The sequence below is a fragment of the Paenibacillus sp. ALE3 genome (assembly GCF_054113405.1).
In genome coordinates, this window is the sequence record NZ_CM134214.1 from 2429321 (window position 1) to 2660006 (window position 230686).

General features: G+C 43.2%; 190 protein-coding genes, 3 rRNA genes, 6 pseudogenes and 1 riboswitch (2 of these 200 cut by a window edge). Of the genes and pseudogenes, 56 read left to right on the forward strand and 143 right to left on the reverse strand.

The annotated features are described in order from the left end of the window. The 5 genes and pseudogenes from ACXHJ2_RS10675 to ACXHJ2_RS10695 all read right to left on the reverse strand — a co-directional run. Positions 1 to 10910: the beginning of a non-ribosomal peptide synthase/polyketide synthase gene (locus ACXHJ2_RS10675; protein WP_457874883.1), read on the reverse strand. Its footprint begins 31366 nt before the window's first position; 10910 of the gene's 42276 nt are visible here — the first part of the coding sequence; its start codon is at positions 10908 to 10910; its stop codon lies beyond the left edge, outside the window. 2316 nt (positions 10911 to 13226) lie between these two features. Continuing rightward, on the reverse strand, positions 13227 to 14147 hold the full coding sequence (locus tag ACXHJ2_RS10680; RefSeq protein ID WP_238791137.1) for a hypothetical protein: 921 nt from the start codon (positions 14145 to 14147) through the stop codon (positions 13227 to 13229). 529 nt (positions 14148 to 14676) lie between these two features. Further along, a pseudogene (locus ACXHJ2_RS10685) lies at positions 14677 to 15872 on the reverse strand (MFS transporter). A 104-nt stretch (positions 15873 to 15976) separates the two neighbouring features. Further along, positions 15977 to 16423: an OsmC family protein gene (locus ACXHJ2_RS10690; protein ID WP_040101327.1), complete on the reverse strand. Its 447-nt coding sequence runs from the start codon at positions 16421 to 16423 to the stop codon at positions 15977 to 15979. Positions 16424 to 16609: 186 nt separating this feature from the next. Then, positions 16610 to 16897 carry a hypothetical protein gene (locus tag ACXHJ2_RS10695; protein ID WP_013371204.1) on the reverse strand — a complete coding sequence of 96 codons (288 nt, stop codon included), beginning with the start codon at positions 16895 to 16897 and terminating at the stop codon, positions 16610 to 16612. Between the two features lie 242 nt (positions 16898 to 17139). Between ACXHJ2_RS10695 and ACXHJ2_RS10700 the strand changes: the two genes are divergently transcribed. Further along, positions 17140 to 17808, forward strand: coding sequence for an ArsR/SmtB family transcription factor (locus ACXHJ2_RS10700; protein WP_040101328.1), 669 nt, complete (start codon positions 17140 to 17142; stop codon positions 17806 to 17808). A 193-nt stretch (positions 17809 to 18001) separates the two neighbouring features. Here the strand turns inward: ACXHJ2_RS10700 and ACXHJ2_RS10705 are convergent, their stop codons facing one another. The 16 genes and pseudogenes from ACXHJ2_RS10705 to ACXHJ2_RS10780 form a co-directional block, all read right to left on the reverse strand. Beyond that, the gene (locus ACXHJ2_RS10705; protein ID WP_165083982.1) at positions 18002 to 18577 is read right to left on the reverse strand and encodes a TetR/AcrR family transcriptional regulator; all 576 of its coding nucleotides are present in this window, start codon (positions 18575 to 18577) and stop codon (positions 18002 to 18004) included. 196 nt (positions 18578 to 18773) lie between these two features. Then, positions 18774 to 19118: a thioredoxin family protein gene (locus ACXHJ2_RS10710; protein WP_013371200.1), complete on the reverse strand. Its 345-nt coding sequence runs from the start codon at positions 19116 to 19118 to the stop codon at positions 18774 to 18776. Between the two features lie 91 nt (positions 19119 to 19209). After that, on the reverse strand, positions 19210 to 20313 hold the full coding sequence (locus ACXHJ2_RS10715; protein WP_165083984.1) for a flavin monoamine oxidase family protein: 1104 nt from the start codon (positions 20311 to 20313) through the stop codon (positions 19210 to 19212). Between the two features lie 99 nt (positions 20314 to 20412). Beyond that, complete coding sequence (locus tag ACXHJ2_RS10720) at positions 20413 to 21183, reverse strand: SDR family NAD(P)-dependent oxidoreductase (RefSeq protein ID WP_165083986.1); 771 nt, start codon at positions 21181 to 21183, stop codon at positions 20413 to 20415. A 121-nt stretch (positions 21184 to 21304) separates the two neighbouring features. Beyond that, on the reverse strand, positions 21305 to 21622 hold the full coding sequence (gene trxA, locus ACXHJ2_RS10725; RefSeq protein ID WP_013371197.1) for a thioredoxin: 318 nt from the start codon (positions 21620 to 21622) through the stop codon (positions 21305 to 21307). Positions 21623 to 21741: 119 nt separating this feature from the next. Further along, positions 21742 to 22710 carry a zinc-binding dehydrogenase gene (locus ACXHJ2_RS10730; protein ID WP_238791138.1) on the reverse strand — a complete coding sequence of 323 codons (969 nt, stop codon included), beginning with the start codon at positions 22708 to 22710 and terminating at the stop codon, positions 21742 to 21744. 923 nt (positions 22711 to 23633) lie between these two features. Beyond that, a complete protein-coding gene (locus ACXHJ2_RS10735; protein ID WP_165083990.1) occupies positions 23634 to 25484 on the reverse strand; it encodes an ABC transporter ATP-binding protein in 1851 nt (616 codons plus the stop codon). Then, positions 25471 to 27240 carry an ABC transporter ATP-binding protein gene (locus ACXHJ2_RS10740; protein WP_165083992.1) on the reverse strand — a complete coding sequence of 590 codons (1770 nt, stop codon included), beginning with the start codon at positions 27238 to 27240 and terminating at the stop codon, positions 25471 to 25473. The genes ACXHJ2_RS10735 and ACXHJ2_RS10740 overlap by 14 nt, the downstream gene beginning before the upstream one ends. 79 nt (positions 27241 to 27319) lie before the next feature. Next, positions 27320 to 27727, reverse strand: coding sequence for a MarR family winged helix-turn-helix transcriptional regulator (locus ACXHJ2_RS10745; protein ID WP_013371190.1), 408 nt, complete (start codon positions 27725 to 27727; stop codon positions 27320 to 27322). A gap of 230 nt (positions 27728 to 27957) precedes the next feature. Further along, positions 27958 to 28562 (reverse strand): annotated as a pseudogene (locus ACXHJ2_RS10750) (GTP cyclohydrolase, FolE2/MptA family). 126 nt (positions 28563 to 28688) lie between these two features. Continuing rightward, positions 28689 to 29699, reverse strand: coding sequence for a CobW family GTP-binding protein (locus ACXHJ2_RS10755; RefSeq protein ID WP_165083996.1), 1011 nt, complete (start codon positions 29697 to 29699; stop codon positions 28689 to 28691). A 272-nt stretch (positions 29700 to 29971) separates the two neighbouring features. Beyond that, entirely contained in the window at positions 29972 to 30145 is a 174-nt protein-coding gene (locus ACXHJ2_RS10760; protein ID WP_457874794.1) for a hypothetical protein, read from the reverse strand. After that, a complete protein-coding gene (gene rpsN / locus ACXHJ2_RS10765; protein WP_025678316.1) occupies positions 30142 to 30411 on the reverse strand; it encodes a 30S ribosomal protein S14 in 270 nt (89 codons plus the stop codon). Before rpsN ends, ACXHJ2_RS10760 begins: the two co-directional genes overlap by 4 nt. Before the next feature lie 29 nt (positions 30412 to 30440). Next, positions 30441 to 30725 carry a dCTP deaminase domain-containing protein gene (locus ACXHJ2_RS10770; RefSeq protein WP_230493859.1) on the reverse strand — a complete coding sequence of 95 codons (285 nt, stop codon included), beginning with the start codon at positions 30723 to 30725 and terminating at the stop codon, positions 30441 to 30443. A gap of 332 nt (positions 30726 to 31057) precedes the next feature. Next, complete coding sequence (locus tag ACXHJ2_RS10775) at positions 31058 to 31861, reverse strand: AAA family ATPase (RefSeq protein ID WP_165083998.1); 804 nt, start codon at positions 31859 to 31861, stop codon at positions 31058 to 31060. Positions 31862 to 32233: 372 nt separating this feature from the next. After that, positions 32234 to 33298, reverse strand: coding sequence for an NAD(P)H-dependent flavin oxidoreductase (locus tag ACXHJ2_RS10780; protein WP_165084000.1), 1065 nt, complete (start codon positions 33296 to 33298; stop codon positions 32234 to 32236). A gap of 250 nt (positions 33299 to 33548) precedes the next feature. Between ACXHJ2_RS10780 and ACXHJ2_RS10785 the strand changes: the two genes are divergently transcribed. After that, positions 33549 to 33692 (forward strand): hypothetical protein, encoded by a 144-nt coding sequence (locus tag ACXHJ2_RS10785; RefSeq protein WP_013371184.1) that lies wholly within the window; start codon positions 33549 to 33551, stop codon positions 33690 to 33692. 42 nt (positions 33693 to 33734) lie between these two features. On the opposite strand, the gene ACXHJ2_RS10790 is transcribed toward ACXHJ2_RS10785, so the two are convergent. Continuing rightward, on the reverse strand, positions 33735 to 35408 hold the full coding sequence (locus ACXHJ2_RS10790; protein WP_165084002.1) for an RICIN domain-containing protein: 1674 nt from the start codon (positions 35406 to 35408) through the stop codon (positions 33735 to 33737). Between the two features lie 209 nt (positions 35409 to 35617). On the opposite strand from ACXHJ2_RS10790, the pseudogene ACXHJ2_RS10795 reads away from it, so the two are divergent. Both ACXHJ2_RS10795 and ACXHJ2_RS10800 read left to right on the forward strand, forming a co-directional pair. Next, positions 35618 to 35846, forward strand: a pseudogene (locus tag ACXHJ2_RS10795) (LysR substrate-binding domain-containing protein); the annotation flags it as partial. Positions 35847 to 36321: 475 nt separating this feature from the next. Beyond that, on the forward strand, positions 36322 to 38490 hold the full coding sequence (locus ACXHJ2_RS10800; protein WP_165084004.1) for an amidase: 2169 nt from the start codon (positions 36322 to 36324) through the stop codon (positions 38488 to 38490). 67 nt (positions 38491 to 38557) lie between these two features. Here the strand turns inward: ACXHJ2_RS10800 and ACXHJ2_RS10805 are convergent, their stop codons facing one another. The 3 genes from ACXHJ2_RS10805 to ACXHJ2_RS10815 all read right to left on the reverse strand — a co-directional run bounded on the left by ACXHJ2_RS10805 (position 38558) and on the right by ACXHJ2_RS10815 (position 39940). Beyond that, a complete protein-coding gene (locus ACXHJ2_RS10805) occupies positions 38558 to 38734 on the reverse strand; it encodes an SMR family transporter (protein WP_274597500.1) in 177 nt (58 codons plus the stop codon). A 94-nt stretch (positions 38735 to 38828) separates the two neighbouring features. After that, a riboswitch (guanidine-I (ykkC/yxkD leader) is annotated at positions 38829 to 38927 on the reverse strand. A gap of 8 nt (positions 38928 to 38935) precedes the next feature. Continuing rightward, a complete protein-coding gene (locus ACXHJ2_RS10810) occupies positions 38936 to 39457 on the reverse strand; it encodes a GNAT family N-acetyltransferase (RefSeq protein ID WP_165084006.1) in 522 nt (173 codons plus the stop codon). Between the two features lie 30 nt (positions 39458 to 39487). Beyond that, complete coding sequence (locus tag ACXHJ2_RS10815; RefSeq protein ID WP_165084008.1) at positions 39488 to 39940, reverse strand: MarR family winged helix-turn-helix transcriptional regulator; 453 nt, start codon at positions 39938 to 39940, stop codon at positions 39488 to 39490. A gap of 114 nt (positions 39941 to 40054) precedes the next feature. Between ACXHJ2_RS10815 and ACXHJ2_RS10820 the strand changes: the two genes are divergently transcribed. Beyond that, positions 40055 to 40699 (forward strand): YczE/YyaS/YitT family protein, encoded by a 645-nt coding sequence (locus ACXHJ2_RS10820; RefSeq protein WP_165084010.1) that lies wholly within the window; start codon positions 40055 to 40057, stop codon positions 40697 to 40699. A 211-nt stretch (positions 40700 to 40910) separates the two neighbouring features. Then, positions 40911 to 41798, forward strand: coding sequence for a dihydrodipicolinate synthase family protein (locus ACXHJ2_RS10825; RefSeq protein WP_090739207.1), 888 nt, complete (start codon positions 40911 to 40913; stop codon positions 41796 to 41798). Between the two features lie 88 nt (positions 41799 to 41886). Here ACXHJ2_RS10825 and ACXHJ2_RS10830 read toward each other — a convergent pair whose 3' ends face one another. Continuing rightward, positions 41887 to 45534, reverse strand: a complete 3648-nt coding sequence (locus ACXHJ2_RS10830; RefSeq protein ID WP_165084012.1) for a glycosyl hydrolase 115 family protein — start codon at positions 45532 to 45534, stop codon at positions 41887 to 41889. Positions 45535 to 45673: 139 nt separating this feature from the next. Here ACXHJ2_RS10830 and ACXHJ2_RS10835 point away from each other — a divergent pair, with 139 nt between their 5' ends. Next, positions 45674 to 46489 carry a helix-turn-helix transcriptional regulator gene (locus tag ACXHJ2_RS10835; protein ID WP_165084014.1) on the forward strand — a complete coding sequence of 272 codons (816 nt, stop codon included), beginning with the start codon at positions 45674 to 45676 and terminating at the stop codon, positions 46487 to 46489. Positions 46490 to 46587: 98 nt separating this feature from the next. Further along, entirely contained in the window at positions 46588 to 47442 is an 855-nt protein-coding gene (locus ACXHJ2_RS10840; protein WP_165084016.1) for an SDR family oxidoreductase, read from the forward strand. A 186-nt stretch (positions 47443 to 47628) separates the two neighbouring features. On the opposite strand, the gene ACXHJ2_RS10845 is transcribed toward ACXHJ2_RS10840, so the two are convergent. Then, positions 47629 to 48282, reverse strand: coding sequence for a GntR family transcriptional regulator (locus tag ACXHJ2_RS10845; RefSeq protein ID WP_013371163.1), 654 nt, complete (start codon positions 48280 to 48282; stop codon positions 47629 to 47631). A 158-nt stretch (positions 48283 to 48440) separates the two neighbouring features. On the opposite strand from ACXHJ2_RS10845, the gene uxuA reads away from it, so the two are divergent. From uxuA to ACXHJ2_RS10875, 6 genes are all read left to right on the forward strand, one after another. Beyond that, on the forward strand, positions 48441 to 49520 hold the full coding sequence (gene uxuA, locus ACXHJ2_RS10850; protein WP_165084018.1) for a mannonate dehydratase: 1080 nt from the start codon (positions 48441 to 48443) through the stop codon (positions 49518 to 49520). Continuing rightward, positions 49521 to 51128, forward strand: coding sequence for a mannitol dehydrogenase family protein (locus ACXHJ2_RS10855; protein ID WP_165084019.1), 1608 nt, complete (start codon positions 49521 to 49523; stop codon positions 51126 to 51128). 362 nt (positions 51129 to 51490) lie between these two features. Next, positions 51491 to 52699: an MFS transporter gene (locus ACXHJ2_RS10860; RefSeq protein WP_025678347.1), complete on the forward strand. Its 1209-nt coding sequence runs from the start codon at positions 51491 to 51493 to the stop codon at positions 52697 to 52699. 222 nt (positions 52700 to 52921) lie between these two features. Then, positions 52922 to 54190, forward strand: a complete 1269-nt coding sequence (locus ACXHJ2_RS10865; protein ID WP_446724847.1) for an aspartate aminotransferase family protein — start codon at positions 52922 to 52924, stop codon at positions 54188 to 54190. Between the two features lie 34 nt (positions 54191 to 54224). Continuing rightward, positions 54225 to 55274 (forward strand): 2-amino-2-deoxy-D-mannitol dehydrogenase GutB1, encoded by a 1050-nt coding sequence (gutB1, locus tag ACXHJ2_RS10870; RefSeq protein WP_165084023.1) that lies wholly within the window; start codon positions 54225 to 54227, stop codon positions 55272 to 55274. Between the two features lie 29 nt (positions 55275 to 55303). Then, the gene (locus ACXHJ2_RS10875) at positions 55304 to 56032 is read left to right on the forward strand and encodes an HAD family hydrolase (RefSeq protein WP_165084025.1); all 729 of its coding nucleotides are present in this window, start codon (positions 55304 to 55306) and stop codon (positions 56030 to 56032) included. A gap of 455 nt (positions 56033 to 56487) precedes the next feature. On the opposite strand, the gene ACXHJ2_RS10880 is transcribed toward ACXHJ2_RS10875, so the two are convergent. The 5 genes from ACXHJ2_RS10880 to ACXHJ2_RS10900 form a co-directional block, all read right to left on the reverse strand. Then, positions 56488 to 57099: a DUF1349 domain-containing protein gene (locus tag ACXHJ2_RS10880; protein WP_013371156.1), complete on the reverse strand. Its 612-nt coding sequence runs from the start codon at positions 57097 to 57099 to the stop codon at positions 56488 to 56490. Positions 57100 to 57135: 36 nt separating this feature from the next. Further along, the gene (locus ACXHJ2_RS10885; RefSeq protein WP_165084026.1) at positions 57136 to 57690 is read right to left on the reverse strand and encodes a GNAT family N-acetyltransferase; all 555 of its coding nucleotides are present in this window, start codon (positions 57688 to 57690) and stop codon (positions 57136 to 57138) included. 302 nt (positions 57691 to 57992) lie between these two features. Next, positions 57993 to 58910 (reverse strand): D-alanine--D-alanine ligase, encoded by a 918-nt coding sequence (locus ACXHJ2_RS10890; RefSeq protein WP_165084050.1) that lies wholly within the window; start codon positions 58908 to 58910, stop codon positions 57993 to 57995. Positions 58911 to 58946: 36 nt separating this feature from the next. Next, positions 58947 to 60458: an aminotransferase-like domain-containing protein gene (locus ACXHJ2_RS10895; protein WP_165084027.1), complete on the reverse strand. Its 1512-nt coding sequence runs from the start codon at positions 60456 to 60458 to the stop codon at positions 58947 to 58949. A gap of 158 nt (positions 60459 to 60616) precedes the next feature. Continuing rightward, complete coding sequence (locus ACXHJ2_RS10900; protein WP_165084028.1) at positions 60617 to 60904, reverse strand: oxidoreductase; 288 nt, start codon at positions 60902 to 60904, stop codon at positions 60617 to 60619. An 87-nt stretch (positions 60905 to 60991) separates the two neighbouring features. On the opposite strand from ACXHJ2_RS10900, the gene ACXHJ2_RS10905 reads away from it, so the two are divergent. Beyond that, positions 60992 to 61813, forward strand: coding sequence for a helix-turn-helix domain-containing protein (locus ACXHJ2_RS10905; protein WP_013371151.1), 822 nt, complete (start codon positions 60992 to 60994; stop codon positions 61811 to 61813). A gap of 36 nt (positions 61814 to 61849) precedes the next feature. Here the strand turns inward: ACXHJ2_RS10905 and ACXHJ2_RS10910 are convergent, their stop codons facing one another. The 6 genes from ACXHJ2_RS10910 to ACXHJ2_RS10935 all read right to left on the reverse strand — a co-directional run bounded on the left by ACXHJ2_RS10910 (position 61850) and on the right by ACXHJ2_RS10935 (position 69391). Then, entirely contained in the window at positions 61850 to 62854 is a 1005-nt protein-coding gene (locus ACXHJ2_RS10910) for an aldo/keto reductase (protein WP_165084029.1), read from the reverse strand. A 783-nt stretch (positions 62855 to 63637) separates the two neighbouring features. Next, positions 63638 to 64975 carry a glycoside hydrolase family 5 protein gene (locus ACXHJ2_RS10915; protein WP_457874798.1) on the reverse strand — a complete coding sequence of 446 codons (1338 nt, stop codon included), beginning with the start codon at positions 64973 to 64975 and terminating at the stop codon, positions 63638 to 63640. Positions 64976 to 65090: 115 nt separating this feature from the next. Then, positions 65091 to 65222, reverse strand: a complete 132-nt coding sequence (locus ACXHJ2_RS10920) for a hypothetical protein (RefSeq protein ID WP_457874799.1) — start codon at positions 65220 to 65222, stop codon at positions 65091 to 65093. Positions 65223 to 65554: 332 nt separating this feature from the next. Beyond that, positions 65555 to 66559, reverse strand: coding sequence for a LacI family DNA-binding transcriptional regulator (locus ACXHJ2_RS10925; RefSeq protein ID WP_025678368.1), 1005 nt, complete (start codon positions 66557 to 66559; stop codon positions 65555 to 65557). A 229-nt stretch (positions 66560 to 66788) separates the two neighbouring features. Continuing rightward, positions 66789 to 68162 carry an MFS transporter gene (locus ACXHJ2_RS10930; RefSeq protein WP_165084031.1) on the reverse strand — a complete coding sequence of 458 codons (1374 nt, stop codon included), beginning with the start codon at positions 68160 to 68162 and terminating at the stop codon, positions 66789 to 66791. A gap of 350 nt (positions 68163 to 68512) precedes the next feature. Next, positions 68513 to 69391, reverse strand: a complete 879-nt coding sequence (locus tag ACXHJ2_RS10935; RefSeq protein ID WP_013371145.1) for a LysR family transcriptional regulator — start codon at positions 69389 to 69391, stop codon at positions 68513 to 68515. A 114-nt stretch (positions 69392 to 69505) separates the two neighbouring features. Between ACXHJ2_RS10935 and ACXHJ2_RS10940 the strand changes: the two genes are divergently transcribed. Then, positions 69506 to 70891: an MFS transporter gene (locus tag ACXHJ2_RS10940; protein ID WP_165084032.1), complete on the forward strand. Its 1386-nt coding sequence runs from the start codon at positions 69506 to 69508 to the stop codon at positions 70889 to 70891. A 276-nt stretch (positions 70892 to 71167) separates the two neighbouring features. On the opposite strand, the gene ACXHJ2_RS10945 is transcribed toward ACXHJ2_RS10940, so the two are convergent. The 5 genes from ACXHJ2_RS10945 to ACXHJ2_RS10965 all read right to left on the reverse strand — a co-directional run bounded on the left by ACXHJ2_RS10945 (position 71168) and on the right by ACXHJ2_RS10965 (position 75513). After that, entirely contained in the window at positions 71168 to 71962 is a 795-nt protein-coding gene (locus ACXHJ2_RS10945) for an SDR family NAD(P)-dependent oxidoreductase (protein WP_040103728.1), read from the reverse strand. Positions 71963 to 72148: 186 nt separating this feature from the next. Next, complete coding sequence (locus tag ACXHJ2_RS10950) at positions 72149 to 73201, reverse strand: helix-turn-helix transcriptional regulator (RefSeq protein WP_165084034.1); 1053 nt, start codon at positions 73199 to 73201, stop codon at positions 72149 to 72151. A 193-nt stretch (positions 73202 to 73394) separates the two neighbouring features. Beyond that, complete coding sequence (locus tag ACXHJ2_RS10955) at positions 73395 to 74417, reverse strand: NADH:flavin oxidoreductase/NADH oxidase (protein ID WP_165084036.1); 1023 nt, start codon at positions 74415 to 74417, stop codon at positions 73395 to 73397. 213 nt (positions 74418 to 74630) lie between these two features. Continuing rightward, positions 74631 to 75059 (reverse strand): MarR family winged helix-turn-helix transcriptional regulator, encoded by a 429-nt coding sequence (locus ACXHJ2_RS10960; protein ID WP_040101355.1) that lies wholly within the window; start codon positions 75057 to 75059, stop codon positions 74631 to 74633. Positions 75060 to 75249: 190 nt separating this feature from the next. Next, the gene (locus tag ACXHJ2_RS10965) at positions 75250 to 75513 is read right to left on the reverse strand and encodes a WGxxGxxG family protein (protein ID WP_013371139.1); all 264 of its coding nucleotides are present in this window, start codon (positions 75511 to 75513) and stop codon (positions 75250 to 75252) included. A gap of 151 nt (positions 75514 to 75664) precedes the next feature. Between ACXHJ2_RS10965 and ACXHJ2_RS10970 the strand changes: the two genes are divergently transcribed. After that, positions 75665 to 76183: a DUF3231 family protein gene (locus tag ACXHJ2_RS10970; protein WP_165084052.1), complete on the forward strand. Its 519-nt coding sequence runs from the start codon at positions 75665 to 75667 to the stop codon at positions 76181 to 76183. Positions 76184 to 76344: 161 nt separating this feature from the next. On the opposite strand, the gene ACXHJ2_RS10975 is transcribed toward ACXHJ2_RS10970, so the two are convergent. From ACXHJ2_RS10975 to ACXHJ2_RS11005, 7 genes are all read right to left on the reverse strand, one after another. Continuing rightward, positions 76345 to 77409: a Gfo/Idh/MocA family oxidoreductase gene (locus ACXHJ2_RS10975; RefSeq protein ID WP_165084038.1), complete on the reverse strand. Its 1065-nt coding sequence runs from the start codon at positions 77407 to 77409 to the stop codon at positions 76345 to 76347. Between the two features lie 473 nt (positions 77410 to 77882). Further along, positions 77883 to 79484, reverse strand: a complete 1602-nt coding sequence (locus tag ACXHJ2_RS10980) for an alpha-amylase family glycosyl hydrolase (RefSeq protein ID WP_165084039.1) — start codon at positions 79482 to 79484, stop codon at positions 77883 to 77885. 194 nt (positions 79485 to 79678) lie between these two features. Further along, positions 79679 to 80521 carry a carbohydrate ABC transporter permease gene (locus tag ACXHJ2_RS10985; protein ID WP_013371135.1) on the reverse strand — a complete coding sequence of 281 codons (843 nt, stop codon included), beginning with the start codon at positions 80519 to 80521 and terminating at the stop codon, positions 79679 to 79681. Between the two features lie 28 nt (positions 80522 to 80549). Further along, positions 80550 to 81428 carry a carbohydrate ABC transporter permease gene (locus ACXHJ2_RS10990; RefSeq protein WP_025678388.1) on the reverse strand — a complete coding sequence of 293 codons (879 nt, stop codon included), beginning with the start codon at positions 81426 to 81428 and terminating at the stop codon, positions 80550 to 80552. Between the two features lie 77 nt (positions 81429 to 81505). Next, positions 81506 to 82807, reverse strand: coding sequence for an ABC transporter substrate-binding protein (locus ACXHJ2_RS10995; protein ID WP_025678389.1), 1302 nt, complete (start codon positions 82805 to 82807; stop codon positions 81506 to 81508). 195 nt (positions 82808 to 83002) lie between these two features. Further along, complete coding sequence (locus ACXHJ2_RS11000; protein WP_165084041.1) at positions 83003 to 84109, reverse strand: response regulator transcription factor; 1107 nt, start codon at positions 84107 to 84109, stop codon at positions 83003 to 83005. Further along, positions 84102 to 85910: a sensor histidine kinase gene (locus ACXHJ2_RS11005; RefSeq protein ID WP_014599749.1), complete on the reverse strand. Its 1809-nt coding sequence runs from the start codon at positions 85908 to 85910 to the stop codon at positions 84102 to 84104. The genes ACXHJ2_RS11000 and ACXHJ2_RS11005 overlap by 8 nt, the downstream gene beginning before the upstream one ends. A gap of 175 nt (positions 85911 to 86085) precedes the next feature. Between ACXHJ2_RS11005 and ACXHJ2_RS11010 the strand changes: the two genes are divergently transcribed. Together ACXHJ2_RS11010 and ACXHJ2_RS11015 are read left to right on the forward strand one after the other, a co-directional pair. Further along, positions 86086 to 87084 carry a LacI family DNA-binding transcriptional regulator gene (locus tag ACXHJ2_RS11010; protein ID WP_058831411.1) on the forward strand — a complete coding sequence of 333 codons (999 nt, stop codon included), beginning with the start codon at positions 86086 to 86088 and terminating at the stop codon, positions 87082 to 87084. A 70-nt stretch (positions 87085 to 87154) separates the two neighbouring features. Next, entirely contained in the window at positions 87155 to 89428 is a 2274-nt protein-coding gene (locus tag ACXHJ2_RS11015; protein ID WP_165084043.1) for an alpha-galactosidase, read from the forward strand. 182 nt (positions 89429 to 89610) lie between these two features. Here the strand turns inward: ACXHJ2_RS11015 and ACXHJ2_RS11020 are convergent, their stop codons facing one another. From ACXHJ2_RS11020 to ACXHJ2_RS11045, 6 genes are all read right to left on the reverse strand, one after another. Further along, a complete protein-coding gene (locus ACXHJ2_RS11020) occupies positions 89611 to 90333 on the reverse strand; it encodes a YjjG family noncanonical pyrimidine nucleotidase (protein WP_165084045.1) in 723 nt (240 codons plus the stop codon). Positions 90334 to 90590: 257 nt separating this feature from the next. Beyond that, the gene (locus ACXHJ2_RS11025; RefSeq protein WP_165084046.1) at positions 90591 to 91442 is read right to left on the reverse strand and encodes an alpha/beta fold hydrolase; all 852 of its coding nucleotides are present in this window, start codon (positions 91440 to 91442) and stop codon (positions 90591 to 90593) included. A gap of 382 nt (positions 91443 to 91824) precedes the next feature. Further along, positions 91825 to 91941 (reverse strand): 5S ribosomal RNA (gene rrf, locus ACXHJ2_RS11030). 144 nt (positions 91942 to 92085) lie between these two features. Beyond that, positions 92086 to 95013: ribosomal RNA gene (locus ACXHJ2_RS11035) — 23S ribosomal RNA — on the reverse strand. Positions 95014 to 95423: 410 nt separating this feature from the next. Further along, a 16S ribosomal RNA gene (locus ACXHJ2_RS11040) occupies positions 95424 to 96977 on the reverse strand. Together the 16S, 23S and 5S rRNA genes form the textbook arrangement of a ribosomal RNA operon. Positions 96978 to 97396: 419 nt before the next feature. Continuing rightward, positions 97397 to 98557 carry a trans-sulfuration enzyme family protein gene (locus ACXHJ2_RS11045; RefSeq protein ID WP_165083549.1) on the reverse strand — a complete coding sequence of 387 codons (1161 nt, stop codon included), beginning with the start codon at positions 98555 to 98557 and terminating at the stop codon, positions 97397 to 97399. A gap of 225 nt (positions 98558 to 98782) precedes the next feature. On the opposite strand from ACXHJ2_RS11045, the gene ACXHJ2_RS11050 reads away from it, so the two are divergent. Genes ACXHJ2_RS11050 through ACXHJ2_RS11060 form a run of 3 tightly spaced genes read left to right on the forward strand, consistent with a single transcriptional unit; the run spans position 98783 to position 102755 of the window. Beyond that, positions 98783 to 100402, forward strand: a complete 1620-nt coding sequence (locus ACXHJ2_RS11050; protein WP_137078481.1) for a spore germination protein — start codon at positions 98783 to 98785, stop codon at positions 100400 to 100402. A gap of 9 nt (positions 100403 to 100411) precedes the next feature. After that, positions 100412 to 101611 (forward strand): Ger(x)C family spore germination protein, encoded by a 1200-nt coding sequence (locus ACXHJ2_RS11055; RefSeq protein ID WP_165083551.1) that lies wholly within the window; start codon positions 100412 to 100414, stop codon positions 101609 to 101611. A 28-nt stretch (positions 101612 to 101639) separates the two neighbouring features. After that, positions 101640 to 102755, forward strand: coding sequence for a GerAB/ArcD/ProY family transporter (locus ACXHJ2_RS11060; RefSeq protein ID WP_457874806.1), 1116 nt, complete (start codon positions 101640 to 101642; stop codon positions 102753 to 102755). A gap of 16 nt (positions 102756 to 102771) precedes the next feature. Here ACXHJ2_RS11060 and ACXHJ2_RS11065 read toward each other — a convergent pair whose 3' ends face one another. From ACXHJ2_RS11065 to ACXHJ2_RS11135, 15 genes are all read right to left on the reverse strand, one after another. Continuing rightward, positions 102772 to 103485 carry a YetF domain-containing protein gene (locus ACXHJ2_RS11065; RefSeq protein WP_165083555.1) on the reverse strand — a complete coding sequence of 238 codons (714 nt, stop codon included), beginning with the start codon at positions 103483 to 103485 and terminating at the stop codon, positions 102772 to 102774. A 181-nt stretch (positions 103486 to 103666) separates the two neighbouring features. Further along, a complete protein-coding gene (locus ACXHJ2_RS11070; protein WP_013310304.1) occupies positions 103667 to 103933 on the reverse strand; it encodes a metal-sensitive transcriptional regulator in 267 nt (88 codons plus the stop codon). A gap of 76 nt (positions 103934 to 104009) precedes the next feature. Then, positions 104010 to 104486, reverse strand: a complete 477-nt coding sequence (locus ACXHJ2_RS11075) for a DsrE/DsrF/DrsH-like family protein (protein WP_165083557.1) — start codon at positions 104484 to 104486, stop codon at positions 104010 to 104012. Beyond that, the gene (locus tag ACXHJ2_RS11080; RefSeq protein WP_165083559.1) at positions 104483 to 105073 is read right to left on the reverse strand and encodes a sulfurtransferase TusA family protein; all 591 of its coding nucleotides are present in this window, start codon (positions 105071 to 105073) and stop codon (positions 104483 to 104485) included. The genes ACXHJ2_RS11075 and ACXHJ2_RS11080 overlap by 4 nt, the downstream gene beginning before the upstream one ends. Positions 105074 to 105280: 207 nt before the next feature. Beyond that, positions 105281 to 105808 carry a TetR/AcrR family transcriptional regulator gene (locus ACXHJ2_RS11085; protein ID WP_058712072.1) on the reverse strand — a complete coding sequence of 176 codons (528 nt, stop codon included), beginning with the start codon at positions 105806 to 105808 and terminating at the stop codon, positions 105281 to 105283. Positions 105809 to 105956: 148 nt separating this feature from the next. Beyond that, a complete protein-coding gene (locus tag ACXHJ2_RS11090) occupies positions 105957 to 106745 on the reverse strand; it encodes a DUF4309 domain-containing protein (RefSeq protein WP_165083561.1) in 789 nt (262 codons plus the stop codon). 120 nt (positions 106746 to 106865) lie between these two features. Then, a complete protein-coding gene (locus tag ACXHJ2_RS11095) occupies positions 106866 to 107492 on the reverse strand; it encodes an HXXEE domain-containing protein (protein ID WP_165083563.1) in 627 nt (208 codons plus the stop codon). Between the two features lie 18 nt (positions 107493 to 107510). Continuing rightward, positions 107511 to 108101 carry a TetR/AcrR family transcriptional regulator gene (locus ACXHJ2_RS11100; RefSeq protein WP_165083565.1) on the reverse strand — a complete coding sequence of 197 codons (591 nt, stop codon included), beginning with the start codon at positions 108099 to 108101 and terminating at the stop codon, positions 107511 to 107513. 245 nt (positions 108102 to 108346) lie between these two features. After that, on the reverse strand, positions 108347 to 109579 hold the full coding sequence (locus ACXHJ2_RS11105; RefSeq protein WP_165083567.1) for an aminopeptidase: 1233 nt from the start codon (positions 109577 to 109579) through the stop codon (positions 108347 to 108349). A 47-nt stretch (positions 109580 to 109626) separates the two neighbouring features. Next, positions 109627 to 111216 (reverse strand): acyl-CoA synthetase, encoded by a 1590-nt coding sequence (locus tag ACXHJ2_RS11110; RefSeq protein WP_165083569.1) that lies wholly within the window; start codon positions 111214 to 111216, stop codon positions 109627 to 109629. Between the two features lie 175 nt (positions 111217 to 111391). Next, positions 111392 to 112495 (reverse strand): DNA alkylation repair protein, encoded by a 1104-nt coding sequence (locus ACXHJ2_RS11115; RefSeq protein ID WP_165083571.1) that lies wholly within the window; start codon positions 112493 to 112495, stop codon positions 111392 to 111394. 197 nt (positions 112496 to 112692) lie between these two features. Continuing rightward, on the reverse strand, positions 112693 to 114720 hold the full coding sequence (locus ACXHJ2_RS11120) for a S9 family peptidase (RefSeq protein ID WP_165083573.1): 2028 nt from the start codon (positions 114718 to 114720) through the stop codon (positions 112693 to 112695). Positions 114721 to 115042: 322 nt separating this feature from the next. After that, a complete protein-coding gene (locus tag ACXHJ2_RS11125; protein ID WP_025675225.1) occupies positions 115043 to 115591 on the reverse strand; it encodes a GNAT family N-acetyltransferase in 549 nt (182 codons plus the stop codon). A 288-nt stretch (positions 115592 to 115879) separates the two neighbouring features. Continuing rightward, complete coding sequence (locus ACXHJ2_RS11130) at positions 115880 to 116383, reverse strand: ferritin (RefSeq protein WP_013371107.1); 504 nt, start codon at positions 116381 to 116383, stop codon at positions 115880 to 115882. 136 nt (positions 116384 to 116519) lie between these two features. Continuing rightward, positions 116520 to 119507, reverse strand: coding sequence for a glycoside hydrolase family 48 protein (locus ACXHJ2_RS11135; RefSeq protein WP_165083575.1), 2988 nt, complete (start codon positions 119505 to 119507; stop codon positions 116520 to 116522). Positions 119508 to 119783: 276 nt separating this feature from the next. Here ACXHJ2_RS11135 and ACXHJ2_RS11140 point away from each other — a divergent pair, with 276 nt between their 5' ends. Further along, positions 119784 to 120152, forward strand: a complete 369-nt coding sequence (locus ACXHJ2_RS11140; RefSeq protein WP_025675219.1) for a DUF423 domain-containing protein — start codon at positions 119784 to 119786, stop codon at positions 120150 to 120152. Positions 120153 to 120233: 81 nt separating this feature from the next. On the opposite strand, the gene ACXHJ2_RS11145 is transcribed toward ACXHJ2_RS11140, so the two are convergent. Both ACXHJ2_RS11145 and ACXHJ2_RS11150 read right to left on the reverse strand, forming a co-directional pair. Next, the gene (locus ACXHJ2_RS11145) at positions 120234 to 121091 is read right to left on the reverse strand and encodes a sugar phosphate isomerase/epimerase family protein (protein ID WP_013371104.1); all 858 of its coding nucleotides are present in this window, start codon (positions 121089 to 121091) and stop codon (positions 120234 to 120236) included. 19 nt (positions 121092 to 121110) lie between these two features. Continuing rightward, positions 121111 to 121845 (reverse strand): thioesterase II family protein, encoded by a 735-nt coding sequence (locus tag ACXHJ2_RS11150; RefSeq protein ID WP_165083577.1) that lies wholly within the window; start codon positions 121843 to 121845, stop codon positions 121111 to 121113. Between the two features lie 223 nt (positions 121846 to 122068). Here ACXHJ2_RS11150 and ACXHJ2_RS11155 point away from each other — a divergent pair, with 223 nt between their 5' ends. The 3 genes from ACXHJ2_RS11155 (at position 122069) to ACXHJ2_RS11165 (ending at position 126409) form a co-directional block, all read left to right on the forward strand. After that, positions 122069 to 124504, forward strand: coding sequence for a GH36-type glycosyl hydrolase domain-containing protein (locus ACXHJ2_RS11155; RefSeq protein WP_165083578.1), 2436 nt, complete (start codon positions 122069 to 122071; stop codon positions 124502 to 124504). A gap of 96 nt (positions 124505 to 124600) precedes the next feature. Beyond that, on the forward strand, positions 124601 to 125725 hold the full coding sequence (locus ACXHJ2_RS11160; protein ID WP_090739243.1) for a GGDEF domain-containing protein: 1125 nt from the start codon (positions 124601 to 124603) through the stop codon (positions 125723 to 125725). A 165-nt stretch (positions 125726 to 125890) separates the two neighbouring features. Continuing rightward, positions 125891 to 126409: an NAD(P)H-dependent oxidoreductase gene (locus ACXHJ2_RS11165; RefSeq protein ID WP_013371098.1), complete on the forward strand. Its 519-nt coding sequence runs from the start codon at positions 125891 to 125893 to the stop codon at positions 126407 to 126409. Between the two features lie 94 nt (positions 126410 to 126503). Here ACXHJ2_RS11165 and ectB read toward each other — a convergent pair whose 3' ends face one another. Then, a complete protein-coding gene (gene ectB, locus ACXHJ2_RS11170) occupies positions 126504 to 127766 on the reverse strand; it encodes a diaminobutyrate--2-oxoglutarate transaminase (RefSeq protein WP_058712083.1) in 1263 nt (420 codons plus the stop codon). A gap of 545 nt (positions 127767 to 128311) precedes the next feature. On the opposite strand from ectB, the gene ACXHJ2_RS11175 reads away from it, so the two are divergent. Beyond that, entirely contained in the window at positions 128312 to 129004 is a 693-nt protein-coding gene (locus ACXHJ2_RS11175) for a response regulator transcription factor (RefSeq protein ID WP_013371096.1), read from the forward strand. 5 nt (positions 129005 to 129009) lie between these two features. Here the strand turns inward: ACXHJ2_RS11175 and ACXHJ2_RS11180 are convergent, their stop codons facing one another. From ACXHJ2_RS11180 to ACXHJ2_RS11200, 5 genes are all read right to left on the reverse strand, one after another. Continuing rightward, complete coding sequence (locus ACXHJ2_RS11180) at positions 129010 to 131574, reverse strand: hybrid sensor histidine kinase/response regulator (RefSeq protein WP_165083580.1); 2565 nt, start codon at positions 131572 to 131574, stop codon at positions 129010 to 129012. 145 nt (positions 131575 to 131719) lie between these two features. Then, positions 131720 to 133720 carry a methyl-accepting chemotaxis protein gene (locus ACXHJ2_RS11185; RefSeq protein ID WP_165083582.1) on the reverse strand — a complete coding sequence of 667 codons (2001 nt, stop codon included), beginning with the start codon at positions 133718 to 133720 and terminating at the stop codon, positions 131720 to 131722. Between the two features lie 386 nt (positions 133721 to 134106). Beyond that, positions 134107 to 136182 (reverse strand): thioredoxin domain-containing protein, encoded by a 2076-nt coding sequence (locus ACXHJ2_RS11190; protein WP_058831307.1) that lies wholly within the window; start codon positions 136180 to 136182, stop codon positions 134107 to 134109. 202 nt (positions 136183 to 136384) lie between these two features. Further along, positions 136385 to 137389, reverse strand: a complete 1005-nt coding sequence (locus ACXHJ2_RS11195; protein ID WP_165083584.1) for an alpha/beta hydrolase fold domain-containing protein — start codon at positions 137387 to 137389, stop codon at positions 136385 to 136387. Positions 137390 to 137748: 359 nt separating this feature from the next. Continuing rightward, the gene (locus ACXHJ2_RS11200; RefSeq protein WP_013371091.1) at positions 137749 to 138018 is read right to left on the reverse strand and encodes a CD3324 family protein; all 270 of its coding nucleotides are present in this window, start codon (positions 138016 to 138018) and stop codon (positions 137749 to 137751) included. A gap of 342 nt (positions 138019 to 138360) precedes the next feature. Here ACXHJ2_RS11200 and ACXHJ2_RS11205 point away from each other — a divergent pair, with 342 nt between their 5' ends. The 3 genes from ACXHJ2_RS11205 (at position 138361) to ACXHJ2_RS11215 (ending at position 140819) form a co-directional block, all read left to right on the forward strand. Beyond that, entirely contained in the window at positions 138361 to 139107 is a 747-nt protein-coding gene (locus ACXHJ2_RS11205) for a TetR/AcrR family transcriptional regulator (RefSeq protein WP_165083586.1), read from the forward strand. A gap of 26 nt (positions 139108 to 139133) precedes the next feature. Next, positions 139134 to 139880, forward strand: a complete 747-nt coding sequence (gene map, locus ACXHJ2_RS11210) for a type I methionyl aminopeptidase (protein WP_013371089.1) — start codon at positions 139134 to 139136, stop codon at positions 139878 to 139880. Positions 139881 to 140288: 408 nt separating this feature from the next. Continuing rightward, complete coding sequence (locus tag ACXHJ2_RS11215; protein ID WP_165083588.1) at positions 140289 to 140819, forward strand: DUF4303 domain-containing protein; 531 nt, start codon at positions 140289 to 140291, stop codon at positions 140817 to 140819. A gap of 153 nt (positions 140820 to 140972) precedes the next feature. Here the strand turns inward: ACXHJ2_RS11215 and ACXHJ2_RS11220 are convergent, their stop codons facing one another. Beyond that, a complete protein-coding gene (locus ACXHJ2_RS11220; RefSeq protein ID WP_165083590.1) occupies positions 140973 to 141683 on the reverse strand; it encodes an alpha/beta hydrolase in 711 nt (236 codons plus the stop codon). A 93-nt stretch (positions 141684 to 141776) separates the two neighbouring features. After that, on the reverse strand, positions 141777 to 142502 hold the full coding sequence (locus ACXHJ2_RS11225; RefSeq protein ID WP_165083592.1) for an RNA polymerase sigma factor: 726 nt from the start codon (positions 142500 to 142502) through the stop codon (positions 141777 to 141779). 199 nt (positions 142503 to 142701) lie between these two features. Here ACXHJ2_RS11225 and clpP point away from each other — a divergent pair, with 199 nt between their 5' ends. The 3 genes and pseudogenes from clpP to ACXHJ2_RS11240 form a co-directional block, all read left to right on the forward strand. Then, positions 142702 to 143286, forward strand: a complete 585-nt coding sequence (gene clpP, locus ACXHJ2_RS11230) for an ATP-dependent Clp endopeptidase proteolytic subunit ClpP (RefSeq protein ID WP_013371085.1) — start codon at positions 142702 to 142704, stop codon at positions 143284 to 143286. Between the two features lie 67 nt (positions 143287 to 143353). Then, entirely contained in the window at positions 143354 to 143560 is a 207-nt protein-coding gene (locus tag ACXHJ2_RS11235; protein WP_137078462.1) for a hypothetical protein, read from the forward strand. Between the two features lie 75 nt (positions 143561 to 143635). Then, positions 143636 to 144145, forward strand: a pseudogene (locus tag ACXHJ2_RS11240) (MBL fold metallo-hydrolase); the annotation flags it as partial. 352 nt (positions 144146 to 144497) lie between these two features. On the opposite strand, the gene ACXHJ2_RS11245 reads toward ACXHJ2_RS11240, so the two are convergent. Beyond that, positions 144498 to 144788: a hypothetical protein gene (locus tag ACXHJ2_RS11245; protein WP_165083596.1), complete on the reverse strand. Its 291-nt coding sequence runs from the start codon at positions 144786 to 144788 to the stop codon at positions 144498 to 144500. Between the two features lie 500 nt (positions 144789 to 145288). Between ACXHJ2_RS11245 and ACXHJ2_RS11250 the strand changes: the two genes are divergently transcribed. Both ACXHJ2_RS11250 and ACXHJ2_RS11255 read left to right on the forward strand, forming a co-directional pair. Then, positions 145289 to 145768: a class I SAM-dependent DNA methyltransferase gene (locus ACXHJ2_RS11250; protein ID WP_238791712.1), complete on the forward strand. Its 480-nt coding sequence runs from the start codon at positions 145289 to 145291 to the stop codon at positions 145766 to 145768. 144 nt (positions 145769 to 145912) lie between these two features. Then, positions 145913 to 146062, forward strand: coding sequence for a hypothetical protein (locus ACXHJ2_RS11255; protein WP_457874815.1), 150 nt, complete (start codon positions 145913 to 145915; stop codon positions 146060 to 146062). A 58-nt stretch (positions 146063 to 146120) separates the two neighbouring features. On the opposite strand, the gene ACXHJ2_RS11260 is transcribed toward ACXHJ2_RS11255, so the two are convergent. The 5 genes from ACXHJ2_RS11260 to ACXHJ2_RS11280 all read right to left on the reverse strand — a co-directional run bounded on the left by ACXHJ2_RS11260 (position 146121) and on the right by ACXHJ2_RS11280 (position 150045). After that, positions 146121 to 147395, reverse strand: coding sequence for an acyl-CoA thioesterase/bile acid-CoA:amino acid N-acyltransferase family protein (locus tag ACXHJ2_RS11260; protein ID WP_165083598.1), 1275 nt, complete (start codon positions 147393 to 147395; stop codon positions 146121 to 146123). A gap of 64 nt (positions 147396 to 147459) precedes the next feature. Beyond that, a complete protein-coding gene (locus tag ACXHJ2_RS11265) occupies positions 147460 to 148020 on the reverse strand; it encodes a MarR family winged helix-turn-helix transcriptional regulator (protein WP_165083600.1) in 561 nt (186 codons plus the stop codon). Positions 148021 to 148373: 353 nt separating this feature from the next. Beyond that, positions 148374 to 148706 carry a hypothetical protein gene (locus ACXHJ2_RS11270; protein ID WP_058831317.1) on the reverse strand — a complete coding sequence of 111 codons (333 nt, stop codon included), beginning with the start codon at positions 148704 to 148706 and terminating at the stop codon, positions 148374 to 148376. 61 nt (positions 148707 to 148767) lie between these two features. Next, positions 148768 to 148932 (reverse strand): DUF6809 family protein, encoded by a 165-nt coding sequence (locus tag ACXHJ2_RS11275; RefSeq protein WP_165083547.1) that lies wholly within the window; start codon positions 148930 to 148932, stop codon positions 148768 to 148770. A gap of 270 nt (positions 148933 to 149202) precedes the next feature. Beyond that, the gene (locus ACXHJ2_RS11280) at positions 149203 to 150045 is read right to left on the reverse strand and encodes an alpha/beta fold hydrolase (RefSeq protein ID WP_165083602.1); all 843 of its coding nucleotides are present in this window, start codon (positions 150043 to 150045) and stop codon (positions 149203 to 149205) included. Between the two features lie 686 nt (positions 150046 to 150731). On the opposite strand from ACXHJ2_RS11280, the gene ACXHJ2_RS11285 reads away from it, so the two are divergent. Genes ACXHJ2_RS11285 through ACXHJ2_RS11300 form a run of 4 tightly spaced genes read left to right on the forward strand, consistent with a single transcriptional unit; the run spans position 150732 to position 154726 of the window. Then, the gene (locus tag ACXHJ2_RS11285; protein WP_165083604.1) at positions 150732 to 152156 is read left to right on the forward strand and encodes a spore germination protein; all 1425 of its coding nucleotides are present in this window, start codon (positions 150732 to 150734) and stop codon (positions 152154 to 152156) included. Positions 152157 to 152170: 14 nt separating this feature from the next. Further along, positions 152171 to 153379 (forward strand): Ger(x)C family spore germination protein, encoded by a 1209-nt coding sequence (locus tag ACXHJ2_RS11290; protein ID WP_165083606.1) that lies wholly within the window; start codon positions 152171 to 152173, stop codon positions 153377 to 153379. 6 nt (positions 153380 to 153385) lie between these two features. Further along, the gene (locus ACXHJ2_RS11295; RefSeq protein WP_013371060.1) at positions 153386 to 153613 is read left to right on the forward strand and encodes a hypothetical protein; all 228 of its coding nucleotides are present in this window, start codon (positions 153386 to 153388) and stop codon (positions 153611 to 153613) included. 12 nt (positions 153614 to 153625) lie between these two features. Further along, a complete protein-coding gene (locus tag ACXHJ2_RS11300) occupies positions 153626 to 154726 on the forward strand; it encodes a GerAB/ArcD/ProY family transporter (protein ID WP_165083608.1) in 1101 nt (366 codons plus the stop codon). A gap of 53 nt (positions 154727 to 154779) precedes the next feature. Here ACXHJ2_RS11300 and ACXHJ2_RS11305 read toward each other — a convergent pair whose 3' ends face one another. Both ACXHJ2_RS11305 and ACXHJ2_RS11310 read right to left on the reverse strand, forming a co-directional pair. Next, positions 154780 to 155472 (reverse strand): pseudouridine synthase, encoded by a 693-nt coding sequence (locus tag ACXHJ2_RS11305; protein ID WP_013371058.1) that lies wholly within the window; start codon positions 155470 to 155472, stop codon positions 154780 to 154782. A 137-nt stretch (positions 155473 to 155609) separates the two neighbouring features. Further along, positions 155610 to 155801: a DUF3934 family protein gene (locus tag ACXHJ2_RS11310; protein ID WP_014599732.1), complete on the reverse strand. Its 192-nt coding sequence runs from the start codon at positions 155799 to 155801 to the stop codon at positions 155610 to 155612. 211 nt (positions 155802 to 156012) lie between these two features. Between ACXHJ2_RS11310 and ACXHJ2_RS11315 the strand changes: the two genes are divergently transcribed. After that, positions 156013 to 156441: a VOC family protein gene (locus ACXHJ2_RS11315; protein WP_013371055.1), complete on the forward strand. Its 429-nt coding sequence runs from the start codon at positions 156013 to 156015 to the stop codon at positions 156439 to 156441. Positions 156442 to 156513: 72 nt separating this feature from the next. Here ACXHJ2_RS11315 and ACXHJ2_RS11320 read toward each other — a convergent pair whose 3' ends face one another. After that, on the reverse strand, positions 156514 to 156897 hold the full coding sequence (locus ACXHJ2_RS11320) for a winged helix-turn-helix transcriptional regulator (protein ID WP_013371054.1): 384 nt from the start codon (positions 156895 to 156897) through the stop codon (positions 156514 to 156516). A gap of 233 nt (positions 156898 to 157130) precedes the next feature. On the opposite strand from ACXHJ2_RS11320, the gene ACXHJ2_RS11325 reads away from it, so the two are divergent. Next, positions 157131 to 157706, forward strand: a complete 576-nt coding sequence (locus ACXHJ2_RS11325; protein WP_025677828.1) for an NAD(P)H oxidoreductase — start codon at positions 157131 to 157133, stop codon at positions 157704 to 157706. A gap of 71 nt (positions 157707 to 157777) precedes the next feature. Here ACXHJ2_RS11325 and ACXHJ2_RS11330 read toward each other — a convergent pair whose 3' ends face one another. From ACXHJ2_RS11330 to ACXHJ2_RS11395, 14 genes are all read right to left on the reverse strand, one after another. Further along, positions 157778 to 158785 (reverse strand): FecCD family ABC transporter permease, encoded by a 1008-nt coding sequence (locus ACXHJ2_RS11330; protein ID WP_165083610.1) that lies wholly within the window; start codon positions 158783 to 158785, stop codon positions 157778 to 157780. Beyond that, positions 158782 to 158973 carry an iron chelate uptake ABC transporter family permease subunit gene (locus tag ACXHJ2_RS11335; RefSeq protein WP_342366154.1) on the reverse strand — a complete coding sequence of 64 codons (192 nt, stop codon included), beginning with the start codon at positions 158971 to 158973 and terminating at the stop codon, positions 158782 to 158784. The genes ACXHJ2_RS11330 and ACXHJ2_RS11335 overlap by 4 nt, the downstream gene beginning before the upstream one ends. Continuing rightward, positions 158883 to 159800 (reverse strand): FecCD family ABC transporter permease, encoded by a 918-nt coding sequence (locus tag ACXHJ2_RS11340; RefSeq protein ID WP_274597494.1) that lies wholly within the window; start codon positions 159798 to 159800, stop codon positions 158883 to 158885. Before ACXHJ2_RS11340 ends, ACXHJ2_RS11335 begins: the two co-directional genes overlap by 91 nt. Positions 159801 to 159833: 33 nt before the next feature. Continuing rightward, positions 159834 to 160817, reverse strand: coding sequence for an ABC transporter substrate-binding protein (locus ACXHJ2_RS11345; RefSeq protein ID WP_165083612.1), 984 nt, complete (start codon positions 160815 to 160817; stop codon positions 159834 to 159836). A 132-nt stretch (positions 160818 to 160949) separates the two neighbouring features. Continuing rightward, positions 160950 to 161399: an immunity 63 family protein gene (locus ACXHJ2_RS11350; protein ID WP_165083614.1), complete on the reverse strand. Its 450-nt coding sequence runs from the start codon at positions 161397 to 161399 to the stop codon at positions 160950 to 160952. Between the two features lie 255 nt (positions 161400 to 161654). Then, positions 161655 to 162572, reverse strand: coding sequence for an aminoglycoside phosphotransferase family protein (locus ACXHJ2_RS11355; protein WP_165083616.1), 918 nt, complete (start codon positions 162570 to 162572; stop codon positions 161655 to 161657). Positions 162573 to 162758: 186 nt separating this feature from the next. Further along, a complete protein-coding gene (locus tag ACXHJ2_RS11360; RefSeq protein ID WP_165083620.1) occupies positions 162759 to 164780 on the reverse strand; it encodes an NAD(P)/FAD-dependent oxidoreductase in 2022 nt (673 codons plus the stop codon). 285 nt (positions 164781 to 165065) lie between these two features. Beyond that, entirely contained in the window at positions 165066 to 165596 is a 531-nt protein-coding gene (locus ACXHJ2_RS11365) for a hypothetical protein (RefSeq protein WP_165083622.1), read from the reverse strand. Positions 165597 to 165734: 138 nt separating this feature from the next. Next, positions 165735 to 166610, reverse strand: a complete 876-nt coding sequence (aguB, locus tag ACXHJ2_RS11370) for an N-carbamoylputrescine amidase (protein WP_165083624.1) — start codon at positions 166608 to 166610, stop codon at positions 165735 to 165737. A gap of 28 nt (positions 166611 to 166638) precedes the next feature. Beyond that, on the reverse strand, positions 166639 to 167670 hold the full coding sequence (locus ACXHJ2_RS11375) for an agmatine deiminase family protein (protein WP_165083626.1): 1032 nt from the start codon (positions 167668 to 167670) through the stop codon (positions 166639 to 166641). Between the two features lie 118 nt (positions 167671 to 167788). Continuing rightward, on the reverse strand, positions 167789 to 168340 hold the full coding sequence (yfcE, locus tag ACXHJ2_RS11380; protein WP_165083628.1) for a phosphodiesterase: 552 nt from the start codon (positions 168338 to 168340) through the stop codon (positions 167789 to 167791). 166 nt (positions 168341 to 168506) lie between these two features. After that, positions 168507 to 168635 carry a hypothetical protein gene (locus ACXHJ2_RS11385; RefSeq protein ID WP_013371041.1) on the reverse strand — a complete coding sequence of 43 codons (129 nt, stop codon included), beginning with the start codon at positions 168633 to 168635 and terminating at the stop codon, positions 168507 to 168509. Between the two features lie 168 nt (positions 168636 to 168803). Beyond that, positions 168804 to 170219, reverse strand: coding sequence for a glycoside hydrolase family 1 protein (locus tag ACXHJ2_RS11390; protein ID WP_165083630.1), 1416 nt, complete (start codon positions 170217 to 170219; stop codon positions 168804 to 168806). A 258-nt stretch (positions 170220 to 170477) separates the two neighbouring features. Further along, positions 170478 to 171386 (reverse strand): ROK family protein, encoded by a 909-nt coding sequence (locus ACXHJ2_RS11395; RefSeq protein ID WP_080771851.1) that lies wholly within the window; start codon positions 171384 to 171386, stop codon positions 170478 to 170480. 320 nt (positions 171387 to 171706) lie between these two features. On the opposite strand from ACXHJ2_RS11395, the gene ACXHJ2_RS11400 reads away from it, so the two are divergent. The 3 genes from ACXHJ2_RS11400 to ACXHJ2_RS11410 all read left to right on the forward strand — a co-directional run bounded on the left by ACXHJ2_RS11400 (position 171707) and on the right by ACXHJ2_RS11410 (position 173818). Then, on the forward strand, positions 171707 to 172042 hold the full coding sequence (locus tag ACXHJ2_RS11400; protein WP_165083632.1) for a ribosomal protein L7/L12: 336 nt from the start codon (positions 171707 to 171709) through the stop codon (positions 172040 to 172042). 16 nt (positions 172043 to 172058) lie between these two features. Beyond that, the gene (gene ybaK / locus ACXHJ2_RS11405; RefSeq protein WP_025677847.1) at positions 172059 to 172538 is read left to right on the forward strand and encodes a Cys-tRNA(Pro) deacylase; all 480 of its coding nucleotides are present in this window, start codon (positions 172059 to 172061) and stop codon (positions 172536 to 172538) included. Between the two features lie 89 nt (positions 172539 to 172627). Next, a complete protein-coding gene (locus ACXHJ2_RS11410; RefSeq protein ID WP_040101399.1) occupies positions 172628 to 173818 on the forward strand; it encodes an oxalate decarboxylase family bicupin in 1191 nt (396 codons plus the stop codon). 13 nt (positions 173819 to 173831) lie between these two features. Here ACXHJ2_RS11410 and ACXHJ2_RS11415 read toward each other — a convergent pair whose 3' ends face one another. The 16 genes and pseudogenes from ACXHJ2_RS11415 to ACXHJ2_RS11490 form a co-directional block, all read right to left on the reverse strand. Further along, positions 173832 to 174692 carry an NmrA family NAD(P)-binding protein gene (locus ACXHJ2_RS11415; protein WP_013371035.1) on the reverse strand — a complete coding sequence of 287 codons (861 nt, stop codon included), beginning with the start codon at positions 174690 to 174692 and terminating at the stop codon, positions 173832 to 173834. A gap of 72 nt (positions 174693 to 174764) precedes the next feature. After that, complete coding sequence (locus tag ACXHJ2_RS11420; RefSeq protein WP_013371034.1) at positions 174765 to 175193, reverse strand: nuclear transport factor 2 family protein; 429 nt, start codon at positions 175191 to 175193, stop codon at positions 174765 to 174767. Positions 175194 to 175357: 164 nt separating this feature from the next. After that, positions 175358 to 175942: a TetR/AcrR family transcriptional regulator gene (locus tag ACXHJ2_RS11425; protein ID WP_013371033.1), complete on the reverse strand. Its 585-nt coding sequence runs from the start codon at positions 175940 to 175942 to the stop codon at positions 175358 to 175360. Between the two features lie 170 nt (positions 175943 to 176112). Further along, positions 176113 to 176328, reverse strand: a pseudogene (locus ACXHJ2_RS11430) (YebC/PmpR family DNA-binding transcriptional regulator); the annotation flags it as partial. A 198-nt stretch (positions 176329 to 176526) separates the two neighbouring features. Continuing rightward, the gene (locus ACXHJ2_RS11435; RefSeq protein ID WP_165083634.1) at positions 176527 to 178272 is read right to left on the reverse strand and encodes a DUF2326 domain-containing protein; all 1746 of its coding nucleotides are present in this window, start codon (positions 178270 to 178272) and stop codon (positions 176527 to 176529) included. Next, on the reverse strand, positions 178269 to 178514 hold the full coding sequence (locus ACXHJ2_RS11440) for an ABC-three component system middle component 6 (protein WP_165083636.1): 246 nt from the start codon (positions 178512 to 178514) through the stop codon (positions 178269 to 178271). The genes ACXHJ2_RS11435 and ACXHJ2_RS11440 overlap by 4 nt, the downstream gene beginning before the upstream one ends. Before the next feature lie 86 nt (positions 178515 to 178600). Continuing rightward, a complete protein-coding gene (locus ACXHJ2_RS11445; protein WP_165083638.1) occupies positions 178601 to 180058 on the reverse strand; it encodes a metallophosphoesterase family protein in 1458 nt (485 codons plus the stop codon). Between the two features lie 518 nt (positions 180059 to 180576). After that, positions 180577 to 181101, reverse strand: a complete 525-nt coding sequence (locus ACXHJ2_RS11450) for a hypothetical protein (RefSeq protein WP_165083640.1) — start codon at positions 181099 to 181101, stop codon at positions 180577 to 180579. Between the two features lie 3 nt (positions 181102 to 181104). Further along, the gene (locus ACXHJ2_RS11455; protein ID WP_165083642.1) at positions 181105 to 182262 is read right to left on the reverse strand and encodes a helix-turn-helix domain-containing protein; all 1158 of its coding nucleotides are present in this window, start codon (positions 182260 to 182262) and stop codon (positions 181105 to 181107) included. Between the two features lie 168 nt (positions 182263 to 182430). Further along, positions 182431 to 183003: a hypothetical protein gene (locus tag ACXHJ2_RS11460; protein ID WP_165083644.1), complete on the reverse strand. Its 573-nt coding sequence runs from the start codon at positions 183001 to 183003 to the stop codon at positions 182431 to 182433. A gap of 49 nt (positions 183004 to 183052) precedes the next feature. Further along, complete coding sequence (locus ACXHJ2_RS11465; protein ID WP_165083645.1) at positions 183053 to 183385, reverse strand: hypothetical protein; 333 nt, start codon at positions 183383 to 183385, stop codon at positions 183053 to 183055. A gap of 530 nt (positions 183386 to 183915) precedes the next feature. Then, positions 183916 to 185211, reverse strand: coding sequence for a DEAD/DEAH box helicase family protein (locus ACXHJ2_RS11470; RefSeq protein WP_165083647.1), 1296 nt, complete (start codon positions 185209 to 185211; stop codon positions 183916 to 183918). Position 185212: 1 nt separating this feature from the next. Continuing rightward, entirely contained in the window at positions 185213 to 185467 is a 255-nt protein-coding gene (locus ACXHJ2_RS11475) for a hypothetical protein (protein ID WP_238791710.1), read from the reverse strand. A 286-nt stretch (positions 185468 to 185753) separates the two neighbouring features. Beyond that, positions 185754 to 188801, reverse strand: coding sequence for a hypothetical protein (locus tag ACXHJ2_RS11480; protein WP_185156549.1), 3048 nt, complete (start codon positions 188799 to 188801; stop codon positions 185754 to 185756). 138 nt (positions 188802 to 188939) lie between these two features. Next, the gene (locus ACXHJ2_RS11485; RefSeq protein WP_165083651.1) at positions 188940 to 189131 is read right to left on the reverse strand and encodes a LacI family DNA-binding transcriptional regulator; all 192 of its coding nucleotides are present in this window, start codon (positions 189129 to 189131) and stop codon (positions 188940 to 188942) included. Positions 189132 to 189770: 639 nt separating this feature from the next. Beyond that, positions 189771 to 190532 carry a hypothetical protein gene (locus tag ACXHJ2_RS11490; protein WP_238791124.1) on the reverse strand — a complete coding sequence of 254 codons (762 nt, stop codon included), beginning with the start codon at positions 190530 to 190532 and terminating at the stop codon, positions 189771 to 189773. 888 nt (positions 190533 to 191420) lie between these two features. Between ACXHJ2_RS11490 and ACXHJ2_RS11495 the strand changes: the two genes are divergently transcribed. Beyond that, on the forward strand, positions 191421 to 191969 hold the full coding sequence (locus tag ACXHJ2_RS11495) for an NUMOD4 domain-containing protein (protein WP_165083653.1): 549 nt from the start codon (positions 191421 to 191423) through the stop codon (positions 191967 to 191969). Between the two features lie 306 nt (positions 191970 to 192275). Here the strand turns inward: ACXHJ2_RS11495 and ACXHJ2_RS11500 are convergent, their stop codons facing one another. Then, positions 192276 to 193187 (reverse strand): tyrosine-type recombinase/integrase, encoded by a 912-nt coding sequence (locus ACXHJ2_RS11500; protein ID WP_165083655.1) that lies wholly within the window; start codon positions 193185 to 193187, stop codon positions 192276 to 192278. 224 nt (positions 193188 to 193411) lie between these two features. Further along, on the reverse strand, positions 193412 to 194128 hold the full coding sequence (locus ACXHJ2_RS11505; protein ID WP_165083656.1) for a YebC/PmpR family DNA-binding transcriptional regulator: 717 nt from the start codon (positions 194126 to 194128) through the stop codon (positions 193412 to 193414). 218 nt (positions 194129 to 194346) lie between these two features. On the opposite strand from ACXHJ2_RS11505, the gene ACXHJ2_RS11510 reads away from it, so the two are divergent. Further along, positions 194347 to 195111: a spermidine synthase gene (locus ACXHJ2_RS11510; RefSeq protein WP_165083657.1), complete on the forward strand. Its 765-nt coding sequence runs from the start codon at positions 194347 to 194349 to the stop codon at positions 195109 to 195111. Here ACXHJ2_RS11510 and ACXHJ2_RS11515 read toward each other — a convergent pair. Then, positions 195108 to 196853, reverse strand: coding sequence for a proline--tRNA ligase (locus ACXHJ2_RS11515; RefSeq protein WP_165083658.1), 1746 nt, complete (start codon positions 196851 to 196853; stop codon positions 195108 to 195110). The genes ACXHJ2_RS11510 and ACXHJ2_RS11515 overlap by 4 nt on opposite strands. Before the next feature lie 29 nt (positions 196854 to 196882). On the opposite strand from ACXHJ2_RS11515, the gene ACXHJ2_RS11520 reads away from it, so the two are divergent. Continuing rightward, the gene (locus ACXHJ2_RS11520) at positions 196883 to 197098 is read left to right on the forward strand and encodes a hypothetical protein (protein WP_137078448.1); all 216 of its coding nucleotides are present in this window, start codon (positions 196883 to 196885) and stop codon (positions 197096 to 197098) included. Between the two features lie 77 nt (positions 197099 to 197175). Here the strand turns inward: ACXHJ2_RS11520 and ACXHJ2_RS11525 are convergent, their stop codons facing one another. From ACXHJ2_RS11525 to ACXHJ2_RS11535, 3 genes are all read right to left on the reverse strand, one after another. Continuing rightward, a complete protein-coding gene (locus ACXHJ2_RS11525) occupies positions 197176 to 197871 on the reverse strand; it encodes a P-loop NTPase family protein (RefSeq protein ID WP_165083659.1) in 696 nt (231 codons plus the stop codon). Positions 197872 to 197968: 97 nt separating this feature from the next. Then, positions 197969 to 199012, reverse strand: coding sequence for a carbohydrate kinase family protein (locus tag ACXHJ2_RS11530; RefSeq protein ID WP_165083681.1), 1044 nt, complete (start codon positions 199010 to 199012; stop codon positions 197969 to 197971). A 234-nt stretch (positions 199013 to 199246) separates the two neighbouring features. Continuing rightward, positions 199247 to 200536: a glycoside hydrolase family 27 protein gene (locus ACXHJ2_RS11535; protein WP_165083660.1), complete on the reverse strand. Its 1290-nt coding sequence runs from the start codon at positions 200534 to 200536 to the stop codon at positions 199247 to 199249. A 210-nt stretch (positions 200537 to 200746) separates the two neighbouring features. Between ACXHJ2_RS11535 and trhO the strand changes: the two genes are divergently transcribed. Next, the gene (gene trhO, locus ACXHJ2_RS11540) at positions 200747 to 201640 is read left to right on the forward strand and encodes an oxygen-dependent tRNA uridine(34) hydroxylase TrhO (RefSeq protein WP_165083661.1); all 894 of its coding nucleotides are present in this window, start codon (positions 200747 to 200749) and stop codon (positions 201638 to 201640) included. A gap of 207 nt (positions 201641 to 201847) precedes the next feature. Continuing rightward, positions 201848 to 202774: an AEC family transporter gene (locus ACXHJ2_RS11545; RefSeq protein WP_129549220.1), complete on the forward strand. Its 927-nt coding sequence runs from the start codon at positions 201848 to 201850 to the stop codon at positions 202772 to 202774. A gap of 16 nt (positions 202775 to 202790) precedes the next feature. Here the strand turns inward: ACXHJ2_RS11545 and ACXHJ2_RS11550 are convergent, their stop codons facing one another. The 4 genes and pseudogenes from ACXHJ2_RS11550 to ACXHJ2_RS11565 all read right to left on the reverse strand — a co-directional run bounded on the left by ACXHJ2_RS11550 (position 202791) and on the right by ACXHJ2_RS11565 (position 205454). Further along, entirely contained in the window at positions 202791 to 203570 is a 780-nt protein-coding gene (locus ACXHJ2_RS11550; protein ID WP_058711079.1) for an ABC transporter ATP-binding protein, read from the reverse strand. A 391-nt stretch (positions 203571 to 203961) separates the two neighbouring features. Then, the gene (locus ACXHJ2_RS11555; protein WP_238791126.1) at positions 203962 to 204312 is read right to left on the reverse strand and encodes a cupin domain-containing protein; all 351 of its coding nucleotides are present in this window, start codon (positions 204310 to 204312) and stop codon (positions 203962 to 203964) included. Between the two features lie 33 nt (positions 204313 to 204345). Next, positions 204346 to 204507, reverse strand: a pseudogene (locus ACXHJ2_RS11560) (cupin domain-containing protein); the annotation flags it as partial. A 71-nt stretch (positions 204508 to 204578) separates the two neighbouring features. Then, positions 204579 to 205454, reverse strand: coding sequence for a YheC/YheD family protein (locus ACXHJ2_RS11565; protein ID WP_165083662.1), 876 nt, complete (start codon positions 205452 to 205454; stop codon positions 204579 to 204581). A gap of 209 nt (positions 205455 to 205663) precedes the next feature. Here ACXHJ2_RS11565 and ACXHJ2_RS11570 point away from each other — a divergent pair, with 209 nt between their 5' ends. Together ACXHJ2_RS11570 and ACXHJ2_RS11575 are read left to right on the forward strand one after the other, a co-directional pair. Then, positions 205664 to 206500, forward strand: coding sequence for a DUF6492 family protein (locus tag ACXHJ2_RS11570; RefSeq protein WP_102163776.1), 837 nt, complete (start codon positions 205664 to 205666; stop codon positions 206498 to 206500). A gap of 71 nt (positions 206501 to 206571) precedes the next feature. Next, on the forward strand, positions 206572 to 207915 hold the full coding sequence (locus ACXHJ2_RS11575; protein ID WP_058831343.1) for a sugar phosphate nucleotidyltransferase: 1344 nt from the start codon (positions 206572 to 206574) through the stop codon (positions 207913 to 207915). A 128-nt stretch (positions 207916 to 208043) separates the two neighbouring features. Here the strand turns inward: ACXHJ2_RS11575 and ACXHJ2_RS11580 are convergent, their stop codons facing one another. Continuing rightward, the gene (locus tag ACXHJ2_RS11580; protein ID WP_165083663.1) at positions 208044 to 208769 is read right to left on the reverse strand and encodes a succinylglutamate desuccinylase/aspartoacylase family protein; all 726 of its coding nucleotides are present in this window, start codon (positions 208767 to 208769) and stop codon (positions 208044 to 208046) included. 23 nt (positions 208770 to 208792) lie between these two features. Then, positions 208793 to 209809: a glycosyltransferase family 4 protein gene (locus ACXHJ2_RS11585; protein WP_058711075.1), complete on the reverse strand. Its 1017-nt coding sequence runs from the start codon at positions 209807 to 209809 to the stop codon at positions 208793 to 208795. A gap of 353 nt (positions 209810 to 210162) precedes the next feature. On the opposite strand from ACXHJ2_RS11585, the gene ACXHJ2_RS11590 reads away from it, so the two are divergent. Continuing rightward, a complete protein-coding gene (locus ACXHJ2_RS11590) occupies positions 210163 to 210636 on the forward strand; it encodes a C40 family peptidase (RefSeq protein WP_058711074.1) in 474 nt (157 codons plus the stop codon). Between the two features lie 81 nt (positions 210637 to 210717). Here ACXHJ2_RS11590 and ACXHJ2_RS11595 read toward each other — a convergent pair whose 3' ends face one another. Together ACXHJ2_RS11595 and ACXHJ2_RS11600 are read right to left on the reverse strand one after the other, a co-directional pair. Further along, positions 210718 to 212094: a sensor histidine kinase gene (locus ACXHJ2_RS11595; RefSeq protein WP_165083664.1), complete on the reverse strand. Its 1377-nt coding sequence runs from the start codon at positions 212092 to 212094 to the stop codon at positions 210718 to 210720. Then, positions 212091 to 212804 carry a response regulator transcription factor gene (locus ACXHJ2_RS11600; protein ID WP_165083665.1) on the reverse strand — a complete coding sequence of 238 codons (714 nt, stop codon included), beginning with the start codon at positions 212802 to 212804 and terminating at the stop codon, positions 212091 to 212093. The genes ACXHJ2_RS11595 and ACXHJ2_RS11600 overlap by 4 nt, the downstream gene beginning before the upstream one ends. Positions 212805 to 212951: 147 nt before the next feature. Between ACXHJ2_RS11600 and ACXHJ2_RS11605 the strand changes: the two genes are divergently transcribed. Beyond that, complete coding sequence (locus ACXHJ2_RS11605) at positions 212952 to 213551, forward strand: undecaprenyl-diphosphatase (RefSeq protein ID WP_165083666.1); 600 nt, start codon at positions 212952 to 212954, stop codon at positions 213549 to 213551. Positions 213552 to 213640: 89 nt separating this feature from the next. Here ACXHJ2_RS11605 and ACXHJ2_RS11610 read toward each other — a convergent pair whose 3' ends face one another. From ACXHJ2_RS11610 to nadA, 5 genes are all read right to left on the reverse strand, one after another. Beyond that, on the reverse strand, positions 213641 to 214312 hold the full coding sequence (locus ACXHJ2_RS11610; protein WP_165083667.1) for a phosphatase PAP2 family protein: 672 nt from the start codon (positions 214310 to 214312) through the stop codon (positions 213641 to 213643). Positions 214313 to 214420: 108 nt separating this feature from the next. After that, positions 214421 to 215197, reverse strand: coding sequence for a GNAT family N-acetyltransferase (locus tag ACXHJ2_RS11615; RefSeq protein ID WP_165083668.1), 777 nt, complete (start codon positions 215195 to 215197; stop codon positions 214421 to 214423). A gap of 195 nt (positions 215198 to 215392) precedes the next feature. After that, positions 215393 to 216226, reverse strand: coding sequence for a membrane protein insertase YidC (gene yidC / locus ACXHJ2_RS11620; RefSeq protein ID WP_165083669.1), 834 nt, complete (start codon positions 216224 to 216226; stop codon positions 215393 to 215395). Further along, on the reverse strand, positions 216192 to 216512 hold the full coding sequence (locus ACXHJ2_RS11625; protein WP_165083670.1) for a hypothetical protein: 321 nt from the start codon (positions 216510 to 216512) through the stop codon (positions 216192 to 216194). Before ACXHJ2_RS11625 ends, yidC begins: the two co-directional genes overlap by 35 nt. 123 nt (positions 216513 to 216635) lie before the next feature. Continuing rightward, positions 216636 to 217742, reverse strand: coding sequence for a quinolinate synthase NadA (gene nadA / locus ACXHJ2_RS11630; RefSeq protein ID WP_165083671.1), 1107 nt, complete (start codon positions 217740 to 217742; stop codon positions 216636 to 216638). Positions 217743 to 217908: 166 nt separating this feature from the next. Between nadA and ACXHJ2_RS11635 the strand changes: the two genes are divergently transcribed. Further along, positions 217909 to 219063, forward strand: a complete 1155-nt coding sequence (locus tag ACXHJ2_RS11635; RefSeq protein ID WP_165083672.1) for an IscS subfamily cysteine desulfurase — start codon at positions 217909 to 217911, stop codon at positions 219061 to 219063. Continuing rightward, positions 219060 to 219599 (forward strand): transcription repressor NadR, encoded by a 540-nt coding sequence (locus ACXHJ2_RS11640; RefSeq protein ID WP_013371006.1) that lies wholly within the window; start codon positions 219060 to 219062, stop codon positions 219597 to 219599. The genes ACXHJ2_RS11635 and ACXHJ2_RS11640 overlap by 4 nt, the downstream gene beginning before the upstream one ends. A 128-nt stretch (positions 219600 to 219727) precedes the next feature. On the opposite strand, the gene greA is transcribed toward ACXHJ2_RS11640, so the two are convergent. Next, positions 219728 to 220207 carry a transcription elongation factor GreA gene (greA, locus tag ACXHJ2_RS11645; RefSeq protein WP_013371005.1) on the reverse strand — a complete coding sequence of 160 codons (480 nt, stop codon included), beginning with the start codon at positions 220205 to 220207 and terminating at the stop codon, positions 219728 to 219730. Between the two features lie 369 nt (positions 220208 to 220576). Between greA and ACXHJ2_RS11650 the strand changes: the two genes are divergently transcribed. After that, positions 220577 to 220924 carry a hypothetical protein gene (locus tag ACXHJ2_RS11650; RefSeq protein WP_013371003.1) on the forward strand — a complete coding sequence of 116 codons (348 nt, stop codon included), beginning with the start codon at positions 220577 to 220579 and terminating at the stop codon, positions 220922 to 220924. 242 nt (positions 220925 to 221166) lie between these two features. Here ACXHJ2_RS11650 and ACXHJ2_RS11655 read toward each other — a convergent pair whose 3' ends face one another. The 3 genes from ACXHJ2_RS11655 to ACXHJ2_RS11665 all read right to left on the reverse strand — a co-directional run. Further along, complete coding sequence (locus ACXHJ2_RS11655) at positions 221167 to 224202, reverse strand: chitinase N-terminal domain-containing protein (protein ID WP_165083673.1); 3036 nt, start codon at positions 224200 to 224202, stop codon at positions 221167 to 221169. 101 nt (positions 224203 to 224303) lie between these two features. Beyond that, on the reverse strand, positions 224304 to 226205 hold the full coding sequence (locus ACXHJ2_RS11660) for a serine hydrolase domain-containing protein (RefSeq protein ID WP_165083674.1): 1902 nt from the start codon (positions 226203 to 226205) through the stop codon (positions 224304 to 224306). A gap of 265 nt (positions 226206 to 226470) precedes the next feature. Continuing rightward, on the reverse strand, positions 226471 to 230686 hold the 3' end of the coding sequence (locus ACXHJ2_RS11665; RefSeq protein ID WP_165083676.1) for a non-ribosomal peptide synthetase. Its footprint extends 7031 nt past the window's final position; the window shows 4216 of its 11247 coding nt (coding positions 7032–11247); the start codon falls outside the window, past its right edge; the stop codon is at positions 226471 to 226473.

Below are 230686 nucleotides of genomic sequence, written 5' to 3' on the forward strand. Positions count from 1 at the left end.
TGCACCATCAGGCCGACCAGTTTGTCAGGTCCTACTCCCTGTGCTTGAAGTATGCGTGCCAATGAGTTGGCCCGTTCATTCAGTTCCCGATAAGTCAGACTCTGATGTCCAAACACCAATGCCACCTGGTCTGGCGTATATTCTACCTGCTCCTCGAACAGCTGATGGATCGTCTGTTTGCATGGGAATGCACAAGCGGTGTCATTAAATGCCGCTGTAATCTGTTGTTTTTCCGCTGCTGTGAGTAGTTCCAGCTCTTCAACCCGAACATGCGGGTTGAGCGAAATTTGCTCCAGCAGACGTGCGAAATGCTCATATAGACGCTCAATACCTGCTTGATCAAAGCTGAGCGTGTTATACATAAAACGAATTTTAATGCCTTCTCCCGGCATAACGACGACGTTCAGATCGTAGTTGGTTTCCTCTGTAGACACCACATTCGAAATTGTGAAGGGCTCCTGTCCTTCACTGCCCAACTGCTCTACCTGTTGCTCCACCGGATAATTTTCAAAAATCATAATATGATTGATTAAATCCTGTTTCTGCTCGGTCAGCGCCTGAATTTCATACAGCGGGAACGCATCGTAGGCATTGGAAGCCAGCGCCTGCTGCTGGGTTCGTTTCATCAGCTCGACAAGGGTTTCGCCTTGTTCAGACTGCACACGCACTGGAATCGTATTAATGAACAGCCCGATCATGTGCTCTACACCTGGAATATCCCCTGGGCGACCAGACACAACGCTGCCGAACACGACATCCGAACTATTGTTATATTTTTGCAACAAGACGCCCCATACGGTCTGAATCAGCGTATTGATCGTGACCTGATTTTGCTTCGCCACCCGTTCAATCTGGGCAGCCAGCTCTGGCTGGAATTCGCAATCCAGATCTTCAGCGATATATTCCCCGACGTGCATCGATTTAGGCTGTGTTTTTTGCTGAGGAAGCGTAATTTGCTGCTCATAGTCCGCCAAATACCCACTCCAGTATTGCAAGGCTGCCTCACGGTCCTGACGTTCCAGCCATTCAATAAATCGACTGAACGGCGTGACTGGCTCCAGTACTGGCTCCCCTCCCGCACGCAGTGCCAGATAGCTACCGAATACCTCCTGTGTCATAAAGGACAAGCACCAGCCATCCATCAAAATGTGATGGAAGCTCCAGATAAAGTGATACGTTTCATCCCCGGTTTGCAGGATGGAGATACGAATGAGTGCGCCCTCTGCGAGATTGAATCCTTTTGCTTTATCTTCGATGACAAAAGCTTCAACACGAGCTGCTCGTTCCTCTTTTTCCAGTCCGCGCAGGTCTTCATAATATAATTGTCCGCTACGGTTGCGGAAAACGACCTGTACAGGCTCATCCTTCCAGGAGTTGATAAAGTTCGTCCGCAATGCCTCATGACGCTGCACGAGCAGATCAAAGCTTTTACCGAAAGTAACTACATCGAAGCGGCCATTCAACTCAAAGGTGGCCTGCTCAAAATAAGCTGCCGAATCCTCATCCATCAAGCTGTAAAAGAGCATCCCCTTTTGCATCGGCGTCAAGGCATATACATTTTCCAGCTCGCCCAGATCTCGCGTATCCTCCACCAATTGCTCCAGCTCATCCAGCGTTACATGGTTTAACAGGACATCACTTGGGGTTAGCATCGTTCTTTCTTGGGCAACACAGTGATGAATCACCTCACGCAAGCTGGATGCCAGCAGCTCTCCAAGCCGTTCAATCGTTTCATGACGGAACTGCGTTGTGCCGTAGCGAATCGTGAACATCAACTCGCCATCTTCGATTACTCCATTGATATCCAGCGCAAAATCCATAGTCGCGTTCGTGCTGACAGGCACACCGATAGAATAGGCGGAAGGCTGTAGATCATTGCCTTTATAATCCTGATCGAATTGGCCCAAATAGTTAAAACTGATCTCAGGCTGAGCCTGTAACCGCACGCCTGCTTTCTCCAGCATATTCATATCTGACAGGTATCGTAAAATACCGTAGCCGATGCCTTTTTGCGGAATATGACGCAGCCCTTCCTTGATCCTTTTGATCAGACGAGCGGTATGTCCCCCTTGTCCCAAACTTCCATCCAGTACAACCGGGAACTGGCTCGTAAACCAGCCGACCGTGCGCGTAATATCCACATCCGATACAATGGCTTCCCGTCCATGGCCCTCCAGATTGACCAGCACCCGTTCGGAACCAGACCAGTCATAGACTGCTTTTCCGAGCGCAGCCAGCAACAGGTCATTCATTTCCGTGTTGTACGCGCGATGAGCTTGTTTGAGCAGCTGCTCGGTTTCCTGCTTCGTCCAGCGGACCGTCACAACCTCACTGTCTCCAAGCCGTGCATTGTCATTTGCAAAATCCTTCGGCAAAGGCTTCGCAAGGCTAGCTTCTGCTTGTTCGATATGCTGCCAGTAAGCAAGCTCCCGCTCCATCGTCGCACTGCTGGCATAGGCTGACAGCTGTTTGGCCCATACCTGGAATGAATCTGTTTTATGCGGCAGTCGGATCGCTGTGCCGGTTTGACCTGCAACAGCCTGCTCATAACCGGATGCCAAATCTTCCAGTAGAATACGCCACGATACACCGTCCACAACCAAATGATGAATGACGATTAGCAAATGGTCGCCCTCAGCGCAGTGGAACAGACCAAGCTTCACAAGTGGACCCTCACTCAAATGAATGCTGGCTTGAATTTCACTCGCCTTGGCTTCAACAGCGGTGGATTCGTCTTCCACTGCGCTGAAATCTACAATGTCCAGCGTGTATAGCTCGCCTTCCGCTACACTGCGGTTCCAAGCGACATAGCCCTGCTCCGTCTCACGGAATACCGTGCGCAATGCGTCATGATGCTGGACCATACGGTCCATCGTACGGCGCAGCGCGTCGACGTCAAAGCGCCCAGCTCGATACAGCATCATCGCCTGGTTGCTGTGGTGCAGGTCAGCCGGCTGCTGCTCGAAGAACCATCGCTGAATAGGTGTCAGTTCCACCGGGCCTACTGCCTCTTCCTGACTGGCCATCTTGCCATCTGTACGAAGCAAAGGACTGAGTGCTGCTACTGTCGGATTACTAAAGAGGTCTTTCATGTTCAATCGATAGCCTGCTTGCAGCAAGCGAGACGATACTTGCAGTGCTTTGATCGAATCGCCGCCTAGCTCAAAGAAGTTATCCTGCGTGCCTACGGCATCCACGCCCAGCACTCCGGCCCATACCGCAGCCAGTACCTGCTCCACCTGGGTACGCGGGGCTACATAGGAGGCTCCCGTATAGATGCTGCCTTCCGGCTCCGGCAAGGCCTTGCGGTCGATTTTGCCGTTGCTGGTCAGCGGGATGGTCTCCAGTCGCATCAGACGTGCAGGCACCATGTGTGCTGGCAGTCCGGCTTCCAGCTTGGTCTGTACTTCCTCCATCCGCAGCTCGGCTTCTCCCGTGATGTATCCACACAAATACTTGTGTCCACGCTCGTCCGTCCGGTCGATGACTACGGCTTGACGCACACCTGGCACCCGCTGGATCGCCGTTTCAATCTCGCCCAGCTCAATCCGGTATCCCCGGATTTTGACCTGGTAGTCCATCCGGCCGATAAAGTCCACATTGCCGTCCGGCATCCACCGCGCCAAATCGCCTGTGCGATACAAACGTTCCCCCGGTACGTAAGGGTTCGCTACGAATTTCTCGGCGGTCAGGTCCGCACGGTTCAGGTACCCCCGTGCCACGCCAGCACCGCCAATGCACAGCTCACCCAGTACGCCTATCGGCACCGGATTCAGCTGGCTGTCCACGATGTAGAAGCGTGCGTTCAGCCACGCTTGACCAATCGGCACATGGCCGCTGCTTGGCAGCTTCGACAGCTCTTCGTCGTAGAAGCTGGAGTCAATCGCCGCTTCCGTGACGCCGTAGCTGTTGATCATGCGGATATCTGCGCCAAACCGTTCTTGCAGCACCCGGTAGTCCGTCACGCTGCAGCTATCCGAGCTGGTGATTAGCAGTTCCATGCTGCTCATGTCCAGCCCCTGTTCATGCACATGCTGCATAAACGGTACGATCAAGGCCGGAGTCGATTCGAACACCGTGATTTGGTAATCGCGAATCCATCCGTACAGACGGCTTGGATCAATGCGATCATCTTTTGGACAGATGACCATCGTGCCCCCGTTATAAAGCGTCCGTGCAATATCACCGACGAACACGTCGAAGGAGAAGCTGGCCAGTTGCAACAGTCGCACCGGGAACTGGTTCAGACGGTAATCCCGGCGATACGCCGCAGCCGTATTCACCAAGCTGCGATGCTCAATCATGACGCCTTTCGGACGTCCGGTTGTACCGGACGTATAGATCACATATGCCAAATCGTGTGGTTCATTGATAGGTTCAACATCCGTGGCATCCTCGGTGTACAGCGACTCATCGTCCAATGCCAATACGGTATGCAGACGCAGCCCTGTTGCTGGTTTGGATGCTTCTTCGCTGTCAGCCTTCGAATCTAATTTCAAGCTTATGCCTTCACTCAGGCTGTCTCTTTCCATCGTTTCAGCGCCAGCCGCTGTTTTCAATTCACCCTCAGTCTGCCCTCCGACCAAGGCCTGCCGACTTGCCTCCAGCCAAACCTGTGCACACTCTTGCAAACCAGTTTGCGTTAGCAGCACCGTCGCACCACTGTCCTCGAGCATAAAGCGAATCCGTTCGGACGGATAATCCGCATCCAGCGGCACATATGCGCCTCCTGCTTTCCAGACCGCCAATACACCGACCAGCATGTCTACCGAGCGTTCGCTCAAAATACCCACAATGGACTCGCGTCCAATGCCCTCATTCCGCAATCTGCGAGCAAGCTGGTTTCCACGCTCGTTCAGCTCGCGGTACGTAAACTGCCGTTCCTCGTATACAACGGCCACGTGATCCGGCACAAGCTGTGCCTGTTCTTCCACATAGGCGTGGAACAACAAATTAGATTCTTTTTCATCAGTCCACGCAGCTACGCCTACTGATCCAAAACCATCGATGATTTTTGCTTTTTCCGCAGCAGTCACCAATTGAAGCTCATCTACCCGTGCATCTGGCCTGTGAATCGCTTCTTCAATCATATGCAGCAAATGCTCACGGATTTGCTCTACAGCTGCACGTTCCAACACCTTCGCGTTGTACTCCAAATGGAAATGAATTTCATCACCCGGCACAACCGTAATGTTGAAATCATAGTTCGTTTGCTCTGACATGGAAGCATTGGCAATCGTAAAGCCATTCGCCCCACGGCTACCCATCTGCTCCATGCGCTGTTCCACCGGGTAGTTTTCAAACACCATAATATGGTTTACCAAGTCCTGTTTCTGCTCGGTCAGGGCCTGAATGTCATACAACGGATAGGTTTCATAGGCACGGGAAGCCAGTGCCTGCTCCTGGATCTGCTTCATCAGCCCAGCAAATGTCATATCTTTCTCACTGTGAATCCGTACAGGAACCGTATTAATGAACAACCCAATCATTTTGTCTATGCCCGGAATATCGGCTGATCTACCAGATACGACACTGCCAAATACCACATCCCGGCTGTTGTTATACCGCTGCAGCACAACGCCCCACGCTGCTTGCAGAAGTGTGTTGACCGTCACTTGCTTCTGCTTAACCAGCTTGTTCATTCGTTCCGTCACTTCACGGCTCAGTGTAAACGAAAGCTTGTCCGCTTCATATGCTTTAGCGTGACCTTCCAGCTGTTTGACCTGCGGCAATACCGTCTGCTGCTCAAAGCCCGCAAAATAATCGCGCCAGAACCGTTCAGCCTCCGTCTTGTCCTGCCGATCCAGCCATTCAATATATTCGCTGTATGGTGTTACCGGGGCAAGCTCCGGCTTGCGGTCTTCGAGGATGGCAAAGTACGTATTAAATGCTTCCCCTACAACCAGGAACAAGCACCAGCCGTCCATCAAAATATGATGGAAGCTCCACACAAAACGGTACGACTCCTCGCCTGTACGTAAAATAGACACCCGCATCAGCTCGCCGGAGCTGAAATGAAAGCCTTCGGCTTTGTCGCGCTCAGCAAAATCAGCAATGTATGCGTCCTGCTCTTTTTGTCCCATCAAGCGTATATCTTCAAAACGGAACCCCGCATGTTTGTGTCGATACACCACCTGTAAAGGCTGTTCATTCCAGCCGCTATAAAAATTCGTTCTGAATATTTGATGGCGATCCACCAGTTGATTGAGGCTTTCGGCAAAAGTCTCCACTTGAAAGCTGCCATGTAGATCAAATGTCGCCTGCTCAAAATATGCCCCGGATTGCGGCTCCATGAAGCCGTGGAACAGAATGCCTTTTTGCATGGGTGTTAACGAATAAATGTTTTCCAGTTCTCCCGCAGCAGCCGTCTGCTCTACAATATGATCCAGCTCTCCGGCCGTCAGTCCTCGGAAGGACAAGTCACTTGGGGTCAGCTCCGGCAACTCTTTGGCCACACAGTGAGCCAATACCTCACGTAAACTCTCCTGAAGTAAATCAGCCAGCTTTTTGATTGATTTTTTCATGAACATTTTGTTGCTGTAGCTGATCGTCAGTTCCAGTGCGCCGTCTGTGATCATGCCGTTGATATCCAGCGCATACCGCTTGGTCAATGTGTCACTCATGGAAGCCCCGATGGAATAAGGAGACATGCGGAATGCATTATTTTTCAAATCCTGATCGAATTGTCCGAGATAGTTAAAGCTGATTTCCGGCTCGGCAACAAAACTTGCTTTCCCTTCTCCGTCAGCAAGATATCTCAAAAGCCCGTATCCAATCCCTTTATGCGGCAGACGGCGTAGCCCTTCCTTGACGTTCTTGACACGCTGTCCCACATTCCAGTCCTCGCCCATATCCAGTACAACTGGGAATTGGCTGGTAAACCAACCGACTGTGCGCGTAATATCCATATCTGGCAAAATGGCTTCCCGTCCGTGACCCTCCAGATTTACAAGCACCTGACGGATGCCTGCCCACTCCTGAATGGCAATGCCCAAAGCTGTCAGCAGCAGGTCGTTTGCTTCTGTATTGTAGGCCCGATGAGCTTGTTTCAAGAATTGTTCCGTTTCTTCGACCGTCCACGCTACGGTCAGTGTTCGATCATCACGAAGCTGTGGCTTGGCCTGAGATTTACGAGTGTAATCCTTAGGCAATGCCTCTTGAGCAGCACCAGCTCGCTCCACCTGCTCCCAATACGCACGTTCCTTCTCCAACGCGGCGCTGTTCGCATAAGCTGACAGCTGATCAGCCCACAGGCGGAAAGAATCCGTCTTATTCGGCAAGCGGACAGACTCGCCCCGTAAAGCCTGCTCATAGCCGGATGCCAGATCCTCCAGCAAAATACGCCATGATACGCTGTCGACCACCAAATGGTGGATTGTCACCAACAAATGGTCTCCATAAGTACAACGGAACAGAGCGAGCTTTACCAGCGGTCCTTCAGACAAGTTTATGTTGTTTTGAATTTCAGTTGCTTTCGTTTCAATCTTCGTGCTCAGGGTGACTTCATCCGTCAAATCCCTAAAGTCCAGCACGTCCAGATGATACAGCTCGCCTTCCTGTATTCCGCGATTCCACGCTTGGTAGCCTTGCTCGGTCTTCCTGAACACCATCCGCAGTGCATCGTGGTGCTCCGTCAACTGGATAAGCGCTTGATGCAAAGCAGCTTCGTCAAAGCCCTGCTCCCGGTGCAGCATAACCGCCTGATTAAAGTGATGCGCGTCCACTTGCTCCTGTTCAAAGAACCAATGATGGATCGGAAGCAATGCCGTTTCCCCGCTCACTTCTCCCTGATCTGCCATACGACTTGTCATAAGTGGTGCCAATGCTGCGATGGTTGGACACCGAAGCAGATCCTTCATATCCAGCTTGTAGCCTGCCTGGAACGCACGGGATACGATTTGAATCGCCTTGATCGAATCGCCGCCCAGGTCAAAGAAATTGTCCAAAATACCGACGGTTGGCACGCCCAGAACGGACTGCCAGATCGTTACGAGTGCCTGTTCCGGCGGGGTATGGGGCGCTTCATAATCCGCTCCGCTTTGCTGACTGCCTTCCGGTGCTGGCAGAGATTTGCGGTCGATTTTACCGTTCGGTGTCAGCGGCATCTGCTCCAACTGAATGAAATACGACGGCACCATATAGCTTGGTAGCTCCCGCCCCAGCTCATTTCTCAGTTTACTGGCTTCCATTGCTTGACTGGCCACATAGTACGCCACCATTTGTTTTTGGCCCGTTGTTTCGTCCACACGAGCCACGACGGCCGCTTCTCGTACCGACTCCACCTGCATTAGCTGCGATTCGATCTCGCCCAATTCGATCCGGTAGCCCCGGATTTTCACCTGGTGATCCATCCGTCCCAAATATTCAATATTGCCGTCCAGTGTCCATCTCGCCAAATCGCCCGTACGGTACATCCGTTCATAACCTGCTTTATCTCCGGCAAACGGATTATTTACAAATTTCTCTGCCGTCAGATCTTCCAGATTCCAATACCCACGGGCCAATCCTTCTCCTGCAATACATAACTCACCCGGTATACCAATTGGCTGTAATTCCCCATTCGCATTCATGATAAATATTTGGGTATTCGCAATAGGACGTCCGATATTAATTTCCTGAGCATGAGTCAGTTCCTTTACAGTCGACCAAACCGTCGTTTCTGTAGGTCCGTACATGTTATAAATACGGGGGCCATTTATTTCTTGCAGTGCTGCGAGCAGCTTGGAAGGAAGGGCTTCACCTCCCACCATGATTTCCTTTACGCCCCGCAGCGCGCGGGAACCAGCTTCATGATCCAGCAACATCTGCAGCCGGGATGGTGTCATTTGCAACATCTCAATAGAATGATGGGTAATCAACTCACCAAGCGCCTGAGGATCCACTTGATGCTGGTGATCGCCAAGCACAACCGTCATTCCAGCCAATAGCGGTAAGATAGTTTCCAAGACGAAAATATCGAATGAAATGGTCGTGAGTGACAAAATGGTTTTACCAGCTTCAAAGTCAATGATTTCACGCATCCCGGTAATAAAGTTGAGTACCGAACGATGCTGGAGCATAACTCCTTTCGGATTACCAGTCGAACCAGAGGTATAGATGACATAAGCCAACTGCTCTGGGTGAGAAATCACCTCCAGGTTGCTGCTGTCTCCCTGATACAATTCTGCATCCTCAAGAAACATGGTATTGGCCTGACAATGGTGCTCTTCTGCCAAATCACGACTGGTGAGAAGCACTGCAGCCTTGCTGTCTTCCAGCATGTATTCAATACGAGATGACGGAAATTCGGGATCAATCGGCACATAAGCACCGCCTGCTTTTAGAACAGCCAGCAGGCCTACGATCATTTCCACTGAGCGCTGCATCATCAGGCCGACCAGCTTGTCAGGTCCTACTCCCTGTGCTTGAAGCATTCGTGCCAATGAATTCGACCGTTCATTCAGTTCCCGATAAGTCAGACTCTGACTTCCAAACATAACCGCTGTCTGATCTGGTGTACATTCTGCCTGTTTCTTGAATAGCTCATGAATCCCCACATCGTCTGGAAAGGGAACTGTGGTCGCATTAAATACATTCATAATTTGTGCCCGCTCTTTGTCACTCATCAGTGACAACTCCTGAATCCGCTGCTGTGGCCCTTTCACCATATGCTCTACCACACTCAAAAATTGGTGAATCATTCGGGCGATTTCCTGCTCGCTGAACAGCTCGGTCCGATAATCCAGTTGCAATACAAGTTTATCGTCATCCAGCATGTCAATCATGGCAATATCAAAGTCACTCACCGTATCTCCGCAGAAATCGGTATGCACCTGCTGAACAGCTTCATCAAAACGAGAGAAGCTCAGCGTACGGTACTGAATGGTAACGCCAAACAGGCGGCCAATATCCGTGCCGCTTTGTTGTTCACGCAAATCCTGTATGATTTTGTTATACGGATAACGCTGATGCCGCAAAATGGACGACTGCTCCTTGCCAACACCCTGTAGGAAAGTAAGCAGCTCGGATTCCGGCTCAACTTGCAAACGTGTAGCCACAGTGCTGACGAACATGCCCATTGTATTTTTTTCCTTCTTCAACGTACGGTTAGCATACAATGTACCAACCGTTAAATCTTGTTCACCTGTCGTTTTATGTAAATAAATATACAGAGCAGCTAGAAAAAATGTAAAAATACTGATGTTATGCGCTTCGCAAAAAGCCGTGACACCACGATATAATTCGTGCTCCAGTGTATAGGTCTCCCGGCGTGCAGCCGTGCTTACTGTGAGCGGATTGTACGATTTTAAACCTGTAACCTCCGGCAAATTGGCAAATTTCTCCGTCCAGTACATCTTATCCTTTTGATAGCGTTCTGATTGCTCATAGCTTTGCTCTGTCTGAATAAAATCGAGATATGAGTTCGCTGGGACCGGCGCATCTGAACCTGTACCATGCACAATATTCATATAATTTCCCGTAATTTCATTAATGGCCTGCTCCATGGTAACGCCGTCAGAAATAATATGATGCATCTTGAAACTAAACCAGGTATCTTCTGCCCCCAGCTGCAAAATAACAAACCGATACAGCTGCGAATCCAGTAAGGAGAACGGCTGTGCGTTATGATGACTCACCCATAGCTCAGCTTCCTCCTGGGTTACCTGAAGGGTTTCTATGCTTTGAGTAGCAAACGGCTCAACATATTGATAGGGAATGCCGTCCCGAATCGTGATTTTGATACGAAAAGAATCATTTCGTGCAATAACCCGGTTCATTGCCTGCTGCAATGCATCTATGCGAACCGTTCCCTTGATTTTAACAGTAGTAATAATCGTAGACGTGTTGCGATTGGGATACACAAGCTCCGTGTACCAAATACGTTGCTGTGGCTGGCTTAATGCAAACAATTGAACATCGTGCTGAGTCATACGTACCTCTCCTCGCAAAATAGATATGTGTAAAAGTAACTCTGCTAAAATGACCGCCCTTGGCAAGAAACGGTCATGCGATCCTTTTTTCCGGCATTGAATTACCAATGGAAGTCGGCAAAAGCGACCACTCCTGATATACCATTGAGGTCTGAGTTCGCATACTTGTTGTAGCAGTTTGATGATCGTGCTTTTGCCGCCACGGCACGCGACGACAATCGTTACCGTTTCTCCTTCTCCTATCTGAAAGCTGGTTTCCTTCAGCCCCCCGGAGCTTCGAAGAGCTGATTTTAATCGAAATAAGCCCATCTTCTTTTTCATCGCTCACACTTTCGCAGTGCAAGCTTTTTTTAGTTGGGCGGTCATGGTGAAAAAACTCTGACTCTGGATATATGAATATGTGCATGGAATGGGAACATTTTCGAATTATGCTGTGAGTGCATCTTGGTGGTGGGTTGTAGAATGGTTGCCGCAATGTTAACAACGTAGTGTGTCGTGATGTGTGCTGTCTGAATCTTGGCTTGAGGGTATCGATGCTACGAGACGCATGAACTGCTGCAGCGTGATTAGGAGCGTAATTCTAGGCTGAAAGGAACTAAAAATACTCACGACTGCGCTTATGACTTCCTGATTTTGTACATGGATGAATTACAGTACTTCTTCCGGTGTTCTCTGCATCAAACGAAGCTCTTTGGTGAAAGATTAATCTGAATAAAATTGGAGTTGTCCTTGGAATACGGAAGACGTTGACGGATTTACCGGAAATTTTTAAAAACCAAACAAGAGACGACCGAGTTGCCATACAAATTTCTCACATCCTCTTTCCGTCCACAATATAACAATAAATCCTTATATATCTTCTTTTCTCCCAATACTTTCTAGCTATTTTAAATATACAAACTTTAAAACCGATTAACATGGGACATAAGTTCTAATTTGATAGATTTCATAAAATTAATAAAAAGCCCATATTATTCTATTATTTTTATATCTTTAAATACAAGAATTCCGCTTTTTTATTAAATTGAATACTAACTACGACAAGTTAATATGATTTAGAACAAAATTTTTGATTTTATAATCGATAAAATAAAAATGCTGTGTGCTTGCATGAAGTCCAAAACCCTTGTACCAAAACACATTTTACGTTACATATCATTAACACAAATATAACAAGCCGATCCTGACACCATCCGACAAATTTCAACTTTTTCAGCAATATTCTTTAACTACCTAAATCATGGGATTTATTTGCTCAAACTGAATTAATTCGAAATTAATAACTCTTCACTTTTTAAATAGATAGTGATTTTTTTAGATCTTTTGAACTGATTACCGAGCAAAATTTTCTTTCAGAATTTCAATTTAGGTTAAATATTCTCTCATTTGAGCTATAAACTTTATTTTTTTATTAATAGAAACGTTTGGATTTTTCATTAAAAGTTTAGATTTTCAGAAAATTTATAACTTTTGGACCATTTCTTTTGTGAAACTTATTGACCCAAAAACATAAAATAGCAAGTCTCCATGTGGCAAGAAACTTGCTATTTTTTAAGTTTTGACGAGTTAATCCTTTAATAATGAAGTGAAGATTGACATAGCAAAAGTACTGAACATATTTGTCGTTGTGATGATTACTTTATACAAATCGAATCGTTTTTGTGATGAGCGCATCACGACCGAGTAAACCTTCTGCGCTGTGATCAGAAGGGATAAAACCTGCATACGCGTGATTTTGTGGAAATCAACTATATGTATACAGGCAGCTGTACCCAGTATATTAATAATGAAAAATCGAACTAAAAAAAGACCACATTATCATAATGGATAAGGATGTGGTCCAAAAGATTGACTATATTGGTGAAGAAGACATTTTGATAAAGATTTTAGTGCATGATAAATTTTAGAAAGTTACATCTACATCCAAATGTCCTTTTTTTCTTAAAGTTAAGTGCACAGATTTTCATAAAAAAGCAGTCTTGTTCACAACCCCCGAAGCCCTTATATTGATCAGAACAATCGCTATATGGGATTAGCAAATAAATTATATACCCTCTCTGGGAAGGAATTAATGGAGACACCCATGATGAGGAATATGGAAGATTTGGATCCATTGGGTATTGAAGATTTAAGTAGTTCGTTTATTCTATTTTCCTAGCAATACTGACCAGTTAGGGTCTTTGTATCGTTTATCCACTACTTCCCTTACCAGGGTAAGCTCCTCTGGAATCTGATCTAGCTTCATAATCTGGAATTCGTAAGGCTGCTTTGCCCTACGATCCCCCATACTAATATATCCCTCTCTCCAATGATCAGTCAGTTATTTTCAAACGATGATCCCCCCACCGCACTTACGTCATACTGCTTACCTGCTGAATCAAATGCTCTCCACTCCTCATGCATTATTTCATTATTCATTTTCCCGTAGAATGAGATGACAGTTTCATATGCGCCTTTGTTAACTTGCGATTTCTCAAGTGAAGCCCTAACCAACTCCAGTCTATCATTCATTATTTTAAAAGTTTTGGGCTTAGTCAGCTCCGATGGTCTAAAGGACATCTTGTTTCCGTCCATTTCTGCAACCGAGTATGCATCCAGAACAAAGCGGTATGGTTTATCCTCAGGCAGGTACTTGAAGGTATAACTCCAATGCATTTTTCCGTTTCCAATAACTCTATGATCAGATGTCATTAAGCTGTCCCTGTAATTCTTTTTTCTTGGATTCACCGAGTGAATCTCTTGCCCATCTGTTGTCTCGAAATGAAAGCTTAACATCTGCTTTCTCCATAAATCACCGGGGGATCTTGCCATTGCCGCATCTTCAAGTTCCGTCTCCAGTTCGAAACGCACTCCTTGCACCATTCTCGTTAGTCTTTTTAATGTAATCGCCATTCCGTGCGGCGTTGTGTAACTACCTGCCAACTCCTCTATATTGTTCTGCTTGTTTGCCTCTTTCATATCAATATCAAAGCTAAAGTTCCAATTTCCTTTTATTAAGGTTTCGCTCCTTTGTCCAAGCGATCCAATACTCCCTTCTATCGTGATCTTATCTGTTTTCAGCGGCTCACTAAAGAAATCAACCATATAATAAAAATCACTCGTGTACCCCATGTCGTACATGCTGCCCACTACGTTTCCTTTATCATCTTTGATCGTAATCTTATTCGCTTCGCCAAAGGCCAGTTTGTGGCGATCATGCTTCCCATTTTCATCAAAAAGTTGAAGTGCAATTGTCACTCAGGTAGGATCAGCAACAGCTTCATTAATCACCAGCGTGTAACTATACTTGGTTGAATTATCAACTAGAGAAGTATGGATAAATGTATCTATTTAAGTGTATACAGCCCGAAAATTTTTTTATTTTATATGGACTAATATATGAAACTACCGTAGTGGAATGAATCTCATATGTGATTTCGTAGAAGAAGATGGTGTTGGGGTTGTGTTACGGCTTTTTCATTCAAATATTTCACAGTAAGAATGCAAGCATCTCTATAACAAATAGCCGCCAGTGCAAACCAAGTAGTTTGATTAGCGAGGTAAGTATGATATCGGCTATGCCAGCAATAAATCTACGCAAAATTGAAAGCCCAATATCCTTCCTCTTCCAAATCATCGTGTTTGATAAAATATCCAGCTCGTTCGTACTCCCGTGGTGCTAAGAAACCGTTCTTCTAGTTCGTAGCGAGCCACACTATGAACTAGAAGAACGGTTTTTTGTTGATTGTATTACTGAATATTATGTGAAAGATTGCTTGTTACGAAATCAAACCACAACAGGAATAAGGAACAGTGACAAAACTGATCCAATTAAAGACAGTATATGATAACTGGAGTGTGCCACAAAACATACCAGATAGTGCTCCTCCAGATGCTCTTGATAATGCAATCAGTACATCCACTGTTCCTTGAGTTTTTGCACGAACATTGGATGGAGGTGCCTCAACAATCGCCGCAGTCCCACTAATCAAACCAAAGTTCCAACCTAATCCCAGAAGAGCCAGCGCAAGAGTAAGTAAACCCATCGAATCACCAGGTACGAAGGCAGCCAACAAACCAGACAACATCAAGGTAAAGCCAGAAGCATAAGCCATAAAAATGTATCCAAAATTATCAACGAGTACTCCTGTGATTACAGACGGTAAATACATAGAAGCCACGCGGATTCCAATAACAAGGCCGATTTTACTTAAATCATGACCATGATGTTGCATATGAACGGGAGCCATTGTCATGATCGCAATCATAACAATTTGTGTTAGCACCATAACTGAGGCACCGATCATAATTCCTTTTTTTTAATACTGGTTCCTTCTTCATTTGAGTTGCTACTGCTTGCTCCTTAGCCTTGGCCACAATCAAAGGACCTGGTTTCAAGAAAACAAACAAGAAGTATAACGCCAGCTAAAATATATGCTATAGAAGTAAGTATGAAGGGGTCTGTTAATGCAGGAGCACCAAGTGAAATAGCTAGTTTCCCGGTGAGTTCTATAAGATTAGGGTCTGCAACAGTACCAAAGGCTGTGAATACCATTGCCATACTTATTGTTTTTGCACGTTGCGTGGGTAAAGCAAGATCCGTACCTGCGTAGCGTGCCTGCAAATTGGTTGCCGTACCCGCTCCATAAACCAACATCAAAGGAATGCTGTTGATTAATGCTGCGAGGACAACACCAATAGCCCCAAAACCTCCTGTTAAGAATCCGGCAGTAAGTCCAGTCCGCCTCCCCAATCGTTGCGACAGTCGTCCTACCATGAGCGCTGCACCAGCAGAACCTAATGTAAAAAGGCCTGTGGGAACTCCCGAGAAACTGTCAATCCCTAGCATATCTTGTGCAAGCAACGATCTACGGGATGCCTGCAGCTAGGCCAGCTCCACCGCAAATTTGTGAAGCAACTACAACTTTCATTGTTCTGGCATGCAACTGAAGTTGCTTCAAGCGGTGATTCCATATACTCCATAATTGAAGGTGGAATTTGTACAGATGTTTGCTTGTTTTCTGGAATCGTTTCTACCATTATTTTTTCCTAAATTACGAAAAGCCACTTTGTATACAGTTGAAACCCTATTCAGCTTCGAAGGAAACATGACCTTCAATTGTTATTTGAACATCTGCTTTTACTAGAAGTTGGCCAATTTGGCAATTTTCTTCGGCGTTTCGCATTAGAGTTTCTGCCATGCTAACATCTTGATTGGTTGCTTCTGATTTCTTTAAAACAATATGTGGACGATGAGTAATGCTCAATTGACCATTTGGAGCAGTGTTTCCTTCTGTATCCATGGATAATCCTGATACGGGAATACGATTTTGTTCCAACATATATGTCAAAGTCATTAGATAACAGGCTGCTGCAGAAGACATAAGAAGCTTTTTAGGTTCAACACCTTCCCCACTTCCTCCTTTTGAGACTGGGATAGCAATTTGAGTTTGGAAGTTTTCGCTTTTAATGATGCCATTACCTTTTGCATTTCCGTACCAAACTGTATTCAAACTAAGTTTTTGATTTGCCATATTGATGTTCTCCTTTAAGTTTATATATGCTACTCCTCAACATAGTAAACTGATCACTTGATCTGAACAGTTTTAATCTGATGATTGATTAAAATAAACCGACATAGCGAGACTGCAATGTCGGTTTACAATTTTTAAGTATTAGCTTTTATTTCTTCAAAAGAGTTAGTTCGCACAACTGGGTTTCTAGAATGTACTATAAATGCGGATTTCCGGTTCAGCTTGAAGCAAGTCTTTGAGTCCAACGACAACGTCATTCGTGAAAAGATCACTTTCTAGGTAGGCCTTAGCATCTGCCTCGCTAGTAAAGCCATGCAGAACCTGAACATCCTCGTCACGCACTAACAATTCTTTAGACACAGCACCAGAGATGCCTGAAAGAAAAGGCTCCTTATATGCTGTATAAACCTTTGTAGCCGCCTCGCGTTCCGGTGCATTAATTTTTAGTGTAATTTGAAGATATGCCTTTGCCATGATTTCGAACCTCCATTGATAAATGTATCGATTATTAAATAAACAATTATTCAATCGATCAATTGAATTATATGTCATGCTTATTTCTTTCGTCAAGTAAACATTCCCTACCTAGACTTTGATTACATTTAAGAACATGATACAATTTGAGTATTTAATTGATTCATTTTTGTAATAAATGATTGAGGATAGTTGTAGTCGTATGATAACGCTAAAAAAGCTCAGAATAGAGGTTGACCATCATGAAAGAACCATTGAGTTCAGCAAATGTATTAAAAGAAGATCTGTATAAACAACTTGCAAGAATCGGAAAATGTCTTTCGAGTGACAAGCGACTGGAGATTTTAAATGTATTGTCCCAAAGTCCAAAAACTGTAGAGAAATTGGCGGCATGTACAGGTATGAATATGGCCAATGTATCACGTCATCTTCAAATTTTACTTGATGCAAAACTTGTTAAATTCGCTAAAAGAGGGACTTATGCCATTTACTCACTAGCAGATCCGGAGATTATTGATTTCATGGCATCCCTTTGGCGCATAAGCGAAAAACAACTTCCTGATATCGCAAAATTGAAAGAGGATTTTCTGAACAACCTTGACGGCATTCAAACCTTGACTATGGATGAGGTTATGGAGAAAGTGAATAACGATTCCATACTATTGGTGGATCTACGTTCTAAAGAAGACTTTGAAATGGGTCATATATCCGGAGCAATTTCAATGCCAATGACCGAGCTTGATACATTGATGCAAGAACTCCCCAAAGATGCAGAAGTCATCGCTTACTGTCAGGGACCACTTTGTGTATACTCCGCACTGGCAGTTCAAAAATTGCAACAAGAAGGTTATAAAGCGTACCGCATGGATGAAGGGATCAATGAATGGCAAGGACATTTTCTGACCCACTAATCCTGCTTCCTATGTTTTAACTATAGATCTCCAAGCCATCACTTGGCTTGAGATCTTTTTTTATGAGCAAAATAGATGGAACGGTTTTGAATACAATACCTTGTCATAAAGATATTCAACATAGCAAAAACCACCTATCCATCTTTTAATGAATAAGTGGTTTTGCAACGGTAGATTCACATCTTAAACTTTTTTATTGAGTCAAAGTCGCCATGTAGTTTAAGACAAGCGAATCAAAATATCCTTTTTCACTTGAAGTTCTGGATAACAACTGGGCACCTTGTACAAATGCAATTAGGATCTTCGCTTGTTCCAAAGCAGCGTTAGAAAATGTAAATTCGCCAGCCGATTTGCCTTGATCAAGCACATTCTTAACCCATAGTGTGTTGGCGTCAAAAAATAAGTTTAACTCATCTCGAATTTCAATTGGAAAAGAGTTCAACTCAGCAGCCATCATTGAACATAAACAAAGCTTGGTATTGTTTTCCAAAGGTTCACGATATAACAAAAAAAAAGATTGTATCTTTTGTCGCCAACTCAGAGGTTGATCGTTAATTTGTTGAAGCTTGTCCATGAACTCTCGACGGTATCGATTCAGAACAGCTTGCACCAGATCCTGTTTAGACGGAAAGTGGTAATGTATACTTGCTTTCCGAATACCTATCGCTTCAGCAATGTCAGCATAGCTAAAGCCATTGTATCCTCGCTCTTGAACCAAGGTGAGGCCTATGTCCATAATTTCTTGTACAGTGTTTTTCTTGATATTCATAAATGAAATCTACCATTCAGTAAGTATACTGTCAAGGTATCCTCCTCCCCTTACAATAAAAGAAAAGGCTACTCACTTTTTGCGATCGGACCTAAGAATTATCAAAGAATCACCTCGACGGTCATGTATGACTAGGTTCGCTCCTTTTTCAAAAAACGTTATGCGCTAGTCTTTCCACTCCCTGTTCCTCTCCCTATTACAACCCCGAGTTGCTCTTCAACCAAAAATCGTTTAATTGTTGTAAACGAGCTGCAAGAGGTCCCAACTGAACAAATCTACCTTCACGGAACGACTCTCTTTGATCAATGAACATAATTATTGTAGGTACTGAGAAGATTAAAAATTTGCCTACAACCTCTTCTACATTACTTGTGTCAACATGAGCAAGTTTTATAGAAGGAAATTTAGTAAGCAAATCTTTTAATTTGGGATAAACAGAGTGACATACATTGCAATTCTCCTGAGAAAAATACAACATACTTAGTCGGTTGTTTTGAATAAAAGCATCTATCTCTTCTATTGATAATAATTCTTTATTCATTTATTAAATTGTCCTTTCAGGTTGTTCTTTTATACCAAACCCTTTTTTCAATAAAATTCAATTTATAACCCCTTTCAATCGAATATTTTTCTTAGGATAAATGTTTGATGACTTCATTGACAACTCTTTCAGCTGATCGAAGGGCACCTTCAAGATGACCGCCTTGCCTATAAGCTGTTTCAGTTCCAGCAAAATAAATATTTTGCCTTGAGCCCTTTCCGTCGATGATAGGTCCGTAACTCGGATAATCAAGAAGTGGATCTGTATCTTCCTCTACGGCTGTATGTTCATCAAAAGACCAATCTTTAAATAAAGTCCCTTTTACATGTTTTGCTGCTGGACCGAAAAGTCGTGTCAATTGTTCCAACACAAGCTCAAGTAATTGTTCATTCCCCATATTCAAGCGAGCTTTTGCAGGAAGACCAAAGAAACCAAAAAGTGCGCCAGAACCTGTAGAAGGCGAGGCATCATGAATTTCCCTCAAAGGGCCAACCCAACTCGATACGAATCCAGAGAGACCTTGGTCACGCCAGAAGGGGGTGTCATAAACAGCAATAATCTTAGCTTGACTGGCCATCCAAGTTGGCTTATTCATTAAATTCGATTTTAGTTCAGCAGAAAGTTTGGGGAAGAACGTAATATTTCGTTCAACGATCCGTGGGGGTAGAGCAACTATAACCGAACTTGCATGAAAGTTCCCTGCATCAGTTTGAATCTTCACCCTGCTATCGTCCTCCTGATGAATAGAAGTTACTTTGGTATTCAGATAGATTGCTTCTGATGGTATTTGGGCAGCCAGTGCATCAATTAGAGACTGAACTCCGCCTATAAACCGAAGTGAATATTCCATCGCTTCTGCGGACAAATCATGCTGTTGCGGTGGTGTGTTTCTGGATCGTTCTACTAGCATTCTTCCTTCATAATACTGCTCAAACGTCTGCAAGCTGAGTTCCTCGACTAGTTGGTTCATTGCTATCTCATAACGAGGCCAGTACCATGTTGGCCCAAGATCGAATTTCCCAAGCTCAGGCTTACCCTCAACCTCTACACTCAAGCCTCTTCCTCCAATACGATTTCGTGCTTCCAAGATGAGGTATCTTATTCCATGTGTATTGAGCAAGGCAGCTGCACGAAGTCCACATAAACCTGCACCAACTATTATTACAGGGGCATCCCTATTCAATTGAGTTTCCATACTTTGCTCCTTTAGATAGATAAAAGTTCTTCTTTCGAAGGTCTAACTCTAATAGTGAATGAGAGAAGGGCTAACCTAATTAAGGCCAGCCCCAAAGAATTATCGAAGACGTGCAGTAACACCGCCATCCAAAGGCATGACTACACCAGTAATCCAAGATGCCGAATCACTAGCCAAAAACAAGATCACTTCTGCGACATCCTTCGTTGTGCCATTTCGTCCGATGGGGTGAAAGGCATTAAAACTTGGTAGTACTTCTGCCACTTGTTCTTCACTCATAAATGTATTGTAAATCGGAGTTTCGACGACAGCGGGAGCCACTGCATTCACTCGAATGTGATCCCCAGCCAATTCCACAGCTAAATTTCTGGTCAGTGCGTGTCTTCCTGCCATGGCTGCTGAATATGCAGACGATGGCGTCGATTCAACCGCTTGAATCGCCCACATTGATCCGGTATTCACAATCGCTCCCCCGCCTCTTTTTTTCATTTCCGGAATCACAGCTTGCGAAGGATAAAACGTCCCTTTAACGATGGTATCCAGATATGATTGCAGATCATCCGCAGTGTGGTCCATGAAAGGGGTTGGATTGAATTTTCCTGTGTTATTCACCAGTAGATCTACTCCACCAAACGCTTCTACAGCAGCTTGGACCAGTTTTTTCGACGTTTCTGGCAAACTAATATCACCTGATACAACAATCACTTTTTTACCGGATGGGTCAATTTCCAAAGCGGTCTTCTTTAATACATCCTCTCGACGGCCATTTATGACTACGTTCGCTCCTTCTTCATAAAAACGTTGTGCTGTAGTCTTTCCAATTCCTGTTCCTCCGCCAGTTACAATCACTGTTTTGTTTTCAAATTCCATTTTAACATCTCCTTATTTTTTACCTACTAGTTGGTAGTTAATTGACAAAAATATTGATTTTTCTACATCGTTTAAAAATAATCGGCAACATGTTTAGAGTTGTTACCGATTATCTGATTCGTTAATTCATAAGTTTAAGGATTTTTGCCTCGAGAACATCTCTTTGGTTAATCCCAATCATTGTATCCATCAGTTTACCATCTTGGAACAAAAGCAACGCCGGAATGCTTCTAATTCCAAAACGCGTGGCTAACTCCGTCTGTTCATCCACATTAATAGTAGCAATAGTCGCTTTTTCCTTCAGATCATCGGCTAATTGATGAATGATAGGAAGTTGAATTTGACAAGGACCACACCAAGGTGCCCAAAAATCAACCAGGGTTATTCCAGACTGAATTTGGTTGTTGAAAGTCTGATTAGTTAATGCAGTTGCACTCATAAGGATTCCCTCCAATATATATTCCAACCAATAAATTGTTCAATTGAATAATTGAATTATAAATTGAACAATAATTACTGTCAAGTAAAGACTCAAGTTCATTTTTTCTTGGCGAGCTTTTATTTGGCTTTGTTTTCAGCAGACATACTTAAAACTGCCCGAAACCGTGTTTTTGCTGCCATCATTTTTTCATACGCTTCGCTTGCCCGTTCTAAAGGAAAAACTTCAATTATAGGTCGGACATCAGTCAAGACGCTAAACCGGACCGCAACTTCAATTTCTTTGGCTTTCCCAGTAAATGATCCCTTCACTGTATGGGGACCTTTCAAGAAATCCATAGCTGACAATTCTAAACGTTCTCTGGATCCAGCTACGATAATAAGCTCACCTTCTGTCGCTAGTCCATTAACCAAAGAAGATATCACTTCGGCGTTTGGCGCTGTGGCAAGAATGACTTTAGCTCCACCTAACGCCTTCAAAGCTTTAGCAGGATCCTCCTTTTCGGAATCGATGTAAAAATGTGCCCCGAGTTCTTTTGCTAGATTTTCTTTCTGCACTCCTCGGGATATAGCAACTGTCTGATATCCAGCTTTCTTGGCGTATTGCACAGCAAGATGGCCCAATCCACCAATGCCGGAAATGGCAACCAAGTCGCCTGGACGTGCAGAGCTGTTTCGCAGCGCACTAAATGTTGTTTCACCAGCACACATTAAAGGTGCTGCTTCTTCAGAAGAAACTTCATCGGGAATAAGAATCAGGGCTTCTTCAAAAGCGACCATATACTCCGCGTAACCACCATCCATAGTCAAGCCCGTTACATGGTCGTCTCCACTATGATATCCCATTCCTACACGTTGCCCGATCTCCCATTTTGTGAATTCATCTCCTAGTTGTTCAACTATTCCAATTACTTCATGACCGGGTATTCTTGGATACTCTGGGGCAGCTCCACTAATCGTGCTTGCGTCCCCACTACACACCCCGCATGCTTCAATCCGAAGAAGTACTTGCCCTTGGGCTGGAACAGGTATAGGGATTTCAACTAATTTCATCGGTTCACCTTTAGCAGGAACTTGAATTGCTTTCATATATTTCACCTCTTTATCCCCTGAGATTCAGTTTTCGAGCTTATTTTAGTATAAACAAGTACATTTTATTATTCAATTAAAAAATTGAATAATAAAATACCAGGGGACATTACCGTTACATTGTTTACCGATAGGCTGCCTAATTGATTTCTTTCTCTACCGGGATACTAGTAAATCTTATTTAAGTACTTCCAACTGTACAGGACAAGAATATTGTTCCTTTGATACGAATCAATTTTTTATATATGCTTCAACCGACTTTTGAAGTATCTTATATTCATCAGTTTGGTTACTCATGAGCGTCATCGCCAGGTTTCCATGTAATAAATAATCCCTTTTAGGCTCAGATGTAGTTTTGGGTCGTCTTCTTCTAATTTAAAATCATTGAAGTTGTGTAGGAACTTCGTAATGATGGGAATCCGTATGATCTTCTGAAAAAAATTTTTTTACCCCTGCTAAAACGTCCCTTTTGAGTTGAGGCAAATAAGTTTTCAGCATAAGCTCCATGTCTTTTTTTGTTACTGGCTTTGCTTCGGTATGGAAAGAAGTCTACAAGGTCTCGATTAAGAGAATTTTCGTTATAGATTATCAATAGTCGCCTCATCTGCATAGATGTTTATGAACTTTATAAACCATCCTCACCTCTGGTTCCTTTGAAGCTTCCAACAAGTGCAAGTATTTTCTTCATGATGAGAGGAAAGTTATTCAAAATTGAAACTACGAATACCCACAAAAAATAGAATAATCAACGAGTTTCCTTTGTCCTTTCAGGACATGTTAAGTAAGACCATTAATGCATAAGAACTTGTTCAATAAAACAAAAAAGCCGCTATGTAGCGACTTTTTATTGGTTCAGTGTTCTTGCCTTAAACACTTGTCCAGTTTCATGTGTTCCTATCGTTTTTCCCCTAAAATTGTATTTTTCAGGATGCATGTTCAAACTGGCTGTTATATAAATCGGCATAGAATCCGCCTTTACCCAGCAATTCCTCATGATTACCCGTTTCGATAATGTTACCGTCCTTCATGACCAGAATCAGATCGGCGTTCTTAATCGTTGAGAGACGGTGGGCAATCACAAAAGAGGTTTTCCCTACAGTAAGTCGGTCCATCGCTTGTTGAATCAGCAACTCCGTACGCGTATCGACCGAACTTGTGGCCTCGTCCAATATGAGCATAGGCGCATCTTCAATCATGGCTCTTGCAATGGTAATCAATTGCTTTTGGCCAGCAGAGAGATTGGCTTTGTCGTCTAGTACTGTATCATAGCCCTGCGGCAGAGTTTTAAGGAAGCTGTGCAGACCCACTGCTCTACATGCGGCTTCTACCTGTTCATCGGTAACATGGTCTTGGGAAAAGACGATATTCTCACGAATCGTTCCTTCAAACAGCCATGTATCCTGCAGTACCATACAGAATAATTTATGAACATTCTCACGTGTTAATTGGCTGATCGGAGTTCCATCAATATAAATTTCCCCTCCGTTCAGCTCATAGAACCGCATGAGCAAATTCACGAGCGTCGTCTTACCAGCACCTGTCGGGCCAACAATGGCGACTTTCTGACCAGCTTCAGCTTTCATAGAGAAGTCTTTGATAATCATATGGTCTTCGTTATAACCGAAACGAACATGTTTGAATTCAACATCCCCTTTGGCGTTATCTAGCTTCATGGTCTTGTCACTTTCATCTTTCAATTCTTCTTCATCCAGAAATTCGAATACACGTTCACTGGCAGCAGCCGCCGATTGCAAATTGGTTGCAGCCTGCGCCAACTGTGACAAGGGCTGTGTAAATAGACGAATATACACCATAAAGGCCACAATAGTTCCGATCGTTATAACATGTTGGTTCACCAGCAAAGCGCCTACGATACAGACCGCTACATAACCGAAATTCCCGATGAACATCATAACCGGCATCATCAGGCCAGACATGAACTGGGATTTCCATGCATTTGTATACAAGTGGCCATTAATGCCATGGAACACTTCCTTGGCTGCTTTTTCTCCGTTATATACCTTGACTACGTTATGACCAGCATAGGTTTCTTCAATATGACCGTTGATTTGGCCAAGCTCCGCTTGCTGTGCTACAAAATATTTTTGTGAATGCTTCATAATTACGGTCATCAGTGAAAAACCAATCAGGGTAGCTACAATCCCGGTAATGGTCATGATCCAGTTCGTATACAGCATCATAATCAATGCACCCACAAAGGTTGCCAGTGCGCTGACAAGTGTGCCGAGACTGTTGTTTAATGTTTGTCCGATGGTATCGACATCGTTAGTCACACGGCTGAGCACATTACCATAGCTCGTAGCATCAAAATACTTCAAAGGCATATGATTGATTTTTTGGGACAGTTCTGTCCGCATCTTCTTTGTAAGGCGCTGTGACACGGTTACCGTAATGAATCCTTGGAAATAATTAAAGATAAGGCCGAGACCATACAAAACTACCAGTACAAGAACAATCTTCTGAATAGCATTTATATCAATCCCTGTTACAATTCCTTCCTGGATCAGGTTGGCAATATCGCTGAGCTTATCCGGACCAATCACATTGAAGACGGAACCGGCCAGTGCCAGCACCATAGAGAGGATAATCATAGGCGCATAGGCCTTGATGTAGGATAAGAGCTGGCGTAAGTTTTTTCTAAAATCATTCGCTTTTTTACCAGTCCCCCTCCCCTCCGTAGGACCTCTACCCATGGGACCTTGCTGTTTCATTTTGATATGCTTACTGCCGACGGTGTGTTCATTCTTGTCCATGTACGAGTTCCTCCTTCGAAAGCTGCGAATAAGCGATTTCCTGATAGGTGCTGCAATTCGCCATCAGCTCTTCATGTGTGCCGTTCCCTACAATCTCGCCCTGGTCGAGAACAATAATCCGGTCAGCGTCCTTAATGGTGCCTATGCGCTGAGCCACAATGAGTGTCGTAGCATGGCCGGTTTCTTGTTTAAGCGCAGAGCGCAGGACCCGGTCTGTTCTGTAGTCGAGTGCCGAGAAGGAATCATCGAAGATGTAAATCTCTGGCTGACGGTAGATGGCACGCGCAATGGACAGACGCTGCTTTTGACCACCCGACACGTTCGCTCCACCTTGTGAAATCCGTCCTTGATATTGATCGTCCATTTTTTCGACAAACTCCGTACCCTGAGCAATCTCCACAGCGGCTTTGACGAGTTTCTCCGAAACTTCTGCTCTTCCGTTATCGCCATACGAAACGTTGGAAGCCACTGTACCGCTGAAAAGTACGGCTCTCTGTGGGACATACCCGATTTTGTTATGGAGTGTCTGCTGCTTATAGTTTCTGACATTCACGCCATCCACAAGTACCTCACCCTCAGTCACATCGTAGAAACGGGAAATCAGATTGATCACACTGGTTTTGCCGCTGCCTGTTGCACCAATAAAGGCAACCGTCTCGCCCTGTTTTGCCGTAAAGCTAATGTTGCGAAGCACAGGCTCCTCGGCATCCGGATATTTGAAGCTGACATTACGAAATTCCACCTGACCCATAACGCCCTCTTCTCCAGCTGTCTCATGTCCGTCGATGATGCGAGATTCGGTATTCAATACCTCCATAATCCGTTTGGCAGAAATCGAAGCTCGAGGCATCAGGAAGAATATCATACTTACCATCATAAAGGCCATGACCACCTGCACCGCATATGAGGAGAATACGACCATATTAGAGAATAGCGTAATGCGGTCCGGCACGGCCGCTCCGTTAATCAGGTATGTGCCAATCCAATAGATCGAGACACTCAGACCCGACATAATAAAGGTCATCCCCGGACCAACCATTGCCATTAACCGGTTCGCAAACAGGTTTGTATTTGTCAATTCTGCATTGGCCTGTCCGAACTTCTCCTCCTGATACTGATCTGCATTATAAGCGCGCACCACCCGAAGCCCGGTCAGATGCTCACGTGTTACCCTGTTCAGATTATCGGTGAGACGTTGGATTTTTTGGAAACTCGGAAGAGCGAAAATAACAATGACACTCAGCATCAGGATCAGGACAGCCACAGCCACTCCTGTAGAGGCGGTCCACTGCCAGTTTTTATCCGCAATCTTTGCAATGGCCCACACGGCCAGAATCGGCGCCTTGATGATCACCTGCAGCCCCAGCGCAACCACCGTTTGAATTTGGGTAACATCGTTCGTGGAGCGGGTGATAAGGCTGGCTGTTGAAAAGCTATTCATCTCTTCCATGGAAAAAGATAAGGCCTTGTCAAAGACCATCGCACGCAGACGCATGGCCAGCCCTGCCGCGACCTTTGCCGCAAAATAGCCGACAATAATAGATGCAATCATACTGCCGACAGCACATAACAGCATATAAATACCGGGAATCAGCAGTTCCGACATCGGCGTTCCTGCGGTTTGCAGCTTGGTTGTAATCTCGGCCATATAATCAGGCAGCTTCAAATCCAGCCACACCTGCACAACGATGAAGGCCAAGCTGCAAAGCACGAACATCCATTCATTTTTCTTGAGATATTTGAATATCTTCAGCATTCTGTTCTTCTCCTTTATCTGAAAATCTTAGGTGTTTGGTGCAATTAACGTATCCTGCATACGTTCTCTACATAGGAATTCAGCTTTTAGAGACAATAAGCTTGATGAGTCGGATAAACTCTTTGGCATCCTGTTCGTCCAGCTTTCGAAGAATTTTCTCGCTCCATGCGACTCCTTCGTTATACCTGTCCATCATAAATTGCTTGCCTGAATCCGTAATGAATACAATCACCTTACGTTTGTCGTTGGCATCCGTACGTCGTACAACCAACCCTTTCTTCTCCAAACTTTTCAGTGCCGTTGCGATCCGTCCCGTACTGACGGACAAGTATTCGCTCAAATGACCCGAAGTAACCCCATCCTGATGACTCAAAGCGATGAGAATCCCCATTTCACCACGAGAGAAATGTGCTCGTTCCTCTAACACCGGTTTGCGCGATTTGACGATACACTCGAATAGTTCTGTTGCTGACGCTTTATAGTCCATTGGCAGTACCACCTTCTGCATTTATCTTATACTGTAAGATAATAATGATATCCGGACATAAAGTCAATTCGGGAAAATATGTAATGGTTGAAGTTTCATGACCACTCACGACCTGAATGCGAAGAGGAATACTTCATTGCAACTTGACACAAAAAACTGCACCTCCAAAGTTAGATCGCGTCTAAAAATTGGGATGCAGTTCACTCTGATGTTTATCATCTTCTGATGATCTAGATTAAAGTAAAGTAATCATCAACTTTCCTTATCCAGTGCTTTTCATACAAATCAGCAGCCACCAACCGCACTACGTCTTCAACAAATCGAGGATTCTCGTACGCACGTTCTGTAACCTGTTTCTCGTCAGGCCTTTTTAATACGGGATGAAGGCAACTGCTTGCATTGGATTCAGCGGCATCCAACAGATTTTCCTTCCAATCACTTGGCAATAATTCTCCAGGGTTGCCCTGTACCTGAATTCGTAGCATACCACGCTGATTGTGTGCACTATATTCACTTATTTCTTTAGAACAAGGACATAACGTTGTGATTTCTGTTGATTCATCTGTTCGGCAATTCGCTGCGTCAGTCTAAGTAAATCTGTAATTTGGTCACTCAGTCCCTCATTGCGACTATGCTGAAGCTGTTCTGCCAATCGGCTCATATTAATGCCTTTAAATTCCCGCTCCAGTGAGGTAGTCAGTCGAAAATTGCTAATGCTGGACACCTTTACAGGACTTTTTACCGAAATAACATCGATAGGATACTTCAAATTTTCGATGCCTACTTGCTGTAACTTAAACAGAAAATCATTTTTGCTATTTTGCAAATCTTGCATCTCTTCTTTGAGAACAGGTTTGTCTCCCTGTATTAGATCAACTGAACCGAATAGCCGAAGCTTTCAGCCTTGTCAGGCAGTACAAATGAATGTGTCACACTCTTACTCATGTTATCCTGCTCCTTGTCAGACGCTTGCTTCGGCAACCGCACATTCGCTAAATCGTGCTCTGAACCAGTCCTCATCCAAATCTTTTCCAATTACAACGATGCGGCTTGTTCTGTCTTCATCCACATTCCATTCCCTGTCAGTATCCACCCCAAATATCATGTGAACTCCCTGAAATACGACCCTTTTATTTGTTTTCTGTACATTAAGAATTCCTTTGTATCGATACGTATCAGCTGAATGCTCCACCAACCAATCGTTTATAAACTTATTCACTTTATCTAGATCCAAAGGTCTCGTTTCAGTGAGAACAATGGAGAAAATATCGTCATCATGATGATGGTGATGATGTTCTTCCAGAAAATGTGGATCGACTTCGAGTTTGTGATCAAGATCAAATGTATTAACTCCAAGAATCTGATCCAAATCAATTAAGGATTGATGTGTATGCGTCAATCGGGCATGTGAGTTCATCTTTTTCAACCGGGATTCCAAACGAGCAATATCTTCCTTTTCGACAAGATCTATTTTGTTTAATAATATGACATCGGCAAAAGCGACTTGTTCCTTTGCCTCATATCCGTTATCTAGATGATGTTCAGCATGTTTAGCGTCTACTACGGTTATAACAGCATCAATTTTGAAAAAGTTTGAAATCAGTGGCTCCGCAAGAAAAGTCTGAATGACCGGTCCCGGATCAGCCAAACCCGTAGTTTCAACAACAATCCGATCATATTCGACATGTGTAGGAGTCTCTGCAAATTTGCGATGCAACAAACTTTTCATAATATCCACCAGATCACTTCGTACTGTGCAGCAGATGCAGCCATTGTTCATTTCAATAATTTCTTCGCCAGATTCCACAATTAGTTCATTATCGATGCCCACTTCTCCAAATTCATTCACAATAACAGCAATTTTATAACCGTGATCTGCCTTCAATATATGATTAAGCAGCGTCGTTTTACCAGCTCCCAAAAATCCTGTAATTATCGTTACCGGAATGCGTGGATCTTGTTCCGTTTCCATGTAAGTCCCCCCCTTAAGGTCCTAATTCTAAATTGTACATTCCTTGCAAACTCCCAATCAGACTTTTCACATGTTTATTCCATGCTCAAACCCCTTCACTGCTCGTCTCTGGCATAAAATATTCCATAGATTCTCTTCCCAGTGAAATCGCGCAATATCCACCTTGTCCCATTGATGCCGTTTCTCCAACGGTTCTTCTTCATTCCGTAACAATTACGATTAATAAAAAGCAAAAATACCCCTCACTGGATAAAACCCTTCAATGCAGATTTTTATACATCTTCTATGAAGCAGGCCATGAGAAATCCCCCCCCACAGAGGTTAGCAGTTGTCTGCTCGTGAGCTGTGCGGCGAATGTTCCCCATTTCCTTATGCACGGTAGGTAATGCAACAAGACATGCGGTCAAAATAGCAATTGCTTCATCTTGGACTTCTGTTCTGTTCACCAACTCGACTTGGTAACACCAGGAATTTGTCCTTTATGAGCCAGTTCACGGAAAACAATCCGTGATACTTTAAACTTACGCAAATATCCTCTCGGGCGCCCCGTCAGTTCACAACGGTTTTTCAGTCTAGTAGGGGATGCATTACGTGGTAACTTCTGCAATGCTTCATAGTCCCCTCTTTCTTTCAGCTGACGGCGCAGCTCTGCATATTTGGCTACGGTCTCCTGACGTTTCTTCTCACGTACTACTTTTGATTTTTTGGCCATTGATTTTTCTAGCTCCTTTTAGTATTAGATTAAATGCATGTCAGATCGGACCGCTTCATAAATAAGCCCATACGTCCAATTGAAATCCGCCCTTCGACAAAAGTCGTAATATAACCCGGCAGCCGAATTGTTTCAATCGTGGTTGCGAGCATAAAGGATAACGGTGGAATCAAGGTCTCTTCACTATCAATGGAAGCAGGCTGAATCTGTTCCTCTGTCAGCGGAGATACGGTCATCCTTTTTTGCCTGATCAGCGTTCGCAGCGTGCGGTCAGATAAAATAACTTCATGCACTCCTTCTAGAATAAGTTTCACAGATCAAGATATAGGGTGTCATTTCTCATGAACCTTTTTTACATCGTTGTATTCACCCTGCATGATTGTAGGATGAATTATTTAAATAGTAATAATTACGATTAATAAAAAACTATAATCCTGTTTTGTCCACATGTCAATACAACATGTCGTTTATAAATCTACTTCCCACATTTGTTTCACACTAAACAATTATCGACGCCCAAGATTATTTACATAGCATATACATAAATACATATGAGAACCAATCAAAAATTAGCTCCATAATGACAATACCCAGTGAGTACCCAAATCAGCTAATAGGCGTCTGGGTATTTTTGAATTTTCTCTTTCTATACCTTCATGCGAGGATTATACTCCGACAGTGCATTTTCTATGTTTTCAAAATTAAGTGCTCGGTTCTCTATAATCGCTTTTCGTTTTGCTTTTAACACAATCTGCTCAATATCAGCAAAGCTGCATCCGGCAAGCAAATCTGCAGCCTGTCCAGCAAGGCTCTCCCCGATCAGCAGTTCAATGTATTGAATCCGATCCGCATGCGTTGGCAATGTATACGTCATTTTCGTGTCAAAACGGCGCCATATCGCTGTATCCAGTTCTTCCTCAAGGTTGGTGGCTGCGACAAAAACACTCTCTCCGCCGAACTCGTCTAGACATTGTAGCAGCGTGTTCACCACTCGTGCCATCTCTTTCACCTCATCATTTGACTCCCTCATACGCCCCAGAGCATCAAATTCATCAAGAAACAGAACACAAGGCGTCCCATTTGCATAGTCAAAGATCTTGCGCACATTGCTCGCTGTTTCCCCCAAATGACTATGGATAATCGCGTCAAGCCTCACTAATATAAGCGGCAGATCCAAGCGCTGCGCCAAATAAAAAGCCGTTAGTGTTTTTCCAGTTCCTGGTGGACCAAACATTACGATCTTGTTAGGCATGGGCACATCCTGCTCCTCAAACTTTTCTTTCATTCCCAAAATCGTAATAAACTCATCCACAATTGTCTGGTTTTTCTCGGCTAGTACGATTCGTTTGACCTTGCGGGCGCACTCCTTTGGTGTATATACGGTCGCCATATCAATGCCTTTGGCACGCGGGAGCCGCACAGCAGCATTGCTTTTGCTTTTATTGTTCACGGTCTTTACCTGCCTCTTTAAATAGTAATATTTACGATTAGAAGTGTATCAAAATCAGGTTATGATTTCCACCAAACAGCTCAAATAGTTTGCTGGCATGTTTATCCTTTCATTATCTAGAATTTTTTTCTATTATTCAATAAAAAAAAACCCAGCCAAGTGACTAGGTACCATCTATTTCGTACTCATGGGAGAGTAAATTATAAGTGTGATGTACATCTCCAGAGAAGACCACTGCTTCTCTCTCCAGAAGTCCATAGACTTTGTCTTCACGCATTTATTTTCTCAAGTATGCTGGTATCTAAAATTATCTCGACACCAAACCTCAGGGAAATCGCCCTTCAAATAAGATCAAAACGGAATAATGGCCTTTTAACTTTGGACAAGAATACTGGCTTCATCAATGGTTTGTTTTACAATTGAAGCAGCAGGTTGGTCGTTGGCTAACCGAAGCCCCTGGCCAGCCCAAAGTGACATATACTCGGGGTTGTTTGCTTTTGCAGCCGCCTGACGAATGTCCCGGGTCATCGCGTTTTGAATAGGGTAAGCAGGGATTGTACCGGAGTACTGATGCATGTCAATCATAAATTTTGTTTGAATGCCTCTTGCAGCTTTGCCGGAGTAAGCACGTGTAATTTGAGTGGAGTCTTCATTTGTCGAGAGGATTTTCTGCTTGTACTTTTCGTGGGCACCGCTCTCAGGACAGGCTAAAAACGCAGTGCCCATCTGTACTGCAGAAGCTCCTAATAAAAGGCTTGCTGCAAGTCCCCGCCCATCCATGATTCCCCCCGCTGCGATGACCGGGATCGACACATGGTCAACGACCTGCGGAACAATAGCCATGGTGCCTATCAAAGCATCATGGGAGGCGTCTTTCAGAAAGGTCCCTCTATGCCCGCCTGCTTCGCTCCCCTGAGCCACAATAGCATCTACACCCCCTGCTTCCAATTGCTTGGCTTCATCAACGGTTGTTGCAGTTCCAATGACGAATATTCCATGCTGTTTCATGGTTTGAATCACGTTTGGAGATGGTATGCCAAACGTGAAACTAAATATGGGCACACGTTCCTCCAATAATACCTGTACCTGTTCCTCAAACGATTCTGCAGACTTCAAAATCAATGGATTTTGAGCAGTGCCAAGTTCGATACGATATTTATTGAGATAATCTGTCATCCGGTAGATAGCTTCTTCCGACTCTTCAAATTGCTCAGGCACAAACAAGTTTACTCCGAATGGCTGATCCGTTAGTTGCTTGATTTTTTGGATCTCGCTGCGGAGTTGTTCCGGCGTTAAGTATCCGCCTCCTAGGTTGCCTAGCCCACCAGCGTTTGAAACAGCCGCTACTAATTCAGACGTCGAAACGCCACCTGCCATCGGCGCTTGAAAAAGCGGGTATCGAATTTTTAGAGTACGCGTCAATTCAGTCTCAAACACTTTTAAATCCTCCTTTTAGTTGAAAATTTGAAGATCTATTGGTAGTTCAACAAGCAACAAAGTGGCAAGAAGACGCGATAGGCTGCTCTCCTTATTTTCAACATTTTTTTATACATGTTGTCTAGGCAAAAATGAAGCACTATTGCCGATTAAATAATACTCGAGTTTCATTCAAAATCAACTATACAACTTATGTTGTTTACAATAAAGAGGTTGGTTAAAGAGGAGGCGCTTATGACCAGACGGACTATTGTCTTGGAGTAATATATCCTTCAAGTACCAAAATAAAAAACTGGCGCCGACGGAATATCGACACCAGTTTTTGCCGCACAGCTTTTCCCAATATAGTGGCTTGACTAAGGAAATGCTGAATGAGATTCAACCGATTGAATAAACGATGTTAGATTGATGCTTTTAGGCAAATTACTGATCAGCGCTATTCAATAGATTCAAGCTTCCATTGTTGATTATAATTGGATGTATACCGCCATTGCTGGATAGGAACTCCCTCTGCAGTTGATAGACCTGTGACATCAGCTGGCTTATTGGAAATTACAGGAGTGATGCGATAGTAACCATCTCCTGTAGAGATAAAAGCAAATTTTTGTTGATCTTGGTCAGTACTAGCAGCCAGTTGGAATTTAGCGCCATGATCCAGAGAGCCATTTGTTACCTCGAGTGAACGTCCACTCTGCACATTCTTGATACTGTATTGACCGCCACCTAGATGCGTAACACTCCATTGCTGATTTTCTTTACCTGCATAGGTTGATTTAATTACATTTGCCCCTTCTATCGTATTATCGGCTTCCATGACCTTGCCGTCCAAACGCACGTTGAAACGATAAATACCATTAGAAACATTTCCATCAGGAATGCTTGCTTTATCTCCGCTGCCAGCAGGCCGGGTGTAGAGAAGAGTTCCGAAACCAAGTTGGTCAAACGTTGATGGATATTTTAAATTCGGACCACCTTCGGTACCTTCCAGAGCCATTCGGGCAGCAATATTGGGTGCAGACAGACCTTTTCGATTGACATAGTGGTTATAAATCATTGCCCAGATGGGCCGCATTTCATTACGATTGGCAGGCGATATTCCGGATTGACTATTTATCGCGCCGTTTCTACCTGATCCCCATTCATAAGTTGTAAATGGCACATCCTCGCCATTGTTGTACTTGGCAACATATTCAGCAGCACGCAGGAAACGATTGTCCGCCCATCCATAAAGGTCATCTCCCTGATTCCACGCCATTTCAGCAATTGTGGCCATTAAACCAATACCTAATTGAGTATGCGCTTGGTCCCTTCCAGACTCTTGCCATTGGGCAAGACCATCAGGATGAAGGAATGGGATCGCATTATAAATGGACCCATTTCCTGCACCATTTTTAAAATATTCAACACCGATATCATAAATATCCCGGCGGTCACAGAATATTCCGATTGCAATGGTGGCAGCCATATTGCTTAGATCCCAGTTCGCCCAGTAATTCTGTATATATGAATCATTATGACTATTCCCATATTCATTGCCAATAAGGAATCTCTCGTTTAATGGTTTGTAAAATACGGTAAGAAGCATGTTCTGCATTTGTTCCACATTAAACCCCGGATAATCTCTCATAAGTTCTGCTGCATTAGCCAACTCATATCCATAAATTCCCGCCGCTAAGTAGCGATCAGCATTGCCGGAAATCGTTTTAAGATTAGAGGACCAGGCATTCAAAATATCACGAGCTGTATCTCCATTTGCGGTGTCCCCTGTAATTTTCCAACGAAGTGCATTCTGATAAGCACGAGCTATATCATTGTAAAACACAGCTACATTTTGCCCACTTCCTCCCCTGATAATGGTAGAAATAGCGCGTGGTTTCCATCCAGCCTGTGATAGTGGACTGGACAGCAATTGATTCCAACCATCCAAATAGGGTTGTCTGCCTTCATTAATCATTTGCTTAATTCGGTCAAAATCTTCTTTCGTATGTAATAGGCCAGGATGAGCAAATCCAGTGGATGCTGCAGCTTTAGGCAATGTTATCTCAGTGAATTCAAACGTACTTATTACTAGGCAAAAAATAATGGATACTAATAGTATTCTTTTCAACATTTACATTCCCCTTATATTAGTGTGTTTAAAATAAATCCTCCGCTATTTTATCCTCGATCCCTCCTTTATGTAATTCTCCTTTGAGTTGGTATATATACCTGTTTTTTCTGCGCTATTATGTTTATCGGCACTTCAATGTTTGATAATAGTAATATCTTGAAAAATAGGTCTTTTTGCTCAACATTTTTCTTCATTTTCATTTCAAGTTTCATTTTCAAACCATGGAGTTATGGAGTGTAGAGGCGATTACACAAACCGTTATGAGTGGGCTCGGATTTTCTTTTTTGCCTTATATTACAGTTAAAGAAACGTAAATAGAGGAAAACTTAAATTGTAAATCATTCCAAAAAGCTCGATCCTATATACTCCCATACGCTGATTAAAAAGAAAAAGTGGCTATCTCCAACAGTGAAAGCTTTCTCTGAACTTGTTATAAATCGATCCGTAAAACGGATAACGAGATCGAAAATTCAAGATGACCACTTGTTGGATAACTGGTATTATTGCCCTCTAGGAGCACCGATTATAATTGTGAAAAACAGGCGTAATTAAGTTGTCTTTTTTCTTTTAACGCTTCATAGTGGATCTCTTTCAATTTATCTTTTATTTAATATACTGACCCGCCTCCTGTAGAAATCTGATTACTGAGTTGTTTATTCTTCATATTAATTTGTTCTCATAGATTACTTGATTGGAACCAAAATATATCAGTCATGAAAGTATCTTTACGTATCAAGGATTGTAATGCAACTTATTAGCTGTACTTTCTGGCTCCCAACATTACAAAAATTGACACTTCTAATGAAAATAAGTAGTATAAATAGAAAGATTTATACAAAAAAGAGTCCTTTCCTCATTCCCCTCTATTCAAATTCTTGATCCTACCTATCTTATTTTAAGGAGTGAAAATGCTATGCGCGCACGAACGTTAAAAGCAAGTACAAGGAATGTAATCGGTAGCTATTACAAATGGATCGCAGCTGGTATGATTGTAACTCTCACGGGATGCTCGCTTGCATCCGCCGCTCCTTCACCCTCACTCTCATCCTCAAGTAAAACTAGTGAACCTACCTCCTCCCTGGTTACATTTCAATTGCAAGAGGCTACGATTGCTCAGATGCAGGACGCGATGAAGTCAGGAGCACTATCGAGTGTCGAGCTCACAGCCATGTACCTTAACCGGGTATATGCCTATGATTCTAGTGGCATTCAGCTGAATTCCATCCCTGTTCTGAATCCTGACGTACTAAAAGAAGCCGCTCAGGCTGATCAGCAAAGGGCACAGGGGATTAATACCGGGCCTCTGCAAGGCATCCCCTACACGGTTAAAGACAGTTACAAGGTTAAGGGACTCACTGTTGCTTCTGGATCTCCGGCTTTCAAAAACCTGATGGCAAAAGATGATGCCTTTACAGTAGAGAAGATACGCAAATCCGGTGGGGTGCTCATTGGCAAAACCAATATGCCGCCAATGGCAGCTGGTGGAATGCAAAGAGGCGTTTATGGTCGTGCCGAAAGTCCGTACAATCCAGATTATTTGGCTGCAGCCTGGTACTCTGGCTCCTCTAACGGATCTGGCGTGTCAACAGCCGCCAACCTCGCTGCCTTCGGTATGGGGGAAGAAACGGTATCCTCTGGAAGATCACCAGCATCGAACAATGGTTTAATTGCCTACACCCCATCGCGGGGCCTAATCTCCATTCGGGGGAATTGGCCGCTCTTCCCTATACGGGATGTCGTCGTTCCACATACGAGAACTATCGAGGACATGCTCCGCCTGCTTGACGTGATTGTTGTTGAGGATAAGATCACCAAGGGCGATTTTTGGCGAGAACAGAAAGCCGTTCGGCTCCCTTCTGTCAACAGTGTCCGTCCCAATTCCTATCTGGAGTTGCGAGATACGCAAGCTTTGAAAGGCAAACGTATTGGTGTTCCGAAAATCTATATCGGTAAGGACCCTGAAACCACAACTCCGATTAAATTCAGACCTTCAATACAGGCATTATGGGAAAAAGCTGTAAAGGATTTAACTGCTCTTGGAGCTGAAGTTGTGGAAGTTGACTTCCCTTTGCAAGTGAACAGCGAGAAGGACCGACCTACAGCGAAAACACCTGAAGAACGCGGTTTGATGCCGGCAAAGTGGGCTGAAAAGGAATTCGGACTGCTTAATCCTTATGTAGCTGAGGAATTCCTTAAAAGTGTGGGCGATCCGAATTTCCCCTCATGGGCTAATATCGACCCTGCAACCGTCTTTCCAAATCCGCCCGGTTCGGTTGATGCCAAACGTGGCAGAGACCTTGGTCACTATGACGTATTCATTGACACCATAAAGAAAGGCGTCACCCCTTACGAACAAATTCCTCAGTTTCAAGAAGGGCTGCGGGGGCTTGAAAATGTACGAAAAATTGATTTTGAAAATTGGATGAAGCAAAATAACCTTGATTTTATAGTTTTCCCGGCCAATTCGAATATCGGCAAAGCGGACTCCGATGTAAATGAAACATCCTATGAGGAGGCTTGGGAGAATGGCAACTATTTCTCCAATACGAATTTCCTTCTACGCGAGTACGGAATCCCGAGTGTGTCTGTGAGTATGGGTGCTATGAAAGATACCGGTATGCCCGTCAACCTGACGATGGCAGGTGCCGCATATAGCGATAACGACCTGCTTCGATACGCTTATTCCTATGAGCAAGCAACCAAAAACCGTCCTATTGCAACACGCACGCCAGCGCTTGAGGATGAAACCTTTTCCTATAACCCACAAACTGCTCTCCCACCCTCTAAACGCAAGGAAACAGAAGCTCCTGCACTTAAGTTGAATGCTTCGCTCAAGGGCGATATTCTCGCTTTGAAAGGTTCAGTCACAGATCAAAGTGAAATCGCTCAGCTCAAAGTTTATGTCAATGGCATGCGTGTCGCTATTACAGAAGATAAAGCTAATTGGTCAGCAACACTTCCAACTACGATATACAAACAGAGTGGTGCCTCCCAAGCCGATACACTGCATATTCTTGTGCTGGCGAAGGATATTTACGGAAATACCTCTGCTCAAATCAAATCTGTCACATTACCCCAATGACGAAGGACATCATAGAACATAAATTAGCAAACTCCCTAGCTGCTTTCCCAGTATAGGGAGTTTGTCTTCAAATCCCATCATTGTTCAGCCTACAAGCTTTAGTCCAAATCATGAGTATGAAACTTACAAAAATAGCAACCAAAGTCCCTCCCCACTCTAACCATCCACTGGAATGTTTCAGCCCGATAACCCATGCAACTTCAAATAATGCCGCAATTACAACAGATAACCATGTCTTGTTCATTTTGTACTTCCTCCTTTTTGATAACGCTGCAAATGTAATATGGATCTAAGCAGCAATTAAAAAAAGCCTGAGATCATACTGCATACAGCAGTTTTTCTCCCAGGCTTTTATCCTTCCGTGACACAGTGCAACGACTGTGAGTTTTCTCTCGGACCAGCCGATATGACATCGCGGAACCCTAGAAAACATTTTTAAATTCAATTACAGTATCATTGATTTGGTCATTATGAAATCAATTTGTTCTTCAGCCCCCATATAAAAAGAGTGTGCACCCGTTTGAACAAACCCCATTTTCTTATAAAAAGCAATGGCATTTTCATTTTTTTCCCATACCCCGAGCCAGACCTTCTTTTTATTATGTCCCAGTGCAATTTCCATAGCTTTATTTAACATATATTTACCAAGCCCATGTTTTTGAAATTTGTTTTTGATATAAATCCTCTCAACTTCGAGTGACTCATCACCCATTTTTTCGGATTGGGCATCATTTATATTTACTTTTAAAAATCCAGCAAGTTCTTCATTAAAATAAACGAAAAAGAATTCTGAAGAGACATTGGACAATTCCTTCTCTAACTGTTTCGAGTTAAATGCTCTTTCCAGATAGGCTTGCATATTTTCAGGTGAATTTTGTTCTTTAAAAGTATCGTTGAATGTTTCAATGCTTATTTCTTGGAGTGTTTGTAAATCTGCACGGCTGCATTTGATAATTTTCGCATTCATTATAAATTTATGCTCCTTCATATAAATCAATTAGTAATTTCGTTTGTTCCCTTTTTTCACAAATTCCCATTCATCGCTTATATTTTTTCTTACTCTTTGAAGTAGATTAAAAATGGTGTTTACTTCACTTTCCGAAAATCCCGCTAAGGCAACATTATCCGAATAATCATGTTCTCTTTTTATGAAAGGATAGACATTGTTCCCTTTTTCTGTTGGAAAGAGTTTGTTAATTTTTTTGTTATGCTGATCCTCTTTCTTTTCAATAAACCCATTCATTACAAGTTTTTGGATAGCACGAGATGCGGTTGTTCGATCTACTTTTATCATCTCAGCTAACTTTTCTTGAAAGATTCCTGGGTTTTCACATATTCGTACAAGGTATAAATACTGTCCTTTTGTAAGGTCATATTCTTTAAATTCAATATTACTTATCGAATCTAATGCTCTGGCTATCATCCCAATTTCACGAAGTACTTCCTTCATAATGAACTCCTTTGCTCCTATTTTGTTGCAAATGCAATAAACATGGTATATATTTAATCTACCCTAACTTTGTTGCATTTGCAATATAAAATTATATTAAAGAGGTCGAGTAAAGTGAAATATGTTTTTTTTGTAATAGGTATTTTTATATTATCCCTTGGTATTTCTTTCACTATACAATCAGACCTTGGGACATCACCTTTTGATGCGCTTTTGGTAGGACTATCCACAAATGTGGGGCTTACTGTAGGAAGTTGGGAAATCATAATGGCTTTGATTTTGATCTGTTGTAATTCACTTTTAAATAGACAAAGACCAGAAGTTTTGGGGTTGTTAACAGCATTTATAACGGGGATTGGTATTGATATGTGGCTTTTTTTATTGCAGGATGTGTTAACGCCTGAACTATGGTACAGCAAAGTTGTTTGTTTTGGAATTGGTTTAATTGTTGTTGGATTAGGAACTGCAACATATTTACAGACAAACTTTGCGCCCATTCCAGTTGACCGATTAACAATAATCGTACAGGAATTAACTAGAACAAATCTATTTTTTTCAAGAACATTCATTTACCTCATATTCTTGGTCATAGCGTCAATTTTAAATGGACCCATTGGCATCGGAACTTTGTTAACTGTTTGTCTAGGGGGGCTAATACTCAATTATTTCATGCCCCTCACTGGAAAAGTATTAGATCGCATCTTAACACACTCTGGTACATCACCAAATCATGATAAAGACAAAAAGCATTCAATATAGTATGCTTTTTGTCTTTCTAATTCAACTAACCTGATCTGAAGGCGTAATATCATTACATTAATTTCGATACAGAATCTTTATTTTCAATTTTAAGTTTCTCTAGAAGAATTGGTACAGTTATTTGTCTCTTAATTGGTACTTTAATTGCGTCTTATTCATTTTTATAATGTGTTTGTATTTTGAAGGTCAATTCATAAAGGAGTGTAACTTTATGTTCCACGGATTATCTGCTTTTCCACTCACACCGGTTAATGAGACAGGCATTGACGAAAAAGCATTTGTGACGCTGATTCAACGATTAGTTGCAGCTGGTGTAGACTCAATTGGTACATTAGGATCAACTGGAAATTATGCATATCTTAATCGAGAAGAACGTTTACGTGTTCTTCAACTTGCTGTCCACTCAGCCGAGGGGATTCCCGTGATGACAAGTATAAGTGCGATTCGTACCTTAGAAGTACTTCGATTAGCGGAAGATGCACAAAGAGCAGGAGCAAGTGCAGTGCTGCTAGCCCCCATCTCCTATCAAGCACTAACGAATGAAGAAGTATTTTCACTTTATGAACAGGTAACCAGTTCACTCTCCATTCCACTTTGTGTCTATGATAATCCGGGTACCTCCCATTTTCATTTCAGTGATGAATTGCACGGCCGAATTGCTGAGTTACCTAATGTGGGTTCGATTAAGATTCCCGGAGTACCTACTGATCCCGAAGCAGCCAAGACACGCATCAAAAAACTACGAGGGTCGATTCCTCCCCACGTAACTATAGGAGTAAGTGGAGATTCATTTGCAGTCACCGGCTTGAATGCAGGTTGTGAAGCATGGTTCTCAGTTCTTGGTGGATTGTTCCCAAAAGCGTGTCTAAATATGACCCGATTGGCCCAGGACGGTTTTGCTGACGAAGCAGAACGACTCTCGGCACTACTTGAACCTATTTGGACGTTATTTCATCAATATGGTAGCCTTCGTGTTGTTTCAGCAGCAGCAGAAATAAGTGGCTTGATCTCAAGTCCCAGTCTTCCTTTACCCTTACAACCATTGAATCCATCAGCTAGAGAATACTTGAAACTCATATTAAACAATCTTCAGGAATGAATTGTTTCTTTTACTATTATCGAAAAAAGAGCGGAATCTCAACATGTATCTAAATTCCGCTCTTTCAGCATGGAGGCGCTACTTTAACTTAGGGCTGTTTTCTTATCGAATCCGTCCAGAGTGCATCCACAGGCGGTAATTCGTTCCCTTGTGTCATATATATCCGGTCGACTCTGAGTTGCGACTTTCGAGCTAAGATCGAAAACAGATGATCACCACGGGTCAATTCCAAATCCGACAGTAAACACCAATAGTACACTTGAGCTGTGTTATACGTATGCAGTGTGCCCTGGCCCAGTTGTTCGGATAAAGGTCTCACTACGCCGTCCAGCGATAAGTAGCATGAATCGGATTGACCGTTATGATGTCGAACCAAAATCCAAATATGGTAATTACCTGAATTCGTGATGTTTATTTTGTAATGCATCGCTGGAGCAATCTCCGGGTTCTCCCACTGCCTTCCAGGCTCAGAGACATGCATGGCGAAACCTGTTCTTCCATTGGTTTCGGCCTGTACGTGGCTCCAATCAATAGCATTACCGTCTTTACTGGACGTGAGATACGCATTTTCAGAGTCTTCCAACGCATATTCGGCTTCGATCGCAACGATGCTGTTTGATTCGATAAACATACCCGCACCAAATTCTTTTATAACATCCTTTGTACCGTCAGCATCACAGATGTCCACATAGCGTTTGTCCCCCAACGTGGTCTGCGGAACATCAAAACATTTCAAGAAGATCTCATCGATGGTGGCGTAAAAATCTCTTGTGGCATAAAGAACGACGGGGAGAGGTACTTCTTGCTCTCCAGTTTCGTAAAATTGATTACATAATTGTTCGACTTCATTCCAATTCACAGTAGGACTTTCCAGACCGTGATCGGTAACCAACTTATGATGATGCTGACTGGCAATCGGTCCTAAATTGCACGTTTTTTGCTCATTCGTATATATCACTAACTTGTTAATCGTGACATAAGGATCTACCATATAAATTCTTAAGGCATGTATACCGGAAGCTAGGTAGGGCAGCTCCACTCTTATCTTCTCACCGTTATTAAAAACGGATTCCTGCCAGGTGCCCAGCCACTCGTCACGAGTCTCTGATTCTACCAGAATAGGTGCTGTATCATCAACTCCGATACCGAAACGAATGTTGCCTGTCGAATTTAAAGTAAGAAAACGGTGAATCTCTAAGGTAAACTGCCCAGCCTCTTTCAAAAAAATATCGTATCCTAAATATGGATGATTCTTAAGCTCTCCTCCAAGGGGTCGTAGTTCACCGTTCCAGGCCATCATCGCGGCTCCCTCATATCTTCCCATCCCCGGTATGACTACCCAACCAGACTTATCGGTCGAATCTGCACCGGGAACATTATGGTCGTAGGAGGCTGCTGGGATAGACACATATCCGTCTGCCTCTATATGTCCGTAAAACGTTTCAGGAACATTTACACCTTCCTCAACTTGCACCTTTATTGGAACAGAAGTCATATCTTTATGGTTTCGGACGGTCAGTTGTCCAGTCTTTCCAGCATGCTGATGCGTATCGATGACCGAGACAAGAATTCTTTTCTCCGTTTGGATCAATCCTTCACTTTCCGAAAGAATGATCCAATCTTCGCCTTCCATTACCTCAATCGTGAATGGAATAGTCCCGTTCCCCTGGTTTCCAATCTCAAACCATTTTTGTTTTTGACCATGGATGGAAAAGCGCAGTGTGGTTTCTTCATTCCAAAGGTCGATTCTCATGCCACCCTGAGCAATTTTCAATGCGGGCTTTCGCGCAGGATACAAGACGGTAGGCGGTGGTGGAAAGCTTTCCGGTGTGAGGACTCCATTCCACTTGCCTTCACTCATTTTTGCATTATAGAAATGAAGCATTCTTCGTTTGTAGTCCGCCATTTTTATCGAAAGCTCCACATATTGGTCAGCAGCCTGCATGTTTCCGCGCTCGTAAGAAAGCGTACTTCTGTCGGCAAAATAAAACTCATGGTTGGTATAATATGACGCGTGAATTTTCATGAGAAACATCTGGAAAAATGCAGCCCGCTCCTGGAGCGGAAGGCTGTACATTATGGCATTGCCTCGACGAAAAATATCCTCCAGCCGCATTAATCTACGCCCTGCTTCATCACCTAATACAGTTTGTGAAAACACATTGGATTGCATATGTTCGATCTTTCGTACGTTAGTGACCTGTGCAAATGTCTCATATAATTCCGCAACTTCAGGTCCGTGGTTGCCGGAAAAATTGGCGTTTATCCAAGATTCAACGAATTGGGATGCATTCTTGGTCATTCCTTCCTCTTTGCCGGCTTCCCAGCCAGATCGCAAAAAGAATTCCATATCCTGTTCAAGGGGCTTCAACCCGCCAACATTCAGAATCCACAATTTTCGAATTCCCGATTCATACGATTTTTTCAATTCATTCTCTGTATGGGCCAATGGAATTGAATTGATAAAGAGATAGCTCATCCCCGTTCCTGGAGCTGCCCAGTAAGAGTTGTGATAATACAAACCGTTGCCTCCACTGCGTTGACGTTCCTTCTCATTCGGGTATCGGCGCATATGCCCAAAGTTATCGTTTGCCCAAATAAGAGTCACACATTCAGGTATATCAAGACCTCGGTCATATAGCTCTAGTACTTCTTTGTACGGGATAAATGTCTGTAATGAAGCATTTTCTTTTGATTCGCCGATCACGTCCTTGAGAATTTGCTTTTGATCTTGTATGACCTTTCCTAGCAGAGAACACTTGGCTTCTGCCCGTTCTTCCCTAGTCATGGAATTGTCCTCTTCAATGGCCTGCGTATGAAATCCCGAATCATGGATTCCACGCATGCCAACCGTATAACACACTTCGTAATTTTTATTCTTCTCGACACTTTCCCGCCAATACTCCTGTAGAATCTCGCGATTTCGGCCTTCGATGGAATAATCGTATGAGGCGTCGTCATAACCCTTGGCTGCAAGCCATGGCTCCCATTCATTCTGGTTGCTGCGAAGCAACATATCGCAATGCGACGTGCCTACAACAATCCCCATTTTTTCAGCGAGCCCTCCATTTTCGGGATTCTCATTAAAATAATTCACATGCATGGCAGGCCAGATGAAATTGGCCTTCAGTCGAAGTAAAAGTTCGAAAATGGATTGATACGCGGCAGGCCCGATGGTGCCATCTTGCGTATGAATCTTGGCCCAGTCATCAAGCTCTTCCTCGTCATTCAGGAAAATTCCCCGGTACTGAACCGCTGGCCAATCTGCTTTGGAGTAGTCCAAAGGCAGACAAAGTACATCGTAGGTTTTCACCGGTACATCCGCCCAGTAATACCACGGAGACACACCCATTGCCTCGCACAAGTCATAGATTCCGAAGATGGTACCGCGCCTGTCGGTTCCTATGATATATAAGACACCGTCAATGACTTCCTGAAGAAACGCTTCCCACCGATATGAGCCATCCTCCAGCGCTAGTTTTTTCAGCGATACCCCTTTTTCTTGCAGATAAGCGAGTAACGGCTCATTGTCTGTGATCGTGCCGATCACGATGCTGCTTTGATCCATTTCTTTTGCTCGCAATAGCTTACAACCGCAAACCCAATCAATATCTCGCATAAGATTGCAAAAGGCAAGATGCACCGCGCTGTTTTCCGTTTCGGAAACAAAAACAGGCACCGTGTGATTTCTTTTCAACAGTTCAAATTCATTCTGGGTTCCTTGGTGTGATTTCAAGTGTCTAACCTCCTCATGTGGTCCATTCGGAAGAAAATCTGGTAGCTAAACTATACCTGAATACCAAGCAATAATCTTTTAATATGTTGCCGAATTATCGATTTGTTATATTATATTGCTATAGGATGGAGGTTGAGCGATGATTGCTGATGTAAGTCATATGCATCCCCTATTTTCAATCGAGTATGTCGTCCATGATGCAGACCACAACATGACCAATTTTCATTATCACGATGCATATGAACTTTATTTTCTAGAAAAAGGGTACCATCAGATTTTGATCCAGGACTCCATCTATGACATTGAGCTGCATGATGTTGCACTGTTCAAACCAAATTTGTTCCATAGAAGCTACCAAAATCAAGGCTGTGCCAGAACATGTGTCTATTTCACGGAGCGTTTCTTGCGATTATATTTTACGGAGCGGGCGATAAAATCTTTATTAGGCTGCTTTGATACAGAAATCATCATCTCTTTGAACCAAGAAGTGTTTGCGAAAGTGAAAAGGCTATTGAAATCCCTGGAGAAAGAAAACGTCTCGGGTGAGAGTGATCGTATTTTTATATTTTTAGCTGAACTGTTATCTCTATTAAATAATAATAAGGATTCCCAAATAGTGGAGCAGCAGTCTTCCAAGTATGCTAACTTTGGACCTATTCTGTCGTACATCAACCAAAACTATAACAAAATCACCAAAATCGAAGAAATCGCAAAGTCGTTTTACATGTCCAAATATTATTTGTGTCATCGTTTTAAAGAAGTCACGGGACTTACGGTTATTCAATATTTAAATAATATTAAGATTCAACATGCTTGCAACTTGCTGATCAATACAAAGTTAACGATACTCGAGATTGGTAACGAATGTGGCTTCAACTCGTCCATGTATTTTTGTAAGATCTTTAAACAAACGATATTCATGACACCTAGCGAATTTAGAAAGAAAGCTAGATAAGATCATCTGTTATCGTCTTAGACTAAAATTCATGACAGCTTGTAGGACGCGTATAAGCGTAATACGGGCTTATCTTCCAACGAAAAGAGGAATGTAAATTGACTAGTCTTCCCCTGCATCCGGCTTTGTCCGGAAAAACAGTTGTGGTAACTGGCGGTTCCGGCGTGTTGTGCAGCTCCATGGCCAAGGAGCTTGCCCGCCAGGGGGCCAAGGTCGCCATTTTGAACCGTACTGCTGATAAGGGCGAATTGATAGCAAAGGAAATTTGTGAAAGCGGCGGAGAATCCATTGCGGTTGCCTGCGATGTAACCGATGTCGAAAGCGTGAAGCAGGCTGAGGAGACGGTCCGCCGCCTGCTCGGTCCGTGCGATATTCTAATCAATGGAGCAGGCGGCAACCACCCCAGTGCGAATACGAGTCTGGAGACGTTTCATCCTGAAGATCTGAACCAGCCGGGAATCACTACCTTTTTCGATCTCAGTGTGCCTGGCTTCCGCAATGTACTTAATTTAAATTTTATCGGGACTTTAATCCCAACACAGATTTTTTCCAAAAGCATGATCGGGCGACCCGGCGCTGTGGTCCTTAACATATCCTCCATGAGCGCTCCCAGCCCGATGACCAAGGTTCCCGCCTACAGCGCTGCCAAAGCCGCCATCAACAACTTCACCCAGTGGCTGGCCGTACATCTAGCCGAATCCGGCATTCGGGTGAATGCCATTGCCCCCGGATTTTTCCTGACAGAGCAGAACCGACAATTGCTCACCAACGAGGACGGCTCGCTTACCGAGCGCTCGGCCAAGATTATTGCCCACACCCCAATGCGCCGTTTCGGTGAACCTGAAGACCTCCTCGGAACGCTGCTTTGGCTGGTCGATGAAACCGCTTCCGGTTTTGTGACCGGTGCAGTCATTCCTATCGATGGTGGTTTCATGGCCTATTCGGGGGTATAGAATCTTCATTTTCCAGCCCTTGCCCTTCTATTTTACAATTGCGAAGCGGCAAGGGGCTTAGTGTGTCAACAATGCCTTATCTTGTATACAAGATCTCGAATTCCTTTGAAAACCCTTTAATTCCAACCACCACTTGACGGCAAACAACTAAACTCATAAACAAAAAATGAATAACACACACCAGCATTATTTCTTGATATAGTCAGCGAACTGCCGGAGAAATTCGAGAGAATGTATATCCTTTCTGAGATGATGGTGAACCAGATCATCCATTTTGCTCGTTTCCTGATTCAACATATATTCAAGCATGGTTTGGTGCTCATGCCAGATTTCCATCAGCTTCCCTGCTTGCAGCATATGCAGCTTGCGATATCTGATATAGTGAACATTTGATTGCTGAATTAGCTGCCAAAGAAATTCTCGGCCTACCAATTGGAACATAGTTTGGTGGAACTGATCGTCTAAAATGAGAAATTGATCCGTAGCATGATCTTCATCAATGACAGCCCTCTGTCTGTCCAGAATTTCGCTCAGCTTCTGTATATCGCTTAATGCAAATTGCGTAGAAAGCTCCTTCATAATCTCTTTTTCCACTGCGCTTCTCAAGTAGCTCATTTGTTCTACGGACTCCAGATCGATATAAGAGACAACGTTCCCCTTTTTGGGATAAATATCGATATAAGATTCTAGTGCAAGCTGCTTCAATACATCGCGCAGCGGAGTTCTGGACAACTGGAAGCGTTCTGACAAGGTCGTCTCGCTGAGCAGAGTACCAGGCTTTAAGATCATCGACAAAATATCATTTTTCAAAAGCTGCTTGATTTCTTCCTTTGTAAACATATCATTCCTGCCTTCACTTTATAAATCTAGACTTATTATAAAACATTTTGATGTGTTGAACCCCTCTAAAATTGTCATTGACAAGGGCAAACTTTGTACTTTATGATCAAACCGATCTTGTATACAAGATTGCCAATAAAATCAGGGAGGGTATCTTTATGAACATGACCTGGAGATGGTATGGGAAAGGCAACGACAATATTACACTGGATCATATCCGGCAAATTCCGGGAGTTATGGGTATTGTCTGGTCTTTACATGATAAGGTAGCTGGTGAAGTATGGGAAATGGAACGAATTGAGAAGGTAGCTGAGCAGATCACAAGCAAGGGCTTTAGTACGGCGGTCGTAGAAAGTGTAAATGTCCACGATGATATCAAAATCGGCCTCCCATCCCGCGATCAATACATTGACATTTATATTGACACCATTCGCAAATTAGCCAAGGTGGGAGTCAAGGTGATTTGCTATAACTTTATGCCTATCTTTGACTGGACCAGAACAGAGTTGTATAAAGAACTACCTGATGGTTCTAACGCTCTGTTTTATGAGAAGGCTGCCATTACCGATAATCCCCGCCAAATGGTGGATCGGATTCTCAAGGGAGCAGGGAAGTTTACGATGCCAGGCTGGGAACCTGAGCGGTTGGCGAGACTGGATGAACTGTTTGCTGCTTATGCGGAAGTCACTGAAGACAAGCTGTTTGACAATCTAAAGTATTTTCTTGAGCGCATTATCCCCGTCTGCGAGGAGGTTGACATCAAGATGGCCATTCATCCTGATGATCCGGCATGGCCCATCTTCGGATTACCGAGAATTGTTCGGAGTCGTGAGACCATCCGGCGTATCTTAAATGCAGTGAACAGTTCTTATAACGGTCTAACCTTTTGCACAGGCTCACTGGGGACCAATCCTGAGAATGATTTGCCAGCTATGATTCGGGAGTTCCATGATCGTATTCATTTTGCGCATATTCGTAATGTTAAGGTGTTCGAAAATGGCGACTTTATTGAAGTGTCACACCGTGGAAAGGACGGAAGCGTCGATGTACCGGAAGTAGTTAGAGCTTATCACGAGAACGGCTATCAGGGATATGTGCGCCCAGACCATGGCAGACATCTATGGGGAGAAGAAAAGAATTGTCGGCCAGGCTACGGTTTGTATGACCGTGCACTGGGAGTTATGTACTTGCTTGGTGTCTGGGATAGTCTGGCTCAAAACAACAAGGGAGTGAAATAGATGCTCCAGCTTAACCGGAAAAGCCTTTTAGACAGGACGGCCTGGGAAGCAGCAGGTATTGAACTGCCAAAATATGATTTGGAGCTTGTAGCCCATAATACCCGAGTTAGACCGCAATGGGTGCATTTCGGCGCAGGCAATATTTTTCGTGGGTTCGTGGCCAATGCACAGCAACAGTTGCTGAATATTCTGAAAGCGGATACAGGTATAATTGCGGCCGAAGCCTTTGATTTTGAAATGATCGACAAAGCCTATAAGCCTTACGACAATCTAACCTTACTGGTGTCGATGAGTGCAGACGGAAGATTTTGCAAGAGTGTGGTCGCAAGCATCGTTGAAGGTCTCGCAGCAGAGCAGAATCGTCCAGACGATTACCTCCGTCTGATTGAAATATTTGAAAATCCGACTCTGCAGATGGCCAGCTTCACTGTCACGGAAAAAGGATACGTCCTCACCGGGCCTGACGGTAAGTATCTGGCTGTTGTAGAGAGGGATTTAGCGAATGGTCCTGAACAGCCGGTGCATGTGATGAGCATAGCTACTTCGCTTGTCTATCAGCGTTACCTGAAGGGGCAGCTTCCAATGACCTTTGTAAGCATGGATAATTGCTCCCATAACGGCGATCTGTTAAAGGATAGTATGATTACTATCGCCAAGGAGTGGACACGCAGAAGCCTGGTAGAGAAAGGATTTGTAGACTATCTGCAGAATGAGGAGAAAATAACCTTCCCGCTGACTATGATTGATAAAATCACCCCCCGCCCTTCCTTACAGGTACAGTCTGCTCTTCGGGAACTTGGGTTGGCCGACATGGAGATGATCGTTACCACCAGGCATACGTATACGGCCCCCTTTGTTAATGCTGAGGTTAGCGAGTATTTGGTCATTGAAGACAAGTTTACAAACGGGAGACCTGCCCTAGAGGAAGCTGGCATCATCTTCACGGATCGGGATACGGTGGACAAAGTGGAGAAGATGAAAGTGACTACCTGTCTCAATCCGCTACATACAGCGCTGGCCCTCTCCGGGTGTCTACTCGGGTATCAACTCATTGCAGATGAAATGAAGGATCACACCTTGCGTCGTCTGGTGGAAATCATCGGCTACAAGGAAGGCTTGCCTGTTGTGGTTGATCCCGGAATTATCCAACCGAAAGCATTCATTGACGAGGTATTGCAGGAACGCTTCGCCAATCCCTATATTCCGGATGCACCACAGCGGATTGCAACAGATACCTCTCAAAAGATGAGCATCCGTTTTGGTGAAACCATAAAGTCTTATGTTAGCACAGCAGGTCTTGATCCTGCGAACTTGACTGCCATCCCCCTGACCATTGCGATTTGGTGTCGCTATTTGCTGGGGCTGGATGATCAAGGTGCTCCCTTCTCACTCAGTCCGGACCCGTTACTGGATACATTGCAGGGGTATTTGCAGAATACGAAGCTAGGCGATCAGACCTCCGAAATTCGCTACCTCCTTGAGGATGAAAAACTGTTCGGCGTCCGATTATATGAGATTGGTCTGGGCGACAAGATTGAAGCCATGTTTCATGAAATGCTGGCAGGTCCCGGAGCAGTCCGAAGTACGATAGAGAAGTATATGAATTAGAACTTATATTAAAGCAATCCCCCTGCTACGAAACTTTGGTCAGGGGGATTTGTAATTCTCATAACGACCGCAACTTTTCCTGCCAAACGTATGAAAGATCCCTCCAATGTTTTTAATCAACCGTTCATCTGAAGGATGGACCAACCTCTAAATCAAAGTCAATTGAACGAAAGTATATAGTGCCTTCAAGATAAAACTGATGTGTATCACGTTGATAAGGAGCATGACGCATATTATTAAGAGTCTATCGATTTATTTTTACAATTTCTGTGGAATTATATATATACATTTCCAGAGTGATGGTATATTCTAGTAAAAACAATGCTCATATAAAAAAATATGACCTTATGGAGGGACAGGCCTTGAAGAGACTTTTTGCTTTAAGTTGTGCTTTCTATCTGTTAATCGGCGTCACCAGCGTCGTGCTTGGGGCATTACTGCCGACTTTGCTGCCTCACTATGGACGGGGATACAGCGATGGTGGATTACTGCTGTTCTTGCAGTTTTTCGGCTTTCTTGTCGGCGTTCTACTCACTCCCTTCATGGCTCTACATATGGGCCGCAAGTCCATGCTTGCTATTGCCTTGGGGAGTATTGTCATCGCATGTACTATCTTGGGTGTACTGCCCTCATGGAATTGGGTCATCGTAATGGCAATCTGCATTGGCTTCGGCTCAGGCATTATTGAATCATCCATCGGAGCGTTTACAATTGAGTTTACGGAGGAGCAAAAAGCCGTGGCCATGTCCAAGCTGGATGTCTATTTTGCACTTGGTGCACTGCTTATGCCTGCGATCGTTAGCCTATATATCTGGTTTGGAATATGGAATCTAACTTTTTACACCATCTCCTTTCTTACTTTTATCCTGTTGCTATTTTGGCTTACCATGCCTGTTTCCGCCTCCACTCACCTCACACAAGCAGACATCCGCACTACTGAGCGTTCAGTTGAACAAGCTCGTTACTCAGGACAGCACCGTGTATTGCTAGGAATCTTCATTATTTTCTTCTTTGTTTATATGGGTCTTGAACTGGGGCTCATGAACTTCCTACCTTCTATTCTGACAGAAACGCTACAACTTCAGGGATCTGTTGCCTCGCTAGGTGTCAGCGTGCTTTGGATTGCAATGATCATTGGTCGTATGTTCTCAGGAAAGATTGCAGAATCAGCAGGATATATTCCTTATCTGTTATGGAGTGCAATTGGAACTTTCTGTTTTCTGGTTGCCATGGTGTTTATATCCAGCCAATGGGTTACATACCTTCTCATTTTTGGTGCAGGCATATTCATGTCTGGCCTCTTCTGTATCGCGCTTGTCTACGCCAACGTAATGATTCCAGGAATGACCGAACGGACGACCAGCATTCTGATTGCGTCGGGCGGAATTGGCGGATCGGTGCTTCAATATGTTATAGGCTGGAGCATGAGCGAATGGCCGGTGGCGGCTAGCCTCTGGATTTTAGGAGGGTTTACTCTGATTTTGCTGCTGGCACTTATTCTCACGCATCTGTGGAACAATCGGGGTAGCCGAGTAGTTGATTCACTTGCCCATCAGAGCAAGGAAGGATGACATCGCTTAGTTCTTAGGGGAGGTGAGGCCTATCGCATTTTTGCTTTTCGGGCTGATTCTGTTACTGCGGTTATCTCTCATATCTGTGAAATCGCAGAAGCACCAGATTGTGCTCCCTTGCCCATGAGGGCAAGGAAGATAAACTTCTTATTTTGGGGAGGTGAGTTCAGCCGCGTGATGCTCTAATAGGGTGGTACACTTTTATAAGATGACTTAATAAGAATGTATATTCTGATATGGAGGGGAAATATCGTGCATACGTTAACCAAAGAACGTTTCAGATATGGTAAAGGCATTACTCTGATTGACGATTCGGGCAAGGAGTATTTGGATGGCGTATCCGGCACCTTCAACTTGTCGCTCGGTTATAATCACCCTCATGTCGTTACCAAAGTACAGGAGCAGGTCGCCAATCTTGCTCACATGTCTTCGTCTTTTACAGAGCCTTATGTCGAAGAAGTCCTAGATCATCTAATCCAGTACGCCCCGAACGGTATCGACGCTGGGTGGATGAGAGATATTACCGGCTCCACAGCGAACGAATGTGCTGTGAAACTGGCCCAGAAATATACCGGAGCAACTGATATCATCAGCTTGCATCTGTCACATCATGGACAAACCCAATTCGCAACAGGCATTTCCGGCAATGCCTTCCGCCGCAAGAATTTTCCCAATTCAACTGCAGCAAACTCTCTGCATGTGCCTGCCCCCTACTGCTATCGCTGTCCCTTTAATTCTTCACCAGACAAGTGTGGTCATCATTGTATTGACGCCATATCGGACGCGATTGAATATGCAAGCTCAGGCTCTGTGGCCTGCATGATTATCGAACCCATTCTGGGCAACGGAGGTAATATCATCCCGCCTCCAGGATATTTCAAGCGTCTCCGTCAGCTATGCGACGAGCACGGAATGATTCTGATTGCTGACGAAGTGCAGACCGGAATTGGGCGGACAGGTTACATGTTCGCAAGTGAGCTGTTTGACATCCAACCGGATATCATTACACTCGCCAAAGGTCTGGGTGGCATCGGTGTCCCGGTTGCAGCGGTCTTGATGCAGTCTCGTCTTGATGTCCTGGAGAAGCACGAGCATTCCTTTACCTCGGGCAGCAATCTGATCTCGGTCACGGCAGCCAAATCCACGCTGGAGGTTGTAACCGAACCCGGTTTTATGGAAGCCGTCCGGTCCAAAGGAGACCTGCTTGGATCCCTGCTGACGGAGATGGCCGACAAGCATGATTGCATTGGTGAGGCTCGTGGCGTCGGACTAATGTGGGGACTGGAAATTGTAGATGAGGACGATGCCCCGGATGCAGTGAAAAGCAATGGGATTATCGATCGTGCATTTGAGGAACAGCAATTAATTCTCAGAGGTTCCCGTTACGGTTATGGCAATGTGGTCAAAGTGAGACCTTCTCTCACAGCTACAGAAGATGAGATTGTCGAAATTGTTAAACGGCTTGATGCCGTTCTTTCTACCCTTCACTAACGATCTGCCCAATAGGCAAAAGGAGGAATTATTCATGCTTGCACTAGTATACAAATCAGCTTGGGATGTCGCACTTGAGGAAAGACCGATCCCGGAGATTAAAAAGGATAACGATGTACTCGTCCGGATTCGGGCGACAGGCGTATGCGGTACTGATCTAGGTATCATTAGCGGCAAATATCATGCCGTGCCGTCCACGATCTTGGGCCACGAATCAGCGGGGGATGTGATCGCTGTAGGAACAGCCGTCAGTTCACTGCAGCCTGGGGACCGTGTGGTGATTGATCCAACATATTACTGCGGTCAATGCGAAATGTGCCGGACAGGAAGACAGAATCATTGCACACATAAAGCCGTAACAGAGACCGGAGTCAGCGCCGACGGTACGTTCACCGATTATTATGTGACTGAGGACCGTTTTTTGTACAAGCTGAAGGATCATATCAGCTACGAAGAAGCGACGCTGACCGAACCGCTGAGCTGTATGCTAACCGGGATCAACCAGATTAACCTGCTGCCGAACTTCACCACTGTTATTATAGGCGCAGGTCCAATCGGGATTCTGTACAGCTATGCTCTTGCTTCGAAAGGAGTAACTGGTTGCCTCGTTGACATCTCGGAGGAGCGGCTCGCCATAGCGGATTCCATTGCCCCTGAGCGATGGTCCGCGCACGCCACACTGGAGTCGGCCATTCATGAGCTAGCACCGTTAAAGAATCAGGTGGACATGATTGTGGATACCACAGGCGTGGTCGGCACCGAGGTACTAAGCCAGCTTGCGAGCGGCGGGTATTTGATGCTGGTGGGGCTGAGAGATGGGATAAGCTCGTTTAATCCGAAAGAGGTCGTTGACCGTAGCCTTAAAATCATCGGCTCGATTGATTCTCTGGGCACGTTCTCCACGGCGCATTATCTGATTGAGCAGCAAATCATTCCCGCAAAAAAAATCATTACCCACTCGTATCCGCTTGATGATTACCATGAAGCCTTTAAGACACTTGGATGTAATATCAGCGAGCGGACCCTTCAGCCTTCGTCTCAGGCGATCAAGATTGTGCTGCAATCAAATGGCTCCGGCAACTAAATTAGCTACTAACAAGGGGGAGAATGGACATGACGAGCATTCATCATGTTACACCGACGAATCATGAATGCACAGGAGACCTATCAGCGTCCGTTCCGGTCAAAGCGGTCATTTTCGACATGGATGGGGTGTTGGTAGACAGCGAACCGATTTATTTTGAGGTTGAACGCAGCTCCTTTGCCCATTTCGGTGCACCCATGACGGAAGAAGAGCATCACACCTATGTTGGAGTGACACTCGAATCCATGTGGCGTCAAGTGCTGGACAGGCATCAACTTACTAATACATTGGAAGAGGCACTTGCCTATCACCGAAAAAATGTGATGCAGACCATAACAGCATATGAGGGCCTGATGGCGATCGACGGACTGGAACGGTGGCTGGACTGGCTACAGGAAAAAGGAATTCCGATTGCAGTAGCCTCTTCCTCTCCGCGGTCGCTGATTGATCTCATTATGGAAAAAACGGGACTTGGCCGTTACTTTGATATTCGAATCACTGGAGAAGAGGTATCCCAGGGTAAACCGGCACCGGACATCTTCCTATATGCCGCCGAACTACTTGGCATAGCCCCGGACCATTGTATTGTTATTGAGGATTCACGAAATGGTGTTCATGCAGCCAAGAGTGCTGGTATGCGCTGCATTGGTTTACACAACCCAGGCTCGGGCCAGCAGGATTTATCCAAGGCAGATCACCGTATTTCCAGCTATGATGACCTGTGGGCGCTTAAAGAGAGCTTGCCATTCGGGGAATAGTTATCTGCCAAGAGAAGGACCGTAAGATGCTGGTAGGCATAACTCCTCTATAAATATATTAAACCGCTGATCTTTAAAATGGATGAGAAGAGATATAATTATGCCCCATAGAATACACAGTAGAGTATGTCATTTAGACTACCCTGTGTGTACTCTATGGGGCGTGCTTTACATCAAATATTTTTCAACCTCATGTCTGTTGCGTAAAAAACTGAACTTAGGAAAGACAAAATCGGAGTTTTTAGAGTATGTATTTTATTGTGTCAAGTAGTTAGTAGTTTTCCGCTTTGGTCTTCCTTATCAGTCCCGGATTTCACAGCAAAATACACATCTTCCCTTTTGGGTCCATTACAATATATTTTATTATGAGACACCTACTCTTAATCATTACTTTATGTGCATATAAGCTAGTTTATCGTATCTCATATTGCTGTGCTCAGCTGTGCATTCGTTCTTCAATGATGTTCTACAGGAGGATCACTATGAAGGTCTTGGTCCCGCTCTGTAAAGTGCCAGCGAGTAAAGGTAACCTCAAAGCCCTCACGGGTTGGCGAACAGGTATATGGACCTGCCTGATTTCCAGTGGTGTAGGGAAAACGCGCCACACGAATCGTTCGCCATCCATGATTCTCCGTCCGTGCACGAATGACCACAGCATCCTTGATGATGGAAGCGCGGAGGGTGACTTCTTCACCAACCCACTCCGGCACAGCCGCAAGCGACCAGTCAGAATACCCAGCGGTTACGACTGTGGAAAGCTGAGGAATGCCATCATTGATTTCTATCCCCGCTTTAATCCATTGCTCGGGGCCATGGTATAACAATATACCTGCCTGATCATAAAGCTCCGTAAAGGATGCGAGTTGAAACGATACTTCCACCGCCGTGTTGTTATTCCAATCCGACAATAAAGCGGACCCATCTTCAAATTCAAAACCATATAATGTCTTTTTCCAAAAATCTCTTCCCTTTTCAGGCGCAACCTTAAGGAAATCTCCTTCTTTCCGGGCATATAGAGGTGAATTGATCCAATTCCCTTCCTCCCATTCCATTCTCTTTTTAGTCATCTTTTTGTCCTCCTTTATTCAAATAAATTTGTCGTTCTAATCAAACATCAGATACCAATAGATCGCGATCTCGTCACTTTCTTTATCTAGGCCTCTGTAGACGTAGGAGTCGAATCCACCGATCACAAAACCGCAACTTTCATAGAATTTACAAGCGCGAACATTATTACTTTGTGTCTCCAGCATGATTCCTGGCATTCCGCCATCCTTCCCCCAGCGTTTAGCCTGTTCGATTAGTTCCTTACCGATACCGAAGCTTCTATATAGCTTGTCGACTTTGATATCTTCCACATATGCATACTTATTCCAATTCCTTTTCAGAACAATTTGACCTACGACTTGATTATTTACGAGCGCTAAATATATGATCTGATCGGGATTGTCGATATAATTCGAATAATCCTCAACTGTGTCTTCCTCAAACTGATCATCATCGTAGCTTTTTTTACTAATAGGCCTCTCCTTCACCGTATATTCGATTTGCTGTCCCGTTAATTGCAAAACAAGGGTAGAATCCACGATAAAGCTACCATTAATGTTAGTGCTACACTCACCGTCCTCAGCCTTCACTTCTCTGATTAAAATATTCATTTTCGTATTCGTTCTCCTACAGTTTTATAAGGTGCGAATAGAGATGTGAACACCTCCCCCATCTTGAAGCAAAATTAAGTTGCATTAATGCTGCAACATCCTTCAAATCTACATCAGTTTAACGCTGTTCCGTTCTAACCATTATAACAATATTTCGCCATTTTCTGTCTAATCCCTTTACTTTATAGACCATTAAATTCTCTTTAGGATGAACAAAAAGTCTTCCGATGTTCTCTCAGATGAAAGCTTCCGTATCAAGGTATTCTAGCTGATCTAATCCATCAAACATGTTAAACCTTCTCTCATTCCCGTTTTCGCTCATGAAGTGAGCTAGTAATAATACGGTCCAGCAGCTGCGTAAAGGTTATGCCTGCTGCAGCTGCACTCTTCGGAAGTAGGCTGTTAGCGGTCATTCCGGGTAAGGTGTTTACCTCCAAAACGTAAGGTACATCCTGGCACAAAATCATATCGATCCTTGCATACACCTTGCACTGCAGCAGCCGATAGCTGGCAAGCGCCGTCTCGCGCACACGCTGCTCAATAACGGGAGGAAGCTGGATCACCTTCTCCTCAGCACCGCCGGTCTCATATTTCGCTTTATAGTCGAACCATTCAGAATGGGCAGAGCGAATCCTGATAATCGGTAATACCTCGCCATCCACAATTGAGCAGGTAAGCTCCGTCCCTTGAATAAAAGGCTCAACCAAAATCGTCTGATCCAAAGCACAAGCCTTCTGAATAGCCGAGTGAAGCTCCTTCCCATTATGCACAAGCTGGATGCCGATGCTGGATCCTCCCATATTCGGCTTCACAATAACGGGATAACCCAACTGCTCTACCGCTTGCTGATCATAATCGCCCATTCCCTGCCAGCAGAGGCCTGCAGGCGTAAGCACCCCTGCCGACTTCAGCAGCATCTTGGACAGCTGCTTATTCATGCACAGGCTGCTTGCCAGAACACCGCTCCCTGTATAGGGAATGCCCAGTGTTTCCAGCGCTCCCTGCACCGTGCCGTCTTCGCCATATTGACCATGCAGCGCCAACAACGCAAAATCGATGCCTGTGTTCTGAACCTGTGCGATTAAATCTGCTGGCTGATCGATCACAATTGGAACCACCTCATAGCGGCTGCGATCCAAATGATTCAGCATCTCTTGACCTGTCTGCAGAGAAACCTCACGCTCAGTGGAAGTCCCCCCCATAATAACGCCGATCTTCATCATGACACCCCATTTTCTTAAAAAATCATAGTGCAGTTACGGATTGTTCTTATGACCACATGCCTTATGAAAGTTACGCACCTGTTGGCCTATAATCTGAATACCCCGCTCGATCTGTTCATCCGTTACTCGGGAAAAGCCAAGCCGCAAAGTATTCGTCCCTTCACCTTCATGTATAAAAAACTTGTCTCCAGGTGTATATATAACACCTTGATCTATGCATGCTTCAAGCAACTGGCGCGTATTTACACCTGCCGGGAAGGTAAGAAACACATGCAAGCCCCCATCGCCAGATAGTTGCGCCTCAGAGAGATGGGTATCACAGCATGCCTTCGTAAGCTCGTATTTGCGCTTATATTCCATACGTGCTCTTTTTACATATTTCTCAAAATTTCCATTGAGCAAATATTGATATAATATCGATTGGTCGATTGTTGAGGTATGAATGGTGCGCGCACGCTTAATGCTTTCCAGAGTGTCAATCAGCGCTCGATCTCCAAGCACCCAGCCTACTCGCAAGCCAGGAAACAGCACCTTGGAGAAGCTGCCAATATAGATGACTCCGTTCCCTCGCCCTGCTGTTGCTATTAATGGCGCAATATGCGCTCCTGAATAGCGCAGCTCCTCATTAAAACCATCCTCAATCACCGGAATCTGATAGCGCATCATTAAATTCATTACAGCGCTGCGCTTTGCCGACGACATGACAATGCCTGTAGGATTGTGATAGGAAGGAGTCAAATAGGCGAGATCGAAGCTATTTGTCTGCTTCTGCAATACCGCTTCAAGCTGCTCCACATTAATACCATCCCGCTCCATTGGAATGCCGGTAATCTCAAAGCCTTGTAGCTTTAAATTTTTGATCGCTGTGTGATGGGTCGGATTTTCACAAATTACTGTACCGCGGCGCGCTGAAGGGCGAAGTGCCGACAGCACAATATCGAAGCCTTCTGTAAAACCGCTTGTAATCAGTAGATCCTTGCCGCTTATATCGACGCCCTTATTCTCCATATATCTCATCAGGTAATCGATCAGTGGTTTGTAACCCTTGGCATAGCCGTAGTTGAGCAGCACCTGCCCTTCGATTGCCATCCGATCCATAAAGGCTCGCCTTACATCTCCCAGATCAAACAGCTGCTCATCCGGTGCGATGCTTGTAAACGAGATGATTCCTCTTGGGGCGCGAATGCCCTGCTTCATCATATCAAGCTCTGCAGCCGATACAGCGTACTTGCTCATTCTTGTCTTCCAATCAATCTGCCAGGCGAAGGAGGCGTCAGCCCCTCCGTTATCCGCAACCAAAAGGTCCACCATAGCGGCCACATAGCTGCCTCTACTCGGTATTGTATACGTAAATCCATCGTCCTCCAGGCCTTCATAGGCTGCAATAACTGTATTGCGACTCACCTTGAGCACACTGCTCATTTCTCGTGTGGAGGGTAGCTTCTGATCCTTATGAAACGTCCCTTTTATAATTAAACGTTTAATATATTCTTTTACTTGTATCGCGACCGGACGGTCACCAACGAGCTTAAAATCTTGGAACATTGTTCATCGCCCTCCATTTATAATGATGGCATAGGTAACAAAAGAAAAAAAGAACCACCGCTCTGGACTTTTCATCCTTCGATGGTTCTTCCGATTTTATCCCAGCTACGTCCTCATCATATCCGTACCTCCAAATGGTTGGTTACGCAATGATCATCTTATTGACTAATCTCGAAATCCTTAATGGTTGCATCCGGTCTTAAGACTTTATTTTGATCCAGCTCAGATAACGAATCACCATTTCTAACCTTCTTTATCCAATCATAATTTGCAAGTACGCCATTCCCCAACGCAATTACGTCAGCAAACCCTTGCCCAATGATTGTGGTAGCCTTATCAGGATTATCAAGCTGGCCATTCGCAATAACTGGTATCCGGTTTTCAATGGATCCACCGTATTCATCTGTTCGACGATTCGTATAGTCCGTAAGGAACTGATCAAGCATTATACTCCTTATAAGTGAACTCATTTCGCAAGTGACTTTCAGGATCTTATATGTCATGATGTACTATTATAGGAGGAAAGCAACCAGATGGATATTTGTTACTGTTATCACGGCAAACAAGTTTGTGAACCCAGCTATTCTTGGGGGCCCGGCATCAAAGGACAATACAAAATCATGTTTATCCATGCGGGTAGAGGCGTTTACCAGATTGACGGAAAGACCTTTCATCTTCAGCAAGGCGAAGGCTTTATCGTATACGACAACATTCTTTGTTACATGGAAGCGGACCCAACTGATCCTTGGATTTATTCTTGGATAGCCTTTTCGGGTAACGGGGTTATACCTCTATTCGAGCAGGCGCACATTTCTCCCCTTCATCCCGTATTCAGGTACTCCCCATTGTTTTGGTTTGATTTTTATTTGGATGAATTTTCTGCCTGCGACGTGAACCACAGCACCAGTGAACTACGAAGACAGAGCATTTTGTTCAGGTTACTCGCCGATTGGATTGATATGTTGGTTGCTACGAGTCAGCTACTGCCCGAGATACGGCCCAAGGACGCCTACATTCGTAAAGCGGTCGAGTTTATTCGAATGAACTATAACCAAAGAGTTTCCATTTCCGAGGTCGCACACATAGTTGGGATTGATCGTGTCTATCTGTCCGTCCTTTTCAAGGAGATTCTTAATGTTTCCCCACAACAATACTTGTTGAACCTCCGGATGGACAAAGCAGGCGATCTGCTGGACAATTCGCAGCTGTCCATCACGGAAGTCTCCTATTCTGTTGGTTATAGCGACCCGCTACTGTTCTCCAAAATGTTTAAAAAAGTGAAAGGACTTTCTCCATCATACTTTCGCGCAAGGCTTAAAAGAGACAGCTCAATGGGTCTTTCAAGCCTCGACTGATTTGTTCGTTTAATGAATCGTGTTGTTGCCATGACATTACCAGGGGACATCCCCGATATTATGCATAACTTGGTCGATCTCTTGAAGATCCGCTGCCGATAGCGGATCTGCGTGTACTGCTAGCACATTTTCCTCAATTTGACCTACACGGCTTGCACCGATTAACACCGAATCCACGCCGTCTTCGCGCAGCGCCCATGTCAACGCCATTTGCGGCAACGTTTGACCGCGGCGCTTCGCGATCGCCTCCAGCGCACGGAATTTGTTAATCCGCTCCTGAGATATGGCCTCTGGTTTCAACGTGCGCAGGCCTGTTTTAAATTCAGTTTCCAGCTTATCGATGTATTTTCCCGTCAACTGCCCGCGACCAAGCGGGCAGAAAGCCACTGTGCCGGCTCCCACTTCAGTCAGCACGTCCTGCAATCCGTTCTCAACCCATCGGTTCAGCATTGAATACATAGGCTGGTGGAGGAGCAGCGGTGTACCAAGGTTTTTAAGGATCACAGCTGCTTGCTTCGTCTCCTCCAGTCCGTAATTGGATAAACCGACGTACAGTGCTTTGCCTGATTTCACAGCATGAGCAAGCGCTCCCATCGATTCCTCTAAGGGGGTATCACCATCGGGACGATGATGGTAAAAGACATCGACATAGTCGAGTCCCATTCGCTGAAGGCTGCGATCCAGGCTTGCAAGCAGGTTTTTTCTCGATCCCCACTCACCGTACGGGCCAGGCCACATATAGTAGCCAGCTTTTGTTGAAATAAACAACTCATCCCGATAAGGTGCGAGGTCCTTTTTTAAAACGTGTCCAAAGGTTTCCTCGGCCGATCCGGGAGGTGGTCCGTAATTGTTTGCCAAATCAAAGTGCGAGACACCAAGATCAAAGGCACGTAATATCATTACACGACTATCCTCAAACGGTTTGTCCCCGCCGAAATTTTGCCACAAGCCGAGCGAAATGGCCGGGAGCCTGACACCGCTCCGTCCAATCCGCCGATATTTCATTTGTTCGTATCGATTCTCTTGTGCAATATAAGTCACCTGATTTCATCCTTTCTCATTCCTAGCAAAATACTGGCCTCTGACGTGCCCTCTTCTTATTTCTTATTTCTTATTTCTCATTTTACGCCTCCCTCAAGACATGTCATAAAGTTGAGGACCTAACCTTAGGCAGCTCAAGTATATCTAACAATTCTTATGTATTGGAATGTCACTGTGATAAAAGTACATGTCATAATGTTATTTGATAATAGGACAGCTACTAAATCTTCAATAATGAGAATTTTGCTTTATTCATCATAGTCCCTGTCTTCTCTCGTAAATCCGCGATATCATAATGTGAATGATTAGTTAGGGAATAATTGTGTGACACAACAAATGATGCCTATTTTATAACAAAGAAAAACAACCTTCCTCCAGTCCGAAGACTAAGATAAGGTTGTACTTAAAAGGAGGCTTATTGATTCTCTTTAATTACTGAGGTGTTTGGTTTGTAATTCGGTATATGTACCAGCTTTTGTAAGCCTTATATTTCCCAACTACAAAATACAGGTACTTCATGAAGACCATGAGTAATGAGATCATATTATTGACACAATCGGTAATGAAATAAAGCTCTTGTCACTTGGTTTGGACAAGAGCTTTATCTTGCGTCTTTCCTCTTTCCTCTTTCCTCTTTCCTCTTGCCTCTTTAATTTGACACAGTTTTATGGATCAATCAGCTATCACTAGCATCATTTCTCCACTATTCGCAAATAACTTGGTCGTAAGGACAAACCCACAATATAGCGATGAAGTCCCTTAGCAGGAAAGGTTAGGAATGTATTATTGAAGTGTCACGTTGTCAACGTAAACGGCTGACTTACCGCTGCTGTTCGCCGAGGCAAGAAATTGTACGCCGATTTCCCTAACATCGTCAAGATTGGGTACAGATGCAAGGTTGAACGACAGCGTCGTACCTCCAGAAGAATTAATCTTGACAGCTTTGCCAGCATACCAAGCCCAACCTGATCCTGTCTTGGCATAAATCTTGGCATTGAGTCCGTCACCTGCGGAGTCCCAAGATGCATGTTTGACGGTCGCGCTTAGCGTTGCCTTACCACTAAGGTTGCGGCTTTGTGAGAGAAGCAGGTAGTGCTGGGAATTAGCAGACATGCTGATATTCGCTTTAAGAGAATTACTGCCCTTGGATGACCACTCGTTTACGCTCCATGGACCATCGGATATATTCGAACCGGTCCAGCCCTGCGTACTACCCTCGAAGTCATATAATGTGTTTGCGCTACTGCCACCGCAAGCCGCATTCTGCCTCCACTCGGCATACGGAGCGTGCCCGGCTAGAATGCTTTTCAGATAGTTACCTCCTGCTGTGAGACTCCCGTTCGTATTGAAAATACTTGCGCCTTCTGTCTTGTCATTAATCGCCCAGTTGGCCCATGACAGGTTATTCTGGTTCATCCAGTCAAGCCATTGGTTCGTGGAATCGTAATTAATGCCGCCGTCGCCATCCGCGTTAACAAAGCCCATCTCGGTAACAAATAGCGGGATGCCCTTACTCATTGCGTAGTTGGCTTTGTCCCGGAGCGACTGAAAATGAGTTCCAGCGTAAAAGTGCAATGTATAGGCGATATTACTAGAGGATGTAATGGGATCGTTCGCTGCCTGGTCTACATTCTGAGACCAGAATGGCGTACCAACGACAATTAGATTGTCAGAATGTTGACGAATGGCTGGAATAACTTGCTCAGCGTAACTTTTGATTGTCCCCCACGAGACTTGCGTAGGTTCGTTATAGATCTCGAAAATGACGTTATCATAGCTTCCGTATTCCTGCGCCATGCGGCTGAAGAAACTTTTAGCGGCGTTGACGTTGTTGTGCGCGTCATGCGAGTGCCAATCGATAATAACATAGATCCCCTTAGCAATTGCCGCATTGACCACGTCACGAACTTTGGATTCATCGGCCGTGTTATACGGATTTCCGCTGGGGTCCACGCCATATGCCGCTCTTACGATCTCTACTTGGAATTCATCCACCATCCGATTCACCGTGGCGGTATTCCAAAATGGACCGGACCAGTTGTTCCAGAAGAAGCTCGACCCTTTGACCATCATAGGCCGATTCGTTTTGGAGCCGTTAATCTTGTTTCCACTTGCTTTCATTTCACCGAAATAACTTACAGGGTTTGCGCAGGCAGCTGCAGCAGCGGGCGTTGCAGGTAAGGCCGCTTGAAAAAGTAGCGTTAATAAACTGAACAGTAGGATCATGATTAATGGCTTAGTGAATGAATTGAACGACATTTTCATAATTCTCTTCTCCCTTTAATATGGCATGATTACGCGAAAAATTTCGGCAAGCAGCCCCGATATTCATCTGCATATCGGCCGGATTCAAGAACAGTGACAGCATTCAAACTTGTTGGCGAAAACGTTTTCGAAAATGAAATAAAAATGTTAGTGAAACCTCCTGTTCCAATAGACTCAATTAGATTCAACCATTAACATCTTCACGCTTTCCTCAGGTTAACAACATATCGCCCTACGTCTTCCGGATCACCACCTTCTTTTAAAATCATATCTATTCCAGTTTCCTCCCCTCTGACGCAATATGAGACCTTCCCTTTTGTCCATAACTCGGGAATGAAACAAGAACGAGCAGAGGCGATTCAAGGGACCTTATATTAAGCGCTTACACCATAATTAAAATACAATTTGTTTTTGTGTTTGTCAATTCTTAAAAAACTATTCCTTATACTCTCCTGTCGAGTCTCGTACAACCAGATTTGCCGGGACAATCTCCGTTGGCGGTGAATAATCGGGATTCTCAATCATTCGGATGAGATGCTCTCCTGCTTTCATTCCCATTAGCGTAATGTTCTGATTGATTGTTGTAAGCTTGGGCATGGACAGTTCCGCATAGAATGTGTTGTCAAACCCAACAACGGAAATATGATCAGGTACTCGCATTCCGATTTCGCGAATTGCTTCGATCGCACCGGTCGCCATATAGTCTGAAGAGCAGATTACGCCGGACGGTGCTTCCGGAAGCTGTAGCAGGCGCTTCATCGCCTTATATCCACCTTCAATGCTGTATTTCTCTACCTCCACATATTGGTCGTAGTAAGGAAGATCGTTCGAGCGCAGCCCCTCCTGATACCCGGAAAATCTCGTTTGACCAACCAGACATCCCAAATCCCCTGAAATAAAAGCGATGCGTTTATGTCCGAGTTCCACCAAATGCTGAACACCTAAGTAAGCACCTCTGCGATTGTCGGCTGTTACATATCCGGTTCTAGGTCCCAGCAGATCGGTATCGATCATCATCGTCGGCATCTCAGCCTGAAGTAGATCCAAAAAATTTTGATTAGTTCGATCGACACCAAACATGACAACTCCATCTACATTGCGGCTGATGCAATGCTTAGTGAAGGTATAATCGGGATTGCTAAGATTCGGTGATAGAAAGAGCAGGTCATAACCGCTATCTTCAAGAGACTTTCTTAACCCATCAAGAAGCTCCGAAATAAAAGGATTCGTGAAGAAATCCAGCAGGAACATCCCGACCGTCCAGGAACGCTTTTTCACGAGGCTTCGGGCAACCACATTCGGCTGGTAGTTCAGCAATTCAATCGCCTTGTTCACCTTATTTCTCGTTTTGCTGCTGACATCAGAATAATTATTAATCACTTTGGATACCGTTGCCACCGATACCCCTGCTTGTTTCGCCACCTCATGAATAGATGCCACTACACTCACCCCAAACCAAAATAAACGAATCTCACACTCGGTACATAACAATTTACTATATATTATACGCGATGCTCAGCCTCATAGGAAACGTTTAGTAATACCAAAAAACATCTAGTTGATGTCCAAATAATCAATGTATGCACCCTTTAAAAAGTTTAGTTTTTTGTACAAAAAAGCTGACATCATTACGTATCAATGTCAGCTCTATAAAAATTATTATTTTCTATTAATGATCCAAGGAAGCCTTTTCTCCCTTAAATACGATCATAAAAATGGCACCGCCTGTAATTACTACAGCTAGAAGTAGTAACGTCAAATTGCTGTACAAATATGCTGCAACGTCAGTAACGATCGGGAGAATAGGAAAGTTGCACCTAAGCTGTGTAAGCAGTCCTCCTACAATTGCGATACCAATCCCCTCCGCCAAAAAGCAGGAAAAATTTAAAAAACCCATACCTGAGCCTGATTCGTCAGCACTTAGCGAGCCTGCCACAATGGTTGAGATGACCGTTTTGACAAAGGATAGCCCACCAAAAATCAAAACCAATGCTCCTGAAATGATCCAGAGGCTACGATCTGCAAAAAGTGAAACGATGAAAAGCCCCATCACGAGAAGCAATAATCCTGCAACCATGACAAAACGAGCTCCCTGCCTATCGACCAAAGAACCGCCAACGATCCCAAAAAGAATCACGCTAAGCGTTCCTGGAAACAGAACACCGCCTCCGATAAGGCTTGTCGGCATCTGGTGTACTTCTCTCATCATGTAAGGGATCATAGACATAAATCCTGCAACGGTCCCTAGAAGTATTCCCCCTACAAATACGCCGACAATAAACCTTCTCCTCTTGAATAAAGCTGGTTCTACGAAAGGTTCCTTAGCTCTTCGAATTCTCAGCACAAATCCTATGAAAAGAATGACACTGTTGGTCAAATACCACCACTCGTAATGTGTCGTAAATAAAGTGAACGAAACAATTCCAAGAACAAAGAGCAGGCCTCCCAGAACATCAAGCCCACCTTTTTTCATAGGTTCGTCAGGCAGCGTCCGTAAGAAAAAAGGTAGTGTGACTAGCGTCATCATTGGCAGGAAAAACAGATAGGACCAATGTACATAGTCCGCGATCCAGCCTCCAACTATAGGACCAAAACCTTCTCCCAGAGCAACGGTCGATCCAATCATTCCAAAAGCTTTTCCTTGATGCTGCTTTTCGATACTTTTGGTAACGATGACCATAATCAGTCCGGGGACGGCAGAAGCACCCGCTCCTTGGATAAATCGTGCAACAAGCAAAATCGGAAACCAGGCATGAAAAAGCAAGCCAAACAGCGATCCCCCGCTATATATCATCATACTGATGAGAACCAGTTTTTTTACGCCATAAATGTCCGATATTTTTCCGTAAACGGTCGTTCCTACGGCAAAAGAAAGAATAAAGCTGGTATTAACATAATTTGCAGCGGATGGCTTAATTCCAAATTGAGCGGCAATGTCGGGCAACGATACGTTGAACACCGTCTCATTCAATACGCTGAAAAATGCAAGCACGCACAGCCAAATCAAAGATTTAGGAATACGTTTCTCAATCGATTTTTCCATTATGCAAACCCCTTAAAAAGGCCAGGGATTACGCAGTTTATAGGGCCAGTGATGCGTTATCCCCTTTAATTTGTGCCCTTCTTTTCACTATGTACTTCATTCTAACGCCTCCACAAAATAAAAGTAAAAATCTGTTTAATTGCAATTACCTAACCATATTATCATTAAAATAATAAAAATATCACCTGTTATTTTTGACGATAATCATTTCATGACAAGGTAAAGCAAAAACGGTTAGTTCCTGCTCGTTGGATAACAATGTTTAGCCTCTGCGCTATCTTATTAACGCAATCTCCTACTTATTTATTTTCAATGGTAGATCATCAAAAACATATATGGAGTTAAGTTGTCTATTTGGAATTCGTCGCAAAATATTCTACTACTATCTCGCGGAATTCCTGAGCAGCCCGCGAAATATACCGATTCCTGTTCCATAATAAAGCAATCTCACGTATCAATTCGTGATTCTCTACCTGAAGATATTTGAGATGTTCCTGCGAATTTCGTGCCGTGCTCGGTATGAAAGCTATCCCAATTTCGGCTTCCACAAGAGTACTAAGCCTTGCAGGTTCATCCCCCTCGTACACATAGTTAGGCACAAATCCTTCCGACATGCATACAGAATCCACTAAATCACGAGTACCATAGCCTCTTTTTACGCCGACAAACCATTCTTCCCTTAGCTCTGTCAAGGATACGCTATTTCGATCCGCAAGCCGATGCCCCTTTGGAACAGCTACAAGAATGGGGTCGATACATACGATTTTACATTCGATGTCATCGCCTTCAACAGGAGGTGAAGACAAGCAAAAATCAACTTCTCCTCTATGAAGAAGTGTAACCATTTCCTGTGTGGTCAGCATTTGTACATGAAATTGAATATAGGGCCGTTTTCTCCGAAACTCTCGAAGAATACCTGGTAATGTGCTTGCGGTGGTCACTGCCAATTCGAGAGTTCCGTGTTCTGGGCTGGATAAGTCGCTAAGCTCCTGCTTCCCCTGTTCTAATTCAAATAAAGCCCTTTCTGCACGGTAAAGGAATCTGCTTCCGAACTCATTCAATCGCAGTTTCCTCCCTGTTCGATCGAATAAAGGGACTCCCAAATCTTCCTCCAAGCGTTGAATCGTTTTGCTGAGCGACGATTGAGTAACGTGCAGACTTCGTGCAGCTTCGGTTACATGTTCCAAATGAGCTACCGTGAGAAAATATTGCAGTTGAAGAAGTTCCATTTCGCATCTCCCATTCATTCCCTCAAATCAATGAGATTATAACATCAAATGCATTGGAATAAATAATCGATTTCAAGTACGATGACATTAATTCGCTATGGGGGGGGGGCAGAAATGAGTGTTCGCAGCTGGTGGTTAATGATTTCAGTTGGTCTAGGGATATTATTGAACCCATTAAATTCTTCGATGGTTTCTGTTGCAATTCCAAGTCTGCAAAATGTGTTCCAACTTGACTTTACAGGTGTTTCCTGGATTATTTTTTCTTTCTACATTGCAAGTAGCATAGCTCAACCTATCATGGGAAAGGCCAGCGATTTATTCGGCCGTAGGAAGATGTTTCTTATTGGACTTGTTGTAGCCTTCATTGCATCATTATTAGCTCCGTTGTCACCAACCTTTGGATGGCTCATCGTGTTCCGCATTGTACAATCCATCGGAACAAGTATGATGGTTGGGGTTGGAATGGCCATTGTTCGAATTCATATTACAGAGAAACAAGCGACTGCGCTGTCTGTTTTGTCCATTTTCCTATCAGGAGCGGCGGCAATTGGACCCTTTATTGGCGGGGTTTTGGTTCATTGGTGGAATTGGCCTGCCATCTTTTTCATCAATATTCCGTTTGTGGTAGCCAGCTTTCTATTGGCTTGGAGGACTATTCCTAAGGACGAATCGCCAACATCTGTTGCACGCAACATGTCCTTTCGTAAATGGTTTGATTTAATTGATGTAAGAGGGATCCTACTCTTCACATTAGGGCTGGTTGCCCTGCTCGTCGGATTACTCTCGGCAAAATCATCTGTGCATATCTCGTTAGAAAACGTCATTGTCGGGTTAATAGGTCTCGTTGCGCTGGGGGCATTCGTACGATATGAGTTAAAAGCGACGTCACCCTTTATTCCTTTACGCACGTTCGCCAAATATCCTGCGTTGACTTGGGTTAATGTCGAATTCATGTTCGTTAACGTACTCTATTACTCGCTTTTTTTCGGGCTTCCGTCCTACTTGCAAGTGGTAAGGCATGTAAGCGAGTTCCAAACAGGGATTCTCATGCTAAGCTTAGGCTTGTGCTCGCTAGCTGCTTCTCCAATAGCAGGACGATGGATTGATAAATCAGGACCCAGACCGGCATTACTGGTATCGGCAATCCTGATGACATTGGGATCGGTGTGGCTTGTAACATTAAATCCAACTTCTCCGGTGATCAGCGTGTGTTTGGCTTTGGCTGCATTCGGTATTAGCAACGGACTGAACAATGTAGGTATGCAAGCAGCCTTGTTCCAAAGTTCTCCAAAAGAAATAATCGGTGTAGCATCCGGATTATTTAATACATCAAGATATCTGGGAACCATTTTCTCTTCATTGTTGATAGGTATCGTAATGGGAGGTAAGTTCAGCTTCGAGGGATTTCAAGTGCTTGGGATTGTCCTTACGGTAATTGCATTGACTTTGGTATTCATGAGTCGGCGACGCCTGGATTCAGGACAATTGCGAGAGTCATAGCTTCACCGTTTCTTCAAATAAACCCCTCTACTCTTTATTTAACGTTAATTTTTCAACGAAAGAGAAAGGAATTTAGTTAAAAAACAGCCGAGCAATCGGCTGTTTTTGGTAGCGATTGGTAGGTGACGATAATTCCAGTTCACAGCCCTAATCCAGCTTTCAAATCCCTTTATGCAAAGGTAAATTAGCTTGTCTCATCAGGACAGGATTTGCGCTCGATGATGTGCTTGATGCATTACGGTAAAACGCAGCGAAGCCCTGTTCGTAGTAAAAATATTAAAAAATAGTTGGCACCATTCCCCCATCCATACGGATTGGAGAACCCTTAAATGCAGACGCATATGGGCTACATACAAATGCGGCTAATCTACCGATTTCAATAGGTCTAATAAATCGCTGTATTTCGGATTGAGGCAGGTTTGCGGCCATAAATTGTTTCTCTTTTTCTGAAAAAGTCATATTTTCATTGGTGTAAATCCCCTCAATGATTTGATGTACTTTTTCAGAAAGTGTTGGTCCAGGCATGATCGTATTAACGGTAACTTCTGTATCTCTTGTTAATTTAGACAAGCTTTTTGACAATGATAGCAGCATGGATTTGGTCATACAATATTGAGGCATTTGTCCTGAAGGCATAATTGCTTCTTCACTCGCAATGAAAACAATGCGTCCATAATCGTTTTTCAACATTTTAGATAAGTAAAATTTAGCTAATCCATTTGCAGCAAGAACATTAGTACGGAAGTATTTTTCCCACACTTCATCGTCAACGTCCTCATACTGCATAATTTCGTAAATACCCATATTGTTAACCAAAATATCAACTTCGGGGTATTTTTCAAATAATGCTTTTCTTTGCTCTTTATCCACAATATCGGCCGTAGCATTTTGGGGAGAGGTAGTTGGGAACTTTGACTTTATTTCATTTACTGTTTGTTCTACCTCATCATAATTCCGTCCATTAATAAGTACATTCACACCTTCTTTGGCAAGTTCAATCGCTATTGCTTTACCTATACCTTTCGTTGATCCTGTAATTAAAGCAGTTTTATTGTTTAAACCCATATCCACCATACATTTCTCCTTTTTCTCTACTTCCAAACTATGTTAAGATCAGCCTTTTAAAGAGTCCTGATTATATTACCTTGCCTGAATTGTTCAGTAACTAGCATATTGCGCCAAAATTCTTGTTTCACACGCCAATTGATAAAACTCAATAAAACTAGCTCTCTGAACAATTGGCTAGTCTGGAATCTATTAATGAATAGACGGTCTTCCGAGCTGTCCTTCTGATATTGAGTTTGCAGCTAAATGTTTAGTACGCCAATTTAAAGGAGTGTCACCTTCCCAAAGGCGGAAAGCCCGATAGAATGAGTTCTGGTCTTCATATCCAATCAAGAAAGCTACTTCTTTAATATCAAGCGATGGGTCTGCCAAGTACTTTCGTGCCTGCTCATGTCTAGCTTGTGTCAGCAGATGCTTAAAGTTCGTGTTTTGGTCAGTGAGCCGGCGCTGCAACGTGCGATCGCTCATGTTGAGTTCCTTCGCGATAGCCTCAATATCAGGGCGTCCTCCTGTGAGGCTCCGTTTTATAATCCATTTGACCATTTCGGTAATGGAGCAGTTGCGCTGCTGTTCAGCCAGAGATCGGTCTAGGACGGGAGTGAGAATCTCCAGCAATTCTTCGTTGTACGAAACAAAAAGGAGGTCCAGATCTCTTCGATGTAGCGTCATTCGATTACATTTTGCATCAATCCGGATACGGCAACCGAAGTAAGCTTCAAGAGCTTGTACATCGCCCATTGATTGCGAAAATTCCACAAGCTGTGCCGTCAAAGGTTGACCAGTGCCCCGGCGCCCAAGCTCCAGAAGACATGCCAGCGTAATACCGACCAGCATCGGTGGACCAGGCTGCTCGGTATACAGCCATTCCAGTTCGATTGTACAGTGCTCGCCCTCTTCAGTGATACGTAAGGTTTCAGGGGGACATAATTGTTTGTACCCAGCCATTCGATTTAGAGCGTCGCGGTAGTTACGAGCGTGGTAACTCGCTAAGACGGTCGGTGGGTACTTCGTTGTTTCAAAGACGGTTGCAAGCTTGATGATTCCTTTGGCAGTGTCACCAATGAGATCGGAATAAGCCTGCCAGATCGCGAAATATTGGGCTGGGGTGACTACTGGTTCTGTCATAATGTTAAGCGGCAGCCGTGCTTTATGAGCTACGTCGTGAGCAGAAATTCCTAATTCGTGTAATCCCGTCCAAAATCCTGGCGGAATTTTAATATGGTCAGAGGTATGAGTCTTCTTCATACATATAGACCTCCTTTATTTACTTACATTATTCAAGCTCTATAACCATTCCAGTATAGTGAATTTTGTTAACATATGCTTACTAAATGTTTGACCACAATAAATAAAAAAGCAACCGATATGTCGGTTGCTTTTGAGTCATTTTCACTTCGATAATTGCAGTCCCCTATATTTCTACCAGCAGAAACTGTATTTAAAAACCTGTAGTATACTGTTTCGGGATCGTTGTTTCTTTTTTCAAGTTTGTTGCCGCCTCAAGAGCCCAATAAGGGTTTCTTAACATTCCTCTCCCGACAGCCACAAGATCTGCGTCCTCATTTCCTACTACAGCGTTTGCCAGGATCGGATCATCGAGTCTTCCGACTGCAATGACTGGAACTTCGAGTGCTTGTCTGATTTCTCGAGCAAGTGTCACTTGGTATGCTGCGTGACTGCCTGGTCTACCCCACGCAGCGATAGGTCCTTCCCCGCCTGAAGAAATATCAAAAATATCTACTCCTGCTTGTTGATATTCTTTGGCAAAAGAAATGCTTTCTTGAATGTCGTATCCTCCTTCTACGTATTCTTTAGCAGAAATGCGCATGATAAGCGGCATGTCTTCCGGCATCTCTGCCTTGGCTGCCTCAATAATTTCCCGACCAAACTTTGTAAGATCTTTCCCGTATTCATCATCTCTTTGGTTGGTCAGAGGAGAGTGAAATTGATGGATTAAGTATCCGTGAGCTCCATGTAATTCAATGGCATCAACTCCGGCCTTCACAGCACGTGCTACAGTACCGCGGAACTTCTCCACCATTTCTTTAACTTCTTGTGTTGAAAGAGCTCTAGGTAATTTAGATTTCTCATCAAATGGAATAGCGGACGGAGCAACAGGCACCTCAGCATCTTCTGCTTTACGTCCAGCATGAGCAATTTGGATACCTACTTTTGCTCCATAACTATGGCAGGCATCTACAATTCTTTTCAATGCAGGAATTTGCTCATCAGACCACAATCCCAGGTCGAAATCAGAAATCCGTCCATCCGGTTCCACATCGGTCATTTCAATTATAATAAATCCAGTTCCACCAATTGCACGACTTACGTAGTGCATGAAATGCCAATCGGTAGCTATACCATCTTTTTTTTCAACAGAATATTGACACATTGGAGGCATGACGACCCGGTTCTTTAATTCCAAGCCTTTAAATTTATAAGCACTAAATAAATCTTTCATTAAGAAAGACCCCTTTCTAGGTTTTATAGTGAACACTATATTAAATGCATGCACATGCATATAATACAGCAAGCATTTTTTATTTGTCAACTATCGTTTAAACTATGCGTTTACGTAATAAAGGCCCAGAGATTGTATTCTCTAGACCTAGGATTAAATCTTGCTCTATTCAAGCATTAACTTTCGTATTAAGTTTTAATTTATATGAAAGTATTATATTTTTTCAATAAGTGATTGTAATTTTTGCTTCAAGTCATCTTTTGAAAGGACTGACTCCAGAATCTGGTTGAAGGTTTCGAGCGCTCTATCAAATTTCTTTTCACCAAAATCGGTCATGCTTGTATAGATTCCCCGACGATCATCTTCACATATATGTCTTTGCAAAGCTCCGCAGCTTTTTGCTTCCATTCTGACTACCAGTCTAGATAATGCACTTTGGCTTAACCCAACCATCTCTTGTAAATGCTGCAATCTCAATTTCTTTTCCTCAGTTTGAGATAAGAAATACAGAACCAAAAATTCATTTAAGGATAAACTATAGTTTTCTTGAAGTGCACGTTCCAATTCATCGTTTATGTTCGATTGGAGTTTAGTAAGGGACAGCCAAATATTTAAAAGTTCGATAGTATTGTTGTTATGCATTACGACTCATCCGTTCTATTCTGAAGTATAAATTACACACATTATAGGAGTCACCATAGGGAATAATTAATTCTATCAGGGTTACTGGAAATGGTCAAAACAACACAAAAACACCTTTCAAGTCAGCTTCCATGCTTAGGAATGCATCTTCTGAAGGTGTTTTGTTTTGAAATTGATTTTAATTTGCAAATTATTTATGGTCAGATACTTTTCTGCGCATTCCAGCCAGTCCTATCAAACCAAGCAAGCCAAGCCAACCCCAATCCATATCGTTGTCATTATCTACGGCGTTTGCTCGTACATTGTTAGCGTTATAAGTTGGATTGTTACTTTGATAAGGGTTTTGAGCTGGGTCATTGGCTGCATTTACATTTGGACTTTGTGCTAAAGAAGGGGTCGCTAAAGCTGCAAATAAGCAAATGGAAGTTACCGCTGTGACTATTTGTTTTTTCATAAAAAGGAATCCTCCCTGAAAGTGTGATGCATATAATTTCTCCAAAAATCCGCTCCTTATTCTATTGTGTATTTACAAATTTATTTGGATACTTTTAATCATTAATTGGAACTATAAGATTGGTGTAAAAAATATTAAAGGAGCGGTTATGATGGGAATATTAAGTGGGAATCCAAAAGACGAACCTATGCACTATGGTGAAATTTCCGGTGTTTGGCAATTTTCATTGGCCGCGAAAGGAGCTCTGTCTTTCTACCAAGCATTCCTGAATCATGCAGGTGATAAGGATTTGAGAAGAATATTGGATGCACTCATTGATCAAGCGAAACTTGAAATTAAGGAGTGTGATACGCTTCTTACTGACAATGGGATTGCCCCAGCGCCAGCCTTACCAGAAAGACCTCCAGTGAAACTTGAAGATATTCCTGTGGGTGCGCGGTTTACTGACCCGGAGATCGCCGCTAAAATTGCGTCTGATACATCATTGGGACTGGTGGCTTGTAGTCAAGTGATGGGTCAATCCATCAGAGAGGATATAGGGGCTTTGTTTGCAAAATATCATGCTACCAAAACTGCTTTAGGCGTTAAGATTCTTCAAATGTCTAAAGAAAAAGGATGGTTAATTCCACCTCCTCTCCAAGTGAAAAGACCCGAAGCTGTTGAAGTGTAAAACAGACTAAAATTTCTGCTGGCTATATTCAGGGTAGATTAAACAAGAACCCCCTTTGTCCTCACTATGAGGATAAAAGGGGTTCTTTCACGGGCCATATCCGCCTGCCCATGCTCTCAAATTATTCCATTCCAAAATTTGTGAAAGACTCTGCGTTTCTTTTAAATCGATCTTCGAATCACGCTTTTAGTCGCTGCTGCCTCAAAAATGGTCTCGATCAGCACCAGTACACGGTGCACTTCTTCGCTTTTGATCGCAAGCTCGGCTTTTCCTTCGATGGTGGAGACAAAATTTTCGTAAAAGCTTTCTGCTGCAGCAGGTATTTTCTCAATCGGGAACTTAAGGGTGGATTCCTCAGACGGCGGTGCCATCGTTTTCGTCAACCCTTGACCTGCTTGAATCGGTTTGGGTTCCACGTGAGCGACATCTGGATTTCGGGTGACAATCTCTCCGCTCAAATCCCAATCCTTGATCACTGCTGTTCCTTCAGTTCCTTTAATATACCAACGCGGCAACTTTACGTAATTCGTTGTACCTACTTCAATGACCGCTGTAAGACCGTCCTTGAACTCAATCAAGCTGGTAAAGCCGTCATCCACTTCTGTCCCTAGAATATAACTTAAGGTAGCAGTCACGCTTTCGATTTGGCTGTCCGTAATCTGAAGAAGCTGGTCCAACAGATGCACTCCCCAATCCAACAGCATTCCTCCACCATACGCCTTTAATTGCCGCCAGTCTCCTGGAATGCCGTTAGCTCCCTGAACCCGCGATTCCAGGTGGAAAAGATCGCCAACGGTCTTCTTATTGATTATATCTTTGACAATCCGGAAGTCTTCATCCCATCTGCGATTCTGATGTACTGTAAACAGACGATTTTCTTGCTTGGCCACCTCGACAATATCTAAGAAATCTGCGCTCGTTATCGTAACTGGCTTTTCACAAATGACATGTTTGCCAGCTTGCAGTGCTTGGATCGCGATTTCTTTATGAACGTCATTAGGCGTTGCTATTAATACAATATCTACGTCCTGATCGCCGAGAACAGCCTCTAGACTGGCATAAGTTTTATAGCCGGCTGCTGCAGCCAATTCCATCCGATAATCAACAATATCATATACACCGCCAATGGCAAGCTGCTCAATAGGTTCAATTAATTGAACATGGTAGCTTCCCATACCTCCATAACCAATAATAACTACATTGTATTTCCGATTGTCCATTTTCATTTTCCTTCCACTCCTAAATTGAGCCACCACCTATCAAACGGTTGCTCACGGATCGAATTCAATTGTAAATAGGTTATTGCCAAGCAGCTATCCGTAAGATGTTATTGCATACGCTTTCATTATAAAGGAAATCTTTCCCCAAAAAAAGGGGGTTATTATGATCTAGGTGGTTTAAAGAAGTTGTATGTAACAACGAGCAGTCTGAATCAATTAATTACGTACATGCGACACCTTCAAAAAATCTGCAATCCTATTTCTTGGAGCATATTTATTAAGTTGTCTCGCATGGAACCGGCCATCCCTGCTGCAAATTTTGCTTTTTTACAAGCTTCCTCATATGACTCTTGATCCTAATCATGAATCAGTAATTCGTTTTTAGAATGTTGCTTCCTCCTTACGAGGGGTGTTTTTCACACCCCCACTGGGTTTACCAATAAATGTCCATCCTTATTGTGGCTGTAAGTTTGCGTAGCTCAGCTCTTTCTATCTTCTTTGGTAATCAAAGAGCTGTAGGCGGGAATCTTCACCGTATCTTTCTTTACTTTCACATCCTTTGAGCTGGAGTAGACTACTTTCCTCTTCTGCTTATCCCGATCTTTCATCTGGAGGGTAACCGACTCTCCTGACAGGTTATGATATACATACAATGTTTCTTTGCCTGAGGAACGTTTGTATGCCGCCACGTTGGCAGAACCTGCTTGGAACGGTTCTAGATTGTCGCTGCGAAGAGCCTCATGTTCTTCCCTCAGGCGGATAAGCGTACGGTAGCTTGCCAGCAGGGAATCATTGTCCCGCAACTGCGCTTCCACCGATACTTCGCCTTTGTTGTATTTGGGCTCCTCCCACTTCGTTTGACCGAGACCTTCTCCCTTGTACCAGCGCATAGGCTCCCGAAGAAACTCATCGGGCTTCTCTCCCTTCATGCCGATCTCTTCCCCGTAATAGAGAAATGGCTGGCCCGGCAACGTCAAAAGAATGGATGCAGCCAGTTTGGCTTTTCGCACATCCCCGCCCAGCTCGCTCATAACACGGGTCTGGTCATGATTGCTTAGGAACGGAGCATCGAGTGCCGCCCTATTGTATGATTTGTACAGCTTTAGCGTTTTCTCTGCGAATGTTGCGATACCCTGATCCTGGCCGTTTTTCACGGAGTTCAAAATCGTTCCGCCCAGATCAAAATTAAACAGAGAGTGGAGCGATTCGTAATAAGGAGCTATTGTCTCCGGTTTATCCCATACTTCTCCTGCCAGATATACATTTGGATTTATCTTTTCCATCTCGGAACGGAACTCATTCCACCACGCAATGTTTTTATCTGCGCCATCCTTCGTTTGCCCTTTAAAAATATGCATCGCCGCATCAAGCCGGAATCCGTCTGCACCCTGCTGTAGCCAATACTTGCCGACTTTGATCATTTCCTTGCGGACTTCGGGATTGTCAAAGTTCAGATCCGGCATCCCCGACCAGAAGGTACCGTAGAAATACCCTTCGCCATACGGATTCTTATGCCATACCTGCTGGCCCCATGATCCCTTCTCATCCAGATTTGTATTCTTATCTGCCCATACGTAATAGTCATGGTATTTGCTTTGCGAGTTGGCGCTGGCCTCCTTGAACCAAGGGTGCTCGCTGCTCGAATGATTGATAACAAGGTCGATGATCACCTTGACACCCTTTCTTTTCGCTTCTTTCGTCAAGGTGCGGAAATCATTCAGATTCCCGTACTGCGGGTCCACCTGATAGTAATCAGTTACATCATATTTATGGTAGCTTGGAGACGGATTCAGTGGCATGAGCCAGAGACCGCTGACCTGCAAATCCTTGCCCGAACGGGGATTGCCATCGTTTAAGTAATCAAGCTTTTGTGTAATACCCTTTAAATCACCATGTCCGTCCCCATTCGAATCATAAAAAGAATTAATATAAATTTCGTAAAACACGCCGCTTCCAGCAGAATTCGGAGGCTTATGCCCGTTCATATCCTGCTCGGCCATTGCAGCTGAGGTGAACATCGTGAGCATAGGCACCGTTAACAGGATCGTGGACCATTTTCTTAAGCGTTGGTTACGAGTCAAAACATATCAGCTCCTTTAATTGTTATGGGTGCGCCTTCATTATAAAGAAAAACCACCCAAAAAAAGGGGATATTATTATCTATTATAGTGGAAAATATCGATTTTATTGTCTGATGTCGTTATCGAACAAACTGCCTGGATTAGAGGATCTGTTGGTGATCCTTAACCCAGGCAGTTTGCTTGCAAGTCTATTTTTATCCTTTTACAGCGGAACCTACCGTCATCGCCCGCTCCACTTGTTCACTCAAGAACAGATACACGAGTACCATCGGTAAGGAGGCAATAGTCATAACAGCCCCCATGGCTCCCCAATCTGTACTATAAGAACCTTGGAAGAAAAGCAAGCCTAGCGGCAATGTCTTCATATTTTCATCAGAAATGAGAATATAGGCCAAAGTGAACTCATTCCAGTTGTTCAAAAATTGAAAAATGGCTACAGTTGCAATTGCAGGTAATGCAAGGGGTACAATGATTTTCAGGAACAGTCTATAAATATTAGCTCCATCCATGCATGCTGCCTCTTCTATCTCCTTAGGGATTCCTGTAAGGAACCCATAGAAAATCATGGACGAGAAAGGAAGGCCAATTGCGATATAAGGAAGAATAAGAGCTCCATACGTATTCGTTAGATTAAAATCGCGAACCAGAATCGCCAGCGGTATCATGATAACCTGAAGCGGCATAAACATTCCTATGGTCATATAAGTCCGGACGGTAGAACGAAATCTCCACCTCATACGAGCCACTGCGAAGGCAAACATCAGAGCTAGTAAAAGGATAAACAGAGTCGAAATCGTGGATACGACCAGACTGTTCAGAAAGTAACGGGGAATATTAAATTGTGTCCAGGCATTAATATAATTTTCGTATCGAAAATGCGTTGGCAGTCCAAATGGGTTAGAGACGAAGATCTCATCGTTGTTCTTTAACGAGTAGGATACCATCCAAAACAACGGGTAGACCGAAACAATTAGATACAACCACAGTGGTATCTGCAGGGCAGCATGTCTGAACTTGCTCAAAGCGGTTTTACTCATTTCGTTCTCCTTTTCAATACACGCCTCATCAGGCGGTTTGTCCGCGGTCGAACAGCTTATTGATAACTACAGTTGCCAATAGCGAGATTAATACAAGTAGCACGGATACAGCACACGCATAACCATAGTTGCTCTCCATAAAAGCATAGCGATAAATCATGAATGTCAGTGTATAGTTTGTAGTACCGGGCCCACCATTTGTCATAATCAGCATCTGCACAAATGCCCCTATTCCAGAGGTTATCGCGATAATGAAGCAAAATTTGTACGTTTCTCTCATTAAAGGAAGCGTAACATGCAGATGCGCTTTCCATTTGCTACAACCGTCAATCGTGGCAGCCTCAAAGTAGTCTTCGGGTATTGACTTAACTCCCGCATATAACAACGAGAATTGGTATCCCATAAACTGCCAAGCATTAACAAAGGCGATGGCAATAATGGATGTTGTTGGGGAGCTCAACCAATTTTGCTGATACGGAATGTTCAAGAGATCAAACAGTCGGTTGATTAATCCGTTGGTTGGATCATAAATTGCAATCCACAGCTGGCATACCACAGTTACCGATAGGACAACTGGGATAAAATAAGCGGTTTTCAGTATTTTCCGCCCGCGTGTACGTGGGTCCGCACAGATTAGTGCCAATATCGTTCCCAGTCCGATCTGAAAGACTGCCAGTACAATTGCAAAGATCAATCCGTTCTTAAGCGAAGTAGCAAGTAGAGGATCAGAGAACAACTCCCGGTAATTATTCAATCCTGAAAAAGTCAACGTACTCAGGCCATCCCAATCATAAAAGCTGCGAAGAACGGTTTGCAGAACGGGATATATCAGTATCACGCTATACAGTATCAAAGCAGGGAGGAGAAACAGTGCGAGCGCTGATTTGTTCCCTAAATATTTATTCATGTCTTGCTTCCACCCCTTATCTTTGAAACAGCCCCCCCCAGCGCCTTATGCGCCAAGGGTTGCCGTTTCCTGAATTCTCAGTTTTCTTTATTCAATGTGTTATTCAGATTGCTTACAAAATCGTTTTCTGAAAAGTTGTCTACCATCATATTCTGAGTATTGTCATTAATCGTGTTCTGAATTTTTGTATTACTCAGAAGTTGAGCATATTCCTGCGCATTTGGTAACAACTCTTTAACAACTCGCTGCATCATTGCTGGAACATTGGAGGCCATTGGTTTATCAACTTTCACTGGAACAATTGGACTTCCAAGCTGGGAGTATCTGTACTCTGCTGATTTTGAGGCAAGGAATGCCGCTACCTTTACGGCTGTTTCCTTATTTTTGCTATTCGCTGATACTGCGTAACCTTGTGGAGAACCTGAGCCGTCAATAAAATATTTGGAATTCTCGTAGGTTGCTTCATCCTTTGCAGGCCAGTACATCCAGTCGACTTGATCGCCCAGCTTTTCCTGGGAGCTGTAGATTTCCCATTGTCCATTTACGAACATGGCAGCTTTGCCCTGATAAAATAGGGACGATGCCTGATCATAATTGGTGTTCGTGGCGTTGGCATCGAACAATCCGGCTCTTTGCAGTTGCTTCATCTGCTGTGCCGCTGTTACGAATGCTTCTGGCAATGCTTTTACACCCTTCTCCTCAAGTGCTCCGAATCCACGTGGTTGCTCTCTTGTAACCAGCCCATTATAAAAAGCGGTCGTAATCCATTTTTCTTTAGCAAAGATTGACATCGGTACATAACCAGCAGCTTTCAACTTCTTAGCTGCATCGGCCATCTGGTCAATCGTCTTAAGTGGTGTCTTGATTCCTACCTTCTCAAAAATTGACTTGTTGTAATAGATCATTTGGAATTCAATACCAGTCTCGGGATAAGCATACACATGATTATCAGGAGCTACCAAACGCGATTCCACACCTGGGTTAAGATTCTTTTTGAATTCGGCAGTTGTGTCATAGTTGTCCAGCACCTCGACATTTTTCGATTTTGCAAAAGTTTGCAGGACAGGCCAATCCGCTAAATAGATATCTGGCATGTTGCCCGTTGCTGCATAAGTTTTAAGCTTCTGTCCCCCGTCCTGCACGGCAGGATCTAGTTCAATTTCTACGTCTGGCATCTTCTTCTTGAGCTCTTCCACCGCATAATCGAACGGCTTTATGGTATCGTCATCGAAATGCTGCGCATACACCTTCAATTTAATCGTTCCGTCCCCTGATCCGTTATTGGAAGAGGCTGAGTTGTCTTCACCACAAGCGACCAATCCGACGGACATGGTGAGCACTAGCAAGGCTGCACTCCAAATTCTGAGATTTTTTTTCATTTGTTTTTCCCCCTCATGAAGAGTCTTTGATGATTACGCTTTCATTTGCTTGACTACAGTATACCGCTGCCTCTTTTCTTCTTTAAGGAATAAAACGGGTATTATCAGTAAAAAACGGGACAAATAGAGCAGCGGTCCTCCATATAGGAAAACCGCCAGGCTTAAATCGATGTGTTCTGCCACACAAGGCAGATGCTACCTCTTTTTGAGTTGTTCATATTCAGTGGGTGTCATACCAAAACGTTTCTTGAAACATTTGCTGAAATAATTAGGGTCACTGTATCCTACACTTTCGGCGATTTCTGACAGCTTCCGATTTCCTTTCAGCAAAAGCTCCTTAGCCTTCTTCATTCGGATGTGTGTAATATGATCCACTATGGAAAAGCCAGACTCCTTGCGAAATACGCGGCGCAGGTAGCTGGGATCGACGAAAACTCCGCACGAAACCTGCTCAGCAGACAGCTCTGAGTCTGCATAATGTTCCTCAATATAGTTGATCGCCGCCGCAAATAAATTGGAAGCCTTCGTCGGACGCATATTCTCCATCAGTTGGATCAGCTTGCGGTATAGGGCGAGCATCCAACCTTCAGCAGCCTCCCAGGAATCTAACTCCCGCAGCCGTTCGTAAGGAGAATTGTCTCCTCCATTTTCCCATAGCCGGTCATAAGGAATGCCTCGTTCACTGGCAAAGGAAAGGGCTAAAGATACGATTCCCATAAGCATCGCATCTGCGTATTCGTCTCCCCAGTTATATTTACTAAGCTGACGGATTGCCTTGCGGACCTCCTCTAGCGTTTCACTGTCTTTCATTCGGAGGTCAAGCACAACCGCATCGCGTAGATGGCCCAAATCAGGCATACCTGCTCTGCTATGCAACGCTTCGCCGCCCTGTCCCCTTAACTCTGCGCTTTCGCTCTCCTGTGGAAGCACTGGTAATTTCGGCTTAATACGCTCCAACATTGAAAGCATTTCTTCGGCATTGAACGGTTTCAGCAAATAATCCTGCACTCCAGTTCGAACGGCCTTCTGTAGATACTCAAACTCGTTATGCCCGGATATGAATACAATTACGATTCGTTCGAACTTGACTTTCAATCTCTGGGCTAATTCAATTCCGTCAATAAATGGCATATTGATATCAACGAGGGCAAGATGCGGCTGATGCCGCTCGGCTTCCTGAAGCGCTTCCCGCCCGTTCCTTGCTTCGCAGCAAACTCGAAAGCCGTGACTTTCCCAGTCTATCTTAATTCGCAGAAAGTCTCGGAACAGCGGCTCATCATCAACAATCATCACTTTATACATCTTGGTGTTCACTCCCCTTTGGCAGCGTTGGTAGCGACAGGTCAACAATGGTTCCCTCTCCGAGAACACTCTGCACGGATATCCCGTACTCCTCGCCAAAATACAGGCTCAGCCGTTGCTGAACACTGTAGGTACCGATTGATCGTATTCCTTCTTTCGGTAAATGTCTGGACATAATGTTCTGAACTTGAACTTCGTTCATTCCCACACCGTTGTCCTCTACCCGGACGATCACCCTATCGTTCTGTTTAAAAGCGAAAATACGGATAAAACCTTTGGTTCCTTTCTTTTTAAGACCATGGTAAATCGAATTCTCGACAAGTGGTTGGAGCGAGAGTTTCGGAATCGGTGTACCCGCAAGCTCTGAAGGGATATCCACTTCATAGCGGAACACATCGGGATAACGGATTTGCAGAATTGTCAGGTAATCATCCGTAATCTGAGCTTCCTTCTCTAAAATAATGAGTTCCCGTCCCTTATTCAGCACCATTCGATAAAAATCTGCCAGCGCCTTCGTAGTATCTCTAGCCTCATCATTACGATCCAGCTCATTCAGTGCATAAATGGTATCTAAAGTGTTGTACAGAAAATGCGGTTTTATTTGAGCGGTCATCAGTGCGAGTTCATATTCACGCTTGCGGTTTTGCTCCTGCCTAACTTCATCCAGCAACTCCCTAATCCGTCTTATCATAAAGTTAAAAGCTTCAGCAATGGTACCAATTTCATCTTCTGTTCGGACTGTCGCAACCGATTGTAAATCGCCGGTTACTACTTTTCGCATGGCTCTAGTCAGTTGTTCGAGCGGGCTAACGACCATTTTGGACAGAAAGCTAGCACCGAGCCAGGAAAAAGCAAGACAGAATACGCCGATTAAGAGTGAAAGCCTTACATTTTGCCGGACATCAGCTGTAAGCAGGCTAAGAGAAACAATATTGACTAGCTTCCAACCCATTCGGTTATAATCATTGACCGTTACGAGATTGCCGCCGTCCTCAAATGAGCATGTTTTTGGGGACACATTAGATCCACAGCCTTGGATGGCCTCCGCCAACTGTGAACTCACTGGCTTCATCAGCATCCCATTGTCTTCTGCCACAGCCACACGCATCTCGTTATCTAAAAAATAATAAGATTTGTTCGTATCGGGATCGCTGGAACGAAAATAATCAGACAAACCTTCTTCCTTTACCAGAAGAAAAAGCGTTCCATAGGGGTCGCCGGTGTCTATATTAATGACCATCTTTCCCAGCGTCAAAACCGGAGAGTTTGGATCTGGTGTTAGGAAATCTCTTTTCTCCATATCAAACCAGAGTGCCTGTCCATAACTTTCAGATTCCCTTACCCGTTTGAGCATGCTATCGACTTTGCTATCGTCCCCACTTTCGGTATAAGAAGCGAAAATTGTCCCTTCAGTATCAATAAATACCGCCGCATCCACCTCGCGAAAGATAGACAAGTCAATAGATAGGCGGCTTTGCATCAGGTTTCCAAATTGAACACGATCCATAGCAGTATCAGGTCTAGCGCCGTATGAATCATACATGCGGTTAATATTCGTGACCATAATATTGGCCGCTGTTTCCACACTACTGAATATGTAGTCGGTCCGGGACAGGATAAGCTGCGATTCGTCCACTACGTTGCTGGTAGTTTGCTCTATCAATGAACGGCTGAAAAGTTGATTGGACACAAGTCCAAGAATGAGCAGAGAAATAATGATTAGCGGGAGAAATACCGCTATAACCTTGCTTTTAAAGCGAAGGCGACCAAACCACTTACGAGCTAGGGACAGAATATTCAAATAAACCCCCTCCGTCATCAAAGAATATTCATCATGTTAACACAACTAATCTGAACAGTAGTAGAACTAAAATATTGTTAAAAAAATTCAACGCTCCATCTTGAAAGTGGCAAAAGGATATGTTAGGATAAAGTCGATTTTTAGTAAAATTATTAACTAAAAAGGTGTGAGCTCTTTGGCAACCATTAAAGACATTGCCCGCGAAGCGGGTGTGTCTGCCGCAACCGTTTCAAGGGTTTTAAATAACGATCTGTCACTGTCCGTGAGTCCAGACACCAAAAACAGAGTTTTTTTAATTGCTGAACAGCTTGGGTATAAGCCTTCCCGGCTGAGGCAGTTAAAGCGGAATACGGAACGTGCCGGGAAAACGGTCGCCCTCCTGCTGTGGTGTTCCATTGAGGAGGAAAGGGACGATCCGTATTACGCTTCAATCCGCCGTGGAATCGAACTACGCTGTGAAGAGCTTGGCCTGACATTGGGGCAGACGCTGAGAGGCCGCTCATCTCTCGGCACCTTGCAGAAGGCGGACGGTCTGATTGTCGTAGGAGGCGTTGATCCTGAAGAGGTGTCCAAGCTGTATCCAGACAAGAACACCATTGTCCTTGTTGACCAGTACCATGAGCAGCTAGAATACGATTCCGTACGCCTCCATTTCCGGCAAGCGGTTGATCAGGCACTCGGACATCTGCTCGAGCTTGGCCACCGACAAATCGGATTTATCGGTGGCAAGAGCGACGGAGAGCGAAGGGCGCATTATTTTGAACGATTTATGCGGGAACGAGGATTGTACAATCCTCAATTCGTCCGGGTAGGCGCCTGGAGTACAGCGGATGGATATCTCATGATGAATGAGCTCCTAGCCGAGCAGGAACGACCAACAGCCTGCTTCGCTGCAAGTGATCCGCTCGCCATCGGTGCTCTCCGCGCCCTTCATGGACATGGAGTCAAGGTACCAGAAGATATGGCTGTTGTCGGCTTCGACGACATTGAGATGGCGGCCTTCGTTCAGCCTCCGCTAACTACAGTGCGTGCCTATCCCGAACAGATGGGAAAGGCTGCTGTACAGCTGCTCTCTGAACGGTTTGAGGGACGTGAACCACCTGCGTACAACGTGATCGGGACTAAGCTTGTCATACGGGAAAGCTCATGCTTAAACAGTAAAATCAATTCTTAAGAGTCATTTGTCATTGATAAGTATCCTTACGTAAAACAATCGAGATGATAACCCCTAAGGAGTGAATATCATGAACATTCATGTTAACGAGTCGCTTGGTTTGTTTCACCTGCAGTCCAAGGATTGCAGCTATATTATCCAACTTGCAGAAGGATATCCTGCACATGTCTATTGGGGAGCTCAACTTCATCATGACCAAAATCTTGCAAGTATATTGGAGCTTAGAGAACGCTGTTCCTTCTCCCCCACTCCCGATTCTTCCAGTCGTACGCTTTCTTTGGATACGCTTCCACAGGAATATCCACAGTATGGAACAAGCGACTTCCGTCAGCCGGCTTATCAAGTTGCGCTTGCCGATGGAACTCGGACTACAGAGCTAAAATATAGTGGTTACCGTATTAAACCGGGTAAACCCAAGCTCGAAGGACTTCCTTCCGTCTATACCGAATCGGATGATGAAGCAACAACTCTCTTGTTGATCCTCGAGGATCAACACTCAGGCCTTAAGGCTACACTGCTTTATACTGTGTTTGCGAACCATAGCGCCATTGCTAGGTCTACTCTTTTTGAACATAAGGGAAGCGCTGTCATGAATATTGAACATGCGATGAGCGCCTCTGTCGACTTCGCCGATTCCAATTACCAAGCTCTCTATTTATCTGGTGCCTGGGTTCGGGAAAGACATATTCAGCGCCGCGATCTTGGGCCCGGCGCCATTCGCTTGGAAAGCCGACGGGGCTCCAGCAGTCACCAAATGAATCCCTTTCTGGCACTGCTTCGTCCTGATGCAACAGAAGATCGTGGGGATGTGTATGGCTTCAGTCTAATCTACAGCAGCAACTTCGTTGCGCAGGCGGAAGTCGAGCAGTTTAATCAGACCCGTGTAAGTATCGGAATCAATCCTTTTGACTTCTCCTGGCGGCTTGAACCGGGTCAGTCATTCCAGACCCCTGAAGCCGTGCTGGTCTTTTCCGAAGAAGGTCTTGGGGGCATGTCGCGCACCTATCACCGACTCTACCGCACACGTCTGTGCCGGGGAACTTATCGCGACAAGGAACGCCCGATTCTCGTAAATAATTGGGAAGCCACATATTTTGACTTCGACGCTGATAAAATTGAGGCGATTGCCAAAGAAGCGGGACCTCTTGGAATTGAGCTATTTGTCCTTGATGACGGTTGGTTTGGCAATCGTGACAACGATAACAGTTCGCTTGGAGACTGGTTCGAAGACCGCCGCAAGCTACCTGGTGGTCTTACCGACTTGGCCAAACGAGTTAATGAACAAGGATTACAGTTTGGCTTGTGGGTTGAGCCGGAAATGGTATCACCTGATAGTGAACTGTACCGCACCCATCCCGACTGGTGCCTGCATGCAGAAGGTCGACGGCGGACGGAAGGTCGATCCCAATTGGTGCTTGATCTCTCCCGCAAAGAAGTATGCGATTACTTGTACGAGACGCTTAGCTCCGTATTCTCGATCGCTCCAATTACTTATGTCAAGTGGGACATGAATCGTAATATGACGGAGATCGCTTCGGCTACCGCTACTAGCGAACGTCAAAAGGAAACTGCGCACCGTTATATGCTCGGACTATATGATCTGCTGGAACGCCTGACCTCACGGTTCCCGGATATCTTGTTTGAAAGCTGTTCCGGCGGAGGCGGACGATTCGATCCAGGGATGCTCTACTATATGCCGCAGACATGGACCAGTGATGACACTGATGCTATTGAAAGATTGGCGATCCAGTACGGCACCAGCATCGTGTATCCGGCCAGTACTATGGGGGCCCACGTATCGAACGTGCCGAACCACCAGGTGGGACGAAACACTTCCCTCGCCATACGTGGCGACGTGGCAATGAGCGGGAATTTTGGCTACGAACTTGACCTTACTGCATTTACAAATGAAGAAAAAGAGCTCGCTGCCAGACAAATTGCCCAGTATAAAGAAATCCGTTCCCTTGTACAGCAGGGAGATATGTATCGACTTCTTAGTCCGTTTGAAGGCCGAGGCGATACTGCCTGGATGTTTGTTAGCGAGGACCAGTCCGAAGCTTTTGTCGCTTACTTCCGTGTGCTGGCTGAGCCAAATGGACCTATCCGGCGACTAACTCTAAAAGGACTTGACCCAGCCAAAAAGTATATAATCGAAACCGGTGCGACCGGCAATACTTCAGATCCTATTAATACCTCGGCTGAAGATGGCGTTTCCCCTTTCCGTGTAGCGTTTGACGGCGAAATTTTTGGAGGTGACCGCTTAATGAAAATTGGGCTTGTTGTCTCGGATCTTACTGGGGATTTTGCCAGTTCTACCTTCCGCCTTAAAGCGATCTCCTGCTAATCAAAATGAAGGGATTTGCTTCAATATCGCAATAGGAAATAAAAGGAAAAACGGATTCGTTCTACAACGAATCCGTTTCTCTTTATTCAGACATCTCAGTTCATAACAGTCCTTGATTTTCCTTTTCCATATCATACTATGCAATTTTAACCTGCTAGAGTCTGACTTCAATTTCTTATTATCTAGTATTCTAAAGATGTATGGTTCAGTACGGGAGGCAATGAAAGTACACTACTCGGTAGTTCCATCAAACTTACTATTTCATAAGTGGGTTGAATGCCGGATGTATTTGTTTTTCTCGCAGGGTTGAACCAGCAGGTATCAATTCCGTACTTATTCCCTCCTTGAATATCAGAGGTTAAAGAATCGCCCACCATAAGGACCTTACTTTTATCTGAAATAGCTAGCTTGGTAAATGCGTAATCAAAAATTTCGGCCTGCGGCTTTTGGTAACCCACTTCTTCTGAAATAATTATCTGCTCAAACACATGACGCAACGGGGAAAGCTGAATTCTGGAGGTTTGGACCTCTTTTATTCCATTCGTAATGATCGCCAATCGACACTCAGATAGTACGTCACATAATTCAACAGCTCCGTCCATCAAAAAAGCTCCTTCACCCAAATAACGTAAATAAGCAGCACTAAAGGCGTCTGGATTGAAGTCTAGCTTATGAACAGTAAACAATCGTTTAAATCTTTCCACCCGCAGCTGTGCCGAGGTAATAAGTCCTTCCTCTGCCTCTCGCCACAACGAACTGTTGATCTCATCATAGCTAGATTTATACTCAGTGGCCCCTTGCGGCAATCCAAATTGGGCAAACGTATTATGTAGCGCATGACTCTCTGCCATTTTAAAATCAAACAGCGTATCATCAACATCAAATAAAATAATTTCGTATTTCATAACGACCCCCAACCTCCATGTCATAACTTTGCTATATGGTTAAGTTCCATGAACTATAGACTTTTCCCAAATAGGATATAGAAAAACGGAAATAGACTATCAATACAGTATGATCTCCCGGTAATTATACAGAACCTCATTGATTCGTCAAGTCATGGAACACGCCATAATTGAATTAAACTTGCTGATCCTTGCTATTGTGCTCCAAATATCAAAAAAGTCGACTCCTTATAATAGGAATCGACCGTTTTAAAATCCTAGTGATTTTCATTAATCCATTCGGTTAATGTTTGATCAAAATAATGAGGTTCTTCAAACATCGGATTATGCCCACTATGTTCAAAAACCACCTTTTTTACGTTCGTATAGCTATCATCGACCCGATCCCATAATGAAACAGGCGCGACTAAGTAATCAGATCTCCCAAGACCAATAAACACGGGCTTATCGACATCCGCCAAGGACTGTATCAAATCCATCTTTCCGAAGGCTTCTCCCCATAAATAATCTATGATAGGCATGTTCGTGTGTACATCATTCCACATATAAGCTGCATCATAGGTATAATCATAAAAGCTTTGGGCTCCCGTACGTATACACATGTGAACAAATCTTCTATCGGGCTCTCTTTTGATATCATTCTCTAATAAAGCAATTTCCTTTTCAAAATGGTCCTTTCTTTCTGGACTGGCCGTTTCATAAAAGAATGAAAAGCTTTGCCGCTGTCTTTCTTGGCTGTTCGTAGGTGCTGAATTTAATAGCACCACTTTTTCAACATAGCCTGGGAATTGTTTAGCATATTCCAAAGCCATAAAAGCATGCCCGGAATGCCCTAATATAATAAATGTATCTAAATGAAGGCAACGTCTTGCTGTTTCTATATCATTAATGACTTTATCCAAAGTATAGTCTTCTGGTTTTAAAGCACGAGTCGGTTTTGCAAACCCTCTATGATCTAAGAAAATAAACTGAAACTTTTTATATAAATGGTCTGAAAATAAGCGAGGATAATATACACTACTGCCGATCACCAATATCGGCTTTCCGTTACCTCTTATAGTATATTTCAGCTCAAATCCATCACTAATAACTGTTTGATAAGTGCTCATCTTCATCGTCTCCTTTTCTTCTTTAAATCACTCCCTTTTCGTTGTTTAAATCCCTTGTATTCTCCATAGATCGTTCCAGCACTACAACTCACCTCTGAAAGTCTGTTTATTTTATGAGAAAAGTTTAACATGATTTTTTCTAAAACAAAACCGAATTTGGATCTTCTAATCTTCGTACAAGTCGGAGATACAAAATGGCAAAAGGAAATTACCCGTAAACTTCAAGCCTTAAGTGTCCTCCAGCAGCAGCACTATACAAGGGAACAATCAGAATATTGTAGTGCTTTTAACCAGAGGCATGTCATGAGCCCTTCATGTGAACGATAAAATGAATCGGATATACAAAAAGAACACAGCCATTAAGGCTGTGCTCTTTTTTTGTGCTTGGCAACGTCCTACTCTCCCAGGACCCTGCGGTCCAAGTACCATCGGCGCTGGAGGGCTTAACGGTCGTGTTCGGGATGGGTACGTGTGGAACCCCTCCGCTATCGCCACCAAACATGAATTTGCCTCGCAAATTCTTTTTCAGGAATCAGCATCGCCAAATGCTGTGTGTTTGTTCGTGTAACTTCAGCTCCTTGAGCTGACGATATACTGAACTTACACCCTGAAAACTGGATCCGAAACTCATTGCGCTTTATCTTAGGATAAGCCCTCGACCGATTAGTATTGGTCAGCTCCATGCATTACTGCACTTCCACCCCCAACCTATCTACCTCGTCGTCTTCAAGGGGTCTTACATACTGGGAAATCTCATCTTGAGGGGGGCTTCACGCTTAGATGCTTTCAGCGCTTATCCCTTCCGTACATAGCTACCCAGCGGTGCTCCTGGCGGAACAACTGGTACACCAGCGGTACGTCCATCCCGGTCCTCTCGTACTAAGGACAGCTCCTCTCAAATTTCCTACGCCCACGACAGATAGGGACCGAACTGTCTCACGACGTTCTGAACCCAGCTCGCGTACCGCTTTAATGGGCGAACAGCCCAACCCTTGGGACCTACTTCAGCCCCAGGATGCGATGAGCCGACATCGAGGTGCCAAACCTCCCCGTCGATGTGGACTCTTGGGGGAGATAAGCCTGTTATCCCCAGGGTAGCTTTTATCCGTTGAGCGATGGCCCTTCCATGCGGTACCACCGGATCACTAAGCCCGACTTTCGTCCCTGCTCGACTTGTAGGTCTCGCAGTCAAGCTCCCTTCTGCCTTTGCACTCTTCGAATGATTTCCAACCATTCTGAGGGAACCTTGGGGCGCCTCCGTTACTCTTTAGGAGGCGACCGCCCCAGTCAAACTGCCCACCTGACACTGTCCTCGCACCGGATCACGGTACCAAGTTAGAACCTAGATACGATCAGGGTGGTATCCCAAGGATGCCTCCTCTCAAGCTGGCGCTCAAGATTCTACGGCTCCCACCTATCCTGTACAGATCGTACCCAAATTCAATATCAAGCTGCAGTAAAGCTCCATGGGGTCTTTCCGTCTTGTCGCGGGTAACCTGCATCTTCACAGGTATTAAAATTTCACCGGATCTCTCGTTGAGACAGCGCCCAAGTCGTTACGCCATTCGTGCGGGTCAGAATTTACCTGACAAGGAATTTCGCTACCTTAGGACCGTTATAGTTACGGCCGCCGTTTACTGGGGCTTCGGTTCATAGCTTCGCCCGAAGGCTTACCACTCCCCTTAACCTTCCAGCACCGGGCAGGCGTCAGCCCGTATACTTCGCCTTGCGGCTTCGCACAGACCTGTGTTTTTGCTAAACAGTCGCTTGGGCCTTTTCACTGCGGCCCCCTCGGGCTATTCACCCTACCGAGGCACCCCTTCTCCCGAAGTTACGGGGTCATTTTGCCGAGTTCCTTAACGAGAGTTCTTCCGCGCGCCTTAGAATTCTCTTCTCGCCTACCTGTGTCGGTTTGCGGTACGGGCACCTTCTCCTGGCTAGAGGCTTTTCTTGGCAGTCTGAGATCATGACCTTCGCTACTATAATTTTCGCTCCCCATCACAGCCCAGCCTTCACGATGTGCGGATTTGCCTACACATCAGCCTCACTGCTTAGACGGACATCCATCAGTCCGCGTCACTACCCTACTGCGTCACCCCATCGCTCATCACGGATTACGGTGGTACAGGAATTTCTACCTGTTGTCCTTCGACTACGCCTATCGGCCTCGCCTTAGGTCCCGACTTACCCTGAGCGGACGAACCTTCCTCAGGAACCCTTAGGCTTTCGGCGGATCTGATTCTCACAGATCTTTTCGTTACTCATACCGGCATTCTCACTTGAATGCAGTCCAGCGCTCCTTCCGGTACACCTTCAACCCGCATTCAACGCTCCCCTACCCCTGATGCAAAAGCATCAAGCCATAGCTTCGGTGGTGTGTTTAGCCCCGTTACATTTTCGGCGCAGAGTCACTCGACCAGTGAGCTATTACGCACTCTTTCAATGGTGGCTGCTTCTAAGCCAACATCCTGGTTGTCTGTGCAACTCCACATCCTTTCCCACTTAACACACACTTGGGGACCTTAGCTGATGGTCTGGGCTGTTTCCCTTTCGACAATGGATCTTAGCACTCACTGTCTGACTCCCGGAACTAAATCTATGGCATTCGGAGTTTGACTGAGCTTGGTAACCCTTGCGGGCCCCGCACCCAATCAGTGCTCTACCTCCACGATTCTTCTTTCCGAGGCTAGCCCTAAAGCTATTTCGGGGAGAACCAGCTATCTCCGGGTTCGATTGGAATTTCTCCGCTACCCCCACCTCATCCCCGCATTTTTCAACATGCGTGGGTTCGGGCCTCCAGTGCGTGTTACCGCACCTTCACCCTGGACAGGGGTAGATCACCCGGTTTCGGGTCTACGTCCACGTACTCAGTCGCCCTATTCAGACTCGCTTTCGCTGCGGCTTCAGCTCTTCACCTTAACCTTGCACGGGAACGTAACTCGCCGGTTCATTCTACAAAAGGCACGCCATCACCCATAGATCGGGCTCTGACTTCTTGTAAGCACACGGTTTCAGGATCTATTTCACTCCCCTTCCGGGGTGCTTTTCACCTTTCCCTCACGGTACTGCTTCACTATCGGTCGCCAGGGAGTATTTAGCCTTGGCAGATGGTCCTGCCGGATTCATACGGGGTTTCACGTGCCCCGCACTACTCGGGATCCGTCTCGGAGAGAACAAGTTTTGAACTACAGGGCTTTTACCTTCTCTGGCGGGCCTTTCCAGACCTCTTCATCTAACCGGTTCCTTTGTAACTCCATGTGAGACGTCCCACAACCCCAAGGAGCAAGCTCCTTGGTTTGGGCTAATCCGCGTTCGCTCGCCGCTACTGACGGAATCACTATTGTTTTCTCTTCCTCAGGGTACTTAGATGTTTCAGTTCCCCTGGTCTGCCTCTCACTCACCTATGAATTCAGTGAGTAGTGACTGTCGATGAAGACAGCCGGGTTTCCCCATTCGGACATCCCCGGATCAAAGCTTGCTTACAGCTCCCCGAGGCCTTATCGTTGTTCGCCACGTCCTTCGTCGGCTCCTGGCGCCTAGGCATCCTCCGTGTGCTCTTTGTAGCTTAACCTAGACTTTTCTTTCGCAGAAAGAAAATGTCGATGTTCAATAAGAAAATGATTTTTGCTATAAGCAAAATATCTTTCCTTATTGGCTACCTTTATTTCACTTGTTTACACAAGATCAGCTTAAAGGAATATTCTAAAACGCAATTTCGTTTCGGTATCCAGTTTTCAAGGTGCAATATTCACCGGTTTTAATCCCGGAAGAACATCATATCAAATTCCTCAACACTTGAATACAAGTATATTTTGGAAGTCATATGTGAGAGTTTGAACTCTCAAAACTGAGCAACGAGTGAGTAAGTTCAGGATATTCATTTCATTCACACGAATGTGATGAACCAAATTGAATATCTGGTCGCAGGTACATGTACCTGCTGATTTGAATGTTTCCATCGCAGGAAACGATTCTCCATAGAAAGGAGGTGATCCAGCCGCACCTTCCGATACGGCTACCTTGTTACGACTTCACCCCAATCATCTACCCCACCTTCGGCGGCTGGCCCCTTGCGGTTACCTCACCGACTTCGGGTGTTGTAAACTCTCGTGGTGTGACGGGCGGTGTGTACAAGACCCGGGAACGTATTCACCGCGGCATGCTGATCCGCGATTACTAGCAATTCCGACTTCATGTAGGCGAGTTGCAGCCTACAATCCGAACTGAGACCGGCTTTTCTAGGATTGGCTCCACCTCGCGGCTTCGCTTCCCGTTGTACCGGCCATTGTAGTACGTGTGTAGCCCAGGTCATAAGGGGCATGATGATTTGACGTCATCCCCACCTTCCTCCGGTTTGTCACCGGCAGTCTGCTTAGAGTGCCCAGCTTGACCTGCTGGCAACTAAGCATAAGGGTTGCGCTCGTTGCGGGACTTAACCCAACATCTCACGACACGAGCTGACGACAACCATGCACCACCTGTCTCCTCTGTCCCGAAGGAAAGGCCTATCTCTAGACCGGTCAGAGGGATGTCAAGACCTGGTAAGGTTCTTCGCGTTGCTTCGAATTAAACCACATACTCCACTGCTTGTGCGGGTCCCCGTCAATTCCTTTGAGTTTCAGTCTTGCGACCGTACTCCCCAGGCGGAATGCTTAATGTGTTAACTTCGGCACCAAGGGTATCGAAACCCCTAACACCTAGCATTCATCGTTTACGGCGTGGACTACCAGGGTATCTAATCCTGTTTGCTCCCCACGCTTTCGCGCCTCAGCGTCAGTTACAGCCCAGAGAGTCGCCTTCGCCACTGGTGTTCCTCCACATCTCTACGCATTTCACCGCTACACGTGGAATTCCACTCTCCTCTTCTGCACTCAAGCTCTCCAGTTTCCAGTGCGACCCGAAGTTGAGCCTCGGGATTAAACACCAGACTTAAAGAGCCGCCTGCGCGCGCTTTACGCCCAATAATTCCGGACAACGCTTGCCCCCTACGTATTACCGCGGCTGCTGGCACGTAGTTAGCCGGGGCTTTCTTCTCAGGTACCGTCACTCTTGTAGCAGTTACTCTACAAGACGTTCTTCCCTCGCAACAGAGCTTTACGATCCGAAAACCTTCATCACTCACGCGGCGTTGCTCCGTCAGGCTTTCGCCCATTGCGGAAGATTCCCTACTGCTGCCTCCCGTAGGAGTCTGGGCCGTGTCTCAGTCCCAGTGTGGCCGATCACCCTCTCAGGTCGGCTACGCATCGTCGCCTTGGTAGGCCTTTACCCCACCAACTAGCTAATGCGCCGCAGGCCCATCCACAAGTGACAGATTGCTCCGCCTTTCCTCCTTCTCCCATGCAGAAAAAGGATGTATCGGGTATTAGCTACCGTTTCCGGTAGTTATCCCTGTCTTGTGGGCAGGTTGCCTACGTGTTACTCACCCGTCCGCCGCTAGGTTCATTAGAAGCAAGCTTCTAATGAACCTCGCTCGACTTGCATGTATTAGGCACGCCGCCAGCGTTCGTCCTGAGCCAGGATCAAACTCTCCATTAAAGACCAACCGAAGTTGGTTATAGAAAGAGCGATTAGCTCATGTTGAAACTGACGAGATAAAATATCTCATTTTCGTTTCCATTTCATACAGCCAGATGGCATGTACCAAAATTTCAACGTTGGATTTTGTAAACAAAATCCGTACTCACTCGTTGTTCAGTTTTCAAAGATCAAATCAACAGCCGTTTAACTGGCTGGATATATAATTTATCACGTCTATACCCAACAAACAAGTTGTAATATTTACCAGTAAATGAGTTGTGTTTCTACACGGTGTAATTTTTTACTGAACCACGCCTACATATAGTGCTTTGTCTATAACAACCGAAGATATAAACGTTATAAATCATAACAGCAGTAGCTCTTTATGATGGAGCCGCTGCTTTCGCTTTTTTTATATAAAATCCTGAAATGATCGCTTAGCTTAAAGCTGTAGCTAGATCTTCTATTAAAAGTTCAGCAGGTTCATGCCCCACAGCCAAGCGTATTAGGGATTCAGGCATGTGTTGTTTTTTTAGACTCTGCTTATTGAACCCGTAGTTCGGTGAGATCACCTGGCTCTCCATAGCCCCCCATGATACACCGATCCGAATCAGTCGTAGTTTATTAATCACTCTGCATATATCCTCATAACCCGAATCTTTTAGTTCAAAGCTGAATAATCCGGCATACCCTTTAAGCTGTCTACATGCCAGCTCATGCTGTGGGTGAGAAGGAAGTCCAGGATGATTTACTTTAGAAATGGCCGGATGATCTGATAGAAAACGAGCAACCAACAGAGCATTCCTTTGATGGGCTTCCATACGGAGCGGGAGTGTTCTTAGACCCCGAATGAGTAGCCCTGCCTCAAAAGGGGCTAACGAACCGCCAATCAATTCATATTCTTCAGCATACATACGATTTATTATCTCTTTAGAAGCGATTACTGCCCCTGCAATTAAATCATTATGTCCCCCCAAGTACTTGGATGCGGAGTGAACGACGATATCAACACCCCATTCTAATGGTTTTTGGAAAAGGGGTGTAGCCCATGAATTATCTATGATTGTGCGTATACCCTTCGCTTTGGAAAGTGAAGTTACCTCCTGAATATTTACCATATCGAATGTAAACGAGGTAGGAGACTCCATAAGAATAGCACGAGTCTGCGGTTGGATGGCATTAGCAACTGCTTCCGTAGAAGTCGAATGTACAATGGTGTAGTTTATATCGAACTTCGTTAAGTATTTGGCTAGGCTGACGGAAGTTTCATATATATGTCCGACCAGAATCAGATGATCCCCTGCGGATAAGCTACACATTAGAGCGGCACTGATAGCAGCCATTCCAGAGGCAAAGCACTTACAGTCCTCCCCACCTTCTAGCGCAGCAATCATTTGTTCTGCAATCCGAACGGTAGGATTGGTTCCTCTCGAATAGACGTAATGCTCCTTTTCATGATTAGCCGCTTCAGCATAGTCTTCGTAGGTATCAAAGAAAAATGGAGCAGTCTCATAAATAGGAGGAGCAGCAGCCTTAGCAAAATACCCTAGTTCGTCCTCAAATCGGAGACAGATAAGCTGATCATCCGAGAAACTCAAATCTGATCACCACTTTCTGAAAAATTCCAAACCCATGAAGGTAGTCTCCTCAATCAAGGACTCAAATATTCTATAAGTCAAATTGCTTTGGACCTGTGCTGTTTAATTTTCGAAACTGATCAGGCTTCCACATGTCTTTCACTAAGTATCCAATTCATAAAAATAGCGTATATTTTTGGATTGCAAGGAAAAGATATGCTTTATCAAAAAAGAGGGGGTTCACTTGTGTTAACACGTTGGATTAGAAGTGTTCTGAAGCCTGGAAAAAGGTACACACAGGATATCGAAAAATCCAAACAGCAAACCGCTACCGAGACAATCCATTCATCATTATCCCATACTCTGTCTTTACTTAAATTAAAACTTGGGCAAGGTCCCGATTTTGTCATTCGTGATTTTTCAGAAAGTCCTGTACATGCTGGACATCTCGCCGTTTGTTATATTGAAGGACTGATTGACCAAAACTTGCTTTCCGATTTAATGGAGAGCTTGATTACAGAGATGGGCTCCGCAGATACTTTTATGTTTAAGGAAAATACTGCAGCTTCTTTGTTAAAAAACACAATTCCGTCTGGAAATATTCAAATGATACATTCGCAAAATGAAGTATATCAAGCCATCCTCTCCGGGAATGCTGTCATTGTCATCGACGGAAACAACTATGCATTGGTAGTTTCCATCGCAGGCGGAGTAAGACGGGCTATTCAGGAACCCAGTACTCAGACCGTAGTACGGGGTCCTAAAGAAGGATTTACGGAGGATATCTCAACCAACATTACACTGATCAGAAGAAAATTGCGGACACCTGACCTTAAATTTGAAAGTCATGTTATTGGGCGATATACACAAACCAAAGTCATGTTAGCTTACATTGAAAATGTCGCTAATCCAGAAGTCATACAGGAAATTACAAAACGGCTTCAATCCATTGATACAGACAGCATACTTGAAAGTGGCTACATCGAAGAATTTATACAGGATGAACCACTTAGTCTCTTTCCCACCATGCTAAACTCAGAGCGTCCGGATACAGTCGCAGGTAGCCTTTTAGACGGACAAGTAGCTGTCCTGGTTGATGGGACGCCATTCGCTCTGATTGCACCTGTAACCTTCTTTAATTTCTTTCAAACGGCGGAAGACTACTACCAGAGATATGACATTTCAACTTTTTTAAGGGCTCTTCGTGTAGTATCTTTTCTAGTCTCATTGTTGCTTCCCTCTCTATTTATAGCCTTGACGACTTTCCAACAGGAAATGATCCCCACCACGCTGTTGATTACGCTAATGGCTCAACGGGAAGGAACTCCTTTTCCTGCATTATTGGAAGCTTTAATGATGGAATTAATGTTTGAAGTGATTCGTGAAGCAGGTGTGCGAATGCCACGAGTCATCGGACCAGCCGTTTCCATTGTAGGAGCTCTGGTTATCGGACAGGCGGCGGTGCAAGCCGGACTGGTCTCAGGTGCAATGGTGATCGTTGTTGCCTTCACAGCTATATCGAACTTTGTCATCCCGTATTTTGCTATGGCTTCAGCGGTCAGGTTGTTGCGTTTTGCACTTATGCTACTGGCGGGGGCTCTAGGCTTATTTGGTATTCTGATAGGAATTATCCCCCTTCTAATTCACCTTGTATCTCTCAAGTCATTCGGAGTTGATTATTTTGTGCCCTATAGCCCCACCTTTAAAACTAATATGAAGGACCTTATCATCAGAGTTCCGTGGTGGGCTATGAAAACCAGACCTAGCGAAAAGTCAGGCCATAACCAGACAAGACAGGCAGCTCACCAATACCCTGCTAGTTCGGATGATACTGAAGGTGGTCATAAGCCTGATACCCAAAAATAGGAGAGATCAATGGTGCGGCAATTAAGAGTTAGTTATGTTCTGTTTATTGCAGGGTTATTACTTACAGGGTGCGTAGATCGAACAGAATTGAACGAATTAGCCATCACAACAGCAACTGGAATTGATGGACATAAGGGCGACTGGATCAATACTTATCAAATCATCATTCCATCAGCCATGACGACTGGCTCAGGTGGTACTTCCTCGGGGGCATCGCAAAGCGCTGTACATACCTTTTCTACACATGGAAAAACATTGAGAGAGACCGTTACGAAGAGTAGCCTGGAATACCCACGCAAACTATATTTTGCCCAAAATAATATACTCGTTATTGGAAAAAAAGCAGCAGAACAAGGCATTGAAGAGATTATTGATATTTACCTCCGCAACCTTGATTCACGAGAAACTGTAAAAGTATTCATTGCCAACGGAGAGGCTCGTAATTTTTTAAAAAAGCTTGTACCACCAGAGAAAATTCCTGGTCAAGCTTTAGAAAAGATTATAGAAAGAGATAGCAAATTAGCATCAATTTACCCTGCAATATCCATGTATGAATTTATTTCGAAAATTAGCTCCGATAGTGCAGCCGGAGTTCCAGAAATATCTCTTGAGGGTTCCGAGCCGGAGAAACTAGAATCTGTTGATGTTTTCAAGGAAACCTCCGCCAAAAATAAACTCAAGTTATCGGGCTTAAGCATTTTTCAGAAAGACAAGAGAGTCGGCTTCCTAAATGAAAAGGAAAGTATAGGGGTTTCATGGTTAAACAACCAGATTAAAAACACTACTATAAACTATGTGGATGGGAATGTTACGTCCGCTTTCCTCATCCGGAAAGCTAAGGTTAAGGTTACGCCAATCAAGAATTTAAATCATTATTACCTCAACGTTGACGTTAAAGCTACCGGGGATCTTCTGTCAGCCTCTTCGCAAAGAGAAATGAAAGATATGCAAAGTATAGGTCAATTGCAGATGCAAGCAGCAGAAATGATCAAACTGCAAATTCAGGAAGGCTGGAAAGCCTTACAGCAAAAGAATATCGACCTTATTGGTGTTGGAAATAAAATTCATCACAAGTACCCAAAAGACTGGAAAAAAATAAAAGAGACATGGCCTGAAGAGTTCGCAAACATGGATATAAAAATAGGTGTAAAAATGAAGCTTGCACGTCCAGGGTTATTCGAAAAATCTTTTAACGAACTGTTGAAATGAAATAAACAGGGAGAGGTGAAATGAATCAATGCGTCAAAATACAATCCGAGTATCCGAGCTGATCATTTGTATGTCTTTATTTGAAGTTGGAAGTACAACTTTGTTTTTAATGGGGGCTGAAGCAAAGCAAGATGCTTGGCTAGTCATGTTGATAGGAGCATTAGCAGGACTTCTTCTGCTAATGCTCCATCTTGCTATTCACCATCAAGATCCTGAATTAGATTTGTTCATGTTGTTTCGCCGTTACACAGGGAAATATGTGGGTACACTCATCAATTTACTTTTTGTGATGTATTTTACATATGAAGCTTCTCGGAACATACGCGATTTAGGCGAGGTGACCGTAATGACTCTGCTCCGCCAAACCCCTTTGTGGATCATCATCTTGATCACAATCGTGGTTGTATCCAACACGGTTCGTTACGGCTACAAAGCATTTTTCTTATTTTTCTTATTTTGCTTATTCCTTTTCCCTTTTTTTGTACTTGGATACGCCATAATTAGTATATTAATTCCGGCAACTGGTCTCTTTCACTTGGAAAATTCCCTTCCGGTTTTAGAGGAAGGATGGAACCCCATATTTAAAGCCGCTATTCCTGAGCTTATCTCCTTTCCATTCGGACAAACTGTGTTATTTCTTGTATTTTATCCGCTTGTACATAAAGACCGGAATCTCACAAAACCCGTTTCCTTTGCCTATATAATGACCGCACTTGCTCTAACATTTGTTAATCAATTGGATATTTTTGTTCTCGGACCCAAGATCGCTGCAAATAGCACACTTCCTCTTTTGGAAGCCGTTCAGTTGATTGAATTAGCAGATCTGTTCGAACGAATGGATGCCCTTTTCACCTTGCTTCTTTTTCTTGGCTTGATCATCAAAATGTCTTTATTTTTTAATGGTGCTGTGATAGGACTTGAAAAAATAACCGGAGTCGGATTTAAAAAATGGATTCTTCCCCTTGCAGCACTTATTTATGGACTTTCTTTTTTGTCGCCCAACTATATTCATCACATGGTAATCGGTCGAAAATTTGTTCTTAATTCCTGGTTTCCTATTTTTCAAATTTTCCTACCTTTGTTACTATTTATCTTTATTGTTATTAAAAAAAGAAAAACGACAAATAAACAGTCCTCTTCATGAAGAGATGATCATTCATTTAAATAGATCCACCACTTTTTTGATTTTTATTCTCTTTCATCGGCACTACATGGAGCGTTCCATCCTCACTAAGCTCTGCATAGGCAATCTCGTCGATACTATCATATCCCTGCTCTCGCGCCTTCGCTTTTATCAGCTCTACATCAATTGTTTTCCCGCGCATAGATTCATTTAGCAACCTTCCCTTATCAATGACAGTAACAGAAAAAAGATCAGGCTGTGCATCTATTCCCATATCCTGAGCAGCGGGTGGCTCATATTCGGGTTTGCGCATGACCGACAATGAGCCGTTCGTTTCTAACGTAGCGTACAAGACCTCACGCAGAGAAAAAATATTTTGCTGGCGTAGCATGGAGAGTAGCTGTGTAAATTCTATATCATATTTCTCCAGCAATTCTTGATTAACCTGCCCTTTATCCACGAGCAGCACTGTTCGACCTTCTGCCATGTATCCAAATTTCACAAAATGGGTCGTCGCTTTTTCGAAAAAGTAGGCCAGCGCACACCATAGTGCCAAAGCAAACAAAAGATGCCAAATGGTCACCTTATCGTCATATAACGTATTCCCCACAATTTCGCTCAATACCAATGATGTCAGAAAATCGAGCGGTGTTAACTGACTGAGTGTTTTCCGACCTGTAATAAAAGTAATAAGCCATAGGCCAAAAAAGCTGATGATCAATTTGACACCAATCGTGACAAATACCTCCATACCTATGCCCTCCGAAAGAAGTTATTTTTCTTATGGGTTATTTACACTCCTATACTTCTGTATAAACAGAGGCTTAATCCATTCCTAAAGTTGTCCGAAAAAAAGCCCGCTACCAACTAGGGCAGCGAACTTTTTAATTCGGCTATTATTTAATCTTAGTCTTTCGTGTATTCACTATAAATTATCTACTTTTCACCAGCAGCTGAATTGCTTCTTTAACCAGCTTATCCGTATCTCCTCCAGCTTCCTGCTCTTCCAATATGCAACGTTGCAGATTTTCTGCTACAATCTGGGCGATTGCTTTATCTGATGCATTGCGTACAGCTGATAGCTGGCTGACTACATCTTTGCACGACTTGCCCTCATCCATTAACCGAAGTACTCCACGTACCTGGCCCTCAATCCTTCTCAAGCGCGTTTTCAGTTCATCACTGTAATTGTAATCCATAAGCAATGCACTCCTTTTTTGACTTACCATATACATGTATAGGTATATTATAAACCAAAAAAGTAAATAGAATACCCTAAATAAATAGATTCACCTGTCCTTGCGATGCATCTCCCAAGTAAGCAGCTACTCCAGCATATTCAACACCATCTATTAGCTCTTTTTGTTGAAGTCCTAACAAATCCATGGTCATGGTGCAAGCGACGAGCTTGATCCCCTGCTCTTGTGCTAACTCTATAAGCTCTGGAAGAGAGAGCGCATTATGCTTTTTCATGACATGCTTGATCATCTGTGGTCCCAGTCCGACGAAATTCATTTTGGAGAGTGCTAACTTTTTCGGTCCACGAGGCATGATCCAGCCAAAGGCTTTTTCGAGCATTCCCTTATGGGTGCGCATGAGCTCATCCTTACGCAATAAATTTAGTCCCCAAAATGTAAAGAAAATAGTTACTTCATGATCATATGCTGCCGCTCCATTCGCAATAATGAATGCAGCAAGCGCTTTATCCAGCTCACCGCTGAATAAAATAATCGTTGTTTTGGCTGTACTCATATAGAATCGTCCCCCATCATTTCTCCTGCCCAGCCGGACATGCCTGAAAGCACAGATTTGACGTTTTTAGCGCCTTTGTCTGCCAATAACCGGCAAGCCCTTTCACTGCGTGCTCCAGCTTGGCAGATCACTGCGATTTCATCTTCCAGATTTAGCTCAGCGAGTCTGTTCTCCAGTTCTCCGAGGGGGATGTGCTTAGATCCTGGGATGTGTTTAAGAGCAAATTCGGCGGGTTCACGAACATCCAGCAAAATGAAGTTCTCCTTTGCAGACCATTTTGCTTGCAGCTCTTTATGACTTATCGTGGAAGGAAATGCTTGCTCCTCCTTCACATCAGTCGGATTTGCTTTGCGTAGATAATGTCGCATGACAACTCCTTCTTGAAAAGTGCCCAAATACTGATGTCCGGTGCCTTGAGCCCAGCTCTGAAAATCTGCTAACGAACCTTTGTCAGTCACTTGAACCTCCATAATCTGCCCGGCAAGAAGCTCATCCATAGCTTTTTTTGTTTTTACAATTGGCATAGGACAAGCAAGCCCTTTGCAATCAAGAATCTGATCTGCTTCGATATGACTAGTTGATGACATAGTGGTACCTCCGCCTTTTTTTTGTGGGGTCTAGTTTAGTTTTAATTTATTAATACGTATACCCCTATAGGTATAAGAATAGCGAGGCCCACTTCTCTTGTCAACTTAGTTAGTCATTTTCATTCAAACTAACGAATTCATGTCTTATAAAATTAAAAGCACACAAAAAAGCCGCGCAAAAGCGCGACTCTACTGCATACATACCAATTAATCGTCTGTTTTCATCAGTTCTGGCAGATCGAGCGACATCGAAATATTACATAGCATTCCTCTGGCGAGAAAAAGCATTGTTCTTTCCAAGGCTTGTTCAATACCAGCCTGGCGGAAAGCGTCATAAACTGTCGTATGGATCTCACGTAACCCCTGCTGCATCACGGTTACAACCACATCCTCACGGATTGTCTGTGCCTGCATTTGCAAAAGTATTTCATTTCGATATTCCGTCATAATTTGCGAATAGGCTGCAATCAGTTCTTGCTCTAACTGTTCCGACGAAGCCGATTGAATGACCCGGTGAAAAGAGTCTATGATACGTGCAAATGATACCTTTAGGGCTTCAATAAGCAAGGCTTCTTTAGTAGCGAAAAAGCGAAAAACATAGGGCTGAGAAATATTAGCCCGTTCCGCAACTTTGGCTGTTGTAGCTCGATAGTAGCCCATCTCCGCAAAGACTTCAATAGCAGCAGATATGATTTCCTTTTGGCGATTTATTGATGTTGATGTTGCTTTAGCCATATTTCTCATCCTTTTGTTTATCACAATTTTCTGATTAGTGATTAATCAATCACTTAACATTATAAATGTCTTTCTCTAAAAATGCAATGAACCGAAAAAGTCGCCTCCATCATTGTGATGGAAACGACTCTCTTTTTTATACATCTAATTATGGCGTCATCGAGTTAAAATATAATCGAACATAACTGACCTTTTGCGTTTTGGTTTGATAGGAAAATACTAAATAATAACTAAGACCTGATGTGTTGTCGATTTTATAATTAGCTTCTGCTGTGCCGGAAATGTCTCTAGAGGTGTCAACTGTTTCTGTGGGCTGGCCCAGTTCGTCAATAACTTGTTTGATAAGCAACTTCTTATATTTTGAATCGGAAGAAGTAATTTCTGTAACTTTATCATTTCCATCCAGTACGAGATCTGTATGATATTTAGCGTAACTTCTCATAGGGCCTGTAGAACCAGAATCGGATTTCCCCAAAAGCTCAAACAAAAGATCGCTGCTAGTTCCCAAACCAAGACCTTTAGGCAGATTGGGTAACGTCCCCTGCTTGGCTGCACTCAATATAGCAGCTGCAGAGCTGTGTTTACTGTCAGGTGAGGCTGTACTACTAGCGGGTTCCTTGTGTATCGAGGTTGAGCCTTGACCAGACTCTTTTCCAGGCTTCTCGGAATTTCCTCCATCCGTACTAGGCTTACTGCTATCTGTACTCGTCTTGTTATTGTGGGTATCTTGCTCATTTGTATTGATGTCTGTATTCTGATCTGTTGAATTACTGGCAGATGGTGTGGCTGATTTCGTTGTAGAGGGAGCAGTTGAGTTTGCTTCTCCGCTATTGCCGCATCCTGTCATTACAGCAAAACCTATAGCCAATAAAGCGCTGGTAGTGACCAGCTTGCAAGCTAACTTTTTACGATTACGAGATTGATGTGTAGGTTTCATTATAAGATCACTCTTTCCTTGTTCTTGGGTACAAACCAAGTGTAACCGAACCTCGTTTCGAGAATACCTCTACTTGTATCCAACTTGTAAACAAGCACATTTGTGATTTTCTAACATATCCTACCTGCGATCATAAATTCCTAGCTGTTGTTTAGAAAAGGCGTAAGGGGAGTCACTCTCCTTCAACCATATATTCCCTTTGATAATGAAGATGTATACAGCAAAAACAAAGTAGATTGTGCCTGCAATCCAGTCTATTGCCGTTGGGATGTCTCTCTTTACGATTTCATGAATATACCAGATTCCTATAGGGACATGCAGGAGAAGTGCCGTACACAAACCAGGGTTATATACCGTTTTTGCTTTGAGATTGACAACAATACCGTGCCAGACGACCTGGAAGAATCCCATCAAAACTGGTGCGAGTCCGAGCCAGATTACGTGGGGGAACCATACGGGGAGCAGATAAAATACATAGGCAATGGCCACATTAATGATCATCGCTGAATTAGGGTTCAAGGGGTAACGATCTGGGGCTTCACTTTTAAACAAAATATTGTTAAATAAACCCGCAAAATATCCAGGCCAGCGGTATTCCTCAAATTGGTGAAACAATATATTCACAAAGCTCAACCATAATATTCCTGTTATATCCGAAAGGATAGCTGGATTCATAAGTAAAACAATACATACAACCACACCGATTATAGCCCCTGCATCTTGCCAATATTTTCTCAAAAGATTCATATTAGTCACCCCTATGATTTATTTTTGATCGAAATATCTTTCAAATAACAGGTTTAATTGTTCCTCTATTGTGGGCATTTCCACAACTGCTCCAGACTCAAGAATCGGGCTCATCAGTGCAGGCAGAAAAATAGCTCCGAATATTTGCAGCATCATTGCTAACAACCGCTCCGGCTGTTGCTCACCTGTCAGCTCCTTGATCGTGTTCTGGACCTTTGGAAACCCCATCATGTTTAAAAATCTTCCGTATTCCTGTTGAGATGTAAAGGGTGTGCTGCCCATCACAATAATTCGTGACAGAAGTTCTGGATATTGGCGAATGACCTGTAAATAGTTAAGCAAAAATTGTTTTAATCTATCTTGCGGGGACATCGCTGTATTGTCCAAAACAGAAAATGTGTGCTGAAAGCTGTGGAGGATCACTTCAATAGCTTCACTGAGCAAATTTTCCTTGGAGCCAAAATAATAATTAACTAGAGAAATATTAGTGCCAGACAGATCAGCAATTTTTCTGATTGTAACCGCCTCGAAACCTTCCTTTTGAATAAATTCCAGCGTAGACTGTAGAATTTTTTCTTTGGTCTGTTGTTTTTTGTCTGGGTGACTCATGTTTTTCCTCCTCCTATTTAGTTTAATCCTAACGGACAAATGAAACGGACTACTTTAAGCAAAATAACAATTCAAACAAAAATTCAAACAAAGTTTAAAACATTGTTTAAATTGTTATTTGAACTTAGCTTAGCACTTTACATTTCACAAAACAAGTAAAGATATGAGAATTAGGCTATAAAAAACCCGCAGAACGAATTAGATCGTTTGCGGGTTGATTGAATAGAGATTAAGAAAAGGTTAAACTAAATAGCCCAATTTCCTTTGCGGAACACAGCCTCTTTGCTTCCGTCTTGCAGTTCACCGTCAATATCCAGCTCAGCTGAGCCGATCATGAAGTCAACATGAGTCAGGCTGACATTGGCACCGTTCTGGAGTAGTTCCTCCCGGTTCATTTGTGTCCCATTTTCTATGTTAAATGGATACGCACTGCCTAAAGCCAGGTGGCAGGAAGCATTTTCGTCGATACCTGTATTATAAAAGATGCGATTGAGATTGGAAATCGGCGAATCGTGCGGTACCAGGGCAACTTCTCCCAGATAGCAGGCCCCTTCATCCGTAGCGAGCAAATGAGTCAGATGCTGCTCGCCGGATTCTGCTGTATATTCGGTAACTTTACCGTCCCTAAAGGTAAACGTAATGCGATCTACCAGTTGCCCATTTAAATTAAGCGGCATGGTACTTGTGATGTGACCATTGACACCTGTACGCTTAGGCATCGTGAATACTTCTTCTGTCGGCATATTCGCAACAAAATAATCACCGCGCTCGTTTTCACCACCACCGCTGCGCCAAATATGTCCGTCGGCCAACTCAATTTTCAAATCTGTTCCGGGCGCGCGGTAGTGCAAGCTTTTATATTTTTTTTGATTCAGCTTGTCTTGTACCTGTTCAAGGTTTTTCAAATGATTGTGCCAATTCTGAATTGGGTCAGAGCCGTCTACACGATTCATTTGAAAGATCGTATCCCACATGACACGAATCCGGTCCTCTTCTGCTATATCGGCAAATACTTTATCTGCCCAAGCCTTCGTCGGAGCTTTAATCAAGCACCAGCTGATTTTATGATTTCGAGTAAATTTGGAGAAGCCTTCTCTAGCCGTAGCCGCTGCTTTTGTCGCACGAGAAACCTTTTGCGGATCAATGCCTTGATATAAATCCGGGTTCGGCACTTTAATCGTTAATGTGGCTCCACCCTCTTCGGCGAATTTCTCCATCATTTCTGCCTTCCAAGCAGGGTAGTAATCAAAGCTGGCTTCGTCGCCATGCTCAAAACGACTGCGTGTAATGGAATCGTCCTCAAACTCTACCTGTACATATTTAGCGCCAGCTTCATAGGCTTTGCTGACAATCAGGCGTGTAAACTCGACAGTTTCCAGTGGTGCAGTTACCAACATCGCCTGTCCAGGCTGAATGTTGACTCCTACTCTTACGACCAGTTCTGCATATTGCTCCAACAATGATTCAAATGTATTCATTTTTCCACGCTCCTGTTCCATTTTGATTATATTAAATGATTTCATCACTACAGTACGGATTGTTTCTCCAGTTCACGCAGCTCCACTCTTCGTATTTTGCCTGAGCTGGTTTTAGGAAGTTCTTCAATAAACTCTATTTTTCGTGGATATTTGTATGGTGCCGTCCATGTTTTTACATGATGTTGCAGTTCCTTCACTAGCTCTGGTGATCCTTCTATTCCGGCTTTGAGTACAATGTAGGCTTTTACGACATGTCCACGGACTTCATCCGGGCTGGCTACCGCTGCACATTCCTGCACAGAATCATGCTTCATCAGCGCTTCTTCTACTTCAAAAGGACCAATGGTGTAGCCAGAACTGATAATGATATCATCACCACGTCCTTCAAACCAAAAATATCCATCCTCGTCCTTCCGAGCCCGGTCGCCCGTTACAAAATAATCTCCATGTACACTCGCTAATTTGCGCTCTGGATCATGATAGTACGTATGAAACAATGCCGGCAGATCAGCACGCACTGCAATATCGCCCACTTGCCCTGGAGCCAGCGGAATACCATCCTCGTCTACGACCTCAACAAGTCCCGGTGCAATGGATTTGCCCATCGAACCTGTGCGCAGAGGTACGTCTCTTAGATTACCAATAATTAATGTACTTTCTGTTTGACCGTAGCCGTCGCGAATCGTAATGTTGAATTGCTCCTGAAACTTGTTAATAACCTCCTGATTGAGCGGTTCTCCCGCAGAAACAGCACTTCGCAATCGGGATAGATCATATTGATCCAAACCAGCCGTTTTTGCCATAATCCGATATTCCGTCGGTGTACAGCACAACACTTGAACTCCATATTGCTGCAGCAACTGCAAATAGCGCCCCGGACGAAACGGACCATTATATACGAATCCGGTCGCTCCATTTCCCAGTACCGATAAAAACGGACTCCAAATCCATTTTTGCCAGCCAGGTGCGGCTGTAGCCCATACGATGTCTGAAGCCTGAATATGCAACCATGGTGATGTTATCCGCAGATGGGCATATCCCCAGCCATGGCTGTGTACAACACCTTTAGGATTGCCTGTGGTGCCCGAAGTATAGGCCAGAATGGCCATATCATCACGGTGTGTCTTCACAGCTTCAAAAATATCTTCCTGTCCCTCCATCAGCTCATCCAGCACGAGCCAGCCTTGCGCACCTACTGTGCGGTCCCCAGGGACTACAATGCGATAATCCAAAGCAGGCAAATCATCGCTGATTTTGTCTACTTCACTTGTTACGTCGGTCCAGGCAATGACTGCGCGCGCTTCCGAATGGCGAAGCCGATATGCAATATCCTTGGCCCGCAGCATTTCTGAAGATGGAATGACAGCAAGCCCCAGCTTCAAGCATGCCAGGTAAATGACATATGCAATAATACGCCGTGGTACTACGACCAGAACTCTGTCCCCTTTGTTAAATCCCAGACTTGCAAGTCCTCCAGCCAGCCGGTTTGCTTTTTTCAACAGCTCTCCGTATGTGATTTCTTCGTATTCTCCTGTCTCACTTAACCACTTGAGTGCTGTCTTACCAGCCTCATGGTGTTCCATTTCTGAAGTCATATTGTAATATTCAGGCGCAAGCCATTGTTGCTGATCAGTCAAGTTATACCTTCCCCTTTATACATAAGATAAGAGCAACTTCCTTTAAGTAGTATAACACGTCTTAGTACCAGGTTCTAATACCAGAATTAATTTATTTGGAAAAAAAATAAAATTTGTAAAGCAAACGACAAAAAAGAGCCTGCATACAGACTCTTTTCTTTACTATTATTGTAATCTACATCTCAATGTCTATCACTGTAGAAGCCACTTCCTGCCCGTTTACGAGCAGGACAATTCGGTGCGCTCCCGCATAATGGCGACGAGTTGTCAGGTCTGCAAACCGGTGTGTTCGTGTACCCGTTAAACGGGTTCCTCCAGAGACGGTTTTGTCAGAAAGCAAAAACAGTTTGCGTGAGACCTGTCCTCTCGCCTTAACAAAGTCGATGCCATACTCGATGCGGACTCGTACGGATTCACCTTCTCGAAGCTGAAGCACATAGCATAACTCACAGTGATCACCGATCTTTAACACGATAGGGTCTGTGGTGAGAGAGGCAGCTGCAACTAGCGGCACCCCATCCGTATCATCCGCATAGCCGAACATGGCCATCACTTCAGGGATGGATTTGCGAATCAGGGATCGACAGCCATGGCGCACAATCCAGTCGGTGTCAGGATGTGCCCCCTTCCAACGTTGAGCCGTTGCGATGACGATATCGGGATGGTCCTTGGCAATATCGTTCAGGTTGTTGGCTACACTTTTACGTACATATAATGATGGATCGGCCTTCAGTAGTTCCAATACGGCCAATACCGGAGCAGGGTCACGTTTGAAGACGGGCAGCGCCTGTCCCCAGGGCAGCCGTGGACGACATCCTTCGCTGGCAAGACGGCGGACGTGTTCACTGGGGTGTGCCGCCCAGGTCGTCATCTGCCGCATCATCCGTTCTGGTTCACGCAGAAGGAAGGGCCTCACAGCAAACTCCGCAGAGGATTTTGATGTAAATCGCTCCAGTGCATTCATGGATAGGTCCCAATGCTCTTCTCCCTGCCCATATACCTCTACGAAATCGGGGAAAAACAAGTACGGAAACCCGCTACAGTACTCATCTATGGCAAATAAAATAAAAAGAGCTTCTTCATAACTACTAGGTAAAAACGCTCCTAATGTTAACGAAATACGCCGTATTCGTTCTTTTAGCTCCAGCTCATCCCATTTTTTGTCCATAACTTGATGGATAAATCCTTCAATGTCGAATGGACTGTATGCAGCCTGTACTCTTTCACCGAATAGACGAAGGAATTCCTCCGTGTACATATCTTTTAAGGGCTCAGCCATTGTATATCTCCTTTTGAATATGAATGTAAGCAAGAAGCGATGAACGAATAATATCTTCGTCTATGATAACCGTAAATCGTGACCCAGCACCAGCATTAAATGGGGTTAAGAGAATGGATGCAAGACACATTAAAAAATGCCAAGTCCTAAGATTAGGACCTGACAATTTTCCATAAATACTACAAATCTAATGAGACTTATATTTTGTGTTGGACAAACCAGTCGGTAATACGTTGCAGTCGTTCCACGCGAAGCTGTGGGTGCCCTTTTCGTGAAAGCTCGTGACTTGAAGCTGGGAAACGGACAAATTGAGTAGGTTTTCCCAAACGACGTAATGCTGTAAACAGCTGCTCCCCCTGCTCAATAGGACAACGTAGATCCTGCTCTCCATGTAATATGAGCAGCGGTGTATTGATTTGCTGCACATAAGCCAGCGGGGACTGCCTCCACAAAAGTTCGAAATCATCCCATGGATTTCCGCCAACTTCATCTTCAGTAAACGAGTATCCGATATCACTCACCCCATACATCGACAGCCAATTAGATATGGAGCGCTGGGTCACAGCTGCTCGGAAACGATCCGTATGCCCGACAATCCAGTTTGTCATAAAGCCACCATAGCTGCCTCCTGTGACACCCAGTCTTTCCGGATCAATGAATGGGAATTGGCGTATAGCCTCGTCCACGGCGCTCAGTAGATCGGTGTAGTCACGTCCGCCGTAATCTCCAAGGACAACATTGGTAAAAGACTGTCCGTACCCTCGGCTTCCTCCCGGATTCGTATAGATGACCGCATACCCCTGAGCGGCCAGCAACTGAAACTCATGAAAAAAAGAATTGGAATACATGGCATGGGGACCGCCGTGAATTTCCAAAATGGCAGGATAAGATCCTCCCTCCTTAAAACCAGCTGGCTTCATCACCCATCCCTGCACGCGTCGACCATCCTCGACCTCAGTCCAGAAGCTCTCAGGCACACTGATCTCAATCTCATCAAGCAGAGAATCATTCACTCGTGTCAGCCGTTCTTCGTTTCCTGAATGGATTGCAATTCGGAACAAATCACCTGGCAAAGCGACGTCAGTGGAAGCGGCAATGATATGCTGTTCATCTGAAGTAAGCTCAAATTGATAAATTTCCCGTTCTCCTTGGGTTAAAATTTTAAAAGTTCCATCAAGCGCAAACTGATATACGTGCACATTTCCTTCAATGGTTACTAGCGTGTACAGGGATTGACCGTCCGCACTGAAGCGTGGTGGTCCTACATGAAGATGTGAACGCATGTCGCTCATACCCGCATTACCGAGGTGAGCATCAAGCTTCTCACTAACACATACTGCCGTCCCGCCACTGGAGGGGACCGTATACAGCCGAGTCTGAGTAGCGCCTTTGGCATGGCGATCATGACCGTAAAAGGCAATCATTGTGCCATCGGGAGAGAAAGCAGCACTCTCGATTTGAAGTTCGGAATGAGTCAGCTTAAACGGTGCTGCCGCATTGCCATTAGAAGACGCAGGAGCTATCGTAAACAAATCATTTTGCTTGCGTAAATCCGTATCCTCTTTGGAATGCTCCGCTATTCTAGCGATAAATAAAATCAGTTGGCCATTCGGTGACCAGACAGGCTCCGCCACATCATAAGCGCCGGACGTCAGTTGAACCGTGTGCCCTGAAGTCACATCAGTTACATACAAGTGATCACGAGTATCATCCCACAGCCCATAGCCGTCGGATTTAGCTTTTGTTCGATTAATCACTCGTACCTCAAGATGTGTCTCCTGCTCACCTACATCGCATGTAAAACTTGACTGGTTCTCAGCAGTTTTAGCTACAAACGATATGTAGGCTCCATCCGGCGACCAGGATAATGAACGAACATTGTTCTCTACGTGCGTAAGTTGTCGGGCTTCTCCCCCGCGTGCTGGAATAATCCATACCTGGCGCTTGCCGTCTGTCGAACGGAGAAAAGCAAGTTGTGATCCGTCCGGTGACCAGACAGGCGTTTCATCTTTCGGCCCGTATGTAAAGGGTATCGGAGCTTCACCTTCAAACGGCAACAGCCAAATTGCCGAGTTATAGTCTGTCCGTTCTTTATTAATACACTGCTCTACGTAAGCGATTTCGCCACTCGTGGGGTGAACAGCCGGATCACTAACCCAGTGAAATCGATATAAATCCTCAGCTATTATACGGCGTTTGGTCGTGCCAGATTGCGAGTTGCTCAAATAAATTCCTCCTTAATATGGTCAGATTTCTACAACTTCAGATTCGATTAATCCGATTAATTTTATATGAATTAAATAAATATACAATTACGTTACTCTTTTTATGTATCTCTGTCAATTTGTCCACAGCTCAAATAACCCTCTCTCAGTCGCAATGACTCGAAAACACCGCCGCTTCGGTTGCTTTCTTGAGAGAAGGTCATGATCTGTTATCGCTCTTCCACACCATACACATTAAAGGCAAGCTCCTCTGCAAGCACAGTCTGCCTGACGACATTTTGGAATTTCTGCTGCGAACTCTAGGCTTCCCCAGTGATCGGGTCTAATTTCGATGAGCAGTCTCGGCTTCATTCTTTTCATGGATGTAGGTGGAGAATAATTCAGGATTCACTACTTTACGCAGTAAATGCATCGTCCCGTCCCCTGTTCCATGGTCAAAAGCATGAATACGTTCATATCCCCAACGCTCATACATGGATAATAAATAAGGATGTTTTTCCGCAGTCGCTAATGTCACTGCAGGAGCTCCGACCTTATCACGAATAACCGTTTGTTCTACCCAGTTCAGCAGTTTTTTACCATATCCTTTGCCCTGAGCAGCCGGATCTACGGCAAACCACATCACAAACGGAAGATCAGTTATAAAATTAAGGGCTCTATTTTTTAGATGACTAACGGTAGCCTGGATGACACCATCGACTTCCAGCACATAGCAATCATTATTTTTAATGTTCTCTTGAATGAGAGCAACGTCTGCCTGAGCGGCAGGCCATTTAAGCTCCAACTGCCGAATTGTTTCATATGCCTCATACGTTACATACTGCAATCTTTCTGCGTCCTCTTGTCGTGCCAGACGATAGATCTCGCTCATAGTCCCCCGCCTCCCTGTAGTGCTGTAATAATGTACGCAAACGACTTTACAACTAATCCTATCTTTTTAATCAGATATAAAAGTTAACATAACTGTAGCATGCTAACCATTCAGCGACAAATTAAATTTTTCTATAACTCCATTTAAAATAACAATATCCCTTGAGGCTTGAAACCTCATTAATTAAAAATAACGCAAAAAAAGCCCGAAAACCGGGCTTTTTTACTTTGTAAACCCAAAGAATGCTGTCCCTGTCTCTGGGGCATTTAAACGAACCTGTACGCTGTGTTATTCCGCAGGGGCAACAAAGCTGCGTTTGGCAAACTCGCTGTCCAGCATATAAAAGGCATTGCTGTCTCTTTCAATGCGCTTAAGCTTCTGGATAACACTATCGAACAGAGCTTCCTCTTCGACTTGCTCATCAATAAACCATTTCAGGAAATGGATCGTCGCATGCTCACGTGCATCGAGGGCCAAGTCAGCCAAGTGATAAAATTTTTGTGTATTTTGCTGCTCATGCTTGTAGCCATGTTCAAATACATCCAGCATGGAATCATAGCTATTTTTGGGCTCCGGTAATGCTGCCAATGTGGCGCGTCCTCGACGGTCATTAATGTATCTATACAGTTTCATGGCATGAAACCGTTCCTCCTCCGCTTGTACCAGGAAGAAGTTTGCAAACCCATCCAGACTTTCACTGGAGCAATAAGCAGCCATCGCCAGATATACGTGAGCAGAGTAAAATTCAAAGTTCATTTGCTCGTTCAGAGCCTGTGCCAAATTGTCATTCATGTCTCAGGTCACCTCGGTCAGATATGTAATGATGTAACGATCATAGTGTACCACGAATCCGATCACAAAAAAACGGACGGAAGTGAATTCAAGCATACTCACGTTCCGCCCGCCGTGCTCAACATTTAGTTCACAATCAAGGCTCCAGACCCCAGACACGTTTATCGTTTATATACAGAGGTGCTTTCTCCCAATCTGTATAAGAGGTCTTGGTTGCATCATAGGAAAAATCATCGCTTTCGTTATAGTTGCTCCAATCTGACTTGTTCATACGAATCTGGATATCTCCCGTATTTTCTCCAGCTGCCAGGCTTCCCGCACCGGCTCCAAAGGAAATTTCCAGATAGTAGTCTGCCCCATTAACGGCCTTATCCAGTTTCACAAAACGTCCCTGAATGTTGCTACTGCCTAATTGCGCATAATCACAGTGGAACTCCTGCGCCTTATCGCCATCTACGGTATAGTAGTATCTCAGCTTAACGTTTTTCAGATCCAGAGCCTCTTTCCCCTTATTTACGACACGGAAGAGTGGTCGAATCTGGTTATCTCCCGGGTTGGTGTCGCCCACACGGTATTGGGCAATTACATCTCCCTTTGCCGGAATCGGCGCTGCTGTTGGCTTGGCGCTGACCTCAGCAGAATCCGGGCTGGTTCCTAAGGAGTTTGTTGCAGTTGTTACATAATAATAAATGGTTTCATTCACCACCCCTGTATCCTTGTAAGTGGCGTCAGTTACCGTTGCTACCGTGGTATACGGGCCACCACTGGTTGTGGAGCGCTTAACCGTGTAGCTATCAGCACCTGTCGCTTTGCTCCAAGTTAGTGTAACTTGTGCATCCCCTGCACTTGCCTTCACATTTGACGGAGCTTTAGGAGCTGTAGGTTCGGCTGGTCCACTACCATTAATGAGACGGTCATACTCTGCATAAGCAGTTGCCATATCTACTTGGGACCAGAAACGGTGATACGTAAATTCTGGTGCACCTTTATCCCATTTTTGGGTCTGTTTGTTCCATGAAGTCGTGTATTTGTCTTTAAGATAGGACCATTGCGGATCTTTGGTGATATTAGGACGGATGTCGCTATAGCTGGAATACGTACCATTGCCACCCTTGGCCGGATCAGACGGTGTAGCGTCTGTGCCTGGGATCGTGTTTCCTTGCCCAGTCTTGCCACTCCATCCGCTCGGGATATATACTTCTTTAGTAAAATAACGATAATAATCCTCACGTGCTTCCTTCGTTGTAATTCCTATACCGTCGTTATAGCCCCATGCTGCATCAAGCAAGGTTTTTGACAGATCTTTGGCTTCCTTTCCTAACTCGGTGTAGTCTCCTTTTTCAGCTTTTGTTCCGGCAGCAAAGAAGGTCAGCGCTTTCACATAACTGCCCAACACTCCTGCATCCTGTCCTGGATTTTTTGTTACTACATGAAGATTGGCATTCCCTTTATGATTGGCAAATCCGCTCCAAGTCTCGGGCTTTCCACTCCATTCCAGATTGCTCGGCAGCCAGAACTCACCTTTAGCTGCTGTTGTGGCTACCTTCGGATTTTTGCCACCCAGAATACGCTTGCCTTGTGCATCCAAATAGTATCCCTGCGCGTCTGTTACAGGCCGTTCGTCGGCAAATACATAGCTCTTGGACCATTCGATCCAGTTTTCCGTCACTTGTTTAGCCATTTTAAACTGCTCAGACGAAGTATCACCTTTCTTGGCTAAAATATAGTACAGCTCCGCAATCCGCTCGACAGGCCAAGCCTGCATTCCAAACCAGTTGTTGGACGGTGGATCTTGGTATACAGGAGCCCCTGTATAAGCCATGCCATAAAAAGTGCTCGTACCAGAGGGATACGCCTTGTAGGCGCCATCCCAGCTATTCGTTGCTCCACCTGCAATGGCCCCCTCATCAGATTGCAGCCAAGTATAAAATTCCAATTGGCGCTTGAGCGAGGTCGCCCAGTCCTGTCCTGCCGTAGGTGAATTTGGAATCAATCCGCTATCCTTATCGGATAACGCATATGCAGCAACGACATTCTGGTAGCCCTGATGCGCATGGCTTGCACCAATACGCCAAGCCCAGTTGCCGCTTTGGCCTAGCCCGCCGCCCCAAGCCGTATACCATGCCATTAGATAAAGACTGGCATCCTTGCCCGTACCAGCAATCGGACTTCCGTTGGAAGCGCTTCCTACTTTCTGGAAGTATTTATCGTACATGCCGTAACGCAAGAAGTCTCCCATCTTTTTCGCTTTGTCCAAATATACCTGGTTGTCGTAACCCAGTTCTTTCGCCCAGTACATGGCTTGAACCGCCCGTGCGTCCGCATCCGTGGCATTCGTGTAGCGCCATTGCTGTGCAGGAGCATTATTTTCCTTGGTGAACAGGCTCATAAAGCCTTCATTAGGCTTGCCAAACTTGTGATTATCCTGCGATGGATGCGGTACGGCCTCCCAGACCGATTCCTGTTCTCCACGCTGGAAAGTGTTCACATAGGTCGCCGTATGCGACGGATTCAGCAGATTGCCAAAACCGTACCAATTGTCTACATCCAGCAGCCAATGCATCAGGTAGGTCTGATTGTTGCCATAGGTTGCCTTCAGCTCAGAGTCCAGCGGGTCCTTGCCAGCACCATACTGACCACTCAGACGGCTTGGGTACTGATCCGGCTGCGGATATTCTGCGGCATAAGTGGCAGGGCTGTTCGGGTTATAGTTACTCATTGTAGGCTGCTCTTCCTTACCGTCACCCTCATTAACAGGAATGATATATTTCTCCATGTTGTCCCATGCCGATTCCAAATGCCCCCAATCACCAGTATAATGACCATAGAGAACTTCCAGCCACATCCAGTAGCTATATGCTTCCGAGGTCGTTAAGTGTCCATAGTCAGGAGCCTCGCTCATCAGTGTTTCAACGGAATGATAAGGGATACCTTCTTTTGAAAAGTAACCGCTAGCCGGGTCCTTTAGCTGTTTATACATTTGCAGAAAGCGTGTCGATTCAGGGGTTGCGGCTGATGCACGGTCGGGTTCGGCCTGAAATAAGCCCAAGCTTAACGGAAGTACCAAAATGGCTGACATGACCATAGAGACAGATTTTCTGAACACTGATTTTCTACTGATCACTTTTGCATTCATCCTCTCCATTATCAATTTTGGCTTTACTCAAAATTTGATTCCGAAAAACGACAGCATAAAAAGACAGCGCCATCACCTCACTTTCCCGTTATAAAGGTGGAGGACACGCTGTCCATAGCTCCAAATGCTTCACATTGGCCCTGGCAAGAATATACCACACTAGTTGCCAAATGAGAGTCGAAAAATTCTATATGTTTAGAGTTGCACAAGGAAATTGACGAAATCGATAGGAATCGGTACTATTTCACAAGGAGGCGTTAAATCATGAATTTGTTGCTGTTGCTTGGCTGTATTGTGATGTTTTTAGCTGTAGCTCTGGGAGCATTCGGGGCGCATGCGTTGAAAAAAAGACTTTCTGCAGACATGATGAGCATATTCCAGACAGGAATTCAATATCAAATTGCTCACGGTTTGGGTTTGTTGCTGCTGGGAGTTCTTGCAGGCAACCTGGTCCATTCTTCTCTTATTGTAACCGCTGGTTGGGTTATGCTGGTGGGCATTCTCCTGTTTTCCGGCAGTCTGTATGTTCTTAGTGTGTCTGGTGTGAAAAAGCTTGGAGCCATCACCCCGATTGGCGGGCTGGCTTTTTTGGCAAGCTGGGTGATGGTGATGGTGGCGGTAATGCAAGGCTAAACAAATGAACAGAGACTTGGAAAATTAGGCGCTTCCAAGTCTCCTGAATCATGACCGAATTATTGATGAATATGAAAGTGTCTATGATTTCGTTTGCACTTGCTGTGCTTTCTGAGCCGCAATCCGATGACCTTCGATATAGCGTTTGGATTGAGCCATCTCATGCTCCTGAGCAGCTTCCATAATAATATGGACCCCTGGCTTGTACTGCTCCAGCAGTTCCATATATAGACCATAGTTCATGTCACCAAAACCCGGCGGTACGGTCTCGATCTCACCTGATGATGACAGACGCCGGTCTTTGGCATGCGCTGCGATAATCCGAGGTCCCAGCAGCTGAAAAGCTTCGCGGATGATCTCATCCTGTCGGGCCAAATTTTCCGTTTTTAGCAAATTACCCGGATCAATCACAACGCCAATGTGTGAAGAGGGCACTTCTTCCAAGAAGGTAGCAAGCTCTGCTGCTGTTCCGACCAAGTGATCGTTAGCAGCTTCCAATCCTACGAATACCCCCCATTTTTCCGCCTCATCTGCTAATTCTCGTACAACTTCTTTTACAACTCTCCAGTCCCGTTCCGAATAAGGGGTCCCGTCCTCATTGCGTCCGACTTCAGCTGCGACCATTGGTGCTCCTAACAGACCCGCATATCGGATCAGCTCTTTGAAACGCTCTACATTCTCACGTAACAATTCCTCATCCTGTACAAAAAAATGCAAATAACAACCGAGCACTGATATGGATACCCCATGCTTACGAAATTCCTCTGCGATAGACGATGCTAATCCTGGATTGAACTTGCCAGGTTTATTAAAATCGACATCGCTGATCGCTCTCCATGGAGCAAGCTGAACATGAGTAAAGCCCGCTTCACCTACCTTTGCAGCCAACTCACGATAAGGCAACTTGCCAAACAAATGTGCCAATACACCTACTGTCACTAAAAATCACCTCTTTTTTTTAATTTTGTATTCTACTAGTCACTGTACTCAGCTCCAAAGACTCATTGATAATGTTTGTAATTCGTTCTACTTCATCATGAATAAAAAAGTGTCCTCCTTCAAAGGTAAACACACGAAATTGCTTATCCGTATGCTGTGCCCACGCCTCCGCATCTTGTAGGGTCACCGTGTTGTCGGTCAGTCCTGTCAGGGCGGTGATAGGGCAATGTAAAGGCGTATCTTTATCCATATACTTATACATCTCGACAGCTTTGAAATCTGCTCTTAATACTGGCATAAAATAGTCATACAATTCCTGATTGTCAAAAATGGCTTCCGAAAGCTGACCGTACCGTCGCAAATGTGTTCTAAATTGATCTGCGGGCAGATCATGTAACCACGGGACATTTCTCGGGACATGCGGTGCTCGTCCACCCGAAACAAATAGATGAGCCGGCTTCCCATATCCTCCGGCCACCAGCTTATAATACAGCTCGAACGCAATCATTGTTCCCATGCTGTGACCGTATATGGCATAAGGATCGCCAGGAACTAACTCTTGGCTGATTTGGTGCAGCAGATCCTCGCTCATCTCCTCAATGCTATCCTTTAGCGGTTCACCAGAACGAATACCTCTGCCCGCCAATTCCAAAGGGACAAGTTTAATCTGTGGGAGCAGCAGCTTTTTCCACTTGAAGCTGACTGATGCCGATCCACCTGCATACGGGATGAAAAATAATGTGATAGGTGCCATTCTTGCAACCTCCTGTCTTGCTAAATCCTACCTTTTTTAGTTTAGCACAAAAAGGTATATTTACCCATTTCAAATATTTTGCAAATTCGAAAAAGAAGGTTAACGAATTCAAGCACATTTTGTTTAAGGCAGGAAATGTCTTCTTTCAGGAAGAACTGCTGAATGTTTGAATATAATCATGTGTTGGGTCTTTTATTTTCCAATTTGAGAGGAGTCCTGCGCCATGAAGTATGGTTTCTTCGATGATGCCAACCAAGAATATGTTATCCACACCCCTCAAACCCCATATCCCTGGATAAATTATTTAGGTAATGAACGATTTTTTGGACTGATCTCCAATACAGGCGGCGGCTATGCATTTTACCGAGACGCTCGCTTACGTCGTTTAACACGTTATCGGTACAACAATATTCCTGTCGATAATGGCGGTCGCTATTTTTATATTTATGATGATGGAGATTATTGGACTCCGGGCTGGATGCCGGTTAAAAGAGAGTTGGAGCAGTATGAATGCCGTCATGGGCTTGGCTATACCTCAATTATGGGTGAACGCAGAGGTATTCGGGCTACGCAACTAGCTTTTGTGCCCCTTTCCTTTGACGGCGAGGTCCACCAGGTCAAGCTTCAGAACACATCGTTACAAACTAAAAAGATCAAACTCTTTTCATTCGTTGAATTTTGCCTGTGGAACGCCTATGACGATATGACCAATTTTCAGCGTAACTTGAACACAGGCGAAGTTGAAATACAGGATTCTGTCATTTATCACAAGACGGAATACCGCGAACGCCGCAATCACTATGCTTTTTTCTCTGCGAATCGTCCGCTGGCGGGCTATGATACAGACCGTGAAGCTTTTTTGGGTCTCTACAATGGACTGGATCAGCCCCAAACCATCACCGCAGGGCAAGCGTCTAACTCGATAGCCAGCGGCTGGTCCCCTATCGGATCGCATTGCATTGAGATCACACTGGAGCCTGGCGAAGAAACAAGCTGTAACTTTGTACTCGGTTATGTGGAAAACCCAGAGGAAGAGAAATGGGAGTCTCCGGGTATTATTAACAAAAAACGGGCTCATGCCATGATCGCGCAATTTGCGGATGAAACCGATGTGGAACGAGCATTGAGTGAGCTACGAAGTTATTGGAACGATCTGTTGTCCAAGTATACCCTTCAAAGTCATGACGACAATCTGAACCGAATGGTGAACATATGGAACCCATATCAATGTATGGTTACATTCAATTTGTCACGTTCGGCCTCGTATTTTGAATCCGGTATTGGACGTGGTATGGGTTTTCGGGATTCAAATCAAGACTTGCTCGGCTTCGTCCACCAAATACCGGAGCGGGCAAGGGAGCGGATTATCGACATTGCTTCTACTCAGTTTGAAAACGGCGGGACATATCATCAGTACCAACCGTTGACCAAAAAAGGAAATCACGAGGTTGGCGGTGGCTTTAACGATGATCCGTTGTGGCTTATCGTCGGTACCTCAGCGTATATTAAAGAAACTGGAGACTTTGGCATTCTGGATGAACAAGTTCCCTTTGACGGCAATGTAGATCGTGCCGCTTCGCTGTTTGAACACTTGAAGCGTTCTTTTTACCATGTTGTAGACAATCTAGGTCCCCATGGTCTTCCGCTTATTGGCCGGGCTGACTGGAACGACTGTCTCAATCTCAACTGTTTTTCCGCTACACCAGATGAGTCCTATCAGACGACACAGAATTTGGAGGGCCGAATAGCCGAATCTGTGTTTATCGCCGGACTATTCGTATATACTGGACCGGATTTTATTGAGCTTTGCAAGCGCAGAGGTTTGAATGAAGAAGCAGCCACAGCTCAAGCACATGTGGATCGTATGCGAACAGCCACATTGGAGCATGGGTTTGACGGGGAATGGTTCTTACGTGCGTACGACCATTATGGTAACAAAATAGGGAGCAAGGATTGTGAAGAAGGGCAAATTTTCATAGAACCTCAGGGCTTCTGTGTAATGGCAGGAATTGGCGTTAAAGAAGGTCTCGCTCATAAAGCTCTCGACTCTACACGTGATCGACTGGAAACTCCCTACGGCATTGTACTACAACATCCGCCTTATTCCCGCTACTATATGAATCTAGGTGAAATCTCTTCTTACCCTCCTGGCTATAAGGAAAATGCAGGTATTTTCTGTCACAATAACCCCTGGATTATGATGGCAGAAGCTGTCATAGGACGCGGGGATCGCGCTTTCGAGCTGTATAGCAAAATTGCTCCCGCTTATCTAGAGGACATCAGCGACATTCATCGTACCGAGCCGTATGTGTATGCTCAAATGATCGCGGGTAAGGATGCAGTTCGTGAAGGTGAAGCCAAGAATTCCTGGCTGACAGGTACTGCGGCATGGAATTTTATAGCTATTACTCAATCCATCCTCGGTATTCAGCCGGAATGGGACGGTCTGCGTATTGATCCGTGCATCCCCAAATCTTGGGGAGAATTCACAGTCACCCGCGTCTTCCGTGGCGACACCTATGTGATTCATATCACGAATCCGCAACACGTCTCCAAAGGTGTAGCTACAGTTACCGTAGATGGCACTGTTCTAACGAATAATATTCTGCCGGTTGCAGGAGATGGAACTATTCACCAGGTAAAAGTGTTGCTGGGCTAAACGAGTTCATGCCCTTCAAAAAAATTAGCTTCAACTTCACCACATAGTATCTTATAATACGAGAATGGCTATAGATACATTAAGTGTGGTGACATCATGAACAAGACAAAACGGCTTACTCAAACCATGGATTACAGAACAAAGCAAGCCCGCTGGGTGCGCAAAATGTTATTACTTTACTGGATGATTATAACCGTACATTTTATCGTCCAGCTGGGCAGCTACTTATTCCTTGATTATCCCGCTTCGCCTTATGAATTTTACGTTGGGGTCCTTATTGTTCCCACACTAATCATGAGTGGATCCAACTTACTTGCAGAGCTGGCACATTTTAAATTTAGTAGGTATTCTTTCGCGATTCTATTTATGGCAAGCACCGTCATTTGTTGGATGATTATTCGCCTAAACTATGATATCCGGATTATTCCAGCGTTGTGCTTGTTGCCCATTTTTTCTTCGATTCTGTTTTTCAATCGTCGCTTAATATGGTTTTCTTTTGCACTGCAAGTGATCGTCTTTTTTCTATTGCTAGCAATAGATGGATCATTCCGCAGCTATTTGTCAGACTTTGATATCGTGGCGATTCCAACATTTTTAATTATGTCTACTTTTCTTGCCCTTATTATTCAGGCCAGCGGCCGCGATTTGTTAGTGGATTTATACAAGACAAAGCGCGCCCAGCAGGAATTAATGATCAGCAACGCGATTATCAGCAAAATGTCTATGACCGATGGTTTGACGAAGCTTTATAATCATTTGTCTTTTCAAAACTTTTATGAAAAAGCACTCGAATATGCCGAACAAGGAGCGATCATCCATCTGGCGTTAGTGGATATTGATAATTTCAAGAAGATCAATGACACTTACGGACATCAGTTTGGAGATAAAATTTTGGAAGGCATCTCGCAAATCATCACAGAGCAAATTACAGCAAATGACATTCCGGCCCGCTATGGCGGCGAGGAGTTTGCTATTTTAATGTTCGAGCATACTTTTGAGGAAGCTTATCAGATTGTGGAGAACATTCGGCGTGAAGTGGAGAAAATGACCTTTCAGGAGAAAATGCAAATCGTTTCTGTAACCGTAAGCATTGGATTAAAAAGCTATACCGAGGATATGAACAAAGACAAAGATGTATTTTTTCAGGAGACAGACGACTATCTGTATCAAGCCAAGCGCTCCGGTAAAAATAAAATTGTTGCTCTTGACCATATCGCTTAATGTAAAAAATGCATTTAATGCAACTCCGGCATAGATTGTCGGAGTTTTTTGTATGTAGAACTCAAAATTGAGAAGAGTTGACAATTTTGTGGGTTGAATCTAAAATCGTTACATGCGTAATGGTTATTTACTTACGAAAAATAAGCTTTGAGGAGATGGTTTTACATGTCAACACTCGTTATTGTTGTTCATCCTGATCTTGCGGAATCTCGTATTAACAAAAGATGGATGCAAGAACTCAAGAAGCAATCCAGTGTGACCGTTCACAACCTGTATGAAGTATATCCGGATGAGCAAATCAACGTTGCCCATGAGCAGAAACTGCTAGAGCAGCATGATCGTATCGTTCTGCAATTCCCCTTTTACTGGTATAGCAGTCCTCCCCTGCTGAAAAAATGGCTGGATAAGGTTTTAACTTACGGGTGGGCTTATGGAAGCGAAGGTGGCAAGCTACAGGGCAAAGAGTTGTTGATCGCCTTGTCCGCTGCCAGCGTGGAGGAAAACTATCAACATGGCGGACGAAACAGATACACGATCGAAGAACTGTTGAGACCTTTTGAAGCTACAGGCCATATGATTGGTGTTAAATTGCTTCCTTATTTCGTGCAGTATGGTGCCGCAACTTTGACAGATGAGCAGTTGGAGCAATCTGCACTAAAATACGCGCAGGCGGTTATTTCTTAATTTTCACAAAAAAAACCTTGGAAGGTGGCACACACCTGCTTACCTTACAGCAGACGGCTGCTCCAACCAAGGGGTTTTGCTAATGGAATTACATTTACAGCGTAACCAAGTTACTGGTTATCTGTGCCATGCTTTCTTTAATAATGTTGCAACCCTTGCTCAAGTTCTCCATACTTATCGTTAATGCAGGCATAATTTTGAGCACCGTATCGTTACGCCCAGCTCGCTCAATAATAAGTCCCTTACTAAAGCAGAGAGTTGCTACCTCCTTGGCGAAGGCTTCTCCCAGATGGGTCACATCAATTCCCCAGATCAGTCCCAAGCCGCGAATTTCAATGAGTGGATCAATCTTTTGGATATGTTCACGCAAGAACTGCTGAACAAAAGCCTCTTTTTCCTTCACTTGTGCTTCTAGCCCTACCGTGTCTCTGAACTCCAGCGCTGCCTTGGCTCCGACAAACGCTAGCTGATTCCCACGGAAAGTGCCGTTATGTTCCCCTGGACTCCAAATGTCCAGTTCTGGCTTAAGTAGCAACAAAGACATTGGCAGACCGTATCCACTGATCGACTTGGACAAGACAACCATATCAGGAACAATTCCTGCTCGCTCAAACGAGAAGAACGAACCAACTCGGCCGCAACCGACCTGAATATCATCAACAATGAGCAAAATATCGTGATCATCGCACAGCTGTCGCAACTCACGCAGCCATTCGTTATCTGCGATATTAATACCACCCTCAGCCTGTACCGTTTCCAAAATAATCGCAGCAGGCTTTTCCACACCAGAATGAGTGTCTGTTAAAAGCTGTTCCATGTACAAAATCGTATCCATTCCGTTAAACGTGCTGTTATAAGGTATAAAGGTAACATTATTCAGTGGGACTCCTGCGCTCTCTCGCATGGAATTGTTGCTGGTAATAGATAAACTACCCAGCGACATACCGTGGAAACCGCCCATAAAAGCAAAAACGCCATTTCTTTTTTTCACCTTACGCGCAAGTTTCAGTGCTGCTTCCACCGCATTGGTTCCCGTTGGTCCGCAAAATTGAAGCTTATAATTCAAGCCCTTAGGCTGGAGAATACGCTCGGAAAAAGACTCCATAAACTCTTGCTTGGCCGTGGTGTACATATCCAGACCATGCATGATCCGATCGGAGGTTAAATAATCTAGTAACCGGTTTTTCATAAAGTCATTATTATGCCCGTAATTTAGAGCCCCTGCCCCGGCAAAAAAGTCAATATATCCCTCTCCTGCCTCCGTGTACAAAACATCATTTTTCGCTTTGTTGAAAACAACTGGAAAACTTCTGCAATAGGATCTTACATTGGACTCCAGTGTTTCGAATGTGTTCATAATCATTCGTCCTCCCGCTGACCTGATTTTTGAAAGAATACAAGCAAGGAAAGCAAAAAAAGTGTAAATATGTAATCTAAAATGAGTAGACAGTCTGAAATCACATTGGGATATCCACACCATAAAATCATGAGTACGATCACTAGAACATATAGAGTACAAAAGAATACAGAGATGCACATTGAGAGTAGATGAATGGAAGATTAAATAGTGGGGTTTTCTAAGAGGTCTGTCAGAGGATGTCAACTCCTATGTAATAAAATACCATAATTTTCATTAAAGTCAATGCATGTTTCTGAGATCTTTTGTTAATTTATTGTAATTTAAGGGCATTTCCTTGCAGTATATTGTTAAATAAATATGAAATATGATGTAATATAGTAATAAATCTCAAAAAAAGTACATTTTCATATCAAATAGATATATATCAAAACTGTCTGGCTACTGGGTTTCCAGAGTAAAACTGAGTTTTTGACAGACTGTCCAAAGGAGTTTACTCTATCAAAAGAACTTGCTAAATTTAAAAATAGATAAGGAAACATATCATGTCTAATGTTTTGATTATTGAAGATGATAATATGCTGGGTGACACTCTCTCCTTATATTTAACAGGGGAAGGCTACAACGTTACTCGAGTGGAACTAGCAACTGAGGGAATTGCCCTACTCGATAAAGAACAGCCCGATATTATTCTGCTAGATCTGTTGCTTCCAGATTTGGATGGCGTGAATCCCTGCCCGCTGATACGCAAGCATACGGACGTGCCAATCATCGTGATTTCGACAGAAAACAACATTTCAGAGCGCATTCGTACACTTACGTTGGGAGCAGATGATTATATTTGCAAGCCTTTTAGTATGCAGGAGCTCAAAGCAAGGATCGAGGCTCTTTTCCGTCGGATTAAAATCACACGCTTGCAAGGAAGAAACACTTCACCTGAAGCTGAACCTGAAAACGGCATTTCTTTGGATCTGGCGAGAAGAATGGTTATCGTTAATGGCCAGATGGTAGAGATGACCTATTCGGAATTTGAGCTGATGAAGCTTTTTTATTCGAACCGAGGAATTGTATTTAGTAGATATGCCTTGATTCAGGCTCTCCGTGGCACAGACTCCTTTATTAATGAGAGGGCAGTGGACGTACATATTAACCATTTACGCAGAAAAATCGAAAAAGACCCCAAGAAACCACAATTGATTAAGACCATCTGGGGAATCGGCTACAAATTTATGCAATAACACAGTTAGATCCAGGGAATGGATGATTTAATTTGATTAATCTCCTTTTGAACTATACTCAGTTGCTCTCTCCAGTCTGGATACAGTTCTCCCCCTGAGGTTTCATTGCTGCGCTTCAATGCTCTCTCCAACTTTATCACCTTTGCCAGCAGCTCAGTCGCACACAGATTCCCCGTCCCTCCCTTCAGCGAGTGAATTAATCGAAGAGCAGAGGATAACTGACCATTATCCATTTTTCTCACAACTCTCTTATCAAGATACTGGTATTCCTGTATCCATTTATGTAGGGCAAATTGAAAAATATACACCTTGCCATCCATACTGGCTATCGCCTTCTCCGCGTGAATGCCATGTAATTCTTGCAGCCACGCTAAATGGATCCAGCTATTTAATATTCTTGTTGCGGTCAATTTATGTACAGGCTTGAGCAGTACGTCATTAATGCCTGCACGAAGACAAATTTCCTGTTGAGTCTGCATAGCATCCGCGGTAAAAGCGATAACGGGGAGTCTGTTAAAAGCCCTGTTTCTTCGAATATGTCTGGCCGTCTCAAAACCATCCATTTCCGGCATATGTAGATCAAGCAGCACCATATCCCAGGAACATCGCCCCAGTAACTCTATTACTTCTCTTCCATTTGTGACTATCGTTACCTCAAAACCGCGCTCTGCCAAAAACTCGGTTATCACTACTTGGCTAATCTCGTTATCCTCCGCTACGAGGATTTGATACTTTTGTGTTGAGACCCCTACTTCATATTGCAAATTCATGGTTGCAACAGCTTCCAGACTATGATGATCTACCGACACTGACTTTTCCTGCTCGTGGCTAAAGCGGAGCACCTCCAGAAGAGCGTTCCGAGTTACTGGCTTAGACAAAAAGGCATCCACCCCATGTTCTGTAGCTTCAGCGGCTACTTCTTCCAACTGGAACACGGTTGTAAGCCCAATGACCTGAGTCATTTGCTTATCCAGTATATGAAACCAATGCCTCCATGATTCAAGTTCTCTAAAGCCTTCCATCCCCATATCAATCATAACAAAATCAAAATGTTCGCCCTTTTGAAATGCATCTGCATATTCCTGAAAGGATGAAACGGTGAGTGTTTGTAGTCCCAAATCTTGCAGTAATTCGTTTAGGCTGTGGCTCACCAGTTTATGCTGTGCAATGAATAAGGCTTTGCCGTTGATTGGTTTTTCTAACTGCGTATTTCTTGCATTTAAATCCCCGATATCCAACTCCACATTAAAGTAAAATTGACTATACTCTCCTAAACAGCTCTTCACTTCTACGCTACCACCCATAGCTTCAGCCAATTGCTTGCTAATAGCCAAACCCAGCCCGGAACCCCCATATCTGTGGGTTGATGTGCTCACTTGGGTAAAAGGGACAAATAGCTTGTCCATTCCCGTCTTGGAAATGCCTATGCCCGTATCTTCTACCATAAAAGTGACACTCACTCGTCCGTCCTGCTGGCCTACCATTTTTACCTGTAACAAAACATGCCCTTGATCTGTGAATTTAATGGCGTTGGTCATAAGATTTAAAAGTACTTGCTCCATTCGAAGCGGGTCTCCCTTGAAGCTTTTCGGCAATTCCGGGTCTGTTATAAAAACGACCTCTATTTCTTTATGTTCCAGCAAAGTCCCAATAGTATCTGCGAGATGCCGAAGCATGTTTTCCAACTCAAATTCGACCCTTTCCAGTTCCAGCTTACAAGCCTCTATCTTGGAAAAATCCAATACATTATTGAGCATGTCTAAAAGAGTACCCGAGGAGGCGAGCAGCTTGTGGAGGTAATCTTTTTGAACGTCAGTCAGTTGAGTCTTACTCAACAGCTTTGAGAGCCCGATGATGCCATTCAGCGGCGTTCGAATTTCGTGGCTCATATGAGCTAGAAAAATGCTTTTTGCATGGTTAGATTCACTCATCTCCTTTCTTTTCTGCTCGGAAGCTTTATACTCCGTAATATCCAATACATGACCGATGACATATCTGGTGAACCCGTCGACCCTGACAGGATGCAAGGTAATTAAAGCTGAATATTCCCAAAACTCCAATTCAAATACGGTCCGATCCCCGAACCAAGCCTGTTTGTAGTATTCGGTAAGCTGCTCCAGTGTTTCAGAGGAAAGCTCCAAAATATCCCCAATACGCTTCACATGCTCCCATTTATTGAAATTGACTTGCAGATTCAGACCCATACGCTCCAGCAATTCACCATCAAGCAGCATATAATAAAATTCATCACCCCTTTTCTCCAGCCTGAAGGTAAAGCCAGGTTGAACTCGAAGTAAAGTTAGCAGATCATGATTTTTGTCCAACAATCGCTGTCCATATGTATAATTGGTGGGGGTTAGGGCCTGCCCAAACAGAGTCATGAACAATAGACCAATCCCTATTTCCAACACACAGGTCAGCAGTGTTCTATCACTTATGCCAAAATATAAGAACAGAATTCCTGCCAGTCCATAAAATACGCCTGTGATCGACTGACGAATGAGCTGACGCTGAAAAATCAAAACTAACAATAATATCACGATCGTATATAGCAATAAATCTCGAACCAAGTGTTTCGTCCTCCTTGTAATCTCTCATATGTTGCCAGAAGCTGTATCGGAAATATAAAAAAAACTCAGGACAGATTCCTTATGCCATAAGGCTCTGTCCCGAGCATTTATTGTACTATAGATTCCATAACGTTCAAGCTCGTATTTAATATTTGAAACGACTGACCATCACCTTCAAATCAGCAGCCATATTGGAAAGCAACTGAGCAGAAGCCGAAATTTCCTCCATAGAAGCCAATTGCTCTTGTGAGGAGGCGGCAACTTCTTCAGATGTGGCGGCATTACCGGTTGCAATCGTCGCTAGCTCACTGGCTGTTGCTGCAATCTCTTGTACACTAGCTGATATTTGCTGGGCAATCGAGGCAACATCATCTATCTGAGGCGTAGTCTCCCGAATGCCTTCCATCGCATGATTCAGCTTCACAATGGTCTCTTTGGAAATCTGTAGTCCGTCCTTCACCTCAGTCGTGACCCTATCCATCGTTTCCACCGTAGTTTCGGTTTCTTGCTGAATTTCGCCAATCAAGTTGGCAATCTGGGTGGCAGAACTCTGAGACTGTTCTGCCAGCTTACGCACCTCATCCGCAACGATGGCAAAGCCTTTACCATGATCACCTGCTCTAGCAGCCTCAATAGCTGCATTCAAGGCCAACAGGTTCGTCTGATTGGAGATATCGCCAATGACCTTCGTAATTTCTCCAATTTCATGAGAGCGGGCTTGCAAGGTCTGAATCATCCGGTTGGAACGCTCTACTGACTGGTGAATGGAATTCATCTGCTCGCCTGTCTGTTCCACAGATTTTCGTCCTTCCTCAGCTTGTAAGGCAGAACGTCTGGCCAAATCCGCTACTGAAGTCGAGCGTTCAGCAATTCGGGTGATTCCTTGTGCTATTTCATCCAGTGCAACCGAATTATTTTCCAGCCCCGTAGTCTGCTTCTCCGCACCGCTAGCAATTTCTTGCACAGCCTGGGATACCTGCTCACTTGCAGCGCTGGTTTGTTCCGCACTTATCGTCAGCTCATTCGAAGAAAGAGCGACGTGATCCGCACTGTTTCCTACGTTCTGAATAACGGATCGCAAGTTGTGCTGCATATTCTGAAAAGCTGCTCCTAATTCTCCAATCTCATCCTTGCTCATGACTTGAATGTCCTGTGTCAGATCTCCTGCGCTCACATTTACCGCCTGTTCTTTAAGCTTTAAAATCGGTTTGATGATGGAACGGATTAGGAAATAAACAATAATAACACCAATCACAAGACAACCGACAATAGTAAGCAAAGTGCTGAACAAAATCGGCTGAGCTGCTTCATCAACTTCAGATAAATATAGCGTTCCGCCTATCTTCCAGCCTGTCAGCTTATTGGTCGCATAGTTCATATACTTGGGCTGACCTTCATATTCATATTCGTATTCACCTGTGTCGCTCTGAAACATGCGTGATTCAATATCTGTAATTTTGGCGCCTGCTGCCTTCGTTGGATGAACAATGTAAGTATGGTTGCTATCCAGCAATATGGCATAACCTTCATGACCTACTTTAATATTGTTCAATGTCTCTTTAATACCACTAATTTTCAGGTCAATACCAATAACACCGGATCCATCTGTCGTTGCTCTCGACACCGTAACCGTCATCTGCTTTGAGTCTGCCGAAAGATAAGGTGAACTAATCGCTGTCTTTGTATTTCCCTTTATCGCTTCATCATACCAAGGTCTAATACGTGGATCATAATTATCTGGTAATTGCTTTGGTGGATAGGTTGTAAGTTTAGCGTCTTTCGTACCATAATAGATGGATTCTGCTTCTGGGTGAAGTGCAGCATATTGCTTAAACAACTCTTTCAGTTTAGCCGCTTGTTCCTCGGTCTCTACCCGATTGCCTTTTAGTCTTTCTGCAAAATATTCTGCATCATGTAGCTTGGGTTCAATAGTACTATCAATAATAAAATTAGTACGAATTATAGCCTGCTCGGCACTTTCTTCGATCTGGTTTCGAATCTGCTGACTAGCGCTCTCAAACGAAAGAGCCCCCACAATCATGGATGGTATGATCAGAAAGGCAATAAAGGCCACCATTAGCTTTGTTTTAAAATTTTTGCTGAGTACCCTTATTATCTTCCATTTTTCCCCTGAAAACTTCTTCATTACTTAGCATCTCCATTTCATCGCCTGAATTTCGTAACCTATGGTGAGCCGCTTCGTCTTGTCTATGATGGCAGTCACCCGACAGATTCCCTTTCACGTTTTTTCACATCTCCTGCTGAAATGCTTGGATATAAAAAGATATAAACACGCTAGTTGAATAGGTATATGTACTTATTTTCGAACACCACAAGGCTAAACGGAACCGGTTCTTTGATATAATATACCTAAAAATTATTAAAAAAAATGCAATGTAGATGTTAAGAAAATGTTAGTTTCACTACACTATACCTACCTCTTTACATAAAATATCCCCTTGAAGGTGGCACACATAAGGTCATTGATCGAAAATCACCATATGCTCCACCCGCAAGGGGATTAAATTCGCTTTATTCTATTCTATCCAGCATAGCCTTAAGGTCGTCGATATGGGTGACAGGTGCCTGACAGGCAAAATGTTCACACACATATACGGCTGGTTTGCCATCCACAAGATCGTAATCATGGATATAAGGAGCTATTTCTGCAATCTCCGGCTGTCCTTTATCCTTAAAAATAACAACCATATTTGGCCTAAAACCAGCTTGAACCTCCTGAACGAACTGGGCAGTCTGCGGATCATTCCTTTGACCTACAATGACAATCTCACTCGTCTTTCCCGTCGCATACAACAACGCGCTGAGCAGCGCTGAGTGGCCTGAGGGGTAATGAGCAACCATCCCGCCAAAAGCCTTAAACTGCTTGGCAGCATAGTCTTCCAATCGAGTTTCCCCCGTTAGCCGCGCAAGTCGCACAAAATTATGGGCCGCAATGCTGTTACCCGACGGAATCGCACCATCATAAATTTCTTTGGGTCTGGATATCAATTGTTCGCTATCTGATCCGGTAAAGAATAACCCGTCCCGTTCTTCATCCCAAAACAGATCAATCATATTCTGATTAAGCGTCAGTGCCCGCTGCAGATATTGTACATCGAAGGTCGCCTGGTACAACTCGATCAAACCCCACACATAAAAAGCATAATCATCTACATAGCCGAGGTAAGCTGCCTGACCATCCCGATACCGTGCCAATAGGCGTCCGTCTTCCCGTCTCAAATGGTTCCACAAGAACGTCTCTGCCTTTCGAGCTTGCTCTGTATATCTGGTATCTCCAAAAGCTTGCCCCGCCTTGGCCAAAGCAGCAATCATCAACCCGTTCCACGAGGTCAAAATCTTGTCATCCTTCTGAGGATGAACCCGCTGCTCCCTGGCAGTAAACAGCTTGGCCTTTAGCTCACTGACCCGCTGCTCCAGTTCTGGCTCGGTCAAGTCATGCTTGTTCCCGTAGCCTTCTAAATTGATATCAATCAGGTTTGGAATGTTGTGACCTTCAAAATTACCGTAAGGTGTGATTCCGTACAAGTCGTTGAAAAAAGAGGCATCCTCATCGCCCAATACAGCCTTTATCTCAGAGTCGCTCCAGACGTAAAATCTCCCCTCTTCTCCTTCAGAATCCGCGTCCTCTGCCGAATAAAAGGCACCTCCTGCATCCGTCATGTCTCTTGCGATATATGTAAAAATTTGTTCAGTGATCTGTCGGTACAGTCTTTTGCCTGTCACCTGCCAAGCTTCTGTATACGTGATGGCCAACAAAGCGTTATCATATAGCATTTTTTCAAAATGCGGCACCAACCATTTCTCGTCCACTGAGTACCTTGAGAATCCCATGCCTACATGGTCGTAGATTCCGCCCCGTGACATCGCATCCAGCGTCTTCTCTACCATTTCCAGTGCCTGCTGGTTCCCCGTAGGTTGTGCATATCGCAGCAGAAAAGACAAGTTATGTGGAGAAGGAAACTTCGGTGCTTCTCCGAAGCCACCATATTCATGATCGAAGGTGTGACTGTATTCATGAAAAGCTTTATTCAAGCATTGATCATCCAGTTCTCCGCGATAACCAGCAAGCAAGTCCTGTCGTTCATGCTCGGTAAGTACCTGCTCACTCAGCTCCATCAGCTCATCCGGCTGTTCTTTCCATCGGATTCCCACCTTACCCAGCAACTCCAAAAGTCCGACACGCCCAAACTTCTGCTCCTTTGGCAAATACGTACCCGCAAAAAAAGGCTTCTGATCCGGCGTCATCATAATCGTCAGCGGCCAGCCCCCATGCCCCGTCATCGTCTCACAGATGGACATATAAATATGATCCACGTCCGGACGTTCCTCTCGATCCACTTTAATGGATACGTAATCCTGATTTAATACCTCAGCTACCTCTTGATCCTCAAAAGATTCTCTCTCCATCACATGACACCAATGACAAGTCGAATAGCCAATCGACAAAAAAATTGGCTTGTTATCACGCTTAGCAATTTCAAAAGCCTCATCTGACCAAGGGAACCAGTTTACCGGATTGTAAGCATGTTGTAATAGGTACGGTGATTTTTCCTTGGCTAATCTATTCGGTTTGCTGCTCGTTGACATGGGGCATCACCACTTCCATAGTTGGATTTTATGCTTGGTATTATTTTACCCTAAATGGGTGGTAAAAGTCGGAAGAGTAGAAAAAATATAATGACTCTCAACCGAATCTATCAATTAATTATTTGTTCAGGTCATAAGTAGGTATGAAAAAGCACTGATGGATATTCTCCAACAGTGCTTTGTTTACTGCAATCGTACCTTATTAGCGTTTAGTATTATACTCATTAGAATTTATATCAAATATCTTCAGAGCTTTCAGTAAGGCGTGTTCACTTGTTCTAGCCCCTTCTTTTGAAAAATGCGCATTTGGAAAAGCGGGAGACATATGATGGTACCCGGGATAGACATGTAATTCCACTAAGACACCATCAAATACCAGTTGTTTAGCAAAAAATAAGGCTTCATCAATGAATAAATCAACGGTACCTATATTTATATAAGTCGGTGGCAACCCGGCCCAAGACTTGGCACGGGCCGGCACATAATATTCACTTACCTCCTCGGAACCCGGTTCAACCCCCAATACAGATTTCCAGCCAAAATAATTGCTTTGTTTTGTCCAAATAAACTCTCCTGCGTATGGATGCTCCGGTGCGATACTTGTGCGGTCATCTAGCATTGGCCTCATTAATCTTAGATGATGGATTTCGAATTCCTTTTGATCACGAATGTACAAAGCTAAGCCAGCCGCCAAACCGCCACCAGCGCTACTGCCCCCGACGGCAACTTTCTCAGTATCTATCCCTAACTCTTCCGCATGTTCAATACACCATTTTAGGCCCGAATAACAATCCTGTAACTGACTTGGCTGTACATGCTCTGGCGCTAGGCGATAGTACACAGATACACAACAGAAACCATGTTCTGCAGCAAGAGCTGCATTAGCAGGACGATCCACGACTGGACTTCCTAAGACCATCCCGCCTCCATGTATCGAATAATATAGAGGCATCTTATTATGCTTTGATTGTTTGGGCTTAATGATTTCTATTTGAATATCTGGACCGTTAAAATAACTTGGCACAACCCTTTTTTCCAATGTAACAGGGAACATCTGTGTTACATCTAATTGTTGCATCATTTGAGATTGGTTTTTACGTGATTCCATTAGTGTAGATTTGGTAAGGTCGGTTGTTGGTATTAAATCAACTGCACTGATAATTTCTGGATCAATCAGATGTCTGCTTCTACTTTTTTGCTCCCCCATAAATCTTCCCCACTTTCTTGTTTCAACGATAATGAATCAACACATGTTTCCCTTCATTTATTCAGAATCGGCACCGTTCCAAATCCGTTGTTGCTGTCGTTTATATTCATATTTTAAAGATTAAAATAAGCTCTATAAATGAAAACAACGAGTTAGAATCATTTTTGACATAAAAATAATAAATGTAAAAATGAAGTACAGCCTTTGAAATAGAAATTGAAATGCAAAAAAGTATTTGGGAATCTAGATGAGGCCAAAATTAAATTCATTGACGCGAGTATAGTACCACGCCACTTTGTAAATTAGTTATTATTTATGTTCACTTAATTGAATATCGATCGAATTCACCAGTGTATCCCCTACTTTTTATGTGAATACACAATTTTCTTAATGGTTTCGGTAGAAAGGAAAAACTCCTTAGCTAATTGCTCGATACTGCTGCGATTTTGAAAAGCATTTCTGATTTCGGTATTTCGCTGTTCAAGCAACCTTCTCCCGCCACTCAAACTGCCCCAATTCATATACTCCGTTTTTGGTTTAGGAATATACAGAGTCTCTCCTTGAACATATTTTTGAATTTCCGTAATTAGTTTTTGAGGTAAAACTTTTGTAGCATTCGTATATCTCAATTTTGCTCGCTCCTTATTTTGATTCTTTTTAAAATAAGGTGCAAAGCCAAAAATATTAAAAAAGCTTATTCAGCGTTAAAAAATTGTTTCGCCCCATACAAAGTAACGCTTTCCTAATAATTGGCTTTGCATGAGTGTAAGAAGTCACAGACAATCCCAATAGATTCTCCATCAGTAGGCACCCCCTTTTACTTCGCAAGTATAGCATAACTCTACTCACCTGATCTTCATCCGTTTACGAGGTGTTGCCGGGACGTTTGTTTGCTCACTCTTGTTATTCGCAAGCTAATGTTTTATATTGACATAATAGTAGGTCAAAAATAAAAGAGGTGAACGGACAAGATGTCTCCACGAACAAAGGAACAAAACGAAGAGATCCGGCTGCGGCGTCTGGCGCAAATCCGGAAAGCCGCTGCCGATGTGTTTTTGAATAAAGGGCCTTTACTGGAAATCCGCGATGTCGCCGTGCAGGCAGGACTCGGCTATGGCACGGTATACCATTATTACAGCAATAAGGGCAATTTGCTCCACGATCTGCTATGGGACGCATTGGAGCGGGCCGGGGGATGGCTGGAGACCCCGCTTGAGGCTCAACCGAAAGCCCCGCCCGCTTCGGCTTCGGAGAAGATGCCGGCAGGCGGGCATTTCGGCTTGGCTGCGGCGGCGGACACCGGGAACTCGGCTGTCGCGGATTCCCAAAGCGGAAGCCGCGAAACGGCCGCTGCCACAGAGCTTGGCCCCGTCGCCGCCGCTGGCGTCCGGCTGCTGCAGCTTTGGGCGGAGGACCACGCCCTGTACCTGCTGCATAAGTTGGCCGGTGAGGGCTTTGCCTCGCTGCCTGAAGGGCGCTCGGCCCCGCTCTCGGCCGCCTTTCGCCGGGAAGTGCTCACGCCGCTTGCCGCGCTGCTGGAAACCGATCGTGCGGCGGACGGGACTGCCGCTTCCGGCGGAAACGCGGCGGAGCCGCCGTATCGGCTACAGCGCACGGAAATGCTACTGGCCGCCTTGGTCGGCTGCGCCTCGCTTTCGCTTCGCCGCGGAAAGCTGCACGAGGAGGCCAGAGATATCGTCCGTTTTTTAAAATTATAGAATTAATAAGGAGCGAATAGACAAAGATGATCATTTTAAAATCACCCAGGGAAATCGAAGAGATGAAACCGGCGAGCCAAATCGTTGCGGACTGCTACCGCGAGGTGGTTAAACTGATCGAGCCTGGGATCACCACCCGGGAAATCAATGACTTTGTTGCCAGACATATCACCAAGCTGGGCGGCAAGCAGTTTACAAAAGGATACAACGGTTTCCCTGCCGAAACTTGCATTTCTGTCAACGATGTGGTGGCCCACGGCATTCCTTCGAACCAGGTGCTTATGGACGGCGACTTGCTGAAGCTCGATATCGTCGTGGAATACGGCGGATGGTTCGGCGATTCGTGCTGGTGCTATGCGGTGGGCAATATCCGACCGGAGGCGCAAAAATTAATGAGGGTGACAAAGGAATGCTTGGATCTGGGGATCGCCCGAGCACTCCCCGGAGGACGGCTCGGCGACATAACGTCGGCGATTCAACAGCATGCGGAAGCAAACGGTTTTTCGGTCGTACGCGATCTGCTCGCGCACGGGATCGGGCGGAGCCTGCACGAGGAACCGAGCTACGAGCATATCGGCGTAGCTGGCAAAGGCACTCGGTTAAAGGAAGGCATGGTGTTTACGATTGAACCGATGATCAACGAAGGTACGTTCCGTATCACGATCGACGACGATCAGTGGACGGCGAGAACGGCCGACGGCAAGTTGTCGGCGCAATATGAGCATACGATTGCAGTTACGCAGGACGGCCCACTGATTTTAACGGCCCAGTAAGAATAAAGACGAACAGTCGGCAATGCGTCATTTTAGGAAATAAGTCGCCGAACCGGCCTGCTTGATCCGGCGAAAGTTCATAATGCGAAACGCGAAAAAGCGCTGGTTCCAGCTTGGGACCAGCGCTTTTTTATTATGACTTTGGTATTATGTCACGGATTTACACTCTCTCTTGGCTAGCCTATCTTGCATGTATGTTTTTCATTGCATATCTTGCTATTGGCTGAGCAATCAATAGCTCAATCCAAAATGCTACACCAAAATTTCTAAACCAACTGCTGGAAAGGTTCTAGGCTTATTTGTTTCGTACCAATCCAAGTTCCTATAATTGTGGTAGGCTGCACGAGTCGTGCTAATAATAGTAAAGTATAATCAAGCATAAAACTCATAAAGGAGTATATGAACCAGATGAGCAATTTTCTGAGTGAATTTGAGGAAAGATTTAGAGCAGGATTTTTGGAAGATCTCAAAAGCATACTGGAAGAAGTGAAGGATGAAAAAGTTTACGCTTGCGCGTTTGGCACAGACAGCGATTTTGTCACCTTGTTTCTAGCTGTTAATACGGAGGAATCACTTGTTAGACATATCACAAACATGAAAGCCCAAGACCTGTGCAACAGCAAGGAAGATGAAATTTATTACAGATGGGGATTAAGCGAATATCAATATGGCGAAACAGCACACCTCAATCATATTAGCAAATTTCTGTATGCAACCGACAATGTGTTGGACTATAAAGATGAAATGATAAAAATTATGGCCAAGGTAGTTAAAGAAACCGACGATGTATTTTTTACTCAATTCGGTCAATCCAAAGAAGATATTATTTTTTTCGTGTCCATGACAGATGATGATATGGCCGAGGAACTGGAAGATCAGTCTGTAATTCAGATGACAAATGCCAAATTAGTTGATGGCTTCTTGCATCGTTATCAATAATACTAAATCATTCTCTTTCACATGGTTCAACTTTTTTTCAATCTCAAACACTCACTTACCAGCTATTTATTTGTAACCTTTTGAAGATAAATACGGCGCTGGAAGATACGTTAAATGGGAAGCAGTGAGATCAACTCCTTGCTTCCCATATGCTTATTTTGCGGTTACATGTTCTTTCAACCACTGTCTATAAAACTGTAGTTGCTCTTTGGTGTGAAAATAATGTTTTCCACGTTCCATCACTTTTAGCTGGCAATGAAATCGGCTTGCAAACGTAGATATGACGTAATATTCACACAAGTCATCTTCAGAGCCATAAAGTATGGCAGTTGGCTTATTCCATGTATCAATTGGATGCGATTTAACATAGCAGTAATAATCCCAATAAAGTGTTTGCCCAATGGGTGTAGATATTTCTTTTTCAACTTTTAATCTATCCTCACTTACACTGAACCATGTCATCATATTTTTGATTATTCTCTCCATATCTAGCACTGGAGAAAGAAACAGACATCGTTTTAGTGGGAGATGATGATAAGCAAGTAAACTAAAATACGCACCCATGCTACAAGCGAAAATACTAATTTCATGCCATTGCTTTTGTGTGTAACGCATGATGATGTCAAGATCATGAACACAATTTTGAACTTTACAGACGTAGGTTTCTTCTTTGCGGTCACCATGTTCAGGCAAATCAAAACTAATGACTTGATACCCTTGTGCCGTTGCTTCTTCTGCAAATATAACGATCACATCATCTGCCTTGTTTGACATATTACCGTGGATAGCTATAAATACCTTATCTGATTCACCACCCCACAAAATTGCCGGGATGCCCTCGATTTTCAATTTTTGCTTTATCATTACTTTATCCTCGCTTAAAACAGCTTGTTGTTGTCTTCCTTATCAAAATATTCTTTGTGATTCTATCTTATGATACTACGATGGTAAGAAAAACTACGCCGCCATCATACTTATGGTATCGAAATTCGCTTGTTTTGCTGAGACGTGACTCCAGAGCAACTTATTATTGACGATACTGATCATAACTTCTGGTTCTATTACATCCTGGTAGGAAAGCATAACCAAAGTTGCAATATCTCCCATCTGATATGCAGCCGTTAATGCCCTTAGAAAAGTTTTCGATTTTTCACTTTCTGGTAAGGATAATTCGCCTTTTAAGAGTTCCTCCTGAACTGCTCCTAGCGATTTTCGTGCCCGATGAAGTGCAACTTTTACCGCTCCCTCCGTTGTTTCAAGCATGTCGGATGTCTCACGAATCGAATATCCAAACACATCTCGCAGCAAAAAAACAGTTCTCTGAAGCGCAGATAAATGATTCATTAAGGACAGCAACGCGATCTCGATTTCAAAAGATCCATGATCCGGTACAGTTACTTTCGCTTGTTCCCTATTCAATATTCGAGTGTAGACTGCTTTTCTCCGTATATCATCAATCCAGGTGTTTTTAGCAATCCGCATCAACAGTGCCTTGGGATTTGTATGCTCGAATTTATTTAACTTTCCTAATGCTTTTACCCAAGTGTCCTGCGCCAATTCTTCCGCATCCCAATTTGATTTCGTAAGCGACAGACAGTAACTTTTTAGGACCGCCTGTAATTCATCAAAATTCTGGATGTCTAGTGTATTGTCTGTCATCTGTACAGAATCTTCTATGTTCATAGGCCTTCTCCTCTACGGTCATATTCTGCCCTCTGCTAAAGCAAAGCCATTTGCTACCTTCATTGTAAACGAACAAGAGGTTATAGAAGTTACACCATATACGCAAATCATTTTTCCCATTAAAACTCCGTATCTTTTTACGGTCTGGGTTCGTTTACAAGAAGAAATCAACTGAACCAAGAAAATGGGGGTATGAAAAATGAGTGTTTATGTTCCTTATGTTGTGGAGCAAACTGCTCAAGGTGAAAGATCGTACGATATCTATTCCAGATTGTTAAAGGATCGTATTGTATTTGTAGGGGCAACCATCGACGATCAATTGGCTAACAGTATTATTGCTCAATTGTTGTTCCTGGCGGCAGAAGATCCGGAAAAAGATATTTACATGTATATCAACAGCCCAGGTGGCTCTACTTCCGCAGGATTTGCCATTTATGATACGATGCAGTATATCAAACCCGAGGTGCATACGATATGTACGGGATTTGCTGCTTCGTTTGGCGCCATCCTCTTGCTGGCTGGTGCCAAAGGAAAACGTTCTGCACTGCCGAACAGTGAAATTATGATCCATCAGCCGCACGGCGGCGCACAAGGCCAGGCCAGCGATATTGCGATCAGCGCAAAACGAATTTTATGGACCCGTGAAAAGGCAACCCGTATCACAGCTGAACGGACCGGGCAATCTTTTGAAAAAGTCGAAAAAGATATGGACCGGGATTTTTACATGTCCGCACAGGAGGCACTCGAATATGGTGTTATTGATCAAGTGATAACTTCTTTGTAGAGTATGTTCAAGATTTAATGATCCCCATGATCCGGCAAGAAACTTCAAAAAAAAACGAGGTGATATCATGTTAGCAAGCTTACAAGGTAAGGAAGTAACTATTCATTTTATAGATGGGACAAATGTATGCGACGGGATATTGGATCAGATTGACGACAAGTTCGTTAAATACCTTACGCAATATCAGACATTTGTTATTCCTATTACGTCTATTCGCACCGTATCCATTGACATTAAGGAACGGCAACGCCAAAGAGTTGGATTCGCCCCTTGAACCTATTTTCATGGGTGGTAATTTCGTTTTACGGAGGCCGGATATTACAGGGAGTAGAAATGCTTCAGCTAAGACGTGTCGTTCGGCAAACTAAAAGCTGTGATTTTGACACATCAGGATGTGGATCATATAGGTTGTCTTCCTGAGATTTTACAGGAGTGTGGCAACAATATTAAAGTATATGCACATGAGCTGGATAAGCCATATATTCAGGGGGAGATCCCTCTTTTAAAGGATAGTCACCTTGAGAATCCCCCGAAGGGCAAAGTGGATGATACCTTAATAGATGGTCAGGAACTGCCGTTTTACGGCAGGATTCGCGTCATCCATACGCCTGGGCATACCCCTGGGCATATCAGCCTTTATTTAAAGCAAAGTAAGATTCTCATTGCCGGGGATTCGATGTACAGTGAAAACGGGATTCTCAGAGGAATTCATGCTCCGACCACACCGGATATGAATGCAGCTTGTCTCTCATTGAAAAAGTACTTAGATCTCGACATTGCATCGGTGGTTTGTTATCACGGGGGATTAAGTAATGTAGATATACATGATCAGATATTAGGACTTACCCAAGAATTATAAAGTTAAAGTTCCAGCAAGTTACCTTTGGTGAAACGATGTTGTAAACGAGAAGGATTATTAAAAATAACACTTTGTTAATTCGTGATTGAACTTTAACAGTATTCACTAAGGAGGGTGCGCAGCACTGCCAAGCAGGTCACAGGGAGTTAGCATTTAATGAAATGAAGAAGTCCCTATAACAAAGATGGATAAATACTAAAAATATTTCACATAAAAAAATTCAGATGTATTGTTAATGCTGATATTGCATAAATATTTAAATCAATTATGTATAATGTATGGTTTCCCCAAAAGGGGAAACCGCCTTTTTACGAAAGTATTGACCAAAACATGCATAGTGTTAATTTCTCTATTAATCTTCCAAACTATAAATACTTGCCCCCACTTGAACAAGATCAGGAGATACTAACTTACCAATACATATGCCAATATTTTTCCTTTCAGCCATTGAAGTTGAAATTTGAATAGAGCTAACGTTTAATACCGTCTCATTTTGATCTGTATTTTTAATAAGAATTTTATTTCCTATGATTTTTTTTATCTCTGGGTAGGTTAAATGATCCAATTCTTTGTTTGTTCCTACTATGATTGTTCCTTCATCTTTTGACTCAAAAGCCAAACTAACATCCATTATATTTTTCATATTTCAAACTATCTCCTTTTATCTCTCTTCAATATAAAGCTCTCCCTTTACATCACGTATACGCAAATCAGCACTTTTTAATCGGGTTATGGCATCCCTCAGTAGTGTCATTCCTTTCTATTGATGGTAAATCGGGAGCGAACTTTTCGGCTCTTATACTAGAGCGTGTCTTCAAACTATAAAACTATGATTTCAGTCAAGATAATGGTAAACCTTTCATATGAAAAGACGATAAGATTGCCTCATCCGATCTGCTAAATTAGCGGCTTAATTTGATTTAAAAGTGCTGGCTCGTCAGTACGTTTTCGTAGAACTTCATCAAGGTTTCCATATATCGCAAGACCGATAAATAAACGGTGCAATGAAGGATGATTTAAATAAATCTGCATTGTGTGAAGGGATGATTTGTATTAATAGATCACGATAATCTTGAAGAGTATCGAGACCCGATTAATTATGATCTTGAATTTGGTGGCGAGACTAATAAAACAATTTCTATCTTGATTATTGCTAGATTGAATCCAGGCGAAGTTTGGGAACTTGCATGTGGTACAGGATTGACAACCATTCATTTATCAAAACCGGGGATACATATAACAGGTCTTGATATTTCTTCATCGATGCTTGAATATGCGCCGGTTAAAGCTCAAGGTTTGCCTGTGGATTTTATTGAAGCTGATGCTCGTACACTCGATTTCGAAAAGCGTTTTCCCATGATATATTTGGCAGGAAATGCATTCCAGGCATTTTTGAGCGATGAGGATCAACGAGCCTTATTCGAAACCGTCTACAAGCACCTAGAGCCAAATGGGTTGTTTGTTTTTGAAACACGAAACCCCTTGGGAACCGATTTATCCAACCAAGAGGAAAGCATCTGGGGAAAATTTATCGATAAGGATGGAATTACAGTCAAGGTATCTGGGACACAGTCGTATGATTCAAGTAACCAGATCATGCACTGGGTCACATTCCATGATTAGGGATCAGAGAAAACAACTTCTCGAATTGCATGTCGCTTTACTGATAATGACACGCTTCAGCGTTTATTAACGAGCCACGGCTTTTGTATCGAAAATCAATATTCTGACTGGGATAAAACACCGTTCTCCTTCCATCATTAGCATTTGTCGAAAAAAACATGGAGCCTAGAACGAACAATCCCGGAATGTTCATCCCAAGTGTTCGTCGACCGCGCGTATGCTATCCATGCCATTCGCATGTTTTTGAAGAAACAACAGGCTATTCCGATGATTCCCGGAAAGAAAATTCGCTAATTCATCCTAAAATATGATCACCATTATGGTTTGGCTTGCCTGAGTTTCAAGACACGCCCTAATTCATGAAAAATTCTATTGTTTTCTGCCAAGAATCTGATTGACCAAAAGAATTTCCTTTTAAAGTACCACCACAAGTAAAAACGCCTCCACCCATTTTTAAGTTCAACGTTTCGCTTAAAGGTATAATAAACGGTATTGGTAATGAGTGACCTAAATCCTTATAGTCTAAAAGATTATATTTGTATTTATAATTGTTTTTTTTCAAAATACTCATTATTTCTACACATGCATCGTGAGTATTCCATATATTATCTTGCTGACCTGAAATCAGCAATAAATTTGCATTTGCATTCTCTATTTTTATTCGAGCCTCCTCTTTATTTCTTGCCCTTTCCACACTTTTTTTATATGTAGTAGTAAACCCAAAAGGGATATTCTTATCTAAGCAATGACGATGATGCTCATAAAAAATGTCATTATCAACTGGTATAAATGGTAATGATCTCCCTTCATATGACCATGATGAAACATTTTTACCACTCATCAAACCATCCAACGCTTGAAAACAATATGCATGAGGTGCAGAAGCCACAACTTTAGCAATGAAATTATAGCGTGATGCCAAAAGTAACGCCAATTCTCCACCTTTAGATGTACCATGTACATATATTTCATTAGTACGTGTTAATGGATTCCTTTTAAGCCAAGAGAACACCTTTTCAAAATATTCAAGAGGAATTTCCTCAAGCTTTTTAGGCAATCCCTTTTCATTGAAATATCCAACGGTTAAAACATTAAAACCTCTAGATGCCAATGGTCCTGACAAAAGCGAAAGACCACTTCGTTCACCATCAGATCCACCCAATACTACAATCGTTTTATAATTTGAGTTTTCAGTATAAAACAACTCTCCCACGAATTCATCAGTAATCTGGTGTCTTTTCACTTCCGGTAACTTAAACATACGCTCTAGTCTCATGCATTCTCGATCTTGTCCATTTTCACATACTATGTCAATAAATAAACTATCATCTATTGAAATATTATGAGCGATATTTCCTCCCTCACTATTAATCTTCTGTAAAGAAGCAACAAGCCCCATACTGTCTATATAATCATAAGTTCCAGAATCAGGTTTGTGTTTCGATAAATCAACACTACCGTTTGAATCCACAGTAAACCAAGCAAATGACTGAAACTTTTCACTAACTGCCCAAGGAAAATGCAAGGATGCAGTTATTTTTATTTTACTCTCTGGTGGTAACCCTGTGACACAAAAATCGATTTTTTCATCAATTAGTGAAATTCTCGGTTGTACTTGTAATTTCATCTCGCAACCTCCAAAAGTAGTAAAGAATTTTGATGGAAAAATGTTATCTATTTAAATTCCACGCTTAAATATGTTTTCTTCGTAAAATAAAACTATCTAAAGCTCGAAGTTGTGCTTCTTGAAACTCTTCCAAGTCTTCAAATTTATAATTTACATCTTCCTCAAAACCAACGTACTCTTCGTTGTGAGTACCATATATTCTTTTCAATAAACTCCATAACACTTCTAATTCTTCAGTTGTGAATTCATTAAAAATATCTGCCATTAGGCATATTGCTTTCTCACCACATTCCAGCATGACTCTTTTCCCTAATTCCGTGATTTCTACGTTAATGGCACGTTTATCCCGTTTGCTCGGTGTCGTAATCAAGTATCCTTTATTCTCTAAATTGACTATAAGCTTTTGTGCACTTTGTTTGCTTGTTTCTAACTTTCTTGCAATATTAACAAGTGTCGTTTCGTCCTCTGACAAATGAGCTATTGCCAGCATGATCATGTACTGTCGTGATGTTAATTTCTCAAAATAGTTATCGCCTTGTATTTGCAATTTGTTAGTAACGGAAAAAAAAGCAGTGTAAGTTTGCTGCATTAAATGTAACTCTCTAATTGCTTTAGCATATTCCATGATTATATCCTCTTATTATGATTATAGTCACCATGTTGACTATAATCATAATAACAACATTCAGTATTATAGTCAACATGGTGACTATAATACTGAATAGAAATTTCAAATATTTAATAAACAGTTGCTATTTTGGTACTAAGTTCCCTAGTCGTTATGAACGATCAGTTCGCTCACGTATCTTTTGCCTTGGCAAACGTTTGAGAGTACAAGTCTAATGTAACTACAGCTTGATTAAGCATCCTGTTCATTTGTTTTTTCTCCATTTAAATATAAAAAAACTTATTTCTCCTTTTCGTTTGAGGTGAAATAAGTTTTGAACTGAATACATTTATCCAGATGAATAGGAGTCCTTACCATTCAACTTCATCAAATAAACGGAAAACCATCTTTTTTTCAAAATCATCTAAAATTTTAAATCCAGATATTTCATTCTCTTTTTCTCCAAGTTTTATCATAGTAGCTATTGCTAAGTCTCCCACCTTGTAATGACCTATCAGCTTATCTTGAGGTTCCCTTTTTAAAGATAATTCACTTAATTTTTTTATTATTTTCTCTGTACGAATGCCTTCTTTTCCGATATGTGTCATTGCATGATATAAAACTATGGGGTTTTTCTCTTCCAACAAATTTTCTAACTCATCTATTGAACATTTTCCTTCTTCCATTTTTCTTAATATATTCATTTTATTCCTCCTAAATTATTTTAAATGACTTGCAGACTTATATGTCATTCAACAGTGCTTCCTAAATGATTTTTTCATCAATTATTTCAATTATCGTCAAAGCCCCTGCTTTGTACCCTGAAATATAATCTGAGGCAGATAATATAAAAGTCAAAACCTCATATAAATCGGATAGTTCTTCAACTAATTTATAATCTTGTTCCGACAATCTTGTTTTAATTTCCATAGTATAAATCCTCCAAGATGCTCATATATTCATCTCCTCCCTTTTGTTCTGATAAAGACTTTGTATAAATTTCAGATATGTAGATGCATTCTGTTCCTAAAAAATAGAATATCCTATTGTAATGTCACTAATGATTTTTTAGCGAACATTTTACTAGAAACCATTAAAAAGCCCTATCCCGTAGGATAGAGCTCTACATTTCTAGTGACAACTTTGAAAAGTTGCATTTTCTACTCTAATTTATCTGATCTAATTGTTCGGCTGATTAGACTAATTTGGCATCGAAGTGTGTTTTGAAATTAAATCTATAATTAAATCCCAGTCGTCATAGTGAATCTCATGTCCGGCACCTTCCAATGCCAGTAAAAACGCACCCGGAATTTCGTTAGCAAGATGTATTCCATGTTCATAAGGGATAATCGGATCTTCAGTACCGTGTATAACCAGTGTAGGAACGTTTATTTCCCCTGTCCTAGCCAAATAGGATTCTCCACCTGACAGCATTGCGTGATTATTCATACTAGCCATATTGTTGCTTCTTTTCCATTCTTCTTTTGCCAATTGATAGACCTTATTCTCATCGAAGGAATGCTTTGAACCTACTAGAATTCTTGATCTACCCACCACAAAATCAACCACCGATTGTTCGTTCGTCCAATCTATTGCTTCCATATTCGAGAAATAGTCCATAACCTTTTCCTCCATCGGTGGAAGATCGGGAGCAAAATTGGACGTGGCTAAAAGAGTCACCGTTAATACTCTTTCTGGATGTCGTAGAGCTATCATCTGAGTCAGCATTCCGCCCATAGACATCCCTACGATATGCGCTTGTTCAATCTTATAAGCATCCAAAACTCTAATCGCATCATCTGCCATGTCTTCAAAAGTATAGTCTGGTTGACCCGGTTCATAAGTTGTAGAACGTCCGACATCTCGGTTATCATAACGAACGACAAAACGACCTGTATCAGCTAAACGCTGGCAGAATTCTTCCTCCCACCAGATCAGTGAGGATTGAGCGCCCATAATCAGTAATATTGCTGGGTGAACTCGCTCGCCGAAACTCTCACTACAGATTTCTATTCCATCGCTTTTTATAAGTAGTTCATTCATGTAGAATTTCTCCCTTCAATGATATATAACAAAAAAACACCGAATATTACCTTCATCACTTATATTCATTAAGTACTTCCAGTGCCTCTGCCTTAGACAGACAGGAATTACCGATCTACTCGGTCGCTAGTTTAAGATATTTTGTTGCAAGAAATTTAGAAAATCTCTTTGCATAGAGCCAAGCGTAAGAATTTTTTTGATTATCCTGAACCTACTGTGCTGGCCTTTGATTTTAAATGACCATATTGCAGAAGACAGGTGTCCAGAATGATATTTTTGTTCTTGTAAATCAGCTATTTCATATTCAACTTTTTGTACTACTTTTGTGGAAAATAGATTGAGGAAAAGGATAATAATCCTATCATTATTTAAGAGTAATATGGCTCGACTTGTATAAGCCGAAAAGCTCTGTGGAGTTGAATAGCAGATGAGCATGTCAGATTCTCTATGAGGTTCTGCTAGCTTGTCGATCAATTTTTTTGTAATGAATAGCATGATCAAATACCTCTCTATTTGGATGTTTAAATGAATTGACAGTAAAGAATATCCGTCAAAAATATTATACTACACAAGTAAACTATTCCAAAAAAGGATAGTCATCTGTAGCCTATTTGAATAATTAATCATGGATTATTGTGGTATTATTTCGGATTATTGTTAATACTACGAATCTGAGGAGGGGAACAATGAAGTTACATACTAAATTTTCAAGACAATTATGCCGGAATATCGAGCTCATTTGTAGCTTCATGGGAAACAGTTCGGATTTTGTTGTTCGTGAGATCACGACTGGTCATAAACACGCCGCTCTTTTTTATTTGGACGGAATGACTGACATGCAAAAGGTACAGGACAATGTGATCCGTCCGTTGCATGATCGTGTCTCCTCTGACGAGATCACTTTACCGTTATTGAAAAACGCAATTTTGGACATTGGTGAAGCAAGCTTTACTCAAAACTTTGAAAATGCCTTGGAACAGATCCTCTCAGGTGGTCTTCTCCTCCTCCTAGACGATATGGATGAAGGATTGGTCATTTCTTTGCCTGGATGGGAAGAACGCAGCATTTCGGACTCGAAGACGCAGCCAGTGGTCAGAGGTCCGCAAGAAGCATTTACAGAAACTTTACGTACGAATACGACTATGGTTCGCCGAAGGGTGAAGGATACAAGAGTACGTCTAACTACCATGAAAGTTGGCGAAAAAACTAAGACCGATATATCCGTCATGTATTTACATGGGGTCGCTGACCCCAAAAAGGTGCAGGACATGATATCCAAGTTAAAGAACATGCATGTAGAAGGCGTGCTTGAAAGCGAATATTTGGAAGAATGTCTCCATGATAAACAACTCACGATATTTCCGCTCTTTTACAATTCAGATCGCCCAGACTCCATTGCAGCAGGAATTATGGAGGGGAAAATAGCGATATTTGTGGATGGATCTCCCTTCGCCATTCTTGCACCTGCGGTGTTTGCAGATTTCCTTCAATCCGCAGAAGATTATTATCAATCCTTTGTTTACAGCAGTATCATTCGAATATTAAGGTACATCTGCCTGGCAATCTGTATGTTGGCTCCGGCCATTTATGTGGCATTAACGACATTCCATCAGGATATGATTCCAACCGTTTTATTATTAAGCTTATCCGCGCAACGTGAAGGAGTACCGTTTCCCGCATTTGTTGAGGCGATGATCATGGAAGTGGTTTTTGAAATTCTGAGGGAGGCAGGTCTTCGTATGCCACGGACGGTTGGTCAAGCCGTTTCTATTGTTGGGTCAATCGTGATCGGCCAGGCAGCTGTAGAAGCAAACATCGTTTCGGCTGTTATGGTCATTGTTGTTGCAATAACGGCCATTTCCAGCTTTGTCATTCCCTCGTACACCTTTGCCATTCCAATCCGGATATTACGTTTCGCCTTCATAGGCATAGCCGCTATGTTTGGTGTGTACGGGTTGACTGTTGGTATTCTTATGCTCTTTGTACATCTGAATGGGCTTCATTCATTCGGTGTACCGTATTTGAGCCCCTTTGCCAATTACAAATCGTCGGAGCAGAGGGACGCAATATTGCGTTTTCCATATAGGACAAAAAAACATCGCAAAAACTAAAGGAGTAGACCATCATGAATTCGTATCGATCCACCATTTTATTACTGTGTATGTGCATCTGTCTAATGGTGTTTCTTACGGGTTGTTGGAATAGTAAGGAATTGAGCGCAATTTCCGTCGTGATGGCTCTGGGCATTGATGCTGTTGATGACCAATATGAAGTCAGTTTACAGGTGGTTGACCCATCGAAAATGTCTCAGAATTCCCCCACGGAACGGACGCCAACGATCGTTTTTTCCAAACGCGCCGATACCATATTTGAGGCTATTCGAAAATTAACAACGGAATCGTCCCGCAAAATGTATATGTCTCACTTAAAGTTTGTCATTTTTGATGAGAAAACCGCAAAAAAAGGAATCAAGGAGCCGCTGGACTTTCTATTCCGTGATCATGAAGTTCGGCCTGATTTCTATTTGGCCGTCGTCAGAGAAAACTCGGCAAAGGAGGCCGTTACTTTTGTAGCTCCAACCGAGGTCTTGCCTGCAATGGATATGTATAAGGCATTAAAGATCTCTGAGAAAGCATGGGCTCCAACTTCCGCGGTCAATGTAAAAGATCTTTTGCAGAAATTTACGGAGGATGGCATTGAACCAGTCCTCACGGGTATTCGACTGACAAACCTAGAAAAAGGTCTAACTATTGATAATGTGACAAAGTCGCCTCAACATGTTAAATATTTTTTCACTGGAATTGGTGTTTTCAAGGGCGATCGACTTATCGATTGGATGGATGATTCACAAAGTAAAGCATTTACCTATATATCCAACCGTGTTTCCAGTACCGTAGCTTCCATCGATTGTCCGAATTCCAAAGGAAAATTTGTTGTTGAAGTAATCCGTTCCAAAGTAAAAATACATCCAGAAATAATAGACCATGAGCCGCGCATTTCTCTTATTGTGGATACAGAATCCAATATCGGAACAATTTCGTGCAATGCCAACCCTAAGAATGAAGAGACATTTAGAGATCTTCAAGAATCAGCTAAGGAGCATCTGCAACAGTCTTTGAAGAAAGGCATTTCGCACGCACAACAAATCGGTTCCGATATATTCGGGTTTGGAGAAGCTTTTCACCGCAAATTCCCGCGTGAATGGCATAGATGGAAAGAGGATTGGCCACAAAAATTCCAAACACTTAAAGTGGATATTCAGCTCAATTATCGTTTAGTTCGGTTCGGAGACATTACTAGTCCAATTGATATGGGAATACACAATCAGGAGTGAATGCATATGCTTTATGTGATTCTCGTAACTTCCATTTTAACATCGTTGTATGAGTTTAAAAAATTTAAAGAGAAACAATATGTACGTGAAATTGTATTCAGCTCAATATTGTTGATTATAGGCGTTATATTGATTATCCTACGGATCGTCAGCATTAAACTGCCGACTCCACTAACAGGCATTCAAATCCTATTTCAACCGATAAGCCGTTTACTTACAGAAATGTTATCTTAAGGAGGTATTAAGGTGAATTCCAACTTGACCGTTCGGCAAGCTATTATGTGGTTTGCATTATATCAAATAGGAAGCGCATATCTGGTACTCCCAGCGGCAATTACCGCTGCCGCTAAACAAGATGCCTGGCTCTCCATCCCAGTCTCCTTAGGGTTTCATCTGTTATTGATACCTTTATATACCTCCATCGCTAGGCAAATACAGGGGAAATCTTTCGTAGAGCATCTCCGTTGCCTCTTCGGTCCCTTGGGCGGAACGATCAGTATCGTTTTCATTTTTTTCTTTCCCTTTCTTGTGTTCATCATGACGCTTCGAAATCTAGGCGACTTTATCACGATAGCTATTATGCCTGAAACTCCCCCCGACGCCATATATTTCATCATGCTTATAGTCATTTATTTCGCCGTTCGATCAGGCCCAGCTGTAATTGGCCGTTGTGCGGAAATCCTGTTTTTTTTCCTTCTTGTTCTGTATCTTTTAGTCAGGATTACCCTTCTTCCTGAGAGCAAAATAGATAATGTGCTCCCTATTTTTGAGTATGGTTTGAACCCTATCGTTCTCGCTTCGTTCAATTTGTTTGCCTTTCCCTATCTTGAGGCATTTCTGTATCTTTTTTTTGCACAGTACATCCCTGATCCAAAAAAGTGGAGAAAGACAGTGATAACATCTGCTTTGATTAGCGGCGGCATGTATTTTCTCATGGTTCTACAAATAATCGCCGTGATGAGTGAAGGTGTTGTATCTAATTTGACATTTCCTACTTTTTTTATTAACCGAACAATCAGTAGCGGAGAGTTTCTTCAACGGTTTGAAATTTTCGTTGCAGTGTTCTGGTTTGTCACTATTTTTTTCCGACTCGCACTGCTTTTATATGTTTCAGCACAAGGGCTTGCAGATGCTTTTCGCCTTCGAAACGCTAACTCTCTCTTAGTTCCTTTGATCCTAATCGCAATAGCAATGGTTCATTCTATTTGGCCAAACATGCAATTTATAAACAAGTTTTTTTCAGTATGGCCTTTTTACGCCATGATTTTCGGTATTGTGTTTCCTATTGTGCTATGGCTGGTGGGTAAGTTAGGCGGCTCGTTGAAATTACGTAAAAAGTATCACTAAGTTGCGTAGGCCGTATGAACATATTGCCTTCAAATAAACTTTTGTTGTACTCATTATTGCAATTTAGCGAGAAGTAGCTCCAGTTCCTCCTTCTCAAGATGTCTCCATTGTCCACGCTCCAGATGATCCAATGTAATATTCATAATTCGAACACGCTCCAGCTTAAGCACCCTGTAGCCCAAAGCCTTGCACATTCTACGAATTTGCAGGTTTAGGCCCTGTGTCAAAATAATACGGAACTCGTATTCGCTTATACGATCAACCTTGCACGGTTTGGTAATGACGTTCAATATTTCAACGCCACGAGACATGGTCTGTGTAAATTCATCTGTAACAGGTTTGTCTACAGTCACCACATATTCCTTCTCATGACCATGCTCGGAACGCATCATTTGATTGACAATGCTTCCATCGTTCGTTAATAAAATGAGCCCTTCTGACGCCTTATCCAGCCTGCCAATGGCAAAAATACGTGAAGGATAATTGACATAACGAATAATATTGCCCTCCACTTGCTCCGCTGCCGTACATACAATGCCGATAGGCTTATTTAATGCCAAATATACGGGTTCACTATGATTAATCGGAATAGGCTTCCCATCGATCAACACGATATCCAGTGGTTCTACTTCCGCTCCCGCTTCACATACGCTGCCATTAATTGTAATTCGCCCTGCTGCAATCAGCCTGTTCGTTTCCCGACGTGAGCAGAATCCTGTCTCACTAATGTACTTGTTAATTCGCATGATTCACCTATTTTACGTTATAGTATGAGAAATATGGATCAATACAGGCGGTAGTCTTTAATCCACTAAAAAAACATCTGATTATGCGTACGTAATCAGATGTTAGCCTTTTAAAAACAACCCTATACATGCTCGGCCTACTTACTTCTGCCGCCTCTGTTACCAATTGGCTTGGCAGCGCCGCCTTTTGCAGCTCCTGCCGCTGTATTTCCTGGTGCACCGGTAGCAGCGCTTTTTCTCCTTACAGGCTTCGCCGTTTTGTTCCAGCGTGTCCAGCCTTTACTTCCCGTACCTCTGCCGGTTCCGCCACCCTTACTTTTTCCACCCATATAATCACTCCATGACTAGTCGTTCAGATTTAACTAAGCTATCATACCATTACTTTGATCATAATGCCCATTTGTTTTAAAAATTGAACATGTTAAGCCGTAAATACTTTTGTAAAATGGATCTTATTGTATTTTTGTTTGTTTGCAGGTAAATAATGAAATGAAGATCGTATAGTATGGAAAAATAATGATCCTTAAAGGAGTGAAACACATGTCAGTTGATGTTTATCTTAACTTTAATGGAAACTGTCGCGAGGCAGCAGAATTTTACGCAGAGGCATTTGGGACTGAGAAACCAAAGATCATGACGTTCGGTGAAGCACCGCCCAACCCCGATTATCCTCTACCAGAAGAAGCCAAAAATTTGGTCATGCATACGCGGCTTCAAATTGATGGTAGTAATGTGATGTTTTCAGACGTTTTTCCTGGTATGCCTTTTGTTGCGGGAAACAACATCAGCCTCGCCATCGTTAATAAGGACGAAGAGAAAATTCGATCGTACTTTCATAAGTTAAAAGAAGGCGGGACCGTAAACATGGAACTTCAAGAAACATTCTGGAGCAAATGTTACGGCAGCCTCAAGGATAGGTTCGGAATTGAATGGCAATTAAGTTATGACAACGGAATGACCGACAGTTAGCCTTTTATATTGTCTTACGGACAGTTAAGCCCTCACAAGCTATCTGTTTGAATGCTTTGTGAGGGCTTAATATCAGTCGCAGCCTTGGAATTCTTCTAAAACCTTGAATTTGTCTCCATGGATCTTATCCAGGTGATCCTCTCCCCAATAGCATAAATGATCTAGCGCGGGTTTTAATCCCCAGCCGTAGTGCGTTAACTCATACTCCACTTTAGGTGGGATTTCATTAAAAACCTTTCGTGTAACAATCCCATCCTTTTCCAGACTTCTGAGCTGAGTGGTCAGCATTTTTTGAGTAATACCGGGCATTAACCTACGAAACTCAGACGATCGTTTTCGTCCTGTCATCAGATGGTAGATAATTAAAGGCTTCCATTTTCCTCCCATTACCTCTAAAGCTGCTTCCACTCCAACTTGATACTTCTTTTGAACCCTATTTTTGGTCGGTTCATTCATTCCTTAATCCTCCTTTAGAAGGCTACGTTTGCTCAGAACAACCCATCACTTCAATTCGTGACCCAGGTCAGTTTAGGTAATCTACCTAGGGCACTTCCATGTTCCTATGGCACCTGTATCATCCTATAGAACGTAAAAGTGCGTACTTCCAGATTATTTTCCTACTGTTTATAATAGCAGCAAGCATTGAGCATGCCTAGAAGTTAGCCTATTAAGAAAGGTAGTGAATAAATATGAAAGTATTAAGCGTTGTTTCACATCCGAGAAAAGATTCTTTAACCTTTAAGGTTGCTGGTCGTTTCGTACAAGGTCTTGCCGATGCAGGCCACGATTATGAGATATTGGATTTGCATGGGATTGGTTTTGATCCTGTTTTAAAAGGAGTAGATGAACCGGATTGGTCCGTTGCGAAGCAGTCCTTTTCCCCTGAAGTAGAAATGGAAATAAAGCGGATGAAGGAGCATGACGCGTTGGCATTTATTTTTCCACTTTGGTGGTGGCATTTGCCAGCTATGCTGAAGGGTTATATTGATCGTGTATGGAACAATGGGTTTGCGTACGGTTCGAATAACCTTCATCATCAGCATATCTTATGGATTGGCTTGGCCGGCGTTTCGAAAGAACAGCTGAAAAAGCGCAACTATGATGAAATGATTACTCATTTGCTGAATGTGGGTATTGCAGATTATTGCGGTGTTTCCAATTCCAAGGTTGAATTCTTAGATGAGACACTGGGTTCAAATTCCGGTCATTATGAAATACTGCTGGACCAAGCTTATCGCTTGGGTTTAAATTATGCCAAAGATTAGGTTTAATTACAAGACGCTAACCCAGCCATATTTTCCATGGACATGGGTTAGGGTCTTTCATTCATCTACATTTAATTGGCCTTTGACAACAAATAGAGGAAATAAGGGGTAACCAGGATAGTAATTATGATTCCGGTTGGAATATCAGCACCAAAACTGATTGTCCGTGTAAGTGTGTCAGCAATTAATATGACCAGTGCACCAACCAATGCAGTGGTAGGTAATAGTAGCTTATGATTGGGACCTACCAGCCTGCGAGCCAGATGGGGACTAACCATCCCCACAAAAAAGAAATTTCCACCAAGTGCCACGCTACCAGAAGCCAGAGCTACTGCTGCGATCGTCAAGCCGATAAATTCCCTTTTAATGGCTACGCCGAGCCCCGATGCTGTCTGATTTCCCAAATTCAGCGTATTGAGTGTGTTAGACCTGTAAAAAACGTAAAGGCAGATAATCAGCACCCAGGAGAGCAACACCATTATATAGCTCCAGTCGTCCCCCCACAGGTCTCCAGCCTGCCAACGCAGAGCAAAATCATACTGTTGCTTGTCTAGTCGGAGCGTCAGTATCAGCGACAATGCGCTGTAGCCACTCCCCATAGCAACACCCGTTAAAATTAGGCCTGTAGGCGAAATGTCTCTTCCCCGCCTGAAAGCAAACATAAAAATCAAGAAAGCTGCCGTTAGTCTGCCTGCAAAAGCCAGCCCTGGAAGAATAATAGGCGATAGTAATCCCTCACTAGCGAACAGCGTAATATACAAAAGCACAAATAACCCTGAGCCCGAACTGATGCCTAGTGTCCCCGGACTGGCCATGTCGTTTTTGAGCAGGCTTTGCATAATACAACCCGATATCCCCATGCCAATACCCACTAATACGGAAAGCACAATACGTGGCAGTCGAAATTCAAATACGATCAGGTTCTGCTTATTCGTTCCTTCGCCGATGATGACCTTGAAAACTTCGAGTGGGGACAGATTCATTTTCCCGACATTCATGCTAAGTACAGCAACCAGTAGTGTCAACATGGTTAACAGTAAAATAATGCTTATACCCCTGCTATTGCGGGACAGGTTCAACTAAACTCCCTCCTTTGCTTGCGCACAAGGTAGAGAAAATAGGGTACTCCGACCAAAGCAAAAATAATGCCCAGCGGCATTTCGTGAGGGCGATTAATCATTCGACCCAGCAAATCTGCTGCCAGGAGAAAGACTGCGCCATACAGCGCTGAGGCGGGAATAATATATCGATAATCTGTACCGACCAGATATTATGTGGCACGATCAAACCTACAAAGCCAACAGGACCGACAACAATAACCGATAGCCCCGTTAGAATTAATACGATTAGGGTTGAAAATAGCTTAATTCTATTCGCACGAATTCCCAAGCCTGACGCCACCTCCTCTCCAAAGCTCAAGATCGTAATGGAGGGAGAAAGGGCGATAGCACAGACCAAGCCCACTACAAATAGTGGTGAAATGAAAGCCAGTTCACTCCACTTGGCACTAGCAGTACCACCAGCAGACCAATAATCAAGTGCTTGACCAATCTCATACTTAATAGCAAGAAAAGTGCTAAACGCACCAAAGAGCATGGAAATGGACATTCCTGCTAGCACTAAGCGCTGAGGCGTCATTCCCCGCTTGCCTATAGATGCGATGTAGTACGTAATTCCTGTCGTGATGGCTGCACCTAAACAAGAATACAGCATGGTCTCTCCGTAGGTGCGACCTGGTAAAAAGGCCATACATAGCGCAATAGCAAATGTCGAGCCTGAGCTTATACCGATGAGTCCCGAGTCGGCCAATGGATTGCGAGTGGTTCCCTGCATAATAGCCCCGCACACAGCCAAGCTGCACCCTACAATGATGTCTGCCACAATGCGTGGAAAACGCAAAGTATGAATGATTTGGTGTTCCGTAATATTGGGATCAAATTGAAATACAGCCCCCCACGCCAGCTTCAAACTCATCTCCGCAGCACCAAAGGTGATGGATGCTGCGGAAACTACCAAGAGCAGGAACACGCCCACGATCATGTAGCTTACAAAATGAAATATTCCTTTTTTATTTCGTTCTTTGTGAGTAGACATCGATTACACCCTTAGTTGGTCAATTATGCATCGTTACTTCGTCTGTTCCAGTAATTTTCCAATAATATAATCTAGCTGTCCTGTCATACTAGCAACGTCTGAATAATAGAAAAGTCCTGCATATTTCGCTGGAATTTCGATAATGTGCCCATTTTTGACGGCTGGAATACTGCTCCAGATTTTGGTCTTCGCATATTCGGATTCTTTGCCTTCCTGCTTAAACCACAGGACATAATCCCCAAAGTATTCAGCAGCTACCTCATAGGATAAAGAACCTCGTCTCTCTCCAGAATTTTTAATCAATGTATTGAGCTTTTCCGGTTTGTGAAGTCCTAGAAAATCGTAAAGCAACGTTCCTCCCCGTGAGCCTGTTTCATAATATATTCCGTAGGATCCACTGCCCCAGTCCTCGAAAATGCTAAATGTTTTGTCCTTGAATATATCGGAATTAAGTTTTTCTTTGGCCTCACTCAGCTTGCTTTCAAACTGTGAAATCACTTTATCCGCTTCTGCTTCATGTCCTGTGGCCTGACCAAGGAATTTCAACCGTTCCACAGATGTCATTTTACCCTCAGGTATTACAAGAACAGGCGCAATTTTGGACAACTTATCATAATCCTTTGTGTCATATGTAATGATGAGATCAGGATCGTATTTCATAATTTCCTCGGTCTCCCACTTTTCAATAACAGGAATCCCATTAAACTTATCGTAAAAAGGCATAGTTTCTTGTTTCCAACCAAATACCGCAGCCGGCTTGATTCCCAGCGTGAATACATCGCCAATATACCAGTTGACCACTACCCGTTGGGGATTAGCGGGCACCTTTACATCTCCTTTTATCGTAGAGACTGTACGTGTACCAGACTCACCGCCTGCCTCTTCTTTCGTGGAAGATGCAGGTTGAGTAGATGAATCTGAGGAACTTCCAGCATTTCCACATCCTGAAATAACGAAGATCATTACGAATAATGCACATAAAATCATGTGAGATTTCTTGCTCATCATATGATGCATGTTATAAATTCTCCTTTGAAATATAGTAATTGCAGAGCATACTTAAAACTAGTGATATTGATAATCATTATCACTAATATAAAATTAGTAAATTTCTGCTTCATGATTGTCAACTGTTTCTTTAAGTTTTATTTACTTTAATGGGTTTTCCAACATTGCCCTTCTATTCGCTTCATGCCATACCTGATAGATTCCTCCAATTTCATAAAATGCGTTATTCATTGCTGTTGTCAGCTCCTTCATGATCTCCTTGGTATATTTTAGATGAGTATTTTGGTTATCTACTTTATATTTGCGAAGCAGATTTAGATGAGCAATGATATGAATTGTATCTTCGATGATCCAATACATCACATCCTCTACATCTTGAGTAAGCTTATTCAGCATCTGTACGCCTCTTTCATACATCTGTAGCGTATACCCCTGTTTGCCAACTTTCACATACGGACTCAGATCATCATAAAAATCCGTACGAAAAGGTCGTCTTACATATTGCTCATATTGTTCTTCGTACATCGAAGTTTGTTCGAGCAGCTTAATGGTCATATCTATGATTTCTTGTTCTCTGTATATTTTTTTCATCAGATTTCCCCATCCTTTTCTCTACTAAAATTCAGATCATAATCATATTAGGTCATAAGTGATGCAATAAAATACTAAACTTTTTTTTTACCAACCATTAATAATTCTTTTGTCTGCAATCGATAAATAGAATAGAGGAGATTCTCCTCAATATTTCAAACTGGCCGTTTGGGAATTCACCTATAAGATTAAGAAACAATCATAAAACACTATAAATAGACCGTCACTCTCAGGAGCGGCGGTCTTCACATTTTACTACTCAGGTGAACGAGGTAGATACCATTTTGGTATAACCGTTTGAAAGTAATCATACCCCTCCAAAACCTCTTCAGCTCGTTGCACCATATCGTCTACCTCTTCTTTGCCAAATGGAATGGCCCAGTGAATCGATGAAATCTGATTACTTGCAATATACAGTGCCATTAACCTAAAAAATAAATCCGGCACATCGTTATTGAAATAACCGTGAATACGACCAGAAGCAAATAATGGGCTTAATCCCGCACACCAGGTGATACGATTGAATTCCTCCCAGGGATCGCCATAATCCAGTCTATTAAAATCAATGATACCCAGTTCACCAGATGAGGTAATCACCATATTGCCCACATGATAATCCCCATGCTGAAATGTCTGGGGGCGATTTTCTAATAGATGACGGTTTTGCTCAATAAAACTTATCGTTTGATCTGCTCCTTTTAAAGCAATACCGCATGACTTATAGTTTCTGATATATCTGTTGATTTTGGCATTATAATGTTCAGCCCATGGGACGCGATCTTGCTCCGCGTAAATCTTATGCAACTTAGCCAATACCTTTCCAGCTTGAACTCCAAGTTGATACTGCTGTTCTGCATTTAATGTGGGTATAATTCCTTCAGCATCCTCCCCGTTGACCCAGGTAAATAAAGAGTATACCGACTGTCCGTTGTTGCACAACCCAAAACCAAGCGGACGAGACATTAGAACATTATCTATATGATCCAGCTTTTTTACGGATTCAAATTCTCGCTGTTTCTTGTCATATTGGGTGATATTCGAAATTCTCAGCAGCAAATCTCTACCGTCAGTGGTTTGAATAAAATATTTGCTGTCACTGGACCAGCCTTTATGAATTTCTTGCACGTTCCTCCATGCGCTGGCACCTGGAATTTCACTCAAAAATTGACTCACGCTCGCATCCCCCCACGCTAATAATAGCCTTGTTATACCTTCCATAGTTTACCTTTAAAATGACAAAGGAATCAATCTTCTTGCCAGCATAAATCCAAATTAAAAAGGCTGAAAAGACAGACGTCTCTTCAACCTGAATATAAAGTGAGTTGTTGGTCATAAATACCTATCACCTATACCCTCAATTTAGTAAGAATAGGAGAACTCATTTTTAAATTCGTCTACCCGTTGAATGGTTTTCAGAATATTCCGACCTTCACGGGTGCCATCAATAATACGACGCGCTTGTTTGCTGTCTCCGATATTTACAACTTCTACCTGATGCTCTTTTCCATATTGAAGCAAGCTATCCATCAGTGGAGTGTATGAACGCATACCCAAACATACGAACCCTAGATCAAAAGGAATCTCAAACTCCTGTTCTCCATGCTTTACTTTGAAGCGGTCGCTGCACACTTCTATCAAAGCCGTCTCTGTATGGACATTTACTCCCCTTTCCTCCACCATTTTCATCATTGAAATGCGGGTAATCATATCCAGATCCTTGCCCAATAAAGGCATCATCTCAATGATAGAAACTTTTTGAGCCCCGCGTTCCGCATAATATTCTACAACATCCAGTCCCACGGCTCCGCCACCCACTACAGCAATACGTTTGCCTTCAAAATCTTGAAAGTTCTCCATGTTGTTCAACAGGTCAAAGATGGAAAATACTTTTGTACCCGGTTTGCCTAGTTGATCGTGTAGACCTGCAATGGGTGGAAGCAGTGGCTTGGCCCCTGTTGCATTGACAATAATATCAGGATTCAGAGCACTAATCATCGACATATCTGCTCTTGTACCCGTGACAATGTTCAGATTGGTTAACTGCTTGGTGCGCTGAATCAGATAATCTGGGAAATCATTGATGCGCGTTTTGTCTGGTAAGCGAGCAATATCACGCGCGAGGCCACCCAGTTCTGGCTTTTCTTCGAAGAGGGTTACTTTGCAGCCTACCTCAGCCGCTGTACAGGCAGCTTCCATCCCCGCTGTGCCCCCACCGATCACAACGACTTGAACACTGTTTCTAACTCGTTGTTTCCTGTATTCAGCTTCCTTGAACAGATCCGGATTAACCGAACAGCAAATTGGTTTACTTTTGGAGATACGGTGATCGGCACAACCAATGTTGCAGGAGATGCATTTTCTAAGCAAATGCTCGTAGCCGTTTTGCACTTTAAGCACCCAGTTCGGTTCTGCGATCAAACCTCTGCCCATTGCCAGAAGATCAGCGTCACCTCTTGCCAAAATATCCTGAGCAGCCTGTGGGCTCCGTATATTACCCGAGGTCATCGTGACCTTTCCGAATTTTTCTTTTACCGCTTTGGCCATATATGAGCGCCAACCATCAGGCAGGTTCATCCCGTCAATCTGGAACTGGATGGAATCATTTAGAGCTGCGGAAACGTTCAAAATATCTATCTCATCATTGAGATACTCCAGTAACTCCAGTGTATCTTCCAAGGTGTTCCCACCTTCTGTGAACTCCTCCGCACTAAAACGTAAGCAAATGGGGAAAAATGGGCCCACCACTGAACGAATTTCATTAATGACTAATCTGGCAAAACGAGTACGGTTTTCTGCGCTGCCGCCAAATTCATCCGTACGTTTATTATACACTGGCGAAAGAAACTGACTCAGCAAGTAGGAATGTCCTGCGTGAATTTCAACACAGTCAAACCCAGCTCGTTGCGCTCTTCCCGCTGCTTCGCCGTATTTACGCACAATGGCATAAATTTCTTCTTTTTGCAGAGGTCTTGGGATCGCTCCACCCTTTTTAGAAGGAATATTCGAAGCGGATACGGGCTGAACTCCGTTCAGTCGTCCCGCATAAGCCGAAGCACCGGCATGGTTAATTTGTACAGAAACACATGCCCCATAAGAGTGCAGGGCTTCTGTTAATCTAAACAGTCCAGGAATAAACTGATCATTATCCATCCGTAGCTGAGTTGTCCCGTTCGTACCCATGGGGAAATCCAGACAAACATTTTCTACTGTGATCAGGCCAGTACCCCCTTTAGCCCGTTGCACGTAATAGTCAATATGATCCTGAACAAAGCTTCCATCCATGGCAGCAAAGTTGGTTCCCATTGGGGGCATTACAATCCGATTCTTCAAGGTCATGCGCCGTATGGTCAGAGGTTCAAATATCGCAGGATAGTAGTTCATTGTTCTTCCTCCTTGCAGGTTTGCAAATTTCATTTTCAAGTTTCATTAAATAACTCATATATGTGATTTTTTTCACTTTAAAGGATATCGAAGTTTTATTGATTACGATCATTCCTTATGAATTGATTTTATATCATTCAATCTATAAATTCTAATGCTATTTTATGTACTGAATCATAGTTTCATTCTATAGATAAAATATAGTCCTACATAAAAAAAGGAACAATCCTTTGAGAAATGTTCCTTTTGACTCAAACCAAAATCATACTTTTATTCGTTATTCACCTACGCATTCGTTCTTTTGAAGCCGAAGGGTCTACGCTCCAATTTTCCTTCCCTGACATATCTGTCCAGTAGTTCACACATTGTAGCATATCCATTGTTTCTGAATGAAGATGCGTAGGTCCTAGCTTTAGGAGAGGTGTTCAAATATTGAAGGAAAAATCCCTCGTCAATCACCTGCGTATCGCAAATATAAGCTTCAATCGATGTATGCCATTCTGGGTGATGCTCCCCAATATTCACAAACAGACAATGATCACCATGTAAATCAGCTGACCATATTCCATCAATAATCAAGTCTGTTTCTCTTTGTTCCAGCCATTCAAACTGAGTTGGGAACGTCTCGTACTCCGAAGGTCTGATTTGACGGGTTACGGTAGCCATTCGTTCACATAAACGCTGCGCAGATAGCGTGTACTCGTCCCACAAGCCCAAAATAGCCATATCTCTTGCACGCGAGTCTCCCCACTCTTGATCTTCTTCGGCCGAAGTTTGTAAGTGTGTGAACGTTTGGTCTATCCCCTTATGCCTCATTGCTATTCTTCTTCCTCCGATCTATCACAAGTGTATTCCATTTAGAAACCAAAAATCCCTTGCTCGAAAAGCCGTGTGAGTTCAGAAAAGAAACATCACGGCTTGACAGCAAGGGAAATATACCTATCTGTATACAGATTATACTTTTAGATCACCATCATAGGTAGCAATCATTTTGTATAGTTCGGGACGACGGTCACGGAAAATGCCCCATTCGATCCGCCCTACTTCGAGCTCGTCCAGATCAAATTCAGCAATAAGCACTTCTTCATCAGTACGACTCGCTTCTGTGATTTTGTTCCCCTGAGGTCCGGCGATAAATGATGAGCCGTAGAAATTGATACTGGATTCTTCATCTGTTTCCATTCCGATGCGGTTGGAAGCAATGACTGGAATCAGATTGGAAGCTGCATGACCTAGCATGCAGGTCTGCCAGTGGTCCTTGGAGTCAATGGAAGAATCCTGTGGCTCAGAACCAATCGCTGTCGGATAGAACAAAATCTCTGCGCCCATAAGCGCCATACAGCGGGCCGCCTCGGGATACCATTGATCCCAGCATACGCCTACCCCAATTTTGGCATAACGTGTATTCCACACTTTAAACCCAGTATCGCCCGGATTAAAATAAAACTTTTCCTCATACCCAGGACCATCCGGAATGTGGCTTTTACGGTATTTACCCAACACTTCACCGTCTGCATCAATGACAGCAAGACTGTTGTAACGAGCATAGTTTTTCTTTTCGTAAAAGCTGATTGGCAGCACAACCTGCAATTCTTTGGCAATCTTCTTGAAATGATTAACCGCTTTGTTGTGCTCCAGCTCAGTTGCATATACATAATAATCAGACTTTTCCTTCTGGCAGAAGTACGGAGTTTCGAACAATTCCTGCAGCAAAATAATTTGCGCGCCTTGGGCTGCCGCTTCACGTACCAGCTTCTCTGCTTTGCTGATATTTTCTTCAATATTGGTAGAACAGCTCATTTGAGTTGCTGCCACTTTTACTTTTCTCACCTTAGTCCTCCTTATGAATGTTATATCGTTAACGCTTTACAGCAGGCATCTGCTGGGTTGTACAGTGTACGTTACCGCCTTCACGGATAACTGCCATACCATCTACAGTACGGATCTTGCGATTCGGAAATACTTTTGCTAGTACTTGCTGGGCTGCAAGATCGCTCTCAGCGGCAGTTCCGCCAAATACTGGCAAAATAATGCCGCCATTCACAAAGTAGAAGTTAATATAGCTCAGTGTCAGTCGGCTGTCTTCATAATCCACACGCGGAGGTTGGCCGATCTGAATCACTTCCAGCTTACGACCTTTGGCATCCGTTGCTTGCTCTAAAATGCGCAGATTTTCCTGCGTGATTTCGTAATTTTCATCCTCAGGATCAACACATACTTGCATAATGACCTTGCCAGGAGCAGCAAAGCAAGCAATATTGTCCACATGACCATCCGTTTCGTCGCCACTGAGTCCACGTTTTAGCCATATAATTTTCTCGGCACCTGTATATTCACATACGTACCGTTCTATTTCTTCTCTGCTTAGTTCCGGATTGCGATTGGGATTAAGCAAGCACTCTTCGGTTGTAATCAGGGTGCCTTCGCCGTCTACGTGCAGTGAACCGCCTTCCATTACTAGTGGTGCATCTAACCGTGGAACTCCAAGTTTGTCCAGAATTTGCGGCGCAACCTGGTCATCCAGATCCCATGGAGCATATTTGCCGCCCCAGGCATTAAACTTCCAGTTTACACCTGCCAACTGACCATGTTCGTCTGTCAGAAAAGTTGGACCGTTGTCACGCAACCACGCATCGCTATGCTCTATCGGCAGCAGTTCTACCCGTTCCCCAAGCTCAAGCGCTTTAACACTCTCCAGATCATCTGGATTTACGACTACGGTAACTGGTTCAAATTCCGCCATGGCACTTATAATTTCGGCATAACCCTTACATACCTCGGCATGCATCTCCGGGTAAACCATTGAAGATTGTACAGGCCAGGAAATATACGTACGTTCATGTGGCGCCCATTCAGGCGGCATCTTATAATGTGAATCCTTAATTTGCATGTATTGAAGCTCTCTTTCTTTTCAAAATGTAGACTCCGCTCCTATCATACAATAATATGATCTTTGTCTCAATCGAAGCGGAAAAGTTTTAATAATTCACATGGAAATTTAGGGGAAATCAATTTGAAAAGGTGATTGTTTTTACTGTACTGCCATCAAAATCCTTCACAGTAAATTGTGCTCCCTCCAGCACACCATAAGAGGATGGGTAGTTTTCTTTTGGCAATGCGATCGAACCAGGGTTCAGTACAAAGACCCCATTTTCCACATCTGCTACCGGAATATGAGTGTGTCCCTGAATGAACACATCCCCTGCTTCCAGTGGTGGCAAATTTCCGATACTAAAACCATGTCCGTGCGTGACATAGATTCGCCGTCCTTCATGATACAGCAAAGCATAGTCACCCATCATTGGAAACTCTAGCAACATCTGATCCACTTCCGCATCGCAATTCCCGCGCACCGACACTGCAATGTGGGATTTGTATTGGTTCAGCATAGCAGCCACTTCCGCCGGGTTATATCCTTCCGGTAACGGATTACGCGGTCCATGGTACATATAATCTCCAAGCAAGACAATACGGTCAGCTTTCTCCTCCTTAAATTTTTCCAGTGCTAATTGCAACCAGTACAGTGAACCGTGAATATCTGATATAAACATTAATTTCATAGTTTTTCCTTCCTTTCTGAATAGACCATTGTAATTTAGAAATGTTCCTCTTACGTTCATTATTACACTATTCCCTGAACAAATCAGTGCAAAAATGTTTCTTTACGTTTGGTAGTTCTCTGTGATGACGTAAAACTACAGCTCCAGATAAGCTGTAGTTTTATGGTTAATTCCTTTTATACTTGTGCTTATCATCTTCGGTGATTTTACGGATGACCTTGCAAGGGTTTCCTGCGGCAATCACGCCAGAAGGAATGTCTTTGAGTCCTAATTGTGATTTTTCTTTTTCTGTCATAGCTTGTCCGCACTCCGTTTATGTAGTTAGATACTTGTCATAAATGACGCTCATGAAAAAATTTGGCGATCGCTTCCCCCATAATAAAGCAGAAGCGGTCGCCACGTAAAAAACATCATTATGTTTTTATAACTTATTTTATAAATTAGTTACTGGTTTATTTATAAATTAACGCTTCAAGCTTTCACCGTTCGTAGCAATAACTTCTTTGTACCAGTGGAACGATTTCTTCGGATATCTTTCAAGTGTACCGCTGCCATCATCATGACGATCTACGTAAATGTAGCCATAACGTTTTTTAAGCTGAGCAGTCGACGCGCTGACAAGATCGATACAGCCCCAAGATGTATAGCCCAGAACCTCTACTCCATCTTCAATCGCTTCCCCAACTTGAACCAAATGATCATTCAGATAGTTGATTCGGTAGTCATCTTCAACCGTTTTTTCACCTTTTTCATTGGTGATAAGCTCGTCCACAGCACCCAGACCATTTTCAACGATGAACAGTGGTTTTTGGAAGCGATCATAAAATGTATTCAGCACATAGCGCAGACCTTGCGGATCAATTTGCCAGCCCCACTCACTTGCCTCGAGATGCGGATTGCTAACCCCACCGAGGATGTTACCTTCACCTTTGACTTTTTTGGCTTCGTCAGCCGTCTCACAAGTACTCATATAATAACTGAACGAGATAAAATCAACCGTATGCTTCAGATCTTCAGCATCACCTGGCTCATAATGAATAGAGATTCCGTTTTCTTTGAAGAAACGTCTCATGTAACCTGGATACTGACCTCTTGCATGAATATCGGCAAATGCCATGTTTCTGTGATCAAATTCCATTGCTGCAATCACATCGTCTGGATTAGGTGTCAGCGGATAAGTAGGCATACTCAGTACCATACAACCAATTTTGAAATCAGGATTAATCTGATGACCGATTTTTACTGCTCTTGCACTCGCTACCAGCTCATGGTGAATAGCTTGATAAAGGTCTTGTTCACTAAGTTGATCTTTTGGTGTGCTAATCCCGCCACTCATGAATGGTGCTTCAAGAATGGAGTTGATTTCATTGAACGTCAACCAGTATTTTACTTTATCTTTGTAGCGATTAAATACAGTTGTTGCATAGCGCTCATAGAAATCAACAAGCTTACGGTTTACCCAACCATCGTATTCTCTGGACAAATGTAAAGGTGTTTCATAGTGAGATAATGTAACGAGTGGCTCAATACCATATTTATGAAGTTCATCAAACAAATCATCATAAAATTGCAAGCCTTTTTCATTAGGCTCAAGTTCGTCACCATTAGGGAAAATACGTGACCAAGCAATGGAAGTACGGAACACTTTAAAGCCCATTTCCGCAAAAAGTTTGATATCTTCTTTATAATGATGGTAAAAATCAATACCGATCAACTTCATATTATCTTCTGTTGGTACATCCGTAACCGGCCCCCAACCACCACGAGGAGTTACATCCTGAATGGACCAGCCTTTTCCGTCTTCTTGATAAGCGCCTTCGAGCTGATTAGCAGCAACTGCTCCGCCCCACAGGAAATCTTTTGGAAACTGTGTACTCATATTTTCTCCGCCTTTGCTGATGTTTTTTCATTAACTAGGACATAAACACGTTACCTCTACGCTAATGTTTATAAAGTACTTCTAATTGTATCTTAAGGTTTGTAACGCGTTTCATGTCAAGTATTATTTTAAAAACTTGCAGAGTCTATAATCGTATTATCTCCAATACATACTTCCCTATTTATAACAACGTCCCCCCCATCTATCCGTTAATTACCAATTGTAACTGGGTGAGCTATTCTTCAAAGTGGAAGGCCTCTATTTTCTTTTTTCCACCAATTGTAAATTGTAGGTCAAGCTTTCAAGGGTAACTGAAATCAACCCATACATGTATTCATCGTGCGTATCGTTTTTTACAAAAATCTCAGGCATATGTTCTTTGGGTACATCTTTAAGACAGCCGTTATAAATATCATCCAACAGTGCTGGCTTAGATAACTCTCCTGTCAAAGCGATCGATACAGGGTCTATAATCGCAATAATGGATGTTATCGTTTTGATCGCCAAAAAAACAAATTCCTGTGTGCTATTTAACTGTTTAAGCTGTTCCTCTCTCGTTATGCCAAAGGGTAAAAAGGAAACTTCCCCGGCAAATTTGGTATTTCCTTTTAACAAATGTCCATCGACAATAAAACCCGCTCCCGGAAAATTATCCTTGGGAAACGTAACAATAGCGAAGGTTTTGTCCTCATCATAATTTTGCATGTTATAAAATCCATAGACGGTCAGATGCATATCATTTTCAATGGTGACTTCTACCCCGTATTTATCTTGAAGGCGTGGTCCTACAGGGACTCCTATCAGCAGATCAAGATCGCAGACATCAATAACCCCTTGATGAACAACCCCCGGGATGCCAATACCAATCGCTTTAACGTTTTCGTAGTTGTTAATCAGCTCTTCAATTTGGTGATCTATTACTTCATAATCAATATGAGGCACAACGGATGTGTTCTCTGCAATAATATCGCCAAGCATATTGGCAACAGCATAAGTAAGAGAATCTACTCCGCCTTCCGTTTTCACAGTTAAACAAATAATATAGGAATAATCAGCGTTATATTTGTAACGTCTAGCCGGACGCCCACCGTTCGATTCTTCCAATTCCAACTCTAATACTTCTCCGGTTTGAAGAAGCTCATTTAGAATATTTCCGCAGGTTGCCACACTAAGTCCTGTAATACTGGCTATAGACGACTTGGTTGCATATTCCTTGGATTTCAGTGTGTTTTTAACTAGCTCTACATTAATGTGTTTGACCCGAATCGTATTATTGGAAACTGGTTGTATTTGAATACACCCCTTTTGAAGTAATTATAAAAAGCTTAATAATAAGCTGTAATATAACGCTCGGTCTGTAATAAGTCAATTTGCCCTCCCCATACGCAAAGAATATGATTCTCAATTCGATTAGTCAATCATCATGATATACTATGTTTAAGAGACAAAAATTTAGTGATAAAACTAACAAGAAAAGGGAGATTCTATTGTCAACTAGCGAATTTGTAGCAATTATTGCATTGATCCTCTCCGTCATACTTTTGTTCAAGGTCTATCGCCTTCAGTCTAGGCTTAATGACCTGAAATCCGATATTGAGCGTCTTGAGAATCGTTCAGGACTAACGGGAACCTCGATGTCAAATACAATCGCTCCTCCTGTTCCACATTTCCCAGGCTCAGATGCTTCCGAAGAAATCAATGAAAGGCTACTTCTACTGATCAGGGAAGGAAATAAGATTAAAGCCATAAAAGAGTTAAGAACCGCTAGAAATCTTTCTCTTAAGGATGCAAAAGATTATGTAGATCACTTGGAAAAACGCTAAGAAAGGAAGAATTAAAATGAGTATCAGTAAAACAAACGCTATGCGTATATTGGACGGGCAACACATCCACTACAATATTTTGAGTTATGACCATCAAGATGGAAAAATTGACGGTATGAACGTAGCCGAAAAGATTCAAAGAGCACCGGAATCAGTTTTCAAAACCTTGGTTGCACATAGCAAACAAAATCTGTTTGTTTTTGTCATTCCTGTACATAAAGAGCTCGATCTCAAAAAGGCTGCTAAATCTGCGGGAGAGAAGAAAATTGAAATGCTTCCAGTTAAGGATCTGCAAAAGCATACGGGATATATTCGCGGCGGCTGCTCTCCCATAGGGATGAAAAAGATCTATCCCACTTATATCGACCAGCCTGCAGTTGAGCTGGAAACGATCGTCGTAAGCGCTGGGAAAATTGGAACCCAAGTGGAGCTGAGTCCGCATGATTTAGCCCAAATCATTCAAGCACAGTTTACAGATCTAACGCACACGGCATAAAACTCATCACGTCCTCATAAAATCTTTATGCGTATTTTCTCTTAATCCTATGCTTCATCATGCTTCAACTTGGAGAGGAAGATCAAATAATGCATAATGATTGCTCGAAAAAAGTCGGAATCCCCCAGCCCATAAGAAGTGATGGCGCAGGGGGGATTGACAAGGGTCCACGTGATGTGATGAGGGATTTACAAAATCCAGATATGCTGGTTCCTCCCGTAACGGACAATGGTCTCATACCGAATATGAGGTTTTCTTTTTCAGACGCCCATATGCAGCTTAATCATGGTGGATGGTCAAGAGAAGTTACAGTAAGGGAATTACCCATTGCCACAACTCTTGCCGGCGTGAATATGAGTTTGACACCGGGCGGTGTCCGCGAACTTCACTGGCATCAGCAGGCAGAATGGTCTTATATGCTGTTAGGTAGTGCTCGCATTACGGCAGTTGACCAAGATGGACGTAATTTTATTGCTGATGTAGGCCCTGGCGATCTCTGGTACTTTCCACCTGGCATCCCGCATTCTATACAGGGCCTTGAAGAAGGCTGTGAATTTTTGCTGGTTTTCGACGATGGCAGTTTCTCCGATCTGAACACCTTATCCATCTCGGATTGGTTCGCACACACACCTAAAGAGGTGCTCTCTGCAAATTTCGGGATTCCAGAAGCCGATTTTGCAGAGATTCCTCAAGACCAAGTGTACATCTATCAGGACTCCGTTCCCGGTTCAATTCAAAGTCAAGCGGTTCCTTCTCCCTACGGGACGTTGCCCCAATCCTTTAAGCATGAGTTACTAGCTCAGCCCCCGATCAAAACACCAGGCGGAAGCGTACGGATCGTTGACTCCTCCAATTTTCCGATTTCCAAAACCATTGCAGCTGCCCTTGTTGAGATTGAGCCTGGAGCCATGCGAGAAATGCATTGGCACCCCAATAATGACGAATGGCAATACTATCTTGCCGGGCAAGGACGGATGACTGTCTTTGGCGGTAATGGTGCAGCTCGTACATTTGATTTCAGAGCCGGGGATGTTGGATATGTGCCCTTTGCTTACGGTCATTACATTCAAAATACAGGTTCTAGCACACTATGGTTTCTTGAGATGTTTAAAAGTGACCGTTTTGCAGATGTGTCCTTAAATCAATGGATGGCTCTTACGCCTAAAGAACTGATTCAAAGTAATTTACACGTTGGCGCTGATGTGATCTCTAATTTACGAAAGGTCAAATGGCCCGTCGTCAAGTATCCTGGTTACTCTTATGACCCTAAAAAGAAATAAAGGAAACACTTTGTCATGATGTCTTCCAGCTGTTTCCGTGGCTCAGAACAAACTGCTCAAATGAGACCGGACAGCGCCCAGTGACAAGCTTAACGGTATCGGTCACTTGGTCTTCACTTCCATTTTCACGTATCCTTCTATCTAATCCTGCCAGCATATCTGCATATTCCTCAGGCATTCCAGCGTGAACCATGCCCGCTTTCAACTCTTCATCAGACAACGAGATATGCTGGATCGGTTGGACTGTTGATTTCCCGATCAGTTCAGCCACTTCGTCATATGTTAGTGATTGAGGTCCAGTGATGACATGAGCCGTGTTGTGTGGTTTATCGTCAATAAGAGCCCTCACTCCCACTTCTGCAATGTCATCTGCACTTACGAAGCCTATTCTCCCGTTTCGGGTTGCACTATAAATGGCCTTGTTGTTTTTGATCGTGCCCACATGCTGGCCTTCTGTGAAATTCTCCATAAAGTAGGATGGCTGCAGTACAGCCCACTCTGGAGCTAATCTACGAAGTGCTTGATGCACAGGTCCAAATACTGGTCCGTCCTCAGGCACAGATGCGCTCCCTAACAGCACAAATCTTTGCACTCCGGCACTCAAGGCTTTTTCAATAAAAGGAATCATCACTTTGGCGGGATTGACGTCCAGCACAGGTACTACCAAATAAATTTTACCTACATTCATCAGCGCCTGTGCATGTGTTGATTCATCATACCAATCAAAAAATACATAATCAGCCCCTTCCGAATTGCCAGGTTTAGTACGCCCTGCCAAACGTACCGGATACTGAAGTTGCATAAGTCTGGCAGCTACACGGCTGCCTGTTTTGCCGTTTGCTCCTGTAATCAACGCTATATTTCTGTCTTTCATGAAATTCAACTCCTATTTTAATTTTTATTTTCGCCTAGATCTCTATATCCCTATGAGAATTGACTTTTTCATTCACGATTCTAGAGCTTCTAGAGCTACCAAAGGGTTCCAATAATCTTTGTAGTGACTAATTTTTCCGTTCTTCAGCTTAATAACAGAAATGTAGGTTTGATTATACGGTTTACCTGTGCTCACAGCCTGCGCCTCAGAGGCGAATTCGGCCACGAATAAACTCGGGTCCGTTGTCGTATGGATAGTTGGTGAAGAGAAATGCTGAATCCGAAGTATACTAGGAAACTCCTTAATATACTCGTAAATTGCTGCTTTACCCTGAAGCACTTGTACAAAATGTTTAGGTGCATAAGGGAACTCGAAAACAGCGTTATCATCAAATAATGAAATCCATTGCTCCATATTTTCTTCTAACAGGTTGCTCGTAAATTTATGCATGACTGCTTGTGCTTGCTGTTTTGCATCGTCAGTATTCGGATTGATATTCATGGTAGACACCTCGCATATTTATTTTAATTTCTGTTTAAAAAGTGAATTTAAGACGCGAAAATAAACATAATAATTCTAGACTGAATAGTCTATAATACTCAAAAAAATTTGACTAATCGGTCTGGAATGTTCAAAAAATAAACGCTATTAAGCGTTCATAAAGATCAATCCAAAACCGACAGCGTCGTACGTACAATATCTCTAAGCACCTCAGTGCTGGCGCCTGTCTTGGCGGTAAATGTCAACGATAGTCGGGCATGATTTAGAAATCTGGCGATTGACAATAGCTCAGATTCCGTAGCATGAATCTCCCCCTCTTTTTGGGCGCGGACTAGGGCGTTGTAAAAGGCAAGTTCAAGCTTTTCAGTATTTTCAGAAATAAAAGCTTTGATCTCATGATGATGCGGAGCCTGTTCAATAGCACTGTTCATAATAAAGCATTCCTTGGACAGTCTCTTATCCGTCAACACTCTAACAGATTCATTAAAAATCGTCGCTATTGCATCCTTAATGCTCCCAGGTTGACTGAGCAGATGAACTACGGCTTCAGTTTTGTCACGTATATAAAGCTGAATAGCCGAAAAAAATAAATCATATTTCGTTCCGTAGGTATCATAAAGACTCTGCCGCGCTATACCCAGCTGATCCAGTAAAATAGTCAGAGAAGTTCCCTCATAGCCATGCTCTCCAAATACAGCCATAGCTTTTCGCAGAACACTTTCAGTATCAAATTCTTTAGCTCTTCCCAAACCTCATGTTCACCTCCTTGACTATGATTATAATTTTTTCAGACTGATCAGTCAAGAAAATGAAATTGATTTTATATCATTTTATTCACAAAAAAACCATCGTACCGAAATACGATGGTTTAGGGATGTTTATTTTATCCAAACGCTCAGATGTAAATGATGCAATCCGATTATTCCTCAGAGTCTACGTTGTGGTACACCTGCTGAACATCTTCAAGGTCTTCGAGGGCATCAATCAGTTTTTCGAATTGTGCCTGTGCATCCTCGGGAAGTTCAATATGGTTTTGTGCCAGCATGGTCAGCTCGGCTACAGTGAACTCGGTAACACCAGCAGCTTTGAAAGCTTCCTGTACGGCATGGAATTGGTCTGGCTCCGCGTATACGATTTATGGTTTGTTGCTCTCACTTTTTGTATGAAATTGTATACGTTTATCATATCAAATTATGCGTGCTTTTACCATAATAGTTCATATGCATATCTATCTTCAATAGACTCAATTTAGTTTATAAACAATAACCTCTTCAAAACATGGAGGGACGATTAAGTCCATCTTATTTTGATATCTTTTAGGGAGTTGGTGCGCTTAAAATTTAAAACCAAAAAATCTATTCTCATCTTTGCTTCTATTTAGCTTTGCAATAACACATTTATTATCTTCCAGAATCTCAATGTCACTTGCCTCTAATTCATCAATATTAATAGTAACGAAGTATTGTCCTCGTTCACTAGTCTTTAATCGAGAGTCAATATAGCTCAATAGCTTTGGTTTGACTGCCACATCTGGCTTTGAATAAGAGCCGTCATGGAATAAAAAATTAATTGGTAAATGTTTTTCAATTCTATATAACAACCAAGTCAAATCAAACATATTAATTTTCATGTATAGTCTTCCATGAGATTTCTCATCTGGAATAGTGCATCTAATCTTAATTCTTCCGGTCGAAGCAGTACTTTTTGAGGAGTTCTCAAACTCAAAATTCAGAACTCCTACTTGATTATACGTCTCCAAGCACATCGAATTAAATATTTTTTGTAAATATTCAACATGCTCTTTATACGTATAAAACTCATCATTCTTTATTGATGTCAGTCTCAATTTTTCAGCTTCAAGTTTGTTAATTTTGTCATTTATTCCATTTTTGTTATCGTATTCTGCTAATCTAACCTTTATTTGTGCTAACTCCAGTTGTTTATCTTCTAGTTCTTTTATTACCGAAGCAACATCCTCAACAAATTTCTTATTTTTAAGAAGTTGACTTACATTTCTCAAATCGCCTTCTATTTTCTGTCTGTTTTCTTTTAACTCAGCTATTTCTGATTGCATGATACTTATCTTATCATTAAAATACTTACCTCGATTGTCAACCATAAAATCATAAAATGTTTCAATTTCTTCATAATTCCGCTTTACTTTAAATGGAAAATACCCAACAAGCTGTTCAAAAAAAGGTTCTATGTCCTTCAATTGTTTAATGTCTCTTGTTTTCTCTGTTAAATTTTTTATATTTTTTTGGTATTGCTTAATAACATGTTCCAGTTCAAATATTTTACTTTGAGTTAACTGTAGTTCAGTTTTAAGATCTGAATATCTGTCGGTGTTTATCTGAACCCTATCTGAGATCTCTAACGAATCCAAGGCAGCTTTTATTTGAGATACTTCTGTTTCCAACTCTTCTTCTTTAATCCTTAGCTTGTCTACCTGAATACCTATTGATTCAATCAACTTAATTTGTTGTCTTAAAGAATCAATTGAAGCCTTAATATTCTGAATCTCAAATTCAAATCTATGAGGTAGTCCAAATAAAAATGCCAATAGAGAGTAATTAACAATAGCTTTTCGACCAGCCAAAGTTATATCATTAAATCCAGATTTTTCGTTCCTAACTATATATTCGCGCAATGCCGAAAAAGAAGTTTCATTTTGATTCAAGAATAGCAAATCACCAATTTTTTCTTTGTAATCTTTCAGAGAGTAACTTTGCCATTCGCTTAACTCAAACGAAACTTCTTCGGAAACAAGAATAAATCCTTTTTTAGGAGTATTAAGGTGACGCCCCAAATACATAATTGCTCCATTGGATTCAATCTTTAATATCAAGAAAATGCTACGACTTATTAATTCTGAATTTTGTTCGTAGGATTGACTTATTGTCCTTCCAAGCAAGAATTCGATGCAATCTATCATCGTAGATTTCCCAACCCCATTTGTCTCTTCGTTGAGTATGCTCTTTTCACCTAGAATGACATTTAGCCCAAATCGATTGAAGGGATACTTTTTTAAAATCGTTCCAGAGTCACTACTATAAATAACTAACTCGTTTAATATCATTGTATAGCCCTCATTATCATATTTTGGTTAGCACTTATTAATCCCATTGCAAAAAGCAGAGTAAGTGATAAATATAAAATTCTCTCTATATTCAGATTTAATATGATATTTCTTTCATTAGCATACTTTAAAAATAATTCATCAACATGTAATTCACTATCTAACAACTGATACAACATTTTGGAAGTGAATAAAATATTTTCTTCTACTATTTGATGTTTAGAGACTAGGAAATAGTCCATTTTGATTACCTCCTCCGCTATGCTAATTTCTTGAACATTGACATAACGGAATAGTGAATTAATAAAGTTTGTTTGGCTCAGCATTTTTAAGCCTCTACCTTGTTTTCATTGAAAATATTACAGTCATAAATACTCCAACAAATTAGAATTCGGATGTACCTTCTAGTCTTTGCAGGTGAATAGCTCAATGTTTCCGAGTATTGTTTTTGTATCGCATCCACCATAGTTGTGAAAATAACGTCCCCTGAATCATATTTATTGTGAATGCCCAAATATGTTTCAATCACTAATTCTGAAACGATTTCTTTTTTATCTGCTTCAATATATGAAGTTGAATTTAATATCTCCTCTATCGCTGTGAAATATTGGGCGTAATCAAGAAACATTTTTTCAAATGATGGGCTACAACGCATATTCTCAAACTTTTCTTCGATTTCTTTTTGTTTTGTCTGATTACTTGTAATTTCCCCCTTCTTCTTAGGGTGTTGATGAAAATCAATTATGAATTGTTTAAATTCGTCCTCATCAATCCTTACTTTATCCTCAATATCATCCTTTAGAGAGGTGAGATCAACAACCTCGGGTTGTTTTGCTCTTTCCTCAAATTTCTTTAATTTATGTTTAAGAGTTCCGCTTCTTGCCAATCTCCCCGTATCGTTTGTTGTAGTCCAATATTCTTCTGCGTTATACCACTTATGATACACGACTTCCATTTCATGACTATCAAAGGCAACTTTTGCAGATATAAATCCACCAACCGCATAATCATCAGAATGTGTTGCTCCACTTACCAAATTGATGTAAGGAGTATGAACATTTGCTTCTACATGATATTTTGGTTTATGTACATGTCCAGATAAATACATATCAATCCCAAAGTCATCAAAATTTGCGACAATACTTGTTACCTCATCTGGATGAAAACAATCAATTGTATGGTGACCAATCGCTATGTTAATTTTACTTGAATCACTCTTTAACGCTGAAAGGCAACCAATCAATTTCTGTCGCCCGATCAGAAGAGTTCCTTCTTCTTTTGAAGTATACGCTGTTAGACAGGTATTCAAGTGGATTATATTACAGTTACCCTTGGTTTTAATAAAATGAAGAGACTCTCGCGGATATTCTTCTCCTGTATACTCTTTATAAAACTCAAAAAAATCTTTAAAACTTTCCAGTAATATTCCTTTAGTATCTTCCGTGTTTAAAGCTTCATCTAGCTCGTCTTTTGATAATGAAGCTTTTATGCCCTCTATTACATATTTTCTGGGGACGTTTCTCTTCAAATCATGATTACCAGGAACAATAAAAATATCTTTTCTTGTTAAGTTTAAGCTCGATAATATCAAATCTAAAAAATCAATTATCTCATTATTAAAACCAGCACCTTTGTCACATAAGTCGCCAGTTATCAATACAAAGTCAAACCTAGTTCCCTGAGACAATTCTTTTAGGTATCTTACTAACATCATTCTCATTTTTAACGAATCGTAGTTTGAAAAATGATGATGAATATCTGAAATTTGGATAAAGTTCGTTTCCATATAATCAACTCTTCTTTTCTAAATTTGTATTTGAAGACAAATTAATCGCCCTAAGTACTACCAGTCAATTTTACATCACCAATTCAGCTTTTTCACCAAAATTTTTACAATTAAGACACTATTTTTTTCAACAAATCTTAGAAATAAAGATAGGAATAAAATTAAAGTTACACATTTCATTTCCTGTAAAAAAGCAATGCAGCACTAAAATACGATAGCCTATTTTGCACTTGTTAAATTATTAACGTTACGATTAAATCGAGGACGAGCTGGTAGGTGGATACCAGACCCATGCGTTTACATGTATAACGTTTACTGATACAAGTATTCATCACCATTATTTTGGTTCATATCAAGTTTCGTCTTATGAGCAGCGTTGCTGCTTTCATATGACCCGAAATCCGAATTTAGGCTTAATACCTTACATCATATGCTTTACGTTCATAAACTTGTATAATAACTAGTAATTTTATATGTTATTTATTATTGCATCCGATTCAACCTACCAAACTATATATCTAATTACCTATACCTAACAATTTTAAAGCAGCTGCTTCAAATACTAGGTTTTCTTTTATATGAAATTTATATTCCTTTAATTTGTCTTGCAACTCCTTCAGATCATTATCATTTAAATAGTCTTGAACATACCCTTCAACTAAAATCTCTTTTGTACCCTTGATAGGAACATCATCTACATAATTTCTGATAAATTTAATGGCTCTTTTATCATCAGTAAGAGCAGAAGAATTAAGTTGTTTTGCTTTAACAATACAAGACAGTTCTGCATCACTATATTTTTTACTTTCGGGTATTTGGGACATTTGTACTAAATCTTGAATAGTAAGGTTCACTTTTTTAATTACTTCCTTGCTTATAAGAGATTCATACTTGATCTTAGTAGCAGTATCAGCGTTACTTATCTCTAACTCAACATATATTGTTGTAAAAAGGAAATATTTTAACTTTCCAAATAAATCAAATCGGTTTATATTGCAGAAATTTTGAATAACGCATGTATCAATAACCGCAATCGTCGTCATACATCACACCTCCATTAAGAAATCCATAATATCAACTATTTGCTTTCCCTTATAAAAATCTGTATGTAGGGAATTAACTAATTTCGAAAATGTTATCACACCATTGTCATAAGCGTTTTTACATAACTTTATATACTCTAGAGATATGCCATTTTTTATCAACTCTGTAATTGGTTTAACAAGATTCGGAGAAACATCTACTAATTCAGGGTCTTCCTTATAATTGTTGATAACTTTAAAACTAAAATCAGATAATAGATCGTTTTTCATTTTACTTGTAATTATTTTTAAATCTGAAAGTTTATAAATAACAACTTGTTTATTCACTTTATATTTCCTACAAATAGCAATTATAAAATTGGAGATATATTCATACGACACGTTTCTTTTATTAATTAATTCATGATAAGCAGATGATGGAACTAAAAAATTACTAGAGAAATTATTAGCCCTAACTTCAATATAATCATTGGCTCTTTCATAACTTATTCTTTGCTCGCTATCCGAGTCAAATAACACATGGCAATATTCATGCGCTGCTGAGAAATTTTGTCTGAAAATATCATCCACATAGTTTATCAGTATACAATGGCCGGCATAGGGATGTTTAATATACACTCCCGAGATATTTTTATCTTCTAAGGTTCTTCTAAAAATGTGAATTTTTTGTTGTCGTAATAATGAGTAAACATTAGAAATATCACCAACAATTTTAAGCCTATTCCTTTCAAACTCCGCTGCTAAAATTCCTTGTTGTTTATGATTACTTACATTAAAGTCATCCAACGAATATCTCGGAGGTTCATGTTTATAATGTCCAAGCATTTCCTCAATATCATTTTTCGTTTCACATAATCTAATAAACGATTGTATAGCCCGTCTATCATTTTTTGATAGTTCACTATTTTGTCTGAATAAACTAGTGATTTGAGATTCTGCTGACGGATAATTACCTGTAACTAAATAACGAAAGTCAATTTTAAATAATTTCGCTAACAATACAACAGTATCTCCTTCAAGAGTTACATATTCACCATTTTCAATCATCTTATAATCATTTTCAGATTTATTGATATATTCTGCAACTTCATCAATAGTGTATTCTTGATTTTGTCTAGCTTCTTTTAGTTTTCTCCCTAATAGCTCGTAATCAAAATTCAATCCCAACCTCTCCAATCGTCATTTATATATTAATACTAATATAGATAGTATAACTTGTTGTTATATCCATCCTATCATATCATTTTATCTCTTGTATGAAACAAAAAAATAGAATAACAAAGCCCACTCGCTAGGAATCTTCAAGTGGGCTTTTCTAAAACTGTTATGTTATCGTGTCATATACAAATATTTAAGATGTTCCAGTGCTTGTTGATCTCCTTCATAAGCAAAATAAACTGCACTGCACTCCATACAACAGTCCTCTTGTATAGTAATAGAAATGACTTTGGAATCCTTTGAAATTAGGAATACTTCCAATTCAGTATTCTTAACACTGTTACCTCCACAAACGTCACAGTGACTAACACTAAGTTCAACAACATTATTTTCTCCACTAGAGTATGCATTAATTAACTTTCTGGCTTCTTCTATGCTTCTAACCTCTTTTTCGTTAATATATTCTTCACCACATTCTGCACAAGCAGCCGCGATTAACTTAACACTTTTAAATCGGTTGTTTTTAGCGATTAAAGGTAACTCCAGCTTTTGATACAATACCTCAGTGCCATTACACTTCCAACAAAACGGAACCTCTGATGCTTTCCCTAACAATGCACCTTGTCTGGCTATAAAATCATCCAGTCTCATCTGATAATTCTTTCTATCTTCCACTGAACTCATGATTCCCTCTTCGAAACTGACAAGAATGCCTTCGCTCATTTTCCGTTTATCTTCACTCATTTTTTCTCGCTCCTTTTTTTAAATAGTCTCAATAAAATCACGATTCAATTTATAATTTAAATCTAAGATACTCTAACAATTTTTGAACTTCCGAATGATGAATATCAATCATTTCTCCACATTCAACTGTAGCGATCTGTACTTGCGAAAGTAATCTGGAATAACCAACCGCTCTCTTCTTACCTTTATATTTCAAGAGAAAATATACTTCGAAGTCGCTCCGATCTTGGTTAGCTTCAACAGCTATCACAAACTCCTTGTATTCACGACTCCAACCTTTTACCAGCGGTAATATGCCCTTAATCTTCACTTTCACTTCTATTCCAATCATTGATTCAATAATATCGCTGTGAATAGTATTTGAAGATTGCTTCTCAGACATTGAAATCCCTCCAGAATGGTTTATTTTAGTTTCTGTATGGTGATGCATATTTAAGACTACATTTAACTCCCCTCCTTTCGGCGAATGCCAAAGAAAGTACTGAACCAATTTATCGAAATAAAAAGCGGAGTTGGCTTATTAGCCAACTCCGCTTTTTAAAACCGTATGGTATTATCTCGGAAATTTGATTTATTAAGATGTTCATAGATACACAACTCTTTCTTGAAAATCAATATTATGGGGTAAGAATATCACATTAACCAGAACGAAACAACTATTAATCAGTAACTATATTTATTAAAGCCAAAGAAAGTACCCTTCTATACCTAGTAATTAAGAACCTGACGCGGACAAAGCTTCGCTTTTGTCCTTGTCACGATTTGAACGCTGCGCTTTTCAAATCGTCTAGCTTACAACGCATGAACACATTTACTCTTTTGCTTTCCAACTTTCTCTTTAAGGATTTTGATAAAAAACCTTTGATTTTACTAGGTTTTTGGGGTGTGCTTAGGCAGTGTTGTTGCCTAAAGTTACAAGTGCCAATCATCAGGTGACTGGTCAATGATCGCATTCAATGGAGCTTCTTCAAAATCCTCACTAGTTAAATATCTTTCTAATAATCCCCGCATTCGACTACTAGGGATATAGATATTTATTGGTTTTCCTTCACGAATGCGACTTCTCCAAATCCATTGTATTAGTTCAGACAATGCCCAGGCATCACTATCTACTGCAATGCCATTCTGTCTGAAAAATCCTGTTTCTATTGGTCTCATAAATCTATTCGCTAAATATACTAAATTATATTTTTCTATATGATCATTTGTCGCTCTGGATGTAATTGATATATAAGAATCTGCGTATGACCTTGGAGCAACAAGCTTCTTAAACTTTTCCTTACTACCGCCTTTATATGTTGTCCAAAGTGCATTAGTGTTATTTGCCCTTTGTTTATTCGTCAAATAGTTATATGCATTATTCTGCAATCTTACAAAGTCTTTTTTATTTTTAGCATTTCCAAACCAACTATACGATAAGGCATTACTTTTATTTCCAATATCATTTAACGCGCCTTCATATATTGTTATTTTCTCAGCTAGCAAGTTCTTATTTAGATTCTCTCTTTTTTCGTATGGTACAAGCTCGTAAATTTCATTCGTTAATACGACTGATAGGTATTTATACTGTATTTGGTATAAATCAAAATAGTATCTTTGAAGTTGACCTTTGAAGAGATAGGTTAGTATATAAACATCTTGGAATAAATTAAAAATCTCTACAGGAAAAGACCATATTAAGGCTGAATTTTGATAATGTAGTAAAGAATCGGAGAGAGCCATCCTCTTTATATCATTAAATCTACTTTCATGGTCTATATCCTCATTCCACTGAATGTATTCTAAGCCATTATTCCTCTTCTCAATACTAATTGCTCCAGCGTTCTTTAATATCTCCAAGTCATTTTTCTTTAATTCCACTTGCTTAATAACATTCAATACCTCGTCTAGTATAAGAATATACTTATTCTGTTTAAGCAGCTTTCTCGTTCGATCATCTGCTCTCATAAATAGATTGTGTGTAGTACAAATATCCTTTCCTTCGTTAAGCAATCTGTGTAAATCATCCAGTTTGGTATTGCCAAGTTCATCATGTGGTTCATGAAAAACTCTATTTGTTACTTTTTCTTTAACTCTGGAAACCTCATTAAGAAATGGTGTTACATAAATAAACTTATACTCATCTACTGGAACAGAGTTCATATACTGAATAGCCCACGAAGTCTTTCCATAGCCGCAAGGGGCATCAATTACATTTACTGTTGTCATTCTACATTTCTCCTTTAACGAATTGTTTTAGCTTTGTATTAAGCTCATTTGAAATCACAAATGACTGATTGTAATGCCATTTGGACAGTTGCTTCCTTGAAACTCCTAAACTATGAGTAATAAAAGTCGTTAGTGTTCCAAATATCTGCTGCAACATAAACGTTGCTTCTTGTAATTCCTTGTCATTCATATTAATCATCTCTTTTTCATTGATTTGTGAACCTGTGATATGACTAGCAAAATAAAAACCCTCCAAAATTTCTTGGAGGGTTTTCGCTTATATAGTTTCATTTGACTGGCTATACCATTTTTTCGGTAAGTTCTCGTTAAAGAGACAAACCTCAATTATTATCTATCTTATTAATACAAAGATTTTAAAAGGTTTAAAAGAGTTTAAAAATCTTTTAAACCTTTTAAATGTACATGATATGATTTCTTTAAAACTGTTTGAAATACTTTTAAAGCTTTTGAACCTTTAAAACCTTTAAAACACGATAGTTCAGCGCAGCTTCTCTCATGGTTTCCCAGTGTTTGAATTAACACTAATTCAAGTCAATTCTTGAACCGATAAGCTTTATGCCTTGTGGAGTGAGTTCTATATAATTACTCGAATCTACTTCAAGCATAATCTTCTTATCAGATTTAAGTTTGAGGGTATCGCCGACGGATTCAAGAATAACTCCATCTACACCATTACGATTAAACCAAAGCCTACGCTCATTTCCGTTAGTTGCTTTATAGTTTATTTTAAATGCATCATTATCTTTAATAATGTAGCCAACCTCATTATCATTTAAAGCGTTGCTACCCAAACCCATTTTTATTGTAGGTATTCCATTGAGACTTCCAGTGGGATTATCGAGATAAAGAGCCATTTTCTCTTCATCGATACTTGTACCATTTCCTGAAATGAACTTGATAAACTGATCTTTTACCCAAACATAATCCTGCTTGTTTCTGTCTTCCATTGTCCTAACTTCATTAACAGTAAGCTTAGAAATGAATGAACCATCAGGTAGTTCAATTGGGTCAAGATCATCGTCAGAGATGATCAGGCGCTTCGCTCTCAGTGTTCCATCATTATGAACCCAGAATCGAGGTTCACCATTGACATCAATAGCAATACCTTCATTTGCATTCAGTCTGATTTGCTCACCATTTTGACCATTGATTGTAATGCCATCTTCCCAATCGAGAATGATCGCATCGCCAAGTTTACCATCAAGAATCCGAAGTCTTCTTGTACTTAACTCGTCAGCGAAAAGATTACCTTCAAGATCAACATAAAAACGCTTCTCCCAAATAGGAGAACCAGCAGTGCCAATGTTCTTCTCTATCTTGATACCTTCTGTGGCATTCAGTGTGGTTCGGTTCATCATGTTACCTCTCGTCACCACAATACCATTCTCAGCATCAATAACTGTATTGTTGTAGTTTCTACCCAACTGCAAAGAAGACTTCTCTAGGAAGTCTGCAAGCTTCGCTCTTGCGCTTTCATAAGACTGATAGAAGGTTTCCCACTTCTGATGGAACTCTAACCTTGTTGAACCAAGATCGTTCTTAATGTGGGTTGTTCTGTTCATGTCTGCAAACACAGGAGCCATATACGTAGTCAAAGAATTATATGAAGAAGTCAGGTCATTCCCTGCGGCTTGAAGTTGATTTCTCGCATCATCTAATCCATAGTAGGAAGAATCCCTATCATTATAAATAGTGGTTACGTACTTGTTAATTTGCTCTTTTAGGGTAGTGTATTGTTTTGTAATACTCTTGTGGTTATTAGCTAATGTTATCTTTTCTGTTGATACGATTACGTCATCAATGATGATAGAATCCAGCACAGAGAAGTCGAAATTGAGTCCATCAGCATCAAGGAGTACATCGCCAAGCTTAGTTTCAATACGCAAGCGTTTAGCAACTAAGTCTTCTGCGATAAGTGTTCCATCCTCATACTGTGAATTACCGATTGATGCATATACTTTGTTGACCCATCTGTTGCTCTCCCACTTCTGCAACGCCAAACCATTTGTTGCATTCAGGACAGATCGGTACTTTCCATCGTTCCTTAGAGCAATGAATCCATACTCGCCAATAACAACGTTATTGTAGAATTGACCCATATTCAGACCAGAGTAGAATTGAGCATCCTCAATTTTGTTTCGAAGATTCTTCTCTTCATCATAGTAAGTCTTGAATATCAAGATGAACTCTGCACGATCTGGAATCTCACTTGTTTGCTCGGTTTTAGGAGAGTTAACATCAATGTTCAGTGGGGTTTGGGTTACGATATCAATGTACTGAGACATGTAATTCATCAAATCGAAATATGCGTTAGTGAGTGGTGTTGTTGAATAAAGATCAATCGTACTTGATGATTTAGTGAAGTACTGTGCATCCATATCAAAAATGTCGTCACGCTGAGAACGAATGTACTCATCAGCCTGTTCAAGCATCCGATGATAACCAGCTTCGATCTTATACAGTTCAGTAATGATCTGCATCTTTTCGAGTGTGGTCAGCTTGTTGTCCATTACGATGTCTTTGAAGTCACCGATATCCAAATAGTTGTTTTCAGCATCAAGAATGGTTTTACCAATATCATTAACGATCTTGATGTTTTCAGCAACTAGATCGTGAGTATAAAGCGTTCCATCACTTGGGTCAGCCCACATGATCTTCTCCCATCCATCTGGATGTTTGTTTAGATCGGTTGTTGCTCTGTCAATAACAAAGCCTTCTCTATCGTCAACCTTAACTCGTGTAATGTCATTGAATGACCAGAGTCCGAATACGTCAGGATTCTCATTGACCAAACCAATCTTTGTTACCAATGTTCCATCACGATTGAATATTTCTCCTTTCGAACCTTGAAATTTAAGAACGCCATCTTCGTCTTCGAGTGCCAGTTTTGTACCCATAAAAACTTTTCCATAGATTCGCTCACCAACGATACAATGTTTCTTCTGTTTATGATAATACTCTTTGAGAACCTCGATGCTGAATATCCTCATATCATTCGGCTCTGTAATCTGATGCGTTAAATGCAATTGCACTCCATTCTTACTAACTTTATACACATACAGCATTCCACCAATACCTTCAAAGCTAATTTGATTATAAGTATCCTTATATATACTCTCCAAAGTATTCCCATGCGTTAGATACTCATATGAAATTTCATGAGCTTCTTTTGTGCGAATCCCTGCCGAAATGACATTTAGCGCACCTACAGGCAAATCAGTAACGACAACTGGATTAAAATCATAATAAGGAGATAGCTGAGTTACCCTGGTTTGCTCTCCAACATACTCTGCAATAACTATATCTATAGCTTCATCTGTATAACTTTGATATATCAAGTTACGTAATGAGTCTATATTTCTGTCTTTTTGTAACCTATACGATTCCATAAGTTTGTAGCAGTAATTTAACTCCCCACTACAGAAAATAATATAATTATCAACATGAAATAGCTTCTGAGCTGTTGTTCCTGCATCCCTATATATCACTCCATCAATTGTTACCGAGACGGCAGAATCCGCCGAAATAAAAACTTGCTCTCTTGTCTGAAATACTAAAGCATTACTCAAAATTATCACTCCTTAAAAGAAATAAACCCACGATCATGGAACCTCGTGGGCTTTTACTACTTATTGCCTATCTTCGAATGTCAATATACATTACGTAAAACTTATAATAGGATTCCATCAATTTAACGTTTCCTAATATCAATCGACAGTCCCTTTAGTAATCAATTTAATTTTCATCTTTAATTCATCAGAAATTACATACGAATCATTGTTCAGCCATCTTGAAATATGTTCTCTCGACACCCCACATTTATTTGCAATAAAGGCGATTGGCGTTCCGTAACTTTTCTGAATCTCCAATACTGATGCTCGCAATTCTTGGTCATTCATCTTTAACATCTCTCCTCTTTGATTTAATGATGCTGCGATCTGTTCAACAAAAAAATAAAACCTTCGAGATATCTCCTCAAAGGTGGCTCACTACTAATAATGATTTACAGAGATAGAGTTCTATCTCTTTGGCAGGGAACGGGTTTTAAAGGTTTTAAACTCGTTAAAGTTTCCTTTAAAGCTAATAAAGATTTTAAACCCTTTAAACGGGGTTAAAATTACCTTCCTCAATCATGGCAATATCTCAGATGAGTAATAGCGCACAACATGAACTATTAAGAATTATCAATAAAGGGTAGCCGAGCGGCTACCCTTTAAAAGTGAATTCCCCAAAAGTAAGGAATTTTGCATCTCTTATATAATTAGATAATAACTATATATAATACTATTATTATAGTACATATTATATATATAATAATTCTATTTATATAAGAGGGGAAAAATTCCTCACTTTTAGACTTTTCAGTTTCTACATACCACACAAAGTACTGCACGTCAATTTTAAGGCTCTAAATGCCCTCTCAGATCAATTTTAACCTCTACCCCTCCAATTACTCTCCTTAGATCGTCCAGAGCCACATTGAACCATTTCCGTTAGCCTGAGAGAAAACAGACAAGCCCATGACCATTGTCATGGACTCATATGATCGAATACACCTTATCCAACTGCTTGCTGTCATAAAATACTCTTGTAGTTGCAATCAGATTTAACTCTTCTAATCTTTGTGTGTATTTCTTCATGGTTCGTTCACTGCAACCTACGAGATCACCGAGTTGAGCGTTTGTTATCTGAAACTTATTGTTGTACTTGTCACACATCATACTGATATAACCATATACATACAGACCAACATGTCCAAGCTTCTTGTCGGAAATTATTCTGATGAAATCTTCAACATTCATTTTATGTGTATTTTGAAACGAATAGAATGTCCCTGTATAGTCTTCCCCATCAAATCTCGCCATCCCTTTGATTGGCTCCTTGACACAAAATCGCGGACTATGATTTATTCCAAGGTCAGGAATCTTCTTTCTCAATTCTTTTATAAGACCAAATTCCAAAATTCCATCATACATATAGAAAGTCACAGGATAATCAGTAGTTGTTTTTGTGTAGTTTATGCTATCCAATATGCCCTTAGTTTTTGTTATGTAAGACACAGCGGATTTATCTGATGTAAACACATTGATTATATTATGTTGGCTGTACTGATCTGTCTCCCCACCATATAGTGCGTTTCTGTATATATAAGAGATTAAATAATAATATGCATATGCAAAACACTTGTGGTTAAAGCTTTTAAATTCAGCCTTAGACAAGTCTTCGAATATTTCATTGGGCATTTGAACATTAACGCTTTCACTCACATTGAGCCATGATTCTAAGTTTTTCTTGTTCATATGTAGCTCCTTTGTTAAATACGATTATAGATTTATTATAGATTTCGTGTTGATCGGTGTCGAGGTGCCATATAAAACGAATTAACCGAATATGTTAGGAATACTGTCACGAATTATTAAGATAGGTAGATACCTAAATAGTAGACACATCTTTTGAAACGGCTGAACATCCTCCAACACTTCGATGTCTAAGCCAGTAAAACTATCTAAATTTACGACAGTGCCTTATCGAGGTTACGAGAGATGATTTAGAGAATGAACGTCTCGTAGATCATCATCGGAAGTCTGGATATATGTGTTCGGCAGTTATGAAATGGTAAATTTCAGTTTCCATCTGTAAACCACGCCCCCCACCGTTGCCAAGTCTTTTCACATAATTGTAGTTATGGGAAAAGCGATGCAACCTCCCTTGTATGGCTCCGCACGATCAGAACAAAGAATGAATTACGAAATAAGCAGCTCTGCCCCATATATTTCATTTAAAATGTTTTAAACTGTTTAAAAGCTTCTAAAGGTTTTAAACCTTTTAAAGCTTTCAAAGCTTTAAAAGCTTTAAAACATCAAGCACGACTAATCTATACGTAGATACCTCTTCGTATCGTAACAATAATTAGTCACTTACTGGGAGCAAGTCATATAATCTCACTTTGCTATCCATTAAACGATTTATCTCCTTATATAGCTATACAGAATTAAGTTGAAATCACACATTGCATAAAAACCTTTTGCCAAATCAACTGAACACATGTTGGTTTCAACACTTTTAGAAGTGAGAGGAGAAAAGAGGTACATACCGCTTTTTTGAGTGATTACAAATGCCCTATGCCGATACTGGCGAGGGTTATTTGTCGTTCTCTCCTTAATTCGACAAGCAGGAGATGGTTATCAATGACAATCTACAAACTGATTCATAATGAAGATTTACAAAGTGAAGAATGGCTCCCAGTAGTTGGCTACGAAGGGTTATATGAGGTATCCAATATGGGGAGAGTTAAGAGTTTAGGCAATAATAAATCTCGTAAAGAAAAGATTCTGAAACAGCAGATACGCAATGGATATTTGAGCGTTGAACTGTCAAAGAAACATCAAAAGACAAAGAAGTTCTTTGTTCACAGGTTAGTAGCAATTGCATTCATTTCTAATCCTGAAAACAAAGAACAATGTAACCATGAAAATGGAGATAAATTTGACAATAGATTGAAAAATCTTAATTGGGCTACACCTAAAGAAAATATAGCTCACGCAATCGCACATGGGTTGATCAAGAAAAATAGAAAACCAATAGTCGCAACTCATTTGGACACAGGAGAGCGATGCGAATTTGAATCACAATCAGAAGCGTCAAGAACTCTGTTTGTGAGCATGAACAAAATTTATGATGTACTCAATGGCAGACTGGCACATGTAGGTGGATGGATTTTTCAATTATCTAAATGACAGTTCTATAGAGCAACAAATCACCCTACCGGAGTTTGGAATGAATCGTAGATAAAAGAAACCTTACCGAAGACGTGTAAGGTTTCTAATTGTTTTTACATGCTTCTGTCTTACCCTGATGTTAAGCAAGGCACTCCATTCCACACTCAACCGCGTCATTTCATTCTTTGTGGCTTTTGCCAAGAGATTTGTTTGGAGTGTTTCAAATTAAGTTTCAAAACGCCTTCTAGCGGCTTTCAACAACGTTTGAATAGTATATCGTTATCGAGTTTGTGTGATGAATTGATTATTTGATTGATTGGAGAACTACAAATTCATCAAAGGGCTAGTCGTTTTAGCTAACTCCAATATCTGTTCATCTTGAATTGACTGGAGATAGCGATTTGTAATAATGGTTGACTCATGACCTAATAATCTGCTTAGGCTGTAAACATCTAAACCCAATCTTAATTGTTTTTGAGCAAAATAATGTCTAAGTGTATGGGGACTACAACGAATATGATCTCGAATCTTAGCTTCGTTTCCTGCTTTCTTCATCATTACTTCAATCGCTGTAACAGTTAAAATCTTGCCATTTTGAGATAAGAAGAAATTGGAATCAGTCATGAATTTATCCTTAAAATAAGCCTCTTTCATTCTTTCGTATTTGATGATGTATTTCTTAAGAAAAGGAGAAATGTATAAATTTCTTTCTTTGTTTCCTTTGCCATGTATTTTGATAACACTTTCTCCCACATCAAGAGAGCCAAGTGTACACAGTTCCAAATTTCTAATTCCTAAATCTACAAAGAACATTAAAATCAACTTATTTCGCATACTCAAATAAAAATCACCTTTAAATGCATTGATCAAACGTTTTATTTCATCATCGTTGAAAGTTTTTATCATAACTTTAGGTTCTCTCATCCATTTCAAACCTAGCACTGGATTTCTCTTCTCAGCGATATACCCTTCTCCCACTATGAATTTAAAAAATGAACGTATATTCTTTTGTATTCCGTTGATGTAGGACTCAGACAGTCCTTTCATTTTCAAGTTCATAAGGTATGATTTAATGTGAGAGGTGTTAACTTCATCTAAATCAACAACTGAAAATTCATTACTTAAGTAATTCAGAAATGCTCTATTGTTATTTCTATATCCTTTTATAGTGCGGATACTATAGTTCTTGATCTCCAAATCAAAAAGAAACTCTTTGTAAACATCTTCAAATAACATAAAAAAACTCACTCCTTATATGGATATTTCCATACAAAAAGTGAGTTTAGTTACAATGTCCATAGCATTATAGATAGGAAAACGTATATCATCGTTGGAATCACCCAGCACTAACATGTTTACCCTCGCTGAGTGATTAAACTAATGAAATTCAGAATGTTTTCCATGCCTTCCTAAGCTAGAATGGCTTAAAAATGCCACCTTTCCGTGAATTTGCCGCTTACTTATACAAACTCTACGTTATGATACACCTGCTGAACATCTTCCAAGTCCTCTAATGCATCAATCAATTTATCAAATTGAACCTGTGCATCTTCCGGAAGAGTAATATCATTTTGGGCAAGCATGGTGAGCTCAGCCACAGTAAACTCAGTTACTCCTGCCTGCTTGAAAGCTTCCTGAACAGCATGGAATTGATCAGGCTCTGCATATACGATGACGGCTTCATCTTCTTCAATGATGTCACGAACCTCGACATCTGCCTCCATCAGCAGCTCCAGCACTTCATCTGCGGTTTTACCCACCAGACCAATAACTGCCGTGGAATCAAACATGTAGGCTACAGATCCGCTCACGCCCAAGCTACCGCCATTTTTAGTAAATGCAGAACGCACATCCGATGCTGTACGGTTTACGTTATTAGTCAGTGCATCTACAATGACCATGGAGCCGTTCGGTCCGAAACCTTCATAACGAAGCTCTACGTAGTTTTCATCGCCAGCACCTTTTGCTTTTTCAATAGCACGGTCAATGATCGCTTTCGGTACATTGTACGTTTTTGCACGTTCTAACACGACTCTTAGTACCCGATTGGATTCAGGATCAGGCTCGCCCTGTTTGGCTGCCACATAAATTTCCACGCCAAATTTAGCATATATACGACTCGTATTAGCATCCTTGGATGCCTTCTTTTCTTTAATGTTATTCCACTTACGTCCCATAATATCCCGCTCTCTTCCTGTATGAATATACACAACGAACTTCATTATATCCTTGTATATTATATCTCCTAAAGGACATACGAACAAGTTCAAACAACTCCGTTATGGAAAAATAAACAATTCTACCTAATTAGGGATGCTTCAAGAATGTGAACTTTCAATCCCCTCATCTATGGACAATAATCCTATGAATGTCTAAGATGAGGAGGAAGTCTGACTTGAAGGAGATTATTCACTTGGATGTCTTACATAAAAAGTTGAGCAATAACCATGAAATCACGGTATATGAAACCACGGAGCTATATGGTGAAAAGGGATTATTTCGCGTGATGCAATTCTCCAATGCAGCCATCCAAGGTGCGATGGATTTGAATCATCCGCAACGTATTCTGTTCGAATATCCCAGAGCAATCATCCATCTCATGGAGCTGAACGACTCGTCATTTGAAGACGTGTTTGTTATCGGACATGGTGTAGGCACGATTGCGGGTCATTTTGCAGACAAACGCTTTAAGATTGCCGAGCTGGACGCACAAGTGGTAGAATTCAGCCGAATATTCTTTGGATACGACCAGGACAATGTAGTTATTGGTGATGGACGCCGCATTCTGGAGAAGGAGAGCCCGGATGCTTATGACTATATTATTTTGGACGCCTTCACGGAGCAGGGCACGCCTTTGCATTTAATATCTTGGGAATTTTTCAAAATGGCCAAAGAAAAGCTGGATGCAGAAGGCTCGCTAATTATGAATTTGATAGGCAAAAGCGAACACGATCATCTGATCCATGCCATTCACACAACGCTGCGTGAAGAATTCGCCTATGTTACCACGTTCTCCCTACCCTCGGAAGGCATTGCTGACATCCAAAATATCATTATGATAGGTCGAGACAAGCCCATTCGTTTTCAGGCACGTCAGATGGCCGACTTTCATGAGATTACCCTTGGAGAAGGTCATGTTCTGCGGGATACAGATGCTTAGTGTTGAATGAGGTTCAGTATCCGTCTCTCTACATCATGGATATGAATTGACTCTTTGTGGCTGCTTCTTCGCTCTACGAACTCTACTTTTCCGTGTTCAGCATCTTTACCAACGACAATACGCACGGGAATACCTACTAAATCCGAATCTTTAAATTTAACCCCTGGGCGTTCCTCACGATCATCTAGCAACACCTCCACACCGCGATCCTGCAGTTGGCTGTATAAGTCCTCAGCTATTTGCATCTGAAGCCTGTCTTTCACAGAAATCGGAATGATATGAACCTGAAACGGGGCCAGCGCATGCGGCCATATCATTCCGTTCTGGTCATGATTTTGCTCTACAATGGCGGACAGGATTCGGGAAACACCAATACCATAACAGCCCATAATCATCGCTTGATCAGTTCCGGACGCATCTAGAAAAGTTGCACCCAGCTTTTCACTGTACTTGGTGCCCAGTTTAAATACGTGTCCAATCTCAATTCCTCGATGAAGTTCCAATTTCCCTTCGTCACACCGAGGACATCTATCCCCTTCTATAACATTGCGCAAGTCTGCCACATAGCGAAGATCTAGATCGCGTCCTGGATTCACATGCCGATAATGGTAATCCTGCTCGTTCGCGCCTGCAAAACCGCTAGACATTTGGACAACGGCGTAATCCACCCACACAGGGATTGTCAAGCCGCATGGACCTATGAACCCGGGTGGGGTTCCAGTCGCCTTTGTGACGGCATCTGCATTTGCTATTTCGAATTTTTCACTACCTAAAATTTGTTTAACTTTTACTTCGTTGACCTCATGATCTCCTCTGACAACTATCGCAATCGGCTGATCGTCAGCCATATAAATCAGTGTTTTGATGATTTCCTTCGACTCTATGTGAAGCGTTTCAACAAGTTGATTTATGGTTCGCAAACCTGGAGTGTACAGTTTTTCCATTTTATCTGTATCAATTGAAGGATGGCTGTCATGTTCATCTTCATTGGAGACAGAAGATATTCCTATGCTCCCCGTCGTCCGTGGCTCCGCCTTTTCAAGATTGGCAGCATAATCACAGCAGGTACATGCCACAATGGTATCCTCTCCAATCTCAGCCAGTGCCATAAATTCATGAGTTTCACCCTCACCACCAATAGCGCCTGCATCTGCTTCGACTGCGCGAAAATTCAGACTGCAGCGGGTGAAAATACGTTGGTAGGCCTGGAACATCGTCCAATAAGTGTGATCTAGTCCTGCCCAATTGGCATCAAACGAATAGGCATCCTTCATCAAAAATTCTCTGCTGCGAAGCAGACCAAACCGAGGACGTCGTTCATCCCGAAACTTGGTTTGAATTTGGTACAGTGTTACCGGCAATTTCCGATAGGAATTTACTTCATTTCGTATTAAAGACGTAATGACCTCTTCATGTGTAGGACCTAATGCGAACTCCCGATCATGCCGATCTTGCAGACGCATCAGCTCAGGACCGTACACATCGTATCTCCCCGATTCTTGCCACAGCTCCGTTGGCTGTAATACAGGCATTAGCAGCTCTCCAGCCCCTGCACGATCCATCTCATCTCGTACAATTTGTTCCACTTTTCTGAGCACCCGTCTGCCCAGTGGCATATAGGTATACATTCCAGCCGCCAATTGACGGATAAATCCTGCCCGCAGCATCAGCTGATGGCTGATCACTTCGGCCTCTGCAGGTGCTTCACGTAAGGTTGTCAGTAATAATTGGCTTTGGCGCATGTGTGGCTTCCTCCTTGTAAGAACGTAAAATGTACGCAAAAAAGACACATCCGTCAGGGACGAATGTGTCGTGGTACCACCCTTCATTTGACCGTAACCATATACGGGACGGTCCTTCTTCAGATAACGGCATCTGGCCGGTAACGGTTTATCTTACGCACCGTTACAGCTCGCAAGGCAGGGAAACGTTCATTCGCGGCGAGAAACCTTTCAGCCCATGGGTTTCTTCTCTGTACAGCGGGTAATTGAACCTTTGATCCTTGGTCTACACTATTCCTATGTATTACAATTTTCACCACTTTACACGAAACGCAGATTCGAGTCAAGGAGATAATTGTCTATCTGGGCTCATCCAGGGACATGAACGATATTTAGATTTTAGGATAATCAAATTCCGTTCATTACCATATTGCAAAATGAGCGGCCAGATTTTAGGACGGATACGCCTGCGAAAACCCAGAACAAAGCGGACAAACCGAGGTGAAATATCCCAAATACGAACGGCTTCCCGCTCTATTCCTGTGGGTAACTCCTTGGAAAATAAAAAACGGTTAAGCGAACGTGTGATAACACCTGATATTGCCTCAATCGTGCTGACATCCATCACGATGATTGTGTCGGAACGCTGGAGTCGCTCGGTAAAATAACGCTCATGATAATTCCCTTCGATAATCCATTTTTCCCTTTGCAGGACTTCTCCCAGCTGTTTGTGAAATTGCTTGTCCGTACTCCGCTTCCACTCTGGCCCCCAATACAAATCATCCAACGAGGTATACGGCAAATGAGTCCACATCGATAGACGTTTGGCCAAAAAAGTCTTGCCGCTCCCCGGTGAGCCGATTACGATAATACGCTTAGCATGCTGCACAGCTAGAAGATCGTCACTTTGTCCTGCACGTAAGGTCGAAATGAAATAGATCAGTCGATATAGTAAACCTACTGCCAAAGCCCCTCCCTTTAAAAGCAAATAAAGTAGGAACAGCGGCAGAAAAACAATAGCGTATTTCACACTGTCCATCAGACATCCTGCTCCTTTTATAAATTCAATAATTGAGACCATTACGTCCGTGAAGCTCCAAATACACGCTGCTGTAGGTTAGTATTCTCTTCTTTACTTATGTATTTTTCTTTTTAAAATACACACCCTTAAAAAAAACAAAATTTTGCGAATGTGTGCCATACAGCTCCTGGAATCTAGAATGAAGTTTATTCATAGAAATGGTGTCTGAGACTGTCCGATCCGTTTGTATGGTTAAATCGACACAACTGATTCCAAACTGGCACACTTGCTCCATAGGATAACCTTGGGTAATTCCATAAATCATCCCGGCAATAAAAGCGTCGTCTGCGCCTGTGACATCAATGACCTGTTGAACTGGGTGTATAGGGATTTGTCCATAAGTTCCATCTTGAGAAGCAAACAACACACGCTCAGCACCGCAGATAATAATGACATTTTGAACCCCAAGTTTGTGAAAAACTCGAGCTGCGTCCAATATCTGCTGATCATCTTTAAGTTCAAGTCCCAAATAAGCTTCAGCCTCTTCCGGTTGGCATACCAGCCATTCCACCCCATGCAAATTTCGTGGAAGCTTTCTCATCTTGGAAGCTGACACCGAAGAAACGACAAGCGGAACCTGATGTTCCAGACAGACATGTATGGTGGCCGCTATTACGTTCATAGAAAAATTAGTGTCCAGCAGAACGAGTCGAGAAGAGGAAATTAAAGGAATATTTTCAAAAATTACGGAAGGGCGAATCTGATCATAAATCTCCATTTCTGCTGTCGCTACAATCATTTCACCATCCTCGTTCAGCAAGGCAGTATAGACACCGGTTGACGATTCACCTTTGACTTGGAGAGGAATCACGTGCATGTAACGGCTGGACTGTTCGATGATAAATTCACCTTCAGCATCGTCCCCAACTGCGGTCAGCAGGCTGACCCGTCGACTCAACCTCCCTAAATTTTCAGCCACATTCCGTGCTACCCCACCGCAAGATTGCAGACTAGTGCTGCTCGGGTTGGAGGTGTGAAGCTGAAATGTACCTTTAATCATGATTTTACGATCCAGATTGGCCCCTCCGATACACAGAATTTGTTCACTAGAGGGCCAAGGCTCGTCCTGCTCATTTTTGTGAATTTTTTTTAATTTCATCATTTGACTCCTTTCTCGACTCTATTCGCTAGAATGATTTAAATTTGTGCAGAAATAGGCACTCTATAAACCTAACATGTTCCAAATGTCAAATTCCCAAGAATCATGTCGAGTCCGTTAAAAATATCATAAAGTTACACATACAAAAAAATCACCTTATCGTAAAAACATCCTCCACTTTACAATAAGGTGACTAGAGCTGAACGTACAGCTTAGATCCTTCCTAACATCCTGTTATTTTATAATGAATAGTGCAGCTCCATGAGGGGGTAAATCTGCAGACAGTTCCTGCACTATATCACCTAAATCCACATGGTTCCATAAATCTCTGGCACTTGCCTGCCCTTCAATTCCAAGCTCCTGTAAGGACACACGGACTGTGGAAGCTTCATCTCCAGCATTAAATAAAGCCGCATATACGTGACCTTCCTCGTTGTGAGAAGTCCAAACGATATGTTCATCCTTTCTGTAGACCTGTCGCGCATTCACACCGTTGTGATGAACATCGAGCACTTCTTTGTTCGTCAGCAATGAAAGTGTCCATTCGTCATTATCACGCAGTTCTCCCCCAAACATCAGTGGAGACCGGAAAATGCTCCATAAAGTCATCATTGTCAGCTGCTCATCCTTCGTAAAGCGTGTCCATCGATCATGACTGCCGGAATCTACTGAATCTACCGAACGAATACCCAGATGGCCCAGTGGCAACATGTCGCAATCCGGCCAGTGACCTGGACCTACATGTTCCGCCCATTTCTCGCAGCGCTCAAACATACCATACAGTAAAGGCCATACATCCCAGAAGTCATCAGTCATACGCCACATATTCGCGTTTGCGATTAAATCAGATGCATGCTCCAGCGGTGCGGGACCAGGCGATAGACTCAACACCATCGGACGTCCGCACTGGGCGATAGCCCGCTTAATCAATTCAATTTCCGCCAAATGAATACCATAGAGACGTGATGCAGCAATGTCATCTACTTTGACAAAATCCACACCCCATTCCGCATACAGGTCAAATAACGAATTATAATACTCCTGTGCGCCTTCCTTGGAAGCATCTACCCCATACATATCTGTGTTCCAAGGACAAATAGAGTTAGGATGTGCAATTTGTCTGGCTGTAGCTGTAGTTCCTAAAATCGGAGTATCCTGATGAACCGCCTGGCGGGAGATGCCTCTCATAATATGTATCCCAAATTTTAATCCCAGACCGTGTACATATTCCGCAAGAGCTTGGAAGCCGCGTCCATCTGCTGCCGAAGGAAAACGATTCACCGCTGGAATCAGACGTGAATATGAATCCATTTCCAATGGGACAAACGGGCGATACTGTGAAGATACTGCTCCTGACTCATACCACTGAATATCCACCACAACATATTCCCAACCATATTCCTTCAGGTGCTCCGCCATATATTGAGCATTTCCTCGCACTTCCTCTTCCCGTACTGCTGCACCGTAGCAATCCCAGCTATTCCACCCCATAGGTGGTGTATGCGCTGTCAAATGATGTTTCATTGAATTCATCCTTTCATCTGCTAGACCTCAACCTGTTACTGTAAATCTCATCAACCCCACAATACCATTATAATGTAACCCCTTACTTTTGTCGCTCGTCATCTTTTCCGTTTCCACTTTTTATACATTTATGTTGACTAACTTAAAGAATGTGGTACATTTAAACTTGCTTGTTAAAAAACTTTGACTTGAATCAGAGGGTGATTTTACATGTGTGAACATGCTTATCGAATTTTGTTGTTTTACAAATATGTCAATATTGAAGATCCTGCCACCTTTACGGCAGAGCATCTGGCTTACTGCAAAGAGCTGGGCGTCAAGGGAAGAATCTTGATTGCTGAGGAAGGAATCAACGGAACACTGTCCGGTACAGTAGAGCAAACGGAGCAGTATATCCGTGATTTGCGCGCTAATCCGAAATTTCACGATATCGTTATTAAAATAGATGAGTCTGACGGTCATGCGTTCAAGAAAATATTTGTACGCCATCGTCAGGAGCTGGTTACGCTACGTCATGAGGACGAGCTGGACCCTAATGTAATTAGCGGCAAGCGTCTATCACCAAAGGAGTTTTATGAACAGCTCCAAAATGAAGATGTCGTGGTTCTGGACGGACGTAACGACTACGAATATGACATCGGTCATTTCCGCGGAGCTATTCGCCCCGAAGTTGAATCGTTCCGTGAATTTCCACAATGGATTCGCGATAATATGACTGGGTTCAAGGATAAAAAAATCCTGACATACTGTACCGGGGGTATTCGTTGCGAAAAGCTGTCTGGTCTGCTGATTAAAGAAGGCTTTAACGATGTAGCTCAGTTGGATGGCGGCATTGTGACTTACAGCAAGGACCCAGAAGTACAAGGACGTTTGTTTGACGGTAAGTGCTATGTATTTGACGAACGAATTTCGGTTCGAATCAACCATACAGATGAAGACGTTGTTGTTGGTAATTGCTACCACTGTGAAACAACAAACGATCATTATATTAACTGCCCCGTGTGCAATCTCCAACATATCGTGTGTCCAGATTGCGAAGAACAGCATCAACACTATTGCTCTGACGATTGCCGAACTAAAGCGGAAACTATGGCTTCTGCATAAACCTTCAGAATACTCGGTTTCATATAAAAGGGATGTTCTTATTAGCCGTTTAACATGGCTGTGGACATCCCTTTTGTTATTTTCAGAATAAGTGATCTAAGCTTCATAGCATATACCTATAACCTTAATTGTTTATCCATCTTGGACGGGTTCGAAAGTAGCGCCTTATAATGGAAAATGTCATTACAGAAAGGATGAGTGGAATTCATGGTTCAAATCGTACTTTCAACTCTTTTATCCGTTATCGTTCCGCTGTCCATTCCGGTGATTGCCGGATTTTTACTCGGCAAATTCATGAAGCTGGAAACAAAACCACTCTCGACTCTGTACTTATATTTTTTAAGTCCCGCCATGATTCTGGACACACTGCTCAAGGCACAGCTTTCCTGGCATGATGTGGCACTGACAGCCGCTTTTTCATTACTGAACCTGCTGCTTTTGTGGGGAATTGCACAATTAGCGGGGAAAATCTTCAGGCTGAGCCCCCCGGAAACGGCGGGACTCACCTTAATCTCCACACTGACTAATAGTGCAAATTATGGGTTGCCGCTTATTTTACTTGCTTTTGGACAGCTTGGCCTGGATAAAGCCTCCGTATATGTCGTCATCCAGATGATTATGGTCAATACCATTGGTGTATACTTTGCAGCCCGCTCTGAATTTTCTGTTCAAAGTGCCGTGAAGTCAGTATTTTCTCTCCCTGCGATCTATGCGGCTCTTCTCGCACTGGGACTTCGAGCATTGGATTGGCATCTACCCTCTGGCATTCAATCAGGTGTCTCGATGATTGCAGCCGCCTATTCTCCGGTCGTGCTGGCGATTCTCGGTACCCAGATGGCTTATGTAAAAATATTCAGGCTGGAGCCATCTATTAAAAAAGCCAGCTACGCAGGACTGATAATTCGACTTCTGCTCTCCCCGCTTGCGGCTTGTCTTGCCATGCTGATACTGGGAATTTCAGGACTTTTGTTCTCCGTTCTCTTCATTCTGGCCTCGATGCCAGTGGCTGTGAATGCAGTCATTTTAGCCGAAAAATTTAATGCATCGCCAAAACTGGTTTCTACCTGCATCTTGTGGAGCACGCTTGCCTCATTCCTGATTTTGCCCATTCTGATTATGCTGGTAGCAGGTTAGACAGACAAAAGGCTCTCTATACCATAGAGAGCCATGCACGATCCTGTCTCCAGTCTACTTGCACAGGTGTTTCAAAAAAAGCACTGAGCGTTTCACTACTCAGGATATCTGTCGTTTTACCTTTGGCAAACACCGTACCCCGGCGAATCAGAATCGTATGTGTGTACATGGGTAGAATTTCTTCGATATGGTGTGTAACATACAATAAATTTGGAGCACCCGGCGTCTCGGACAGCTGACGAACGCTATCCAGTAATGCTTCTCTAGAAAAAAAATCCAACCCATTACACGCCTCGTCCAAAATCAGCAGCTTGGGCGAGGCCATTAACGCGCGAGCAATAAGCACTTTTTGCTTTTCTCCCTGTGAGCATCCCTGATACAACCGATCCACGAGATGAGCACAGCCCAGTTGGGTCATAAGCTGAACAGCCTGTTTATCATCTGTATCCGTCGTCTGATCATACAGTCCAATGGAAGCAAATTTGCCGCTGATGACAACATCCTGCGTGCGCTGGCTTCCATTAATTCTTTCCTGTAAAGAGGAACTGACCCAACCAATAGATTTGCGTAATTCCCTCAAATCTACATCCCCAAAAGTATGGCCCAATACACCGACACTACCTGTGGTTGGCCATATGTAACCATTAATCATATTGAGCATCGTTGTTTTGCCTGATCCATTCAAGCCGAGTACAGCCCAGTGCTCTCCCTCAGCTACCTGCCAATTGATTTGATCCAGTATGGTACGGTTATCTCTCTTCCAGCTTACATTGTTAAGTTCAATGACAGAATTCATGGCTGCACATCCCTTCTATTCATCGTATCATCAGATGTTTATAAGCATAATAAAATATAACTTTTACTACATTAATCTTCACTTTCGTATAAGAATAGCACAGGGTTGCAGGTTGTTCAATTTTAAATTCACTCTTCTACAAAAGTAATATAAACAGAATCAAGTTCAATAGCCCGCTTAGGCTAACTGGAATAAGGTAGCCTAAGCGGGCATTTTAGTTGCTTTATGATTTAAGATTTAAGAATTAAGATTTAAGATTTAAGATTTAAGATTTAAGATTTAAGATTTTGGGGCGATGAAGACTGATTTATGAGGCAGTTATGCGCTATTTCCCGAGGCAGGCTCAGATTTATTGCCAATACATCAACAGGGTTGCCAGCCATCCACTCACTCAAATCAATGGCCTCGTAATGACCACTCCGTCCAAATAATATTGCCATTCATCCGCATTGGGATGCCTGTGCATTTCTCGCAATCCGCCTGGCTCTAATTCAATCACAGATCCTGCCATCGTCGAAGAAATAGGGAAATCTTCTACTGTAACAGTCCGCTGAGTCCCTCCACCCGGTGCCAATCTGGGCTGTTTGGCCATTAAAGGATAGCGGTGTTTAGTAATTAGATCGGAAGAAGCGCGCGGATATGCATCATAAGATGCGATAGATGGGACAGGTCTTTTTGCAAAATAAGCTTCCTTCTTTGGCAAAAGAGCCAGCTCGTCGGCTGCAAGTCCGAGATTTTGCATGACAACATCCGCGGGAGTCTGAGCGATAAAATCAGTAATGCTGAGCGTATGGTCCTCCGAAAAATCACCATTATCGAAAATCAGGATAAAATGACACTCTCCAGGACCAAGACCTTGAATGGAGTGACCATAACCACGGGGGAAATACCATACATCACCGGGGTTAAAAATATCGACATAGGAAGTACCGTGAATGTCCGAGTCGCCACCTCGCGGTTAGGATTAGGATAAACAGGCAAGAAAAAAAAGGATGAATCATAAACAATTCATCCTTTTTTTGATTTAAGTTCTTTATTTGTATGATCAACTTTATTTGTAACTTTATTCGCATTTTTATCTTTATTCTTGTTGTTATTCTTCTTATCCTTGCTTGGAACTGTAACCTTCTTTTTTTCATTAGCCAGTCGCCAATAGCTTATTACTTTTCGGTACATAGACTTATCTGTCAATTGGTTAAATATATATGGGTCTGGCTTCGTGTTCACCTCAATGATCCACGGGATAAAGCGATGATCCAATCCAATGTCCACACCAATTTGCCGGAATTTCGGATATGTTTTTTGTAGTTGTGTGGCGATGGTAATCCCTAGTTCATTGAGCTTCTTGACCAGCTCAGCCTGCTTACTTTGCGATAAATGGGATTTCAGTAGTTGTTCTAAGGCCATCGGCTTACCACCACTATGATAATTGGTCACGATTTTACGGGGATGACCCAAGCGTCCAATAATTCCGGTAGATTCCCATGACCCTTTTGCATTACGCTGCACCATGATCCGGATATCAAAATAACGATTTTGATGGCGCAGTAAATGGATTCCCTTTTGAATGAGATAACTTTTTTTCCCCGTGTGTTTCGATAAGCTGGTGATTAGTGCATCCAAATGTTTGAATTCCAGACGCTTTTCCTCATATTGGTAGGCAAAACGCTGACCTGCCTCTTGTTCGACTTTCATCACACCTTTGCCAAAGGTACCTCGCTCAGGCTTTACATAGACCATACCATATTTTTCGAGCATTGATTTTACATTTGCTTTGCTGTATTTACGAGTTTCAGGTACAAAAGGCTTGATGCTGCCATGCTGGAGCAACAATTGGGTTTTATGCCATTTGCTGCGCAACGCCTGCGCTTGTGAAGAATTCACTTGCCCCTCTCCTCTCTACTCTCAGGGTAGAACGCTCCTGTTAAAAAAGATCAATCTATCGTATGCGCCAAATCCCCATTCGAAGCTCCATTCGCCCTCTTCTACATAGAATTAGACAGTTGGCCTTGCCCGGTCGAAAGCGCCTGTCCAGGCATACAATAATATAAGGTACCGGTAGCGTATATTTACACGTATAGGGAGTGAATAACATGTCTGCGCAATCCGATGAGCCACAAAAGGGTTCCCTCTCAATCGATGTTCTGATCCCCGCAATTGAAAAAGATCTGGCGACACTACCACTAGTAATTGACAGTCTGCGCCGTCACGTGCAGCACCGAATTGCAACCATTTATATCGTTTCACCGCAAAGCACCAAACTTCGCCGTCTATGTGCCAACAAGAAGTGTACATTTATAGACGAAAGAACGGTGTTGCCCATCACTAAAAAGCATATTCGTTACGGAACAACGCGCTGGGATCGATCAGGCTGGCTGTATCAGCAATTGCTCAAAATGAATGGCGACAAAATCAGTAAATCGTCTTTTTTTCTCGTCATAGACGCGGACACCATTTTGATTCGTCCACATACGTTCCGTAAAGACGGGAAAACAATTTTTTACTATCGCAGCTGGAGTCAACCTGAGTACTTTCGCACTTACCGTAAGCTGATGGGTGCTAAAGCTCCCTCACCAAAGTCCTTTGTCACTCACTATATGCTTTTTGAAAAAACACGGCTCGCCCAGCTCAAGCAAGTTATTGAGACCAGACATGGGGAACCTTGGTACAACGCCATTATTCAAAGTATAGATCGGACAAAACAGTTTGGATTTTCCGAATATGAAACGTATGCCAACTATCTATACAGCAATCAGCCCTCTCGGATGATTTTGCGCAAGTCATTGAATAAAGCGCTTCATAGTCGTGCTTCTTCGCTGTCACCAAAACAATTGGATCTCTACGCTCAAAGCTACCGCTCCTTATCTTTTCATCAACGCAAAGTATACCAGCTAGCTCCAAAAACAAAGATTCCATCTGTATTGAAATAAGTTCCTAAAATAGAAAATCCCGCAATTGTTGATGCAATCCAAATGGATCTGCATTGAAGGAGGAAACGTCCGTGCGCATCGTATTGTTATGCGGTGGTGCCGGAAAACGGCTGTGGCCATTGTCCAACGATATTCGGTCAAAGCTGTTTCTCCGGTTGTTACCCGCTCCTGATGGGCAGCAGGAATCTATGCTTGGCCGGGTGTATCGTCAGCTTACCTTAGCCGGGCTAGATTCCTCTGCCCTGCTTCTGGCTCATCGGAGTCAGGTAAATCTAGCATTTCGCCATACTGAAGGTCGTCTGCCCGTTCTTGGCGAGCCTGCCAAACGGGGAACCTTCACAGCTGCCGCACTCGCTGCTGCTTATTTTCACACAAGAGGCATGGGGCTGGATGAAGTTCTCTGTATTGCTCCAGCAGATATGTTCGCAGGCGACGACTTCTTCCACAGCATAGCAGCGCTCTCCGGTCTATTGCTCGAGAGCGGAGCCGATCTGGCTATGCTTGGGACAAGGCCTACCCATGCCTCCGACCAATATGGATATATTGTTCCAGATCTGCAAATGAGGCAGGAAGGGAAATCGGCTTATGCACAAGTTGCTCGCTTCACTGAAAAGCCGGCTCTCTCTAGGGCGCAGCAGCTTATTAACCAAGGCGCGCTGTGGAACTGCGGTATTTACGCTTTTACGTTACGGTATATGCTGTCCTGCATGGAGCAAATTCAATTGCCGCTGAACGATGAAGAACTGTACACAATATATGATAGCCTCCCGGTTCGCAGTTTCGATAAGGAGATTGCGGAGCGTACTGAACGGGCCGTTGTCCTGCCTTACGAGGGCGAATGGCACGACATCGGCAACTGGCAGGCCTTAACAGAGCAGATAGGAAGCCAAGTGATCGGACGTGGACAAATCAGTGGTCAGACTCACGGCACACACATCGTGAATGAGCTGCCCTATCCACTTCATGTCATTGGCGTGGAGGATATTATTGCTGCTGCAAGCCCTGACGGTATTCTCATTGCGTCCAAAAGCCATGCTCACGCGATCAAGGAGCAGCTAGGCAACCTCCAACTTCACCCCATGCATGGTGAAACCTCTTGGGGCAGTTACCGGGTGCTGGACGAGTTTGATCACCGGAGTCCGAACGACATCTTAGCCATACGACTGACGGTGTTGCCAGATCATCGCTTGAATGGACGTATTCACGGCAGCGGACTTAAAGTATGGACGATCGTGTCCGGCCGGGGAGAGGTTATGCTGAACGGAGAACGCTTTGCTGCGGCAAGCGGCTCTGTATTTAGCATTCCAGTGGATACGTATCACACGATCCGCGCAGATCTGGATACCGCACTGGAACTGATCGAGGTGCGCCTGGGTCACAGTTTGGTGAGCGCCTTCTATAAATCCGATTCCTGACAACACAGAGTTTTAGCATCTAAACAGATAGGATTTCTGCACGAAAATCACACATCAAAAAAATCGCTCTTGAGCAAGGTGAGTAAGATCCCTTGCTCATGAAGCGACTTTTTTTGTAACATTACATTTCATAAGGAAACCGTTCTAACCTTGCCAGATAAATAAACCTTGTTGGCCTTAACTATCCCGGCCTCTCTTAAAAAGTGCTGCACAATCTTCATCTGATAGTGTATGCGTACTTTCTGGGACAGGCTCCACCCCGTTTCCACGGTTACTGCACGTGCCCCTAAAATACGGGCTGCAGCGGTACGAGAGGAACCTGGGAGCTCATGCAGCCGCATGTTGAAATGGCGGTCTTTCACCTTGATCGAGCGATTCATTCGCTTAATAATCCGGCGCGTCGTGGGAATTACCGGGTTGCCTTTATTGGAGATCAGCGTTTGACCAAGCACCTTGGCATCCTTTTGTGATAATCCATTCGCCTCATGCAAATCGAGATACCATTCAGGGTGATGCTTTTGTGTTAGTTTAAATAAAGCAGCGGAAAGTGGATGTGTTGCCGCCTGCTTTTTCTGGCGCGGAAAGGTTCGATTCAGATCAGGTTTTCCTCTGATCCGCTTGCGGTAAGCCTCTTGATTCACAATTGGCACAATAATAAGTTTGCCATGGCTGAATCTCAGTTTTTGCTCATTCAAAAGCTTTACCAGTTTCTCAGCCGCACGTATACTTGCTATTTCATTACCATGTATCCCTGCAACCACCATCGCACACGGGCCTTTCTGTCCCTCTATGGCTACATAATAAGGAGTCGCCCAAGAAGATCCCTTCCCAAGCATATATCGATTGACCTGCATCCTCTTCACCTCCGTATAGGCTTTCAGTGTCCTCTCTTCTGTTCTCGCCGACGGATGATTTCACGGTATAGTCTCAAATAGTTGCTGGTCATCTGTTTGTTGGTAAATCTTTGGTTAACATACAATCGAAGCTGCGCGGGTGACGGGTAATTTTTTTGCTGTGCCTTACGTGCCATTTGGCCAACTGATTTGCAAATCAACTGTGGAAAGCCTGATAGCACCTCGGGAACGGAGCCATTTTTTAGTGCCAGCACCGGTGTTCCACAAGCCATGGCCTCTACCATTACGAGTCCGAACGGCTCTTCCCACAGTGATGGAAACAACAGACACTCTGCATGTTTCAGCAGCTTCTGTTTCCGATCACCCCCAACTGGTCCCACATAGCGTATATTCGGATTGCGCTGAATTCGCTTTTGAATCTCTCGGCGAAAAAATACAGGGGCTTTGATAGGACCCGCAATAAGCAGTCTTTTTCCTGTTCGCTCTGCAACCTGAATGGCCTGCAGTACACCTTTATCCGGTATGATTCTGCCCATAAACAGCAAGTAGCCGCGCTTCTCACTGCTGAACTCGTATTCATGGGTGTTGATGCCGTTATAAATATAAAATCCTTTGCCCCCGCCCATCAGTTGGCGTGCTCTTTTACTGACATATACGGGGTTTTTACCGTGCCTCTTCACTGGTAGATGAACGGTACACAATGATGAGCAAGGCAGCTTCCTACGCGCCACCGCAGAACGAAAGGTATGGTCATGAATGATATGTGTACCGGAAGGCATATGCCGAAGTACATATTGGGGGATCTGACTATGTTTCAAACCCTTGGGATAAGTAATCAATCGCGCGCTGCTCCTGCTCCCACGGGCGGCAAAAAGAGATACATGATGCCCTCGTCTCACTAATTCCTCTGTTAATTCATGCACAACCTTTTCCGTTCCGCCCTTGATGGAGGGTACAGGCTGTGCATCGGGATAGTTGGATATGACCTGCACAATGGTTAAAGGTCGGTTTTTGAGTGCTTTACTCTGCCTTGAAGCCATATGAATTCCCCTTCCTGACCGGAGATACGGTGTAATCTTTACGATGTCAACGGGAATCTGAGCATACTCCCGTACAGGTTATAAATTGTAGTATATAGGTATGTATGTTTTGCATGATTGCTTGTGCCAATCGTCTGCAAGTCGCTTTTTGTCATACGAGCCTAGCCATAAGGGGGGCTTATTAAATTTGTCAAGTCAAAGTTAAGGAGAAAATTCTCATCGTTTTCTAATAAAGCAGGGCAAAACGTTGGGGTAACAGGATTGTAACCACGAGTGGTAAATTCCGGATATTTTATTTGTGTTATTGTCATTTCAGGACATCAACACAATACGAATAACGGAGGAAATTATATATGAAACGTACTTCTAAAAAATTGTGGATGGGTATTTGCTTTACGATGACTTTGGCACTGAGCGCTGGGAGCTTCGTCGTTGGACCAGACACCACTCATGCCGCTTCGACAAGTAAAGCTGATCGGATTATTTCAAAAGGATCCCAGTATATGGGCGTCCGTTATGAACATGGAGCTCCAGCAGGCAGTACAAGCTCTTTTGATTGCTCTTCGTTCACTCAGTATGTTTTTGCACAAAATGGAATCAAGCTTCCACGTTCGTCCAAACAGCAGTCAACTGTAGGCACTTATGTACCGCGTAGTCAGCTTAAAAAAGGCGATTTGGTCTTTTTCTATGCCCCAATTCATCATGTAGCCATTTACATGGGAGACGGGAAAATACTGCACACGTATGGTAAAGGTGGCGTAACGGTTACAAAACTGAATTCGGGATGGTGGAACTCCCATTACACAACAGCACGTCGTGTCCTTTAGGATCATTTTGGATGATTCCCATCCACCGAATGCTTAACTTACAATTAACATTAAAAAGGCTGTTCCTCTGAGTAGAGATGTCTACTGGAGGGACAGCCTTTTCTGTTGTTTTTGAGGCAGCGTAACGATGACCTCCGTCCCTTCTCCTTCTACGCTTTCCATGCGTATCGTACCCTGGTGAGCATCTGTTATTGTCTTGGCAATCGGCAACCCCAGTCCGGTTCCTCCGGTTTTACGATGTCTGGAGCTGTCTACCCGATAAAATCGTTCAAAGACACGCTTGATCTCGCCCTCAGGAATGCCAATTCCGTAATCCTTAACCCGAAGGTGGACATCTTTTTCATCTGTAGATATCCATATTTCGATTTCATCCGAGCTATACTTTAAGGCATTATCCAGCAGGATGACTAGTAACTGCTTGATTTTTGCAAGATTAGCATCCAGCCAAATTTCCTTTTCTTCTGTAAAAATAGAAATTTGACGTTCATGTACAGGCTTGAGATGTGCTACTACCTGTTGACAACAACCAACCAGCTCTACCGGCTCATACGGTTCGGGGGCTTGCTGCTGTGAGGAGGCCAATGTCAGTAATTGCTGCGTCATCGTACGCATTCGCTGAGTTTCTTCATAGATCGATTCAATCGATTCCTTACGTATGTCCTCGTCACGCGTACCCCACCGCCGCAACATGTTGGCATAGCCCTCAATAATCATCAATGTCGTATTCAGCTCATGTGAGGCATCGGAAACAAACTGCTGCTGGCTCTGAAAGCTTTCTTCCAATCTCTCCACCATTAGGTTAAAAGTTGCGGTCATTTGGGACAATTCATCTTGATTGTGACTGCCGACAGGAATTTTTTTGAATTTCAAGCTTCTTTCGATTTCCTGCATTGTTTGAATACTACTGGAAATTGGCAGCAATATCGCATTCGCCAAAATCGTGCTACCCACCAGACTGAGCAACATAGCTCCTACAGTCGACGTGATAAGAATTGTATTTAAGATATCGAGATTGTTTTCTAGCGCATCCCATTTTTCTACAATCTCCAGTGTCCCCTTTTGACTACCTTCTGGGGAAAGCACCGGAAGGTGAATGATCAGAATTTTATGATTCTGTAGATCCGTCAGTTGAGAGCTCTGAGAAAGGTTAAAACGTATATCGTCTAGCTTAAAGCGCGACTGACGGCTTACTTCATACAGAAGGCGAGATTGCTGATCAAATACCCTCAGAATGGTATCCCCCGAAAGTTCATCTTTCAGTTTGGCCTCCCATGCATTTTTCAGAATCATCGTAGGTCCTGTTTCGGAAATAATCTCAGTCCACTTATTTTGTAGCACTTCTCTTTCATTGCGAGTAGCGATTTTTACAAATAATAGATGAACCGTGACATCCACAAACAGAAGAATCGTCATCACTAAAATAGAACTAAGCAGGGTAATTTTAGTTCGCAGCTTCAATGGTCTTCCTCCCGGATACAGTACCCAACGCCGCGCACGGTTTTAATCAGTTTCTTTTTGTATCCATGATCAATTTTTTTGCGAACATATCGGATATAAACATCTACTACATTCGTATCACCAACAAAATCAAACCCCCACACGTCCTGAATCATTTGCTCTCGATGCAATACCTGATTTTTGTGCTCCATCAGATAAAGAAGCAGATCAAATTCTTTGGGCGTAAGTTCGATACGTTTTCCTTCCCTCACCACAGATCGCGTCTTGGGTTCCAACACCAGGCTATCGACTTGAAGTCTGGATTGCTGCTTGTCCTCTTTTGGTGGAGCGGTAGCTGCCGGCTCCAATTGATTCCTCATACTAGCCCGCATCCGCGCTAATAACTCCTCAATTTCAAAAGGCTTTGTAATGTAATCATTAGCTCCTTCATCCAGACCTGAGACCTTGTCAGGAGTCGTGTTACGTGCAGTGACCATAATTATCGGGGTATGATGGTCCACTTTTCGAATCTGCTTCAGCACCTCAACTCCGTTTATCTCCGGCAGCATCACATCCAGGATAATAATATCCCATGTATGGGCTAATGCTTTTTCCAACCCTTCCCTTCCCGTTTGTGCGATTTCAACCACATATCCTTCATGGGATAACTCCAACTGAAGCAATCTGGATATCTTCTCTTCATCATCAATAACCAGCACCGACTTATCCATCGCAAAACCACCTATTTTCTATAGAAAAAACTAATAAGCAATGCACATAACATTCATTTTTTATTTGATTTTAAGCTTTTATCCGTATAGTCGCTCTATAATATAACTTTGTAATTCAATTTTTTGAGGTTAAGGAGTAATTTATTCATGTTAATTAATGTAGACTTTGCTTTGTTTCACTGGATCAATGAACTGGCTGATCACCTCGCCTTTTTGAATGGAACCATGCGCTTCTTGGCGCAATATGCACCGTATTTATTCGGAGTGGCCTTACTGATATACTGGTTCACCTTTAAAATTCCGCATCGGATAATGGTTTTAGAAGCCGTTATAACGGTTTGTATCGGTTTTATGATCAGTTGGGGGCTTGGACATTTGTTTTACAGAGACCGGCCTTTTGTTGGACATTCTGTCATTCAGCTTATTCACCATGATCCCAATGCTTCATTTCCGAGTAATCATGCACTTGGAGCTTTTGCTCTGGCTGCAATTCTATGGCTTCATCATCAAAAATATCGTGTTCTGTGGGTTATCTTGGCTGTGCTTATTGCAATATCCCGCGTATGGACCGGGGTGCATTATCCTTCAGATATTTTGGCAGGCGCACTTATTGGGGCAGGTTGCGCAGTTGGTATTCATAAATTCATTCGCAGTCGGAAGTTTCCAGGCATCTTTATGCAGGCGGCTATTATTTTGTATGAAAAATGGGAGCAGAAGCTGGGACTTAAGCCTAGATCACAAACGTGAACTAAGATGACCGAATCCACTTCTTCAGTCCAAATAAAAAGCAGACGCTAATGCGTCTGCTTTTTTAAGCTCATCATCTATGCGGCTCATTATGCAGTCGATTTGGTACGAAGGGATAGCATTCGTTCTTCATAACGTTGGTAGAACCAAATGCAAGCTGCCATCCAGCACCCACTCATGAAATAGCCACCCACAACATCACTTGGATAATGTACGCCCAAATAAATACGGCTTGCCCCGATCGTTAGGATTAGCAGGCTACTGAGCACAACAAGAAGGATACGCCCCCTTTTGGAAGGAACGTGCTTCCACAATAAAAACGTTAGCGCCGCATACATACTAAAAGCAGTCATAGAATGTCCGCTGGGAAAGCTGTATCCATTCGCTTCAATAATACGGTTAATTTCAGGTCTCGCACGCTGAAATAGCATTTTTAACACCATATTCAGCAGCACCGATCCCAGCACAGCAACCGCTAAAAAAAACAATTCTCGGCGGTGTCCTAATACGCTATATAGCACGAACATGGCAATTAAAATGATAATCACTACTGGAATCCCGCTGCCGATCATAGTGAAACATTTCATAAGACGTGTCATGGCAGGCGACTCCAGTTGCCCAATAGCTGTAATGATCTTGTGGTCAAAATGCCGTACTTGATGGTCGCTGACCCATAGTGCAATTAAGCCAAAACCGAGGGCACATACTATACATGTGAGCAGAGCCACGGAAATTGGCAGCTTTGTAGGTAGTTGCTTCATTTTTTAAAGGCCCTCCATAATCTTCATCCCCTGATCAAGCAAAATGTAGCATTCGTATCGTCTATGTATTTACTTTACCCACTTTTCTTGTATCATTTCATGAAAAGATTAGCTTTTAGAATAAAGCATGGTTAGCTTTTTGGCAAAAGAACGAGGAGTCATCCTGTGATATGAAATCAATTCTCCATTACAGATCACATGAAATACGCCATATGGGGTCGGGGACAGTTCCATCAATTGTGAACGATCTCGTATATCAATGATTTCAGGTTGTATCCCCACAGTCTCAGCTGCTTCAATCACATTGTGCATGGCTATTTCCAGATAAGGGCATTGATGAGTTCGTAAAATGGTTAAGCCCTCACTAAAACGATCCAGACGTAAAACCCAATTATCAGGAAAATAAGGGTCTGAATGCTCTTGATTAAGCTTGTAAACATACAACTGAAAAGAATATGGAGCATCCTCCACATGCCGAAATTCGTTTTTCAGAAAAATCTCGGGACCTGGTGCCCAGGAGGTATCTATGTTGGTAACAACTGCCACTCCCTTCTTCCCCAACGTAATAGCATCTTGAATGCAGCGTTGAATAAGCTGTGAGCCTAGCCCCAAACCAGTTACAGCGATCCAGATGCAATGAATTACTAGATATCCATCCGCATGAACAGCTCTCCATGCTTGTTCACCCAATGCATACTCAATGAATCCTACTGGTTTATTGTCTTTTCTTAATTGTATGTAAGTCAAACCTTGAGTGAATTCTTTTTCTGTCCAATTCAGCTTTTGTACATATCCCGGTGCTTTTTGCATGCTTCTCATGCAAAAACAGCCGTCTTCTCTTATTTGATTTTCATACCATTCAGTGGTTGTTGTTGAATTTTCCATATAGTCTCTCCTAACTTTTAAGAATATTTATGATATAAGGATTTCATAATGATTACAAAGCCGCAAGCAAAATAATAGTGAAAAAAGCTACAAAAAAAGGACACTATTTAAGCCTTATAGGCTCGAATAGTATCCTGTCATTACACCTGAAACACTGCAAACGCAATTCTATGTCAAGCAAATAGCATCTTCTTATTAGGTTGGCGTGACTTCACCAAGCTTAATCTTGATCTCTGCTTCCTGGATTGGATAGCGTTTGCGGAACCACAACGATTGAAGCAACAAAAAGGTGCCGCTTACGGTCCAATATAAAGGCATAGCCGCAGGAGCGTTGAAGGAGAAGACCGCCATCATAATCGGTGAAAGATAACCCATGATAGCAAATTGCTTACGCTGGTCAGCCGTCATCTGTAGCTGAGAAAGCTTGGCCTGTGCCAAGTATACAACTGCAACGACAATTGCCAGAATCCAGTCCGGCTGTCCGAGCCGGAACCATAAGAAGGAGTGAGACGCCAGCTCCGGCGTGAGTCGGATGGCAGTATACATCCCGCTTAAAATCGGTAGCTGAATGAGAATAGGCAGACAACCGATATTGAGTGGATTGAATTGATGTTCTTTGTATAGTGACATCATTTCCTGCTGCATACTTTGCTGACTGGTGGCGTCTTTCTTATTCTCATACTTCTTCTTAATTCGGTCCAAGTCGGGTTGCATAGCGCTCATCTTGCGCTTCATCCCCTGCTGGGCACGCGTTTGACGCATCATTAGCGGTAGTAAGGCCAGACGGACAATGAATGTCAAAGTCATGATCGCCAGCCCAAAGCTTCCACCAAACCATTGCGCCAAATGCTGAATGAGCCAAGAAAGTGGGAACACCACGTAATGATTAAAAAAACCAGGTGTCTGTGCATTAATCTCCGCAGCATTCGCACCACAACCAGACAGCAGCATGACCACCGCCAACGCTACGATTAAACCCAATATCCGTTCTTGTTTACCCCAAAAAGTGAATCCCTTGAATCGTTTCATATGTTCCTCCTCGTTGATTGACTGTGCCAGCACTCAACAAGGGGGAACAATCGGATGCATCTTCATCTGGCGCTTCTTTCCGCCGAATGTGACGTGCTAGCCGTACAGGCATGTCCTGTCCGCGGGCAGATATCGGCATCAGCGGAGAAGCATGAGAGCGAACGGGCCCGCCTTCGACCCAGCATTCAGCTACACTGCCATGCAAATGAGCAAGATACGTATAAGTCACAGTGCACAGCAAGCCGATCGTAAGCAAATAGGGGAGTAGGTCCTGAAGCTCAAACAAGGGATTCACCTCCTTCGGTATGTTGCTACAATTATAGCACGAAACTGGACAACCGACTAATCTTTAATTAGAGATAGAGGTTGAATCACAAACAAGAAAGTACGCTCACGTAACGGTAAAAACTTAACGTATAGCAAGCATACGATTCAGTGCCTGTACAGCGTCCTGTCTGATCTGAGCATCCACACGAATGACCCCCACAGGCTCTCCCCGATCAATCTGTTCCATTGCCCACAGCAAATGCGGAAGATCGATCCGGTTCATGGTCAGACAAGGACACATATCGGGATTGAGCGATTCAATCTGCTGTTCAGGGTGCTGCTGTCTAATCCGTTGCACGAGATTCATCTCTGTGCCAACGGCCCATTGGGTCCCCGGCTCTGCCGCACGGATCGTATCGATGATGAATTTGGTGGAGCCAGCACAATCTGCGAGCTGTACAACCTCATAAGAGCATTCGGGGTGAACGATGACCCGGATATTCTTATCGCGTTCACGGACGTTGCGAATGTGATCTACCGTAAATTTTTCATGAACTGAACAGTGCCCTTTCCATAAAATGATTTTCACGGTTTCGGGTTTTCGTTCAGTCTCCAACTGATCGGTCATAGGATTCCATACAGCCATTTCATCCAGCGGAATTCCAAGATCATGGGCTGTATTGCGTCCCAAATGCTGATCCGGCAAAAATAAAATACGTTCCTTTTGTTTCAGCGCCCAGGCCAGCACCTGCTTGGCATTCGAAGAAGTCACGGTAGCCCCGCCATGCCGCCCTACAAAGGCTTTGATCTCTGCTGTGGAATTTACATACGTTAACGGAATGATCGTATCACCTACCAACTCCTGCAAATGCTTCCACGCTCGTTCCGTCTGCTCCATATTCGCCATATCTGCCATCGAGCAGCCTGCGCGCATATCCGGCAGAACGACGGTTTGCTGGTCGGTAGTCAGCATATCCGCTGTCTCCGCCATAAAATGAACCCCGCAAAACACAATAAACTCCGCTTCCTGATTTTGTGCCGCCATTTGAGCGAGCTGTAGCGAATCTCCTGTGATATCAGCAAATTGGATAACCTCGTCTTTCTGATAGTGATGGCCCGGAATGAGCAGCTTTGAGCCCCATTTTTGTTTCAGCTCAGCTACACGTTGCTCCATGTCAGCAACCGTCAGTGTTTTATAATGCTCTGGCATAAGTCCACGATTTCCTTGTAAAACGTCTAGCATAGACATTAGATTCCCTCCATATCGTTGCGGCTGACTGTCCCTCGCTCACGAATAGATAACCGCTATGTGTACAAACATATTTACATGTGTCTTGACACTTATATTTACACATGCCTACAATAATCTCAAGGGTTTTTGGAATGGAATTATTTTTAAGTGGGGAGGGTTTGCTATGATTTACCTGGACTTTGCCGCTTCCACACCCATGTGTGACGAAGCTTTGCATATATATACCGTAATGAATAAGGAAATGTTCGGAAATGCCAGCAGTCTCCATGATGCAGGCGGTCAAGCAGCCTACACACTAGATTACAGCAGGCAACGAATGGCAAATATGATTGGCGGGTATAAGGAAGGCATCTATTTTACAACAGGGGGCACAGAATCCAATATGTTGGTCGTGCAATCGATCCTGAACGGGTTGCCGCCCCACAAAAAGCATTGGATTATGAGCGCTTTGGAACATCACTCGATGTATAATCTTGCTACTTTTCTAGAACATCAGGGCTATGAGCTGACCATTGTACAACCGGATCGGGAAGGAAGAATAACCCGTGAAGTTCTTATCCCCCACCTTAGAGACAATACCGGGCTTGTATCTGTACAACACGCCAATTCGGAAACAGGGCTGATTCAGGATCTTGCTGCCTTGTCTCCCCTGCTCCACGAACGCGGTATTATGCTGCATAGTGATGCGGTACAAACATTTGGGAATGTTCACATAGATGTAGAAGCCATGGGAGTGGATGCACTCTCTATATCAAGCCATAAAGTGTATGGCCCCAAAGGTGTCGGTGCTGCATATCTCAAACCCGGAACCCCATGGCGTCCGGTATATCCTGATACACTGCATGAAAACGGATTTCGTCCTGGAACGATTAATGTTCCAGGGATTGCAGCCTTTGTCGCAGCGGCAGAAATGATGACCGAACAGATGGAGATGCATCAGGAGCGGTATGCTACCCTGCGAAGATACTTTATTACGAAAATTCAGGAAAGATCGATTCCATTACGTTGGGTCGTAGAGGAAAGCGAAAAAAAAGCGGTGCTGCATCATATTGTAGGATGTTTTTTTCACGGTTACGAGGGACAATATGTTATGCTGGAGTGTAATCGCAGCGGTGTCTGTATATCTACCGGAAGCGCATGTGCCGCCGGACATCACGATCCTTCCCCTGCCATACAAGCCCTTGGAGCATCCGGCCGTGAAGCCTTACAATTTATCCGTATTTCTTTCGGCAGGACAACCACCATCGAGGAATTGAATGTACTGGTAGATATTTTGACAGACCTGACGCATCGACAAGAAAGGAGCTTATCCCGTTGACTGAATCTTCAAAACGGTCGGGTACGGATCGCCGCGAACAGCTGCTATTGTGGCTCAAAAGCGAATCACCGCTGACCGGGAGCGAGCTGGCACGCAGGTCCTCCGTTTCCAGACAAGTAATTGTGCAGGATATTTCCCTGTTAAAAGCAAGCCAAGAGCCTATCCTTGCAACGAGTCAAGGATACATTTATATGGAGCCTACGGCTCAAGTCGCTCCCTTAGCCTCTCGTATTATTGTGTGTAATCACCGCCCTGAACAAACAGAAGAAGAATTAAAACTGATTGTGGACTACGGTGTCAGTGTGCAGGATGTTATAGTTGAACATCCAGTATATGGAGACCTGACTGCTCCAATACGGGTCGGAACTCGCAAAGAAGTGGACGATTTTATACGTAAGATCAGCTCCACCCAAGCCACTTATTTGTCCCAGCTGACCGGAGGCATTCACCTGCATACCTTGCATGCCTCGGATGAAAATAAAATTAATGATGCCTGTGCTGCACTGGAGCAAGCCGGCTTCCTGATGACAGATTAATCTTAATACGATACAAAGCAATGAAAATCCTGTCCAGTTTGTGGAGTGCAAATGCACTCCGCAGGGATGGTATGTAAATAGCAAGAATGAAAAATCCCGGCCCCCTTATAAAGGGAATCGGGAATGGACTAAGTGAGCTTAATTTCTAGCAGCTCATATTTGATTACAGCCATGGGTGCATCGACATGAATGATACTGCCCACTTCTTTCCCCAAAAGTGCCTTACCTAAAGGACTCTCATAGGAAATTTTGTTGTCCAGAACATCTGCCTCGGCAGGACTTACAACTTTGTATTCCACCTTCTCCGAAAATTCGATGTCATTCAGAATAACAGTAGATCCGATACTGACCGTTTTAAGGTCCAGATTACTTTCATCCACTATCCGAGCTTTGGTCAACATTTTTTCCAAGACCATGATCCGTGTTTCCATAAACGCCTGATCGTCCTTGGCTGAGTGATATTCACTATTTTCCTTCAGATCTCCATAGCTAATGGCCAACTTGAGGCGTTCGGCTAGCTCCTTGCGTTTTACCGTCTTCAGTTCCTTAAGCTCTTCCTCCAGCTTGGCTAATCCCTCTTTAGTTAACAATACTTCTTCGTTCGACATGGTCTTATTCAACTCCTATTTCAGCACTTTGCATAATTCAAGTTCAATACTCGAAGGTGCAATATATACGAGCTAAACCGTTAGGGTCCATCTATTGCTGATTGGATAAAGCTCCTGGAATTGATGCAAAATGCTCATTTAGCTTTCTTTATTGTAGTTTACTCTAAATTGGACCAACATGCGAAAAGAAATTCAGGAATTTAGCAGTCAGCTACCTTCGGCCACAGTGATTCATATGGTAACCAAAGCTTTCTTGCTCGCATATCGTATGATCATAACGTATTTTAATGAGCACGTGCAGTGCCACTGCCCTTGTCCCAAATTTCATGAAAACCAGGCAGAAGCAGTGTATGGCGGGAGGAAGATTCAATGGCTTCCTTAGGAAAGAATGGCAACGGGAACGGGAATCGCAAATCCAAATCCCCCCCTAACGGTCAAAAGAAAAATGGATTAAACAGTAATTCGGCTATCTTTTCAGCACTTCAAGGAAAAAATGTGGAGGTCCTAGTCGCAGCCCTCCTACTAACAGGAAAACTAAACGTCGATTCCGTGACTTTATACAGACAAGCAACTTTATTTTTAGGACTCACAGGAAAATACAAAACATTAGCATCTGCCCCTACTAATGTCGATAATATGGTGAAATTTTTAAATGATAACGGCAATATGACGTTGGATCAGGTAATACAAGCCTTTTCACAGAAAATAAATAAATAAATAAATACTTAAGAGGTGGCGAAAGGAGATATTTGTGGTGAGTGAGTTTGATGGAGAATATTTTGCAGAGGTTATCATCATTGTGATTCTAGTTGCCATGATCTTCTATGGCTCCTCAGATATAGAGGGACTTTCCGCTTCGCCAACCCAATCCTAAAATGATAATTCCCGAAAAAAAAAACATCTATAGACTCTCGCGAGGTCAATAGATGCTCTTCTTTTTAACAGCCCATCATTTCGATTTAACGTTCCTTTACTTCTACACTTATGGTTTGACTGGAAACCTCTCCGGCAGCATTGACTAACTCGGCCCGATACTCATATGTACCCGGCTTTTGATTTTGGATATTGGTCGCAGCACTTTGAGCCTGCGGGCTTTGGCTCGGCAGATCCTGCGTGTCGATCAGCTTTCCATTTTCATACAGGTTGTATTGGGTAGCATTCGTGCCCCACCACATGTTCATTGTCAGGGTATAGTCGCCGTCACCATCCCAATTATTATGAGACAACACCGGAATGCCAGGAGAAGCATCGGTCACTTCGACAGTTAACGGGTCGCTGACCGTTTTACCGGAAGCGTTAATCAGTTCGGCAGTATACGTGTAGGTTCCATTGCTCTTGCCTGTAATGGAAATGACTGCATGCTGTGCTCCAGGGGAAGCTGCTTGCAATGATTGGGTTTCGATCAGCTTATCATTTTCATACAACTTGAGCTCATCACCATTCGTGCCCCACCACAGATTCATGGTGATGTTGTAGTCTCCATCCTTCAGTCCGGTGTCCTGACCGTTATCATGAGACAGCACCGGTTTACCCGGCACCTCACCTGCAGCGGTTTTCTCGACTCTAACGGTTACAGGATTGGATACGACCGTTTTACCGTCCAAGGTGACGCTGGCTGTAATCTCGGCGCTCCCCTCTTTTAGGGCCCGAAGTTCTCCATACGTATCCAGTGCAACGGATTCATGACTGCTGCTATACTGAACAGAGGCATTACTTAAATCAGCTTGGCTGCCATCTGTCAGCGTACCCTTGAGATGTGTGGCTGCTGTATCGCCAACGTTAAATGTTGTTTGATCCAGTGAAAGTTCTACTTCCTGCAAAGTTGCGTCTGTCTGAGCTGAAAAGTCATCTAACCCGCGCGGCTTTAACTGATAATTCCCTTTAAAAATCGCCGAAATTCCCTTCGGCTTCACTTGCTGTCCTTCTTGATACGGAAAAGATGTCCGTGTTAAGCCTGTGCGTGCATCAATTCGCACATGATGGCTAACCTCGCCCGCGACTGCATCAAATTCAAACGAACCTACAGGGGTTGCATCCATCACATTACGAATAATAGCAGTAGGAAGCTCAACCAGCTGTCCTTGGTTCGCATCGTTGAGTTCAGTGACCTGCACAGCTTGCGGAAGTTGTCCTTCTCCCGTTTTTTCAATAGCCACTGGATCGGTCAACTCCACTTCACTATTGTACAGTGCCAAACTTGCTGTAATCTTTACTCGATCACCTGGGTGAAAGCCGCTTTGGTTTTGATATACATAAATGCCGCCACTTTCATCCTGCATGTAAAAGGCTTGACCGCCAAAAGCCCCTGGTTCTGTCGTCACAACACCCTCCAAGGTCACAACTTTGCCAGCCGAAAGAGTCCGTGCTTCTGCGACACTGATACGAGCTGGAATCGTGTTGCCATCCTCAGGCAAAGGCTGAGCCGGGACATCAGCCAACACGACGGATTGGGTCAGCGGGTTGCTGCCGTTTTGTCTCAGCCTAAGATTAGCCGAACCACTGGTTCCCGGCTTGATCCGCACCGTTAGGTCTCTATAGGCATGCCCCTTGCTGTCGGATTCCAGACTAAATGTTCCACTATAACCGTAAGAGGTCGGCCAGCTTCCATCCGGATTCTGAATCTGGGCTACTTGGTTGCCGCCCGCTACATAAATACCTGCGCTGAATCCGCTAATCGTGTTATTGGGAGCCAGTTGGTCGGCAACAATGCGAATTTGAAAAGGCTGTGCATTCGGCAGCTGTTCCTGACGAACGATGCTGTACACAGGCTGCGCGCTGGCTGTAGATCCGCCATAGGAGCCGGCCTTGAACGTCCGTTGATCCCACCATTTGTAGCCGGCTGCAGGAGCGGACCAAGGCTCTGCTTGCGGTTCCGTGGAAGCCTGAGGATCTTCAAAAGACAGCAATTCCGTCGGCTGATCAAGATGTAAGTTCTTTACATCCGACAGGCTGGTATACTCCTCTTTCTTGGACAACCAGTCTACCATATTGACCAGTAACACGGCGTCATCCTGCTCCTTAAATCCGTCATACGTTGTCTTCTTGGTTCCTGTCTCTTCACGCAAATATTTTGGCGTTGCATCTTCAACAGGAGATGAATCCCCAATGAAGGCAGCTTTGCCTAGACCTACTTTTGCTACAGCAGCATAAGGTCCTTCCGCTATACCGCCACCGTTATAAACGCCCTGATCTACTGCATTCCCCCAAGCCTGATTGGTTTTAGGGAGATATACGATCCCCTTGGCTTTGGTCGGGTCAATAATCGCCAATGTAGATCCTGCGTGCATCGCCACATTACTCACTCCTGCTGTAATGCCGAACGCCTGCGCAGGCTCAACAATCTGATTAGCCGTGATATCGCCTAATGCATTATAGCGAAAGCGTATACCAAACTGGCTGCCCAGCCAATCTGAGCTAACCACGCCCTGCATCGCTGTCGAGCTTTTTTCTTCCTCACTCATTCCCTTCGCAGGGTCTTCCCATGCACCTCGACGGTACCCATTGATACTTTCCGACCCGTCCCAGCGATTCTTGTTGCGGTCGGCGTTATAATGATCTCCAATGAAAAAAATGCTATTGCCTGCTTTAACATACTGTTCCATTGCGGCCTGTTCGCTTTGTTTAAAAGGGATATTGGGCTCTGCTGTCACAAATACATCATAATTCTTTAAATCATTATAAGTAATAGGTGTAGATTGGCGAAGTTCATGAACATCGTAGCCATTGTTTGCAAGGGCTTGTCCGAAATCTGAGAATCCACCATCAATCACCCAATCTGCTGCGCCGGCTGTCTGTCCATGTGTATTATCGAACAATACTTTTTTACCAGCGTTTTCATTGACCACTTTGGCTGCAATGAAAGGGGCAGGGTCTGCCGGACCTTCTGCACGTGCCGGTTGTATGCCGCCTACAACACCAGCGTACAACGATAAAGTGAAAACCATAGCTGTTGCGTATTTGAAGCTACGGGATGTAAAACGACGAAAGATTCCCATTCTATTCCTCCTGTTAATTGGTTTAAGGCCCCTCTCAGAGGGGCACTAAATATAAATGTTAGCATTCATTTATGTGCGGACATGCGTTATTTTGTAAATCTTTAGGAATAATGAAAGGGAAGGAAATTCCAATAATAAAGATAGGCTGTATGCAGCAATGTGAGTACCGCAAATACAATTTTCCCGGCAGCCCGAGTTCTTTTTTCCCCTGTAATCAGCTTTGCGCCATTCACAATCAATACCCACACGGCAAGAAGTGCTGAAAGAAGCGGCAGCGTGCAAATTCCCCAGATAAACCAGGCGGAATAGCCATAGACCATCTGATTGTTAGCATAGACGACCTGTACCCCGAGAAAAATCGTATTTAGTAACGCGATGTATGCCAGATTGGATGAAATGTGATTATTCGTTTTACGGATAGCTCTAAGCACATACCTTATCATCCATATCAGCAGGGTTGTGATGAAAAATAAAGAGGATGCGGCGTAGCTGACAAGCAGCGTCCAGGTACGATGCATAAATGTCGTCTGCTTCATGGTCTCACTATCCGGGGCAATCATCATCCATGTACTGTTTTCCTGATACAGTAATATTTTAAGCTGTCCTCCTTTCTCCACAAACAGTCCATCACCTGCTGCTTGAAAAACTTTGTCTGATGCTTCATTTTGATCCGGAAATTTCCCTTTAACAATTAACGTATGATCATCTTGAATTCGAACGGTGTATTTAACACTTCCCAGCATCCGAAGCCATTTTCCCCACCCATGAATAGGATTCAAATTCAGCTGATATACACCCTCGATTTCTGGTAAAAGCTTTATTTCCTTGACAGAACGAACCGGTGACTGAGAAGCGGCCTGCGGCTCGGCGGGCAGTATTTGGGCGATCGCATTGATGACTTTTCCATGAAGCAGGATGTCCGTATCCGCTGAGTTGCTGATTACAAAAATACCGATCTTTTGGGAGGGAACCAGTACCATTTTGGAAATAAAACCATCAATCTTCCCGGTAGCCCACAGCATGTGCACTCCCGTCTCCAGTTGACCGCGGAAAAATCCGTAACCTATGCCATCAAGACGAGCATCAGCTGCAAATTGCTGTGCATGCATCGCTTTTACCGTTTGTGACTGGAGCACCGCTTTACCCTTATACTTGCCTTGATTCAAATGAGTGATCAGATAATGGGAAAATTCGTTGGGTGTGACGTTCAACGCTCCTGCTCCCGGCAGATTGATATACGAAAAAGGCTGTTTTAGATACGCTTCACGCTTCCACTGATAGGATTGGGCCAGTGCCGGATTATTTAGTGGCAATTTCAATGTCGCACTCGGCATATTCATCGGCCGGAACAGATGTGTGCTAAGGTAATCATTCAGTCCCTGACCGCTTACTTGCTCCACAATGTTACCGATCAGACCAAAGGCAACATTACTGTATTCATACCGAATTCCAGGTTTGCGGATAGGGGGTTGCTTTTGAAAATACGTGCTGAGATACTGCTCTGTAGGTAAAACACCTGCCCGAGTCAAGCTGTTGATGTCGTATATCGCTTCATCTAATCCCGCAGTATGTGTCAGAAGCTGATGTAGATTAAAAGGATGATTTTGGTATTGCGAAGCTTTATAGCTGTGGAGATAGCGGTTTACGTCTTCATTCAAATCAAGTTTGTTTTGCTCGACCAGTTGCATTGCGGCGCTTGCGCTAAATGATTTGGTTAGAGAGCCGACACGAACAATAGTCTTCGCTGGGTCGAATGCCACTTTCTGCTCCAGGTCTGCATATCCATAGCCTTTACTAAAAAGAATGTGGTCTTCCTGGGTCACAACGACCGCAGCGCCCGGAGTATGCAATTTTTCCAATTGTGTACTCATGATGTCGTCCACTGCTTTTTCCACTGAACTAGGTGTTATACTATCTGCTGCCCATGCCGAAGCAATGAGTAGATTCCAGAGATACAACGCTGCTAAAAATGCGGATAGGTAGTAAAAGCCTCTATTCTTCATATTCAAATACTCTCCTTACGTATGAGTTTGATTTAATAATTTGAACCGTGCGGTGATTGCATAGCGAGCAGATCTTTATACTCCGCATGGAAGCCATCAGCATGGCGCTATGAAATCATCGCACTTCCCATCGTGGGAGTGCACATGATAAAGCGAATCCTGATCGAATCGCGTAAGTGGAAGGCTTCTTACTTGTTCGATCAGGATTCATGGGTTACAGATTAAAATTGGTGATAACTTCTAATCATTCGTCAAGCGTAGATTTTCAAGAATTATGATGTGTTAAACCTTGTGCCATGCCTTTGTCCATGTTCCGGGTAATCTTTTGTATCGCGGCACGGATACCTTTTACATTTTCTTCGATAAATCCGGGTTCCAGCAGTTCATAATGATTCCCAATCAAGCTATGTTCTTCATAGCTTCCTTGTGTAGCGTCTTTCCATAAAAGTCGATTATCTCCTGTGCCCTTCACCGTTTCCGATCCAACGGCGACAAAACCATGAATATTCGCCTGAACCTTATCAGTGTTCACAAGCTGATTGCCATACACCGCATAAGCGATCATTTTACGCTGGTACGTTTCATTCAGCAGCTCGCGGTAAGATTCAGGAACCTGTTCCAGCATCGCATGAATTTCCTGCTCTGTTTCTTCGTCTGTGAAAGGCAGGGCTTCCGTTCTTTTGACTGAATCAAGCATAAAAATGTCGGATACAGCATGACCTTGACGCTCCAGTGTAGAGGCAACCTTATGCGCTAGATTCCCACCTATGGAATAACCAAGCAGTACATACGGACCTTGCGCTTGTGTGCTGACGATAAGATCAACATAACGTGCCAACATTGCCTGCTCATCCGCAGCATCATCTACGAACTCTAACCCGTACACGACTGCGTCTTGATCCAGTTGTTTCGCAAGCTCTGCAAACGACAGCCCGTATCCAAGCATCGGCGGAAAGCAGAAGATGGAGACCGGACCGTGTTCATTCAACCGAATGATTGGACTATCGGCCTTGTATTCCAGATCAGCTTTCAATAATGTGAGCGCCTGCTCTTCTATGGTCGGGAACTCCAGCACACTGCGTATAGGAAGCTCAATGTTTGTGGCAAGGTGAACTTTGCGTATAAGCTCCAGTACTTTCAAGGAATGTCCACCCAACGTGAAAAAGTCATCGTGGATACCCACTTGTGGAATATCAAGTACTTCCTGCCAAATGGCTGCCAGTAACTGCTCCACGTCGGTTCGCGGTGCAACATATTCTATACCCGTGCGCAGCGCTGTGTCCGGCGTAGGTAACGCTTTTCGGTCGATTTTGCCGTTGGCCGTCAGCGGAATACGCTCCATCTGTACGAATACGGATGGAATCATATAGCTTGGTAGACTGCCCAATAGCACAGCTCGAATCTCACGGACAGTCAGCTGCTCATCAGCCGTGAAGTAAGCACATAATTGCTGCTGACCTATTCCATCCTGCAAAGCAATAACAACGCTGTCCCGCACGAGCGGCACACTTGCCAACCGTGCCTCCACTTCGCCCAGTTCAATTCGATAACCGCGAATTTTCACCTGATGGTCAATCCGGCCCAGATATTCAATGTTGCCGTCCGGCATCCATCTTGCCAAATCGCCTGTACGGTACATCCGCTCATAGCCTGCTTTGCCTCCAGCAAACGGATCTTTCACAAACTTCTCGGCCGTCAGCTCTGGACGGTTCAGATAACCTCGGGCTACACCTACACCGCCGATGCACAGCTCACCCGCGACGCCAATCGGCTGCAATTGCTCTGTGCCTTCCTTCACGATGTACAGACGAATGTTCTGAATCGGTTTCCCGATCGGAATAACCGCATATTCCTCATCCGGCTCGCAATCGAAGTACGATACGTCCACCGTCGCTTCGGTTGGACCATACAGGTTGATCAGCTTCGCTCCGGCCAAGCTCGACACGAGCCGCTGGAACCGGGCCACATGCTGTGGCGGTAAGGCTTCACCACTGGCAAAAACATGGCGCAGCGTGCCTAGCTTCGCTTGCATCGCTTCTCGTGGTTGCTGCTCCACATACTCCAGGAACGCATGCAGCATGGCCGGTACAAAGTGCATCGTGCTCACGCCATCACGAGCAATCGTGTCCACAATCTCTTCCGGGTTCTTTTCCCCGCCGACCGACAGCAGACTCACCTTCGAGCCGACCATCGACCACCAGAACAGCTCCCACACCGACACGTCAAAGGTGAAGGCGGTCTTTTGCAGGATCGTATCTTCCGCACTTAAGCCGTAACGATCATGCATCCACAAAATCCGGTTCAGCACGGAATGGTGCTCCACCATTACGCCCTTCGGTTTTCCGGTGGAACCGGAGGTATAGATCACATAGGCGACATGGTGCGGTCCGGCCAGTGGCTCCAGATTCGAGCCATCTTCGTGATAGATGTCCTCGTGATCCAGCACAAGCACCTGGCCATCGAAGCTCAGCGATGCTTGCTCCGCTAAATGCGATTGCGTCAACACCAGATTCGCTCCGGAGTCCTCCAGCATAAAGCAGATGCGGTCGGCCGGAAATTCCGGATCAATTGGCACATAGGCTCCGCCGGCCTTGAGGATCGCATAGATGCCTACGATCATGTCTAGCGAGCGATATACCATAATACCTACCGACTGATCTGGTTTAACCCCCTTCGCGCGTAAAGTCCGTGCAAGGCGGTTGGCTCGCTCGTTCAGTTCACGGTAAGTTAAAGATTGTTGACCCCAAACGACGGCGATATGATCCGGCGTGCGTTCCACCTGCTCCTCAAACCGTTTTTGGATCGTCTGATTGTAGGAATATGCTAAGGCCGTGTCATTAAATTCTCCTATAATCTGTTGTTTTTCTGAGGCTGTAACCAATTCCAGCTCTTCAACGCAAACATTCGGGTTAAGCAAAATTTGCTCTAGCAGATGCACAAAATGTCCGTGCAGACGTTCAATATCTGCTTGATCAAAGCAGAGTTCGTTATACATAAAACGAATTTTTATGCCTTCTCCCGGCATAACGACGATGCTCAAATCATAGTTAGTCTGTTCTGTAGCCGTCACGTTGGAAACCGATAATAACTCCTGCCCGTCACTACCCATTTCTTCAATCTGCTCATCCACCGGATAATTTTCAAACACCATAATATGGTTAATTAAATTCTGTTTCTGGTCGGTCAGTGCCTGAATTTCAAACAACGGATACGTATCATACGCATGAGAAGCCAGCGCTTGCTCCTGCATTTTCTTCATAACTTCCGCAAAAGTTTCCCCTGCTTCACTACGGATGCGAACAGGAATGGTATTAATGAACAAGCCAATAATATCCTCGACCCCGATAATATCCGATGGACGACCTGAGACGACACTGCCAAATACAACATCACTATGGTTGTTGTACTTTTGCAGCAGAATCCCCCATGTGGTTTGCAATAATGTATTCATGGTCACCTGATACCGCTTGGCCGTCTCCTCCACCCGGAGAGCCAGCTCATGCTCCCAATCCGTCATCCAGTCACTGGCCATATAGCCTTCACTCTTGCGACCGGATTTTACAGCTGGCAGTGCTGTTTGCTGCTCATACCCGGACAAATAGCTTCTCCAGTAGTCGGTTGCTGCGTTGCGATCCTGTGCTTCCAGCCATTCAATAAAGCGGCTGTAGGGCACCGCCGGTGCCAACTCCGGTACTCTGCGCTCCCGAAGTGCTGCATAGCTCTCAAACACTTCTTTGTTTACAAGGGACAGACACCAACCGTCCATCACAATATGATGGAAGCTCCACACAAAATGATAACGATCTTCCCCAGTGCGCAAAATCGCTACACGCAGTAGGACATCCCGACGCAGATCAAAGCCTCGTGCTTTATCTTGCAACTTGAAATTGGTCAGCTGTGTATCCCTTGTATCGCTATCCAGCTCTCGTAAATCTTCGTAATAGAAGCCACAATCTTGGTTTCGATACACTACCTGCAAAGGCTCCGTATCCCGTCCAAAATAAAAGTGTGTACGCAGCGCCTCATGTCGCCGAACTAGAGTATTCAGGCTTTCTGCAAAAGCATGAATGTCCAGCTGACCTTGCATATCATAAGAAACCTGCTCAAAATACGCGTCATTGGCAGCTGCTTGACTATCGAGTTGGCTGTGAAACAGCATCCCTTTTTGCATTGGGGTCAGGGTATAGACATTGTCGATCTCACCCGTAGCACCCATCTCAGACAACAAGCTGTCCAACTCCTCAACACGCATTCCTTTATAGGAAATATCGCTTGGGGTTAGCTCTGGATGTTCTTTATGAATGCAATGCTTCAAAATTTCACGCAGGCTCGATTCCAATAAACTGGCCAATCGCTCGATCGTCTCTGGTCGATAGCTGGTACGACTATAGCTAATTGTCAGCCCCAGTTGGCCTCCTGAAATGATGCCGCCAAAATCCAGCGTATACGTCCGAGCCATAGTCGGGCTAAGTGGCATACCT

Bases quoted from the DNA above. Each gene is read 5' to 3' on its own strand.
- ectB (WP_058712083.1), bottom strand. From the start codon at position 127,766: ATGAACACATTCGAAACACTGGAGTCCAATGTAAGATCCTATTGCAGA.
- yfcE (WP_165083628.1), bottom strand. From the start codon at position 168,340: ATGAAATTAATGTTTATATCAGATATTCACGGTTCACTGTACTGGTTG.
- ACXHJ2_RS11245 (WP_165083596.1), bottom strand. From the start codon at position 144,788: ATGAAAAATATAATGGATGTTAGTTTGGCTTTTGAGTCAAAAGATGAA.
- ACXHJ2_RS10705 (WP_165083982.1), bottom strand. From the start codon at position 18,577: ATGAATATCAAGAAAAACACTGTACAAGAAATTATGGACATAGGCCTC.
- ACXHJ2_RS10955 (WP_165084036.1), bottom strand. From the start codon at position 74,417: ATGAAAGATTTATTTAGTGCTTATAAATTTAAAGGCTTGGAATTAAAG.
- ACXHJ2_RS11460 (WP_165083644.1), bottom strand. From the start codon at position 183,003: ATGAGTGAAGATAAACGGAAAATGAGCGAAGGCATTCTTGTCAGTTTC.
- ACXHJ2_RS10990 (WP_025678388.1), bottom strand. From the start codon at position 81,428: ATGAATAAATATTTAGGGAACAAATCAGCGCTCGCACTGTTTCTCCTC.
- ACXHJ2_RS10835 (WP_165084014.1), top strand. From the start codon at position 45,674: ATGATTGCTGATGTAAGTCATATGCATCCCCTATTTTCAATCGAGTAT.
- ACXHJ2_RS11345 (WP_165083612.1), bottom strand. From the start codon at position 160,817: ATGCATCATATGATGAGCAAGAAATCTCACATGATTTTATGTGCATTA.
- ACXHJ2_RS10845 (WP_013371163.1), bottom strand. From the start codon at position 48,282: ATGTTTACAAAGGAAGAAATCAAGCAGCTTTTGAAAAATGATATTTTG.
- ACXHJ2_RS11415 (WP_013371035.1), bottom strand. From the start codon at position 174,692: ATGAAAGACAGAAATATAGCGTTGATTACAGGAGCAAACGGCAAAACA.
- ACXHJ2_RS11115 (WP_165083571.1), bottom strand. From the start codon at position 112,495: ATGGCTGAGCCCTTAAAAGATATGTACACGGAGGAATTCCTTCGTCTA.
- yidC (WP_165083669.1), bottom strand. From the start codon at position 216,226: ATGAAACGATTCAAGGGATTCACTTTTTGGGGTAAACAAGAACGGATA.
- ACXHJ2_RS11495 (WP_165083653.1), top strand. From the start codon at position 191,421: ATGACAATCTACAAACTGATTCATAATGAAGATTTACAAAGTGAAGAA.
- ACXHJ2_RS10800 (WP_165084004.1), top strand. From the start codon at position 36,322: ATGCGCGCACGAACGTTAAAAGCAAGTACAAGGAATGTAATCGGTAGC.
- ACXHJ2_RS11090 (WP_165083561.1), bottom strand. From the start codon at position 106,745: ATGAAACCTACACATCAATCTCGTAATCGTAAAAAGTTAGCTTGCAAG.
- ACXHJ2_RS11270 (WP_058831317.1), bottom strand. From the start codon at position 148,706: ATGAATATATTAAGAAAAATGGAAGAAGGAAAATGTTCAATAGATGAG.
- ACXHJ2_RS11265 (WP_165083600.1), bottom strand. From the start codon at position 148,020: ATGGAATATGCTAAAGCAATTAGAGAGTTACATTTAATGCAGCAAACT.
- ACXHJ2_RS11280 (WP_165083602.1), bottom strand. From the start codon at position 150,045: ATGAATGAACTACTTATAAAAAGCGATGGAATAGAAATCTGTAGTGAG.
- ACXHJ2_RS11470 (WP_165083647.1), bottom strand. From the start codon at position 185,211: ATGACAACAGTAAATGTAATTGATGCCCCTTGCGGCTATGGAAAGACT.
- ACXHJ2_RS11285 (WP_165083604.1), top strand. From the start codon at position 150,732: ATGAAGTTACATACTAAATTTTCAAGACAATTATGCCGGAATATCGAG.
- ACXHJ2_RS10695 (WP_013371204.1), bottom strand. From the start codon at position 16,897: ATGGCAAAGGCATATCTTCAAATTACACTAAAAATTAATGCACCGGAA.
- greA (WP_013371005.1), bottom strand. From the start codon at position 220,207: ATGTCGAACGAAGAAGTATTGTTAACTAAAGAGGGATTAGCCAAGCTG.
- ACXHJ2_RS11585 (WP_058711075.1), bottom strand. From the start codon at position 209,809: ATGGCTTCAAGGCAGAGTAAAGCACTCAAAAACCGACCTTTAACCATT.
- ACXHJ2_RS10935 (WP_013371145.1), bottom strand. From the start codon at position 69,391: ATGGAACTTCTTCAACTGCAATATTTTCTCACGGTAGCTCATTTGGAA.
- ACXHJ2_RS11465 (WP_165083645.1), bottom strand. From the start codon at position 183,385: ATGTCTGAGAAGCAATCTTCAAATACTATTCACAGCGATATTATTGAA.
- clpP (WP_013371085.1), top strand. From the start codon at position 142,702: ATGAGTGTTTATGTTCCTTATGTTGTGGAGCAAACTGCTCAAGGTGAA.
- nadA (WP_165083671.1), bottom strand. From the start codon at position 217,742: ATGTCTATGCTAGACGTTTTACAAGGAAATCGTGGACTTATGCCAGAG.
- ACXHJ2_RS11515 (WP_165083658.1), bottom strand. From the start codon at position 196,853: ATGCGCCAAAGCCAATTATTACTGACAACCTTACGTGAAGCACCTGCA.
- ACXHJ2_RS10965 (WP_013371139.1), bottom strand. From the start codon at position 75,513: ATGAAAAAACAAATAGTCACAGCGGTAACTTCCATTTGCTTATTTGCA.
- ACXHJ2_RS11650 (WP_013371003.1), top strand. From the start codon at position 220,577: ATGGCTTCCTTAGGAAAGAATGGCAACGGGAACGGGAATCGCAAATCC.
- ACXHJ2_RS10815 (WP_165084008.1), bottom strand. From the start codon at position 39,940: ATGAAGGAAGTACTTCGTGAAATTGGGATGATAGCCAGAGCATTAGAT.
- ACXHJ2_RS11505 (WP_165083656.1), bottom strand. From the start codon at position 194,128: ATGGGACGTAAGTGGAATAACATTAAAGAAAAGAAGGCATCCAAGGAT.
- ACXHJ2_RS10995 (WP_025678389.1), bottom strand. From the start codon at position 82,807: ATGAAAAAAAATCTCAGAATTTGGAGTGCAGCCTTGCTAGTGCTCACC.
- ACXHJ2_RS11055 (WP_165083551.1), top strand. From the start codon at position 100,412: ATGGTGCGGCAATTAAGAGTTAGTTATGTTCTGTTTATTGCAGGGTTA.
- ACXHJ2_RS11435 (WP_165083634.1), bottom strand. From the start codon at position 178,272: ATGATATTAAACGAGTTAGTTATTTATAGTAGTGACTCTGGAACGATT.
- ACXHJ2_RS11295 (WP_013371060.1), top strand. From the start codon at position 153,386: ATGCTTTATGTGATTCTCGTAACTTCCATTTTAACATCGTTGTATGAG.
- ACXHJ2_RS11375 (WP_165083626.1), bottom strand. From the start codon at position 167,670: ATGCAAATTAAGGATTCACATTATAAGATGCCGCCTGAATGGGCGCCA.
- ACXHJ2_RS11315 (WP_013371055.1), top strand. From the start codon at position 156,013: ATGTCAGTTGATGTTTATCTTAACTTTAATGGAAACTGTCGCGAGGCA.
- ACXHJ2_RS10890 (WP_165084050.1), bottom strand. From the start codon at position 58,910: ATGAAGATCGGCGTTATTATGGGGGGGACTTCCACTGAGCGTGAGGTT.
- ACXHJ2_RS10755 (WP_165083996.1), bottom strand. From the start codon at position 29,699: ATGGAAACGGAACAAGATCCACGCATTCCGGTAACGATAATTACAGGA.
- ACXHJ2_RS10805 (WP_274597500.1), bottom strand. From the start codon at position 38,734: ATGAACAAGACATGGTTATCTGTTGTAATTGCGGCATTATTTGAAGTT.
- ACXHJ2_RS11550 (WP_058711079.1), bottom strand. From the start codon at position 203,570: ATGAATTCTGTCATTGAACTTAACAATGTAAGCTGGAAGAGAGATAAC.
- ACXHJ2_RS11060 (WP_457874806.1), top strand. From the start codon at position 101,640: ATGCGTCAAAATACAATCCGAGTATCCGAGCTGATCATTTGTATGTCT.
- ACXHJ2_RS11165 (WP_013371098.1), top strand. From the start codon at position 125,891: ATGTCAACACTCGTTATTGTTGTTCATCCTGATCTTGCGGAATCTCGT.
- ACXHJ2_RS11450 (WP_165083640.1), bottom strand. From the start codon at position 181,101: ATGACGACGATTGCGGTTATTGATACATGCGTTATTCAAAATTTCTGC.
- ACXHJ2_RS11535 (WP_165083660.1), bottom strand. From the start codon at position 200,536: ATGAAACATCATTTGACAGCGCATACACCACCTATGGGGTGGAATAGC.
- ACXHJ2_RS11125 (WP_025675225.1), bottom strand. From the start codon at position 115,591: ATGAGCGAGATCTATCGTCTGGCACGACAAGAGGACGCAGAAAGATTG.
- ACXHJ2_RS11175 (WP_013371096.1), top strand. From the start codon at position 128,312: ATGTCTAATGTTTTGATTATTGAAGATGATAATATGCTGGGTGACACT.
- ACXHJ2_RS11275 (WP_165083547.1), bottom strand. From the start codon at position 148,932: ATGGAAATTAAAACAAGATTGTCGGAACAAGATTATAAATTAGTTGAA.
- ACXHJ2_RS11525 (WP_165083659.1), bottom strand. From the start codon at position 197,871: ATGGACAGTGTGAAATACGCTATTGTTTTTCTGCCGCTGTTCCTACTT.
- ACXHJ2_RS11530 (WP_165083681.1), bottom strand. From the start codon at position 199,012: ATGAAATTAAAAAAAATTCACAAAAATGAGCAGGACGAGCCTTGGCCC.
- ACXHJ2_RS11080 (WP_165083559.1), bottom strand. From the start codon at position 105,073: ATGTCATCAACTAGTCATATCGAAGCAGATCAGATTCTTGATTGCAAA.
- ACXHJ2_RS11235 (WP_137078462.1), top strand. From the start codon at position 143,354: ATGTTAGCAAGCTTACAAGGTAAGGAAGTAACTATTCATTTTATAGAT.
- ACXHJ2_RS11025 (WP_165084046.1), bottom strand. From the start codon at position 91,442: ATGAGCACTTATCAAACAGTTATTAGTGATGGATTTGAGCTGAAATAT.
- ACXHJ2_RS11085 (WP_058712072.1), bottom strand. From the start codon at position 105,808: ATGGCTAAAGCAACATCAACATCAATAAATCGCCAAAAGGAAATCATA.
- ACXHJ2_RS10985 (WP_013371135.1), bottom strand. From the start codon at position 80,521: ATGAGTAAAACCGCTTTGAGCAAGTTCAGACATGCTGCCCTGCAGATA.
- ACXHJ2_RS11385 (WP_013371041.1), bottom strand. From the start codon at position 168,635: ATGACAGAAAAAGAAAAATCACAATTAGGACTCAAAGACATTCCTTCT.
- gutB1 (WP_165084023.1), top strand. From the start codon at position 54,225: ATGCTTGCACTAGTATACAAATCAGCTTGGGATGTCGCACTTGAGGAA.
- ACXHJ2_RS10970 (WP_165084052.1), top strand. From the start codon at position 75,665: ATGGGAATATTAAGTGGGAATCCAAAAGACGAACCTATGCACTATGGT.
- ACXHJ2_RS10690 (WP_040101327.1), bottom strand. From the start codon at position 16,423: ATGGCAAATCAAAAACTTAGTTTGAATACAGTTTGGTACGGAAATGCA.
- ACXHJ2_RS11420 (WP_013371034.1), bottom strand. From the start codon at position 175,193: ATGAATATCAATCCGAATACTGACGATGCAAAACAGCAAGCACAAGCA.
- ACXHJ2_RS10880 (WP_013371156.1), bottom strand. From the start codon at position 57,099: ATGACTAAAAAGAGAATGGAATGGGAGGAAGGGAATTGGATCAATTCA.
- ACXHJ2_RS10810 (WP_165084006.1), bottom strand. From the start codon at position 39,457: ATGAATGCGAAAATTATCAAATGCAGCCGTGCAGATTTACAAACACTC.
- ACXHJ2_RS11150 (WP_165083577.1), bottom strand. From the start codon at position 121,845: ATGGCACCTATCACATTATTTTTCATCCCGTATGCAGGTGGATCGGCA.
- ACXHJ2_RS11070 (WP_013310304.1), bottom strand. From the start codon at position 103,933: ATGGATTACAATTACAGTGATGAACTGAAAACGCGCTTGAGAAGGATT.
- ACXHJ2_RS10875 (WP_165084025.1), top strand. From the start codon at position 55,304: ATGACGAGCATTCATCATGTTACACCGACGAATCATGAATGCACAGGA.
- ACXHJ2_RS10930 (WP_165084031.1), bottom strand. From the start codon at position 68,162: ATGGAAAAATCGATTGAGAAACGTATTCCTAAATCTTTGATTTGGCTG.
- ACXHJ2_RS10915 (WP_457874798.1), bottom strand. From the start codon at position 64,975: ATGAAAGCAAGTGGAAACAAGATTAACGGCTCCAAAACGAATCGGCCT.
- ACXHJ2_RS11225 (WP_165083592.1), bottom strand. From the start codon at position 142,502: ATGAACATAGAAGATTCTGTACAGATGACAGACAATACACTAGACATC.
- ACXHJ2_RS11185 (WP_165083582.1), bottom strand. From the start codon at position 133,720: ATGAAGAAGTTTTCAGGGGAAAAATGGAAGATAATAAGGGTACTCAGC.
- ACXHJ2_RS11655 (WP_165083673.1), bottom strand. From the start codon at position 224,202: ATGGGAATCTTTCGTCGTTTTACATCCCGTAGCTTCAAATACGCAACA.
- ACXHJ2_RS10960 (WP_040101355.1), bottom strand. From the start codon at position 75,059: ATGCATAACAACAATACTATCGAACTTTTAAATATTTGGCTGTCCCTT.
- ACXHJ2_RS11095 (WP_165083563.1), bottom strand. From the start codon at position 107,492: ATGAATCTTTTGAGAAAATATTGGCAAGATGCAGGGGCTATAATCGGT.
- ACXHJ2_RS11635 (WP_165083672.1), top strand. From the start codon at position 217,909: ATGATTTACCTGGACTTTGCCGCTTCCACACCCATGTGTGACGAAGCT.
- map (WP_013371089.1), top strand. From the start codon at position 139,134: ATGATCATTTTAAAATCACCCAGGGAAATCGAAGAGATGAAACCGGCG.
- ACXHJ2_RS10940 (WP_165084032.1), top strand. From the start codon at position 69,506: ATGAGTGTTCGCAGCTGGTGGTTAATGATTTCAGTTGGTCTAGGGATA.
- ACXHJ2_RS11605 (WP_165083666.1), top strand. From the start codon at position 212,952: ATGTTAATTAATGTAGACTTTGCTTTGTTTCACTGGATCAATGAACTG.
- ACXHJ2_RS10920 (WP_457874799.1), bottom strand. From the start codon at position 65,222: ATGCTGTCACTGTTCTTGAATCCGGCCGATATGCAGATGAATATCGGG.
- trhO (WP_165083661.1), top strand. From the start codon at position 200,747: ATGTGTGAACATGCTTATCGAATTTTGTTGTTTTACAAATATGTCAAT.
- ACXHJ2_RS10865 (WP_446724847.1), top strand. From the start codon at position 52,922: ATGTATATTCTGATATGGAGGGGAAATATCGTGCATACGTTAACCAAA.
- ACXHJ2_RS11590 (WP_058711074.1), top strand. From the start codon at position 210,163: ATGAAACGTACTTCTAAAAAATTGTGGATGGGTATTTGCTTTACGATG.
- ACXHJ2_RS10855 (WP_165084019.1), top strand. From the start codon at position 49,521: ATGCTCCAGCTTAACCGGAAAAGCCTTTTAGACAGGACGGCCTGGGAA.
- ACXHJ2_RS10740 (WP_165083992.1), bottom strand. From the start codon at position 27,240: ATGCTGAAGATATTCAAATATCTCAAGAAAAATGAATGGATGTTCGTG.
- trxA (WP_013371197.1), bottom strand. From the start codon at position 21,622: ATGAGTGCAACTGCATTAACTAATCAGACTTTCAACAACCAAATTCAG.
- ACXHJ2_RS11075 (WP_165083557.1), bottom strand. From the start codon at position 104,486: ATGAGTACAGCCAAAACAACGATTATTTTATTCAGCGGTGAGCTGGAT.
- ACXHJ2_RS11500 (WP_165083655.1), bottom strand. From the start codon at position 193,187: ATGTTATTTGAAGATGTTTACAAAGAGTTTCTTTTTGATTTGGAGATC.
- ACXHJ2_RS11290 (WP_165083606.1), top strand. From the start codon at position 152,171: ATGAATTCGTATCGATCCACCATTTTATTACTGTGTATGTGCATCTGT.
- ACXHJ2_RS10790 (WP_165084002.1), bottom strand. From the start codon at position 35,408: ATGTTGAAAAGAATACTATTAGTATCCATTATTTTTTGCCTAGTAATA.
- ACXHJ2_RS11580 (WP_165083663.1), bottom strand. From the start codon at position 208,769: ATGCAGGTCAATCGATATATGCTTGGGAAGGGATCTTCTTGGGCGACT.
- ACXHJ2_RS10825 (WP_090739207.1), top strand. From the start codon at position 40,911: ATGTTCCACGGATTATCTGCTTTTCCACTCACACCGGTTAATGAGACA.
- ACXHJ2_RS11305 (WP_013371058.1), bottom strand. From the start codon at position 155,472: ATGCGAATTAACAAGTACATTAGTGAGACAGGATTCTGCTCACGTCGG.
- ACXHJ2_RS10900 (WP_165084028.1), bottom strand. From the start codon at position 60,904: ATGCTTGATCAGTTCCTTACGGACTATACGAATCGTCGAACAGATGAA.
- ACXHJ2_RS10715 (WP_165083984.1), bottom strand. From the start codon at position 20,313: ATGGAAACTCAATTGAATAGGGATGCCCCTGTAATAATAGTTGGTGCA.
- ACXHJ2_RS11310 (WP_014599732.1), bottom strand. From the start codon at position 155,801: ATGGGTGGAAAAAGTAAGGGTGGCGGAACCGGCAGAGGTACGGGAAGT.
- rpsN (WP_025678316.1), bottom strand. From the start codon at position 30,411: ATGGCCAAAAAATCAAAAGTAGTACGTGAGAAGAAACGTCAGGAGACC.
- ACXHJ2_RS10735 (WP_165083990.1), bottom strand. From the start codon at position 25,484: ATGGACAAGAATGAACACACCGTCGGCAGTAAGCATATCAAAATGAAA.
- ACXHJ2_RS11100 (WP_165083565.1), bottom strand. From the start codon at position 108,101: ATGAGTCACCCAGACAAAAAACAACAGACCAAAGAAAAAATTCTACAG.
- ACXHJ2_RS10710 (WP_013371200.1), bottom strand. From the start codon at position 19,118: ATGAATAAAGAATTATTATCAATAGAAGAGATAGATGCTTTTATTCAA.
- ACXHJ2_RS11545 (WP_129549220.1), top strand. From the start codon at position 201,848: ATGGTTCAAATCGTACTTTCAACTCTTTTATCCGTTATCGTTCCGCTG.
- ACXHJ2_RS10895 (WP_165084027.1), bottom strand. From the start codon at position 60,458: ATGTTCCAAGATTTTAAGCTCGTTGGTGACCGTCCGGTCGCGATACAA.
- ACXHJ2_RS11160 (WP_090739243.1), top strand. From the start codon at position 124,601: ATGAACAAGACAAAACGGCTTACTCAAACCATGGATTACAGAACAAAG.
- ybaK (WP_025677847.1), top strand. From the start codon at position 172,059: ATGAGTATCAGTAAAACAAACGCTATGCGTATATTGGACGGGCAACAC.
- ACXHJ2_RS11610 (WP_165083667.1), bottom strand. From the start codon at position 214,312: ATGAAGCAACTACCTACAAAGCTGCCAATTTCCGTGGCTCTGCTCACA.
- ACXHJ2_RS11015 (WP_165084043.1), top strand. From the start codon at position 87,155: ATGAACATTCATGTTAACGAGTCGCTTGGTTTGTTTCACCTGCAGTCC.
- ACXHJ2_RS11260 (WP_165083598.1), bottom strand. From the start codon at position 147,395: ATGAAATTACAAGTACAACCGAGAATTTCACTAATTGATGAAAAAATC.
- ACXHJ2_RS11325 (WP_025677828.1), top strand. From the start codon at position 157,131: ATGAAAGTATTAAGCGTTGTTTCACATCCGAGAAAAGATTCTTTAACC.
- ACXHJ2_RS11410 (WP_040101399.1), top strand. From the start codon at position 172,628: ATGCATAATGATTGCTCGAAAAAAGTCGGAATCCCCCAGCCCATAAGA.
- ACXHJ2_RS11155 (WP_165083578.1), top strand. From the start codon at position 122,069: ATGAAGTATGGTTTCTTCGATGATGCCAACCAAGAATATGTTATCCAC.
- ACXHJ2_RS11365 (WP_165083622.1), bottom strand. From the start codon at position 165,596: ATGAGGCATAAGGGGATAGACCAAACGTTCACACACTTACAAACTTCG.
- ACXHJ2_RS11000 (WP_165084041.1), bottom strand. From the start codon at position 84,109: ATGTATAAAGTGATGATTGTTGATGATGAGCCGCTGTTCCGAGACTTT.
- ACXHJ2_RS11140 (WP_025675219.1), top strand. From the start codon at position 119,784: ATGAATTTGTTGCTGTTGCTTGGCTGTATTGTGATGTTTTTAGCTGTA.
- ACXHJ2_RS11195 (WP_165083584.1), bottom strand. From the start codon at position 137,389: ATGGGGGAGCAAAAAAGTAGAAGCAGACATCTGATTGATCCAGAAATT.
- ACXHJ2_RS11020 (WP_165084045.1), bottom strand. From the start codon at position 90,333: ATGAAATACGAAATTATTTTATTTGATGTTGATGATACGCTGTTTGAT.
- ACXHJ2_RS11440 (WP_165083636.1), bottom strand. From the start codon at position 178,514: ATGGACTATTTCCTAGTCTCTAAACATCAAATAGTAGAAGAAAATATT.
- ACXHJ2_RS10905 (WP_013371151.1), top strand. From the start codon at position 60,992: ATGGATATTTGTTACTGTTATCACGGCAAACAAGTTTGTGAACCCAGC.
- ACXHJ2_RS11570 (WP_102163776.1), top strand. From the start codon at position 205,664: ATGTCTGCGCAATCCGATGAGCCACAAAAGGGTTCCCTCTCAATCGAT.
- ACXHJ2_RS11615 (WP_165083668.1), bottom strand. From the start codon at position 215,197: ATGGAAAATTCAACAACAACCACTGAATGGTATGAAAATCAAATAAGA.
- ACXHJ2_RS10745 (WP_013371190.1), bottom strand. From the start codon at position 27,727: ATGGACTATAAAGCGTCAGCAACAGAACTATTCGAGTGTATCGTCAAA.
- ACXHJ2_RS11390 (WP_165083630.1), bottom strand. From the start codon at position 170,219: ATGAGTACACAGTTTCCAAAAGATTTCCTGTGGGGCGGAGCAGTTGCT.
- ACXHJ2_RS11190 (WP_058831307.1), bottom strand. From the start codon at position 136,182: ATGTCAACGAGCAGCAAACCGAATAGATTAGCCAAGGAAAAATCACCG.
- ACXHJ2_RS11320 (WP_013371054.1), bottom strand. From the start codon at position 156,897: ATGAATGAACCGACCAAAAATAGGGTTCAAAAGAAGTATCAAGTTGGA.
- ACXHJ2_RS10730 (WP_238791138.1), bottom strand. From the start codon at position 22,710: ATGAAAGCAATTCAAGTTCCTGCTAAAGGTGAACCGATGAAATTAGTT.
- ACXHJ2_RS11555 (WP_238791126.1), bottom strand. From the start codon at position 204,312: ATGCAAAATCTCGGACTTGCAGCCGACGAGCTGGCTCTTTTGCCAAAG.
- ACXHJ2_RS11340 (WP_274597494.1), bottom strand. From the start codon at position 159,800: ATGTCTACTCACAAAGAACGAAATAAAAAAGGAATATTTCATTTTGTA.
- ACXHJ2_RS11520 (WP_137078448.1), top strand. From the start codon at position 196,883: ATGTACGCAAAAAAGACACATCCGTCAGGGACGAATGTGTCGTGGTAC.
- ACXHJ2_RS10975 (WP_165084038.1), bottom strand. From the start codon at position 77,409: ATGAAAATGGACAATCGGAAATACAATGTAGTTATTATTGGTTATGGA.
- ACXHJ2_RS11350 (WP_165083614.1), bottom strand. From the start codon at position 161,399: ATGAAAAAAATATACAGAGAACAAGAAATCATAGATATGACCATTAAG.
- ACXHJ2_RS11660 (WP_165083674.1), bottom strand. From the start codon at position 226,205: ATGAAGAATAGAGGCTTTTACTACCTATCCGCATTTTTAGCAGCGTTG.
- ACXHJ2_RS11485 (WP_165083651.1), bottom strand. From the start codon at position 189,131: ATGAATGACCAAGAATTGCGAGCATCAGTATTGGAGATTCAGAAAAGT.
- ACXHJ2_RS10700 (WP_040101328.1), top strand. From the start codon at position 17,140: ATGAAAGAACCATTGAGTTCAGCAAATGTATTAAAAGAAGATCTGTAT.
- ACXHJ2_RS10720 (WP_165083986.1), bottom strand. From the start codon at position 21,183: ATGGAATTTGAAAACAAAACAGTGATTGTAACTGGCGGAGGAACAGGA.
- uxuA (WP_165084018.1), top strand. From the start codon at position 48,441: ATGAACATGACCTGGAGATGGTATGGGAAAGGCAACGACAATATTACA.
- ACXHJ2_RS11360 (WP_165083620.1), bottom strand. From the start codon at position 164,780: ATGAACTACTATCCTGCGATATTTGAACCTCTGACCATACGGCGCATG.
- ACXHJ2_RS11445 (WP_165083638.1), bottom strand. From the start codon at position 180,058: ATGGAAACGAACTTTATCCAAATTTCAGATATTCATCATCATTTTTCA.
- ACXHJ2_RS10885 (WP_165084026.1), bottom strand. From the start codon at position 57,690: ATGAATATTTTAATCAGAGAAGTGAAGGCTGAGGACGGTGAGTGTAGC.
- ACXHJ2_RS11130 (WP_013371107.1), bottom strand. From the start codon at position 116,383: ATGAATGACAATTTGGCACAGGCTCTGAACGAGCAAATGAACTTTGAA.
- ACXHJ2_RS11490 (WP_238791124.1), bottom strand. From the start codon at position 190,532: ATGAACAAGAAAAACTTAGAATCATGGCTCAATGTGAGTGAAAGCGTT.
- ACXHJ2_RS11105 (WP_165083567.1), bottom strand. From the start codon at position 109,579: ATGAATACATTTGAATCATTGTTGGAGCAATATGCAGAACTGGTCGTA.
- ACXHJ2_RS11065 (WP_165083555.1), bottom strand. From the start codon at position 103,485: ATGGAGGTATTTGTCACGATTGGTGTCAAATTGATCATCAGCTTTTTT.
- ACXHJ2_RS11215 (WP_165083588.1), top strand. From the start codon at position 140,289: ATGAGCAATTTTCTGAGTGAATTTGAGGAAAGATTTAGAGCAGGATTT.
- ACXHJ2_RS10950 (WP_165084034.1), bottom strand. From the start codon at position 73,201: ATGAAGAAGACTCATACCTCTGACCATATTAAAATTCCGCCAGGATTT.
- ACXHJ2_RS11220 (WP_165083590.1), bottom strand. From the start codon at position 141,683: ATGATAAAGCAAAAATTGAAAATCGAGGGCATCCCGGCAATTTTGTGG.
- ACXHJ2_RS11600 (WP_165083665.1), bottom strand. From the start codon at position 212,804: ATGGATAAGTCGGTGCTGGTTATTGATGATGAAGAGAAGATATCCAGA.
- ACXHJ2_RS11205 (WP_165083586.1), top strand. From the start codon at position 138,361: ATGTCTCCACGAACAAAGGAACAAAACGAAGAGATCCGGCTGCGGCGT.